Origin of the sequence: Alteribacter natronophilus (genome assembly GCF_006007885.1) — a bacterium.
GTDB classification, from domain to species: Bacteria; Bacillota; Bacilli; order Bacillales; family Salisediminibacteriaceae; genus Alteribacter; species Alteribacter natronophilus.
On the sequence record NZ_VCRO01000003.1, the window covers coordinates 343,533 to 574,218 of the forward strand.

Consider the following 230,686-nt stretch of genomic DNA (forward strand, 5'->3'; position numbering starts at 1 on the left):
TCAGGGCCGGAACGTTCCGCCCCTTTGTCGGCAGTCGTCTATAAACTGCACAAAAAAAGCATGAGCGCATAATACGCCCACACTTCTGAAGTACATCGTTTGAATACGTCGAAACCTGTCAACTGCCCTAAAGCGTCAATCAGGTGAGAAGCGGGCGCTTCTGCTTGCTTTGTGTCCTTATTTTGTTCACTTAAAAAGAATAGCACATCTGTTTTGCGGATGTCAACTCAAGTTGCTTCAACTTGTGTTAAGCCGTTAATCATTGTAACTCAGGTTCTTCCGTAATGCAAGGGCCTGCTTGTTTGAGGGGTCCGCTGCAGGCGGACGCTTTCCGCGGGCAGCGCAGCCTCCACTGGAACTCCCAGCGGGTTCTTCTACTGAGCCGGACGGCTTAGAAACTTTTCAAACAGTACCGGAGTCAGCGGCTTACTGTAATAAAACCCCTGAAGATGGGGGCAGCCGATCCCTTTCAGGTAAAGGGAAACTTCTTTTGTTTCCACTCCTTCGGCAACCACATTCAGCCCGAGACTTTTTGCAAGCTGGATTGTGGCGGCTACAATTGCTTTATCTCCCTGATTGTCTGTCAGTTCCCTCGTGAACGACTGGTCGATTTTCAAAGTCTGGACTTCAAACTGTTTCAGGTAGCTCAGAGAGGAATAGCCTGTGCCGAAATCATCAATGGCGATGGCGATACCGTTACGTTTAAGCTCCGCCAGCGTCTCCAGCGTTTCCTTCGTATCCTCCATCAGGCCATTTTCAGTCATTTCAAGCTGAATCCGGTTAAACGCTACTCCCTCTTCTGTAAGTATGGAAATAACATCACCGACAAAAGAAGCATCCTGAAACTGCTCACTGGAAATGTTGATTGAAACTGTAACAGGCTCGATTCCGGCTGCATCCCACTGTTTAATCTGGGAACAAACTTCCCGGATGACCCATTCTCCAATCGGGATAATCAGACCGCTTTCTTCGGCAATTTTAATAAAGTCGCCGGGTGGTACCAGACCGATTTCAGGATGATTCCAGCGAATCAGGGCTTCACAGCCGATGATGCGTTCACCCTCGGCATCGATTACAGGCTGGTAGTAAAGAGTGAATTCCTTTCCACCATCTTTAATCGCCTGCCTGAGTCCATTTTCCAGCCTGACACTGTACAGAAATTCATCCTGCATTTTACCGGAGAAAAACGTGGCACGGTTACCACCGGCTTTTTTGGACTGATTAAGGGCCATATCGGCGTGTTTTAAGAGTTCTTCCGGCTCTGTTGAAGATGATATTCTGCTCGCTCCCATGCTTGCCCGCAGATGGAACTCTCCTTCACGGTAAAGAAAAGGCTCGTCAAAAAGAGCGTCAATGTAGTTGATCAGGGCGTCAAAAGTCCGCTGCTCATACCCTCCGGCAAGGATAACAAACTCATCTCCGCCCAGATGGTAGAGCTTAAGATGTTCGACAGTAACCAGACTTTCAAGTCTGGAGAGCCGCTCGGCTGTCATCATAATAAACCTGTCACCGGCCGTATGCCCGATCGAATCATTTATATTTTTAAAGTGGTCAATATCTATACTGATGAGGCCTGTCTCACTGGAAGCTTTGTGCATATTCCGTGCAAGCTCGGCGAGGTCCGCTGTCAGCATTCTCCGGTTCGGAAGACCGGTAAGGGGATCCTGATAGGCCATCGTCTCAACAGCATTTTCAGACTGTTTCAGGGAGGTAATATCCTGAACGGACACGATTGCCTCCCGCTGATCTTTCTCACCGGGAATGATCGTTACATAGGCTGCAAGGGTGTAGTTTTTAATTTTGAATGTAAATTCATTTCGTTCACCTGCAAAAGCCTGCTGATAGTACTCTGTGACTTTCTCTTTATCTTCGCAGGGGAGCAGATCAAATAACGGGATCCCTTTTCCTGAGACCCGGGACAGTCCTACTTTTCCGGCAAGCTTCCCTTCCAGGTAGGTGACCGTAAAGCCCTCTTTTGGATTCCCCGAGACTCTCATCACAAAAGTATGAAGGTTTTCGATCAGATCCTGCAGGCCGTTTCCTTCCTCATTACGAGGCATGACGGCTACCAGTACCTTGTCTTTTGAATCCAGCGGAAGCGCCGCCACATCCATTGTTACACTGTCGTCACTTTCTATAATGGGAAGTGACCACTCACTGTGTGTCACGGTGAGGATATCTCCGTCCGATTCTGTGACATCAGAAAGAAGCTTCGACCTCGAGGACAGGACTGCGTCCTGATCAAGAATGCCGAAAACATTATGGTAGCGGGTATTACTGTCGAGCACTGTTCCCTCACGGTCAATGACAGTAAGAAGAAGGGAAGCATCCTCTGTTTCGGGAACCTGCTCTACAGCCTTTTCCAGATCCAGGATATCGGCTTCCTCTTCTTTCATTACTGATGCCAGATTTTCAATGGTATCCGCTAAAATTCCCTCATGCGACATTCCGGTGTCCTCCTGCGTCAGTATTTCAAGAATTTTCTACATTGTACACCCGGGGGCATCTATGAACAATCGGCCTTTTCCCCTTGTTTTTTTCCTGCATTCGTGTAAAAAGGTGTCTATTTATGGGGGACTTTTTTCTATTCCTGTTTTAGGAACCCGGCAGTCTTAACGCTTTTCTGCTGCAGGCTCCTTCCGTGAATACGAAGGCACAGGACGCCGGTCCCCCGGATATACCGAAAGCCGGCCCCATTACTGGAGCCGGCTTAACTGTCTATTTACGTTCTTTAATATCAGCTTCAATTACTGAAACGAACTCGTCCAGACTGACGACTTCTGTGTCTTTTTCCCCATAACGGCGGACGTTAACACTTTCAGATTCGATCTCCTTGTCTCCCAGTACGAGAATGTACGGGATTTTCTGCATCTGGGCTTCGCGGATTTTGTATCCGAGTTTTTCGTTTCTTGCGTCCACGTGAACCCGTGCACCGGCCTGACGGAGACGATCTTCCACTTTGCCCACGTATTCGTCGTGAACGTCACTTACGCCGATCAGCTGTACCTGAACAGGTGAGAGCCATGTCGGAAGCGCACCTTTATATTCCTCAAGAAGGAAAGCGACAAAGCGTTCCATTGTGGAAACGACGCCGCGGTGGATAACGACCGGACGATGCTCGTTCCCGTCATCCCCCACGTATGTGAGATCAAAACGTTCAGGAAGGTGGAAATCAAGCTGGGCAGTGGAGAGCGTCTCGTCTTTTCCGAGAGCGGTTTTAACCTGAACATCGAGCTTCGGTCCGTAAAAGGCGGCTTCGCCTTCAGCTTCCACGTACTCGACACCCATATCGTCCATCGCCTCTTTCAGAAGTGCCTGGGCTTTGTTCCACATTTCATCGTTGTCCACATACTTTTCCTTGTCCTCCGGGTCTCTGTAGCTCAGACGGAAATAGTAATTGTCGATTCCGAAATCCTTATAGACGTTCTGAATCAGTTCCACAACGCGGATGAACTCGGATTTCATCTGATCCGGACGGCAGAAAATATGAGCGTCATTCAGGGTCATGGCACGGACGCGCTGAAGCCCTGCAAGCGCTCCGCTCATCTCATGACGGTGCATCATGCCGAGTTCGGCGATCCGAACGGGCAGGTTGCGGTAGCTGTATTTCTGATTTTTGTACACCATCATATGGTGAGGGCAGTTCATTGGACGAAGGACCAGTTCCTCGTTGTTATCCATTTTCATGGAAGGGAACATATCATCCTGGTAATGGTCCCAGTGCCCGGATGTCTTGTAAAGCTCAGAGCTTCCAAGAACCGGTGTATAAACGTGGCTGTAGCCGAGCCGCTCCTCAAGATCCACAATGTACCGCTCAACCGTGCGGCGGATTGTCGCTCCGTTTGGAAGCCAGATCGGGAGCCCCTGCCCCACTTTCTGATTAACGGTAAAAATACCCAGTTCACGTCCGAGCTTACGGTGGTCGCGCTCTTTTGCCTCTTCCAGCATTTTCAGATGTGCATCAAGCTGGCCCTGCTTTTCAAATGCAGTCCCGTAAATACGCTGGAGCATTTTATTCTTGCTGTCTCCGCGCCAGTATGCGCCGTTAATGTTCATAAGCTTGAACTTTTTAATTTTCCCTGTGGAAGGCAGGTGCACTCCGCGGCACAGGTCAAAAAATTCTCCCTGTTCGTAAATGCTGATTTTCTCGCCTTCCGGAATATCCTCAAGAAGCTCAAGCTTCAGTTCATCACCGATTTCCCGGTAGCGGCGGACGGCCTCTTCACGGGTTACTTCCTTACGCTCAATCGCAAGGTTCTCGTCAGCAATCCGCTTCATTTCCTTTTCGATTCTCGGAAGGTCTTCCGGTGTGAGGGTGTGCTCCATATCAATATCGTAATAGAAGCCCCCTTCAATAACAGGGCCGACGCCCAGCTTCACATCATCAAACAGGCGTTTTACCGCCTGTGCAAGAAGGTGGGCTGTGCTGTGCCGGAGAATTTCCAGTCCGTCATCGCTGTCCAGGGTCACGATTTCAATTTTACCCGAAGACGGCAGCGGCTCCCTGAGGTCTACAGGTTCACCATCAAGTTTCCCCGCGACCGCTTTCTTCTTCAGCCCCGGGCTGATGGATCCGGCTACCTCTTCCGTTGTCGTACCCGCATCAAATTCTCTTTCATTACCGTCCGGAAACGTCAGTCTGATTTTATCTTTCACTTCTGCCATCGGTAGTCAACTCCTTTTAATTTCACTGCTTGGTAACCCGTACTGCTGAATCACATAAAACGCGGCTATTAATCAGCGCCTGCTGCGGCAGGAATTTTTAAGCATATAAAAAACACTCCTCCCGTAAAAGGGACGAGTGCTGTCATTTTAAGTAGCCCGTGGTTCCACCCTGATTCCCGGATGCACCCCTGACAGGGGACAGCCGGCTTCATTGCACCTGTAACGGGGCGTTCCGTCAGCAGTTATTAGGCCGGTAAAGGCGGTTCCCTGCTGAAGTTCAGAGGCGGTAACCGTGTTTTCCATCGCCCGGGAGGCTTTCAGCCGGTGACCCCCCTCTCTGATGAGCTGTAAAAACAGATCATGTCCTCATCAATACATCATGAGTTTTCTTTTATAGTTCGTATTATAATAAGACGAAACAGTAAAAGCAAGACCGGAGTCCTGCTTTTTGTGTAAGACTGACAGGATTCGGCTTATCACCATCCTGTCCTCCCTGCTGTTTTTTTATTCACTGCTGCTGCCTGTACGGATCACTGTAGAAAGTAACCCGCTCCTCAAAAATGGCCATAAGCGTCCGGATTACATAGCCTTCATCTTCTTTTCCGCTGCAGTATAGATTCACCTGGCCCGGTGCCATACTCACAAGCGGACTGATGATCCGCTCCGAAACCGGAAGTGAACCGTCAAACGTCACTTCATCATCAAGAAGACCGAGAATCTTTGACTGTGAAAACTGCGAACCTTCCTCATCGAAAAACGAAACCGGTTCATCATCCAGATTCACGTGGACAGAATCAAACATTGGCGGGTTATCCCTCAGATACTCCCTGCATGCTTCCACCATTGTCTGATATTCCTGTTCCATTTTATATTCATCGATGGCCCATTCCACGCACTCTGTGAGATCGTTTTTCATTTCCCTTAAACGGAACAGGATAAATGAAGCATAGGAAAAGCGGTCTGCTTCATTAAGAACCGTGTAGAAATGGGAATAAAGTGTCCGCTGAAGTGCAGGCAGGCTGTTTTCAAGGGAGATTTCCCGATGTTCACCGGCCAGAAGCTCCCCTGCCAGTTCAATAATGGCTTCCGCTTCACCGGCCTCCTCGTAAAAGAAACGGCCCCTTACAACCTCTTCAAGCCAGACAGGCAAATACCTTTTAAGCGTAAAGTTCGACATCACTGCAGCCAGGATGGAAATTGTGTTCATCCGTTTCTCCCGTGAATTCCGTGAAAATACAATATGAATGTTCGTGTTGTTTTCACTGAGCGTAAGAAGAACCTCTTTTTTCAACTCAGCAAAGGTTTCGAGTGACGTTTTCAACTGCGAGAAACAGTTCCTGCACTGTTTCTCAGTTTCAAATTCAATCGTTACCAACGGCAGCCCCTCCCAAACGTGCAATTGAGTTGAGGGTCATGGCGTGTACCGTCTCTGTTCATCAACTCTTTGCATACATCTAGTACATGTATATGGGGCTGTCCGTGTTTTATGTTCAGAAGAAAAACGTTTTTTGCTCATGGGGAGAACGATCGAATAAGAACAGCACTGAACCTTTATTTACAGGGATTTGTCATCCACATTATTCAGCCATTCCTCGATATCTCCAATCACGGCATCCACACAACCTTTTTCAAACGGGGAATCAAGGCCGGCAAGCTCCGTAAGCCCGGTAAAGGAACGGCTTCCTCCTGCCTTGCAGAGATTCAGATAACTGTTCCACGCTGCTTCCCGGTCCTCGTTCATCTTTTTCCAGTACTGGAACGCACAGATCTGTGCGAGTGTGTAGTCGATGTAGTAGAACGGCACCTGAAAGATGTGTCCCTGTCGCTGCCAGAATCCGCCTCCTTCAAGGTAGCTGTTCGATTCGTAATTCCGGTGCGGGAGATACTTCTGCTCAATTTCCCGCCACTTCGCCTTCCGCTCCTCCGGTGTCGCTTCAGGTGTATCATAGACGTAATGCTGGAACTCATCCACCGCTGCACCGTAAGGAATAAACAGAATCCCCGAGGCAAGATGGCTGAACTTGTACTTCTCCACGTCTTCTTTAAAGAAAAGTTCCATCCACGGCCAGGTGAAAAACTCCATGCTCATGGAATGAATTTCGGCTGCCTCCATTGTCGGGAAGGCATACTCGGGCACTTCAAATTTCCGGCTCTCGTAGCCCTGGAAGGCGTGTCCGGCTTCGTGGGTCAGAACATCAATATCGTCGGACGTCCCGTTAAAGTTGGCAAAAATAAACGGGGCCTTATAATCGCTCAGACCGGCACAGTACCCTCCGCTCTGTTTTCCTTTCCGGCTCAGAAGATCCATCAGGTTGTAATCTTTCATAAACTGAAAGAACTCGTCTGTTTCCGGTGACAGTTCACGGTACATTTGCTCACCGTTTTCTATGATCCAGTCAGGATCTCCTTTAGGAGCCGGGTTTCCTGTCGGGAATGAGAACGGCTCGTCATAATAATTGAGCTGTTCCACGCCAATCCGCTCCTTCTGTCTCTGACGGAGACGCGTTGCCACAGGAACGATGGACTCCACCACCTGATTACGGAAACGTGCAACTTCCCCGGCCCCGTAATCTGTTCTGCTCATCCGCGCGTACGCAAGCTCGGTGAATGAATCATAACCAAGCTTTTTTGCCATGGTCGTACGGACCTGAACAAGGTCGTCATAGATCCGGTCAAAGTCCGCTTCGTGGCCGCTGAGGAAACCGAACTTTGCCTCCGCAGCAGCTCTTCTGACAGTACGGTCCGGTTTCATTTCATACGGTGTAAGCTCGGATAGCGTGAGCTCTTCACCCTGAAATTCGATCTTTGCAGACGCAATAAGCTGATTGTATTCCGTCGTTAGTCTGTTTTCCTTCTGAAGATCTTCGATAATTACCGGGTCAAATGTTTTCAGTGCCACATCTGCAAGGCGGAACAAATGGGCTCCCCACTTTTCCTCCAGATCGCTGCGGAAGGTTGCCTGCACAAGTTCCCGGTACAATTCCGTATCAAGCCCCTGGATTTCAGGCATGATCTCATCGATATAATCCTGTTCCTTCTTATAGAATTCATCGTTTGTATCAATCGAATGGCGGATATGTACAAGGCTGCACTGGGTATCAACCCGGCTGCGGAGCTTATTGATTGCCGCAAGCGCCCCATCCTGTTCCTCAAAGCTTCCTGCAGAAGTAAACTCCTTCAGCAGTCCGTTAAATTCGTTTTTCACCTGTTCAAGATCGGGTCTTTCATAAGGCATATCCTGAAATTTCATCATTCAGATCAATTCCTCTCCTGTTAAAAGTCCGTTTTACTTTTTCGATAGAAACCGGTGGAATTCCTTCTATTATTTCCGAAAAAGGTCTGTCCGCAGGTGAGTGGGACAGAGAGGGGCGCTTGATTTTTCCAGTTCAGGTTTAAAACCTGAACCTGCTGCCTCTCTTTGCCTCACACAAAAAAAAACCGGGACCAGCTTGGCCCCGGAATCTCTTTAAAATCAGTTCTGCATAATAAAATCTTTTTCTGCCTGGGTATCGCCTTCAAAAACACGAAGGGTATTGTACTTCGTGTCACGCTGGGCAGGCGTTTTACCGGCCTCGCGGATGAGACGGAGAATAAGGTTCGTATCCACTTTGTGCGTTGCGCCTGCTGCGGAAACAACGTTCTCCTCAATCATCGTACTTCCGAAATCGTTACAGCCATACTCAAGGGATTTCTTCCCGATTTCCGGCCCCATTGTAACCCATGAGCTCTGGAAATTCGGTACATTATCCAGGAAGATCCGGGAGATTGCGAGATTTTTCAGGTACTCATCCGGTGTTACTTTTTCCGCCTTCATGTTCGTGTTATCCGGCTGGAAAGTCCACGGTATAAACGCGAGGAAGCAGTTGGTTTCGTCCTGGGCATCACGTACACGCTTCAGGTGAAGGGCACGCTCTTCGTACTTTTCGCCAAATCCGATTACCATCGTCGCTGTGCCGTGCATGCCGACTTTTTTAGCTGTCTTCATACACTCGATCCATTCTTCCCATGTACCTTTAAGGCGGCTGATCCGCTTACGGGTACGGTTGTCGAGGATTTCGGCACCGCCGCCCGGCAGGGAATCAAGGCCCGCTTCGTGAAGCTCACGCAGAACTTCCTCAAGGGACAGTCCCGACACTTCAACCATCTTCCAGATTTCAGCAGGAGAGAAAGAGTGCATCGTAATATCAAAGCGTTTCTTAATTTCTTTCAGAAGGTCTGTATAGTAACTGAACGGAAGATCCGGATTCGTTCCGCCCTGCATAAGTATTTCCGTTCCATCCACATCGATGGTCTCCTGGATTTTTTGGAAAATCACTTCATTGTCCAGTACGTAGCCATCTTCGTGTCCCGGAGGACGGTAAAAAGCACAGAATCTGCAGTAAGTATCACAGAAGTTTGTATAGTTGACGTTTCGTCCGATAACAAAAGTAGTCACAGGGTCCGGATGCCACTTTTTCATAATCTCGTTGGCAACGGCTCCGATTTTTTCCGTCTCATTGCTTTCATACAGCGCCACTGCGTCTTCAACTGATATCCGTTCGCCGGCCCGCGCACGCTCTAAGATGTGATCAACGCTCATAGTTTTGTCCCCCATCCTGAAATGCTATCAATCATTGTTACTATCGTAACATACAATTCATTCAAAAAAACAGGAAAAGAGAGTCGGGGACAGAAGTGTGTTTACAGACAGTAATCCGAACAATCAATAAGCGGTGCAGGTATATCGCTCCTGATATATTCGCCGCTTTCCGCGGGAAGCGGCTGAGCCTCCGCGTGCTTCGCTGCTCAAGGGGTCTCACCTGCGATTTTCCTCCCGCAGGAGTCGGCGAATATTTCATCCGCTTATCAGCTTTTTGTTCCGATTCTCATCCTGAACACTTTCCTTATGTCCCAGCCTCGTCCGCTTCTTCTCATCCGTGTTTCCATTTCAGGCTGCTTTTCCCGGTTGAATTTCACGCAGCCCCCATTAAAATCTGCGCTTGTTCTCGCCCTTCATCACGATCTGTTCGTTGAGGTGGCGGATCCTTTCCATGATCCGCTTCGCTTTCAGTTCCTCGACGTTCTCCACTCCGCCCCGGTTTGTATAGGCGAGGTGACCTTCCAGTTCATCCATTTCATAATTGGAGGTAAACACCGTCGGAAGCTTTTCCATCATCCGGTACTGGAGAAGTGCCCCGAGAATATCGTCACGGACCCAGGCACTCATCGTTTCAGCTCCAATGTCATCAAGAATCAGCACCGGGGCACGTTTTACCATATCGAGTTTATCCTGATACGTTCCGTCGTTGATTCCCTGCTTGAGCTCACGGAAAAAGTCCGGTGTATAGATAATCATCGATTCGATTTCCCGCTCGGCGAGGGCATTGCTGACAGCTCCCATAAGATAGGTTTTCCCGACGCCGAATGAGCCGGTAATGTAGAGACCCCGCCCCGTTTCACCTGGGACTGTTTCATAGGCAAACTGCATCGCCCTGGCAATGGCCTCCACACGTGTTTCGTTGTCTTGGTCGATGTCGTCAAACGTGACAGCCACGATTTCCTTGGGAACGTATAGACTTTTAATAAATGACGCCTGTCTTTTCCGCTCATCCGCCCTGCGCTTCAGCGGACACGGATGATAGCTGATCTGGATATCCTCTCTGTAGATGGAGAGGGACGGCTGATATCCTTTCATGAGATTCGGGCACTGTTCCAGCCCGGGACAGTGATCACAGTTTGTCCACTCTTTTTTATACTGAAAGAGGTCATTCAGATGACGTTCCACCTGATCCCGTGTGACTTCTTTATTTTCGTTTAGGAATTCCTTGATCCGTCTGTCTTTCAGGACGTCCTGGAAAAGCGCCTCAAAGCGCTTTTCAAAGTCGCCTCCCGACAGTTTACGGATTGATTTTCCGATCGGGTCCATCTGACTGCCCCCTTACTTCTTTTTATATTTTTCCTTAAGCTTTGCAAGCTCTTCCCGCTTCTGCTCCAGGCCTGCGTCCGGCTTATCCGCTGCCGGCTCCGGTGCTTTCTGTTCAGCTGTTTCTTCACGGCTCTTCTGCTCTTCCAGCCACTTCGGCAGTCTTTCCCGTCTGACCGGCTTTTTCCGGCCGCCGCTCTGTCTGGTCCGGCCGTCTTTTTTCGCTTCGGCAAACTGTTTTCGGTTTTTGTACTCCTGTTTCGCAATTTCCATCGCCTGTTTGACGGTGGAGATATTTTTCCTTGACCACTGTCCGGCAATTTTATCTGCAAACCCTTTAGTGAGTTTCATTTCATTAATCATGAGAATGTAATCGATCAGAACGTTTACCACACCTGGTGTGAGGCGGTAATCAAGCATCAGGTGCTCGACAATTTCCATATCACCCGGTGGAACTTTTGCACCGTCACTTACGTTCTGAAGCATTTCCATCGGTGAAGTTGTTTCATAATACAGGATCATTTTTTCAGCTTCCGTTTCCGGTTCCTTCTGCTGTGTAACCAGATGAACGGGCTGACGCCGAAGGGCAAGACTCGGCGGGTTATGACTGTATTGCATTCTGTACCGGCGCTGCACCTGGGCTCGGAGTGCCTTCATATCCAGTTCATCATCGTGGAGCATTGTATCCTGGACAAACTTGCTCATTTCAAGAGGCTCAACCTTATATACGAAAGCCAGCTGTGAAACAGCCCTTTTCACCTTTTCCCTGCCAAGTGCCTCCTTATTTACAAACGGAGGCAGGTCTGCCAGCATCAGATCGTAATCAAAATCCTTCCCCGAAAACGCGTATCCCTCTTTGCTCTTCTGACCGCGGAGGTTTTTTTCACCGGACTGCAGGTCTTCATCGTAGGAAACCATTTCGGACTGGTGGAGACTCTTGAAAACCTCATCAAATGAACGGGTCACTTCTTCTGCGTTTTCAAGGCTCTTCCGTTCAACCGTAAACCGGTCCCTGATCCTGCGGAACTGTTCCTTCCCAAGCCGGTTATAAAGAAACACGCTCAGATCGTCCTGAAAAAAGGCAGCCGGACTGAGCGGCTTACGGAGTTCGTAAATATACAGTACTTCGTCATCTGATTTTTCCCGGTAGGCCGCAAGAAGACCGATCGCCTCAAGCTTTTTCCGTTCCTGAAATATTTCATCCAGGGGCCTGCCCGTTAAAACCATCAGGGTCTGATGCTTTCTTTCCCGGCTCTCGACGGTACTGCCCTCAGCTTCCGCCCACAGTGTCAAATAAAGACTGTAGGCGAGAGAGCCGATCAGCGGCTGGTAGAGAAGCGTCAGCACATCACGGTCTGTTTCGTGAATCCGGTCTTTCATCTGGACTATATACCGGTCAATCGGCAGCAGCTCTTTCCAGTGCATAAGGTCATCCATCCTGTTCAGAATTTGTCTGTACTCATTGTACCAGAGAGTGCAGCATGTCTCTAACCCCAAATAATAGACATGAAGAAAGAGCCTTCCCTGTCGGTAAGGCTCTGTACAGTCATGGATTTATTTCCGGTCCGCCCGCTTAAGCAGGTCCTTCAGTTCATCGACGAATACGTTAATATCCTTAAACTGGCGGTAAACTGAAGCAAAACGGACATAGGCCACATCGTCAATGAGAGCCAGCCGCTCCATTACCTGTTCGCCGATCTCATGGCTGTCCACTTCCGCTCCCCCGCGGTTTCTCAGCTCACGTTCCACTTCATCAGTTACAGCTTCAAGTTTTTCCAGTGGAACCGGCCGTTTTTCACAGGCACGGATGAGACCTCTCAGCATTTTTTCCCTGCTGAATTCCTCACGATTGCCGTCTTTTTTCACCACAATGAGAGGCGTCTTCTCTACACGTTCAAATGTGGTAAAACGGTAGCCGCAGCCATCACATTCCCTGCGCCTCCGGATTGAACGCCCTTCATCACTGGGGCGTGAGTCCAGGACCCGTGTTCCGTTATTTTGACAGCTTGGACATTTCATCGAATCCTCTCCGTTTCTGCCGGAAGTTTAGAGCCCTTTCGTCAAATCTTCACCGAGTCCGGTACCGACGAAGGTCAGGCGGCTGTTTACATTCTTATAAAGCTCATAGACAAGCTTACGGCTGTAGCCGAAATCAGTCGGCATCACAGTCTCTGTAGTAACGGAAAAATCAAGGGCTGTACGGTAAGGCCGCACCATGATCACCGTAGCCACTATGAACACACTTTTGCCGGCATCAGAACGGATAATCATTTCCCCCCGTTCAGGAGATACAGACTGGACGCTCAGTCCCTGGCGCTGGCCGATCATCGCTTCAACTTCTTTAAGGACCTTATCTTTTGACGATTTATAATAATGTGTCCGGAGATTTTCGTCCGGATGATCTTCCCGGGTTTCTGTGCTGCTGCTTATGTATTTTCTTACAGTATCTTTAAATCCCATTATTCATCCCACCTTAGCACCTTTAAGAATAGCAGGAAATAACAGACGATTCAATCTCCCGGTGCGAAAACAGCAGAAATACGGGGAATCAGCGCGAAAATGATCCGGTATATTTCCCGGGACGTGTCCTATATTTTAGGAATCCCTCCTTGAAAAGGACTGATCGTAATGGAACTGCTTCAATTTGTCGTCGATGACGCTCTTATACTCATCCCCGTTCTCATGATCTTTGGTAAACTGCTGAAACAGACCCCCTGGCTCAGTGACTGGGTGATTCCCTATATCCTTTTAGCAGCAGGTATCATCCTTACTGGTATGCTGCTCGGGTTCTCCTTTTCCTCTTTTATTCAGGGCGTACTTGTGACCGGTGCCGCTGTTTTTGGCCACCAGCTGATCCGCCAGACACAGAAGGGAAAAAAAGCAGGTTTCCATGTCCGGCAGAAAAGAAACTGAGGATGAGAGTTTACAAGACCAAAAACAGCTCTGCATGCCAATATTCGGCTTCAGAGCTGTTTGCCTTGAATCAAAACTGCTGCTTTTTTAACGGACTTCGTTTTCCTCCTCTTTCTCCCTTGAAACAAGGGCTTCAATTCTGCTTACAGCATCCCCTGGGTGAAGCCACAAATCAGGTTCCAGGCCGATTCCTTCCTGAGCCAGGTTCTCGGGATGATAGTTAAAAGCGGAAGGAACACTCATCACAAGATTGGTGTTCGGCAGCTCCCAGAGTAACGCACCGCCGCTGTTTAAAGCCCCAGCTGTACTCGTCCCGATAATGATTGTATTGTCCACATGTTTCATCACCTGGGTCATAAATTCGGCTGCCGATGCCGTATACTCATCCGTAATCACAAAGATGACTGAGTCCTCGTTTTCCGCTCTCCGGTAGGCGGAATACATCCTTGTCCACCGCGGTTCCTCAAGCGGCATAATGAAGCCCCGGTACCCGCCGATCTGACTCCAGAAAGGATCTTCCACGACACCGCGGGAACGATAGTACTCCTCTGTTTCTTCATAGACTGCATAGCCTGTATTTGAGTAAAGATAAAGCATGTAATCTCCAAACCCCGGGCTAATGCCAAAGTGCTGACGATGCCAGTCAATGGCAAACTCCGGATAGCCGCCGGGATTACTCGTCAGATCCAGTATCCAGTACGGCTCGTCCTCAAACATCTCCGCCTCTTTCATGAGTCCTTCGGCCGTAACATCGCTGTCTTCGTAAAAAAAGAAGTCCTTCAGCGCAAATACCGGAATTTCCCCGCTCGTATCAACTCCCGATTCCCCGGTCGTGTAGGAAGCCGAAGTCCAGGAAAGCCCAACTTCCTTTACGGTTTCATCCATGGTTATTTCAAGGTCCTTTTCCGGCTCCTGATCACTGAAATGGCCAGGTATGTATACAAACTCCCCATCTTCACTGAGGGAGGGAAGCAGATAATCCTCCACTGACCTGTCCCCGTTTATATGTTTCAGCGTCTCCCCTGTCCCGGTATGGATATAACGGCCTTCCTCCGTTTTGTAAAACAGGATATCCCCGTTCATATAAAGACGGTGATCTTTCGGGGTAACAAGGCTCCCGTTTACAGTGAAGTGGGTATCACGGATAAATGAGTAGTGCTCCCGAATCGTTTCCTCCATTATACTTGGACTGATCGTTTCCCCGGGTGCGTACTTTTTCTCAATCTCCTCAATTGCTTGATCCCGAGCCTGTTCGAATGCTTCGTCGCCACCGTTGGCCCCGTAAAGGGCGTACTGATATTTGAGTACGCTGTGAAAGTAATGTAAATCCTCAATAAACTGGTCAGGCTCAGCCGACATTGGCGCATCACCCGATAGCCTGATGTTCTCCAGCTCCTCTTTGGAGAGTTCTTCATCCTCTGCTTCCGAATAGTCGTACAGGTAATCATCCACATTGAAATCATCTGCCGGATCCCCTGCCCGGTTTTCACCGGCAAGAGACAATATACGGCCGATACCCGTTTCATAATGGTGTTCGTCTTCCGGTTCCATGTCCGTTATTTCCTCTGCCGCCTCTTCGTCCAAAGCGGTGCAGGCAGTGAGCGTAAGCAGAACCGCTGCCCCTGTTACCCGTTTAAACATCTCAGTTCCCCCTCTTTGAAAAAGTTACGGATGAGCGCCCGGCAGGTTTCATTGAGCAGGAGGGAAACTCATCCAATAAAAAAACGCAGCCCCGGAACCGGAAGCTGCGTTTCTTTTAATGATTTATTTTCAAGTACTGAGTACCGGGGCCTTCTTTGTTCCGGGAACACTGACAGGTCCCATCCCCCTTGGTACTTCTACTGTTTCCGATGTGCCTGCGTCAAGACTCTTTGCGATATAGTCAGATGCCACGTTCGGGTCAATTCTGTCCCCGCACGTGTAAACGTCAATGCTTGCATAGCCGTGCTCGGGAAAGCTGTGGATAGTCAGGTGTGATTCACTTATGATCACAACTCCGCTGACTCCGTGCGGCGCAAACTTATGAAACGCCACTTCCCGGATTTCTGCACCTGCTTCAAGTGCCGCATTTACAAATGTTCTTTCGATAAAGTCCATGTCATTGAGCTTGTCGACGCTGCAGTTCCAAAGCTCGGCAATGACGTGCCGTCCCATGGTTTCCATACCGAATCCCCCTCTAACGTAGTTTCATGCCTTCATTAAGCATGGAGGATCCCGACTGCTGCGGGGGAAAGTTAGTCCAGAGAGGTCCTAACCCTTAAGGGGCTGTTCAACTGCCAGTTGAAACGGCCACTTGCAGCGGTCGATCCTTCTTTTGCTTTTATGCGAAGATCACGAAAAATAGTATACTTTGAAAGGAATTCTAATGCAATCTTTTTTTCCGGGACGGACTACGCCGTTACCTCAGTCTCTTTTTTTAACTGGCCCGCAACCAGCTCCATAAGATCCACGACTCTGCAGGAATAACCCCATTCATTGTCATACCATGCGAGCACTTTTACCTGGCGGTCATTCATCACCATTGTGGAAAGCCCGTCGATGATAGAGGAATTCTCGTTACCGTTAAAGTCGATGCTTACAAGCGGATCGTCTGTGTAGCCGAGAATACCATTGAGGTCCTCTTTTGCAGCACGGCGAAGCACATCATTGACCTGTTCCACCGTCACGTCGGAGTAAAGATCCACAACGAGATCGACGAGAGAAACGTTTGGTGTCGGTACACGCAGTGCCATTCCGTTCAGTTTCCCTTCCAGCTCAGGCAATACTTTTGAGATGGCCTTTGCTGCCCCTGTTGTGGTCGGAATAATGGACTGACCGCATGCCCGGGCACGGCGGAGATCCTTGTGGGGATTATCGATGTTTTTCTGATCGTTTGTATAGGAGTGAACGGTTGTCATCATACCGGACTCGATACCGAATGCATCGTTAAGTACTTTTGCCACAGGAGCAAGACAGTTTGTCGTGCAGGAGGCATTGGAGATAATATGGTGGGAGGATGGATCGTAATCCCCGTCATTCACACCCATAACGATGGTAATGTCTTCATCTTTTCCAGGGGCCGTAATAATGACTTTTTTTGCACCGGCCTGAAGGTGATAGGAAGCTGTTTCCTTTGTTTTAAATTTACCCGTCGCTTCGACAACGATATCCACACCCATGTCATCCCACGGGAGAGTCAGCGGGTCACGGCTGTTAAGCAGCAAAACCTTGGAACCGTTTACAATTAAATGGTCATCGTGCGCTTCCACATCTCCGAGGAATGGCCCGTGAATGGTGTCGTACTTGATCAGGTGAGCGAGAGTTTCAGCAGGATAGGAAGCATTAATAGCCACAACCTCAAGCTTCGTGTCCAGCACTGCTTTTCTGAAAACCATGCGGCCGATGCGGCCAAATCCGTTAATGGCGACTGTCGTCATATGAAAGACCCCTTCCTTATATATGCCATACTAATAAGTGTATTTGCATTTTTAGTATAACATATTCTATGCTTCGCGGATGGAATTTTCGAATGTTTTTTTTAGAATGTGCAGTTGTACCGGGTCCCCTTGGCGGTTATTTTCCCGCAGGATTTACCCTGCTGCAGAGTGATCGTTCATTCGGGCGGGAAATCCGCTCATAATGCAGGAGGTTCCGCCCGTAAATTCCAGGTTTCCACTCATAACACCAGGGTTTCCGCCCGTAAATCCGTTGTTCCCCCTCCTCCCCCGGATGAACGACGGTGCCCCGTCTCTTCGTCCTGTAAAACAGCATAAAAACAGCGCAGCCTGATCCCGGCTGCGCGCTAACCTATTTCTTTATTACGCCCCACTTTGCCAGGACGTTTTTCACCTGTTCCTCAGTTTCAGCGACAGTCCCTGTATTGTCCACGGTTTCATTCACACGAGCCCGCTTATCCCCCAGGGGCATCTGGGAACGGATCCGGCTTCTGGCATCAGCTTCGCCAGCCTGGTCACGTTCCATCAGACGGGTAAGCTGGGTCTGTTCGTCTACATAAACGAGCAGACTTTTGTCCACCAGATAATCCAGTTCACTTTCGATCAGCAGGGGAATATCCAGCACAACGTGAGCGTACCCTCTATGAAGCCAGTCGTCACGCTGGCGCTTCATTTCCTCCCGGACTGCCGGGTGGACAATGCTGTTCAGCGTGTTCCGTTTTTCTTCATCGTTAAAAATAATACTCCCGAGCGCTTTCCGGTTGAGTGTGCCATCCTCAAACAGCACCTCTTCTCCGAAGGCCCGGACAATTTTCCCGTAAGCCGGCTGGCCGGGCTCCACAACGTCCCGGGCAATCCGGTCAGCGTCAACAACGGGAATGTCCCATTTCCCAAACATGGAGGAAACCGTACTTTTCCCGCTTGCAATACCGCCTGTCAAACCAATGATCATAACGTAGTCACCTGCTTCCGGTACCGTCATCCTGACCGTCTGCCAGTGGCACCTGCTACAGCTTCCAGATACCGATAAGAATAAGGACTGCACCGGGGATAAAGGAGAAACGTTTCATCCACTTCGTGTCAGCAAAGAGGTGTCCGCTTTTCATCCCAAGTGTGAGACAGAGAGCACACATAACAGCTACACTGGTGGCAAGGATTACCGGTGAAAACCCGATCAGAGCAGCCCCGAGACCTGCACCAAATGCATCAAGGGACAGGGCAAGACCAAGCAGAAATGCTTCTCTGCCTGTAATCGTCCCTGAGTTATCAAGGTCGGCCACCATCGGTTTTCGCAGTACAGTGATGACGATTCCAAGTTTCTTAATTTCGAAGTTGAAAATAAATTCCTTTTCCTCTTTCGTTTTCCGGTCTTTTTTCGCCGGGCTGTAAATCTGGTACAGCGCCCACGCTCCGATCATGACGAGAATCAGCCCGCCGATGGATTCGGCAGCCGAAGGGGTCAGCACATTTGCGATGGCTGATCCGATTGTCATGGCGACGAGGATTGAGGTCGCTGAACAGACGGCAATAAAACCAAGGGATTTCAGGGGCAGTTTCATCTTTCTCAACCCGTATGTGAGACCGACACCGAAGCTGTCAAGGCTTACAGCGAAGGCGAGAAGCAGCAGAGATAGTAATTCAACCATGAAGCAGTGCTCCTTTCCTCAACTATCAATTACGATAGTATATGGCAGGAGCCCATCCAAAGTACGGAGGAATTTTGGGCTGCTTTTCCGATCCCGGCAATACGTTGTACCACAGCTCCGCTTCACAACTTCTGCCCGCTTCTCCCCACGGTGCTTTCAGCTGAAAAAGAGAATCTCTTCCTGAGGAAAGCATGCACCTGCAGCAAAATTCATACCTTTACCCGAATCTCAGCCGGCCTACCTGCTTCCCTGACAGGCTGGACACGTATGCGTCCCGCGGCCGCCGACAACGGTTTTTTCTACGGGTTGCCCGCACTGTTTGCACGGTTCTCCCGTTCTTCCGTAAACGAACAGCTTCTGCTGGAACATGCCCATTTCCCCCTGGCCGTTTACATACGACTTAATGGAAGAGCCGCCCTGTTCAACCGCATCCTTCAGGGTTTTTACGATGCTCGAATGAAGCCTGACTGCCTCCTCCTCCGTAATCGTATTCCCCGGGCGCTCCGGATGAATCCCGGAGAGAAACAGTGCCTCATCCACGTAAATGTTTCCAAGACCTGCAAGAACCGTCTGGTCAAGGAGTGCGGATTTCACATGCCGGGTTGTTTTCAGAAGCTTTTCCCGCAAATGGACCGGAGTGAAAGCATCGGTAAAAGGTTCCACCCCGAGATGGGAAAGAGGAAGATGGTGCATCTCCTCTCCTCTTTCAAACAGATGCATCGTGCCGAATTTCCGGACGTCCCTGTATCGGAGTTCCTCCCCGTCTTTCAGTACGAATCGGACATGCGTATGTTTATCGGGCTCTTCTTCAGCCCGGTAAACGCCGTAACGCCCTTCCATGCGGAGGTGGGAAACGAGGGTCCACGTATCAAGATAAAACAGAAGGAATTTGCCCCGGCGGCCGATCCGCTGAATCGTTTCGCCCTTCAGCATATCTTTAAAGGCTTTGACGTCATCGGGACGCTTAATCATCCGGGGCCAGCCCACCACCACATCTTCAATTGTCTTTCCGACAGCAAGCTGTTCGAGCGTTCTTTTTACCGTCTCAACTTCCGGCAGTTCCGGCATCTTCAGTCACTCCTTTAACCCTTACTTTGCGTCGTACCACGTATCCCCATAGGACACATCCACCTTAAGAGGCACGTCGAGCTTAATCGCCCCTTCCATAACTTCGGGTACGAGCTGTTTCATCGTATCAATTTCATCTTCCGGCACTTCAAAAATCAGTTCATCGTGTACAGATAGAAGAAGGCTGGACCTGAGCTGTTTTTCTTCCATTTTCTCTGCGATATCCACCATCGCTTTTTTGATAATGTCAGCTGCTGTTCCCTGAATCGGTGTATTCATTGCAGTACGCTCCGCAAAGCTCCGCTGGTTGAAATTGCGGCTCGTAATTTCAGGGAGGTAGCGGCGGCGGTTGAGCATGGTCGTTACGTAGCCAGTGTCACGGGCTTTTTCCACGATATCGTCCATGTATTCTTTAACACCCGGGAAGCTTTCAAAATAGCGCTCAATAAAGCTTTTCGCTTCCTTACGGGTAATGCCGAGACTTTGTGAAAGCCCGTAATCACTGATTCCGTACACAATTCCGAAGTTAACCGCCTTTGCGGTCCGGCGCATGTTCGCTGTCACTTCATCCCGGTCCACGTGAAACACATCCATCGCGGTTTTCGTGTGGATATCCAGATCTTCCCGGAACGCATGAAGCAGACTGTCATCCTGGCAGATGTGGGCGAGAACGCGCAGCTCGATCTGGGAATAGTCCGCTGCAAAAATAACAGCATTGTCCTGCTCCGGCACAAAGGCGTGACGGATTTTCCTGCCTTCCTCAAGCCGTACGGGGATGTTCTGCAGATTCGGCTCAGTTGAGCTGAGACGCCCCGTCTGCGTAAGGGACTGGTTAAAAATCGTGTGAATCTTCCCGGTCTTTTTATGGATGACTTTCAGCAGCCCTTCAATGTAGGTGCTTTTCAGTTTGCCCAGCTGGCGGTAATGAAGAATCTGCTCCACAATTTCATGCTTGTCCTGCAGCTTCTCAAGAACATCGGCAGAAGTGGAGTAACCGGTTTTTGTTTTCTTTACTACCGGCAGTTCAAGCTTCTCGAACAGAATTTCCCCGAGCTGTTTCGGCGAATTGATGTTAAATTCCGTGCCTGCCATGCTGTGAATATCAGCTTCGATTTTTCCAAGCTTCTCCTCAAGCGCTTCGCCCATATTCTCGAGTTCACTCCGGTCGACGGCTACCCCGTGCTTTTCCATGCGTCCGAGAATGACACTGAGCGGCATTTCAAGCTCATAAAAGAGCTCTTTCTGTTCGTTCTCGGCAAGTTCTTCATCCAGGTCATCCCTCAGGGCAAAAACAGCTGCCGCTTTTCTTCCGAGATGCTGGACAAGGGCCTCTCCTTCCGCTGCTTTCCGCTTTTTCCCCTTTCCGTAAACATCGTCGTCATGCTGAACCCGGACACTTTTCTTACGTACCGAAATGTCCGCCAGATCGTGTGCCCCGGAAGCAGGATCGATCAGATAGGAAGCGATCTGAACGTCGAACACCACACCTTCGAGGACGATATCCTGCCAGCCGAGCGCCACGACGGAACGTTTGGCATCAAACATGTATTTTTCCTTTGATTTATCCTGAGCCCAGTCTGTAAACCGCTCACTGTTAAGTGCAGTCTCAACCGGGATAAAATAAACGCCGTTTTCATTTGCAAGTGAAAATCCGACAATTTCAGCCTGGTGGTAGTTGTCATCCAGGGACTCGACCACGAGCGCTGCAGGTGAAGCAAGAACCTCGTCTGTTAATTCCTCCACCTCAGTGACCTCCAAGGCTTCCATACTCGCGTCCTCAGTCGCTTCTCTGTCGCCGTCAAACTTATTGAGCAGCGAGTTAAACTCCAGCTCTTTTAAAAGTGCAACCAGTTTTTCCTGGTCCGGCTCTTTCCGGCCGGCATCCCCGGGCTTCACTTCGATCGGGGCTTCGCACATAATCGTGGCCAGCTCCTTGCTCATAAACGCCTGTTCCTTGTTGGACTCAAGCTTCTCCTTCAGCTTCTTTCCCGAAACTTCATCAAGGGATTCGTAGACTCCCTCGACGGTACCGTGGGCTTTAAGCAGTTTCAGGGCTGTTTTCTCACCCACCCCCGGCACACCAGGGATGTTGTCGGAGCTGTCTCCCATCAGACCTTTCATGTCAATAATCTGCTCCGGTCTGATGCCGTACTTTTCCCCGATCATCGCTTCATCATATGTATCCATGTTCGTTATGCCTTTTTTCATCATGGCAACTGAAATGCGGTCATCCACAAGCTGCAGAAGATCCTTGTCTCCTGTATAGACCTTCACATCCCATCCATCAGCTGCGGCGTTTCTGCTCAGGGTACCGATAATGTCATCAGCTTCGTAGTTTTCAAGCTCATAGTGTTTAATGTTAAATGCATCCAGAAGCTCCCGCATGTAAGGAAGCTGCTCGGACAGTTCCGCCGGTGTCTTTTCCCGCTTTCCTTTGTATTCCTGGTATGTTTTATGGCGGAACGTTGTTTTACCGGCATCGAACGCCACCAGCATATGGCTAGGATCCTCTTCCTCAAGCACTTTCAGGATCATCGTCGTAAATCCGTAAATCGCATTCGTGTAAATACCTTTTTCAGTGTTCAGAAGCGGCAGGGCAAAAAAAGCCCGGTACGCTACACTGTTTCCGTCCACAAGCACAAGTTTATTGGTCAAAATTACACACCCCAGTCAGTGAATGTCGCACACATTCGTATGCGCATGGTTAGCCTTATTTTATCACGCCTGAAGCAGGATACAAACTGAGTACTGCTTCCTGCGGGAGGGCCGGGAAAATACCGGTAATTGGGATGAAGGGGGAGTTACTGATTTCACGATAAAAAAAGTCAGTAAAATAAAGATGGCCGGAAGCTCAGGGGAGGGCTTCCGGCCAAAACAAGGGGATGTTTAACAAATGCAACCATGAAGATCGCATTCATATGAAACAGTACATGTACAGCATAAAGGATAGACGTAAAGCGGAAATGTCGAAAATGTAAACTTTCTGTAAATGTTTACTCTTTCTTTTTATCTTCCTGTCTCCTTTTAAAGAACGCCAACTTAAACTTTGTCCCCTTGTTTACTTCGCTTGTCACGTCCAGCTTCGCTCTGTGTGCTTCGGCCAGATGCTTGACGATGGCAAGGCCGAGACCGGTTCCCCCTGAGTTTCTCGATCTTGCGGGGTCAACCCGGTAAAAGCGTTCGAACAGACGGGGCAGCTCTTTTCTGCTAATGCCGATCCCCGTATCCTCCACTTCCAGAAGAACCGTTTCCACCTGTTCTTTTATACGGATGGTCACTGCCCCTTCTTCCGGTGTATAGGAAATAGCGTTGTTAACAAGATTGATGATAATCTGCTTGATCCGGTGCGGATCTCCATCAATTTCCGGGTTACCGGAAACCTTTGTTTCAAGAGTGATCTTCTTTTTATCGGCTTTGTCCTGAAGCATCAGTTTCACTTCATCTGCCAGCGTGTGCAGGTTGAGCTGCTGCCAGTCGAGCTGGAAGTGACTCCCTTCAATTTTGGAAAGCTCCAGAAGGTCGGAAATCAGACTTTCGAGCCGGTCGGATTCCTTTGCGATAATGGTGAGAAACTTTTCCCGGTATTCAGGAGACTCCATCGCCCCTGCAAGGAGCGTTTCCGTGAAGCCTTTTAATGATGTGACAGGTGTTTTGAGCTCATGGGAAACGTTTGCCACAAAGTCCTTCCTCGCCTGCTCCAGCTTTTTAAGATCTGTGATGTCGTGAAACACGAGGACGATACCTCTCAGCTTGTCATTTGAGCCGATAATCGGTGCTGCATACACGTCAAAGTGTCGCATCTCAATCCCGATCGGAAGCTCCAGATGCCGCTTTCTGCCTTTTTCAGTAAGAAAGATTTCCTGGACGAGCTTGATGATTTTCCTGTGTTTTATAGCCCTGTAGTACAGCTTGTGAAGCCACTCGTCAGTATCTTCCTGAAAGATCTCCTTGCACGAGCGGTTTACAAGGGTAATGTCCCCCTTCGAGTTGATGAGAAGAAGGCCGCTCCCCATATTTTCAATGAGGGTTTCCAGGTGCTCCTGCTGCATCTGGTACGTTCTTGTCACCTGACTCAGATTCTGGGCCAGTACATTCAGGGACCGGTTCAGGTTTCCGGTTTCGTTCTCTTCCCCTTCGTAGGTACGGGCCTTAAAGTTCCCCTGTGCCAGCTGTTTTGCCACTCTTGTTGCTTCCTCAATCGGGGCAATCATCTGATTGGTAAGCTTCGTTGTAAGGAAAAAGATAATAAGAAAAGCAAGGGAGAAACTGACAAACATGATAATCCAGATGCTTCTGTAAACGCGGTTAAGCTCCCCCAGCTCCAGCCCAAGCCTCAGGTAGCCGATGGTCTGTCCCTCCGCTTCCAGAACAGTAACATAATAAAGGAGTTCCTCATTTAAGGTCCTGCTCATCCGGATTTCCTTGCCTTCCCCTTCCTGAACAGCCTGCTGAATTTCCGGGCGCCCGCTGTAATCAAGGTCCTGCCCTTCTTCATCCACACTTTCGGCAACGACCTGCTGATCTGCAGAAAGAAGCGTGACCCTCAAATCAAGTTCCTCTGCCATTGTTTCAATGAGAGTCTGAAGCTCCTGCTCGTCTTCAAACCCGGTCTGTTCCACATTGTAGGCGACAATCCCGGCTTCCTTTTCGATCCGGTCCCCCATCCGCTCGAAATAAAACTCTTTGAAAAGAGGTCCGAGAAGAGCCCCCAGACTGGCCAGGACGACAAATACAATCACAGCCAGGGGGAAGATAAACCTGGAGCGGTAGCTAGTCATTCAGAACAGGCTCCTCCATTTTATAACCGAGACCTCGAATCGTTTTTATATAAACCGGCTTTTTCGTATTAGGCTCTATTTTCTCCCGCAGGTGGCTGATATGTACGTCCACAATCCGTGTATCACCCACAAACTCATAATTCCAGACAGCGTTCAGGAGCTGGTCCCTTGTCAGTACACGTCCCTTATGATTAACGAGGTATAAAAGCAGTTCAAATTCCTTCGGTGTCAGCTCCAGTACTTTGTTTCTGATAAACACTTCATAGTTATCCGGGTAAATATCCACTTCACCGATGGTTATTTTTTTCTCTTCTTTTACTTTTTCTTTTTCCGGCATCCCTGTCCGTGTGCGCCTCAGAATGGCTCTGATCCGTGCTACTACTTCACGGGGGCTGAACGGTTTCGTAAGATAATCGTCGGCACCGAGTTCGAGTCCCAGTACTTTATCAAACTCGTCATCTTTTGCTGTCAGCATCAGGATTGGCGTCATGACTTTTCTCTGCCTGAGCTGTTTGCAGACTTCCAGACCGTCCATTTCCGGCAGCATGAGATCGAGAACGATGAGATCAAAATGCTGTTCAGCTGCTTCTTCAAGAGCAGCTCTGCCGTTCGTCGCTGTTGTCACGTCGAAACCGGCCTGCTCCAGGTTAAATTCCAGAAGCGTAATAATGGATTCTTCATCGTCAACAACAAGTATTTTCTGAGACATGGCTCATTCCTCCTGTACCTGCTTGCCCCCTTAGCCTAAGCAGAATAAATAGATGATATGTACTGTCTTTCATCCCCGTTGTTTCTATCACCTTTATACTACTATATTTTCCGAAAAAAAACAGCCGGCTCTCCGAAGAGGCGGCTGGTGCTGATTAGAAGTTTTCAAAGGTGCCTGCATCCTGGGTAACAGGCTTCCATGGATATGGCGGACATACAGTAAGTTCTCCCCGGATAACGCAGTCTCCCTCGCTGTCGTTGCCTGAAACTTTGATGAGAACGGAGTGTTTCTTTTCATCAACCTCTGTAACTTCCAGCGAGAGGTGAAGGGTGCCGTAGTGATAAAGTGGTTTCGGATACTCCAGAGTCTGTGAGATGATACTGCTGCCCGGTCCCGGGAGATGGGTGGATACCGTAGCATTTACAAACCCGTTAATCATCAGCTGGGGCACTATAGGCTTTTTAAATGGTGTACGGGCTGCGTAATCGTGCTGAATGTAGATCGGGTTCGCATCGTCTGAGAGCCCAAGGTAAAGGAGAATATCCTTGTCTTCCACTTTTTTTGTTACTTCAGCTTTTTCCCCTGCTTTAATCGAGGAAATAACGCTTCCCAGCTTGCGTTTCTTTGTAAACATGTTCATTCCTCCAGTTCTGAGTTGTCTCAATAACCCTGCGGTAAACGCTTACATTATTAACTTGAAAAAGCTGTTTTCGGGAAGATTGTTGTTTTATTCCACTGCAGGCGGGCGCTTTCACCACAGGCACAAGTGCGACATCCGTTCATGCTTCACGGTGTCTTCTATGCCGCGGGCATCGCTTCAGCCTCCTCGGGAAAAACGCCCTGCGGGGTCTTCACCTGATGCTATTCCCGCCGGAGTCGCCGCCTTTCGCTTCATAATTAATTTGGTCAATATCAACAATCTATACGAACACAGCCATTTGAAAAAGCTGCTTTCGGGAAGATTGCTGTTTTATTCCGCTGCAGGCGGGCGGTGCACAGTGAGGCTTCTTATACTCACCTGTTAAAAAGAAAGCAATGGTCATGCAGGCATTACGGCGCCTGCACGCACATTGCTGTTAAGAATCATTATTTTACAAGAGAAAGAACTTTATTAACAGAATCGGCGGATTTTTTCAGCTCAGCCTTCTCGTCATCAGTCAGATCGAGCTCAAGTACTTTCTCGAGTCCGCCTCCGCCGATAACAGTTGGAACACCAAGGTACATATCCTCGTAGCCGTATTCGCCTTCAAGGTAGGCAATGGCCGGAAGAATACGTTTCTTGTCCTTCAGTACGGCTTCAACCATCTGGACAATGGAAGCCGCCGGCGCGTAATAGGCACTTCCGTTTCCAAGAAGGTTTACAATTTCCCCGCCGCCTTTACGTGTCCGCTCCACAATGGCGTCAAGACGGTCTTTTGAGATGAGTTTTTCCAGCGGAATTCCGCCTGCATAGGAATAGCGGAGCATCGGTACCATATCATCGCCGTGGCCTCCGAGAACGAATCCGGAAACATCTTCCACGCTTACGTTCAGTTCCTGAGCAACAAAGGTACGGAAACGTGCCGTATCCAGGACCCCTGACTGGCCGAATACACGGTTTTTCGGGAATCCGGATTCTTTGTATACCGTATAAGTCATCGTGTCCACAGGGTTGGTAAGAACGATAATATAGCAGTCGGGAGAGTGTTTGACGATTTCCTTCGTTACGCTCTTCATGATATCAGCGTTGGTACTGATCAGATCATCACGGCTCATCCCCGGCTTACGGGGAATTCCGGCAGTAATGACAACAACATCGGAGTTCGCCGTGTCCTTGTAATCGGACGTTCCGACAATGTTGGAGTCAAACCCCTGAACAGGGGAAGCTTCGAGCATGTCGAGTGCTTTACCTTTAGTCGGATCCTCATTGTTTGGGATATCCACGAGTACTACGTCCCCGAGTTCCTTCTGGGCAGCCATAAGTGCAGTTGTGGTACCGGTAAATCCTCCGCCAACTACGGTGATCTTTCTGCGTTTAATGGTCATTTGACATTCCCCTCTCATTTCGTTTTCCAGTAAACCCTCTGCGTGTAACGGAGGAGCCGGCACAAGACCGGCTCCTTCCAGCAGCTTCATTCAATTTAGAGGTTTTTAATAAGTTCGTCAGCGAACTCGGAGCATTTCACTTCGGAAGCTCCATCCATCAGTCGGGCAAAGTCATACGTTACAACCTTGCTTGCAATCGTTTTGTCCATGGATGCTTCGATCATGTCTGCTGCTTCGTTCCAGTTCAGGTGGCGAAGCATGAGCACACCGGAAAGCAGCACGGATGACGGGTTCACTTTATCAAGGCCGGCATATTTTGGAGCTGTACCGTGAGTCGCTTCAAAGATTGCGTGGCCGCTATCATAGTTAATATTTGCACCAGGTGCAATTCCAATTCCGCCCACCTGTGCAGCAAGCGCATCTGATACATAGTCACCGTTCAGGTTCATGGTTGCTACCACATCAAATTCTTTCGGACGGGTAAGAATCTGCTGAAGGAAGATATCCGCAATGGAATCTTTTACGATCAGCTTGCCTGCAGCTTCTGCTTCGGACTGTGCTTTGTCAGCAGCTTCACGGCCCTGATCTTCAACAATTTTGTCATACTCGGCCCATGTGAAGACTTTATCGCCGAATTCCTTTTCAGCAAGCTCGTAGCCCCACTTTTTAAAGCCGCCTTCAGTAAATTTCATAATGTTTCCTTTATGGACAAGCGTTACGCTCTTACGTCCTTCGTCAAGGGCGTACTGAATAGCAGAACGTACAAGACGATGCGTTCCTTCTTCGGATACAGGCTTGATTCCGATTCCGGAAGTTTCAGGGAAACGGATTTTGTTTGCGCCAAGCTCATCGCGGAGGAAGCTGATCAGCTTTTTAGCTTCGTCAGACCCCTGCTCATATTCGATACCGGCATAAATGTCCTCGGAGTTTTCACGGAAGATTACCATGTCCGTGTCTTCCGGGCGCTTAACAGGAGATGGTACCCCTTCAAACCAGCGGACCGGACGTACACATGCGAAAAGGTCCAGCTCCTGGCGAAGTGCCACGTTCAGAGAGCGGATTCCGCCACCAATCGGAGTAGTAAGAGGCCCTTTAATTGCGATGAAGTACTCACGGATTGTTTCAAGAGTTTCGTCCGGGAGCCATTCGCCTGAATTGTCATAGGCTTTCTGACCTGCAAGAACTTCTTTCCACTCGATCTTCTTTTCACCGTTGTATGCTTTCTCGACTGAAGCTTCTATGACGCGGGAAGCAGCTGCCCAGATATCAGGACCGGTTCCGTCACCTTCGATGTATGGAATCACCGGATTGTTCGGTACGTTTAACACACCATTGTTTACTGTAATTTTTTCTGCCATTGTAAAAAACCTCCTAAATATCGTTCAGTTTTATGTAGGAAAGAGAAACGGGCACACCTTAATCACATTCGCTGCGCGCCGCTTTTCTCCTTCCTCTATCTTCGCTGAAATTCCGTAAAAATTGCAACAGATTCGGGTTTATTTTCTTTCTTCAAGCGGTACCCAGCTCTGTTTGTCAGGACCCACATACTCCGCGCGCGGACGGATCAGACGGTTGTTCTCGTACTGCTCGAGAATGTGTGCCAGCCATCCGGAAACCCGGCTTACAGCAAAGATCGGCGTGAACAGGTCATGCTCAATGCCAAGGCTGTGGTACACGGATGCAGAGTAGAAGTCCACGTTTGGAAGGAGACCTTTTTCGTTAGTAACAATATCATCGATCCGTACACTCATGTCATACCATTTGGACTCGCCGGTTACTTTTGTAAGCTGACGGCTCATCTCTTTCAGGTGTTTTGCGCGTGGATCCCCATTTTTGTATACCCGGTGGCCGAAGCCCATAATCTTTTCTTTATTTTCCAGTGCTTTATGGATATAATCATCTACCTGCTTCTCGTCACCGATTTCATTCAGCATTGCCATTACACGCTCATTGGCACCGCCGTGAAGTGGTCCTTTCAGTGCGCCGATGGCAGCCGTCACTCCTGAATAAACATCAGACAGTGTTGCCACACAGACACGGGCAGTAAAGGTGGATGCATTCAGCTCGTGGTCGGCATGAAGAACAAGAGCTTTGTTAAACGCTTCAATCGATGTTTCGTCCGGCTCCTCCCCGTTCAGCATATACAGGAAGTTTGCTGCGTAGCTGAGTTCAGGTTTTGGTGCAACCGGGTCTTTTCCTTCACGGATACGGGCAAAAGCCGTTACAATTGTCGGCATCTGTGCCTGAAGCTTCATGGCCTTCAGACGGTTCGCATCTTCAGACATTTCATCAGCCTGCTCGTCAAACAGACCAAGATTGGAGACTGCTGTTCTGAGTGCCGCCATCGGATGGACCTCATTGATTGGATACGTTTTCAATTGTTCAATTACAGCGTCCGGGACAGCCGAGTATCCGTTCAGTTCTTTTGTAAAGGACTCAAGTTCCTCTTTGTTAGGAAGCTTATGATTCCAGAGCAGGTAAACAACTTCTTCAAAGCTTGCGTAGTCGGCAAGATCGTCAATGTTGTATCCGTTATAGGTTAAAACTCCATCAATAATTGAACTTACGCTGGATGTTGTTGCGACAACACCTTCCAAACCTTTTGTCGTACTCATTCCAACCTCTCCTTTAAAAATAATTTTGTGAGGGAATCAGGTATTCTATTCCCACTGTGTTTCTCCGATAACCTTTCCTGTTTATGATCTTCACTTTCGCGAGCGGATCAAAGCACCGTCAGCCACCGTCAAAAATCGACCGGTTATTTGTTATACCAATATAACAACTTCATGTGAAACTTCCGGGTTCGTAACCTCCCGGTGCGAGCGGGGCCGACCGTAAGCGTTTTCGTAAAAGGTTTCGGAGGCTGTATGTATGAACAGCCACGCTTTTCTGATTCGAGTCAACTTATATTATAACGACTTTTAACAACTTTGTGAACTTAAAAATATCAAATGCAACTAATATTTCAATTTATACTATTATTTTAATTTGTTTGAAACTTCACGTATTAAGCCCCGTTTATCCGCCGAATGACGAAAAATACGACACTATTCTCATGGCCATATAGGCGATTCCCGCCCCAATAAGCGGACCTACAGCCACACCGTTAAACAGGGCAACTGCAAGAATCGTTCCAAACACAAGTGCCGTAGTGATGTGAGGGTCATTCTGAAGCAGCTCAACGCCGCTCGCTGCAATAACTGCTACAAAAATACCTGCGCCGAGAGCCACCCACGCATAGGAGGATTTCGTGGCTTCTATAAGCTGTTTGAACCCGATTTCCCCTGTAACGATGGGAACAAGGACCGCAATTGTAATGATTGTCACGCCGATATGGATGCCTTTCTGCTGGAGCAGGGGGAACGCTCTGTCTCCAAGGCCGGTCCATTTTAAAATAAGCAGGAAAGCAACCGCTATAATAAGCGACTGATTTCTTGCAATCAGGCCGATTGCAAGAAGGATCAGCATAAAGGCTGTTGCAGATGTAATCATGTTCTCCCTCCTTCTTTGTACAGGCCGCATGTATCCTGGTCTTCTCTCATAGATTGAAATGAGAGAGGAGGACTGCCGGTGGATACAAAACAGGCTGTTGATATATTTGTCCGTGCTGCGCTCGTACTCGTTACTGCACTGGCTGCTGCCGGTGTGATCTATTTTCTGTTTCGTTTTTTATCCCCGTTTTTAATCGGGCTTATTATTGCTCTCACTCTGCTGCCGGCTGTAAACCTCCTTGAAAATTGGCTCCGGTGGCCCAGATCACTATGTGTTCTGACAGCTATGTTTTTTCTGTTCCTTATCCTTCTTCTCTTTATTACGTTCGCTGCCGTGGAAATTGCAGCCGGACTTCTGTACTTATCCTCTGTTCTTCCCGTTTTCATAAAGGATCTCGTCCGCATTGCCGATTCATGGGTCAGCAGCACCCTTATGCCCCTGTACGACCGTATGACCGGACTATTCGATGCACTCGAAGGACGGCAGCAGAAAACCGTTGCCGATTCCATTCAGTCCCTGACAGCCGAGGCAGCACAGAAAGCCGGAGAATTTGTCCAGGTTCTGCTGAACAGTTTTGCTGACGTGTTATTAGGCTTGCCGAATACGATCACGGTCATGATTTTTTCTCTGTTAAGTGCCTTTTTTATTGCAAAGGACTGGCCCCTGATTGTTGGCGGATACCGGAAAATTGTGCCCGGATTTCTGAAAGGTTTTCTTAATTCCCTCAGAAAGGAATGGAAGCGGTCGGTGCTTGGTTTCTTTGCTGCGCAGTGTGTGCTTGTAGCCATGTCCGGTGTCATCATTCTCATTGGTTTTCTGGTGATGGGTATTGAACATGCTTTCACAGCAGCCCTGCTGCTTGCACTGATAGATTTCCTTCCCTATCTCGGAACCGGGCTCGTTTTTATTCCGTGGATTCTGTACTCCTTTTTAACCGGAGACTGGTTTCTGTCCATAGGTCTGAGCATCCTCTACGGGATCGTCATCATCCAGCGCCAGGTTGCAGAGCCGCGTGTGCTATCACGTCATCTCGGGGTGCATCCTATCCCTCTGCTGATCACACTGTTCTTAAGCTACCAGTGGCTTGGGTTTGCCGGGCTTCTTCTCGGGCCTGCAATTCTGATCATGATTCAGTCCTTCATGAAGGCAGGGATTGTAAAGGGTGTCTGGGAGTTTATCGTTTCCGGTGGACGAAAGGAAGTATAACAAGTACTCGGCTGAAGGTCACACAGTGCTGATTCACAAAGATCCTTTGTAACAGAACAAAAGCGCTGACGCGCCTTAAATTAAGAAGCTTCACTTCACATCGTCCGGTCGCTTTCCGCGGGCATCGCTTCAGCACAGGAAGAATTCCTGCTTCTTCCTCTGCCAGTTATGCTCTGAAGTCTACTACTGCGTCGAAGCAACTCGATGTTTAATTACGGAGTAAACTCTCGTCGCTGGAGCCGTCGCCTTTCGCTGCATAATTAACTTGGTCAGTAACAACAATCTATAAAAATACAGCCATAGAAAAAACAAGTTTTACAGTTAACAAAGAAAAAGACCGGCATAAACTGCCGGCCGTGACTTCGTGAGTATTTAAAATTTCCTTCCTCTGTATAACACAACATTACCCGAGCGGACGGCCCGTTCAAAAATGCGCTGCAGAAGCGCCTTGAAGGTCGCTCTTGTCTGGGGAATAAGCAGGAAAAAACCGAATGCATCGGTTATGAAACCAGGTGTCAGCAGGACGACACCACCGATGAGAATACAGATTCCGTCCAGAAGGATTCCACTTGGCACCTGGCCCTGGGACGTCTGCATCTGGGCGGTGCGGATGGCGTTTAGTCCCTCTCGTTTTGCAAGGGCTGCTCCGAGAATCCCGGTCGCGATGATAAGCAGGATCGTAGGAATAACGCCGATTATATTTCCTGACAGCACCAGCACACCAATTTCAAGTGCCGGCACAATAATTAACAGCAGTAGTATGATTTTACCCATAATATCTTCTCCTTTAAGGTCACAGCCTTAAAATAACATAAAAAAGGACCCGGCACCAGTCCGGGCAGCGGTGCCTGGAAGTGCCGGGTTTTACCTCTCAGTATTAAAGGACGCTTGCAACACCTTTGTAGATATTGCCGTGGCTTCCGTCAACCGTAATTTCGTCACCGTCCTCGAACAGGGCAGTGGCGTTTTCAACACCTACGATAACCGGGATTCCAAGGTTGAGACCAACAACAGCTGCGTGTGAAGTGAGGCCACCCTGCTCAGTTACAACGGCAGCGGCTTTTTCGAACGCATTCATCATATCGCGGTCTGTGCTTGGCGTTACAAGAATGGCATCCTGTTCCATTTTGGAAAGAGCTTCTTTTCCGTCGTTTGCTACAACGACTTTTCCGGAACGGGTTTTCCGGCCGATTCCCTGTCCTTTTGCAGCTACTTCACCGACCACGTGTACTTTCATAATGTTCGTTGTACCTCTTTCTCCTACCGGTACACCGGCGGAAATAATAACGAGGTCACCGTGGTTTACAAGTCCGCTTGTAAGAGACTCTTCCACTGCAGTGGAGAACATTTCGTCGGTTGTAGTCGCTTTTTTACCAAGCTGCGGATAAACACCCCATACAAGGCACAGGGAGCGGCATACACGTTCGCTGTGTGTAATGGCGACAATCGGGCTCTTCGGACGGTATTTGGATACCATGCGGGCAGTGTGGCCGCTTTCCGTTGCAGTAAGAATGGCAGAAGAGTTCAGGTTCATCGCTGTATGGGCAACGCTCTGGCTGATGGAGTCCGTAATCGTCTGCTCGCTCTCACGGCTTCGTTTGCGGAGGATATCCTCAAACTTCAGCGCTGTTTCCGCTTTCCGGGCGATGTTGTTCATAGTCTGTACAGACTCCACAGGGTACGTTCCTGCAGCCGTTTCGCCTGAAAGCATGATTGCGTCAGTGCCGTCAAAGATGGCATTGGCCACGTCACTCGCTTCCGCACGGGTCGGACGCGGGTTGCGCTGCATCGAGTCAAGCATCTGTGTAGCCGTAATAACAGGCTTGCCGTGGGTGTTGCATTTTTTAATAAGTTCTTTCTGTACAAGTGGAACATCCTCTGCAGGGATCTCTACACCAAGGTCTCCACGTGCAACCATCAGACCATCGGATACTTCAAGAATTTCGTCGATGTTGTCGACACCCTCCTGGTTCTCAATCTTTGGAATGATCTGGATGTGCTCCGCATTGTGCTTTTCAAGAAGTTCACGGATCTCAAGAACATCCGAGGCACGGCGTACGAAAGACGCAGCGATAAAGTCCACATCCTGCTCGATTCCAAAAACGATGTCGTTGGCGTCTTTTTCGGTGATACCAGGAAGATTCACACTGACACCGGGTACGTTAACACCTTTCTTATTCTTAAGCGTTCCGCTGTTCACGACTTCTGTAACGAGCTCGTTGTCACGGATCGCTTTTACGCGAAGTTCAATCAGACCATCATCAAGAAGAAGAATGGAGCCTTCATGCACGTCATCAATAAGTCCCGGATAAGTGACGGAAATTTTACCGGAATTTCCGGTTACTTCCGTCATGGAAACGATCACTTCGCTGCCCTGAACGAGTTCCGCCTCGCCGCCTTCAAGAGTCTGCGTGCGGATTTCCGGCCCTTTTGTGTCAAGAAGAATAGCCACTTTTTCACCTGTTTTTTCAGATGCTTCACGAATGCTCTGGATGCGGGCACCGTGTTCTTCAAAATCACCGTGGGAAAAGTTAAGGCGGGCCACGTTCATACCGGCCTCAATCAGCTTCGTCAGTTTTTCCGGTGATTCACTGGCAGGACCAATCGTACATACGATTTTTGTTTTTCTCATTTGTTTTATTCCTCCTCGGGTTGATTCCTTACTGATAATTATTACTTTAACCGACCCGAATGCCAGGGCATTTGCCCCGGCACCCAACTGTCAGTCGACTCGTTTCATTTAGATGGAAAGTTCCTGGGAAAGCCTGTACATTTCCTCGTCGATGGAGTGACCGCGGGACAGTGCGTCGGAAATATCGTGGGAAACAAGAGCATTCTTTTCAATTCCCACCATTTTTCCTTCCTCACCGCTCAGAAGAAGCTCTACCGCCTTAGCTCCAAGCCGGCTTGCAAGTACCCGGTCCGAGGCTGTAGGGGAACCGCCGCGCTGAATGTGACCAAGAACGGTAACACGTGTTTCGAAGCTGGTTTTCTCCTCAATGTCACGTCCGATGTCCACGCCGGAGCCCACACCTTCAGCAACGATGATAATACTGTGTTTTTTGCCGCGTTCAGCCCCGCGCTTCAGGCGGTTGACAACGTCTTCCATATTATAGTCCACTTCCGGGACCAGGATCGTTTCTGCTCCGTCAGCAAGTCCTGACCAGAGAGCAAGATCACCAGCGTCCCGCCCCATGACCTCGACCACGTATGTACGCTCGTGAGAGGTTGCTGTATCACGGATCTTATCTATTGCGTTAATAACAGTGTTAAGGGCTGTGTCAAACCCGATTGTGTAGTCGGTTCCGGAAATGTCATTATCAATTGTTCCCGGCACACCGATTGTCGGGAACCCGTGTTCTGTCAGTTTCTGTGCTCCCATAAATGATCCGTCTCCGCCGATTACTACCAGACCCTCGATACCGAACTTGTTCAGTTGTTCAATACCCTTTTTCTGGCCTTCCAATGTCTTAAATTCCTCACAGCGGGCGGATTGCAGCATTGTACCTCCACGGTGAATAATATCGCCTACCGAACCAAGCTCCAGCTTTTCAATGTGTCCGCTGATCAGCCCCTGGTATCCCTGGTAGATTCCATATACTTCAATATCATGATAAATGGCTTTACGGACAACTGCACGGATCGCAGCGTTCATTCCCGGTGCGTCTCCTCCGCTCGTCAAAACTCCAATGCGCTTCATGTGATCCATTCACCTCATCTGAAATTCTTAAAAATATATATGACGAAGAAAAACTCTTTCGTTCCCCAGACCTGTTGACCAGTCCGAAACTGAATGCAGCTTTTCTTATCCTATCCCTGAATCTCTTTTATACTCAGCAGTAATAAAAATAACACTGTCAAAATCGTATTGCAACAAGGATTCACGGCAAACAAAACAGCCGTCCTCCGGGGAGGATGGCTGTTTTGTTCAGTTACCGGCATTGGTACCGTTTACATAGTCGTATGGTCCGATGCGATTAAATTTTTCAAAGCGTTTTTCAACGATGGTGTCACGGCTGATTTCGGATAGCTCGTCGAGTGCCTGACTGAGCGCTTCGTCAATGGCCTTTGCCTGCTGTTCCACATCTCTGTGTGCACCGCCTCTGACTTCAGGAATAATACCGTCAATCAGCTCAAGCTCCTTAAGATCAGGTGCTGTAATTTTCATCGTTTCAGCTGCTCTTTTTGCCTGGCCTGCATCTTTCCAGAGAAGAGCCGCTGCTCCTTCAGGTGAGATAACCGAGTAGGTGGAGTTTTCAAGCATCAGGATCTTATCGCCTACACCTAATGCAAGGGCGCCGCCGCTCCCTCCTTCCCCGATCACGATACAGACAACCGGTACCGTCAGGCCGGCCATTTCAATCAGGTTACGGGCAATGGCTTCACTCTGTCCGCGCTCTTCTGCAGAGATGCCGGGATAGGCCCCTTTTGTATCAATAAAATTAATGATCGGGCGGTTAAACTTCTCTGCCTGCTTCATCAGCCTGAGAGCCTTCCGATAACCTTCCGGGTGGGGCATGCCGAAGTTCCGGCGGAGGTTCTCCTTCGTTCCTTTTCCACGCTGATGACCGATCACGGTAACAGGGCGGTCCTTATACTTCGCAATTCCCCCAACGATCGCTTCATCGTCACCGTAAAGACGGTCTCCGTGAAGTTCCAGAAAGTCCGTAAAAAGACGTTCAATGTAATCAAGGGTTGTCGGACGGCTGTTATGCCGTGCAATCTGCACTCTGTCCCACGGACCCATGTTTCCGTATATATCCTCTTCCAGCTGTTCAAGCCTGGACTCAAGCTTCTCAATTTCACCGGAGAGGTCAATCTCCTTTTCAGCTGTGAACGCTTTGAGTTCTGCTATTTTCGTTCTCAGCTCTGTAATGGGTTTTTCAAACGGCAAATCTTCGGCCATAATTACTGCACCTCCTGTTCTTCCGTTTCCCTAACGGCGTTCTTCTCTTTTTCCTGCTGCTGCTCTTCCTGCTCCTGTTCATCACTCTTCCGGTCGGAAACAGGGGCGTGGATACTCAGGATTGTTTTCAGTGTACTTCTGAGATTCTTTCTTTCCACTACCCGGTCAAGCTGACCGTGTTTGAGCAGAAATTCCGCAGTCTGGAAGTCTTCCGGCAGTTCCTGACGGATTGTCTGTTCGATGATCCGGCGTCCGGCAAATCCGATCAGCGCTTTCGGTTCAGCAAGGTTAATATCCCCGAGAGAAGCAAAGCTTGCCGACACTCCTCCTGTTGTCGGATGGGTCATAACAGATATAAACAGACCTCCCCGGTCACGGAGTTTATGAAGTGCCGTACTTGTTTTGGCCATCTGCATCAGACTGAATACGCCTTCCTGCATTCTTGCTCCTCCTGAAGCAGCAAAAAGAATAAAAGGCAAGTCCTCATCAATTGCACGCTCAATGGCCCGGGCGATCTTTTCCCCTACAACAGAGCCCATACTTCCCATACGGAAACGGGCATCCATTACACCGGCCACAGCCGGATAACCATCGATTTCACCTTTACCCGTCACGATCGCTTCGTTAAGACCGGTTTTTTCACGGTCCTTCTCGGATTTTTCCTTGTAGGAAGGAAATTCAAGAGGGTCCGTTGCAATGATGTTCTGATCAAATTCTGTGAAAGTCCCGGAGTCAAAAAGAGTCTCCATCCGGTCGTGTGCCGTCAGACGGTGGTGAAAACCGCAGGAATCACAGACACTCAGATTCTTTTTCAGTTCTTTTGTATACATAATACTTTTACATTCAGGACATTTTGTCATTAACCCTTCCGGAACTTCCTGCTTGGCTTCTTCGGAAGGAATCGTGGCGTACTTCTTTTTCTTTGAAAAAAGATCCCGTAACACATTCTCACCTCATTTATCTTGGTGGTCTTTACAGCTCCGCAAACCGCCGCCCCGTGAAAAGCGCTTAACCAAAGTACAAACCACGGAAATAATGTATAAATAAAATAAATAATATCGGAAATCTGTGATTTGCGTAAATTTTTTCCATCATAACACTGTTAAACAGGCGAATTCAAGGTGGTTTGCGCGCCGATTGCCGACCTGATTCTGCTAGAAGCGACTGTTTTCGAGATGCTTCTTCAGCATCTTTACCGCATGTTCCTCATCTTTCTTCCGGATGGCCTCCAGAATTCCGGCATGTTCGTCGATGGAATTCTCAGTTCTGCCCGTTCTGGCCAGTGATTCCCTGAGCGCAACTTTGCTGTACTCCACAAGTGGGCGCCAGATATTGAGCATAAGCCGGTTGTGACATGATTCTACAAGGGTTTTATGAAAAAGGTAATCCTGTTCCACCGGGAGGTTTCCTCCGTACCAGGTTTCCCGGGATTCCCTGATTATTTCTCCGAGCTTTTCAAGCTGATCATCCGTGATCCTTTGACAAGCCAGCCGTACAGCTTCTATTTCGATAATTGCTCTCGTTTCTGTCACATCTCTCTGGGCCCGTGTGTCTCTCAGAAAGAAACTTGCCAGAATTTCTGCAAGACGATGGCCCCCCGCACGCTGAATAAACGTTCCTTCTCCTTTACGGGTTTCAATCAGATCCAGCAGCTCCAGTGCCCGGAGTGCTTCTCTCACCGAGGATCGGCCGGCCTGAAGCCGTTCTGCAAGTTCCCGCTCGGAAGGGAGCTTATCACCCGGCATCAGGTTGTCTGCATAAATGATCTGGTCCAGCTCTTTCAGTATGTTCAGGTACACTTTGCCTGCCGGTGCGGTCATGGCATACACCTGCCTTCCTCATAAGTACAAAGGAAGAGGGAGTCCTGCAATAGCCGGACTCCTTCCCACTTACTCGCTGTCGTCAATTAAGGTCAGCTGCTCTGTCTTTTTCTCCACTGCTTCAGGTTCCACCTGGCGTCTGGCAACGCCCGTCTCCATCGCTGCCACAGCAACATTTCTCGCAACGGCCGGCGCGACACGTGAATCAAACGGAGCCGGGATTACGTAATCTGCATTCAGTTCCTCGGAAGAAACGAGATCTGCAATCGCCTTTACTGCAGCCACTTTCATCTCTTCGTTGATGTGTGTGGCGTATACATCAAGGGCGCCTCTGAAGATACCGGGGAAAGCAAGAACGTTGTTAACCTGGTTGGGAAAATCGGACCTTCCTGTACCGATTACACTTGCTCCGGCTTCTTTCGCCTCGTCCGGCATAATTTCCGGATCAGGATTGGCCATGGCAAAAATAATCGGATCCTGGTTCATGCTCTCCACCATTTCCTTCGTGAGGGCACCTTTTACAGACACACCGATAAAGACATCAGATCCGGAGATCACATCCCCCAGACTGCCTTCAAGCCTGTCCTTGTTTGTAACCTGTGCCATTTCATGCTTAAGATCGTTCATCCCCTGAGGGCGGCCTTCATAGATGGCTCCCTTTGAGTCGCATAGGATGATATCCTTACATCCCATGCTGAGAAGAAGCTTAATAATGGCAATTCCGGCCGCTCCCGCTCCGTTAACCACAACCTTAATTTCTGCCATGGATTTACCTGTGATCTTCAGGGCATTGCGGAGGCCTGCTGCAGTAACAATCGCAGTTCCATGCTGATCATCGTGGAAAACCGGAATGTTCATTTCCTTTTTCAGCCGCTCCTCGATTTCAAAGCAGCGCGGTGCTGCAATATCCTCAAGGTTAACTCCACCGAAAGTCGGTTCCATCAGTTTGACTGTCTTAACGATCTCATCCACGTTTGTTGTATTCAGACAGACCGGAAAAGCATCAACCCCTGCAAAGGATTTAAACAGTACTGCTTTTCCTTCCATTACAGGAAGTGAAGCTTCGGGACCAATGTTACCGAGCCCCAGCACTGCCGTACCATCTGATACGACTGCCACCATATTACCTTTCATTGTGTATTCATAAACCGACTGCGGATCCTCAAAGATCGCTTTGCACGGTTCCGCAACACCCGGTGAATAAGCAAGCGACAAATCCTGAGCGTTTTTCACTGCTACTTTTGAGACTGTTTCAAGTTTCCCTTTATGCACCCGGTGCATATGTAAGGCTTCTTCTCGCAGCGTCGCCATTCTCCCACTCCTTTACGTCCAATTCAGTTATGAGCAAAAGTGGTCAGACCACTTCCAAGCAACTTTCATTATAACAAATCACTGTGTGATATACACCTATTGTTGTTTAAGAACTACATTTTTATCACCAAGAAGTACGCCAAGGCGGCGTAAAAGCCCTTCATCACCGGATACGTGCCACTGGTCATCAAGCTGATAGGCTTTCTTTTTTGTCTCATCATAAACTACCACCGGCACTGCTCCGGGGTCGTCCTTCAGGAGATGTGTCAGTTTCTTACGGTAGCCGGGATCCTGGTGGGCAGCGTCAAGCTTAAGGTAGAGAATTTCCACCGGTTTGGAGTCTTTTTCCGTGAGTGAATCCAGTGGTGCAGCTTTATCCCCGTTTACCTTCGTCTGACCTTTATGAAAGCTCGTTTTCCCCTGTACAAACAGGAGGGAGCCCTGTTCAAGGTGCGGGCGGACCTGTGCATACTGTTCCGGAAAAAACGTGACTTCCATTTCACCTGTCTCGTCGGAAAGAACGGCAAACGCCATCTGCTGGCCTCTCCGCGTTTTAATGACCTTTACACTTTCCACAAGCCCCGCTATCCGGATCGAGTGAGACTGCTCTCCCATTCCGGGCACGTCCTTAAGAAAAGTGCGGCTGTACTGTTCAAGAATTTCTGCGAATGGGGTAACCGGGTGGTTTGTTGCGTAAAAACCGAGAACTTCCTTTTCAAACCGCAGCATTTCCTGATCACCGAACGGAGGCACATCGAAGTATTCCGGCTTTTCCACTTCGTCTTTAAAGAGGGCCGGTTCCACGGATTCCCGGAAAGACTCCCCGTATTCCATCGCCTGATCGAGATTTGCAAGGAGACCTGCCCGGTGCATACCAAATTCATCGCAGGCACCGGATACGATCAGAGCCTCCAGCGCTCTTTTCGGCAGAAGACGGGCCGGAATTCTGGCACATAAATCAAAGAGATCCTCAAACGGGCCGAGCCGCCGCTCTTCAAGGATGGCACCAATCGCCTGTACGCCCACACTTTTAATTGCCTTCAGGCCAATGACGATGGCCTCCCCTTCGGACTTGAAACGGGCATCACTCCGATTCACTGACGGACCTGCCACCATGATCCCTTTCTTCTTCGCTTCGGAAATATACTCAGCCATTTTTTCCTGATGGTGAAGAACACCTGAAAGGAGTGCCGTCAGAAAGCTTGCCGGATAGTTTGCTTTCAGGTAGGCAAGCTGGTAGGCGATGACACTGTACGCAACTGCGTGGCTCCTCGGAAAGCCGTACTCGGCAAACCTGACAATCAGGTCATATACGAGATCCGCTTCCTGCCGGCTGTACCCTTTGGAAACCGCCCCGTTTACAAAGGCCGTCCGCCCTTCCTCAAGAGCCTCCCGGTTCTTCTTGGATACCGCTCTTCTCAGAATATCCGCTTCCCCGAGGGAATAACCGGCCATTATGGAAGCAATCTGCATAATCTGCTCCTGGTAAATCACGACGCCGTATGTCTTTTCAAGGACAGGCTTCAGATCACGGTGGGGATAGCCGATTTTTTCCTCTCCGTTTTTTCTCCTGATAAAAAGAGGAATGTTATCCATCGGTCCCGGCCGGTACAGGGCGTTCACCGAAACAATGTCCTCAAAGTCAGTCGGCTTCAGCCGCTTGAGGACGCTTTTCATCCCGGACGATTCCAGCTGGAATACCCCGCTGGTGTCCCCTTCACCGAGGAGACGAAAGGTACCGCTGTCATCAAAAGGAATCGTTTTTATATCTACTTCCTCGCCGTGGTCCTCTTTTACGAGCCTGACAATGTCCTTGATAAAACTGAGGTTGCGAAGTCCCAGAAAGTCCATTTTCAGCAGTCCGAGTTCTTCAAGTATGCCCATCGGATACTGGGTAAGCCGGATTTCCCCATTCCCTGTCTGGACCGGTATGACATCTGTTAGAGGAGCTTCACTGATGACTACACCTGCGGCATGAACGGACGTATGGCGCGGAAGCCCTTCGATCCGGACTGCAGTCCGGTAAAGTTCCCCGAGAGTCTCTTCCTCCTCTGTGAGACGCCTGAACTCATCCGATTCGGCAAGAGCATCCTTCAATGTCACGTTCGGGCGTGAAGGAATCAGTTTTGCCAGCCTGTCCACGAGCCGCTGATCGGTGCCCATTACCCTTCCTGTATCCCTGATTGCCGCTTTGGCAGCCAGGGTTCCGTAAGTAATGATCTGGGCAACGTGGTCATGACCGTATTTTTCCGCCACATACCGGATGACCCGGTCCCGCTCGTCATCAGGAAAATCAATATCGATATCCGGCATGGAAACCCGTTCGGGATTCAGGAAACGCTCGAACAGAAGATCATAGGCAATCGGATCCACGTCGGTGATTCTCAGAACGTAAGCTACAATCGAACCGGCAGCGGAGCCCCGTCCCGGACCTGTCAGAATTCCGTTTTTATGCGCATACGCCATAAAGTCCCACACAATCAGAAAGTAATCCTCGTACTTCATGTCCGTAATCACTTTCAGTTCATACTCAAGCCGTTTGCGTACTTCAGGTGCAGGATCTTCGCCGTACCGGCTGATCAGCCCCTCTTCACACTGTTTTCGGAGGTAACCGTCTGCTGTTTCGCCCTCCGGTACAGGGAACTTCGGAAAATACGATTCTCCAAACTGTATTTCCGACTCGCACATCTCCGCAATCTCCACCGTCCGGCTGCACGCCTCCGGCCAGGAGGAGAAAAGACCGTTCATCTCCTCCTGTGTTTTTAAATAATATTCCTCCGATGAACAGCTGTCCGGAAGCTCCTCAAGGGTTTCCCCCCTGCCGATTGCCTGGACAGCACGATGGGCCAGATCGTCCCCGGGTAAAGCAAACTGGACATGATTTGAGGCCACAAACGGCAGTTCCCGTCCAGTACTTTTATTCCATTCGTTAAGCTTCAGAAGCCGCTCTTTCTCATGAGCCCGTCCGTGCTGCTGAAGTTCTATGTATGTATTTCTGCTTCCAAAGGCTTTCTGCAGTTTATCAAGCATCATCTCTGCACCGTTTCGGTCACCCTGCTCGATCTGTTTCTGGACAGGTCCTCCCTCAAACGGAGAGATGGCAACCAGTGAATCGGGGCGGATACGGTTGAGCTGTTTCACATGGGCCATCGGCTGGCCTTTTACCATCGTATCGTAGGCGGAAGCCGTCAGCTTCATGAGTGTTCTGAGCCCTTCATTGTTCCGGGCAATCATTACGAGAGGAAACTGTTCATCCCCGTCGGTAAACACCAGTTCCGTTCCGAGAAGAGGTTTAATCCCTTCTTTTATGCAGGCCTTATAAAAAGGAACAACACCGTACATGCCGTGAAGATCGGTAATGGCAAGTGCGGACATTCCCGACTCTTTTGCACGTTTAACAAGAGCCTCAATTTTCCCTGCTCCGTAAAGAAAACTGTATTCACTGTGGACGTGCAGATGTACAAAACTCATCCTTCCTCCTCCTCTCTTCATTCTTTTTTAAGATGGCTGTTTTCGGAAAGATTGTTGTTTTTCTACGCTGCAGACCGACGCTTTCCGCGGGCAACACCTCAGCCTCCTCGGGAAAATCGCCCTGCGGGGTCTTCGGCTGTTGCTTTTCCCGCTGGAGTCGCGGCCTTTCGCTCCAAAAAAATAATACCAATAGCAACAACCTTTACGAAAAGAGCTTTTAAGGTACACGCAATCATCCTTGTCTTTGTATTCCCATTGTAACGCAAACGCATGTTTGCGCACAGAAATAAAACACATAACTTCCTGTCCAGTCCATACATATGTAATATAAACGGGCAGACAGGCTTATGAACTCCTGGAGGTCGGCTTAAGGACACAAGGTCCGGAGGGATAAACATTGGATAAGGATTTTCTTGCTACGCTCATTATTGATTTTTTCGTTGCGTTCGGGGTGATTATCGGCGGCACGATTCTCGGCGGGATAGGAGCCTATCTGATCGGGAAGCCTCCCCTTTCCATCATGCACGACCTCGCCTCAAGTCTGAAAATCTGGGCTCTGGTCGCTGCCATTGGAGGTACGTTCGACGCCATTTCCAGTCTGGAGCGGGGGATCTTCGAAGGAACACACGCTGACATTATTAATACCGGCCTGATGATTTTTGCCGCACTGTGCGGTGCCCACAGCGGTACGGTACTGATACAGTGGCTTACACAGGAGGGGATGAAATGAGAATCCCTCCTCTTTATCGTGATAAGAGCTGGCAGCGCTTTACTGCCGGGGTCATCCTTGGCATGCTTATTGGATGGCTCTTTTTTTTATATAACTTCGGCTATGTGTACGATAAAATGATCATCGAAATCGGTAAACAGCGGACGACAATCGAAAATCTCGAAAATACCGTGGAGATTCTCCAGAAAGATCAGGACGAGATGAACCGGGAGAACCAGGAGAAACTCACAGTACAGGAAATCAGGGTGAACTTTATTAACGAACGGGAGGTAAATCTCAGTGAGCTGACCATTTTTGAGCTGAGAAGCGCGGTGGAGAGTGAGCTTGAACTGATTAAGAACAAAGGAATCGAGTCGGTTTTTTCCTCGAGGGAACTGCTGAAAAAAGCAGTGGAGAACAAAACCTTCAGAATCAATAATGATAAAAAATATCAGCTTAAAATCGAGCATTTCATGATTTATACGACGACTGAAGTGGATATCAGCATACACGCAGCTGACTGATATCCAATTTAGTGTTTACGCCTTCCTGATTGCGGGTAAAGAACCGGGGCTCACGGTGATTCCATTATGGCGTTTGTATGAACAATCCCGGGAGCCATTCGCACTCTGATCCAAATTGTGTATACTTATAGTAAGAGCAGCTGATCATGCACCGGACATCCTTGTATTGCATATACCATTTACAGTAGAAGAAGGAGGTTCAGCGTTATGAAAGTTATGAGTCGCAGCAAACTTGCACAGGAAAAGATTAAAAATATTGAAGCTGGTTTTTCCGCATTTGCAGAAACAGAAGAAGTGAGCAGTCTTATTCGTAAGGAACTTGCCAGAATGAACCTCGTGGTAATTGAAGAGGAGACCGAACTGGGCTCCTGGTTCATCCCTGAAAAAAGAGCGTGACGCGCCCTGAAAGCCGCGTCCGCTCTTTTTTTGTTCCCATAGTGTCAGTTTGTTTCCTGAAAGAATTCCGCTCCAGGCGGCACCGCCTGAGAGAGCGGATGTTTTAATTACATATAGCAGACAGTCTCACATGGTTATTCTTTTTCAGGGTAATTCCTGCAGAGTGCATCCAGTTCACGGAGAAGCTCTTCCGTCTCCTCCCAGGAATAACAGGTCGCACCGGAAGCCATCGGGTGTCCCCCTCCGTTATAACGGGCTGCAAGGTCGTTTACTGCCGGTCCCTTGGAACGGAGACGGACACGGACCTCGTCCTCCTCCTCCACGAAAAACACCCACGCCTTGACTCCCTTGATAGAGGAAAACGCGTTTACAAAGCCCGCAGTCATAGAAGCCGTCACGGCAAATTCCTCGAGCTTTTTCTTAGGCAGTCTGATATAAGCTGTCCCGGAGGGCAGCATTTCAGCATTAGAAAGGACAAATCCCTCCATGCGGATCAGCTCCAGTGATTTTTCATACATGGCATCGTAAAGATCGGGGCGGGAAAAATTGAACTCAATCAGCTTTCCTGCTGCGGCAAATGTCCTGTCTGTTGTGTTCGGGTGCCTGAAGCGTCCCGTATCCCCCACAATTCCGGCATAGAGAAGTCTGGCACCTTCGTCGGTCAGCGCGGCGCCTTCCTTCGCCCATGTTTCATACAGTTCAAATATCATTTCACTTGTGGAACTGGCTTCCGTATCCACCCATGAAACGTCACCGTACTGATCCACTTCAGGGTGATGGTCAATCTTCACCAGTGTCCTGCCAAGCCCGTACCGATCGTCATCAATTCTCGGCTGGTTAGCCGTATCGCACACGATGACAAGAGCATCCCTGAAATCTTCGTCACTCACCTGATCCATCGGAGTCAGATAATCAAATTCACTGTCCTCAACTCCAGTAACGAGGACCCGCTTTTCCGGGCAGGTGGCTTTTATGATCTCACGGAGTCCTCCCTGGGATCCGATCGCATCCGGATCAGGACGGACGTGCCGGTGAATAATGATCGTCTCGTGCTTATGTATCAGTTCAATTATTTCCTTTTTCATATGTATGACTCCTATCCGGTCAAATTTAAACTCCAGGGAAAAACCAATTCTGTTCCGCTGAAGTTCTGTCTTTTTTAAGATTATCCCAAAACATGCTATGTTACAATGGCTCGTATTCACTTGATTCCCAAAGCCTCTATGTGCTATTTTTAACAGTAGAATACCGGTTTTCTGCCGGTGCTATTCTGACGTGTCACTGAACAATCAGCCGGTTCCTGTGCGGAGCCTCTGCAATAAAGGAGACGTTTTTATGTTTTTAGCAATTATGATTGTCGTTTCTTTCGTTCTGTTCGTATACTTTAAAGTCCAGCAGACGAGATCCCGCGGCGTTATGGAAGGAAACTGGTATGCTTCCAAGGCAAGTATTGCAGTCGGTATTGCCATCGGCTCATTCGGCCTGAATGCCATGATTCTTTACGGAACGTCGATTTCAACAGCCGTAGGGGTTATTTTTATGATTTACGGCGGGATTAATGTCTTTTTCGGTATCCGTAACTACCGCGCGTTTCTCCCGGCAGCCCAGAAGGAAGCCGAAGCCATCCGGCAGCACGAGGAACAGCAGCAGCCAGCTAAATAAACACAAACATCCCGGCGCAGGTTTGTCCCTGCAGCCGGGATGTTTTTTTACAGGTGAAACGCGTTTGAGAGCTGATTCCGGCATTATTAAATCGGCTTTAGAGTCGTCAGTCGAATTGGCGTCGCTCATCCATTACCTCTCAAAATGCAGGCAGGATTCACCTACCGGTCAATCAGCTGGGCCATGAGCATTGCTTTTCCGACAATCTGGTTTTCGTGGTAGAGCTCCACATCCACTTTCCCCGATTTACGCCCCGCTTCAAGAACCTTCGGGTAAACCCGGATTTCACTGTCAATCTGAACGGGTTTAATAAAGAAAACGGTCATATTTTCGACGACGAGATCACCTTTTTTGTATTTTCGAAGGATCCGGCTCGCTGCCTCGGTTACGACTGTCGTGACAACCCCGTAAGAGACGGTTCCGAGATGATTCGTCATCTGCGGCGTAACATCCAGGCGGTAGACATACTCCTGAGAGGTGGAGATATCTTCAAAATGGCGGGTTACGAGATCCTCGATCGTTTCTCCCACCTGCGGCTGACGCTGAATCATCTGAAGGGCCTTCAGGACATCCTGGCGGCTGATGACACCCTGCAGCTTACGGTTGGCATCCGTTACAGGCAGGAGTTCAATGCCCTCCCACACCATCCGGTGGGCAGCTGAGGCAACGGAAGTCTGGGTTGTTACAGCGATCGGCTGCCGGGTCATCACTTTTTCAATTTCAATGAACTGACCTACGCCCATGACGTCTTTGGCCGTTACCATCCCCAGAAGTTTTCTGTCCTCTTCCTGGATGACAGGGTAGCGGCTGTGGCCTGTCCGTTTATTCAGTTCGTGCCATTTTTCAACCGTGTGGGCATCGGTCATCATGTACGTCTGGTCAAACGGTATGAGAATATCCTCAACCAGCAGAATTTCCTTTTTAATCAGCTGGTCGTAAATAGCCCTGTTGATCATCGCCGCCACGGTAAATGTATCGTAACTGGTGGACATGATGGGAAGTTCAAGTTCATCGGCCAGCGCCTTCACTTCGTCGTTCGTTTCAAATCCCCCGGTAATCAGAACTGCGGCACCTGATTCCAGGGCCATCCGGTGCACCTGCTCCCGGTTCCCTACTATGAGGAGGTTTTCCGGTTCCACGTAGCGCATCATCGCTTCAGCCTTCATGGCGCCGATGACAAACTTGCTGAGTGTCTTATACAGTCCGTTTCGGCCGCCGAGAACCTGCCCGTCCACGATGTTGATCACTTCTGCAAATGTCAGCTTTTCAATATTTTCCTTCTGTTTCTTTTCAATCCGGATCGTCCCTACCCGCTCAATAGTACTTACAATTCCCTGGTTTTCTGCATCCTTAATTGCCCGGTATGCCGTTCCCTCACTAACCTGGAGTGATTTGGCAATCTGACGGACCGAAATCTTGCTCCCTACGTCCAAAGAGAGTATATGCTGTAGAATCTGTTCATGTTTGGTCATCCCTTTTCCCACCTCAAAAGAGCTGTTCCACTCTTTTATTTAAACTGTACTAATACAAGTATACGTGGATAGGAAAAGGGTTTCAAGCTGATCAGTAGGTTTCCCGCACTTTTTTTCCTGCCCTGTTTCTCTTCCCTGTGTCTTCTATGTCCCCGTTTCCTTCGGTTCTGTTTTCCTTTTCCCGCTCAACAAGCCAGCCGTAGACGTTGCCCCCCAGTGCAAGCAGGGCAAAAGCAATCCAGCCGTATGCAAACCACGGACCAAGCCCTCCATCCGCCGTAAAAGGAAGACGGGGAAGCGCAAGGTAAATTAAAAGAAACACAAGGAGAATACACAAAAACAGTCGTGAGCTTTTCATTTTAGACCACCTCACTTGTAATGTATGACTTGTCCCCGTGTAAGAGAACTGCATGTTTTCCTTCCTGCCGGAGAGGAGTAAAAATGATCTCATCCACAGAAAGAAGCTGTTTTCGGAAAGATTGTTGTTTTATTCCGCTGCAGGCGGACGCTTTCACCACAGGCACAAGTACGACATCCGTTCATGCTTCACGGTGTCTTCTATGCCGCGGGCATCGCTTCAGCCTCCTGGGGAGTGCTTCTGCTTCTTCCTCTGCAAGGTAAGCTTCGAAGCTGTATGCGTCGAAGCAGCTCGAAGCAAACTCACGATGTAAACGCTCGTCCCTGCGGGGTCTTCTCCTGATGCTATTCCCGCCGGAGTCGCCGCCTTTCGCTGCATAATTAATTTGGTCAATAACAACAATCTACATGAACACAGCACAGAAAAAAGAACCCCCTGAAAGGAGGTTCTAACAGAAATTCTGCCTATGCCTATTTACAGTTCAATTTCATCGCCCGGCTTCATGACGACGCCCGATCCGCCTGAGAGCGATTCGGCAAATGAATCCGGATTCTGTTCAATAACCGGGAAAGTGTTGTAATGAACCGGAATAACCTTTTCTGCGCCGATCCACTTGGCAGCAACGGCAGCATCCTCAGGACCCATCGTGAAATTATCACCGATCGGAAGAAATGCTGCATCGATATTGTACATCTCACCGAGCAGTTTCATGTCGGAAAACAGTCCGGTGTCCCCTGCATGATATACTGTTTTTCCTTCTGCAAAAAACAGGATTCCCGCAGGCATGCCTGTATAAACGATCCGCTGACTTTCCTCTTCTGTATAAGCCGAACCGTGGAAAGCCTGGGTCAGCTTTACTTTGCCGAAATCAAATTCGTGTGCGCCTCCGATATGCATCGGATGGGTGTTTACTCCCTGCCACCCGAGATAGGTGGCAAGTTCAAACGGAGCGACGACCAGAGCATCGTTTCGCTTGGCGATTTCAACGGTGTCCCCGACATGATCATTATGGCCGTGTGTGAGAAGAATAACATCCGCTTTTACTGAATCAGCATCCAGATCCGTCGTTTCATTGCCATTAATAAATGGATCGATAAGAATCGTTTTGCCGCCTGTCTCAATCTTTACAATGGAATGTCCGTGGTATGACAGTTTCAAATCTCTCACTCCCTGACTTAGATTTTCAGACATCTACTTTAATACCCTGCCTGTCCGGCAATCATGCATCAGTTTTATGATAGAATGGATTCGGTGATAAGACAAGAATGTACAGGAGGGATTCACTTGTTGAGTAAACGACACGAAAAGATCAGAAAATGGATGGACGAAAATCAGGCGGATGTACTGTTTCTTCAGACACGGGCAAACGTCTTCTACACAACCGGGTTCGATACAGATCCTCACGAAAGGCTCGTGGGATCCTGCCTGTTCCGTGACGGTGACCCCCTTGTTATCTGTCCGGGAATGGAAGTAAACCAGGTAACAGATATCCTGAAAAACGGGGATACCGCAGGTTACAGTGATACAGACAACCCCTGGGAGCTGCTGAAAACAGAATGGACATCGCGCCAGGAGGACATTTCCGTCATTGCCGTTGAGAGAGGCATTTCATGGGAGCGGCTAAAGGAGCTGCAGCAGGTATTCCCTGAAGCTTCATTTATTGAAGCAGATCCTGTCATGGAACAGGCAAGGCTTCTGAAAAGTGAAGACGAAGTGGAACTGCTGAAAGAAGCTGCTGCCCTCGCCGATTTTGGAGTTGAAACAGGTGTCGCCAGCCTGAGGGAAGGCATTACGGAAATGGAAGTGCTTGCAGCTATTGAATACGAGCTCAAGAAAAAAGGCGTAAGGGAAATGGCATTTTCCACGATGGTTCTTTTCGGTGAAAAAGCCGGAGATCCTCACGGTAATCCGGGAACACGTAAACTTAAGAAAGGCGATGCTGTTCTGTTTGACCTCGGGGTCATCTGGAAAGGATACGCCTCTGATATTACCCGGACCGTCTTTTTCGACCATGTCAGTGACGATGACCGCGAGATTTACGAAACGGTTCTGCGGGCCCAGAAAGAAGCCCTCAGCCTCTGCCGTCCCGGCACTCCGATCGGGAAACTGGACAGGACCGCACGTGGGCTGATCAGTGACAAAGGGTTTGGTGATTATTTCCCTCACCGTCTTGGTCACGGGCTGGGGATTGAAGTACATGAATTCCCATCCATGCATGCCAAAAACGACGCACCTCTCCAGGAGGGTATGGCATTTACGATCGAACCGGGCATTTATATTCCCAACCAGGCCGGGGTTCGAATAGAAGACGACGTTTATATTACAAAAGACGGTTATGAAACTTTTACGACCTTTCCGAAAGAACTGCAGATTGTTTAATATGAGATAAAAAACTGAGGCTGGTTCCATCAGGGATGCAATTGTCCCCCGGAACCAGCCTCATTTCCTGTTTAAAAAGCTTTTATGAATCTTCGTTACGCCACCCCCACGTAAACAGGCAGCGGTCCCGGTCCAGCGCTTTTACGGTAAGTGAAGAGAGGTCACTCAAACCTGCCGACTTCACAACCTGCGCCAGAGACTCGGCTGAAGGATTTTCGGAAAGGGCCATTGCGGATACGAGCTGTGTAATTTCCTTTTCCGCCTCGGATCCTTTTATAATGGCTTCTCCTCTCTCAACTTCAAAGCGGTCGGGATTTATGTACTCCCATTCATACTCCACACCGTCTGAAACAGCAGTAATGGTGATCTCGCTGTACTGGAGCAGCTCATCCCCACCGGCAAAAACCGAAGGAGTCCAGCAGATGGATACAAGTAAAGCAGCAATCGTGATCAGCATTTTCATCTTATTCACCTCATTTGTCATTTTGAGGTGAAACGACTATTCTTATTCATCGGGCTTTCTATGTTTATGCAGAACGTCGATACCGCCTGTGACTTCAATGACGGTACCGGTAATCATGTCACTGTGATCGTCTGCCAGAAAAAGAACAGTCCGCGCAATGTCCTCACCTGTACCTGACCTGCCTACAGGCGTTCGCGGGTCGGGGTGTTTCCGTGATTCTTCTATCGATGCTTCTTTCATTGCACCCGTAATTTCCCCGGGGCAGACCATATTTGCGGTAATCCCGTATTCCGCCTCCTCGATAGAGAGCGTTTTAGTAAGTGAAACGAGCCCGGTCTTTGCAGCGGCGAAAGCTGACCGGTAAAGCCAGCCCGGTGCATGCTCCGAGCCCTGAAAACCATATGTAATAATTCTGCCGAAGCGCTGTTCGCGCATGTGCGGCACAATATCCTTGAGAAGATAAAAAGCGGACGTCAGATTCCCGCCAATCATAGCGTGCCATTCGTCCTCTGTATAGTCGATCAGTTTTTTCCGTTCGAAAATATAAGGGCCGGCATTGAGTACCAGTATGTCGACTTTTCCCCACCGTTCAAGTGTCTGAAGGGTCATTCTGTTCAGATCGTCTTTGGAAAGCAGGTCCCCCTGTACGAAATCAAAACGGCCTTCATAGTCGGAAAGATCGCGCTCAAGCTCAACAGCGGCTCCCTGGTCACTCCGGTAGTGGATTGTCACAGTGCAGCCTGCTCCGAGAAGCTTTTCTGTTACTTTTCTGCCAAGTCCCTTTGTTCCTGCTGTAACAAGTGCATGGCGCATGGATCCACTTTCCTTTCACAATTGGTACATCATATTATACTAAAGATTGAAGCAGAGTACACAGAGTAAGCCTGCTCCCACTTCCCGGCACAGAAAAAGCGCCACGGGAGAACACGTCCCGCCATGACGCCCTGTTCTTTTCAAAAATACTCTTGCCTGCTATTTGTTCCGCTTCTTCTTTTTCTTTTTCGTGGTTTTGCCTTCTTCCTGAACAAGCTCTTCCGCCACTTCCTCATTGAAGGTTTCATGGTCACGGGAGTGCTGATAATACGAGTCCAGTATCTGGTTATGAGTCGCCGCTTCTCCCTCGTTGTCATACAGTCCCGCAGACATCTTTGTTTTCTTTGGCATCTTTGCCACCTCCTTTTCCTCGTTTTAGTATCTGACACAAAATAGCCTTTTATGAGACAGCCTCAGGCGTTTTACACGGCAGATGCGGTGGAAAAAGAGTGGTATACTACCCTTTAAAGGAGGCGGTACCTGTGAGAGGCAGATACGAAAATATTCTGGTGGCTGTAGACGGATCGGATGAGGCAAAGCGCGCTATGAGGAAAGCAGCTGACATGGCTGCGGAGAATGGAAGCACCCTGTACATTGCCCATATTATCGATACGAGGACATTTGCTTCTGTGGAACATTATGACCGCACCATTGTCAAAGAAGCTGAGGACTACGCAAACGCCATGCTCAGGGAGTATCAGGAGAACGCCCTGGAAGCAGGTGTGGAAAACGTGAAGCTGCTCACCGATTACGGGTCGCCCAAGGTAAAAATCGCCAAAGATATAGCGTCAGACAACAGTATCGACCTGATTGTCACAGGCGCAACAGGGCTTAACGCGGTAGAGCGTTTTCTGATCGGGAGTGTCTCCGAATATATTACCCGGCACGCTTCGTGTGACGTTCTGATTGTCAGAAACGAACCGTCTGCACGGTAAACCGAGGTGCGAAGTATGAAAAACACTTTTAAATACGATTCAAGGCTTGGCATTCCCCTGCCTGTTCTGACTGAAAGCTGGGAAAACCTTGAGCCCGGGGAACAGGAGAGGATTCTCGGGGAATGGGAAACAATTCGTGGAAAAATCCCTTCAAGAGTGAAGGAAATTGAAATACAGATTGAAAAAAAACAGCAGTCTCTGGACGAAGAAGAAAATTTCGTGCAGAGCTGCCGCCTGAACAGTGAGATTGCAGATCTCGCTTCAATTATTAATGATCTTTGGATATGGTACCGCGAATCGAACGGACTTTCTGTACATTCACGTCTCCATGCGTAGTTTTTCGGTAAGGTGCCGCTTCTGGTAAAACTGATGAGCTGCTTCTGCAGTCTGTTTCGTGAACTGATAGTTGAATGCGGCACCTGCAAATATGCTGAAGAGGGGAACCCCCTGAACGATTTTTTTGCGGAGCACAGTGAGAACAAACAGCTTGGAAGCGTGCTGAAGCGGACGCTGCATCCAGGCGTCCGTTACAACGCTGTCCTCTCCGTCATAAAAGATCCAATCCTCGTCTGCACTGTCTGCTTCTGATTCAAGTTCGCTCCATGCTTCATACTGCAGATGTCTCGGCAGGGTAACAACGTGAAATACCTTCAGGACAAACATCATTTCATACGGTTTACGCATATCGTATCCGTACGTCATGGCAATCCGCTGAATCGTTCTCAGGTTTATGGCCAGAAGGAGGGGAAGATCGCTGAGGGTAAACAATGGCCCCCCCACTCCTGTCAGGCCCCCCTGGGCAAGGGAAACGAGCCGCTGTTTGGCAAGCTGCTTTCTCGCCATAAAACGAAGCTGATCAATTGAAAGCTTTTTCAGATCCCCTATGCCATTTATGTCGGAACGGAATACTCTCGCCTCTGTCAGAAGATGCTCCACTGTCTGTTTTTCGTAGCGCGTCTGCTGAAGGGCAGACTGCACATGAAAAAGAACATCATCCACAGCCTTCAGGACTTTTCCTTTCCATTTCCCTTCCATGGAACCATACACCTGATTCATCCACTTATGATATGTAAGCGTCAGGTCAGTTCCTGTTTCTTCAAAATAAGAATCTTCCCATGAGCGGATTTCGTCAAGAACCTGTTCTTCTCTCGTATTTCCCATTGTAGATCCCCCCATAGATTCACTCGGTTGTTTTCATTTTCCGTTTAAACATCGGATGATATTCCCATCCGCTTTCCGTTTCCCCATTAATCATCTGAATGGCATTGAGCCTGGCATCCAGTTCTTCGATGGAGCTGAAAAATACAGCTTCGGGAATCTTTCCTGAAATCGCACTTCCGAGGCCTTTGTCCGTATCGCCGTACTGGCTGAGAATACAGTGCTTTAGAGCAGTCAATTCTTCGTCCTGCAGGGAAATACCTGCTTCAAGCGCTGCTTCATTTATCATTTCCACGCTCATAACCAGGTGACCGACCAGTTCGCCTTCCTCCGTGTATTCGGGCGTAATCGGATCATTGATGGACCTTATTTTGCCAATGTCATGGAGGAGGCAGGTTGTAAGCAGCAGATCCTTATTCAGATGCGGGTATACAGCAAGAAGCTGTAACGTCGCGTGACAGAGCGACACAATATGTTCCAGTAAACCGGCATAGTAGGCGTGATGCATCACTTTTGAGGCCGGTATGGTCGTAAGCCGGTCCCTGACATCCTTGTTGCCAAAAAGCTTTCTGATTATGGAACCATAGGTGTCGTTTTGGACATCATCAATAATCATACGCAGGTCCTGCCACAGTTCTTCCCTTGGTGTGGAGGATTTCCGCACCAGGCTCTGAAGTTCGATGTTGTCTTCATCCGTGGCTATTCGCACACGATTGATCTGAAGCTGCTTTTTTCCCCTGAACAGCCGGACCTGTCCGTCAATCTTGAGGATTGTTTTCACGTGGACCGCCGATTTCTGCTGCTCGGTAATATCCCAGATTTTTGAAGGGATCGTGCCCGTGGCGTCTCCGAGAAGGAGATCCATGTATTCGTCACCGTTAACAGCCACGCGTACTTCCCTTTCTTTTACAAGGAAAAAGCCGACAAGTCGTTCCCCTTCCTTTACATTTGCGATCGTTTTCATTTATTGTCCCTCCCGGGGTTCGCACTCTCTGCCTTTTATTATACTATTTCACGGTAATTTAAAAAGTATTTACCATCATACTTAATGGGTGCTTCATCTTTCCCAATGAGGAGGATTCCTGATTCCGGACCGTAACCAGCAGCCCTATTTATTTTGGCTTACCTCTATACTGGATAAGAATTGAAAAGAGGCTACGCTTCACGCCTTACGCTCCCTTTCCGCGGCGGTGGCGCCGAGCCTCCTCGGCTTTGCCTGCGGGGTCTCTGCCGGCCCCCTCTGCCGCTGGAGTCCCGCTGCAGGCATCCAATCATGAAAAAAGAGTGCAAAAAAGACCGGAATGAGCTGCTCATTCCGGTCTTTTGCATCGTTATTTGGAGAGACGCATGGTGTCTCTTGCAATCATCACTTCTTCGTCTGTAGGGATTACGAGAACTTTTACAGGGGAGTGAGGGTAGTTGATGAACGCTTCCTCACCGCGGACTTTGTTCAGGGATGGATCCCAGTAGATCCCCATGAACTCGAGTCCTTCAAGAACAGCTGCGCGAATTGTATCACTGTTTTCCCCGATTCCGGCTGTGAAGATAACTGCATCAAGACCGTGCATACGTGCAGCGTAGGAGCCGATATATTTGTGAATACGGGATGTAAACACGTTCATGGCAAGCTCGGCACGATCGTTTCCTCCATTGGCGTTTTCCTCAATGTCACGAAGATCGCTCGAGAAACCGGATAGAGCGAGCATACCACTCTTCTTGTTAAGCACCTGAATGACTTCTTCGGCATCCATGCCTGTCTTATCCATGATATACGGAATAAGGGCCGGGTCAATGTTTCCTGAGCGTGTTCCCATCGTCACACCTGCAAGTGGTGTAAAGCCCATGGACGTATCAATGGACTTGCCGCCATCAATCGCAGCGATACTGGCTCCGTTTCCAAGGTGGCAGGAAATAAGGCGCAGCTGATCCAGCGGGCGTCCGAGAATTTCTGCTGCACGTTCAGATACGTACTTGTGGCTTGTACCATGGAAACCGTACTTACGAATGCCGTACTGTTCGTAGTACTCATATGGAAGACTGTACAAATAGGACTGTTTCGGCATTGTCTGGTGGAAAGCCGTATCGAATACAGCAACCGCCGGAACATTCGGAAGTACCTCACGGAACGCACGGATTCCCACAAGGTTTGCCGGATTGTGCAGGGGTGCAAGTTCGGAAACTTCCTCAATTCCCTTAATTACGTCTTCTGTAATCAGAACGGAATCGTTAAACTTTTCCCCTCCGTGTACCACGCGGTGGCCAATCCCTTCAATCTCATCAAGAGACTCGATAATGCCGAAGGATGTCAGCTTATCAAGAAGTATTTTTACAGCCTTTGCGTGATCTTCGATATCGAGGATATCTTTTTTCTTCTCTCCATTCACTTCAATAGTGAAAATCGATTCGTTCAGGCCAATCCGCTCGACGACCCCTTTAGTCATCACTGTTTCATCTGGCATTTCGAGAAGCTGAAATTTCAGAGATGAGCTTCCCGCATTTATCGCAATAATTTTGGACATGTTCAATCCGCTCCTTCAAGAGTTTACCTTCGTTCTGCTTACAGAAGGGAAGAGCTTCCCCTTAATCTGTATCTGTCTAAAAATGCCGTTGTACTAATAATAACAACACATATTAAACCACTTCAAATCAGATAATGCAATACCTGTTACATATCTTTCACACTCACGACTATAACACAGAATATTAATTTTGAAGCAGTTTCGCACACCTTTACTGTTTCCAACCGCATACATTAATATGAAGGCTTACTCTTTTGCCACTATTCCTGGCTCAGGTGGGATTCAAACCAGTCGTCGATTCGTTTCACCATATCCGCCAGAGCCTGTTTATTCGTAAATGAAGGAAGCTCTGCGAGAAGTGCCTGGCGGGGTGCTTCGATCCCCTCTCCTTTTCTGCGGACGACAAAAATACTTTTTGCCTGCTGCTGGTGTTTGAACATGGACTTCGGGAGCTGAAGAAGGGAGTAAATGACCGCTTCCTTCTTCAGATACTCATGAAGGGCACCGGCTTCGTCGCTTTCAAACAGGAAGTTCGGCACCAGGAAGATCATAAAGCCGCCCGGCTTCACGTGTTTCAGGCTCTGTTCAATAAGCAGGTGATGAACGTAGGAATGACCCTCACTGCTTTTCAGTTCAAACTCCCCTGCAGTCCGGTCGTCAGGGTAGTATCCTACAGGGAGGTCGGAGACAACGAGATCTACGTTGCTGACGTAAGGTGCAGCGACGCTGTCCTGGTGAAACAGATCCACGTTGTGTTTCTGCAGATTCGCATTAACATAGGCAAGCTTGATGAGTGTTTCATCTGCATCACCACCAACCGCATGGAACTCCCTGCGGGCCTGGTTCATCACGGCTGTAAGAAGATTTGCCGATCCAACAGCCGGATCAAGTATTACCTGCGTTTTCTTTTCATTGCGAAGGACAAGCTCGGCGAGATGGCCGGCAAACAGGGAAACAGCGTCCGGGGTCATGGCGTGGTTCGGCTGTGTTGCTTCCTTCATTCCCTTTAATACCGCCAGCTGAAAAGCTTTACGGATTTCTTCTGCCTTCAGGTTTTCAAGGTCCGGTACAGACTGAATGAGGGCTTCGAACTCCTCCTGGGCTTTTCCCTCCAGTTTCAGGGTGCTTTCCCCCTGAAGAATCGATTCCCCACTCTCGGCGAGGGCATCAAGATAAAGAAGATCGGTGTTTTTCTGTATTTTCTCAGCTGCCAGATCCAGCGCTGTATAAAGTTTCTCTGTATTTGTTTCAGTGTTCATCACGATTCACTCCTATCCAATTTACATCTTTGCCATCTAATCAGTTTACCAGACCACCGGAATGGTGCAAATGATCTTAATTCTGCAGGGAAAGCTGATTAGATACGCTCTTTTCGTAAAGATTGCTGTTCTTACCAGGAAATTATGTGAAGCGAAATGCGGCGACTCCGGCGGGAAGAGCAGGAGCAGAAGACCCCGCAGGGACGAGCGTTTACATCGTGAGTTCGCTTCGAGTTGCTTCGACGCAGACGCTTCAGAGCGATTCGGGCAGAGGAAGAAGCATGATTACTACTCTGGAGGCTGAAGCCCTGCCCGCGGCATAGAAGACACCGTGAAGCAGGAACGGATGTCGCACTTGTGCCTGTGGTGAAAGCGTCCGCCTGCAGCGGAATAAAACAACAATCTTTCCGAAAACATCTTTCCAAAAAAATCGTAAAAAAAAGACAGCTGATTCAGCTGCCTTTTTCATGAGAAGTTGTACGGCCTGGTTTACTGTGCATTCCTTGCTGCTTCGAGAGCCGCCTCGTAATCAACATGGTTCGTTACTTCGGAGACATACTCCACATACGTAACCTTGTCATTGCTGTCCACTACAAAAATCGCCCGTGAGAGCAGACGCAGTTCTTCGATGACAAGACCGAATTTTTTACCAAAATCCAGATCGCGATGATCGGAAAGCACCTGAATATTCTCGATTCCTTCTGCAGCACACCAGCGGCGCTGTGCAAACGGCAGGTCTGCACTGATCGTAAGAATTTCAACATTGTCGAGCTTGGCTGCTTCTTCGTTGAAACGACGGGTCTGCTGTTCACAGACGCCTGTATCGATGGAAGGAACGACACTGATGAGGCGAACCTTGCCATTACTGTCCGAGAGCTTCACTTCTGAAAGATCATTGGCAAGTACAGTAAAGTCAGGAGCCTGATCACCTTCCCCGAGCTGATTTCCCGCGAGTGTCACCGGCTTTTCCTTAAATGTTACATTTGCCATAACTGAACTCCTCCTCTTTTATCCCTTAATGTTGTTCCATCTTTAAAATAACACACCTGCCATGCTGATAAACAGTAAGAAGCCCCTGTCAGGAAGACAGGAGCTCCTAAGTGTTCTAGAAATCCAGGGAGTCACCGCTCTGATTGAATTTCTGCTGTGGCGTCTGCTGCTGTGAAGCAGACTTTTGATTTTTCTGATTCTGCTGAAGCATCTGCTGAATTTTATCAACGACCTGCGGAGCAAATTCAAGCATTTTTTCATAAAGATGTGTGCTCTGATCCAGGTGAACCATCTTCACACCCTGATGATTAACAACAAGGAATGCGATCGGTGTAATGGAAACTCCACCCCCGCTACCACCGCCAAAAGGATGTTTTTCCTCATGTTCGCCATGGGCGCCTCGTGTTTCAACAATAAACTCACTTCCTCCGGCTGCAAAACCAAAGCCCACTTTACTTACGGGCATAATGACGCCACCGTCGGGCGTCTCAACCGGATCACCGACAATCGTGTTCACATCCACCATTTCTTTCAGGTTTTCCATGGCTGTTTTCATCAGCCCCTGAATTGGATGATCAGACATTCAAATCCCTCCTCTGATCTTTAGACTGCTTTGGAAAATAGGGTTTCCCCTTACGCCAGTGCCTAATGACTTTAATGGCCGCGAGCATAGCATGTCCGATTCTGAAGGAAATAATGCATAGAAAATCCGTTCTCGAAACTGCCATATTATACACAGGCTGCACCTGCAGGTCCGGCAGGCATTTAATCCTCATATAATTACCGATCAGCCCCGTCACCTGCCCCTTCACTGTCCAGACAATTCCGCTTAAACTTCCCGAAAGAGCCGCGTCCGAAGTTCCCACAACCGACTTCCATACAAGCTTTTTCACCTGCACTCTCGAGAAAAAATGCCTGACGATCGTATGGAAACCAAAGACGTGTTTGAGAAACCTCCTCAACTGCCTGATGTCAAAAATGACATCATGAAGGGAGATCTTTTCCTTTATTTCCTTCTCTGTTCCGGAGGCAGTGGAGCTTTTCTTTTCCTCCACTGCAATTGTTGGTGTTTCTTCATCAATCTCAATGACCGGAATCCGGTATGTATATCGCAGGATGCCCCAGAGCACCCCTTTAACTTTCAGCTCGTCATTATCGCCGTCGTGAAAGTAGGCAATGTGAACGGTTATCCTGGAAATCATAAGTATGAAAATAAACACTGCAAGAAAAATAAGTATCCCCGCTACCCAGATCAAAAGGCACACCTCCTCATCTGTCAGTATTGTCCCAGCTCAAAAAAATAAACCTGCCCGGTATGGGCAGGCTTATTTTTTTTATTTTTTCAGTGAACGTTTTTTTCTCGGTTCCAGCACAACAGCGGTATCTGCAAATTTATCGTGAATTCCCTGCTTGCGCGAGTCGAAGGCCACGACAAGGTAAAGAGCATTCGTAATGATCAGGGACTGATGGATAGAGCGGCCGAACACTTCCCGGATTATAACGTCTCCCCAGGTAAGAGTTTCCCTCTTCACACTGACAACCCGCATACCCAGAATCATCTTTCCGAGGGTCTGCCTGTAAAACTTCGTCATCAGAACGAAGTACACGAAGCCGGTCAGTGCACCGAGGAATCCTGCGAGACTGTAAATGCCAAGGGTGGCGTTCTGAATCCCCGCGAGACGGAGGAGACTTCCTGCAATCACTCCGCTCAGGCTCGATACAAGAATGACGTCGATTGTATATGCCCAAAAGCGCATCCAGAACCCGCCAAGGACGTATTCTTCACTGCGAGTGTCTTCAGAAGTCCGGGCCACCGCTGCTTCATGATCGTAATCATCACTGATTTTCTGTTCGTCAATTTCCTCATGATTTTCATATGAACTCATCTGCGCCACCTCACTCCGAGTACAGATACATCAGCCGCGGAGCGTGGGACTGATGAATCATTTCCTTCATTGTGTATAGTGAAAGAGGGTCTCCTGCAAAGTGATTCGCCGTTGCGCCCATAAACGAGCCAAACCCGAAAGGCTGACGATATTCTACAACGTCGATGTTCCCTTTTCCGATATCCTCTCTGAAATCGTCAATCACGTCACTCAGATCGCCGAGACCATCGACCAGGCCGGCTTCATAAGCCTGATTTCCTGTATAGATTCTTCCATCGGCCAGTTCCAGCACGTCATCACGATTCATATCACGGCCTTCAACGATAATATCAACAAAACGCTCATACGATTCATCGATCATGGACTGAAGTATCTCTCTCTCATCTTCAGTCATATCCCTTGTAACGGACATAATGTCCTTGTAAGGGCCACTTTTGATCACTTCCTGACTGATCCCGAGATCCTCGGCCAGCTCCGCTACGTTCAGTGACTGCATGATGACACCGATTGAACCTGTAATTGTCTGCGGGTGAGCGTACACCTGCGCAGCCGGAGCTGCTATGTAGTATCCACCGGAAGCAGCCATGCTCGCCATGCTGATGTAAACAGGTTTACCCGACTCTTCCTGAATTTCGATAATCTTGTCGTGAATCTGATCACTTTCCATCACGCCGCCGCCCGGAGTATTCACACTGATAATGATGCCGTCAACAGAATTATCATCTGCCGCAGCGTCAAGCTGCTTTAGGAAACGTCTATGGTTATAGGCTCCGGATTCAAACAGGGACGGTGTGTCATAGCTGCTCTGAATAACACCGTTCAGATGAATGACAACAATTTTACCGCGGCCGTTTCCGTCTTCAAGCACGTGTTCATCCACGACCTGCTCATCGGCTTCGAAGAAATCATCCAGATCAAATGTGATCGCATTCACCGCCAGGCTGAATAAACTTGCCACTGTGAATAAAGCTGCAGCCAGGCCGACTGCAAGCCACCGTTTTCCATTCATAATAGCTCGACCTCCATAAAAATATGTATTTTTTTGTCCCATTACTGCGACTTTCATCGCTTAACGGGCAGGATTAAAGATACTGATCACGAATTATGATAATGACAGGGCTGTAATTTAAAACTCTGCAAATACTGACTTAGAGTACACAATGAAAGGAAGAGCAGACATGACAGACAGAAAAAACGTATACCTTCATTATGTTGAACCGCAAGCTGATCCGGAAAAAGTGGATCAGCTGCTGGCACTCGGAAAACAATACGGCTTCAATCTCGTCGAACGGGTCGAGGATGCAAACATCATCGCCAGTATCGGAGGGGATGGAAGTTTCCTTCAGTCTCTTCGCCGAACCGATTTTCAGGAGGACTGCCTGTACCTCTCAATCAATGACGGCCACCTCGGTTTTTATGCGGACTTCGATCTCGAGGAACTGGACCGCGTCGAGGAAGCCATGAAAACCGACATGATTGAGGTACTCAAGTACCCGGTTCTCGAGGTATCAGCGGACGGGCAGAAGCCTTTCTACTGCCTGAACGAATGTTCAATCCGCTCCAATGTAATTAAAACGTTTGTTGTTGACGTCTATATAGATGATCTTCACTTTGAAACGTTCCGGGGGGACGGACTGGTCATTTCCACCCCAACAGGAAGTACAGCCTACAACCGCTCCCTGAAAGGTGCAGTAGTCGATCCGCGCCTTCCTGCCATGCAGCTGACCGAAATTGCCTCTCTTAACAATAACGCCTACCGTACACTCGGATCGCCTCTTCTTCTCAGCGGGGACCGGGAACTCGTCCTTAAAGTCGTACAGGACGGGAACGACTACCCGATCATGGGAGCGGACAATGAGGCACTGAGCATCCGTCACAGTAAGGAAATCCGGATCAAAGTAGCCGATCGTCACGTTAAGATGCTCAAGCTGAAAGATAATACGTTCCTCCATAAAGTAAAGCGGAGTTTTCTTTAAGTAACGGCACGGGAGCATAGGCTTCCGTGCTTTATTTCTGTCTGCTCCTGTTTGCGCCGGATAAAAGCTGCGCTCCATACCTTACGCTCACTTTCTGCAATAATGCCAGTGGCCTTAACTTCTTTTGTCGTACATAATTGACTCGTCAACAACCGTCATCGTAACTTTGCAGTCGAGCCATTCGTCAGGTTCAAGTTCGAAAAGATCACGGTCGAAAACAGTAAAGTCCGCCGTATACCCTTCTTTAATAAGGCCCCGTTCCTGTTCCTTGACGATGGCTGATGCACTGCCCGTAGTAAACAGGCGCAGCGCCTCAAAGAGCGTCAGTTTCTCATCCGGCAGATATCCGCTGTGAGATTCACCGGGCTTTCTCCTCGTTACTGCCGCATGAATACCGAGCAGGGGATCCGGCGGTTCAATCGGAGCATCCGATCCCCCCGCACAGGCTATCCCCATATTCATATAGGTTTTCCACGCAAAGGAATGAGAAAGCCGGTCTTTTCCAAGCCGCTGTTCCACCCACGGAAAATCCGATGCAACAAAGCGGGGCTGAATATCCAGTACAACAGGAAGCTTCTGCAGCCGGTCCAGCAGATCCGGTGCCGTCACCTGAAGATGAATAAGCCTGTCCCTCATTCCTTCAGGAGGCGGGTGGGCCTCAAGTGCATCCACAGCATACTCGAGTGCAAGGTCGCCAATCGTGTGAATAGCCACAGGCATGACCAGTTCCCGTGCTGTGGCAACGATTTTAATAAGATCCTCCCGCTGATGAATGGACACTCCGTTAGTGGAAGGATCATCAGAATAGGGGTCTCTGAGAAGTGCAGTTCTTCCTCCCAGTGCTCCGTCACCAAATATTTTCACCGCGCCAAGTTCCAGTGTCCGGTTCAGCTGACCTGTCTGGTAGCCTGCCTCACGGAGAGGACGGGCCACTTCATGGTGAACAAGAAGATTTGCCCGGAATTTTCTTTTCTCACCGTCAATCACATTCTCAAATACTTTCAGCGTCAGAATGTGATCCCCATAATAGTTCAGGTCTTCGGTGTGGGCTCCGGTAAACCCTTTCTCCCACAGGTCTTCAAGGGATGTAAGAAGTGCTTTCTCAAGATACTCACCGTCAATTGAAGGCATAACATGACGAATATAGTCCTGCGCCTGATCATGCAGATAACCGGTTGGAACACCGTTATTATCTTTTTCTATTTTGCCTCCAGGAGGATCCGGTACAGCTGCATCAATCCCGCCAAGTTCCAGCGCGTATGTATTTACGAGCATGGCATGCCGGCACACCCTGGAAACCACCACCGGGTGTTCGGAAGTCACTCTGTCCAGTTCCCTTCTGTGCGGTACGGCAGCGGGTGTAAACAGGTTTTCATTGAATCCATCCGCTATCAGCCATTTACCGTCAGGAAGCCGGGAGGCGCTTTCCTTTAAAAGCGACATCATTTTATCCACACTGGTCACTTCCGATAAATCCAGGCGCTGAATTTTTTCACCGTGGCCGATCATATGAAGGTGACTGTCTGTAAAGCCCGGGTACATAGTTCCCCCGTACAGGTTTTCTTCCCGGGTAATCCTGTTTCTATATTCATCACGAAGAGCTTCCTCGCTGCCCGTGGCGACGATTTTTCCTTTCTCTGTAAACACAGCATTAAAGGAGGCCTCTTCTGTATCAAGCGGCCTTACCGTGCCGCCAAACCAAAGTGTTCCCATAAGGACCCTCTCTCCTCTTTTATCAAAATTCAGGTAATACCACCGGCTTTTAATACCGGTGAAATTCCAGTGTCTGCCTGTTCATTTTACTCCTCATACCCGTGAAAATCAAAATCCTGCAGTCTGAAAAACCCAAAAACTTCTACCAGCCCTGCAATCTTTACAAAAACAGCCAATAAGAAAAAGGAGCGCCCGTATCAGGACGCTCCTCTAAGCCATATTATTCATTATTGACGGCCACCAAGTTGTTGTTCAGCTTGCTGAACAAGACGCTTAGTGATCTCTCCACCAACGGAACCGTTAGCGCGAGAAGTTGAATCCGGGCCAAGTTCTACACCGAATTCCTGAGCGATTTCATACTTCATTTGATCAAGAGCCTGCTGGACACCAGGAACTACTAGTTGATTAGAGCTTCTGTTGTTTGCCATGTTTTTCACCTCCCTTGTACCAACTAGGATGCTTCAGGAGGGAAAATCACATTCAGATTATTTACTGGATTTACATCCAATTAATGGAACACTCTAAAACAGGTCCTCAAACTCCTTATCCAGTTCCTCACTGGATGACAATTGATGCACTTCAGTCCGTTCAACAGCATCGTCGACAATTGCATCAATCTCAAGCGGAGCTTCAAACCGTGCAGCTTTTTCCCGGTTTGGTTTCGTTTTTGTCTGTGGCGGGAGGAAAATGGTGCAGCAGTCTTCATATGGAAGAATGGAAAGCTCGTAAGTGTCGATTTTTTCCGCAATCTCCACGACTTCCTGTTTATCCATTGCCACAAGCGGCCGCAGAATCGGAATATTCGTCACTTCATTGATCGTATTCATGCTGTCCAGTGTCTGACTGGCCACCTGACCGAGGCTTTCACCGTTAACGAGAGCCAGGGCCTTACGTCTGTATGCCACTTTTTCAGCAATCCGGAGCATAACCCTTCTCATAATCGTCATTTCGTACTCACCAGGTACAGCTTCATGAATTTTCTTCTGCGCTTCAGTGAATGGGACAACATGAAGTTTGATTTCTGCGCCGGCATGGCGGGAAAGTACTTTTGTAAGGTCTTTTACTTTCTGGAGGGCCCGCTCATTTGTAAAGGGTGGACTGTGAAAATGGACAGCTTCCATTTCCACACCTCTTTTAAACATCTGAAATCCGGCTACGGGGCTGTCGATCCCGCCGGAAAGCATAAGCATCACTTTGCCTCCCGTGCCGGTAGGAAGACCGCCCGGCCCGTATTCCGTTCTGCAGGTAAGGTAAGTTGCATCCTGCCTTACCTCCACCCGAAGCTCCACATCAGGCTTATGAACGTCCACTGTAATTTCATCCGTATTCGTCAGAATATAGGACCCCAGCTCATAGTTCAGCTGCTGGGATTTCACGGAAAAAGTCTTATCGATCCGTTTTGCCGATACCTTAAAAGTCCCCTGTTCATTTGGCATGGCATCCTTCATGGCGTAGAGGCCCGCCTTTTTTATCTGTTCCAGATCGTTACCGGTTTTGAGTGCGGGACTGAAAGAATGAATCCCGAATACTCCCCGGAGAACATCGGAGACACCCTGTTCATCATGTCCGTTCAGCCTGATAAACATACGGCCGAAAGAACGTTTAACCTGCACGTCAGGGAAAGAATCCTTCAGTGCCGTCCTTACGTTATGCTGAAGCCTTTTTTCAAACTGACTGCGGTTCTTCCCCTTCAGGGATAGTTCCGCATAGCGGACCAGAATATGATCGTAATTGATTTCTGTCATTTTGCAGCCACCTCCAGCAGAGAAGGAACAATTTCCTTCGTATAATTTAAAAATGTATGAATGTCTTCTTCAGTATTGTCATAGCTCAGGGACACCCTGATTCCGCTCGCAGCCACTTCACGGGAAAAACCGCACGCGCTCAGAACCCGGCTCGGTTCCGGTTCCCTGGATGAGCATGCGCTTTTCGTGGAGACATAGATCCCTTTTTCACCGTATGCCTGAACGAGCACTTCCGGTTTCAGTCCCGGCACTGAAAAATTAACAATGTGCGGGGCTCTTGCCTCCGGAGTATTGACCACAATGCCTCTGATGTCATTTAAAGAAGCGATTAACCCGCCGGTAATAAGATTCAATTTCTCATTTCCCGAAACGGATTTTTCAAGGTGAATCCGGAGAGCTTTCACCATGGCCGCAGCACCTGCAGGATTTTCTGTACCTGCACGCATCTGCCACTCCTGACTTCCGCCTGAAAAAAGCGGGGAAAGAACCGTTCCTTCCCGTGCAAAAAGAAGGCCTGTTCCCTTTACACCGTGGAACTTATGACCGGAGATTGTACAGAAGTCAATACCCGCATCGGTCAGGCGAAGAGGTACTTTACCGATTCCCTGGACATGGTCCACATGAAAGCGGATTTTCGGATACTTCTTTAAATACTCCCCCGCTTCCACTACCGGGTTTACAGAACCGAGTTCATTGTTCACGTGTATAAGGGAAACCAGGATCGTGTCGTCTCTGAGAGCGGCTTTCAGATCCTCTATTTTTATGGTGCCGGTTTCATCTGCAGGCAGCCACGTCACTTCAAATCCTTCACGCTCGAGCTCCTGAAATGTTTCGAAACTGGAGGGATGCTCTGCTTCTGTTGTAATCAGGTGCTTCCCCCTGTTTTTATGCCGACGGGCTGTTCCCTTTATGGCAAGATTGTTCCCTTCGGTTCCGCCTGATGTAAAGAGAATTTCTGCAGGCTTTACGTTCAGAAGTCTCGCGGCCATTTCCCTGGTCTGTTTAAGGAGCCGCTCTGCCTGTTTTCCGGCTGGGTGAAGAGAAGAAGGGTTTCCGAAAAAATCCCTTGAAACTTTTATATATGCATCCAGTACGTCACTATATGGTTTTGTTGTTGCACTGTTATCGAGATAAATCATAATAAAACCCCTTTAGTGCTTAAATCCCCGCACTTTGTCTATACTACCCAACAGCTGATTGTATCACAAATGAGCAGCTTTTTTTAAAATTCGGGGAAGTTTTTCATCATTTAGTGAACCAGCATGGCCTGTTTACCTTTCACCCGGAAAAAAGTCATGCAATTTATACTGTTTACAACATTTAAAGATATGGTAAAATAACTTTTGGTTTTAATGCTTTAACGTTTTTATGCATTTGATTGTGATTAACATACAGTTAACCGGAGGTTTGGTCAAATGAACGAGAAAGCGCTTACAACAAAAGGAATTATTACGATTGGATTTATGATGTTTGCTCTGTTTCTTGGCGCAGGCAACCTGATTTTTCCGCCTGCACTCGGACAGGAAGCCGGTACAAGTATCTGGACAGCCGTTCTGGGATTTCTTGTAACCGGTGTTGGTCTGCCGGTCCTCGCTATTGTTGCGGTGGCAAAGTCGGGCGGGGATCTTCAGCACGTTTCGGAACGTGCCGGACGGATCTTCGGCTTATTCTTTCCACTTGCTGTTTATTTAGCCATCGGCCCTCTGTTCGGCATTCCTCGCACAGGGAGCGTCGCTTTTGAAATCGGTGCGATGCCGTACCTGGAATCAGAAAATGGTTATTCCCTGATTATGTTTTTGTTTACAGCTGTTTTCTTCGGGATCAGCTACTGGCTCGCTCTGAATCCTTCAAAACTTGTTTCCAGAGTCGGGAAGCTCCTTACACCTGTTTTGGTCACTCTCCTTGCTGTTCTCGCTTTTAATGTATTTCTCAGACCCCCGGGGGCAATTCAGCCGCCTGCAGAAAACTATTCGGATCAGCCGTTTTTCACCGGTTTTCTTGAAGGGTATCTCACCATGGATGCCATTGCAGCTCTCGTATTTGGGATCATAGTCGTTTCCCGCATTAAGGAACACGGCATTACAGACAGACGCACCCTTACTGCCAGGGCTGTTCAGGTCGGACTTATAGCCGGGGGAGGACTCGCCCTTGTTTACTTCTCACTCGCCTACCTTGGAGCTGTCAGTGTAGCAGAACTTGGCTACCAGGAAAATGGAGGACTGATTCTTACTTCCGTTTCCCAGATGCTTCTCGGAAGCACCGGACTGTTTATGCTGTCACTGGTGATTACTATCGCATGTCTTACAACAGCCACCGGACTTATCTCCGCTTTTGGAGAGTATCTGAAAAAACTGCTGCCGAAGGTGCCTTACCCGGTTACCACGGGGGTCATTGCCCTGTTCAGTCTTACGATGGCCAATATGGGACTAACGCAGCTGATTCAGTTTTCTCTCCCAATGCTGATCATGATCTATCCTGTAGCGATCATACTCATCGTTCTTGTACTTGCCGACCGGGTCTTTGGCGGAAGAAAAGCTGTCTACAAAGGAGCGGTGATCGGCGCAGCAGTTGTCAGTATTCCAGAGGGACTGATTACCGCAGATCTGTTTACCGAAGTTTTAACTGCCACGGTTGGGAGACTGCCGCTGTTTGATCTCGGAGTAGGATGGCTCATCCCCGCTCTTGCCGGCGGCATCATCGGATGGATCGTTTCCGGCACCGGCCGGAGGCCTGATGAAAAAGCATAGCCTGAAGAGGCCGGGACAAAACCCGTCTAAATAGAAAGGCCCTCACCGTCGGTGAGGGCCTTTTGCTGTACGAAGTATTTTAACGGTTGATTGTTCAAAAATATACTCGCTTTCCCCGGACATCGCTTCAGCCTCCCCGCCCCCCCTAAGGGAGTCGCCCCCCTCTCGCTCCATAATTAACTTGGTCAATAGCTGCAGCCTTTCCGGAAGAGCAAAAACAGCCGATAGTTTATACCATCGGCTGCAGCGTTTTTTCATTTTCGTTCTGCACTTTTTCAAGTGCTTTAGGGTCGACCGGATGTAATGCCTCCACACTCATTTCAAGGGCATCTTCATATTGATAATTGCGAAACGCATCTTCGGCCTGAAGAAGCTGAAGGTTGAGCGTATCACTCTGTCTGCGGTAGCGGTTTCCGTACTGAATCATCTTTTCCGCAAGGGTGGCCGTTTCAATAACATGATCGATCGTACCGGTTACGTTCATGACATGTTCGTGTGCCCGGTCAACCTGAGCTGTGATGTCGTCAACGGAAAGCGGGACTTCGTCAAGTTTACCGGCAGCCTGCACAAATGCTTCCTCTGCTTTATCCATCTCATTCAGGACCTGCCGCGGCAGACCCGGAATATTACTGCGCTTCAGTTTTTTCTGCGTGTTAATGAGCTGCTGTTTCAGCTCACCCAGTGTTTCTTCGGCCTTCCTCTCATCTGAGCGCATATCCTCAAGCACTTCTTTAGCCTGCTTCATTTCAGCCTCGCCTTTTTCAAGCTTTGCAAAGTACTCTCTAATCATCTCCCGGAGTGCTGTGAACGTCTGCTTCTGGTTCTCATAGTAATCTTCAATAATAAGAAACTGCTGTGTCAGGTCGCGGACCGTTTTTTCAAGCTGGTACTGCTGCTTATAATCCTGTTCAGTAAGTTTATAGGTGCTTTTCACGTCTTCAGTCTCTTCAATCAGCTGACGGTAAAGATCGGGCATTATATCCACCCGTGCACGGATTTCATGGATCTGCTGGGTAACAACCTGTTTGGAAAGTGCTTCGTACTCCAGTTTTTCATAGATATCCTCAAGCTCCATCTCAAGCTCCGAAACAGGCTCTTTCACTTTTTCAAGTTCCACCCGATCAATGGCTTCAGCAAGTTCGGTGAGTGTAACTTTCATTTCGGTGATTTTGCTGTAAAAGGAGAAATGCTCCAGAGGATACCCCTTCTCAGCCATCTCCTTCAGGCCCTGCTCGAGCTCTGCAATCTGCTTCGGAAATCCTTTATCGATCAGCACCAGATATTTCGGAACTTCTTCCACGAGAATGTTGATTTCCTGAAGGGCAATCTTCAGCTGCTCGAGTGTCTGTCTGGCCTGCAGGTAATTCCCTTCCAGAGTCTGTTCCTCAAACTGATCAAAGGAATCGTGAACATCTCTTATCATCTGATCCAGCTTTACACCGGCCTGGCCGAGGGCACTGCGCTTCATCCATAACTTCTTTTTAGTCTCATCGTAGTAATTCTGAACTTCGGCAATTTCCTCGCGGTTGTGCTCCTCGCTTTCAACCAGCTCATTAATTTCCGTGACCATATTTTTCATGTGCTCTTCCACGGCCCTGAGAGTCACTTCAACTTCGGAAATCAGTTTCCGTGCTTTTTTAAAGCGGTAGCGGTTGGCTGCCTCTTCAATATCAAAAAGCCTTTCCTCCGCATCCGGAAGCTGTTTTGTCAGAATGTGATCCCATTCCGAACGCCAGTTTTCAAACCGCTGCTCTGTTTCACCTGACATGGTGAGACCTTTAATCTTAGCGATTTCATCCGTAACAGGCTCATTCATAATCTCCATCTTCCACTGCTCCAGCCTGTCAACTTCTTTATAGAATCGTTTTCTCATTACAGCACCTGTAACGATGACAATTACAATCAGCGCTGCCAGACTGTATAATATTACATCCATGGGAAGCCTCCTCTGTCACTCGGGTATGTATGTATTGGGAAAGTATGATTTTTGTCAAATCACTCTTATTTCTGTCGAATGCACCGGTGGCAAAAGGCCTATTGTGCGTTTTACAGGCAATTTAATTCACATCTGTGGACGAATCCTATTTGATCATAGGTATTGTCTACCTTATAATATCATGGAAAAATATATATTTGAGCGGTTTTACTGGATTTTTTTCGCACTTTCTCCTTTTTTTCTGAATTACGACAAAATACTATCATTTTCCCGGGAGGTCTCGACTATGTATGACGGGCATGTCCACACACCCTATTGTCCCCACGGCTCAAATCACCCGCTCCGCGCCTATGTGGAACAGGCACTGAAACTGGGCTATAAAGGATTAACTTTTGCCGAACACGCCCCTCTGCCGGAGGGCTTCAATGATCCCGTGCCCGCAAAGGACAGTGCGATGGAACAAGGTAAGCTGAGCGCCTACCTGGACGAATTGCGGACACTGAAAAAAGAATACAAAAAAGACATACCCATCAGAATTGGCCTCGAAGTGGATTTCATTGAGGGTTTTGAGGAGGAAACCCACAGATTCCTTAATGAAACCGGTCCATACCTTGATGACAGTATCCTGAGCGTTCATTTTCTGAAAGCCGGAGGAAAGTACACCTGTCTGGACTATTCCCCTGAATCTTTCGGAGAACTCGTAACGGAACTTGGTTCCCTCGAAGCTGTATACGATCAGTATTTTAAAACGCTCACAGACTCGGTGAAAGCTTCATTGGGCACGTACAAGCCGAGGCGTATTGGACATCCGAGCCTCGTGAGGAAGTTTCACAGGCGTTTCCCTGTCTCTTTTCCCGTGCTCCCGAAAATCACGGCACTTTATAAAGAAATAAAAGCACATAATCTGGCTATCGACGTCAATGGGGCGGGACTGATTAAACCTCTCTGCGGGGAGACCTACCCGTATCCGGAAGCACTCGACGCGGCAGAAAAGCTTGGCATCCCCCTTGTCTATGGTTCAGATGCCCACGCTCCCTCGCAGCTCGGAACGGGCGCTGTTTTTCTTCACGGCCGGGTTTCACCCGTCGTTCCTGACTGACCTGCTGATAGATTACCGACAGCCTGCTGTCTTCACTGCGGCAATCCCGGGCTGAATTTCTAATGCCGCAGGAGACCTTTCGGAATTTCCCCTTTGTAAAGCTGGGAAAGCCAGCCTGTGAGTTCCTCGTAATATTTTGTGAGGAAATGGTTTTCGTGCGGCATCAGATGGTAAACTTCCCGGATGTACTGTGGGTGAAGAAATGGAAGTATCAGCATACCTCTTAGCTGGAGGATCCAGTAATCATTAGGTGGGTGCCGGAACTCGCCTTTCTCAAATCCGGCACGGACAATCCTCTTATACAGTGACTTTTCCTTTGTGAGATAAGTCGTCATAAGCTCTCTAACAAGCGTTGTATCCAGCGTGATTTCACGGTGCGCAAATCTGGCCAGATGATGGCGCCGCTGCTGATACGCAAGCACATCCCAGATTGCTCCCAGAAGCGCTGCACCTGCTCCTGTCTCCTCGAGCTCGTTTGTATGGCGCTCGATGGCTCCAACGTAGCCTTCGAGAAAATCGGTCATTAAATGTTCGAGCAGCCCCTGTTTGCTTCCGTAGTAATAGGAAATCAGCGCTACATTTGCATCCGCCTTTGCAGCAATATCCCTGACCGAAGTGCCTGAGTAGCCCTGTACATTAAATAAATCAATGGCAGCCTTCATTACCTTTTCCTTGGAGGCTTTTCTTGATCGCATGTCAATCCTTCCTCTCCCCGTAAAAAACGGCTTGTCCTCTTTCCCGGTGCTCAACTTCATGATTCGTTCGTCCTGTTTTGTCTCACTATCTCATTTATAACGTAATTCGAACATTAAAGACAAAATTCCTGCATTTTCCGTAAGCCGATCTTTTACTGCCTATTATTTTTTTATGGTATAATTTACAGAATTTCAACGGATGGAGGGCTCTGCATTGTTTCAATCAACTGCATATCAAGGAACATTATCCAAACAATACGATACACTTCTCACCCAGCTTAAGGGGCTTCTTTACGAGGAAGACGATCTCGTTGCCAATCTCAGCAACGCTTCAGCACTTTTAAATCAGTTTTTAACGGAAGTAAACTGGGTCGGTTTTTATCTATGGAAAGACGAAGAGCTCGTGCTCGGTCCTTTTCAGGGACTTCCCGCGTGTGTGCGGATCAAAAAAGGACGCGGCGTGTGCGGGACGTCGGCTGAAAATCAGGAAGTCATCCGCGTCGATGACGTTCACGCATTTCCCGGTCACATCGCCTGTGATGCTGCCTCACAATCCGAGATCGTTCTGCCTCTGGTTAAAGACGGTGAACTGCTCGGCCTGCTCGATATCGACAGCCCTGTAAAAAGCCGTTTTTCCGAAGAAGATGAAAAACAGTTAAGAAGATTTGTGGATACACTGGTTGAAAATCTCTGAGTATAACAGGAAGGCTGCTCCTAATTCCGGGGCAGCTTTTTCCATTCCGCCGAACTGCCCGCATATTTGTCCTGAAAAAAGCCCTGTTTCTGTAAGTAGAGCGAAAACCCCTGTTGTGAACGCCGGAAGCAGAAATCGAAACGAAAACTTGACTTTTCCACTCCCCCATTATACACTGTTCTTTGTGCAATAAAGACAGCCAACGGTAAACGTTATACAGCTTCATTTTATTCCCGTACTACGAGGTGCATCGCGTAACCTCCAGCTGTCGAGGCGATGGTGCATGAAAATAAAATGACTGTGTCCCGGGATTACCACTTACTGTTCTTTTTCACAAATCTTTTGATTTACGAAGGAGGAGCTATCAATGGCTCGATATACTGGACCATCCTGGAAGCTTTCCCGTCGTCTTGGAATTTCTCTGAGCGGCACTGGAAAAGAGCTTCAAAAGCGCCCTTACGGACCTGGTGAACACGGTCCCAACCAGCGCAAGAAAATGAGTGAATACGGACTTCAGCTTCAGGAGAAGCAGAAACTTCGTCACCTTTACGGCATGAACGAGCGTCAATTCCGCCGCATGTTCGACGAAGCAGGAAACATGAAAGGGATCCACGGTGAGAACTTCATGATCCTTCTTGAGTCCCGTCTTGACAACATTGTGTACCGCGCAGGTCTTGCTCGCACGCGCCGTCAGGCCCGTCAGCTTGTAAACCACGGTCACATCACTGTAGACGGCGGCCGCGTGGACATCCCGTCCTACCGCGTGAAGCCTGGTCAGACAATCAGTGTTCGCGAAAAGTCCCGCAACCTTACAGTTGTTAAGGAAGCACTTGACGTAAACGACTTCGTACCGGCTTTCGTCGACGCTAACACAGACAACCTTGAAGCAACGTACACTCGTCTTCCAGAGCGTTCCGAGCTTCCGGCAGAAATTAACGAACAGCTTATCGTTGAGTTCTACTCCCGTTAATAAGCTTTCGGAAAGAACAGATCCTGTTTTTTGCAGGGTCTGTTTTTTTATTTCGCCTGCCTGAACGGAATGTAAGCATATGTATTTACTCCGGTATTCCGGAAAATCATACAGAAGCCGGCCCGCACAGCTGCGGACCGGCTTTCTTTTATCCCTATCCTTCGTAACGGACGAGGAAGTTTTTCTTTTTACCGCGGCGGATGATGGTAAACTGGCCGTCGATTTTATCGTCTGCGCCCATTGTCTTATCCATCTCCCGGCACCGTTCACCGTTAATGTACACTGCCCCGTTTTTAATATCCTCCCGGGCCTGACGTTTTGAAGGTGACACGCCCCCCTCAACAAGAACATCAATCAGACCTTTCCCTTCTTCAATGGAGAACGAAGGTACGTCTTTAAAGCCCTGCTTAATTTCCGTGGCCGTGAGCGCCTTAAGGTCTCCCCCGCCAAATAAAGCAGCCGAAATGTTCTGCGCCTGGCGAACAGCCTCTTCGTCATGGACAAAAGCTGTCAGCTCTTCTGCAAGGCGTTTCTGTGCGGCACGCTCATGAGGGCGTTCAGCCACTTCCTTCTCCAGCTCAGCAATTTCGTCCTGCGATAAAAAGGTGAAGTACTTCAGAAACTTAATTACATCACTGTCGTCAGTATTTAACAGAAACTGATAAAACTCGTAAGGGGAGGTTTTTTCCGGATCAAGCCAGATCGCTCCGCCCTCGGTTTTACCGAACTTTGAGCCGTCCGCTTTCGTAACAAGAGGGATGGTAAAACCGAACGCTTTTGCTTTTTCGTCTTCTTCCTGGCCGTACATTTTACGGATAAACTCGAGTCCGGCCGTGATGTTCCCCCACTGGTCACTCCCGCCGATCTGCAGCTTGCAGTTTTCTTCCTTGTAAAGATGGTAGAAATCGTAGGATTGCAGAATCATGTAGCTGAACTCCGTAAAGGAAATACCGGACTGGATCCTGGATTCAACAGAGTCTTTTGCCAGCATATAGTTTAGACCGAAGTTTTTCCCAACGTCTCTCAGGAAATCGATTACAGTCATTCCGCTGATCCAGTCGTAGTTGTTTTGCAGTTTCGCTCCGTTTTCCCCATCAAAATCAAGGAAACGCTGGAGCTGGCTTTTAATTTTTTCACTGAAGCCTTCCACAACACTCTGCTCGTTAAGGGAACGTTCTGCATTCTTTCCACTCGGATCGCCGATTAGTCCTGTAGCTCCTCCTACAAGGGGCAGGGGACGGTGGCCGGCAAGCTGAAACCGCCGAAGCGTGATCACTGTAATCAGGTGGCCGATATGCAGACTGTCTCCCGTCGGGTCGAACCCGCAGTAAAGAGAAATTCTTTCATTTTCAAGAAGCTCGGTGAGCCCGGGTTCATCAGTTGCCTGATTCAAAAGGCCTCTGAATTTAAGATCATTAATTAATGTCATACCATACACCTCTTTATTTGAATTTGTAAAATAAATGGGATTAACGATGGATACGAGGGGGTATAGTCACAAAGGTGCAGTGGCCCGTACTTACATACATAATGCCTCCTGAGCGCACACAAAAAAGACTCCTCCCTCATAAGGGACGAGTTTACTCGCGGTACCACCCTCGTTGAAAATGACCATTCATTTTCCACTCACGGATAACGGTCCGTTCTCCGCCGGAATAACCGGCAGCTCGGGGATGTAATTCGCTCGATAACTTTGTTCCGGTTTTCACCAGCCACCGGCTCTCTGAAATACAGGGAGTTATCTGCTACTGCTTTCCCGTCAGCGCTTCATTAGTTATAAGGAATAATCACTTTTTACCACAATATGCCCGACACTGTCAAATGGCAGTTACGGCACGTTCCGGCTTTCTATCAAAAAAAGGGCGGAATATGCTATAATGTGGAGGATATAATAGGGGGTTTGTCTAATGTCAGATCATAAATTTTCATTCCGGGACCTTTTCCGGCGCAGGGAAACCCAATCGGTTTTCAAAGGCTTCCGGATTACATCCCAGGTTGTCTGGAATTTATTTTTAATTTTTGCCGTACTCGGGCTGATGGGTGTCGCATTTGCAGGTGCAGCCGGTGCCGGGTATTTCGCCTCTCTTGTTAAGGACGAGCCGGTGAGGTCCTACGATGAGATGAGGGAAGACGTATATGATTACGAGCAGACATCGACGATCTATTTTGCCGATGGCGTGGAGCTCGGGGAGGTCCGTGCCGACCTCGAACGTCATCCGGTTGAACTTGAGGATATCTCACAGAACCTCATAGACGCGGTAATTGCTACAGAAGATGAGTATTTCTATGAGCACGATGGAATCGTGCCTAAGGCTCTCCTGCGTGCTACATACCAGGAATTCGCAAATTCCAATGTTCAGACGGGAGGAAGTACACTCACTCAGCAGCTCATCAAAAACCAGATTCTCTCAAGCGAAGTCTCTTTTGACCGCAAGGCAACGGAGATCCTTCTTGCCATGAGACTGGAACAGTTTCTTGAAAAAGATGAAATTCTTGAAGCTTACCTGAATGTTGTTACATTCGGCCGTAACACAAACGGCCGCGGCATTGCAGGTGCCCAGGCAGCCGCCCAGGGAATCTTCGGTGTTGAAGCAGATGAACTGAATGTACCTCAGTCCGCCTTCATTGCCGGGCTTCCGCAGAGTCCTTATGGTTACACCCCATTCCTCGGAAGTGGGGAAATGAAGGAAAATTTTGACGAGGATCATCCGGGCATGAGACGGATGCGTACAGTGCTTGAGCGGATGGAACGCCACGGCTACATTACAGCCGAAGAACACCAGGAGGCTCTGGCATTTGACCTGATTGGCAGTTTTGCTGAAACGCAGCCTGACAGTTATATGGAGTATCCTCACGTAAGTGATGATGTGCAACGCAGAGTCGTCAGCATTTTGTATAACCAGATGCTTGAAGAAGATGACGTAGTTATCTCTGATATTGTGGATCCCGAAGAACGTGAAGCCACCCATATTGAATACCGTGAGCGTGCGGAACGAAAGTTCAGGAACGGTGGACTTGAAATTCATACAACGCTTCATAAAGAGATTTATGATGCGCACCAGGACATTGTAGAAGAATTTGAGTATTTTTACGGTGATCAGGAAATCGATGTGGAGGACGGCGAAAACTATATGTCCATGCAGGAAACCGGTGCCACCCTCATCGATAACGAAACAGGAAGAATTATCAGTTATGTGGGCGGACGTGATCCGGAGCAGAACTATAACCTTTCTTCTCAGGGAACCGCCCGGGTAGGTTCAACAATGAAATCCTTTACCTACGGTGCACTTATGGAGGAAGGCTACCTGCAGCCTGGATATTTATCCCTTGATGCACCATATGTAATACGGGTAGGTAACCAGGATCCCCACCCTATTACGAACTTCAATCCGGACAATCCCTACAGAGGACTTCTTACAGTCAGGGAGGCTCTTCAGCGGTCTCTGAACGTCCCTGCCGTCCGGGAGTTTCACAATGTAGATTATAATGAAGTGGTAAAACCGTATATTGTGGAAAATAATCTGATCAGTGAAGATACAACGCTTCACTCAACATTCCCACTCGGGTATCAGAACATCTCAGTGGAAAATACCACGAACGCCTATGCTACGTTTGCAAGAAAGGGTAAATATACAGACGCATATCTCATTGATCGGATTGAAACGACTGATGGGGATACAATATATGAGCATGAACCTGAGGAAAGAGACGTCTACACCGAGCAGACTTCCTATCTTGTGCTCGACATGCTGAGAGACGTCATGGTCTCCGGTGGTACAGCATCGCGCCTTCCGGACATGCTGGACTTCTCTACTGATCTGGCAGGTAAAACAGGTACATCGGATGAATATCATGATGCCTGGTACGTCGGTTCAAACCCTTCCTTCTCAATGGGAGTCTGGTTCGGTTATCGGGAGTTTGTCGGATTTCCGGAAGACGAACTTGAATCCGGCCCGGGATATTCACAGCGGGTACAGACGCTTTGGGCACGCCTAATGAACGCTGTCTATGAAATTGAACCTGAGATCGTGGACGAGTCCGCTTCCTTTGATCAGCCAAGCGGGATTGTCCGTCAGGAAATCTGCGGTATTTCAGGTCTCCTTCCGACGGATCTGTGCAGAGACGCCGGACTTGTAACAAATGATCTCCTGAATACGGAGATGGTTCCGAGCGATCGTGATGAAAGCCTGGGCAGAACCGCCTATGTTACTATCAGCGGCCGCAATTACAAAGCACTTGATTCAACACCATCCGAGTTTACACGTCATGGTGTCTCTGTCAGAGAAGATTACTTTGACTTTGAAGGATACGAAGATGATGACGAGGATGAGATCGACATCACGGATTACCTTCCGGACGAATGGGATGAAATTGTCCCTGATCGCGAAGCACCGGACAACGGACGCACTCCTGGCACAATGACGGGTGTTTCCACATCCGGGAACAGTGTAACGTGGAGTGATCACTCTGATGATGACATCGTAGGTTACAGAATTTACCGCTCCTCTTCTGAAGACGGAAGCTACAGCCATGTGGAGAGCATCCGTTCCGATGAAGACTTCTCCTACTCCGGTGCATCCGGATATTACAGAGTCTCTGCAGTTGATTCCGCAGGCCGGGAATCCGATCAGAGCAGTCCTGTAAGAGCCGGAAGCGGAGGCTCCTCTGAAGACGATGACGACTCCGATGATGGAGACGACAGCGGTTCAGGCGGAAGTGACGATGGAAGCAGTGACGACGAGGACAACGGTAATGGCAATGACAACGATAACGGCAATGGTAACGATAACGGCAATGGCAACGGTAACGGTAACGGCAATGGTAACGATAACGGCAATGGCAATGGCAACGGTAACGGCAACGGTAACGGTAATGGTAACGGTAACGGCAATGGTAACGGTAACGGCAACGGGGACGGTAACCGGGACGATGATGAAGAGGATGAGGAGGAGGAAGAACCTGACGAGGAGGAGGATGAAGACGAGTCCGATGGTGATTCAGATGAGGACAATGATGATGATAATGACAGCGAAGAAGATGAGGACTGATCCTCCAGCCTCCTCCGCCTGTTAAATTCCAATTCCACCAACAGCCGGTGCCCGGAAGACTGCATGAAACAGTGCAGATCTTCCGGGCTTTTTTTCAATGCATGAAGTCATTACAATAATGTGAATTTTCCGTCAATCGGGCCAGGTTTTTCCCTTCTGTGATATAGTGAGAGTGCTGCAGTTTTTTACAAACACGGTTAGTTCGCCGTATTTTGTGGAAAAAACAGAGTACAGATCATATGACGAGCACTGTCAGGAACTGATTTTTTAGTGGAGGGCGGGAGATCGTGAAGCATAAAAAAACGTATCACTCACTTGAGGTCAACAGGGGCAGTAAGAGCATCCTTGTAGAAGGCCCCATAAAAAAAGAAGCACTGGAAAGTTTCAGAATGGACGAAGGTCTTGTCGCTTTCCGGCCGCCGGAAAAACAGAAAGAAGCATTAATGAAAGTAATAGAGTTTCCTGAAAGCCGGATTATTGTTGCACGGGATGGAGATAAAATTGTGGGGTATGCTACATTCCTTTATCCGGATCCTATGGAACGCTGGTCTGAAGCAGAACTGGATAATCTTCTTGAGCTTGGTGCTATAGAGATTTCCTCAGAGTACCGAGGATTCAGCCTTGGAAAAAACATTCTGAAAGTTTCGATGATGGATGATGCCATGGAAGACTACATTATTCTTACAACAGAGTATTACTGGCACTGGGATCTTCGCGGAACCGGCCTGTCTATCTGGCAGTACCGGGATGTAATGGAGAAAGTGATGAGTGCCGGGGGGCTCGAACCCTATGCAACGGATGATCCTGAAATCTGCTCCCATCCTGCAAACACACTGATGGCCAGAATTGGAAGCCGTGCAGGCCATGATTCGGTCCTTGAATTCAACCGGGTGCGATTTAAACATAAGTACATGCTTTAACTGAGGGACAGGAATATGCCTGAAATGGAGGAATTCACAATGATGCTTGAAGATATCATGAAAACCGATGTCGTTTCCGTCAAGCCCGCCGACAGGCTTGACCGGGCTTTTAAACTAATGGAAGACCATAAAATCCGCCATCTCCCTGTAACAGACGAGGAGATGACAATAATCGGCATCGTCTCCGACCGTGATTTGCGTGATGCCAGCCCTTCCGTATTTAACCCCAGCGAATCTTCGTTCGCCGAAAAGGAAGTATCCTCAATAATGAAGCGCGATGTCATTACCGCACTTCCAACCGATTTTGTTGAGGATGCCGCAACAGTAATGGTGGAAAACCAGTTCAGCTGCCTGCCTATAGAAAGAGAAGATCGGCTGGTCGGGATCATTACCGATTCAGACCTCCTCAAAACACTTGTCCGCCTGACCGGAGCAGATCTCCCCACTTCCCGGCTTGAAGTTCAGGTGCCTAATATATCGGGGATGCTGACAAGAGCTGCCAGTCTAATCAGTGAGCAGGGCGTTAACATTCAGAGTGTCCTTGTTTACCCCGCAAAAAATCCAGAGAAGAAGACTCTCGTATTCAGAGTAGAAACGATGGACACCAGAAAGCTTGTTGAAAGAATGGAAGCTCATGAATTTACTGTTCTCTGGCCGGAGCAGACACCGGGGATGTCCATATGAAAAGGGATGCAGCCTTTATATATTCTCCCGAACAGCTGAATTACCGTTTTAACGAGCACCACCCTTTTAATCAGGAACGTCTTAAAGTCACAAATGACCTTCTTATTCGTCTCGGCGCTCTCTCTGAAGAGGAAATGACTGCACCAAGAATGGCAACAGATGAAGAACTGCTTTATATACACACCAAAGATTATGTAGAAGCTGTAAAAGAAGCGAGTCAGGGGAGGAACAGAGCTTCCTACGCTGCTACATATGGAATTGGAACCGAGGATACGCCTGTTTTCCCTCAGATGCATGAAGCGGCCGCCTGGCTGACCGGGGGGACGCTTACTGCCGTAGAGGCAATCTTTGAAAAAGGATACAGCCATGCCCTGAATCTTGGAGGCGGCCTCCACCATGGATTCAGAGGTAAAGCCTCGGGCTTCTGTATTTATAATGACAGTTCCATCGCCATTGAGTACATGCGGAAAAAATACGGTGCACGCGTTCTCTACATCGATACGGACGCTCATCATGGTGACGGCGTTCAGTGGGCCTTTTATGATGATCCCGACGTCTGCACGCTTTCTCTTCACGAAACCGGGCGCTATCTGTTTCCCGGCACCGGTAACGTAAACGAAAGAGGCCACGGCGAAGGCTACGGCTTTTCATTTAACGTTCCCCTTGAAGCTTTTACAGAGGATGAATCCTGGATAAAGGCCTATGAAAAAACAGCAGAGGAAGTGGCCGCCTACTTCAAGCCGGACGTCATTATCACGCAGAACGGGGCAGACTCCCACTATTACGACCCTCTTACCCACCTGTGTTCAACGATGAGAATCTATCACGAGATCCCGAGAATTGCACATAGGATCGCTCACCAGTACTGTGGGGGAAAATGGCTCGCTGTCGGCGGGGGCGGGTATGACATATGGCGGGTTGTCCCAAGAGCCTGGGCCCTGATCTGGCTGGAAATGACAGGGCAGACAGAGCTTGCAGGTGACAACCTGATCCCCTCTTCCTGGCTGAAAGAGTGGTCTCCACTCACGGACCATAACCTGCCGAAAAGATGGGTTGATGATCCGGATATTTACCCTGCAATACCACGCAAACCGGAGATTGAAAAGAAGAACGAACGGACAGTCCAGAAATGTCTCGAGCCGATTTACCGTCAGCACAAAAATGTTCATATCTGAAAAAGGGGCTGGGACAGAAGTATTTTTACAGACGAAAATCCGAACAGCCAATATGCGGTGCAGGTAAATCGCTCCTGAAATATTCGCCGCATATCAGCTTTTTGTTCGGATTCTAATCTAAACACTTTCCTTATGTCCCAGCCTCTTCGTATTTATGAAAGTCTGTTCAGCATGTGCTCCACAATCTGTGCAGAACGTGCAGCTGTTTTTTCAACAAAGCCATTAAAGTTTTCCGGTGCCTGTCCATTGGCTTTATCGGAAATGGATCTCAGAATTACAAATGGCACTTTATTTACCATCGCTGCGTGAGCCACAGCAGCTCCCTCCATTTCCACACAAACCCCATCAAATTCACTGCGGAGCTCAGCTACTCTGTCACGGTCTGCAACAAACTGATCCCCACTCAGGATGATTCCGCGCATAACCTGCACACCACTTACCTGTTCTGCTGTTTCAGCTGCGATGCGAACAAGATTCTCATCGGCCCGGAACAAAGAAGGCCCATCAAACATCGGAACCTCTCCTTTTGCAAATCCGAGAGGGCTTGCATCCAGATCATGCTGACGGCAGGCCTCTGACACAACCAAATCCCCGATTTCCAATGACGGTTCAAGAGCACCGGCCACTCCGGTAAAAATAATTCTTTCAGCATTGAAAACGTCAATCAGAATTTGCGTTGTTACAGCTGCGTTCACTTTGCCCACGCCACACCTTGTAATAACCACATCGGTTCCGTGCAGCGTTCCTGTATATAACGTAAGATGTGCTTTCTGATGTTCCTCAAACGATTCTCCAAGCGAAAGGAAATGGCGAATTTCCTCTTCCATTGCACCTATAATAGCTGTTCTCATTTTCCTCACCTCAACTGTTGTTTCTGCATATGTTTTATCCTGTGTAAGGGGGGGGACACAAATCCGCTTAGCGCCTCCCGCCCACTTCCCCAGCGCGACTCCTCTTTCGAGTCTGCTGACCTTCACTTATTGTAGCTCTGGTGAAAGAAAGTGTCGAGAAAAAAAGAAACCGGGGATGGAATTTCCCCGGAAATAATCGATTCCTGCAGCAGTTACTCATCGTATTCAGGATCTGAAATCACAATGACCACTCTTCTGTTCTGCCTCAGGTTTTCTTCTGTTGTATTTGGTGCAACAGGCTGTGTGTCTCCATGCCCTACTGCAATAAATCTTTCGGGAGTCAGCCCACTTTCGTCTATAAGAAACCGGATTACGCTGGATGCTCTGGCACCTGAAAGCTCCCAGTTGGACGGGAAACGGTCTGTACGGATCGGTCTGCTGTCTGTATGTCCTTCCACCTTCACTATGTTAGGAATATCCTCAAGCATCATTCCCACTTTCTGCAGAAAAGGCTCCCCTGCAGAAAGGATTTCCGCTTCAGCTGAATCGAAAAGCATCTGTTCCTGAAGAACCAGGACGACGCCACTTTCGTCCCGCGTTGCTGATATGTATTCTGTAAGATTATTCTCCTCCAGATATTCACGAACTTCAATTAGAAGCTGGTCAAGTTCCTCAATATCCTCTTCTTCCTCTGTATCAGGAGCCGCAAAAACGTCTTCAAGGGGATTGCGTTCAATCTCACGAAAATCCGTATTCACTTCCCTGTCTTCAGCGGGATGTTCAAGTGGAATCAGTGAAGGAAAGCCATCAAACATCGACCGCTCCTGAAAAGATTCGGCAAGCGCCTGGAATTTCTGAGTATCCACAATACTCATGGAGAAAAGGAGAATAAAAAAGACGAGAATCAGCGTCATCAGATCGGAGAAAGTCACCATCCATTTTGGTGCCCCTTTATCATTCCCCTGTTTTCTACGCCTGATCATAGACGGCTTCCCTTTCCTCTACAGCCTCTTCGGTTTCTTTTTTCCTCCCGGCAGGCACGAAGGCACCGAGTTTTTCTTCAATAATTTTCGGGTTCTGACCGGACTGGACACCGATTACTCCCTCGATTATGATCTGTTTTACAAATACTTCTTCTTCCGTATTTCCCGCAAGTTTATTTGCCATCGGGATAAACACGAGGTTTGCCAGGAGCGTACCATACAAAGTTGTCAGCAGTGCTATGGCCATATTCGGACCGAGAGTGGCCGGGTCATTAAGGCTCTGCAGCATGAGAACAAGTCCTACAAGCGTCCCGATCATCCCCCATGCGGGGGCGTATTCCCCGGCTTTTTCAATAATGGACCGGCTTTTCTGATGTCGGTCTTCCATAGCCACAACCTCTGCCATCATGATTTCCTTGATTGTCTTTTCTTCGTGACCATCTATTGCAAGCAGAATTCCCTTTTCAATAAAAGGGTCGCCTGTTTCCTCCACATCTTTTTCAAGGGAAAGCAGCCCTTCCCTCCGTGCTTTCTGGGATAGATCCTTGAATATCTCCACAAGTTCACGCAGGTCATAATGCCGTGAATGGAAAGCTTCCTTCAGAACAGCGGGCAAAAGCTTAAGGTCTCTGGATGTAAAATTGATGAAGATCGCAGCAGAAAGACCGCCAAGGACGATCACAATTGATGTCCACTGCACAAAAAAATGAAAGTTGCCGGCACCTGCATTGGCAAATACAGCGAGAAAAATCATCGTCATCCCGACAAATATGCCGATCGGTGTCAGCAGGTCAAGCTTCTTCATCCTGATTTCTCCTTCCGCCTCTGAAGCTGTTTACAATAGTGAACGAACCGGCCGTAAATCACCAGGAAAACAGCCCCCTGTTTCCTGGTGGTTACGACGGTTGATTTACTCCGAGGCTTTTGTTGATTGACGGTATTCGATCCGGTGTGGAAGAAGCACAACGTCATCCGTTACTTCTTCTTTATTCATATACTTTGTAAGCAGGCGCATGGAAACCGCGCCGATATCGTACATCGGCTGTACGACAGAAGTGAGTGTTGGCCGCACCATTGATGCAAGACGGGTATTGTCAAAACCGATTACTTCAAAATCATCCGGTACAGTAAATCCTTTGTCCTGGGCGCCGTGAATGACACCAAGCGCCATTTCATCTGTAGCTGCGAAAACAGCAGTTGGCTTGTCCTTCAATGAAGTCAGCGTATCCATGGCTTCCAGCCCGGAGTCGTAGGTGTAGTCACCAATAACCACATAGTCTTCGTTTACTCTCATCCCCGCATCTTCAAGGGCTTTTTTATAACCGGCATATTTCTGGTAGCCGTTAATCGGATCCTCAAGTGTACCGGAAAGCATGGCAATCTTCGTGTGGCCTTCATCAATAAAAGCTTTAACAGCATCATACGAGGCTGTTTCATAGTCAATGTTCACGCTTGGCAGAGCTTTATCTTCATCGATGGTAGCCGAAAGCACAACAGGAACCGGTGACTGTTTAAACTGCTGAACGTGATCCTCTGTAATTTCCCCACCCATGAAAATCAGTCCGTCGACCTGCTTTTCAAGAAGAGTGTTGATCAGATGTATTTCCTTTTCCTTGTTCTGGTCTGAGTTACAGAGAATGATGTTGTATTTGTACATTGTGGCAATGTCTTCAATACCCCGGGCAAGTTCGGCAAAGAAGATGCTGGAGATATCCGGAATGATGACCCCCACTGTTGTTGTCTTCTTGCTTGCAAGCCCCCTTGCCACCGCATTTGGGCGATATCCAAGACGTTCGATTGCCTCGAGAACGCGCTTTCTTGTTGTGGGCTTAACATTCGGATTTCCGTTGACCACCCGTGAAACGGTGGCCATGGAAACACCGGCTTCTCTTGCCACATCGTAGATTGTAATATTCATTTATAGTCCTCCTTACATCATTTACCAAATTATGGCTTTCATGTTTTCATAACGTATTGTTATGATACGACACTTTAAGGAGGGGCGCAAACTCTTTATTTATATCGGTTTCACGCCCCGGAAACTTTAGGGTAATATTCATTTTTCCTAAGAATTCAGCATAATTCCGCCGGGTTCATTTCCGTTTTATTCCTGATTGTACTCCAGTTTCTTCCCTGCTATTTTCACATCGCCATTACGATCAGGATGGGATAGGGCATAGGTCATTTTACCGGCCCGGCCTTCGTACTGATAATCCATCTGAAGAATCGTTTCTTTTTCTGTTCTGGATACGGCTTTTATACTCATTGGATCAGCGTGGAGAATATTGGGTCCTCCATATCCCGGCCTTGCTGCAAGACAATTTCCTCTCCGGCTTTTTTCCTCGTCAATCATTTCCGATGCCGCCGCATCTGCCGTTTCATCTGTCATAAACCTTGTAAGGTAGGAAACAAGCTCCTCGCGAGTTGAAAAGTCTCTAAACACGGTATACCCTTCTTCATTCCTCTTTAACGCTTTCAGAGGTTTTTCAATTGCAGCCTCCGCCTCTGCTACGATTGTGGGAAGCCGGTCCGTTCCATCCTGGGGAATTGTCTGGTCTGCATAGATCGGATAGTTACCTGCTCCTTCAAAGTCACCGCCCTCTCCAGGGGACCCGCATCCCTGGGTCAGCAGTAAAGTGATCGATATCACCAATAATGCTGTTATGTTTCGACTCATATCCTCACACCCTGCGTTGTTTTCCTTAGGTTGGCACTTTTGAGGGTTCAATATACAAAAGCTATGTATAAGGGGCGCATCGCCGGGGTGCGGAAATAAGAGCAATTTAAAAACTGCACCGGGGTCATTTGACCGGTGCAGTTCTTTGTTTACCCTTCAACAGCTGATTTCTCCTCCAGCTGCGGTTTGTAGAGACCCGACTCCTTCAGTTTGCTGATGAATTCCTCGAACTGGCCGATATCCATCTGCTGGGCGGAATCTGACAGCGCTACGGCCGGGTCAGGGTGAACTTCCGCCATGACTCCGTCAGCTCCAATTGCCAGCGCCGCTTTCGCTGTAGGAAGAAGCAGATCCCTGCGCCCTGTAGAGTGGGTTACATCAACAAATACAGGCAGGTGCGTTTCCTGCTTCAGGATCGGCACAGCTGAAATATCAAGTGTGTTTCGTGTCGCTTTTTCATACGTGCGAATGCCCCGTTCACAGAGCATGACGTTTCTGTTTCCTTTTGAAAGAATGTACTCGGCAGCATTCATGAATTCCTCAATCGTGGCACTGAGCCCACGCTTCAGAAGTACTGGTGTATCGACCGAACCTGCAGCTTTCAGGAGTTCAAAGTTCTGCATGTTCCGTGCGCCAATCTGAATAACATCGACGTACTTAACGGCCATTGGAATATCACCGGGATTAACGATTTCACTGATGACGGCAAGACCGTGCTTGTCTGCTGCTTTGCGGAGAATCTTCAGCCCTTCTTCTCCAAGACCCTGGAAATCATAAGGGGATGTGCGCGGTTTAAATGCACCGCCCCGCAGAAATTTCACACCCTGCTTCTTCAGTGCGGCGGCTACAGTCTCAACCTGCTCGTAGCTTTCAACGGAGCATGGACCTGCAATCAGGCGCTGCTGTCCATCCCCGACACGTTCACCATTGATTTCCACAACCGTGTCGTCGGCCTGGCGTTTACGGGAGACAAGAAGTGCTTTTCTATGATCGTCTTCCTGAAGTTCAAGACTGGCCTTAAAAACCTGTTTAAAAATATGCTGTAGGGTGGATGTTTCAAAGGGCCCTTTATTTACTTCCGTAATCATATCGAGCATTTTACGTTCCCGAACAGGATCAAAACGATTAAGGCCCTGGGCTTTTTTGACCTGCCCGATTTCCTTGGCGAGTCTCGCTCTCTCATTCAGCAGCTCCACCAGCTGCAGATTTACCTCATCTAACTCTTTTCTCAACTCTTCTAGCTGTTCGTTACCCATAGGTGATAACTCCTCTCCATTAATCATGTTGATCTTATTCCTGACGATTAGGGACTATTATAAACGATCCCGTCCTTCATGTCACCCATTTTATCTTTAAAACTTAGACGCTTTTAAGCGTTAAAGTTTTCACGGCGGACATTTCCGATTATTTCGTATTAAATCAGTGTATGCACGTCTTTAAAACAAGTTCCTGTAACTCTGACAGCGTACCCGGCATAAGGGCGGCCTTTCATAACTGTTAAAACATTTTCAGCCAGTAGCCGAAGTCCAGCAGAAAACAAAAGTGCTGACGGGCTCTTATTATGCTCCGCTCCACACCGTACGTTCGCTTTCCGCGGCGGTCCGGGAAGCCTCCCCGGGCTACCGCCCTGCGGGGTCTCTCCCTGGCCCCGTCTGCCCCAGGAGTCTCACTGCCGGAGTGAAACTCCGCATGAGAAAAAATGTTTTTGAATAAAACTGCAGAAAGCTTCACCTCGTTTAACACATCACATCCATCCCCAGGATCCGTTTTTTTTTAACAGCAAAAAACCCGCCTCATTAAAGAGGCGGGTTCATCCTGTCTGCACCGTCTGCTAATTTTTGTTCCAAACTGCAGCAAGGTTATCTTTGGTAATATTCCAGTGGGAATCGTGCCATTTAACTTCACCGTTCTCGATGAGAAATGCCTGGGGAGATTCATGTTTGACCTCATATCGCTCGGCGATTTCCCCTGAAAGAGAGCGGGATTCCTGTACGTTCAGGTAATACACAGGCACGTCCGGATGTTCCCCTGCAAACGCTTCTGTATCATTGAAAGCCTGGGTGCTGATCGGACAGGTGGTGCTGTTTTTTAAAAACACGAAACGGGATTCCGACTTGGACAGGTCATCCCACTGTGTGACTGTTTCAATCTTTGTAAGACTCATTCGGGCCGCTCCTTTTTCAGTCGTCTTCTTCACGTTTTGCACGTTCTTTTTCTTCTACTTCCTTAACCAGCTGCTCAACGGAGCGCTGCAGTTCTTCCACTTCTTTTTTTACGCTTTCGGCAATTTCCTCTCCGGCACTCTGAAGATCACCACTCAGGTTTTCAGCCGAACCGGTCAGTTCATCTACATCGTTTCTGACAGAACGGGAAAGTTCCTTTACCCGTTCAACCAGAGAATTGGACTGATCGGAAACACTCTGCGCAAAGTTAGAGGTACTTTCCTTTGCAGTACTTGCAAATTCAGTTGTTTTTTCACGGGCCATTTTGGCACCTTCATTGAGATCCTCCCGGAGTTCACGGCCGGATTTAGGTGCGAGCAAAAGTGCCGTGGAAGCTCCAACAATACCTCCGAGAAGTGTACCAATAAGAAAATCTTTTGCATTGATGTTGTTCTGTTCATTTTGTTCGCTCATTTGTTTTCCCTCTCCTCTTTATTTGGTCTGCTGTTCAGCCTGTGCCTGGGCACGGGCTTCTTTTTCACGCTTAACTTTCCACTTTTCCCAGACTCCCATAGCCACATTAGCCCATTTTACCGTCTGGGCAACCTGCTCGGAATTCTCACCTGCCTTCTGATTAATCGCATCTGACATTCTTTTCACAGATGTATTGACTGATTTCAGAGAATCGCCAAGCTCCCTGGCGGAATCAAACACACCATTCAAAGAGTCCGACTTCCTCTGAATATCATCTGCAAGCAGGTTCGTCTTATGTAATAACACGGTGGACTCTTTGGAAATACCATCAACCTGCTTCTCCATTCCTTCGACTGTCGTGGATACGCGATCCAGAGTCTTACTGACAGCTTTCAGCGTGCCGATCACATAAATGACCAGGACGGCAAAAGCAATCGCAGCGATCGCTGCACTGACGTATAATAACCACTCCATTTAATAAAGCACCTCCTGCATTGCCTGAACCGGCTCTGTAAACATTATTCTACATTTTCCTGCGGATTTCCTCCACTAAAATGAACATCGTAATTGGACGTTCTCCTGTCTGACGGGTAAAATAAATGCTGTAACCTGCATAATCACAGCTGAAAACTATAAGGAGGAAATGTACATGAGAGATCCCCGTATTCAAACATTAGCCAAAAACCTGATTAATTACTCCGTTAACCTGCAAAAAGGTGAAAATATTCTGATCGAAAATTTCGGTATTCAGAAAGAACTTGTAAAAGCCCTTGTGGAGGAAGCCTATGCTGCAGGCGGTAACCCCCAGGTGCTGTTAAAGGATCATGAGATAAACCGTACCCTTTTAAACGGCGCTTCAAACGACCAGCAGAACATGACTGCAGACATCGAAGCCTATCAAATGGAAAAGATGGACGCCTACATAGGTCTCCGGGCAGGAGACAACATTAATGAGCTGGCGGACGTACCTGCCGAAAAAATGAGCCTCCATTCCAAAACCGTCGGTACAAAGGTCCACCGTCATATCCGGGTTCCGAAAACAAAATGGGTAGTGCTGCGTTATCCAAGTGCTTCAATGGCCCAGCTGGCCAAAATGAGTACCGAAGCGTTTGAAAACTTCTATTTTGACGTATGTAACCTCGATTACAGTAAAATGAGCGAGGCCATGGATGCCCTGGTGGAACGTATGAACAGCACTGACCAGGTCCGGATCACCGGTGAAGGAACCGACCTTACATTTTCCATTAAGGACATTCCGGCTGTCAAATGTGCCGGTAAACTTAATATTCCTGACGGCGAAGTGTATGCTGCACCAGTCCGCGATTCAGTTAACGGAACGATTCGCTACAACACGGCTTCCCCCTATCAGGGATTCACGTTCGAAAATATTGAACTCACGTTTAAAGATGGCAAGGTTGTAAAAGCAGAAGCCAACGACACGGAGAAAATCAATGAAATCTTCGATACTGACGAAGGTGCCCGCTATATCGGAGAGTTTGCCATCGGCGTAAACCCATTCATCAAGCATCCGATGCAGGACATTCTCTTCGACGAAAAAATAGACGGCAGCTTCCACTTCACTCCCGGGCAGGCATATGAGGATGCCTACAACGGCAATGATTCCGCTATCCACTGGGATATTGTATGCATTCAGCGTCCGGAATATGGCGGGGGAAACATCTACTTCGACGGTGAGCTTATTCGTGAAAACGGCCGTTTCGTAACAGAGGACCTGAAACCTCTTAACCCGGAAAATCTTAAATAAGCCTCACGTCGATGTATTGACCCGCTGATTATCGCAGCTCGAGGAATTGCGAAACCTGAGCAGCGCCTGCTGCGAAATCAACCAACAATCTTTCCGAAAACAGCTTAATTTTTATCCGCAGTATCCAAATAATACAACTCACCATACTACTAAAAAAGGCTGGAGTGCCTTAGCTGCTCCAGCCTTTTTTTTTATTATTTATGAAATCTGCTTTTTAATTGGCTGCAGTTTTTTCATAGGCATTCTGGAATTTCTGAACATCTCCGGCTCCCATGAAAAGAAGGACGCCTTTTTCGTGACGGTGAAGCTGGCTAACTGAATCTTCGTCCACCACGACTGCACCGGGAATCCGCTCCTGAAGATCCTGAATAGTAAGGCTCTGTTCCTTTTCCCGGGCAGACCCGAAAATGTCACAGAGATACACCTGATCTGCTTCTTTCAGACTCTCTGCAAAGTCATCAAGGAAGGTTTTTGTTCGTGTGAACGTGTGGGGCTGAAATATGGCCACCACTTCATGGTCGGGATATTTCTGTCTGGCGGAGTCGATGGTAACCGCAATTTCAGTAGGGTGATGGGCGTAATCATCAATGAGCACCTGATCACCAAACGTTTTTTCACTGAAACGCCTTTTCACACCGCCGAACGTTTTCAGCTGTTCCCTTACGAGAGTCATATCGACATTTTCGTAATCACAGAGAGCAATCACACTGAGTGCATTCAGTACGTGATGATTGCCGTATCCCGGAATTGTAAAGGTTCCATATGCATTACCGCGTACAAACACATCAAAATGTGTTCCTTCTGCATCCGTTCTGACGTTTTTAGCCTGAAAATCGTTGTCTTCGCCAAACCCGTAATAAACAACCGGTACCGGGGCTCCGATCTGCTGAAGGTACTCGTCATCTCCACAGGCAATAATCCCTTTTTTCACCTGTTTCGCCATGTCCTGAAATGCAGAAAAAACATCCTCCGCATTTTTAAAATAATCCGGGTGATCGAAGTCCACATTCGTCATGACAGCATAGTCCGGGTGATAATGAAGGAAGTGTCTGCGGTACTCGCATGCTTCAAACACAAAGTACTCACTGTTTTCCTCCCCTTTCCCTGTACCGTCACCGATTAAAAAGGATGTCGGCTTAGCCCGCTGAAGAACGTGGGACATCAGGCCGGTTGTGGACGTTTTCCCATGGGAACCGGTTATGGCAATACTCGTAAACTGCTGAATGAATTCTCCGAGAAACGTAGGGTAGGGCTTGACTTCCAGACCCTTCCCGGAGGCAGCCTGCACTTCCGTGTGGTCTTCACCATAGGCAGCCGAAGCGATAATCGTCTGGCCTTCCCGAATGTTGCTCTTGTCAAATGGAAGAAGGGGAATTCCCTTTTTCTCCAGAGGCTTCTGCGTAAAGAACACTTTCTCCACGTCAGACCCCTGCACGTCATATTTCATATCACTGAGAATCTGTGCCAGCGCACTCATCCCGGAGCCTTTTATTCCGATAAAATGAAACATAGTCATAGCTGGACCTCCAAAATTGAGTAATCACTTCAATGGCGCCCGAATTTTCACGAATAAATCGTTACATTATATGCCTGTCGGCTTGTCTCGGGAATCGCCTCAAAACATACCTGTACATTATAGCAAAAAGAGGCTACTTCAACCATCGCACTATTTTCATGCCGCAAACCGCTCATTGTACTAATATTTCTCTTTCCAGTTTCCACCTGTATGAAACTTTTATTTGCAATGTTTTTTACTGTGTGCGTACAGCATAGCGGAGATAATCAATTCCATATTCCTTCATGTACCTTGTTACACCGGGAGAATGCCCTTTCTCCCCGGTATTACTGACTGCCTCAAGCTGCGTCATAATCCGGTCCCTGTCTTCCCTGGAGACAGTGAAAAATGGCCCTGCCGCAAATTCCTGAAAACCTGCAGGAAGAATCCGCATAAATACAAGATCGCCCTCCTCAGCAGGAAAGGGTGATAAAAAAGGATGTACGACTGTCCTCCGCCCCGTGGCAAGACGCTTCACCGTAATTCCGTCCTCAGCTTCCCATTTCTCTATCAACACAGGTTCGAGGGACATGAGCATCAGGTGACCGCATAATTCAAGCATCGGTATACTGAGTTTTTCTTTATACTCCCGGACAAACAGGTCAAACATCCGTGATCCGATTACCGTTACATAATCAAAAGCAAACCAGTGTTCAAAATGGAGCTGAACCCAGCTGTCAAACTCCTGGTCTGCCGGCCAGTTCACCTTGTGGGCAAACAGCTTTTTTGCCCTCACCTTTTCACGGAGATTGGCCTTCCTGTCAATGAAGGAGAAAAAAAGACTGTACACTTCGTTAAGTGCTTCCTCCGTTTTCACCTGCTTCTTTTTTTTCATCTCATTAAAATCAACTACAAAGGAGGTTTTCTTTTTTGCCATGACAACCTTCCTTTCCGAAACTAACAGGAAAGGGCTGCACATTCCTGCAGCCCTCCGGTTTCCTGTTTAAATCAATCTTCAATACTATTTTCGTTCAGATATATACGTTCCATGCGGGCATTTGGCCGGTATTTGCGGCCGAGCTTGGCCTCGTGTTCACCGTTCAGGAGTACATTATCTCCTGTAAATGGCACGTTCAGCTTCAGCAGGCTGCTCCCGACACCGTAAATATCAACCGGTGCATTCATTTCCTCGTACCGGGCAATCCGGTCGGCATCGAACCCGCCGGAGGCTACAATTTTTACGTGCTGATATCCCTCTCTGTCAAGGGCCTCCCTGAGTCCGAACAACAGCTTCGGATTAACCCCACGCGGGTCAAAAGTACCCAGCAGGTCCGGATTTCTTGTGAAATACTTGTCCACAAGTGTATTGGATGTATCCACCCGGACACCTTTAAGGGTGTCACCGAATTCCCTCGCCACTCTTAGTGAATCGGTAATCACATCGTTATTGTAATCCACAAGTGCCATCAGATCGTCTTCAGGGTAGGTTTCCTGATACGCACGGCACGCTTCCACAATGTCGCCTTTAAAAAGCTGAATGAGAGCGTGCGGCATTGTCCCCATTCCCTTTTTTCCCCACCATTCGTTCATGGCATGTGTCGCCTGTGCCTTAGAACCGCCTATGTATGCTGAATAGCCGTCACCTGACTGCTGCGTGTAATGATCGTCTCGGTCCCCCATGAAGATGACCGGCTTGTCCGTTCCGCCGGATTTGGCAGCTGTCACAACCTCGTAAACATTGGTTGCCACAGAAGTTCTTCGGGCAAGTATTCCGTCAATAACACCTTCAAGGTAACCGAAATTCTGATACGGCCCCTTAATGGTCATGACCGTTTCAAACGGTTCAATACGATCGCCATCTTCCAGGGAATGAACTTCAAGTTCTTCCGGATTCTTTGCAAAAGTCTTCAGAAGGGCAAGCACTTCATCCGTTCCGCAGAGAACAGCATGTTTCTTCTGAAAAAACTGCATGAGAATTTCGTTATCCGGTTTGTGTTTCTCCGCAATCTCGCGTGTTTTCAGGAAATAAACGGCAGAGAACCATCCGTCTCCAATCCGCTCGTCAAATTTAAATGTTTTGTTGGTAAGCCTTTTTATCCGGCCCTGAAGCTTCTGGTAAATTTCCTTTTCACTCATATAACGGCTCCTCTTTCTGAAAAAAAGAGAGTGCCCGCACCGGCCGTCCTCCGGCGAACCGGTGCAGTAGCAGTCTCCTAGTGATATATTGCATGCTGACGCTTTTCTTTAATGACAGCTTCGACAATCTCAATCAGATCCTCTTCGCTTACTCGCCTGATGCCGTCACGGACGACAATCAGCTGGGATTGCTCTTCTTCCTTTAACATTCGAAGCCAGTCCGGTGAAACAAATTGTACTAGACTTACTAATGGAAGGTGCTCCATGTGAATCCCTCCTCAGACTAGTTATTTTGTTACCTTTCTTCGTTCATCATGTTACGGAACGTGCAATATTAATTGGAAGCTCAGAGGAAAAAGAAAACGGGAATGAATCCCGTTTACACCATATTGTATAAAAATTTATATGATGTGTGTAGTCTTATCTTACCCTTTTTCAGCAAAACTTTCTTCCAATTCGTCTTTTGTCAGATAAACATCCCGGGGTTTGCTTCCTTTAGCAGGCGAAATGATCCCTCTATCCTCAAGCAGATCAATCATCCGGGCTGCCCGGTTGAAGCCCATCCGGAATCGTCTCTGGATGAGCGAGGTTGATGCTGCCTCCTGTTCAACGATAAAGCGGCAGACTTCCTCAAACAGGGGATCGTCGGCTTCTTCTGTTTCCCTGGCGGAAAGTTCTTCCTTCTCAAACAGAAATCTCGGCGGGCCGCTCTTTTTCACGTGCTCAGTTACCCGCTCGATTTCATCGTCGGAAACAAAGGCTCCCTGAAGTCGCACTGCTTTTGATTCCCCGTTACCAAGAAAGAGCATATCGCCCCGTCCAAGCAGACGCTCGGCTCCGGAAGTGTCAAGAATGGTTCTGGAATCGGTCTGGGCGGATACGGAAAAAGCGATCCGGGTTGGAATGTTTGCCTTAATCAGACCTGTAATGACATCCACGGACGGACGCTGCGTAGCAACAAGAAGGTGGATCCCGCATGCTCTTGCTTTCTGGGCTATCCGGCAGATCGCATCCTCAACTTCCTGTGGAGATACCATCATCAGATCTGCCAGTTCATCCACAACGACAACAAGGTATGGAAAAACCTGATCTTCTTTCCCCTGTTCCCTCATTTTCTTATTATAACGCGTTAAATCTCTCGCCCCGGTTTCGGCAAAGCGTTCGTATCGGCGGTCCATTTCTTCCACGGCCCATTTGAGGGCAAGGGTTGCTTCTTTTGCATCGGTAATTACCGGTGCTGCAAGATGGGGCAGGCCGTTGTACGGCGCCAGTTCCACCATCTTTGGGTCAATAAGGAGCATGCGCACGTCCTCAGGAGAAGCTTTGTACAACAGACTGAGGAGAATGGCATTGACGCACACACTTTTACCGGAACCTGTCGCACCTGCAATGAGCCCGTGAGGCATTTTCTGCAGATCAGTGACAACCGGCTGGCCTGAAATATCAACGCCAAGTCCCGCAGTTAATGGTGATTCACTCTTGAGGTAGGCGGGACTTTTCAGGATTTCACGGAGAAAGACAGGATCAGCTTTCTGGTTCGGCACCTCAATTCCGATTGTGTTTTTACCGGGAATCGGTGCTTCCATCCGTATATCCCTCGCTGCAAGACTGAGCTTGATGTCATCCTGAAGGTTGGTAATCTTACTTACTTTCACTCCAGGTTCAGGCTGAATTTCAAACCTCGTAACAGATGGGCCCCGGGTTACGTTCACTACTTTCGCCTTCACGCTGAAATACGAGAGCGTCTGATCGAGCAGGGCGGACTGTGCCGAAAGGGCTTCATCATCTTCCTGTGTCCTGCCCGGCGGCACTTCAAGGAGGTGCAGCTCCGGCAGGGCTCCCTTTCCTCTGTTCTGCTTTTCCCGTCGCTCCTGTTTTACACGGTCACGCTGGAACATGAGAACGTTATACGGCAGGGCTGACGGTTTGCCTGCATCTGATTTCCGCCCGCTCTTTTCCACCGGCTTGCGTGGTGCCGTTTTTTCTTCCTTCATGCCGGCAGGTGCTTCACGGCGAACTGCCTCCCGCGCCTCCGCTTCTTTTTCGTGAGTCGCCGCTGTGTCATTAGTATATGAAAGCTCCCTGCTTTCATTAACATTTGCACCGGAATCGTCCCCGGCACTGTCACCTGAAGCGAGAACAGCAGTGGACTCACGACTGGTTCTGTTCAGTTTTTCTTCAATGGAGGTGTATTCCTGATCCTCTTCCTCCTGATCGACGATTTCCTCCGTCAGGTTCTTTTCAGCAGCCGGTTCCTCTGTTTCACCGGAGTCAGCAGGCGTAACGCTTTCCGGGCTTTCAACCTGTTCCTCTGTCTGTTCCTCTGCCTCTTCTTCCGCCGTTACTTCAAAACTGATCGGGTTGTCATTTTCCTGTTCGTGAAAGTCGCCTGGTTCTTCTTCCCGAACCGAAGGAACAATTGCAGGACTCTCCGTCTCTGCTGCCGCTGCGCTTTCTTCGGCGAAATCGGGTTGTTCCACGTCATGCTCTTCATCTGCAATAACGCGATATTCATCCTCTGAAGGAGTACTTCTCTCCGGTTCCTGATTTTCCTCCCCGCTGATCCCGTCATCCGAATCACCCGGCGTAACCAGACCTTCAAGCTCCAGAAATTCATTGAGTACGTCTTCCCTGTATTTCTGAAGTGTATCTTCATCCCGTTTTCCAAAACCGAAGATCGGTGAGGGAATCTGGCGCACTGAGAAATTCTGGCCCGCAAACTTCTGCTTTTCTATGTAGCCGGAATGGGCTTCCTGCTGCGGCTGTGAGTATGCCCAGGCCTTATTAACTTCACTGTTGCCGGTCCCGCTGCTCTGATCAAACTGAAGTTGGGTGCGCTGTTCAGAGTGGGATTCCGATTCCCTGTTTTCGTTTACCGGCTCCTGACGGGGCTGACGACTCTTTTGTTCAGGCTGCTTTTCAGGCTCACTGCGTTCCTCTGCATTTTTTCCAATCGGCTCGTGATCTTTCACGACCGGAAAGCGGAAAGCCCCTGTCCTGGGATACTGGTGAAGAACTTTCGGTTCCTCTCCTTTATCAAAGTGAATACTCGTCCCCTGTCTGTAGTCGGACTTTTTCTTCGCTGAAGGCTTTTTCTGCTGTTTGCCAGCCGCCTGACTTTCTTCCTCTTCGGTACTGAACAGGTTTTTTACCTGGTTCATCATTTTCTGAAAATCAAATCCCATTTCATCACAACCTTTTTTCTCGCTGTCTCACTATATTCGTTGACTGATGGTTCTTTTCTGAGGTATTCCTATTTTAACAGAAAAGACATGGTGCCGGAGGCCCAATCGCCGTAATACAGCTGTAATCGCTCGACGTGAAACCGCCTTGTCCCCATTTGTTCCCGGCCTGATTTCGGCTTCCTTATCCTAATTTGAAATACCCTGTCCTGATTTGTCTTCGGGCTGCCGGATCTCCGGTTCCGGGCCATGCGTCCGGCAGCAGCGTAATTTCACTGTTACTGATGGACAACAGAAAAGACCGGAAAGGCGCAGTTCCACCTTTCCGGCCGTGATAATGCTTCATAGCGTTACTTGTCTTTCGGTTTTCGCTGGGCAAGGATAAATACAGGCTCCAGTTCGCCGTCCTCGTACATAAAGGACAGAGCTGTGATCGGTGAAGTGCCCTTGGCATAAAACGAGAAAGCCATCTGGGCGAGAACGTCATAACCACGCTCATTCTTCATGTCTCCAAAAATGAGAACGTCCTGATGAGGAATCGAGACAGTGAGCTGGCCCTCTGTCTTTTCATCCATTTCCTTCAGCAGGTTTTCATTTAGAATTCGGCTCGCATCGTACCCGTCGTTTGTGTTGATAAAATAGAAGGTATTCCCTGCTACTGTATCGGTTTTCATTGTGTGGCTCAGGGATCTCAGATTAAAAAGCGCTGCTTCTTCCACCTGCTTTTCCGTCGTCCCTTCTTCCGAAAGATGGGCTTCACTCAGGAGTACATACGTTTTCCCGAGATCGAGCGCATAATAGATACGAGATTCCGCCGTATGCTCCTTTGTGAGGAGCCTGTCTCCCTCAGCTGTTTCCTCTGCAAACGAGGTCGGTCTTATAACCGGGAAAATCCGGTTCTCATTGCCCCTTAGCTGTACTTTTGCCGTCAGGGCCGCAATGCCTTCCCGGATATAATGAAGAACTTCCTCAAGTGCTTTATCTTCATCTTTCTTAAACTTATCACTTAATGGACCCAGAGAAACGTTGATGCCTTTCTTCGTCTCGCTGTCCATGATTCTATAGATTTCCTTTTCCCTGTCAAAAGACGTAATAAAGGGATCACTGCTCAGATGTTCATCCAGTAACCGCTTGATCGCTAAAGGTTTCATAAATTTCCGTTCCTCCTGACTTCACTCACTTTCAAAAACAAGTTTAACACGGGCAGGGTCTGATACAAAGAAAAGGGACTGAAGCCGGAGTCCTCAACCCTTCCCCTGCCTCAGTCCACGATAATTTCCCGGCGGCTGTTCCCTTTTCCCATGCCTTTTTTTCAGGCTTTTACCTGGCTGCCGCCTCTGTAAGAAACTGATCGATCTCCTCTTTCGTTTTACGATCCTTACTTACAAACCGGTGTACTTCTTTCCCGTTTTTAAAAACAAGAAAGCTCGGTATACCGAAAATGTCGTTTTCCTGACACTCTTCAATAAAAGAATCCCGATCCACTTTGTAAAAGCTGAGATCCCCGTGCTTGTCTTCAAGTTCCGGCAAAACAGGTTCAATGACGACACAGTCCGGGCACCATCCTGCTGTAAAATACAGAACGGCTCCGTCTTCCTGCTTCACTTCATTCAGCTGTTCCTTTGTCTGAACGGCTTTCATTTTACATACCCCCTAGGACTGGTTAATTTTCATATCTCCAAAAGCAATCTTTCCCTGTTTCCGCAGCCACTCTGATAATAAAAGACTGAGTACGGCCGGTCCAATAAAATGCATAAACAGGACAATGAGCAGAACGTTCATTGTAAAGCCCATCGCTTCAAAAGCCATAATCTGCCCCACAAACCCGCTCGTTCCCATCCCGGCACCGGCAGGGAGGTTTTCCATCCTGAACACAACCGTGGAAACAGGACCAAGAATGGCAGCTGCAGCAGTCGGCGGAAGAAGAATCCATGGGTTTTTGACCACGTTACCAATCTGCAGCATCGATGTGCCGATACCGAGTGCCACAAGGCCCGACCATCGGTTTTCCCGGTAGCTGCTCACTGCAAAACCGATCATCTGGGCCGCACACCCCACAGCAGCAGCTCCGGCTGCCACACCGGAAAGCCCGAGCATAATGGCAATGGCTGCACTGGATATCGGGGCTGTAAGTGCCAGTCCCATCATAACCGCAACAAGAATGCCCATGATAAATGGCTGCTGATCCGTCGCCCACATAATCATGGCACCGAACTGTTCCAGGGCAGTCTGAATGCCGGGTCCAATAAATGCTGCTGCTGCCACTCCCGTTACGATGGTGACTAATGGCGTAACTATAATATCAATCTTTGTCTCCTGGGAAATGAGCTTCCCGGCTTCCACACTGAGCAGTGCTGCCACGAATGCTCCTGCAGGCCCACCAAGATCTGCTCCAGCGGCTCCGGTAATGACAGCCGAAAAAATAACGAGTCTCGGGGCTTTAAGCCCATATGCAACAGCCACTCCGATCGCCGGCCCCATAAGGCTCATAGCCAGTTCCCCCGTGCCTGCAAGCCATCCTGCAAAACGGTCAATCACGCCCCCGGCCCCGGCTGCAAGCAGCTGATTTCCGGCAGTCTGGAGAATGAGGCCGATAATCAGCGAGGAAAACAGACCGAGAGCCATGAAACTCAGGGCGTCAATTACATAGGTCTTAAAAGAGGGCTGAACCCCCTTTTTCCTGAAAAACGAAGTCATTGTTATGTACAGTCTCCTCTGTCATTAATGGTATCAGGCGAACGCTTTTACAACCCCTCTAACCAGGAAAACAACGGAATCAATTTTAAAAAAAGGCTGTGTTCGTATAGATTGTTGTTATTGACCAGATTAAATGCAGCGGAAGGCGGCGACTCCAGCGACGAGCGTTTACTCCGTGACTAATCTTCGAGTTGCTTCGACGGAGCCGGCTCCGGAGCTTAACTGGGAGAGGAAGAAGCAGGAATTTGCCTGGCCGAAGCGATGTCCGCGGCATAGAAGACACCGTGAAGCATGATCGGATGTCGCACTTGTGCCTGTGGTGAAAGCATCCGCCTGCAGCGGAATAAAACAACAATCTTTCCGAAAACAGCTTAAAAAAAAGAATAAGAGTCTCCCCTTATTCTATCGGAGTTTTATTTAGTTTGTACAGAGTTTACCATTTCAAACAGAAGCTCTGCCTCGGCACCGGTTCTGTCCTTCGATGTAATGACCGTTCCTTTTACACCGTTGATCCCTGTAATTACTTTCACCGTATCCTCGTCCAGTTCATCGAACACAACATAACCGCTGTCCTCGTCCCCTGTACGAATCTCAGCCAGTTCAGGTGTGCCTTCAATTCCGTTGGCTTCCATCATCTCTCCCTTATTTTCGTAGCCTGCCTGATCACCCAGAAAAACGAGGTATGTCCGGTCTTCCCCTTCAAGCTCAAGGTTATAGGAATCTTCATACTCCACGTTTAAGGAGTCAGGTTTATAAATGGAAAAATAATCATTACTGTAATTTATATCTGCCGGAGCGGCCGAAAGATTTTCCACAAGCGCACGTTCAGCCCGTTCTTCCCCGGTTAACTCCATAAATGAACAGCCTGCAGCTGTCGTCACCATAACCGCCAGCAAAACTGCCACTGCCTTGTATTTCAGCATCACAATTCCAGCTCCCTTCAGTCGTTCCCAGTAAATATCGTATACCTGATCAGTTTGGAATGGCAACCTTTTTTCAGGAGGTAAGGTTTTCCGGGCCTATCTTTTGGAAAAAAACTGCGGGAAAGGTAAAATAGCAGGAGAACAAATCATGTTTTTTAGGAGTGAGCCAAATGGAATTAACTGTATACCTTGCAGGACAGATCCACGACGACTGGCGCGACGAAGTTAAAACAAAAGCTTCAGAAAAGAACCTTCCACTGAATTTTACAGGCCCGATGGAAAACCACGACCGCTCCGATGATATTGGAGAGGAAATTCTCGGGGAACAGCCCGATTCCATCGCGAAAGACGATGCCGCCTCTGATTTTAACAACCTCCGCACGCAGGTACTTCTCGGAAAATCAGATCTCGTCATTGCCCTCTTTGGTGAAAAATACAAGCAGTGGAACAGTGCCATGGATGCCTCAGCCGCCCTGGCCATGAACAAGCCGCTTATTATTGTAAGACCGAAAGATCTCCACCATCCCCTTAAAGAGCTGTCCAACAAAGCCAACGTGACGGTGGAAAATGTCGATCAGGCCCTTCAGGCAATCAGCTATATCTTTGAAGAGAAGTAAACACCAATCTTAATAGCCCCTCCAGCTGCATGGAGGGGCTTTTTGATCTGATTTTTTTAGAAGAGCAGGTTGGTTATTCTTCAGTGCTGCGCTGCCACTGCCCATAAAGGAGCCGGACGATGTGGGCAAACATTTCGTCCCGGGCTACAGCCCCGGCTGTTAAAATTCCTATCGTCCCCTCTTTGTAGCGTACACCTGTCTTCTCTGCGTACGTGTCAATAACATCCCCGAGCTCTTTACCCGCTCTGAGACCTGATGCAACCTCCTCAGGAAGCGGAACTCTTGCTCCGGCTGCGATGAAGAGATCACCTTCGGCAGTGGCAAGCGCACCCCAGTTGCAGAGGTACAGCTCCTGCCCGATTTCCGTCACCCCGCCCTCAAGACCAATTGCCACAGGCGCACGAAAATCCCGAACGAGTGCTTTTGCCCGGTTTACTGCCCCTGTCCGTGTCTCCACATCGGAAAAAGGCTGATCACCTACCCCTGACGGGACAGACTGGGGAATAATATTGTACAGGTCTTCCCGGTTAAAGACCCGGCGTACTGACGCGATTTTTGCGGGGTTTCGGGATGCCACGAACAAGTCCATTCTAATCACTTCCCTCTCTAATTAAGGCTATGTTCGTATAGATTGTTGCTATTGATCAAATTAACTATAGAGCGAAAGGCGGCGACTCCGGCGGGAAGACCAGGAGCAGAAGACCCCGCAGGGACGAGTGTTTACATCGTGAGTTCGCTTCGAGCTGCTTCGACGCAGACGCGTCAGAGCGTTTCGGGCAGAGGAAGAAGCATGATAACTACTCTGCCGGCTGAGGCCCTGCCCGCGGAAAGCGTCCGCCTGCAGCGGAATAAAACAACAATCTTTCCGAAGACAGCTCTAATTAAAGAAACTGCCCGGAATCGCATCCCGGACAGCCTCGATGTTATACGTTTGAGCGGATCGCCTCCACCGTTGCACGGTCTGTTTTCCGGGCAAGGGTGGTGATCAGTTCCTTCGCAGCTTCGTAATCATCCACATGGATAATGGATGCAGAAGTATGGATATAGCGTGAGCAGATCCCCACAACAGCTGACGGTACGCCGTTATTGGAGATGTGGACGCGGCCGGCATCAGTTCCACCCTGGGAAATAAAGAACTGGTACGGGATGCTGTTGGATTCTGCAGTATCGAGAATAAACTCACGCATACCGCGGTGGGTCACCATAGTCCGGTCGAAAATCCGGAGAAGGGCTCCTTTACCGAGCTTGCCGAACGGATCTTTTTCACCGGATGCGTCGTTGGCAGGACTTGCATCCATGGCATAGAAAATATCAGGCTTGATCATGTTCGCAGCAACCTGGGCACCGCGAAGACCAACCTCCTCCTGCACCGTGGCACCGGAGTAGAGCATGTTCGGTGTTGACTCGTCTTTAAGTTCCTTTAAAAGTTCAATGGCAAGCCCGCAGCCGTAGCGGTTATCCCACGCTTTGGAAAGTACCTTTTTCTCGTTTGCCATGCGTTCCATCGGACATACCGGCACGATCTGCTGACCGGGTCTGATACCAATCCGCTCTGCATCTGCTTTGTCATCGGCACCAATATCAATGTACATATTTTTAATGTCCATTGGCTTTTTGCGCTTGGCTTCATCAAGAAGGTGTGGAGGAATGGATCCCACCACTCCTGTCACCGGCCCGTCTTCCGTAATAATGTGAAGACGCTGGGCAAGAAGCACCTGGCTCCACCATCCGCCGAGAGTCTGAAAGCGGATCAGGCCTTTATCCGTAATCTGGGTAACCATAAAACCGACTTCGTCCATATGTCCGGCAACCATAACTTTCGGACCGTTCGTGTCACCCTTTTTCACACCGAACACACCGCCGAGACCGTCCTGGATTACTTCGTCACTGTACTTTTCAAGCTCGCTTTTCATAAACTTGCGCACCTGATGCTCATTTCCCGGTGCTCCCGGAAGCTGCGTGAGCGTTTCAAACATCTGATATGTTTCCTGATTCATCTTAAAATCTCCCTTCATGACCATTCGATTATGTATCGCTCCTTCTATCTTAACGAAATGTTAAGAAGACTTCCACTTTTTCCGGCGCCCGAAATAAATATTTTGATTTGCCCCCGTTTTCTCCCTTACGGAAAAAAACAGCCACAGAATTTGGCATTTATTTCTTCATTCGCTATACTAGGAGCAGAAACTTCAGATGATAATTGAACAGGATGGTGAATCTTATGAGTTGGAAACGTTTTATCACTGGTGTGGCAGTCGGTGCCGCTGCTGCCTGGCTCGTAAAAGAACAGTGTGATCAGAGCGACTGCAGCCTTTCCCCTGAACGTGCGTTAAAACTTGTTAAACGGAGAATGAGGGACTTCGGCTCCATCGACGGCTCCTGGATCCACATGATGGCCGAAGAGTTCCATAACGATAACCTGACTTACTCCGTCTACCGGGGCGGTGTTTCATGCACCATCGACGGCCAGCTCCACGCCTTTGAATTTCTAGTCGACGCCACTACAGGAACGATTTTAAAACTTAAAAAGCAGGATGATTAAGTCGAAAGCTCTCCTTTAAGGAGGGCTTTTTTTATGCTCCGTTTCCCAAAGAGCGATATAATGCGCTAAATAATTTTATAATATTCACAATTTTAGTACTATTTTCCCAAGGAACTTTTACTTTTAAGGTCAAATTTTATAAGTGTTCGAAATAACGAAGAAAGGAGATTGATTTGGGGACAGGTTTCATCAAAACAAACAATTTGGGGGAATGGATAGTGAAACAGGTTATGTCACGCATGACGCTGTCTGTACTGGCGGTACTTCTTGTTATGTCCACCTTTGTACCTGCAGCCTCATCAAACAGCGAACGGGAGCTGGAGCTCGCCGAACTGTTCGGAAGCTATGAGCTGTCGTCTGATGAAGAAGTAACTGTTATTGTGGAAATGGACGAACCATCACTCGTAGAGGCGAAGCAGACAGGCAAATCACAGACAAGAGGAAACCTTGAGCGGGTACGTAACAACGTAAAAGCAGACGTACATAACGCTGCTCCAGACAGTGAGGTTAATCGTGAGTACGATTACGTCTTCTCCGGCTTTTCTCTTACTCTTCCACAGAACAAAATCGCAGCTCTTTTAAACGTTGATGGGGTTAAAGCTGTGTATCCGGATGTGGAATATCAGGTTGATGCAATGAATTTTGAGGAAATTGATTCGGAATCCTTCTCTCCTGCCATGATGGATAGTGCTCCATTCATTGGTTCAAATGATGCATGGGAAGAAGGTTTTACTGGTGAAGGGGTTACTGTTGCCATTATCGACACTGGTACGGACTATACTCACCCTGACCTTGCTCATGCTTTCGATGATTACAAAGGTTGGGACTTCGTAGACAACAATGACGATCCACAGGAAACACCTCCTGGTGACCCTCGTGGCGGTTCAACCAACCACGGAACGCACGTAGCTGGTACAGTTGCAGCTAATGGGCAGATTAAAGGTGTTGCACCTGATGCCACTCTTCTTGCATACCGTGTTCTCGGTCCCGGCGGTTCCGGCTCAACTGAAAATGTTGTTGCAGGAATTGAGCGTGCAGTTCAGGATGGTGCGGATGTAATGAACCTTTCACTTGGTAACACACTGAACAACCCTGACTGGGCAACATCCATTGCACTGGATTGGGCCATGGCTGAAGGCGTTGTCGCGGTAACTTCAAACGGCAACAGTGGACCTAACAAATGGACAGTCGGTTCCCCCGGTACTTCCCGTGAAGCGATTTCTGTAGGGGCTACTCAACTTCCTTATAATGTGTTCAACTCTAAGATCTCCACGTCTGAGGGAGTTGAGTATCCAAGCGCTAAGGTTATGGGCTTCCCTAATGAGGATGAACTTCTTGCTTTGAATGAAGGGGAGTATGAGTTTGTGTATGTTGGTCTTGGATATCCTGCCGATTTTGAAGAAAAAGATCTTGAGGGTAAAATCGCTCTCATTAGTCGCGGTGATTTCGCCTTTGTAGATAAAGCAGCGAATGCCAAGAATGCAGGAGCTGTTGGTGCTATAATCTATAATAACGTTGCAGGCGAACACGCTGATGTTCCGGGAATGGCAGTACCCACAATAAAAACAACTCTTGCAGACGGCCAAAAGCTTCTTGCCGAACTTGAAGCCGGTAACAACACTGTGTCCTTTGACATCGAATTCGATAAAGAGGTGGGAGAAACTGTTGCAGACTTCTCGTCCCGCGGTCCAGTAACATTAACCTGGATGATTAAACCTGATGTTTCAGCGCCGGGAGTGAATATTACAAGTACTATTCCAACCCATAATTCTGACAATCCACACGGCTACGGAGCATTTCAGGGAACAAGCATGGCAGCACCTCACGTTGCCGGTGCTGCAGCGCTTCTTCTCGAGAAGAATCCTGACTGGAGTGTAGATAACGTAAAGGCAGCACTAATGAATACAGCGGAAGACCTGATTGATCCCACAACCGGAAAAAGTTATCCTCACAACACCCAGGGCGCCGGAAGTATCCGAGTTGTTGCTGCGCTGACAACTGAAACACTTGTCACTCCGGGATCTCACTCTTTCGGTAAGTTCGTTAAAGAAGAAGGCCGTCAGGTTGAAAAACAGAAATTTGAGATTACAAATCTTACAAACGAGCGTAAGCGTTACAGCATTGATGTGGAATTCCACGATCCTGAGGCAGCAGATGGAATCAAAGTTAACACAAGCAATAACCTGCAGGTTCAGCCTGGTAAAACCCAGAACGTAAACATGAACGTTCAGGTTGATACGAGTAATCTTGAGCCGGGTTATTATGAAGCGACAATTACCCTTACTCACGGCGAAGAAGAGGTGATTGAAGTTCCGGCAATCCTTTTTGTTGGAGAGCCTGATTACCCGCGCGTAACAGGAGCGTTTATGGGTAAGGAAGCTGACAGCTCCTACTATGTCGGTTCCTATCTGCCGGGGGGAGCAGAGGTTATTGAGTATGATATCTACGTGTTCAATCCTGACGGGACGATTGGTGGCTTTGTAGATACCATCGGTTCCTTTGAAAACGTTCAGGCACCGATCCACGAATTCAACTGGGATGGTACCGTTCAGAACGGCATAAATCTCCCTAATGGACAGTGGGTACTGGGTGTTTACGTTGAAAAAGCCGGCGTCACAGAGTACAGAGCTTATCTTGTCACAAAGAACTAATGCAGTTTAAGAGACCGCCAAAAGGCGGTCTCTTTTTTCATAGTACAAAATACTAACTCCATAAAATGGTTAAGTACTTTTACCTACGAATAATTTGTCGTTTTCTGTCGTTTTTATAAGTTCATTTTACTATTACTCTTTCACACCAGCATCCGACACTACCCGCGTATTATTCTGACTTTTCACAAACTTATTACTTTAGTAGGACGATTTTTGTCGACTAATTGATTAAACTTTTAGATGCACGAAATTTTATGTGCAAGGTTTACAGAAGGTGAAACATTTTCCTTTTGTATAACCAACTTTACATCTTGGAATAGGGGGAATTTATTTTGAAATCAAAATTTAAGCAATTGAGTGCTTCTGCACTGGCTGCTTTGCTTGTGGTGCCTGCTTTTGCATCTCAGGGTTCGGCAAACAGCCATGTTGTGGAAGACAGCGAGGCACAACTTTTTGGAGAGTATAACCTGAACTCTTCCGAAAGCATAACAGTTATGGTGGAGCTGGACGAGCCTTCGCTTCTTCAGGCAAAACACACAGGCCGCAGCCAGTCCGAAACAAATCTTGAACAGGCACGTGAAGCTGTTAAAAACGCTCTCGCTGAAGTATCACCGAGCAGTGAAGTAAACCGTGAGTATGATACAGTCTTCTCCGGTTTTTCCGTTGAAGTGCCGCAGAATGAACTGAGTGACGTACTTGAACTTGACGGTGTACAGTCCGTTTATCCGGATGTTCATTACGATGCAAGTGAATTTGAACCTGAACTGATCGATGAGGAATCATTCTCACCGGCCATGATGGACAGTGCTCCATTTATCGGTGCACCTGAAGTGTGGGAAGACCTTGGTGTAACCGGTGAAGGCATCACTGTTGCGATCATTGATACAGGGGTTGACTACACGCACCCTGACCTCGAAAGCTCTTTCGGAGAATATCTCGGATATGACTTTGTTGATAACAATGACGATCCAAACGAAGGAGAAGGCCAGTACCACGGTACGCATGTAGCCGGAACGGTTGCGGCAGATGGGCTGATCCAGGGTGTTGCTCCTGACGCGACACTTGTCAGCTACCGTGTCCTTGGGCCAAACGGTGGAACAACGCAAGACGTTGTAGCATCCATTGAACTAGCCGTACAGGACGGCGTGGATGTGATGAACCTTTCCCTTGGTAACTCACTGAACGATGCTGACTTCGCCACTTCCATTGCACTTGACTGGGCAATGTCAGAAGGTGTTGTAGCAGTAGTCGCAAACGGAAACAGCGGTCCAAACAACTGGACGGTCGGTTCTCCGGGCACATCCCGCGATGCCATTTCCGTTGGTGCAACGCAGCTTCCGTATGATGCCTACAATGCAGGAATCTCTACCGAGGGCGATGTAAGCTATCCTTCTGCAGAAGTAATGGGTTACCCATCTGTGGATGAACTGATGGCACTTAATGGTGAAGAGCTTGAATTTGTTGACGTCGGTCTTGCAGGTCCTGGAGATTTTGAGGACGTAGACGTTGACGGTAAAATTGCACTGATTGAGCGCGGTGAGTATGCGTTTGTGGACAAAGCTGAAAATGCTAAAGACAACGGAGCTGTCGGTGCGATCATCTACAACAACGCGGCTGGTTCACAGCCGGAAGTACCGGGTCTTGCTGTTCCAACAATTATGACAACTCAGGAAGACGGTCAGACGCTTCTTGCCGAGCTTGAAGCAGGAAACAATACCGTTACCTTCGATATTGCTTTTGACCAGGTTGTACCTGAGTCCATGGCTGACTTCTCCTCCCGCGGACCGGCTGCACCTACTTTCGGCATAAAGCCTGACGTATCTGCACCTGGTGTCGCGATTGTCAGCACAATGCCGGAAGCATTCGGCTACTATGCTTCCCTTCAGGGCACAAGCATGGCTGCCCCGCACGTAGCAGGTGTGGCAGCGCTGATTCTTGAAGCTAACCCTGACAGAACACCTGGACAGGTGAAATCGGCGATCATGAACACAGCTGAACCGGTTCTTGACCGTGACGGCAACCCGTATCCATTTAACACCCAGGGTGCCGGAAGTGTTCGTCCTTATGACGCGATTACTGCTGAAACACTTGTAACACCCGGTTCTCACACATTCGGCGTATTTGACAAAGATCGCGGCCGTCAGGTTGAGCGCCAGCACTTCGAGGTACAAAACCTTTCGGATGAGCGCAAGCAATATGAAATCGATGTTGCTTTCAACGATGGCGAAGAGCACATCAGTGTAAATACAAGCAGTAACCTGAGCGTCCAAGCCGGGAGCTCACAGAAAGTGAACACAGTTGTACAGCTAAATGCTTCTGAGCTTGACGCAGGGTATTATGAAGCAACAATCACCCTAACTAACGGTGATGAAGTCATTGAAGTACCGAGTATTGCATTCGTTATGGAACCGGATTATCCTCGGGTAACTCACCTGTTCCTGGGTAGTAATTCAGACGGAACAATCGCCGGTGAAGCTTATCTTCCAGGTGGTGCGGAAACTTTTGCCCTTCAGGTTTATAAAGAAGGTACAACCACCCTCGTAGACGTACCATATACTAACGAAGATGTAAGCTCCGGTTATCATCAATTCACTTGGGACGGACTGACTTCCGCTGGAGAGCAGCTCGCACCAGGAGCATATGACCTTTATGCTTTCGCTCTTAAAGCCGGCAAGGGTGACCACGCATACGGCGGTACTCTGACAGTCGACGAAAATGGTGAAACTAATCTGGATCTCGAATAATCAATATAAAAAAAGGTGAGTCCCGGCCGGGGCTCACCTTTTTTCGTTGCCGGGGCTTTACCTGTACATATTTTTATTTACCTGTACTTATTTCATTTTACTTGTACTTAGCTGCTTTAACCGCTCGCACCGTTCTCCGGCCCCTCCTCCCCCTAAAAGTCAACATCCCCTTTCCTTCTACCAAACAAAAAAAAGAAGCCCTCCTCAGGACTCCTCTCTCCATAAACAGCCTCTATTCATTTTCCCCGTTCCGAAGCACTTCCTCAACAACTTCATTGTCCTCGTTCCACTTAAGGGCGCGGTACTTATAGTCGTGGTAAAACAGGAACCAGGCTCCGTCCCTGATTGCCGGGGCGATATACTTCTGCTTGGCGTCGATGGAATCCATCGGATAGTCATCGTAGGCAAGCACCCAGAGGGGATTGCGGTGGGCGTGGGTCGGCATGATGTCAGCCATGTGGATTGCTTTTTCCCCGCCGCGGTCGATCATCAGGATGCTGTGGCCGTCGCTGTGACCACCTGTATGTACAAGCCGAATGCCCTCCACTGGTTCAACTGCTTCCGAATATGTCCGAACCTGCGACACGACCGGCTTCCAGTTCTCCTCATAGTAAGTGGCTTTAGAGCGGATATTCGGGTTTTTAAGCTCCTCCCATTCCGTTTCATTCACGTAAATTTCCGCGTTCCGGAACACAGAGGCAAGCTCCTCCCCCTGATACTCAGATAGGCCCGAAGCATGGTCGAAGTGCATATGTGTCATCAGAACGGTATCGATGTCATCCACGGTGAGTCCCAGCTCGCCCAGATTTTCTTTCAGTGCAGACTCGTGTTCGATTCCGAAATTGCGCTTCTGTTTATCGTTAAATTTACCCGTACCGATTCCCGCCTCAACCAGAATGTTTTTTCCGTCAGCCTGAAGGAGCATCGGATCGGTGCGAAGTTCGATCTGGTTCCGCTCATTAACCGGGTATTTTTTCTCCCATAACGGTTTCGGCACAACACCGAACATGGCGCCTCCGTCCATGTGGGTCACCCCGCCGTTGAGCCACGTAATTGTCACATCTCCCACTTTCAGTTGTTCCAGTGCCATTCAGCTCATCCCCTGACTGTGAAGTTTGTATGGTCTTACGGCTCCGGAATTCGTATCATCGGCCGGAACGGTCGTTCCAGACTGCTTCGAGCCTGTAGATGGGCTGGCCATTACGTGAGAACTTTTCTTCATATTCAGTCATAACGTTTCCTTCCAATCCATCCTCATGAAGATCCAGGCTGATGTTCTGAAGCGTGAAGCCGAATTCCGAAAAGCTTTGCAGTGAATACTCGAACAGAGGCCGGTTATCCGTCTTCATGTGGATTTCGCCTCCGTCCTTCAGTAATTCTACATATTTCTGCAGAAATCCTTCATGGGTGAGGCGCCTTTTTGCGTGCCGATTCTTCGGCCACGGATCGGTAAAGTTGATATAAAACCGATCGACTTCATTTTCGGTAAATATATCATTAATATCGTTAACATCTTCCTTGAGCATGACTACATTCGGAAGATCAAGTTCTTTCATACGCTCAAGCCCAGTTAGGATAATGGAATCAAATTTCTCAATCCCGATCATGTTCACATCAGGGTTCTGTTCAGCCATCCCTGTCACAAAACGCCCTTTTCCGCTGCCAACCTCCACGTAAAGGGGCTTCTCATTACCAAAGTATTCTACCCAGAGACCTCTATGAGCTGAAGGCTCAGGGACTATGTACTGGGGGTGAGCAGCAATCTCTTCAGGCGCCCACGGTTTATTTCGCTGTCGCATATTTGTCACTCCGTTTCAACTGTCATTCAATACATAAGGATACCACAACTCCCTCAGCTGCTCATCAATGCTCCCGCTTATTTTTCCGTGCAGCGGGTATAAAGGGAATATGCATGCAGAAGGGGTGAATGAACGGTGAGAAACGAGACACCAGTTACACAGGCGAAAACGATACTCGAGAAAATGAAGGATGCCGAAGGTGCAGGTGAGGGTACATTTCTTGAGCTCCAATCCTGCATGAAGATGCTTAAACGGGAGCAGGTAAACGATAACTTCGAGGGAACAATCAAAGAAATCGACGCTTTCGTGGACGAACGTAAAAACAGTGCGTCAAATGAAGAACATATTCATTTTCACCGCCAGAACATCTCCCGCTGGATCGAGGAGCTGACGATGCTAAATGATGAAAAAAGCGGAGTTACAATCGACTACAGCCAGCGCGGCGGCAGGGAAATTTAGCTCTGTATAGTTTCACCGGTTCCACACATCCTAATCGGTAGTAAACACGATAAAGGATGTGCACACCATGCCAATGACTTATCATCATCAGCTCCAGCTTTTAGTGGATATCCTGAAAAATCAGGATACCGAACATTTCGGCTCCAGGGATGAGTATGCGCAGGTAGAACGGCTTGCCGCTTCTCTTCTTAATAACTACGAAGTTCAGGAGGATCTGAGGGAACTGCTCACAGCCATCCAGCATTACAGTCATCAGCATCAGGCTGATGGAATAATGGAAGTGCTGGAAAACGAAGACCTTCAGCAGTGGGTACAGGGCATTGAAAGATCAGAGCATAACTTCCTTTACCCGAACCGGCTGATGTAAGAATCATTATAAAAAAAGAACCTTGTCGTCCTGAGTCAATTCAGGAGACAAGGTTCTCTCAGTTCATGCCTACATTTACTTTATGAAGAACTTCCTTAAGCAGCGTACGCCACTTCGTATATTCAGTTGTCTGACCTTTACCTCCGTGCCAGACAACACTTTCAATGCTTTGTGCCAGCATGTACCAGCTCATCCGCTTAACAAGATCCGGTGTAAGGGTTACACCGTAGGAGTCCAGCCAGCTTTTCCAGTCCTCCTCAGGAACATAAAGGTAAAGGAGTGCTGACAGGTCCAGAGCCGGATCCGCAACATTCGCCCCATCCCAGTCGATAAGATAAAGGGCATCCTCCTCACTGATGATCCAGTTATTATGATTCACATCAGAGTGACAGACTACATAATGGTCGGTCTGGACCTCCCCGATATGCTCTTCCAGCCAGACCATCGCTTCAGTAACAGCATGGTCACTTTTCAGCGCAGGTCCCGCCTGCTCCTTCAGTCCATAAAGTAACCGTTCAGGAGTAAGAGGAGTGTTTCCGAGACGGCGGAACATTTCCAGCAGTTCTTTTGAGCGGTGAATTTTACCAAGCAGCCTGGCAATGCGTGCATCGTTCATATCAAAAGACTTGAGTTCCCGGCCGTTTACCCAGCGCTGGGCAGTAATCACATCACCGCTTTCCAGTCGCTTCGTCCACAGCAGCTTGGGAACGATCCCTTCTGCTGAAAGAACAGCCAGAAATGGTGAAGAATTACGCTTTATGAATATTTTCTGTTCGCCCTGCTCAGCTACGTAAGCTTCCCCGGTGGCTCCACCGGCAGGACGCAAATGCCATCCTTCACCTATCAAGTGTTTCAATCGTTTCACCCTCAATTTCCTCGTGTCCGGTTCAGAGAAGTTTAATCATACCACGAATCATTATATATAAGAAGACACAAAAAGTCTTATATCATTGTAAATAAAGTTTGGCTTTTGTTCAAGAGTCTGTTGCAAAAGTCCGTAAAGAGATGAATATGTCCTAAGTCTTTCCCGGTTTCATTTCTTTTACTGGATTCTTTCCTTTTTATATACGGTGAATTCATAGGGTTCTGTTTCCCCCTGGTCACCGATGATAAAGGCTGTGGATGGTGCAGTCTGCAGGCGGTTGCTCACAAGGCGGTCCCACTTCCCCGGCGAAGGAAGGTAAAGCGGAAACCGTTTTTTCGTGGGATTCACAAAAACAGCAATTTCCTCCGCATCCCCCAGAAGAAGCCACCCGAAGACCGGAGCCGGGCTCTGGAGAATATGCAGCCGGCGTTTAATCTCCTCCTGCCGGGACATTCTGAACACCGGATACTTTTTCCGGATCGCAATCAGGGATTTTATAAAGCGGATATTGTCTTTCTCCGCTGCCCGTCTCCCCCAGTCCAGTTTATTTATGTCATCACCTGAGATATAGCTGTTCTCATCACCGTACTTGGTACGAAACCACTCCTGTCCGGCGTGAATGAAAGGAATTCCCTGACTCAGAATGGTCAGCCCGGAAGCAAGCTGGTGGATCTTCCTTTTTTCATCCTCGGTTTCCGATTCATTGGTCAGAGCAAGCCGGTCCCAGAGAGTATGGTTATCGTGGCACTCCGTATAATTCACTGATTGGCACGCTGCGATCACTTTTCTCTCCCCCATGTCATCACGGCATGAGCCGGAAACAAGCTGGGGAAGGCGTTCAATCAGATGACCGAGACCATTTACAAACCCCGCATCATGTTTAAAGAACAGATTTCCCTTCATTGTGTCCCTGAAGAAATCATTGAAAAATGCAATACCGGGCAAGTCACCGGCGTGATCCATCGTTGCCTTTCGTTCCGGCTCCAGCGGCGTATCCAGATGCCAGCCTTCACCAAGGAGGATAACAGTTCTGTCCTCCCGGTCGCAAAGGGCTCTGATCTCCTGCATCGTTTCCTTATCCATCGCGCCCATAAGATCAAACCGGAAACCATCGACCTTGTATTCCCTGAGCCACCACTGGACGGTATCAAGAATCAGCCTGCGCACCATCACTCGCTCTGTGGCCAGGTCGTTCCCCACTCCTGTGCCGTTACCCGGCGTCCCATCGCCATGATAGCGGAAGTAATAGCCTGGCACAAGCTGATGAAACGGAGACTCCTCCTTCACAAATACATGATTATAAACCACATCAAGAATCACGTTAAGATCATGCTCATGAAGTGCCTGAATCATCTGCCGGCATTCTGCAATCCTGCATGAGGGGTCTTCCGGGTCTGTGGCGTAGCTTCCTTCAGGCACCTGAAAGAAAAGAGGGTCGTACCCCCAGTTGTACTGTTCCTCCGGGCGAAAGTCATCAACACGGCCAAAGTCGTTTACCGGCAGGAGCTGGATATGTGTAACACCCAGCTCCTTAAAATACGACAGCCCTGTCAGGTCATTCTGTGCGGTGACTGTTCCGGACTCTGTCAGGCCTTTATATTTTCCTCTGTGTGTGACACCGCTCTTCTCATCAATCGTTGCATCCCTGACGTGCAGCTCATAAATGACTGCGTCTTCCGGTTTCCGGGTTTTGGGATGTGAATGATCGGAAAACCCCTCGGGTTCCACCCTGGTCATATCCACTACGACACTTTTCTTGCTGTTTGCCGTTACACTCTTTGCATAGGGATCGTTAACTTTAAGCAGTTTTCCATTAATGGATACTTCGTACTGATAGGAGGAAAGGTGCTGGTCCCCTTTCACAGAAGTCACCCAGACTCCTTTTTTATTTTTTTTCATATCGTAATATTTATTATTCAAATATAACTTTATCCTGGAAGCGGTAGGAGCCCAGACTTTAAAAGTGGTTTCCTCCTGTCCCCAGGTTGCCCCCAGCTTTTCTTTGATATCTGTAAAATGCTTTTCAAACCAGGGCGTACGCACCACCGAACCGGCATATACCGGACACTCCAGATCCCCCCACTTCAGGGCAGCCTCCTCCCCTACAGGAAGAGGACTGCTGAAGAGGATGGAGGCAGTATGATCAAGATGGGTTTTATCAACCCACCCTTCAAGTTTTTCGCCACCCCAAATTACAATTGGGGTTTCGTCCGTAAGTTCGTGTATTTGATCGGCATTCACTGTAAGCCGTTTAACATCATCAATCCATGCTACAGACTTTTCCAATTCAATTCCTCTTTTCAGCGTGGTTTGGTTAATTATATGCGCAAAAATGACAAATCCATTACAGGAATGAACGACTCTTATTCTTACTTCCATGACCCGTAATCAGACTACTCTGATAATAACATAGCCCTAACCCGCCCTCTTCAAACCATTGGAAGCGTTTACAAATGTAAATGCATATATAATCAATGCTATGGAGTGATAATGAATTCGACATCTTTCCCCCAAAACACCCAAATTCCTCACTGAATTTTCAAAAAAATGCTGTTCATTTTATGCTCAAACTCTGTTAAATTAGGATAATAGAACAGTATCCGGCCCTCATTCCCCGGTACTGACACAATGTGTTCTTATCATATCCACTGAACACTCACTCCACTAATGAATGAATGATTATTCATAAATAGGTATATTTAAGGAAGGGGATTGTCATGGCATATCACATCTCAGAGGAAGACATCTACCTTTTTCACCAGGGGACGCATTACCGGAGCTATCAGTTTATGGGGTGCCACGAAGTGACCTTTGAAAATCAGACCGGCTTCCGGTTCACTGTCTGGGCCCCCCATGCCCGTGAAGTTGGGGTAGCAGGGGACTTTAATCACTGGGAAAGCAACGGCCACAAGCTCACCCGCCTTACAGATCAGGGTTTATGGTCAGGCTTTTTTACGGATGTACAGCCGGATACGGCATATAAGTATGAAATCACGACAGCACAGGGAGACCGGATCCTGAAGAGCGATCCGTACGCCTATTATTCGGAAGTGAGACCTGCTACGGCATCGGTGGCCCATCGCCACAACACCTACGAGTGGCAGGACAGTAACTGGCAGGAAATGAACAGAGCGCGAAACCCCCACGAGTCACCACTCAATGTGTATGAGGTGCACGCAGGTTCATGGAAAACACATCAGGATGGTTCACTTTACACATATCGGGAACTGGCTGACGAACTTATTCCCTATGTTAAATCACTCGGATTTACCCACATTGAACTGCTCCCACTGGCTGAGCACCCGCTCGACCTGTCATGGGGGTATCAGATTACAGGCTATTACTCAGTCACAAGCCGGTACGGAACACCGGATGATTTCAAGTATTTTGTAGATCAGTGCCACCATCATAGTCTTGGCGTCATAATGGACTGGGTTCCAGGCCATTTCTGCAGAGATGATCATGGCCTGAGGCAGTTCGACGGCGAGCCCCTGTTTGAGTACAGTGATCCGAAAAAAGCGGACAAAACAACATGGGGAACGCTTACTTTTGATTTCGGACGTCCCGAAGTCCAGAGCTTTTTAATTTCAAATGCCATGTTCTGGCTCGATGAGTATCACATTGATGGTATTCGTGCAGACGCAGTCGCCAGCATGCTTTACCTGAACTTCGACCGTCCCGACGGTGAGGAAAAAATCCATAACACATACGGCGGTGAGGATAACCTGGAAGCCGTCGCTTTTATAAAAAAGCTTAACGAAATCGTTTTCAAACACTATCCTCAGACTCTTATGATGGCAGAGGACAGTTCGGACCTCCCTCTGGTTACCGCCCCCACATACCAGGGCGGACTCGGGTTTAATTTTAAATGGAATATGGGGTGGATGAACGACACGCTTGATTACATGGAGCACGATCCGGTTTACCGGAAGTGGCATCATAATCTCCTGACATTTTCATTTATGTACACGCACACAGAGAATTTCGTCCTTCCTTTATCCCACGATGAAGTCGTACACGGGAAAAAGAGCCTGCTGGACAAAATGCCGGGAGATCAGTGGCAGCAGTTTGCAGGTCTGCGCCTCCTTTATGGATACATGATGGCTCATCCCGGTAAGAAGCTGCTTTTCATGGGCGGTGAATTCGGACAGTACGCAGAATGGAAGGACCAGGAACAGCTTGACTGGCATTTATTCGACTACCCGCTTCACCGGTCTATGCACACGTACCTGTCCAAACTGAATTATTTCTATCTCGAAAATCCGGCTCTGTTTGAACAGGATCATCACCCTTCCGGATTCGAATGGATCGACCCGCACAATATTGATCAAAGCGTTCTGGCTTTTATGAGGAGATCCAAAACACCCGGTGACGAGCTGATTATTGTGTGTAATTTCACACCTGAAGTGTCATACAACTACAAAGTCGGCGTTCCCCGTCCAGGGAAATACGTGGAGGTATTCAACTCCGATGACAGTCTGTTCAGCGGATCCGGACAGCTGAATACGGAAGAGCATTTTACAATCCCGGAAAAATGGCACGGCCATGAGCAGCATATCCGCTTAAAAGTTCCACCGCTGGCTCTCACATTTTTTAAAAGAATAGATGAAAACCCAAATGAGGAGGAATTGTAATGAACAGCAAAAAAGAAACGGTAGGCATGTTACTTGCAGGCGGTGAAGGAAAAAGGCTCGGGCTTTTGACCAAGGATCTGGCTAAACCTGCTGTCCCGTTTGGCGGCAAGTACCGCATCATTGATTTTACACTCAGCAACTGTGCCAACTCCGGCATTCATACAGTTGGTGTGATGACACAGTATTCTCCTCTTCTTCTGAACAAGCATATCGGCATCGGAAAACCGTGGGATATGGACCGTCAGCATGACGGTGTATCCGTCCTTTCACCGTACACTCAGAAAGAAGGCGGAAGCTGGTACTCGGGCACAGCGGATGCCATTTATCAGAACATTCATTTTATCGACCGTTACGATCCCGAGTACGTGCTCGTGATTTCCGGTGATCACATTTATCAGATGAATTACAGGAAACTTCTGAAACATCATAAAGAACAGAATGCCGATGCAACGATCAGCGTTATTGAAGTTCCATGGGACGAAGCTTCCCGTTTCGGTATTCTGAATACAACGGACGACCTCAGAATCTATGAGTTTGACGAAAAACCTGCCGAGCCAAAGAACAATCTGGCATCCATGGGAATTTACATTTTCAACTGGAAAGTACTGCGGAATTATCTCCTTGAAGATGCCAGGGACGTGAAATCCAGCCACGACTTCGGAAAAGACATCATTCCTGCCATGGTCTCAGACGACCGCCGTCTGTTCGCCTACCGCTTCGAAGGTTACTGGAAGGATGTAGGAACGGTCCGCAGCTACTGGGAGGCGAACATGGATCTCCTTGACATGGAGGGGATGGTATCCCTCAACAACAAAGAGTGGCGCACCTATTCCCATGATTCAAATTATCCGCCGCAGTATATTAACGGCAACACAAATATAACCAACTCCTTTATCAACTCCGGATGCTGGATCCGCGGAACGGTAGACCGGTCGATTCTCTTTGAAAACGTGGAAGTTGACAGCAAGTGCACGGTCCGGGAATCGATTCTGCATCCTCGGGTCAAAGTAGGAGAAAACTCCGTTATTGAGCGTGCCATCATTAAGGAAGATACCGTCATTCCTCCAGGCTCCTACATTTCCACCCCTGAAGGAGAAGAACCATTCGTCATTGACAGCGAAAATGTTGAGCTTGCGGTAATGAAGTAATAATACCTCTGAAAAAAACGAGCCTCCACCTCTACCGCCGCGGAAAGCGAACGGACGGCGCGCAGCGGAGCTTCTTACAAGACACCTTCAAAAACAACCGCCAAACTAAAGGAGGAAAATATCCATGGAAACAATGATGGGACTCATTAACCTGGAACACGAACACGACTATCTCAGCGAACTGACATACTTCCGGTGCGGAGCTGCAGTTCCTTTTGCCGGCCGTTACCGCATGATCGACTTTACACTCTCCAACATGGTCCGTTCAAACGTGCAGGACATTGCCATTTTTACACGAAACAAATACCGTTCACTTATGGACCACCTTGGCACAGGGGCTGACTGGGAGCTGGACCGCAGAAACGGTGGCCTGTTCATTCTTCCGCCGGACTGGAACGATCCCACTGATATTTCCCGCGGCGATTTAAGCCATTTTCATAACAACAGAGACTACTTCAACCGCGGCCGCTCAAACTACGTCATCATAAGCGGAAGCCAGTTCCTTTCAAACGCAGACTACCAGGAAGCCTTTGAGTACCACCTTGAACGAAAAGCAGATGTAACTTTAATTACAACCCGGGTTCAAAACTTCGAAAAAGAACACGAAGCGAGCCTCCGCATTGAGCAGGATGACCGGGGATGGGTTCACAACCTTACGAACGAGCACAGCAACCCGCACCTGTTTACCGGCGTGTACATTATCAGCAAGGAACTCCTTATGAAACTTGTGGATGAGTGCATCGCCCATCATAAAGGCCATTTCTTCCTTGACGGCATCAAAGCCAACCTTGGGGATCTGAATGTCCAGACGTACGAGCATGTAGGCTATACTGCTTTCATCAATTCCGTGGAAAGCTTTTTCAGAAACAATATGAATCTGCTTAACCCGGACAACTACAAAGAACTGTTCTATAAAAACGCATTTATCAAAACAAAAATCAGCAATGAGCCGCCGACAAAATACCTGGACCTCTCGGAAGTGAAAGATTCTCTTCTGGCAAACGGATGTGAAATTAACGGTGAAGTGGAAAACAGCATTCTTTTCAGGGGGGTAAAAGTGAAGCCCGGAGCAAAAGTCATTAACTCCGTAATTATGCAGCGGTGCACGATCGAGGAAGGCGTTCACCTTGAAAATGTCATTCTCGACAAGGATGTGACTGTGAGACAGGATCAGACATTTATCGGGTCTCCGGCAAAACCTTACGTTGTGGCCAAGCGGAAGGTAATGTAACGGCAAGGCCCCCTTTCTCCAAAGGCTGAAGCGATGCCCGCGGAAAGCGTCCGCCTGCAGCGTAATAAAACAACATACCTTTATGAAACGAGTCTAAGAAAAAAACCATCCCGGAAGCCTTACCTGCTTCCGGGTGACATGAAAAAGGAGACTGGTGATGAAAAACGTACTTTTTGCTGCATCCGAATGCACCCCATTCATCAAAACCGGAGGACTGGCCGATGTCATCGGCTCCCTCCCCCAGGAACTGAACAAATCAAGAAAAGCACACGTGAAAGTAATTCTTCCATTTTACGATGAAATGCCGTCCCACTGGCAGGCACAGATGGAGCTTGTCGCCACCATTAATGTACCTGTAGGCTGGCGAAACCAGGAGGCCTCCCTGTACAGCCTCGAACATAACAATGTCGAGTATTTTTTCGTAGCCAATGACTATTATTTCACCCGCAAAGGGGTATACGGATACTATGACGACGGGGAGCGGTTTGTCTTTTTCAGCCGTGCGGTCATTGAAGCACTGCCTTACATCGGTTTTACACCTGATGTCATCCATGCTCATGACTGGCAGACGGGACTGGTTCCGGCTTTTGCCAAAATTCTGCAACCTCTCGAGGATCTGCACACGGTGTTCACCATTCATAACATCCGGTACCAGGGTATGATGCCCCATCAGATGTTTGATGAGCTGTTTAACCTTTCCATTGAACATTTCGGTGGACTGGAATGGAACGGCATGCTCAACTGCATGAAAAGCGGGATCTTCCATGCTGATAAAATCACGACCGTAAGCCCGAGTTATGCAGAGGAGATTAAAGACCCCTACTACGGCGAAGGACTTCATCAACTGCTTAACGAGAGAGCAGAGGACCTGTCCGGCATCATCAACGGAATCGACACAAACGACTATCATCCTATGAAAGATCCGTATATCTTCTCAAATTACCGCCATTCACGGGGCAAAAAGAAAGAAAACAAAGAATATCTCCAGGAGCAGCTGCATCTTCCAGTAGATGGTGAAAAGCCCCTTTATATCATCGTTTCACGTCTCGTGGAACAGAAAGGCTTCCACCTTGTTCAGCGGATCCTCGATGAGTTTCTTGAAGAAGATGTGCAGGTTGCCGTACTCGGCACCGGTGAGGGTGAGTTTGAAGGCTTCTTTTACCATGCACAGGAGCGTCATCCTGACAGGTTCTCTGTAAAACTGATGTTTGATGAAAAGCTGGCCCGGCAAATGTATGCAGCAGCCGATTTCTTTATTATGCCGTCTCAGTTTGAACCATGCGGTCTCACCCAGCTGATTGCCCTTCAGTACAAAGCTGTGCCAATTGTACGGGAAACAGGTGGTCTTCGTGATACGGTGACGCCATTTAACGAAATCACAGGAGAAGGAAACGGCTTTCGTTTTGAGAACTATAATGCCCATGAACTTCTTGATGCGCTGCGGTATTCACTTTCGGTTTACCGTAATCCGATTCAGTGGATCCAGCTTCTGAAAAACGTCAATAAAAGCCAGTACAGCTGGAAAGACTCCGCTGCATCCTATGCAGACCTGTATGAGTCATTCACACATGCCAGTATCTATTCCTAGGGAGTGAACCATTTTGGCCCAGTTAACTACAGAAAGCTGGATTGACAGTATCAGACAAAAAACTGAAAAAGTCGGAGGGATCTCGCTTGAAGATGCCTCCGAGAAAGACCTGTTTTACGCGATTTGCGGCATTGTAAGTGAAGAAATGAACAAAAACTGGATCGAAACACAGGAACGATGCAGAAAAACCGAAAACAAGCAGGTTTACTACCTTTCTATGGAATTCCTGATCGGGCGCCTCCTTGAAAGCAATCTTCTCAATACAGGCATGCTGGATTCCTGCAATGAGGCACTGAGAAAAATGGGGTACGACCCTGAAAAAGTCTATGCAACGGAGCATGATGCCGGGCTGGGGAACGGCGGTCTTGGAAGGCTCGCGGCCTGTTTCCTTGAATCAATCGCGTCATTGAATTATGCCGGTCACGGCTGCGGCATCCGGTACCGGTACGGGCTTTTTGAACAGAGGATTATTCATGGCCACCAGGTGGAGCTGCCGGACTACTGGCTGAAGGAAGAATATCCCTGGGAAACACGTAAAGCCGATGAGGCGGTGGATATTCACTTTGGCGGGGACATCCATATGCTGAAGAAAAATGACGGCAGCCTGGAATTTAAATACGAAAATACTGATAAAGTGACGGCTGTCCCCTATGACGTTCCCATTGCCGGTTACCAGAACGGTGTTGTAAACACTCTGCGCCTCTGGAGTGCAGAATCAAATTCAGGGACTACCGATATGATGACGAGCCAGAGCTCACAGTACTACCATCATCTCGATCATAAACATTCCATTGAACAGATCTCCGGCTTTCTTTATCCGGATGATTCCGGTTACGAAGGAAAGCTGCTGCGCTTAAAACAGCAGTATTTCCTCGTATCATCCAGTCTGAAAAGTATCATCAGGCAGTATAAAAAGAATGTGAGGCGCTCCCTCATTCATATGCCTGAAAAAATTGTCATCCAGATTAACGATACTCACCCGAGTCTCACCGTACCGGAACTGATGAGAATTCTTATGGATGAGGAACGGTTTGGCTGGGACGATGCATGGGACATTACAACCCGTGTAGTTGCCTATACGAATCACACCACACTCAGTGAGGCTCTGGAAAAATGGCCGCAGGATATGGTTAAAACCCTCCTGCCCCGTCTGCATATGATCATTCACGAGATCAACGAGCGATTCTGCCGTGATGTATGGGAGAACCACCCTGAGCTGCAGAGTAAGGTCCATGAACTGGCTATCATTGCCGACGATCAGATCCATATGGCGCGGCTTGCCATTGTCGGGAGCTTCAGTGTTAACGGTGTAGCCCGCCTCCATACTGAGATCCTGAAGAAAAAAGAAATGAAAAACTTCTACACGCTGTTTCCGGACCGCTTCAACAACAAAACAAATGGCATTACCCACAGACGCTGGCTCCTTCAGGTGAACCCGGAGCTGTCATCTCTGATTACGGATGTCATCGGCCCCCAGTGGATCAGCCGGCCAAACCAGCTGATCAGTCTGCTGCGCTACTCCCGGGATGAGCCGTTCCTTGACAGGGTGTCGGATGTGAAGCTCAGGAATAAAGAAAAGATGGCAAACTTCATTCACGATAAAACAGGAATAACGGTGAGTGAACACTCCATTTTTGATGTGCAGATCAAGCGGCTCCATGAATACAAACGACAGCTGTTAAACATCTTTCATATTATCCACCTCTATAACGAGCTGAAGGACAATCCGAACCTGGACATCACGCCGAGAACGTTCATTTTCGGCGCCAAGGCGGCACCGAGTTATTACTTTGCAAAGGAAGTCATTAAACTGATCGTGCGGATGGCATCGATTATAAACAACGATGCTTCCATCAACGATAAGCTCAAGGTGATCTTCCTGGAGAACTATAATGTGAGCCTGGCCGAACGGATTATTCCCGCTGCGGATATCAGTGAGCAGATCTCCACTGCCAGTAAGGAGGCTTCCGGCACGGGGAACATGAAGATGATGATGAACGGGGCACTCACTCTCGGTACCCTGGACGGAGCCAACATTGAAATCCGTGATCTCGTAGGAGACCCGAACATCTTTATTTTCGGCCTTACTGCCGACGAGGTGCTGGATTACTACCATCACGGCGGCTACGTTGCCAGGGATATCTATAACAATGATGAGCGCGTCCGGCGGATTCTGGACCAGCTGAACGAAGGGGCATTCGGCTCCCAGGAGATCGAATTCAAGGATATCTATTACCACATCCTTTATCACAACGATCCGTATTTCGTTCTCAAAGACTTTGATGCCTATATTGAAACCCACGAACTTGTAGAGCAGGCCTATCGTGACAAGCCGGCCTGGATGAATATGAGCGTAACCAATATCGCCTACTCCGGGAAATTCTCGAGCGACCGTACCATCCAGGAATATGCCTCGGAAATATGGAAGCTGAAACGAATGACATAACTCTGCAGTAAAAAATCAGGCCGCTCCACATCTGTGGGAGCGGCCTGATTTATACACATTCCGGGTTATATGATTTACGCGGCTTCATGGCGAACTCACAAATTTTCCTCAAAACAGGCTCTGCCCGTTCAGATGCCGCCTCCCCGCTCCTCATTTACTGCACTTTCGCCGCTCAAACCCGACCTTTCGGCAGCGTAAGTCACGCAGTAATCCAGCAGCGTATTTGTCACTTTAAGCTGATCGGACTTAATCGGTGAATGATTTTTCCTCATCTGTTCAAACCAGCCGGGAAAGCTGCGTTTATCGATGATCCTGTAGATCCGGTTATTATCAGGTATATCGATAAAGCTGTTTTTCGCTACAAGAGCCGGTTTCAGTTTTGCCGGATGCCCCTGTTCCTGGAGAATTTCCTTTACAACTGAAGCCATCCGTTTTAAAGCCGTTCCGGGATGGATGATCTTTTCTGTTCCACTCCGGCTCTGTCTGTTCCAGAATCGCTCATTGAGGGGGGAATAAATCGTATGCTCGTCCCCGTCCAGAGGCTGTAGCAGCCAGATCTCCACAGGAGTGATTATAATAACTCCAAGCTCCACTTCCGCCTGCCGAACCCGGAATACAGGGGAATAAAGAATAAAGTATGTATCAGGCAGGTCCTTTACCATCCTGGCAAGGAGCGTATCCTGTTCAAACCGGCTGCTGATGGCGGACGTTTCCGAAATAGTCGAAGAAGCCCAGCTCAGCTGAAACTGATACAGTTCCTCCCTGAACGACCTTGCAAGGCTGTCCAGTGAAGAAACGGGACGGTTAAATGAAACATCTCTGCCCCCGTCAGTTTCCTCCTTCGTTACATTTTTTCGTCGCAGGAACGGAACCTGCTTTACCATCCGCTTCCACACCGAACCTGCCTCCATACCCCAGCTGGAAGTAACAATCTCTTCGTAATCCCTTATGAGAGGCTTTTTCCGCTCTGTTTCCCAATTATGCTTCAGCCGTTCCCACCGCTCTGTTTTCAGGCGGGGGTAGCGGCTTGAATAGCGGTGAAGATCTGTTTCGTACCTGGATATGTAATCTGCCAGTTTCACCAGCTGTGCCATCTGCCATTCCCCCCTGCATAGTTAACTGTTTTTATTTTAGCACAGCCTCCGCACCGCTCTCATGGTAGAAATCCATCTGATTTTTTACGAGTGAAGGGTAATTGTATCTATTTTTTCGTATTTGGGAAACTTTCCCGGGTGGATTTTAAACAGTATTACCTCTCCCGCCTGCCACTCAACCGGAGGGAGTTCCGATGGCAGGTTGTGCAGTTTCAGCGGCCTGTCCCCCCTGTACCCTTTCGCCACAGTTATGTGCGGCGTGAACGGTCGGGATTCTGTTGGAAATCCGTGTTTTTCAGCGAGCTTCTTCACCTTGATCTGCAGCTCCATCAGCGCCTTGCTGTACGTCATCCCGCCGAAGAGTACACGAGGTTCAGCCGGGCGGCCAAAGAACCCGACTTCCCGCAATTTAAGCCGGAAAACAGCCTCTTCGTGCAGACGGGACTTCATCTCCTCCCAGAGAGCCGCCCGTTTTTCATCATCCCAGCCCCCGAGAAATAGTAATGTAATATGAAAATCCTCAGGATGAACTTCTGTTTTAAACCTTTCATCTGTTTCATAGTCCTCCTGAATTTTTATCAGGGGAGCTGCCGCCTCCTCCGGTACTGGCAGTGCAATGAAATAATGATCTCCGCTCACAGGTACCCCTCCTTTTATGATTAAACGCGGTTGTGATAAAATATCAGTGACTAATCCCGACAACCACGATCAGGAAAAATGGAAATATCGCTCTCTTTTAGTGTAACAATATAGATCAATGATCATGCAGGATCATGCCCCTGCTCCAGGGGGCTTAAAAAAGCCACCTCTAACTTTTTGCAGACTGAATAACTTTGAGAAGCCCGAAAGGATGATTGTCATGCGCGTAGTTGATAATATGGCAGAACTGATTGGCGATACCCCGCTGGTCAAACTGCAGAAGCTGGCCCCGGAAAACGGCGCCGATGTTTATTTAAAACTGGAATTCATGAACCCCAGCGGCAGTGTAAAAGACAGAGCCGCCTACAACATGCTCGTACAGGCGGAGAAAGACGGCCTGATTAACAGTGATTCCGTCATTATTGAACCGACTTCGGGAAATACAGGTATCGGGATTGCTATGAATACGGCAGCCCGCGGTTACCGTACAATTCTCACAATGCCGGACACAATGAGCCAGGAGCGGATCAACCTCCTGAAAGCGTATGGTGCCGAGGTCGTTCTCACACCAGGTGATAAAAAAATGCCGGGTGCCATCGAAAAAGCCCACGAGCTTGTAAAGGAAGTACCGAACAGCTTCATGCCGATGCAATTTGAAAACGAAGCAAACCCCGATGCCCACCGTAAGACAACGGCCCTTGAAATCCGGGAAGCTATGGAGCAGATCGGTAAACCGCTAAGTGCTTTTGTGGCAGCCAGCGGCACCGGCGGGACGATTACCGGTACAGGTGAAGAACTTCAGAAATTCTACCCGGACGCAAGCATTCACGTTGTGGAACCAAAAGGCTCTCCCGTTCTTTCCGGCGGGAAACCCGGTCCGCATAAGCTTGTAGGAACGAGCCCCGGCTTCGTTCCCCCGATTCTGAACGAGAAAGTATACGGGGAAATCTTCACCATTACGGACGAAGATGCCTATGACATAACCCGAAGACTTTCAAGAGAAGAGGGGATCCTTGTGGGACCATCCTCTGGAGCAGCCTGCTATGCGGCCCTCCAGGTGGCAAAACGACTCGGACCCGATGATGTTGTCGTTGCCATTGCCTGTGATACCGGGGAACGTTACCTCTCCACTGACCTGTTCCTCTTTGACGAGGAGTAAACAGGCAGCACCATTATTTACAGGAAAAATACAGTGAAAACGGGCACCCGCCATTCGGATGCCCGTTTTTTATCGAGGCTGGAACAGAAATGTTTTTACGGACAAAAATCCGGACAATCAATATGCAATGCAGTAAATCGCTCCTGAAATATTCACCGCTTTCTTCGGGAAGCGGCTGAGCCTCCGCGTGCTTCGCTACTTAAGGGGTCTCAACTGCGCTTTTCCTCCCGCAGGAGTCGGCAAATATTTCATCCGCTTATCAGCTTTTTGTTCGGATTCGAATCTAAACACTTTCCTTATGTCCAAGCTTTTTTTATCAGGCGTCCACAGGGGCGCCTTCTTTCTTTTCAAGATTCATAATAACAATGAGAACAGCTGCCCCGCATAATGTCAGGACCCCGTAAAACAGGTAAACATAAAGTATGTTCTGCCAGTCCATAATGATCCCGGCAAAAAATGTAAAGAACCATGCACCAAGGCCATTCCCAACAGCTGCATACAGGCTCACAGCTGTTGCTTTTACCTCTTCAGGAGCCAGGCTCCGTACATACTGCAGTGCTGCAGGTATAAACAGTCCGATCGAGAGCCCCTGAATGACGGTGGTAACATAGATCAGTTCCGGAGACGGCCCGAGAAAATAAAACAGCCAGCGGAATCCGGAAACAAGCGCGGCAAGAAAGAGGATGACCGTAACACCCTGTTTCGAAATCAGACTGCCGGCCCATCTCATAAACGGAATCTCACTTCCCGCTGCAAGAAGAAATGCCAGACCGACACCGGCAAGAGAACCTCCGGCAAACTGAATCAGCAGACCGAAATAAAAATTATTGGCCATAATCGGTCCGAACACAAGAAACGTAGCGATTAAAAACAGAACAAACTTTGGAACGACAATCAGCCTCCGGAGCCCTTTCTTAAGGTCCACCCTGACAACCTGCGATTCTCTTGGCATTTTCAGAGCAAACCAGGCACTGATCCAGAGAACGACTGCAAAGGCGTAGAAAATAATGGACTGTCCGAACCAGTCGGACAGATTCCCCATCACCCAGACGGCCAGGGCAAAACCTGCTGCGCCCCACAGGCGGATTCGTCCGTAATCGCCGCCTTTTTTATGAACATAATTCATGACCATGCTGTCAGAAAGCGGGATCATGGCTGCCTGAAAAAGAGCGAGAAAAGCAGCAATAAAAATCAGTACCGGATACACCTCCGCAGTCACATACATAAGTCCGATCGCACCGGTACCGGTAACAGAAATCGCCAGCAGAATCCGCGGGCTTCTCGTATAATCACTGATAAGCCCCCAGATCGGCTGGGCAATGAGCATCATCACCGGACCTATGGACATGATTACCCCGATCTGGGATCCCCTCAGCCCCACTTCATTCTGCAGATACACACTTAACAGAGGGAAGAGACCCCCTATGGCAAAGAAGGAAAGGAAATAAAAAATACGCATATCCGTCAGCTGACGCCGGTGATTATGTAATTCGTGATGTTGGGATTGAGAAGCCAAAGTTAACAGCACCTTTTTTCGTTATTTTGCGAGTTCATAGATGGCATCGGCGTAGATAGCCGTTGCTTTTAACAGATCTTCTGTATGAATTGCCTCATCCGGCTGGTGGGCAAGATCCGCTCTTCCGGGAAAAAGAGGTCCGAACGCAACCCCTTCGTTAAGCGATCTGGCGTAGGTCCCGCCACCGATAGCGATCAGTTCAGCTTTTTCCCCGGTATGCCGTTCATAGACGTCCTTAAGGACCGACACAAGCCGGCTGGTTTCCGCCACTTTGTGCGGCTTTTCGTGGGTGATAATCGTGCCCGTGTAGCTCCCTTTACTGAAAGTATGGTCCAGCCCCTCCTTAGCCTGATCAAAATCAGCCGTTTCAGGATAACGGAGGTTGACTCCAATCCGGCTCATTTCACCTTTTATAAACTCAAGTATCCCAAGGTTCACAGTCAGATCACCGAGCTCCTCATTGTGGTGGGCAATACCTGCAGTTTTACCTCTTGAATCCCTTGCGAAAGTACCGCCGAGCGTCCTCACAAAAGCACTGCTTTCACTGTCCCACCCACTGAACCGGCTGAGAAAAGACGCCAGTTCAAGGCCGGCGTTAATGCCTTTATCAGGCTCCATCCCGTGAACGGATTTTCCGTTCAGGATGAGGTGCACCTGCCCACTGTCGTTTGTTTTCACATCACCTGTAAAGTTCTCCGATTCAAGAAATGACCTGAAAGCTCCGGTTACGGCCTCCTGCTCCTGTCCGGAAAGGACAGCCTGTGCCTGGTCGGGAACCATATTCAGGCGCTGCCCTGACCTGAAATCTTCAAGAGCAAGCTGATCGTTTTCACTTTTGCCTTCAAGTTTTCTGCTGTATTCAAGATCGCAGATTCCCTTTTCGGAATAGATAATCGGAAAATCCGCATCAGGTGCAAATCCCATTACCGGCATCTCCGCATTCCTGAAATAGTGCTCTACACAGCGCCACTGGCTTTCTTCATCCGTACCGATAATGAGCCTCACCCGCTTCCCCAGTGAAACACCTGATTCCTTCACTGTTTTAAGCGCATGGTAGGCGGCCATTGTCGGCCCTTTATCATCGATTGCTCCCCGGGCAATAATCCTGCCATCCTTCAGCTCTGCCTCAAAAGGAGGCGATGTCCAGCCGTCACCCTCGGGTACAACATCAAGGTGACACAAAATCCCGATTATATCCTCACCGGTACCGTATTCGATGTGGCCTGCATACCCGTCAAAGTCTTTAACTTTAAATCCTTCATTTTCAGCCTTCTGAAGAAGCCAATTGTACGTACGGGCAATATCTTCGCCAAATGGCTTCCCCGGTGAGGCAGTGGATTCGTCCAGTACACTTTTATGACGGAGAAAGGCTCTCGTATCTTCAATAACCGTTTCTTTTACCTCATCGATTCGCTCTTTCCAGTTCATCATCACAGCATCCCTCCAGAGTGGTATTTTTTCCTTGAAATTCCCGGTAATCCATAAAACACACTAATTAACAGAATATTCATGGGACTTTTACATAACATTAACGGTAAAGCGCTTTCCTTCTCTTTACCTTTGGTACTTCCTCAGCTAAAATATAGGACAAAGGAGCGATGGAATACGTGCTCCTGTATGGTAATGCAAGCCTGAAGATGATTCTGTCCCTTCCAGCTCTGCATGCTCTACATAAACCATTACAACAGAGAAGGCAGGGAACAAGAAAAAAGGAGTGGTTTTTTGAAAGCTTCGACTGACCGCATGCTGACCCGGATTAAATCTATGTACCTTTACATTAAGCGAAAGGGGCAGGTCACCACACTGGAATTAGTTGAAGAGTTCGGAACGACCTCACGTACAGTGCAGCGGGATCTTAATATCCTGGAACACAACAACCTCGTTACCAGCCCTGAGCGGGGAACGTGGGAAACCACCCGGAGAAAAGTCAAAGCTTCCTGAACCATAAAACTTAAATCAGATATCCTTTATCCTCCTGCCTGTGCAGGAGGATTTCTTTGTGTTGAATGCTGCGCCTAAAGTCTATTCCCGACTCACTTCTTTCCGTTACCTTCGGCGTTGTCGTTCAAAAGCATGCCCAGTTCCTCTTCAGTAAGTTCCCTGTACGTACCAGGTTCCAGTTCTTCATCGAGTCTAAGCGGCCCGATAGTTTCACGCTTAAGGAATACAACCCGGTGGCCAACGGCCTCAAACATCCGCTTTACCTGATGGAACTTGCCTTCTGTAATACCAATCTGTACTTTACAGCCGTCCCCTTCTTCCTGGATCTCAATTAATGCCGGTTTCGTCTCATATCCATCATCCAGTGTGACCCCGGCTTCGAGCTGTGATATTTCTTTTTCTCCAAGAGGACTGTCGATTGTGGCGGTATAAAGTTTCTGCACCTTTTTCTTCGGGCTTGTGAGCTGATGGGCAAGTTTCCCATCGTTTGTCAGAAGCATCAGCCCGACGGTGTCCTTATCCAGACGACCGACGGGAAAAGGCTCAAACAGGGCATCCTCCGGCTCAAGAAGGGAGACCACTGTTTCCTCGGATACATCCTCTGTCGCTGAAATTACGCCCTGTGGTTTATTCATCATAATATAAATAAACTCTCTGTATTCAAGGATTTCACCGAATACAGCTACCTCGTCCTCTTCAGGGTCCACATGAGCTTTCCCGTCTTTAACTGTATCACCATTTACCGTAACGCCGCCTTTTTTCAGCATCTTCTTTACGTCTTTACGGGATCCGAACCCCGTGTTGGCGAGCATTTTATCAAGTCTCATCGTTTTCCAGCTCCTTTGCAGCCTGTTTGCCGAATCCGCCGAGTTTTCCATCCAGATATGCATCAATGACACCCGGAAGGATCTGAGAAGCGGCCTGGTCTATGAGGTCATCCTGGATTCCTTTTGAACGGAGGTCTTTTTTCAGCTGCACTACTGCTCTGATTGCAGCCCAGGTCGCTTCTTTATTTACTGTCAGTACATCCTCTTCTTTTCCCGGAAGCGTCCGAATCAGATCGCCGAACAGACTCCCGAGGCGTTCAGCTTCTTCTTCCGATTCGGTAACCGCCAGCCCGTTTCCCTGTGCAGCCAGGGCGTCGGCCTGGGTAACCCATTTCCACGGTACTGCTTTTGTTCCCCGTGGGAGATAAGGTTCAACATCCTCTTTCAAAAGAGCAGTAGCGGTATAATAGAAGGTTGTCCCTTCTTTAAACCTGTCATAATACCGGTTGAAAAAAGAACCGATCTCGTTTCCGGGCAGAAACAGAATAAACGTATCTTCATGATTAAATGTCTGCGGGTCACGCCAGTAGAGCCCAGGGAAAGCCTCTATTGTTTTTTTTGTGCGCGTATACCCATGAAAGGTCCGGTCTTTCGGCAGCAGTTTGTACACCGCCCTGGCAAGTGAACCCAGTCCAATCAAAGTCGTCACGAAGTATTCCCTCCTGTCTTTTTTGCCGAAAAAAGAGAGCTGTGCTGGACAACTCTCCCTTTTCCTATTCAGGCTAATAATCTTCTCCGAACATGTAATGACGGGTACGAAGATTGACATTGAGAACAATCCCCACCGCAATCATGTTTGTGAGTAGGGCACTTCCCCCGTAGCTGATAAACGGCAGTGCGAGGCCGGTAATCGGCATGACACCAATGGTCATCCCAATGTTCTGGAAGATCTGGAAAACGAGAAGACCGACCACCCCTGCAACGAGATACGTACCGTAGCTGTTGTTACAGTTAAACGCGATCATTACCATCCGGTACAGGAGAAGAAAATAGACAATAATCAGGACTGTAGCCCCTACAAACCCGAACTCTTCCCCAATTACCGTAAACACAAAGTCTGTGTGAAGTTCGGGGATGTCACCACCCTGTGTTTTGGCTCCCTGGGTAAAACCCATTCCATACAGCTGGCCTGCTCCAATTCCCTGCAGGGCATGAAACAGCTGATAACCAAGGCCCGACGTATCCCCTGCCGGATCGAGCCAGCCGTAAATCCGGTTCATCTGGTGCGTTTTAATAATCTGAGTAAAGATGCCGTAAAAATAATTGTGCAGTATCACAAGAAACCCGATCGCCGCCACGACCAGGCTCGTCAAAAGCCCGATCATGCGCCATGTGACACCGCTCATAAGAATCATCGTCATCATAACAGCCCCGATAACGAGCGCTGTTCCCAGGTCCGGCTGGATGAGAATGAGGAAAAACGGCGGTCCACCGACAGCCAGAATTTTTCCGATTACTTTAGCATCCTCAGTAAAGGATTTCGCCCGCGGAGTCTGTGTAATGCGGTAAAGCAGGTGTGCCAGGGCAAGAATAACAAAAATCTTTACAAACTCCGACGGCTGGAACATGATACCTGCCACAGAGATCCAGCGCTGAGCACCATTTATATCCTCTCCAAAAAAATGAACGAGTAAAAGAAGAACCATCCCAATAGCATAGAGTGGTATGGAAAAGTTCTTAAACATTTCATAATCAATACTCATGGCTCCCAGCATGAGAATAACCCCTATGGCAAACCAGACGACCTGTCTGCGGACGAAATACGTATCGTCCAGAAGGACATACTGCTCAGTCGTTCCGCTGTAAATGGCCATAAGACTGATACACATCAGAACAAAAAGAAGAAAAAGTAAAGTAAAATCAAGCTGCTGTAACGAAGACTTCCGTTCTTCCATCTATTATCCACCTTCATTTTTATCTCGTAAACTGACGGACAGGACGAAGCCGGGATGCACCGGGATGCGTTTCGGCCTCCTCCTCAGTGTCCTGATTCCGTTCCATCCGCTCCACGCGGTCCCTCTCCGTCTTCCGCGCTATGTTTGCTAATATACCGATTGACAGAAGGGTGACCATAAGGGATGACCCTCCGTAACTGACTAAAGGAAAAGGAATCCCTGTAATCGGAAGTACCCCGGTTACAGCTCCTGTATTGAAGACCACCTGAATGGCAAGCTGAAACACGATTCCGAATGCCAGCAGGCTGCCAAACGCGTCCCTGCACCGTGAACCGATAATAATTCCCCGGACAATAATGATGGTGATCAGTCCGAGAACAAACAGAATGCCAAGTACGCCAAGTTCTTCACTGACGACTGCCAAAATAAAGTCCGTATGTGCCTCAGGAAGGTAAAACAGTTTCTGGACGCTCTGTCCAAACCCCGCCCCAGTGAGGCCTCCATGGGCAATGGCAATATAAGACTGGACGAGCTGATACCCTTCTCCGTAGGCGTCCTCAAACGGCGCACGGTGGCCGATCAGACGGTTAAGCCGGTAAACCTCGGAGTTGGCATAATACCAGATCGCAACACCGCCGAGCCCGCCAATCCAGAATAAATGACGGAACCGGGCTCCGGAGCAGTAGACAATGAACCCTGCTACGACGACGATTGAAGTAGCGGTTCCAAGGTCCGGCTGCAGCATAATCAGTCCGAACAGGAGTCCTACGATAACAAGGGGCGGGAGTACGCCTCGTGTAAAGTTATCTATGTAACCCTGTTTCTTTGAATAAATGTACGCCAGATAAATAATAATCCCAAGCTTAACAAACTCAGAAGGCTGAATTCTGAGCGGTCCAAAGTTCACCCAGCGTGTTGCCCCGTTAACCGTATGCCCGAGAGGAGTAAATACAACAAGGGCAAGCAAGATAAAGGATCCAAAAATAATAAAAGGCGTCAGCTTTCTGAAGTGACGGTACGGAAAGAACATGAGCCAGGCAAATAAAACTCCTGATAATCCGAGCCACATTAACTGCCGCTGAAAAAAGTGTGTAAAATTGCCGAATTCCTGATACCCGATGACATAACTGGCACTGTAAACCATCAGAAGACCGAACAGGGAAAGCAAAATAACCGAGATCACAAGAATCCAGTCAATATACAGACGTTTTTTCGGTGTTTCTAGTTCCACACTTCTCCCCCCTGTCTCTTTTGTACTCTCTCTTTTGTACTCTCTATTATTCACTGCCGTACAGATGCATCCCGATGCGGTCGGGAAGACTCTTAACCTACGCAGTGGGAAATCAGGTTCGTATAATATATTTATACTCCGGACCCAGAGGCCGGCGGACTGATCTATATTCATGTGATGGATGTTTCATAAGACAAGCATTCTTAATTCCTCAATTATAGCAGAGTCCTTCAGTCTGAGGAAGGGACCTCACGCCTGTTAAGGTGTGAAAAAAAGGAAAAATCCTGCGGAGTCGTACCCCTCTTTTCCACCTGATGTGACAAGGTTTAACGGAATTCGATTTACCATTGTTTCATTGCAGGAACAGCTGAAACTATCAGGGACCCGGGGGAAAACCACTATCAGGGCCAATATGATTCAAACATGCAAAAAACCGGGGGAGCCAGGCTCCTCCGGTCTGTTTATTCAGAATAAAATTCAATTTAGCCGTGCAGTGATTTGGCTACGCTCGCAACACGTTTACCGAGACGCTTAGCCATTGTGAGGTCTCTCTCGTCCGGCTGGCTGCTTCCATCCGGCGCAGCAACAGTTGAAGCAGCATATGGAGAACCGCCGATAGCATCTGTAGTCAGCTGTTCAGGGTTTTCCCCGTACGGCAGACCAACGTAGATCAGACCGAAATGGAGAAGGGGCACGATTGTCGTAATCGCAGTTGTTTCCTGCCCACCGTGAATGGATCCGCTGCTGATGAATGTGGACGTTACTTTTCCTTCAAGATCCCCGTTCATCCAGAGACCGCCCGCAGAATCAATGTACTGTTTCATCTGTGCAGGCATTGACCCGTAACGTGTTGGAATTCCCCAGATTATGCCATCCGCCCATTTGAGGTCATCGTGTGTGGCGACAGGAATGTCCTCCTGTGCATCCTGAGCCTGAACATAGGCATCCTGACCGGACATGGCTTTCTGAACTTCATCAAACTCAGCCACCCGGACAATCTTCACTTCGGCACCTTCCACTTCCTGGGCACCTTCAGCAACTGCCTTGGCCATTGTATGAATGTGTCCGTAAGCGCTGTAATACGGAATTAAAATCTTCGTCAATCCGATCCACTCCTTTAAATGTTAAGTACAGGGTTTCCTCTGCTCCTGAGTGCATCAGAAGAGCAGTCTTTACTCCTCATTCCACCCACTGACAGAAGATAAACCTCTTTTGAATTAACAGCAAGTGTATTTTTGTTATTCACTTACTATTAGTAAGTATATTAAAGCACACCATCCCAAATGTCAACTGAAATATGTTATACTTCTTTTACTAAGCAGTCTCCGCAGCATAATTTACTGATAATGCCGGGCTGCTTAAAGGAGCTGAACGTATGGAACAAAACGAGCTGTGCCCCAAATTTGAATCCGCCTTTCAATTACTCGGAAAACGCTGGAACGGTCTCATCATCCGTGTTCTGATGACAGGCCCCCGACGTTTCAGGGAAATATCGGCTGTGATCCCGAATATGAGCGATAAAATGCTTGTGGAACGGTTGAAGCAGCTCGAGTGCGAAGGCATTGTGAAACGAAACGTCTACCCGGAAACCCCGGTCAGAATCGAATACATGCTTACAGAAAAAGGCCAGGCCCTGGAACCGGCGATGGATGCTTTCCAGTCCTGGGCCGAAAACTGGGTTGATTAAACAAAAAAGCTTTTCCCGAATGGACGGGAAAAGCTTTTTTCTGTATTTTTTACACGCGTCAGGCCTCTTCGGCAGCCCGCTTCTTCTTCTTAAGAAAACGGAAACGGTGTCCGAGAATCTGTCCTGCAAGACCCGAACGGATGCCGAGAAAGCCGAAGACGGCAATACCTGCTGTTATGGCGACAGGCAGAATAATAAAGGCTGCTCCCTGGGTTTCAAGCGGAATAAAGATCTGCATCGTCCGGTTCACTGCAAAAACAACCAGTCCCATTACAGTGGCAAATGCTCCAATCAGCAGAACACGTTTCAGCAGGTACGAATAATTGTACTCCGCAAACCGCCCGATGGCCCACACATTGACAGTCACGGCTGCAAGGTAGCCGAGTCCGGTCGCATACACGGCACCGGCGGCTTCGAACCAGCCTATAAACAGGGTGTTCACTGCAAGCTTGATTACCAGTCCCGAAAATAATGCTATAACTGCAAACTTCTGTTTATTGATGCCCTGCAGTAGTGATGATGTAACGGCAAAGACCGAGAACAGCACCGCTACCGGGGCATAGTGACGAAGAATCTCGCCCCCGATTGCCAGGTCACCAAGGCCGAAAAGAGCACCGTAGGCAGGATAAGCAAGGACACTAAGTCCAACAGCTGCCGGTACACTGAGAAACAGAATAATCTGGTACGTCTGGGTAATCTGACGCTGGAGCCTGTCTTTTTCATCGTTAACAAAAGCACTCGTCACGGTAGGCAGAATAGCCAGTGACATAGCTGTTGCTACAGAAACCGGAATGAGAATGAGCTTGTGTGCCGCCTGGGCGAAAGCACCGAAATAACGGTCAACTACATCTGCATCGTACATGGCACTCAGAGCTGTGTTGAACGTAAACAGATCCACCATCTGGTAGAGAGGGATGGAAAGTCCCACGAGTGAAATCGGAATCGAATACCGGAGAAGCTCCTTATACATGCTTGAGAGGGGAATCTGGTGATCGGTGGTACTCTCTTCAATCTGGGTCTGGAAATTGTCCCGGCGTTTCATAAAGTACACACCGAGAACTGCAAGTCCCCCGAGAGCTCCCACAAAGGCTCCGAACGTGGCAAAACCGATCGCTGTTCCAAGCTCCCCGTTCCACACGTTGATAATCAGGTACGTAAGAAGCAGGATAAAGATGATACGGACTATCTGCTCAATCACCTGTGAAACCGCCGTCGGTCCCATGGACTGGTGGCCCTGAAAGTACCCCCGGATAATGGACATGACCGGTACAACAAGGAGGGCCACACTGACCATTCTGATCGTAAACACTGCATCCTCCACACTGTTACCCTGCAGGTCACCGGTATCAAGTATCGAAGCAGCAATAAACGGGGCAAGGAGAAATAAACCGAGAAAAGCGACAAACCCCGTCGCCCCCATAACCACGAGGCCGGACTGAAAAAGACGCTGACCTGTCCGGTAATCACCAAGAGCATTGTATTTGGCAACGAATTTTGAAACAGCAAGAGGAATCCCGATCGTTGCCAGGCTGAGGAGCACCGTATACGGTACATACCCGTATGTATAAAGAGCCAGACCCTCAAGACCCACAATTGCCTGGAACGGGAAAATATATATAAGACCGAGCATTTTGGAAATAAAAATCGAGGCCGTTAAAATCATCGTACCCCTGACCAGCTGACGTTCTGACATTGGACCTTCCCTGCCTCAATTAACAGATTTTAAACACTGAGAGCATTTTATCACAATTCGCCTCAACTCGACAGGCTGGAAGGAAGCCAGAGCAGCAGATGCAATAAAAGCAGCGAGAGAACAATCGCCTTCTTTCAATAAGCAGATTACCGTAAATTCAGCTCCCACCCGAAGAAACGCATAGAAAGCCCCGGCATCTTCCGAGACACCGGGGACCTCTGCCATCCAGACTTATCCTTCCATCACCTTCAGCACACACTTTCTGCTCCTAGGTCCGTCAAACTCGCAGAAATAAATCCCCTGCCAGGTCCCGAGAATCAGTTCTCCATCTTCAATCAGCACCGGCTGGCTCGTTCCCACCGTACTTGCCTTTAAATGGGAAGCGGAATTTCCTTCTGCGTGGCGGTACTTGTCGTGTGTCCATGGGTACACTTCGTCCAGCCGCATGAGCATATCGTGCTTTACGTCCGGATCGGCATTTTCATTAATTGTAATACCTGCTGTTGTGTGGGGACAGTAGACGTACACCACACCGTTCTGCACACCTGTCTCACGGACATAAGAAGAAACTTCCTGTGTAATATCGATCATTTCGTCCCGGCGATTTGTACTGATTGTGAACTTTTTCAGCATCAGTTAAAACCTCCATTCCTGTATTCATCATCCCTGACTTCTTGCGTGGGCATTCGTCGCTTTTACAGCTGCTTTAATGGTTTCATGGTAGTTCCTCTCTTTTAACACTTCCAGGCCTGCAGCCGTTGATCCTCCCGGCGAGGCAACCTGTTTTCTCAGGTCATCAGGGGCATAGCCGGCCTCAAGCATGGCAGCGGATCCGCTGAGCATTTTCACGACCAGCTCTCTCGCCTGCTCGGGCGTCACACCATTTTCAACAGCCGCCTCCTCCATTGCTTCCACAAATGCGTAAACGAATGCAGGCGCACTCCCGGTTACGGCAGTGAGGTCGTGGACCTGCTGCTCTGTAAGTTCCTCAGAAGCTCCGATGGCTTCCAGAATAAGGTTTATAACTTCCCTGTTCTCTTCGGTTACATACCTGCCGCACGTGTATGTAGAGATGGATTTTCCAATCTGCGCCGCTGTGTTGGGCATAATCCAGCAGACAGGTGTGCCTTCCGGGAGTCTTTCTTCCATATATGCTGCATCGATTCCAGCAGCAACAGTAATCACAAGCTGCCGGTCCACTTTTTCAGCAAGTTCACGCAGTAAACTGCCGTGCACTCCCGGTGGGGCAGCAAGGAAGATCACATCATGCCCGGACACCTCGGCAGTCCAGTCATCCGAAACAGCTGTCCCGTACTTTTTTTCCAGTTCATGGAGCCGTTCTCTGTCACTCCGGTTTGTCATTGTGATCTTTTTCAGGGACGGATGCCGGTCCTTGACCAGACCTGACAGAACGGCTTCTGCCATTCTCCCCGCACCGACCATCAGAATTGACGTTTCTCTCATGCGCTCTCCACTCCTTTACTTCCTTTTAAATTATCATGAGTTTATGTTGAAGGAAAGTATGCTAGACTATGTGATGACACGAATGAACGAAGGAAGATGGTGACCTGCAATGGAACGGCAGTATGATGTGATCGTAATCGGAGGCGGTCCCTCAGGACTCATGGCAAGCGTTTCCGCTGCCCAGCACGGGGCCCGCGTTCTGCTTCTTGACAAAGGCTCAAAGCTCGGACGGAAGCTGGCTATCTCAGGAGGCGGCAGATGTAATGTCACGAACCGGGCGGACCCGGAGGAAATTATCCGGCACATTCCCGGGAACGGACGCTTCATGTACAGCCCGTTTTCGGTTTTTAATAACGAAGACATAATCGATTTTTTCGAAAACCTCGGCATCAGACTAAAAGAAGAAGACCGTGGCCGTATGTTTCCGGTGAACGACAAGGCCATTACGGTTGTCCGCACACTCCTCGATCAGATCCGGACCCTGAATGTGGAAATCCGGACCGAAACGGGCGTGGCCGATGTTCTCTATGATCAAAGTGAGAACAAAGTGAGCGGAGTGCAGCTTACCTCCGGGGAGGAAATCGGTGCCCCGAACGTGATCGTGGCAGTGGGAGGAAAATCCGTCCCTCACACCGGGAGTACCGGCGACGGCTACCCGTGGGCGAAAAAAGCCGGTCATACCGTGACAGAGCTCTACCCTACTGAAGTTCCGATCACCTGCTCGGACAGCCTGATTCAGGATAAAACACTTCAGGGACTCTCGCTAAGGGATATCGAACTGTCCGTAATCGACCCGAAAAAGAAAAAAGTGATCAAAACCCACGAAGGAGATATGATTTTTACCCACTTTGGTATTTCAGGACCGGCGGCTCTCAGATGCAGCCAGTACGTTGTTAAAGCCCTGAAAAAACACAGGACGCCCGAGATTCCCATGACCGTGAACCTTTTCCCGGGTCAGCGTGAGGATGAAGTGGTGAGCGACATTACTTCCCTCGTTGAAGCCGAACCGAAAAAAGCGGTTAAAAACTCCCTGTCCGGGTGGGTGCCCGAGCGGATGCTCAATGCACTGTTTCTCATAACAGAAACAGATCCACTCACAACAGAAGCGAATCTCTCAAAGGAAGCTGTCCGCAGCCTCGCCCGCTTTGCACTCGCATTTCCTCTCCATGCAGACGGCACTCTTTCGATTGAAAAAGCTTTTGTAACCGGAGGCGGCGTCAGTGTGAAAGAAATCCAGCCCAAAAGGATGGAGTCCAAGCTGATGAAGGGGCTGTTCTTCTGCGGTGAAGTGCTGGATCTGCACGGATATACCGGCGGGTACAACATTACAGTAGCTTTTTCGACAGGTTATACAGCCGGAAAAGCAGCAGCGGAAAATCTCTGGTATGAATAAGGAACAAAAGTGCTGACTGGCTCTTTAAAATAATGCTCCGTTCCACACCGTCCGTTTGCTTTCCGCGGCGGTCCGGGAAGCCTCCTCGGGCTATCGTCCTGCGGGGTCTTCCCCTGGCCCCATCTGCCGCAGGAGTCTCACTGCCGGTGTGAAACTCCGCTCGAGACAAAATGTTTTTGATGAGAACTGCAGAAGTAGTCAGTCTGCACCTCGTTTAACTCATCACCATTCATCAACACAAGTCGAATTTAACAATAACCTAAACAGGAACAAAAGCCCTGAACTGCATCCAAGCAGAGCAGGGCTTTTTCATCGTTTATTTACGTAATGTTTTCCTCTGCTGCGCCCCGAGGGCAAGCACTTTCTCTAGTCATCAGACGATGCCTTTTTCTTATCAGCCGGTTCTTCGTGCCAAAGCCGGACTTCTGGTTCGCCGCCTTTCCCTTTAATAATCCTCTCGACGTAATCATCCGTGACTGCTTTAATCTCCTTGTGAAGGAAGAGTACCGGGATAATGTTAAAAATTACAACAAAGAAGAGAATCAGATCGAGGAAGCGCCAGACAAACTGCAGACCGCCAATCGCACCGACAAAGATGGCCCCGATATAGACAAACCGCATCACTTTCGCAAATCCGAGTCCGAACAGATATTCCGCCTGCTTTTCCCCGTAAAAAACGAGTATACCGATTGTGGTAACAACAAAGAACATAAGAAACACGGCAATAAAGGCACCACCGAACGTACTTCCGAATACCGTTCCGAAAGCCACATCAATCATACTGGACGCATTATCCGGCCCCACTTCAAGCCACGCGCCTGTCACAAGGACGGCGAGACCTGACAGTGTACAGAGAATAATGGTATCCACAAAAACACTGAAAATACCCCACAGTGACTGTCGTGAAGGGTGATCCGTCATAGCAGCAGAATGGGCAATCGGCGCCGTACCCAGACCGGCTTCATTGGAGTACAGCCCCCTTGCCAGTCCCCAGCGGAGTGCCTGGGCGAAGGCCGCTCCCGCAAAGCCTCCTGCAGCAGATACCGGGGTAAAAGCGTGCACGAAAATCAGCTCAAATACACCCGGAAGCGCCTGAACGTTAGCCAGAATGACGATGGAACAGATGGCTACATAAGTGAGAACCATGAAGGGAATAAGCTTGTCTGTTACCTTTCCGATTCGTTTGATTCCGCCGAACACGATGGCAGCTACAACGACCATTACTCCGATTCCAACAAAGGCCGCATTCCACCCGAATGCCCCCTCCACCTGGGTGGATATCGAGTTGGACTGCACCATTGTACTTGGAATGATTACGAGCATCAGGGAAAAAGCAAAACCGGCGGATACGCCCTTCCAGCCAAGAGCTTTTCTTATGTAATATTGAGGGCCGCCAACCCATTCCCCTTTTTTGTTTTCCTCGCGGTACTTAAGGCCGAGCATGATTTCGGAGTATTTCGTTCCCATTCCGATCAGGGCTACAACCCACATCCAGAAAAGCGCACCGGGACCACCCAGTGCAATTGCCACTGGTACACCAACGATATTGGTTGCTCCTGCTGTCGAGGCAAGCGCCGACGTAAATGCCTGAAATGGTGTAATCGTACCCTTCTGCTCCTCTTTCTTAAATATTTTTCCGACTGTCTCTTTCAATACATGTCCAAAAAAACGGAACTGAAAGAATCTGAGCCGGATCGTCAGAAAGATCCCTCCGCCGAGAAGTACAACAGCCAGAATGTAAGTCCAGAGAAAATCGCCGACTGCTTCAATCATGTCTCCAATTGCACCAATATCCACCCGCTTCACCCTCAATCAGTATAGTTTTACAGCCATCAGGGATCTCATTGCTTCTTTTATACCCCGTCACCAGCCGTCAAACCCTGTAATTGAGAGGAACAGCAAAACAGGCATAAAAGGCTGGTACCTTTTATGCCTGAACCAATATAAGTTAATTCATGTTTTGAGCGGGGCCGAAAAACTCGTAATGCTTCCGCTCCTCCGGTATACCCCTGTTTTTCAGGATGCGGCTCACGGCTCCCATAAACGGAACCGGTCCGCAGAAATAATACTCCGCTTCCTCTCCACCCGGCAAATCAGACAGGCACTCCTCATCAATGAGCCCTGTTTTGGCAAGATTAGGGTGTTTCCGGTCCTCTTCGGAAGGATTTTCATAACAGACAGCGTACTTGACGAATTCACAATTCTGCTCCGTAGAGCGCAGATGCTCATCCATCGCGTGAACATCGCCGGATTTTGCAGCTGTTATAAAGGTCACCGGCCGTCCGGGAGCAGCTGCAACAGAATGGTTAAGCATACTGACCAGGGGCGTTAACCCAACACCACCGGCAATAAGGACGAGAGGTCTTTCGCTGTCCTGCGTGATTGTGAAATCACCCGCCGGCGCAGTAAGGTTTAAAGTATCTCCCTCACTGATATTCTCGTGAAGATAATTGGACACTACTCCCCCGTCATGTCCCGAATGAGCTTCCTCCCTCTTTACGCTGATCCGGTACCACGGTTTCTCAGGGGAATCCGAAAGACTGTACTGTCTCATGTGTGCAGGGGACTCCGGATCAGGAATGACCTGAACGGAAATGTACTGACCGGGTTCAAAGGGCGGAAGTGCTCCCCCATCGGATGGCTTCAGGTAAAAGGATGTGATGACGCTGCTTTCCTGTACTTTTTTTACGACAGTAAACTCACGGAACCCGCGCCATCCGCCCGGTTTTTCCTCAGCTTCCTCGTACATCCGCTCCTCTGTCTCGATAAACACATCTGCAATGACCCCGTATGCCTCACCCCACGCCTCTATAATCGTATCGGTATCCGGATGGTCCCCCAGTACCTCTTTTAAAGCAGCGAGTAAATACTCTCCCACAATCGGGTAATGCTCCGGCTTTACATTCAGGCTCCGGTGTTTGTGTGCAATCTGTCTGATCGCAGGTAAAAGATTTTCAAGGTTATCGATGTTTACCGCTGCCGCATAAAGTGTTCCTGCAAGCGCCTTTGGCTGCATTCCTTTCTTCTGGTTTGTCTGGTTGAAGATATTAAGCAGCTCCGGGTGATCCTGGAACATTCTCTGATAAAAGAGTGTGGTAATCCGCTCCCCTTCCTGCTCAAGAAAAGGTGCCGTACTTCTGATTACATCTCTGGTACTTTCGGTTAAAACCGCCATCTTCATTCCCCTTTCAAATCCCATTGTTTTAATATGCATTTATAATACCTATTTAAAGTTAACCACATTTAATATGCATTTTGAATACTTATTTTCAATCGTTTCTTTTTTTGTCACATTTGTCTTCCTCTGAAGTTGAGGAAGGTTTATGGTATGCTTTAGAAAATAACGAGAGAGCTCTCAGTGGAGGAATGAATATGCAGCTGACATCGTATACAGACTATGCGCTCAGACTCCTTCTCTATGCTGCTGTTCAGCCCGGACAAAAACTGAGCAGTGTAAAGGAAGTTTCACAGGCCTACAATATTTCGTACAATCATCTGACGAAAGTCACTCAGGAACTCGGACGCCACGGTTTACTGGAAACAGTCAAAGGACGGGGAGGCGGGTTCAGACTTGCAGTCAGCCCCGAGCAGGTGACAGTCGGGGAAGTTGTGCGGCTGACAGAGGACAACAGTCAGTATGTGGAATGTTTTGATGATGAAAATAACGCCTGTATTTTAAGCCCGTCATGCCGGCTTAAAGGGGTGCTCAACGAGGCACTGCAGGCGTATCTGGCAGTTCTCGACCGCTACACACTGGCGGATATTACCGTAAATGGAAACATTCTCAGGGAGCTGCTTGGCATGAAAGAGGGACAAAAGCGCTGAGGCGCTTCGTGTTACAGAAACCTGCGTTTACCTTTTATCCAAACATTCAATAGACAGTAAAAAAAGGTTTTCACAGCGTAAACTGTGAAAACCTTTTTTTGATTTAAAAGTAATTCAGTTTGCCACGATATTGACAAGTTTGCCGGGAACGGCAATCACTTTACGAATCGTCTTCCCTTCGGTATCTTCCTTGATTTTATCGAGATCAAGAGCGGCTTTTTCCATATCCTCACGGCTGGCATCCTTGGCGATGACGAGCTTTGTGCGGACTTTGCCGTTGATCTGAACGACGATTTCCACTTCGTTTTCCACGAGCCTGCTCTCATCAAATGCCGGCCATGCTTCGTACGTGACGGTGCCTTCGTGTCCAAGGACAGCCCATAGCTCTTCAGCGATGTGCGGCGCGATTGGGGAAAGCATCTTCACGAACCCTTCCACGTAAGTCTTTGGAATGGTCTCCTGTTTGTAGGCATCATTTACGAACACCATCATCTGCGAAATCGCAGTGTTAAAACGCAGCCCCTCACAGTCTTCGGTCACTTTCTTCACCGTCTGGTGATAGGTCCGGGTCAGACTGCCCTCTTCAGGTACGTCCTGAATTGCATCAGAAAGTGTTCCGTCATCTTTGACGATCAGACGCCACACCCGGTCCAGGAAGCGGCGGGCACCATCGAGTCCGTTTTCGCTCCAGGCAACGGAAGCATCGAGAGGCCCCATAAACATTTCATAAAGACGAAGTGTATCGGCACCGTGGGAATCGATGATGTCATCCGGATTTACCACGTTTCCTTTTGATTTACTCATCTTCTCGTTATTCTCCCCGAGAATCATTCCCTGGTTGTACAGTTTCTGGAACGGCTCTTTCGTCGGCACCACATCGATATCGTAGAGGAACTTGTGCCAGAAACGGGCATAGAGAAGGTGAAGAACCGCGTGCTCTGCCCCGCCGATATAAATATCAACCGGCAGCCAGTGCTTCAGCTTTTCCGGATCCGCAAGCTGTTCGCTGTTTTCGGGGTCGATATAGCGCAGGTAATACCAGCAGCTTCCTGCCCACTGCGGCATCGTATTCGTTTCCCGGCGGCCTTTGCGACCGGTTTCCGGATCCTCCACGACCAGCCAGTCCTCTGCGTTGGCCAACGGTGATTCGCCGGTACCGGACGGTTTAAACTCGTTCATTTCAGGAAGCGTAAGCGGAAGCTCGGATTCCGGAACAGCTTCCATCGTGCCGTCCTCCCAGTGAATGATTGGGATCGGTTCACCCCAATAGCGCTGGCGGCTGAACAGCCAGTCACGGAGACGGTAGGTCACTTTCTTCGCACCTTTGTTGTTCTCCTCAAGCCAGCTGATCATCTTTGTGATTGCTTCTTCATTGTGGAGGCCATCAAGGAAATCGGAATTCACATGCTGGCCGTCTTCAGCGTATGCTTCTTTGTCCACGTCACCGCCGGAGACCACTTCAACGATCGGAAGGTCAAACGTACGGGCAAACTCGTGGTCACGCTCATCGTGACCCGGTACAGCCATTACTGCACCGGTTCCATAGCTTGCAAGCACGTAGTCGGCGATCCATACAGGGAGCTTATCACCCGTGACCGGATGAAGGGCGTATGCACCTGTAAATACCCCGGTTTTCTCCTTGGCAAGCTCGGTACGCTCAAGATCACTCTTTGTCGCAACGTCTTTCTGATAGCCGGTAACCGCTTCTTTCTGCTCAGCGGTTGTAATCTTTTCAACGAGGCTGTGCTCAGGGGCGAGCACCATGTAGGTTGCCCCGTACAGAGTATCCGGGCGGGTCGTAAAGACCGTTACGTCCTCTTCGTGGCCGTCAAGGGCAAACGTCACGTCCGCTCCTTCTGAGCGGCCGATCCAGTTACGCTGCATATCTTTAAGACTCTCAGGCCAGTCAAGCTCATCAAGGTCTTCAAGCAGACGATCGGCATAAGCCGTGATTTTCAGCATCCACTGTTTCATCGGACGGCGCTCCACCGGGTGGCCTCCGCGCTCACTCACCCCGTCGATGACTTCTTCGTTTGCGAGAACCGTCCCAAGTGCCGGGCACCAGTTCACAGCCACTTCGTCAATATAGGCGAGGCCTTTTTCATACAGCTTCGTGAAAATCCACTGCGTCCATTTATAGTAATCTTCGTCAACCGTGCTCACTTCCCGGTCCCAGTCGTAGGAAAAACCGAGAGCCTTGATCTGGCGGCGGAAAGTGTTAATATTGTCCACCGTAAACTCACGCGGGTGATTGCCTGTATCCATGGCATACTGCTCCGCCGGGAGCCCGAATGCATCCCATCCCATCGGGTGAAGGACGTTATACCCCTGCATCCGCTTCATACGGGAAAGGATGTCTGTTGCCGTGTAGCCTTCCGGGTGTCCGACGTGCAGCCCCGCACCTGAAGGATACGGGAACATATCCAGGGCGTAGAATTTTTTCCTGTCATACTCTTCATCTGTTTTAAACGTTTTGTTTGTTTCCCAGTACTGCTGCCATTTCTGTTCAACCTGTTTGTGGTTGTAAGCCATTGTCCTGGCCTCCTCTTTTATCGGTAGTGATCCCTGTTTCCATACAGTCTGTAACACTTTGGTGCCGAAGGAATCCAAAGGGACCTTTTATGTACATAAAAAGCCTCCCGCCCCCGGCAATTCTCTGCCAGGGACGAGAGGCTGTCTGTTATCATAACAAATAGCTTCCCGCGGTACCACCCTTGTTTAGTACGTGTGTACTCACTTCGTTCAGACCGGTAACGGCGGCGGACCGTCCAGTGCTTACGCTGATGGCGCTCACAAAGGATCCTCGGAGGTGAGTTCGTAACGGACATGGCTGGCTTTCAGCGGCCGCCAGCTCTCTGGAACATGCCGGATGTTACTACTGATCCTCTTCGTCGGGTTTTCGTATCTAAGGCTATTCTATGAAGCCGATCATAAAGTGTCAAGCTATTATCTTAAGCTTACACGATTATCCTGCAGTTTAAACCTCATTTTTCCATCCTGATATGCAAAAGGCTGTGTTCGTGTAGATTGTTGCTATTGATCAAATTAACTATAGAGCGAAAGGCGGCGACTCCGGCGGGAATAGCATCAGGTGCGAGCGTTTACAGCCTGTGATTGCTTCGAGCTGCTTCGACGCATACAGCTTCGAAGCTTACCTTGCAGAGGAAGAAGCAGAAGCACTCCCCAGGAGGCTGAAGCGATGCCCGCGGCATAGAAGACACCGTGAAGCATGAACGGATGTCGCACTTGTGCCTGTGGTGAAAGCGTCCGCCTGCAGCGGAATAAAACAACAATCTTTCCGAAAACAGCTATGCAAAAAGGACAGTGAAGAAATTCGCGTCGTACCCTTATAGCGCGTTTTATTTCCGCCACAGAGTAGTATAGTCTGCCTTATCCTCAATATTAAACCTGATCATTTTTTCAAGTAACGAAAAATCGACCGGACGATCCCATGGAATACGGATAATCTCCTTCGTGTAATCATAGCCTGCCTTTTCAATATCACCGGCAAATCGTTCAATTCCGGCTCTTTCCGGTGCAGCAGCCAAATGACGTTTGGCTGTGCTGAAACCGATAATAAAGGTTCCGTGGTCCGTAAACATGGGCTGGTTCCACTTGATTTCAGGAACTAACCCGGGAAAAGTTCCTCTTACCCATGCGAGTACTTCCTCCACCCGCTCCCGGTGTTCCTCGTTATCAATTTTCCCTAAGTACTCAGCAAACTCTTTCACGCCGTCTCCTCCAATTCCTTTAAACCCATGTTCTCATACAGGAACAGCACTTTCAATATTTTACCTTCACTTAAAGTCACGCCGTTTCCATGTCCCGTCTGCCAATACGTTCATCCGTCAGTGCCCGGTCATATAAGGAGGTCGTCACAAATCCAACAAGGAAAAGAACGACAAGGACGTAAAACAGTGCCGTCATTCCGAAAAGGTCAGCCATAACACCGCCGAAGAATGGCCCGATCATCCGGCCCCCCGTTCCGATACTGTTTACGATCCCCTGATAAAATCCGGCCTTTCCTTCCGGTGCCAGCTGGTGGGCAATGGTCGGAACTGCAGGCCAGACAAACATTTCGCCGAATGTAAGAATAACCATGGCCACCACAAAGGCTGCATAGACCTCAGCCTGCGAGAGTACGAGATAGGCACACATGAATATTACGAGGCCCACATAAATCTGCGCTTTAAGTGAATGAACCCAGCGCCCGATCAGGAGCTTGATGATCGGCTGACAGAAAACAATCATGGCCCCGTTAATCGTCCAGAGGATACTGTAATAGGTTAACGGGATTCCGAGCGTCTGAGTATGGGCGCTGATCGTCGTCTGCCACTGAACGTAGGCGATCCAGCAGATGAGAAACCCCCCGCATAGAATGAGAAGAGCCTTAAAACGCTTCCGGTTCTCCACTTCCTGACTCTGTTCGAACACGTTCGTCGCTGCTGCTGAGGCACTGTCTGCCTGCAGATGCCTGAAAAAAAGCAGGGCAAGAATGAAGAAACTGAGGTACATCAGACCGTTTCCGAGGAAAACGAGGTCAAAACGGTAGCTTGCCAGCAGACCGCCCGAAGCTGCCCCCACCGAAACCCCGATATTCTGCGCCACATACATGGCGTTAAACGGGCGCCTGCCCCCTTCCGGCCAGACCGCCCCTGCCATGGCATACATGGCAGGAATAATGATTCCTGCACCGAATCCGAGACCGAGCATGAGAATGACATACTGGTAGAAGTCATTAAATACTGCGAGGATAAACGCACTGGCCATCGTAATGACAACCCCGAGAATGATCGTCCGGTACCCGCCAATGCGGTCAAACAGCTTCCCGCCGATCAGGTTGCCGATAATTCCCATGACAGCATTCCCCATAATAACAATTCCCGCAACTGTCAGTGACATACCCAGTTCCACATGGATATAGATCGTGTTTAAAGGCCATAAAAAAGACGCCCCAGTCACGTTAATCGCCATCCCGATGACGAGAAGCCAGACCGCTTTAGGCATACGTATCCCCCCCAATATTTCGTCTATCTAACGAAATTTTAGATGACCTTTACGGATAAAGCAATGCCCTTTTTTCCTATTCCTGAAAATGGACCCTCACACCCGTTATGTTCACTCTCTGTTCTGTGGTAGGATGAGTACTAGAAATAATGCATACAGGAGGATTTCTCATGATTGATTTACGGAGCGATACCGTAACACGCCCGACTGCAGAAATGCGTGAGGCCATGGCAAACGCTGAGGTGGGTGACGATGTTTACGGTGAAGATCCATCCGTCATTGAGCTGGAAGAACATGCAGCACAGCTTGCCGGAAAGGAAGCTGCCCTTTTTGTAACGAGCGGTACCCAGGGGAACCAGGCTGCCGTACTCACTCACATGCGTCAGGGTGAGGAACTGATTATGGATGACAGGGCTCACCTCTTTCTTTACGAAGGAGGCGCCACCGCCGCATTTGCAGGCGTTCAGTCCCGGACCCTTTCCAGTGAAAAAGGCCAGATTCTTCCTGCCGACATTGCAGGGGCGATCCGTCCAAATGACGTTCATTTTCCCGATACCGGGCTGATCTGGCTTGAAAACACTCACAACAAAAGCGGCGGCTCCGTGCTGTCAGCTGATTATTTAAAAGAAGTAAAAGCACTGGCTGACAGATACGGTATTCCGGTGCATATAGATGGCGCCAGAATTTTCAACGCCTCGATCGCTGCAGGAGTTCCTGTAGAAGAGTTTGCCCGCCATGCCACAACCATTCAGTTCTGCCTGTCCAAAGGCCTTGGAGCTCCAGTCGGTTCCATTCTGGCCGGAGACCGGGCGTTTATTGAACGAGCCCGTAAATGGCGCAAGCGCCTCGGCGGAGGGCTCCGTCAGGCCGGTGTAATCGCGGCACCTGCACTTCTGGCATTGAAAAACGGCTTTGACTTCATCAGTCAGGACCACGAACATGCTTCCATTCTCGCTGAAGCGATCTCCAATATGGAGGGCCTCACGGTGATGAACGAAGTTGAAACGAACATGATTATGATGGATACGTTTGAAACGGGTCTTTCAAGTGAAGACTGGGTCTCGGAACTGAAGAAACAGAACATTCTCGCCGTTTCTTTCGGCCCCTTCACCGTCCGTCTGACAACACATCGTGACATTTCCCGCACCGATATATCCCGTGCGACCGACGGCATTATGAAAGCACTGCATCAGCTGAAAGGATGAACACCATTGACACAACAGGTACCTCCCGAGTTTGGAGAAAAAAGATACCGGACGTGGAACAGCCACCTGAAGAAGGAGTTCGGTGAAAAGATCTTTAAGGTCCCCCTCGATGCCGGCTTTGACTGTCCGAATCGGGATGGGAAAGTAGCCAGCGGCGGCTGCACGTTCTGCAGTGAGCGGGGATCCGGCGACTTTGCAGGAGACCGGAAAGACGATCTCGTCACCCAGTTCAGGACCATCCGTGACCGTATGCACCGAAAATGGAAAACAGCGAAATACATCGGCTATTTTCAGGCCTATACAAATACGTATGCTCCTGTCGAGGAGCTCCGTGAGATGTACGAAGTGATCCTCAACCAGGACGGTGTCGTCGGTCTATCCATCGCCACCCGTCCTGACTGTCTCCCTGATGACGTGGTCGATTACCTGGCCGAGCTGAACGAGCGCACCTATCTGTGGGTCGAGCTCGGGCTTCAGACAGCACACGACCGGACGGGTGACCTGATCAACCGTGCCCATGACTTTGCCTGCTACGTTGAAGGTGTGAACAAACTCCGTGCCCGTGGGATCAGGGTCTGTTCCCATATCATCAATGGTCTTCCTCTGGAAAACCACGAAATGATGCTTCAGACCGCACGTGAAGTGGCGAAGCTCGACGTGCAGGGAATCAAAATACATCTGCTCCACCTTCTGAAAAAGACACCGATGGTCAAACAGTATGAAAAAGGTCTTGTGGAGTTTCTCAGTCTCGAAGAATATGTCAATCTTGTCTGTGACCAGCTTGAAGTGCTCCCGCCTGACATGATGATTCACCGACTGACCGGTGACGGACCCGCGGATCTTATGATCGGTCCCATGTGGAGTATGAACAAGTGGGATGCGCTGAACGGGATCGATACGGAGCTGAAGCGCCGCAACAGCTGGCAGGGAAAGTATTATGAGGAGGCGATGGTCCAATGATGACAATGGACGGCATCCTTCCCTTTGCCCGCTTTCTGCTTGAGCGCTGCGTCCCTGAAGGCGGCCTTGCGGTTGATGCCACTGCCGGTAACGGGCACGACACTGTATTCCTGGCAAAATGCGTAGGAGAAGACGGCTGTGTGATCAGTTTTGATGTGCAGGAGCAGGCCATCGCCTCTACCCGTGAGCGACTGGAAGCAGCAACGAAGCTCAAGCTTTCAGACAGGGTCAGACTCGTTCATGACGGGCATGAAAACGTCAGGCAGCATCTCCCTGAAAACGCAGCTGTTGACGGCGCCGTCTTTAATCTCGGCTACCTGCCGGGCAGCGACAAGACAGTGACAACGGCACCTGACTCGACCATCCGTGCGGTAGAGGAACTGTTTCAAGTTATGAAACCAGGCGGAATCATCGTTCTGGTAGTCTATCACGGCCACGACGAGGGTAAAGTGGAACGGGATGCCCTTCAGTCATTTGTACGGGATCTCCCCCAGGAGAAGGCCCACGTACTTGAATACCGGTTTACCAACCAGCGTAACAGCCCGCCGTTTATTGTGGCGGTGGAAAAACGATAGAAACAGCCAAGAGGCTGGGACAGAAGAGGTTTAGATGAGAATCCAAAGCGCTTACAAGCGGATGGAAAATATTCGCCGACTCCTGCGGGAGGAAAAGCGCAGGTGAGACCCCGCAGGGCGAAGCACGCGGAGGCTCAGCCGCTTCCCGCGGAAAGTGGCGAATATTTCAGGAGCGATTTACCTGCACCGCATATTGATTGTTCGGATTTTCGTCTGTAAAAAGAAAGGGTGCTGCCATGAACGGCAGCACCCTTTCTGTGTGGCTGGGACAGAAGTAAAGTGTTTTGACGAGAATCCGAACAAAAAGGGCTGACAAGTGGATGAAATATTCGCCGACTCCTGCGGGAGGAAAAGCGCAGGTGAGACCCCGCAGTGCGGAGCACGCGGAGGCTCAGCCGCTTCCTGCGGAAAGCGGCGAATATTTCAGGAGCGATTTACCTGCGACGCGAATTGATTGTTTGGATTTTCATCTATTAAAACACTTCTGTTCCAGCCTCCTTCCCCTGAAAATAAAAGACTATCAGTCTACGGCCGTGGAGCGTCACAAAGCACCTTTAACCGAGAATAATCAGCAGGACTGTCAGTGTAAATACGCTTACGATGGTCGAGATAAAGGTAATACTCGACACGAGTTTCGGTTTCGTATCAAACTGAACCGAATAGATGACCATCATCGCAGCGGAGGGCATTGCCGCAAGCACAATAAGTGTGTCTGCCAGAACCTCGTTCACCGGCAGCACGAGAGTGATTAGCCAGGCAATAACAGGTGAAATAATCAGTCTCAGAATCGTGGCGTAGCTGATTTTCCCCCACTCAAAGCTGGAACGTTCAATTCTCGCAAGCTGCATTCCAAGAATAATCATGACTGTCGGAATCGTTGCATCCGCAATGATATCCACTGTGCGGAACATGTTCCCCGGCATCGCCAGATCCGCAGATTTCATGACAAGCGCCACAATAAAAGCATAAGTGGCAGGCATCGTGAGCACCGCCTTAACAGCAACCTTGATCCCGGTTCCTCCCCTGGCTGCGTAGTACACACCGAAAAAGTTCATAATGATGGACTGAAACACGAGGAACGAAACAGCATAGGCAAAAGCCATTTCCCCGTAGGCAAACAGGATAATCGGCGCCCCGTAATTTCCTGCGTTCATAAACGCTGTGGAAAGGATCAGGCCGCTCTCAAGCGATGAGGAATACCCCATCAGACGGGCATAAATTTTATTAATAATAATAAGTGCAAACAGAAGTATGATACAGAAAATAACCATGTACACGTACTGCATATCCATTTCCGATTCGTAAAATGTCCGGAACACCAGAGCAGGTGTCATGACATAGACAGCCACTGCGGACAGGGGCTTGAGATCAAGCTTCTGCCACTTCTGAACCGCAAATCCGATGGCAAATACACAGATTACCGGCAAAACAACAGACAAAAAGATTTCCAAACCTGTTCCTCCTCCCTGAAAAAAAGAACCAGGCAGCCATGAATACACGGGCCTGGCAGACACTATTTAACAGATAGATTTACTTTACCATGTGCAGACGTGCCGTCACAAACGCGAGCATCTGCAGGAGTACTTCTTCTTTACCCGGGTCATTCAGGACTTCGTGGAAGTAACCGGGCCACTCGCGGTAGGCCTTGTCTGTAATATCCAGGGCGTTAAACCAACGCTTCACTTCTTCCTTATCAACAATCCGGTCGTCGCCCCCCTGCATAACAAACAAAGGCAGATCCGGAAAAAGCGAGGCCTCTTCGTGGGCCCGCCGGATCGACGCTGTCAGTTCCCTGTAGTATCGGACACTCACTTTTTTTACAAGGGATGCATCTGCCCTGTCCCTCGCACGCATCTTCTCATCTCTTGTGCCGGAACCCGGCTCAAGTCCTGAAGGCAGTGAAAGGGTCGGCCACACCTGATTCAGGACCCTGGAGATTGCTCTCTTATAAATCGGAGGTGTATTGGCCAGCCCGAGACACGGTGAAGAAAGAACGAGAATATCAGGCCTCAGGGACGGTTTAATTTCATTTTGAACGAGCAGGGAAATCAGTCCTCCCATACTGTGTCCGAGCTGAATGACAGGCAGGCCGTACCCACGTGCTTCCCTCAGCCATGGCCTGACCTGACGGAAGTATTCCGGGAACTCCGAGACGTGTCCCCTTCTCCCGGTGGTCGTTCCCTGACCCGGTAAATCCCCGATTATCACATGGTAGCCGGATCTGTTGAGCTGCTGTACGACCCATTCGTAGCGTACATGGTATTCCCCTGCACCGTGGACAATTACGAATACCCCTTTGGGCTCTTTTTCAGAAGTTTCCCTAATCCACATCAGAAAGCCCTCCTTTTTTTCATTATGAAAGCCGGCACTTTGTTACAGCGGGCAAATCGGCAGATATTCTGATAAACTTTATATAAAGCCTTTACATAGAGAGGAGCTTTTCCCGTGAAATTATATCCTTACAAAGAGTATACACCACAGGTCCACCAGGATGCTTTCCTGGCAGATGGAGTTGTCATTACCGGTGACGTCCACGTAAAAAAAGATGCGAGCATCTGGTTTAACACCGTTATCCGCGGCGATGTGGCCCCTACTTATATCGGTGAGGGAGTCAACATCCAGGACAACAGTACGCTGCATCAAAGTCCGGAAAATCCGCTTATTCTTGAAGACGGCGTTACAGTGGGGCACCAGTGCATTCTCCACAGCTGTGTGGTCAAAAAAGACGCCCTGATCGGCATGGGGGCAACCATCCTTGACCGGGCTGAGATTGGTGAAGGAGCTTTCGTCGGTGCAGGCAGCCTCGTACCACCGGGAAAAACCATTCCGCCGGGCACACTGGCACTCGGGCGTCCTGCAAAAGTCGTACGGGAACTAAACGAGGAGGACAAAAAGGACATGGCCCGCATCCGGAGGGAGTATGTTGAGAAAGGCCAGTACTATAAGGAAGTTATCCGAAAAGGAAGTCTATAGCACGAAGATCAGACGCAGTCCTCACACAGGGGTGCGTTTTTTTACTGTAATCACTCCCGGTCACACTGTTAAGTTACTCCCTCTTCAATTTTATGAAACCTTCACACTTCCCTAACTCTAACTTAACGTTCCCCTAATATCCTGTTAGTAGGAACAATGAACGAAAAAGGAGGAACCAGTACGTGAAATCTTTTGATTGGATGAACGCTCAGAACCGAAATGTATTCAGAGCCATCAACGGGTGCAGGCAGGCGACAGTCTATCACACCGTTATGGGGATGCTCACCCACCTCGGAGGAGCACCGGCGACCATTTCAATAACACTCGTACTCCTTGCGGCAGCACCTCCGGAATGGCGGATCATCGTACTCCACTCAGCAACAGCACTCCTACTCAGTCACGTGTTCGTCACCGCGCTTAAGCGCAGTTTCAGGCGCCATCGTCCCTACGTCGTTATCGGAGAATCCTATGTCACAGGAAACCCTCTTCAGGACAGCTCATTTCCATCAGGTCATACAACCGCCGTCTTTTCCATGCTTGTCCCATACATGACTGCATCCTCCTTACTAATCCCGGTCCTTCTGCCGGTGGCAGTCCTCGTAGCCATATCACGAATTACAATCGGCCTTCACTTCCCTTCGGACGTGATTGCCGGAGCCATGCTCGGTACCACTGCAGCGTTTTTGCTTGGACCGTTTTTCTGACCGGGAAATGGTCCGGGCTGCAGGTTGAATAACAGTAAATCACAGGGAGGGTGAATGGATGAGGATCGCTTTGTTTACAGATACGTTTACCCCACAGGTAAACGGCGTCGCCAAAACACTCCAGCGTCTTGTTACGTACATGGAAAACCAAAGCATTGAACATGAAGTTTTTGTACCTGATACCGTACATGAGGAACCGCTGTTCAAGACCAACGTGCACCGTTTTGCAAGCCTTCCTTTTTTCCTTTATCCGGAGTGCCGACTGGCATTCCCGAATCTGCTTACAGTCCGCCAGCAGCTTCATAAATTCAGACCGACACTGCTTCACGTCGCCACTCCGTTCAATATGGGACTGTGCGGGCTCCGTTATGCACGTAAATACAACGTACCGTTTGTCGCTTCCTACCATACCCATTTTGACTCGTACCTCAAGTACTATAATCTCGGATTTGCGATGCCGTGGATCTGGAAGTACCAGCGATGGTTTCACGAAGGAGCGGAGAAAATCTTTGTCCCGTCCCTTGAAACGAGAAAGCATCTTCTGCACAGAGGATTCAAGCATCTCGAACTCTGGCCCCGCGGGGTGGACTGTGACCACTTTTCACCGGCCCGTAACGATGGAACGTTCCGGCAGAAATACGCGATTGGAAAAAAACATATCCTCCTCTATGCAGGGCGTGTGGCTCCCGAAAAAGACATCTCTGTCCTGTCCAAGGTCATTGAAACGATGAACCCCTTCCTGAAACAGAATACGCAGTGGGTGATTACAGGGGATGGCCCTGTACTCCAGGATATGAAAGACAGACACGGGGACAGCGTTCTTTTTACAGGGTACCTCGATGGTACGGATCTCGCACAAGCCTACGCCGCTGCCGACCTTTTCGTTTTTCCGTCTTCCACGGAAACGTTCGGCAATGTCGTTCTTGAAGCGCTCGCATCCGGTACGCCCGCTGTTGTCGCCCGCTCCGGAGGGGTTCAGGAAATCGTCACTGACGGTGTAACAGGAAAAATGTGCGAACCCGCGTCAGCAGAAAGTTTCGGCACCGCTGTGGAAACGCTTCTTTCATCAGCACCGACACGGCGGTTAATGGGCGCCAGAGCCAGAAGCTATGCCAGGACCCAGTCATGGAGTAAAATTTTCTCCGATCTGATTGCCGGTTATGAAGAAGCTCACAGAAGCAGACAGCATGAACAGAGCCCTGCCTGATCCGGGGGGGGGAATCTTCCAGGATAAGAGGAGAATTCAAAGAAACAGCCCTCGGAAAAGTTCCGGGGCTGTTTTTTCACACTGTTATTTCCCTGCTTTTTTGTTCGCCTGCTGTTTTAACAGGTCTGCTTTGTCTGTACGTTCCCACGGAAGATCCACATCCGTGCGGCCAAAGTGACCGTATGCCGCTGTCTGTTTATAAATCGGGCGGCGGAGATCGAGCATTTTAATGATGCCTGCCGGACGAAGGTCGAAGTTTTCGCGGATCACATCCACCATCACGTCTTCGCTTACATTTCCGGTTCCAAACGTATCGATGGCAATGGAGACAGGCTGTGCAACGCCAATCGCGTACGCAAGCTGTACTTCACAGCGGTCTGCAAGACCCGCTGCCACAAGGTTTTTCGCCACGTAACGGGCTGCATACGCTGCAGAGCGGTCCACTTTCGTCGCGTCTTTCCCGGAGAAAGCTCCGCCGCCGTGACGGGCGTAACCGCCATACGTGTCCACGATGATTTTACGGCCTGTAAGACCTGCGTCGCCCTGTGGTCCGCCGATGACAAAACGCCCTGTCGGGTTGATGAAGTACTTTGTTTTCTCATCGATCAGGTTTTCCGGCACAACCGGCCCGATTACATGCTTTTTAAGATCAGCCTGAATTGTTTCCAGGGTTACTTCCGGATGGTGCTGGGTGGAAATGACGATCGTATCGATGTGAGAAGGCTGACCATTCTCATCGTACTCCACTGTAACCTGTGTTTTCCCGTCCGGGCGCAGGTAGGAAAGAGTTCCATCCTTGCGCACCTCGCTGAGGCGGCGGGAAAGCTTATGGGAAAGAGAGATTGGAAGCGGCATAAGCTCAGGTGTCTGATTGTCCGCATAACCGAACATCAGACCCTGGTCTCCGGCACCGATGGCTTCAATTTCCTCATCGGACATCTGCCCTTCACGTGCCTCAAGGGCCTTGTCCACACCCTGGGCAATATCGGCACTCTGCTCATCGATTGACGTGAGCACGGCACACGTTTCGTAGTCGAAGCCGTACTTCGCCCGCGTGTAGCCGATTTCCTTCACTGTCTCCCGGACCACTTTCGGTATATCCACGTAGGTTGAAGTGGAAATCTCTCCTGCAACGAGCACAAGCCCTGTATTTACTGAAGTTTCACAGGCAACCCGGGCATTCGGGTCATTTTTCATAATTTCATCTAGTATTGCATCGGAAATCTGGTCACAGATCTTATCCGGGTGACCTTCCGTTACTGATTCTGATGTAAATAATCTTCTTCTTTTTTCTGCCACAACATGTACCTCCTTGATCCTCTTCTATGAATAGGATTTGTGTATTGTAGTGACGGTACTCATTCTCCCGGCAGAAAACTCAGAACCTCTCTCTGAGCTGACTTCTGTCTCAATTAAGTCACAAAAAAACCTTTTCCCGGTCGAGGAAAAGGTTTGATCCGTCCGCCTTTAACCTCTTATCTTCAAGACAGATTGTCTTGCAGGTTAGCACCGTTCACCGGATATGTAAAAGAGGTGATGGTTGCTGGGCTTCGTCGGGCCTGTCCCTCCGCCAACTCGGGATAAGAGTATCCGTTCGTCTGTCATAATAACGGACTTTCCCTGTCCTGTCAACAATTTGAGATGACAGTCAACTGAGGAAATGACTTCCTCCTCCCGTCTGTCACCATTCGCCCTTCTTTCATTATTATAATAAAACCACTTAAAAAAACGGCACAATTTCCGTCCATATAGTATAGACTAATACAATTAATGTGTTATACTAATTACAGCGACCAAGTCATTCATTTATCCACTTTATATATTTAAACGAAAGGGTTTGATGTGAAGATGAGTACCCTCCATTTTGAAACCGAATTGGACCGTATGGTAAAAAACAGTACGGTGCACAGTAACCTGCCAGCAGCACGATTGATTGAAAAAGCACTTGACCGGAACGAGGGACTCATCACCTCCACTGGCGCTTTCCGGGCCACAACAGGTGCCTATACCGGACGCTCGCCTAAAGATAAATTTATTGTGGATGAGCGCTCTGTACACGATAAAATCGACTGGGGAAGCGTCAACCAGCCTATTTCTTCCGACGTTTTTGAAAGCCTTTACGTAAAAGTGCTCGACTACTTAGGACAAAAAGAAGAAATCTTTGTACGAGACGCCATAGCTGGGGCAGACAGACAGCATCAGCTTCCAATCCGTGTGGTCAATGAATTCGCCTGGCACAACCTGTTTGCAAGCCAGCTCTTCATCCGCCCGGACGAAGAGGAAATCAAAAATACCGTACCTGAGTTTACGATCGTCAGTGCCCCGGGCTTCAAGGCAGATCCTGAAGTGGACGGTACAAATTCAGAAACGTTCATCATCGTCTCATTCGAAAAGCGCACAGTCCTGATCGGCGGGACCGAGTATGCAGGTGAAATGAAAAAGTCCATTTTCTCTGTCATGAACTACCTCCTTCCCGAAAAGGATATATTCCCGATGCACTGTTCTGCCAACGTTGGCCGGGAAGGCGATGTGGCCCTGTTTTTCGGGCTTTCCGGCACTGGAAAAACAACGCTCTCTGCCGATACAAACCGGAACCTGATCGGGGACGATGAGCACGGCTGGTCCCATAACGGTGTGTTTAACATCGAAGGCGGCTGCTATGCAAAATGTGTGAATCTGAGTGCGGAAAAAGAGCCGCAGATTTATAATGCGATCCGTTTCGGTTCCGTGCTGGAAAATGTCGTAGTGGACGATGAGACACGGGAACCGGACTACGATAATACTTTCTTTACCGAAAATACACGGGCTGCCTATCCGCTTGAAGCGATCCCGAACGCGATGACACCGAGTGTGGCGGGTCACCCTAACACAATTATCTTCCTGACAGCTGATGCCTTTGGCGTGCTGCCTCCGATCAGCCGTCTTACAAAAGAACAGGCGATGTATCACTTCCTGAGCGGTTATACGAGCAAACTGGCAGGTACAGAGCGCGGGATTACAGAACCGACAGCCACATTCTCCACCTGCTTCGGTGCTCCGTTCCTGCCGCTTCCGGCCTACCGTTATGCGGAAATGCTCGGTGAGCGCATTAACCAGCACGATGTGGAAGTTTATCTTGTCAACACAGGCTGGTCAGGAGGACCGTACGGTGTCGGCAAGCGGATGAACCTCGGTTATACACGGGCCATGGTCCAGGCTGCCCTTCAGGGGGAACTGTCTGCAGCTGAAACAGAGACGGACCGTTTCTTCGGTCTCCAGGTCCCTGTTCACTGCCCCGGTGTTCCTGACGATGTTCTTCTTCCACGTCAGACGTGGAACGACAAAGAGGCTTACGATGCAAAGGCAATGGAACTTGCCAGCAAGTTTGAGGAGAACTTCCGGAAATTCCGTGACATTTCGGACGACATCCGGGATGCCGGACCGAAAACAACATAATAACGATCCGAACCTTCCTGCCTCGTGCAGGAAGGTTTTTTCATGCTCTCCCTCTCCCCCTCGTTATATTCAGGTAAACCTGTCCATACTATGAACTAACCCACCTGAAAAGGAGACTCGCTTATGAAGACGGACAAAGAACAGAAGTTCGACGACGGAATCGGTGAAGCCTTCCGGGGCCTCATCATGGGGCTTGTCCTGATGCTTGTTGTATTTCTTGTTATCCACTTCGGATTCGGCTATAAAGCGTTCCAGTAAGACCGGTCTCCCGGTCTTTTTTCATTTGCTGAACATCCTCTCACACCCTCCCATCCTCACACATACACTATTCCATCAGCGAATACCCAAATGTGTGATACGGGAGGAAATCAGATGAACACATTGAAACGATACAGCATTCTTGCCGTGGCATTTCTGCTTACATTTTCCATTACAGCCTGCTCCTGGGGCGGGTCGGAGAAAGTACGTGTGGCAGAAGTGACGCGGTCCATCTTCTACGCTCCGCAGTACGTTGCAATTTCAGAAGGATTCTTTGAGGACGAGGGACTCGATGTGGAGCTTACCACCACCTGGGGCGGTGACCAGACGATGACCGCGCTGCTTTCCGGTGGAGCTGATATCGCGCTCGTTGGAGCCGAGACGTCCATATATGTTTATGCCCAGGGAGCCAATGATCCGGCAATCAGCTTTGCACAGCTTACCCGTACAGACGGTACGTTCCTTGTTTCACGTGAAAAAACGGAGGATTTCGAGTGGGAGGATATGAAAGGCTCTACTTTCCTGGGGCAGCGCCGGGGCGGAATGCCGCAGATGGTTGGAGAATATGTGCTCAAGCAGCACGATATCGACCCGCGCCGGGATCTGAATCTGATTCAGAACATCGATTTCGGTAACATTGCCTCCGCCTTCGCAAGCGGAACCGGTGACTATGTCCAGCTTTTTGAGCCGCAGGCCACCCTGTTTGAACAGGAAGGCATCGGCCATATCATTGATTCATTTGGAACCGAGTCCGGTGAGGTGCCTTATACCGTTTTCATGGCAAAAGAAAGCTATCTGGATAACAACGATGAGACTGTTGAAGCGTTCACGCGTGCTCTTGCACGTGCCCAGGCCTGGGTCCATGAACAGCCCGCCGCTGTGGTAGCCGAATCGATCGCCGATTTCTTTGAAGATACCCCACTGGACGTTATTGAGAGTGTCGTGGAGCGTTACCGCAGTCAGGGATCGTATGCACCAGCACCAAAGCTGAACGAAGAGGCGTGGGAGCGGCTTCAGGATATTATGGATGAAGCCGGTGAACTGCCGCGCCGCATTGATTATGACACTCTTGTGAATACAGACTTTGCCGATCGGGTGGAATAAGGGATGGGGTGCTTTTATTGACCGCTTTACTTGAATTTCGGGACGTTGAAAAAACGTACTTTACGAAAACCTCCATGACCGAAGCGATCAGCGGACTCAACTTCACCGTCAGCAGAGGAGAGTTTGTCTCCCTGATCGGTCCGAGCGGGTGCGGAAAAACGACCCTTCTATCGATGGTTTCGGGACTCCTCAGACCAACAGCAGGAAAAGTGCTTCTGGACGGCAGTCTTGTGGAGCGGCCAACACCTGCCACCGGCTATATGCTGCAGCAGGATTATCTTTTCCCCTGGCTGACGATCAGGAAAAACATTCTGATTGGTCTGCACACAACCGGAGCCTACACGAGGGAAAAAGAGCAGCACGCCCTTAACCTGTTAAAGGAAATCGGTATTGGGGATCACATCGATGAGTACCCCTCCCAGCTTTCAGGAGGCATGCGCCAGCGGGCTGCTCTTGTAAGAATGCTTGCAACCGAACCGAAGCTCCTTCTGCTTGATGAACCATTTTCGGCACTTGATTATCAGACGAAACTGAAGCTGGAGGATCTCGTTTCCAAAACGATCCGGATGCACCGGAAGACAGCCGTTCTTGTAACCCACGATATCGGTGAGGCGATTGCCATGAGTGACCGCATTGTCATGCTCTCACCACGTCCGGCATCCGTACACCGGATTTTCAGGGTACCTGATGAACTGAAAGGACTTCTGCCATTCGAGGCAAGAAATCACCCCGCCTTTTCCGGTCTGTTTCAGGAAATCTGGAAGGAGCTGGAGTCCTTTGGCACCTCAAACGAAGCAGCTTCACAGTGAATACGTCCGGGGACTGAAGCGTGAAAAAAGGCTGGTCCGTTTAACCCAGCTTGCCATTCTCATTCTTTTTTTTGCAGCCTGGGAATATCTTGCCGCCCAGCGGATTCTCGACCCGCTCCTTTTCAGCTCTCCAACGCGCGTCTGGAATCTGCTCATGCTGAGGGTTTCAGACGGTTCGATATTTGTTCATTCGTCTGTTACCCTGTTTGAAACCATTCTGGGTTTTATACTGGGAACAGTGGCAGGCACGGGGATGGCAGCCATGCTCTGGTGGTCCCGCTTTCTTTCCAGAGTAATGGATCCTTATCTTGTGGTATTGAATTCCATGCCTAAAGTAGCGCTTGGTCCGATCCTGATTGTGGGACTCGGCCCAGGTTTCACCTCGATTATCGCGATGGGGGCACTGATCTCGGTCATCATCACGACAATCGTAGTGTACAATGCCTTCCGTGAAGTGGATGAGAATTACGTTAAGGTGATCCGCTCATTCGGAGCTTCCAAGCAGAGGTCATTTTTCTCTGTTGTTCTTCCCGCCTCGTTCCCAACGATCATTTCCACGCTGAAAGTTAATGTTGGTCTTGCGTGGGTGGGAGTCATTGTAGGAGAGTTCCTCGTTTCCAAACAGGGACTCGGATACCTCATTATTTACGGGTTCCAGGTGTTCAATTTCACACTCGTTATGATGAGTCTCCTTGTAATCGCTGTACTTGCCACTCTTATGTACCAGCTGGTGGAACTTCTTGAACGGAAGCTTATGAAACACCGGGCATAACCCCTTAGCATAAAAAAACGCCGAAGTGCTCAGCCCTGAAAACAAATGAGGCTCCGATTATCCTCTTCTGATAATTGGAGCCTCATTAACTTATTGGCTCTGTTAAAGTTCGTTGTTGATTTTCGCTCACTGCGCTCCCTTTCCGCGGGCACCACTGCAGCCTCCTCGGGAAAACCGCCCTGCGGGGTCTTCCGTTGGTGCTTCTTCCTCTGCAGGAAAAGCTCCGAAGCAGCCTGCGTCGAAGCAGATCACAGCATACTCATGAAGCAGATGTTCTTTGCTGTTCCCGCAGGAGTGTCGCGCTTTCGCTCCAATCAACTTTTTTAAAATCAACATTAAGATTTAACAGAGCCAACTTATTAAAGACAGTCTTATTCCAGCTTTTTTATGTACAGCGCCATTATGCTGTTACGAACCTTTTTCTTACCTGTTCCAGACTCAGGGGAAGCACATCGTCTTTCATAATAAAACTGTACCTTCTGCTCGTACGCACGTTGTCAGGAAGCGTTTTTAACAGCCTGGGCCCTTTGGTTTCGTGATAGTTGCTCCGTGTGATGAGATTATCCACTTCAGCAAAATAGACATTTTTAATCACTGTTTCCTGTTTTCCTTTTACACGGTACTGACCTACATAGTGAAGTTCCCTTACAACACCGCCGGTTTCCTCAAATACTTCACGCCTGGCTGCCTCAGCCGGATCCTCCCCCTGTTCAACTTTCCCTCCCGGAAATTCAAGACCCCTTGACGGGTGCAGGGTGAGAAGCCAGCTGCCGCGGTACCGGCAGACAACCCAGACATTTTTCGGGCTTGATGAGAACGGATGGTCCTCCGTGGAATAATCCACCTGATTATTATAGTAGTCCCTGAATGTTTGCATCTTGCCCACTTTCATCACTCCCCGGTTGTCCGCCGGCACAGTCTGATCGATTCCGCTAATTCCCGACGCTTATCGATATTGTATGAAACCTGACAGGAACTGTCCATTATTCCGCATAGTTTTTTTCATGGGGACGGATAAAAAGAACCGTCAGAACAGCAGCCACTAACGAAACCCCTGCGAGTACAGCAAAAAGAAGAGGGTGGGACGCTTTCATAAGAAGTGCAATGACCGGAGGTGCCAGGGCAATACCGACAAAGCGCATACTCGAATAGATGGAGGTGACGGTCCCCCTCTGTTCTTTAGCAATTCCTTCGGTCACGAGTGCATCCATACACGGCAGCGCCACACCGATGCCAATCCCGCTCGCAAACATGGCACTTAAAAGGACATAAATATCCTTACTGAAAGCTACACAGATATTACACACCATCAGCAGCAGGAGACCAGTAAGTGTGGCCCATTTCATCAGGTTTTTATCTTTACCAATCAGTTTCCCTGTTACGTACGAAGACAAACAGAGTGCAGCCAGCGGAATCGCCAGAATGACACCTTTTTTGATGTCCTTAATGCCGTGTTCCTCCTCAAGCAGGGTGGACAGGTAAAACAGAATACCGAAAATGACGAACATACAGATACAGCCGACCCCGAAAATGGCATACAGCCAGCGCCCTTCCTGATGAAACACTTTTTTTATGGACTTGAGGAATTCTTTGAATTTCGGAGGTTTGTCCGATTTTTTCGGCGTATGAACGAGTAAAACCATCAGTAAAACGGAAATGAGACAGAATACCGGAAAGGCGAAAAACGGCAGATACCAGACAACAGCCGCCAGTGCAGCCCCGAGAATCGGGCTGAGCACCTTTCCGAATGTATTGGACGTTTCCACGATCCCGAGTCCGTTGCTCACATCCTGTTCGTTTTTGAACATGTCTCCTACCAGCGGCATAACAATGGGGGCTGCCCCTGCTGCCCCCACCCCCTGAAGGAATCGTCCCGCAATAATCAGCGCATATGGGTTGGGAAGCTGCCATGCTGCCCAGCCGGAAATAGCCCCTCCAACAGCCGCTATGAGCAGACTCGGAATTATGACCTTTTTCCGCCCGTACTGATCGGACAGAAAACCGGCTATGGGAATAAGAATGATGGCCACAACGGAATAAACCGTAATGACCATACTTACCTGAAGGGCTGACACCCCCATCTCTTTTTCCATTGTCGGCAGTACCGGAATCAGCATACTGTTTCCGAGTGTCATGACTAATGGAATAGAGGCAACGGATATTAAAGCCCACGTCTGTTTGTCTTCTGCCACGGCTCGCGCCCTCCCGCTCTTCTGCATCTCCTGATAGTATGCAGAAACAGCGAGGCGTTTTATTCAGTCACGGCTTCTTTTCTGAAGATAAGCGTACAGCTCCTTCATACTCCTGCGGACGGTTCATATTATAAAAATTCTGTTCCCACACTTCCCTGCTGATCCCCCGCCGGTCCGCCGCTTTCTCTCCTGGTGACAAAACCTGGAGTTCACCGAGGGCGTCCATAAGTTTCAGGCGCTCTTCCTTCAGTGCGCGTTCAATGGCGGGAAAGGCAGATGAGCGGTAAACAGCACACAATGGATGAAGCCTCCCCCCGGATGAAGGGATGATCGCATCTGCATCCGGATGGGCCACTGCCTCCTGAACGAGCATTTCCACCACTTCACGGGAAAGGAAGGGGACATCACATGCAGAGACGACATAAAGGCTGCTCTGCTGCCGGGAGAGCCCGGCATGAATTCCTGCAAGTGGACCTAGTCCTTCAAACCTGTCTCGAATGATTGTATTTCCAAGGAAAAGATAGGGATCCGGGTCATTACTAACGACTAAAACGGTACTGCAGCACTGTTCCAGCACATTCCGGATCCGTTCAATAACGGGTTTTCCGCCGATTGCCATCAGCGCCTTGTTTTGACCCATTCTTCTCGATTGGCCGCCTGCCACAATAATTCCCGAAACGCGCATACAAACCTCTCCTTCAGCAATGATCAGTCCGTTTCACCGGTCTCGTACCCCTCTTCCCTGGCGATATAGTCCAGGTGGATGGTCATGAGATCCAGGATGGCCGCCCGGTCCTCTCCACTCTGCTCTTTTATCACTTTGACGAATTGACGGCACCGTTCACACACTTCCAGTTCGCTTCCCGGTTCTTCTTTAACCGTAAGCCGGATAACAGCCCCTTCTTCTTTTTCACCGCAGTGGGCGCACCCTGAAGCAGAACGGTGCCAGGCCGTTTCACATCTTGGACACAGGAAGCGTTCCTTATTATGGGCCGCTTCCACCTTCAGGCGCACAGGTTCTCCACAGCACGGACATACTCCGCCTGTATTCATATTTCCAAGGAGTGGAGCTGCCTTTTCACTCAGTACCTGTAGAAACGGCCGCAGTGCCTGTTCTGCAAGAAAGTGCGGAAGCCATGGGGCAATACCATTTTGGTCGGACACATCCTGAAAATAGGCAGGATTATATCGTAGGGCTTCCTTCATCCACTGATAGCTGCTTGTGCCGTCATGAATCAGACTTATACAGCGTCCGAAATCTTCGGCCAGCTCCGTCATCCCTTCTTTCATTTCTGCTGCAATCAGCTCCAGTGCTTCTGCGAACGCTCCTGCTGTTACTGGGGGACTTTCAAGCTGGCCGATCACAGGAAATTCAGGGTCAATCAGGTCTTCATCCGGAAGGTCTGATTCCTGCCAGATCCCTTCAGCCCTTCCTCTCACCTTAATCTGCACATCAGCTATGCTTCTGTACAGCTGAACATATTCATCTGAAATCATTGAGCTGTTCATATTTCCGATCACCTCTTTAGATTGATTTCAAAGCGGTGACTGACTCCGGGTACATTTCTCCCTTTATTATATCTATACCTGTTCAAACGTGTAAAACCGGGGCACTTTTAAGGGCAGCGAGGATCTGATAAACTGGACAGAGTGAATTTGACGGGGGGGAAATCAGGTGAAAAGCGTACATAAATGGCTGCTTCTTCTGGCCACCGCTGTGATTATTACAGCTGCATCTTTCGTAATCATTTTCCTGCCTCCTGATGAGGACGTGCCGTTCAGAGAGGCTTCTCTCAGGGAATACAGTGCTACCCTGCCGGATTTCAGCGGCAGTCGTGGAGAGGAAGCGGATATACCTGATCGCAGCGCCATTCTGAACAGCCTTTCAGATCAGCACACGAGTGCCTCCGAATGGGGAGAGCGGGTATCAGGTGTAAAAAACCGTCACGATACAGAGGAAAAAGTGATTGCACTTACATTTGATGCCTGCGGGGGACCCACAGGAAACGGGGTCGACGAAGAACTGCTGTCATTTTTAACAGACTATGGTATTCCGGCCACCCTGTTTATGAATTACCGGTGGATCGAAGACCATGAAGACCGTTTTCTGGAGCTTGCAGACAATCCCCTTTTTACGATCGAAAACCACGGTACCGCGCATCTCCCCCTGTCTGTGGAAGGGAGAACCGCCTGGGGAATAGAAGGAACGGCTTCACCTGAGGAAGTAGTGGATGAGGTACTCATCAATCAGGAGCATATCGCCTCGCTTACGGGAAAAGCACCATCCCACTTCCGCTCCGGAACCGCGTACTACGATGAACAGGCAGTGAAAATTGTGGAAATGGCCGGCCTGACCGCAGTAAACTATGATGTTCTCGGTGACGCCGGTGCCACCTACAGTGCTGCCCAGGTTGAATCAGCACTGCTTGAGAGTCGTCCCGGCTCCATCGTTCTTCTTCACATGAACCAGCCTTCATCAGGCACAGCTGAAGGTGTTAAACAGGCTGTACCACAGCTGCTGGACGCGGGATACACCTTTGTCCACCTCGGTGATTATCCTCTCACTGAATAGGCTGACGCTGTAAACATACAAAGGAGCTTTTCTGCTATGAATAAAAGATATGGACTGATTTTTTACAGTACCGTTGCAATATTCAGTACTGTTTTTCTGATTGCATCCACTGCTGTCAACCGGAATACATATGCCGGGACAGTAAATGAACCGATTATCTGGACCATTGGCGCGTGTATCCTTGGTCTTGCAGGTTATGAACTGTACAAGCGTACGTTTGAAAAACGCCATGCTGTCTCAACGGCAGTTCTGTGTGTAGTCTCTATTATTTTTCTTTATATTGTTTTTCCTTCCAATTCATACAGTGACGGAGCGGAACGGGTCCTCGATCATACAGGGAACGGCGAACTGATACCACTGGATATGGAATCATTCAGGGCAAATGAACAGCCCTCCATGTTTGTGACCCGTTACTATATTTACGGGATAGACACCGGGGAGGGCGAGGAGTTTTATCTCGTTGACCCGACTGACGGTGATGCCATTCTTCTTGAAACAGAGTAAACCGAAGCTTCGGTCCAGCTGGATCAAAAAGAGACAGGGACAAAACAGTCTCGAAATAAGTAAAAAACGGTGCCAATTATCGCTTCCAGATAGTTGGCACCGTTTTGTTGATTTAAAATAGGTTGATGAGCCTGTCAGGCGTGATATTTATTCAGAAGGTATCCATTTTGTGTACATATACGTTGATTTTTCAAAAATCACGAGACGCCTGCGGGAGGAAAAGCGCAGGTGAGACCCCTTAAGTAGCGAAGCACGCGGAGGCTCAGCCGCTTCCCGCGGAAAGCGGCGAATATTTCAGGAGCGATTACCTGCACCGCATATTGGTTGTTCGGATTTTCTTCTGTAAAAATACTTCTGTCTCAGCCGCCTCTTTCCGTGCTATTCCGACCTCATTTTCCGCCGGGAAACCCGGACAACGTGCGCAGCCGTGCTTACGGCCGCTCCAAGCAGGAATGCCTGAATAAATGCCGCAAAATACCGAGCGGGATCAGAAGATGGCAGGACAATGAAAAGCAGGCAGAAAATAAACGGTCCTCCAAACCAGTATGACCCCAGAATCTGACGCCATAATGGAGCATCATCTCCCGGACCCGCATTTTTCGAAAGCAGGACAGGCAGAAAAATAAACACAATCACCAGTAAGGACATGAGGGCATCAATAAAAGAAATAACTGCCACAACCCCTTCACTCAGTTTCCAAAAGGATCTTTAACTGTCGATCCTTTTGCCAGCGTCCTTATTTTACCATAATTATCCGATAAGCAGCATCCAGAGGTAAAGACCGGTCAAAGTGATGAACAGTGTCGGCACTGTAAGGATAATCCCCACTTTAAAGTAATAGCCCCAGGATATCTTTACGCCTTTCATGGCAAGGACGTGGAGCCACAGCAGGGTTGCCAGAGAACCGATTGGCGTTATCTTAGGTCCCAGATCGGAACCGATGACGTTCGCATAAATCAGTGCATCACGCATCGTCCCCGTCACACTCGCGTCCTGTATGGCGAGTGCATTAATCATCACTGTCGGCATGTTGTTCATAACCGAAGACAGGATGGCCGCAATGAAGCCCATTGAAATCGTGGCTGCAAACATCCCCTGGTCAGCACTTCCCTCAAGCACAGCAGCGAGCACATCAGTAAGACCGGCATTGCGAAGGCCGTATACGACTACATACATTCCAATTGAGAAGACAACGATCGCCCATGGTGCACCTTTCATGACCGTTCCAGTGTTGACAGCAGGGCTTTTACGGGCCATAACCAGGAAAAACAGTGCAATCGTACCGGCTACAAATGATACGGGGAACGTCATCTCTTCACCTGAAAAAGGCCCGGTAATGGTAATAAACTCACTAATAAAATAACCTGCAAGGAGCAGCCCGAGCACATACCACGACATACGAAACATTTTTGGATCCCGTATCGCTTCCTCCGGCCGCCTGAGCATGCTCATATCATATGTTTTAGGAATGTTTTTCCGGAAATAAAGGTACAGAACAAGGATGCTGGCACCGAGTGCAAAGAAGTTTGGTACGATCATATAAAATGCATACTCAAGAAATCCGATACCGAAAAAATCAGCAGATACAATGTTTACAAGGTTACTTACGATCAGCGGCAGAGACGTCGTATCGGCAATAAACCCGCTTGCCATGATAAACGGCAGGATCATCGATTCCCTGAAATTCAGCGCACGCACCATGGCGAGCACGATCGGTGTCAGAATGAGGGCAGCGCCGTCGTTGGCAAAAAAGGCCGCTACCACAGCACCAAGAAGTGACACATAAACAAACATTCTCACTCCATTCCCGTCAGCAATACGGGCCATATGAAGAGCCGACCATTCAAAGAAGCCGATCTCATCGAGAATTAAGGAAATGATAATAATAGCGATAAACGTAAGCGTGGCGTTCCAGACGATTCCTGTTACTTCAATGACGTCGGAAAAGCTCACAACTCCCACCGCAAGAGCGATAAGAGCTCCCGCTGCAGCCGGCCATCCGATGGATAATCCTTTCGGCTGCCAGATCACGAAGGTAAGGGTGAGGACAAAAATCAGACTTGCCAGTACAACCTCTGTCATAATAATCCACCTGCTTCATTTATTATATAAGCATTTGACTATATAAAAACATAACAATATATCCCCCGTCTTCGCAACCTTTTTTTCCGTAAGCCTGTCCCTTTCTGTTCCATAAACAGCCACCCTTCTCCTGTGAGAAGGCTGGCTGTTTATGATTAAGCGTTTTGTACAAGAATCCAGACAATTTCCTGAATCCGGATAAAAAATGTTCCGCCTTCCTGTTCCACAACAATATGATCCGGCTTTACGTCGATCAGTTTCCCCCGTACACTTCCGCGCTTCGTCTGGAAAACAAGCCTGCTCCCCGTAACCGACTCAAGCGTCTCCACTACAAAAGGATCATAATTAACAACGTACTCAACTTCTCCTTCTTCCTGCCTTACATCATCTGATTCTGCAGCATCGTGATAAAACTGCTCCTCATGATCGTACATCGGCTCATCCTCCTTCTTCTTTCGCCACTGACAGTTTATGCTTAAAGGAGGGATAAGTGCCTGTGCCTGCTTTCTTTTGTATTTCCTTTATACATTACTTCCATCCCGTTGGGCCACTCGACCCGGTCTGACCTGAAACGATAAATTCAGTCAATACCCCTATTTAATTCATCACCTAAATAAATTATAATAAGTATTACTTGCATCTTTTGTAATTTTTTCATTACATAGCGATCCATCTGAGGTGAAATGATGTCGACAAGGAAAAAAATCTATTTTCTGGTTGGGGCAGTCCTTCTTCTTGCTCTAACCATTCTTTTATCCTATTTTTACAGTGAAGATGAGTTTAATCAGCCGGTTCCTGCAGACCTGATGGATCCTGACAACGGCCAGGAAGAAGATAACCAGACCGATGGTGAGGATACTGACGGTAACATGAACGTGACAGAAGACGACGGGGAAAGCGATACGCCTATGGACAGCGGCGAGCTGACCGCGGATGACAGTGAGCTTGAATCTGCATTTGAGGAAGCTTCGTCTGCAACTGATCTTCTGAACAGCGGCGGAGGCTCTCCGGGAGAGCAGACCTATTATGTTCATTTCCGGTTTGCCAATGAATACATGCATAACCTGGACACTTCCAGGATGGATGAAGAGGAACGGCGAGAAGATGCACAGTTTAAGGCACAGGAGCTCGTACTCTGGACCGAGCTTGCCGAAGAGAACTACGATTGGACATACTCTGAAGAAGCGTTTGAAAGATTCATCGAGCAGGAGAACGTGTGGGATGAAGAATCACGCCCCCATCGTTATGCGGCCTTCATGCTGGATCATGAGGAGGGGGACCATGCTCTCCGTTACAGTGAGACTCGTTTTTTACAGCGGTTTATCCTGAATGAACTTCGCCCTGAACTTGAAAGGGAAATCCCCCGTAACGAAGACGAGGACGATGAAGACTACGAATACCGTCTCTATCGTTCCTTTATTCAGGAAGTAATGGAGGAGCTTGACTGAGGCAGCAGCCATATAGCCGAACATTTTTCCAGACATAGCGCAAAAAGCGGCTGGGACAGAAGTAAAGTGTTTTGATGACAATCCAAACAAAAAGCTGTCAAGCGGATGAAATATTCGCCGACTCCTGCGGGAGGAAAAGCGCAGGTGAGACCCCGCAGTGCGAAGCACGCGGAGGCTCAGCCGCTTCCCGCGGAAAGCGGCGTATATTTCAGGAGCGACTTACCAGCGACACTTATTGATTGTTCGGATTTTTATCTATTAAAACACTTCTGTCCCATCCTCATTTTTTCAGACACAGCTCAAAAAGGTGTCCTTCCATTTCGGAAGGACACCTTTTCCTATCACCTTTTATGAGCCACCTCAGAACGAGGCAGCCCTTGTCTGTTTGCGCTGCTCAAAATAATGAAGGACTTGCTTCCCGTCTGCCAGCACAGGATAAATGCCAATGGCTTCTCTGTACTGTTTTTTAAATCCCGTAATGTCAGCAGGTTTCGCTTTTACGACTACTCCTTCCCGGTTCCAGCCAGGTTCATGCAGTTTTCCCGTAACGGAAAAACCGTTAACCGAAAGGTGCCTGGAAAGCCCCTCACTTCCGGTGAGGAGGATAAACTGCTCTTCATCAGCCCCTCCTCCTTCGTCCTTTTCCCGGTTCACAAGACGGTTCTGCACAAGCTTCTCGTGCCGGCCGTTCAGTACGTTTACCACGTCTTCCACAACTGCGCTGGCAGTGGGATATTTGCCCGCTCCAGGCCCCTGAAGCAGCACATCACCGGCAAGACTCCCTTCAATATGCACACCATTATTCACGTCCTCCACCGCATAAAGTGGATGATCGCCGAATACAAAGCATGGACGGACCGCTGCAGTGATCCGGTTTTGTTCATTTTTCAGGGAGGCGACATGCTTCACCCTTCCACCAGCGTGCTCCGCCAGGGAAAGATCCTCTGCTGTTACGGTCCTAATCCCTTCCGGTTCTGCTGATTCCCACTCAGGCTCCTGACCAAAAATCCAGCGGCTCAGAATCGTGGATTTATAGGAGGCGTCCCATCCGTCCACATCTTTATCAGGAACCGCCTCGGCATATCCCTTTTCCTGGGCCTCCTCCAGCGCTTTCCCGAAAGTTGTGCCTTCGGTGCGCATCCTGGTGAGCACGTAATTGGATGTTCCGTTCAGGATTCCGTTCACCTGTAGAATCTCGTTCGTTTTTAACGTATGACGAAGTGTATTTAGAAGGGGAATTCCTCCTGCCACCGCAGCCTCACATAGAAGTTCTGCCTGATGTTCCCCGGCAATCTCTTCGAGCTCCTCCCCTTTTTTTGCAAGGAGCTCCTTATTGGCTGTGACTACGGTTATCCCCATTTTAAGAAGTTCACGGACATAGGGGTAGCCCGTCTCGGCATCGGGGGTAGCTTCAACTACCGCATCAGGTTTTTCTGCGAGAAGATCCTTAAGCAGAGTAACAACCTTCGTTTCCGGCCCGGTACTGCGGCTCTTTTCACCGTCCTTCACAAGCACGGCCGGCACTGTCAGCCTTTTTCCCAGAAGTTCCTCAAGCCTCTCGGCACGTTCCTGTACAGAGTGGTAAACGCCCTCCCCTACTGTTCCGAAACCGATAATTCCCAGCTTATATTCTGTTCTGCTCATACCTGTGAAGCCTCCTTGTATTTACTCAGTTCTCCTGCTTTTAAAACACGCCTGAGAATTTTCCCGCTGATTTTTGTTTTCGGCAGTTCTTCAACGACCTCGATTTCCCTCGGGGCAGCATGTGCTGACAGGCCTTCCCGGACAAAAAAACGTACGCTCTCCCTCAGATTGCTGCTGTCGGTAAAACCCTCCCTGAGGGTGATGAACGCTTTAATAATTTCCCCGCGAACAGGGTCCGGTTTGCCGATTACACCTGCTTCCGCCACAGCCGGATGCTCAATGAGCCGGCTTTCCACCTCAAATGGGCCGACACGTTCTCCTGCCGTGTTGATCAGATCGTCATTTCTGCCGGAGAAAAAGATATAACCGTCTTCATCCCGGTAAGCCGTATCCCCGGAGAGGTACCAGCTGTCTTCAGTAAAATAGGAGCGGAACTTCTGCTCGTTCTTCCAAATCGTTTTCATCAGCCCCGGCCACGGGGCTTTCACAGCGAGCTCACCTGTTTCGCCAGCAGGAAGCGGTTCCCCTGTTTCATCAAGGATGGCAACTTCAATTCCCGGAAGCGGACGTCCCATGGAGCCCGGCTTAACTGCTTCAGATGGCAAATTGACGATCAGGTGGGCCCCGGTTTCGGTCATCCACCATGTGTCATGGATTCTTACGCCGAAATTCTGCCCGGCCCAGTGAATGACTTCCGGATTCAGCGGTTCACCTACGCTGAGGATGTGACGAAGACTTGAGAGGTTGTAATTCTCAAAGAGGTTCCCTTTACTCATCAGCATCCTGAATGCCGTAGGTGCACTGTACCAGATTGTGACTTTAAAACGTTCGATCAGACTGTACCACTCGTCTGCATCGAATCTCCCACCGTGAATGACGACGGTTGCCCGGTTCAGCCAGGGAGCAAAAACGCCGTACACGCTGCCCGTAACCCAGCCGGGATGGGAGGTGCACCAGTAAACATCATCTTCGTGTACGTCGAGAACCCACTTACCGCTGATATACTGATGAGAGATGGCCCTCTGGACGTGGAGAACGCCTTTTGGCTTTCCGGTTGAACCGGACGTATAATGAATCAGCATCCCGTCCTCTTCCCCAAGCCATACAGTCGGATCCTCTTCATCAGCGAACCCGCAGGCCTCTTCGCGGAGACTTGTAATCTCCCAGGTTTTCCTGAGTGAAGGGATGTCTTTTTCAGGAACTCTTTTACCGAGTTCACTGTCGGTAATGAGGAATTCAGCTTCGCAGTCTTCCATCCGTTCCCTGACAGCGTCTTCCTTGAATGCTTCAAACAGCGGACCCGCAATGGCACCGGCTTTGATCGCTGCAAGAATGGTAAAATAGCAGTCAGGTGATTTCGGCAGGAAAATAAATACACGGCTTCCCTTTGCCACACCCCCGCTTTTAAGTACACGGGCGTAGCTGTCGGTTATCGTTTTCACTTCTCCGAACGTATACGATTCTTCCTTTTCACCGTCTGTAAAAAGAAGGGCTGTTTTTTCGGCGAATCCCTCCTCCACATGCCGGTCGATACACTCGTATGCTGCATTCCACTTTCCTGAAGAGGCTGCTCCGAGGCCTTTTACCGCTTCGTCCCAGGAAAATGTCTGTCTTTTTTTTTCATAGGATGTGAGGTTATATGTCCTCGACGGGTCCGGCTGAATGACCTCCTCTGTCTGCGCTGTCACGCTGTTCGTGCTCATATCTGTCAGGCTCCTTTCTCATCGCCGCTGTGAGTCGTATTAAGTGATCGGAGTATATCCTCCTTCAGTTTCGCAAGTTCCGGGTCTCCTTTTCTTCTCGGCTTCGTTTTTGTCAGTTTGATATTTTTATCAACTACACCAGGCTGTCCTTTCAGAATAATGATCCGGTCACACAGACTGAGCGCCTCGTCGATGTCATGGGTGACGATAATCATTGTCGGATGATCTGTTTCCCAGATCTGTAAAAGCAGATCCTGAAGCTGCAGTTTAGTAAACGCATCCAGGGCGCTGAAAGGTTCATCAAGGAGAAGGGTATCAGGGCCGGTCACCAGGGCTCTGGCGATTGCCGTGCGCTGGGCCATACCTCCTGAAAGCTGTTTGGGATAATAAGATTCAAACCCGCCAAGTCCTACTTTTTCCAGAAGCGCTTTTGCTTTTTCCCGCTTCTCTTTTTTATCCCCCGAAAGCCCGAAACAGACGTTATCGAGTACTGTCAGCCAGGGCATAAGTCTGGGTTCCTGAAAAATGATTCCCAGATCCTCACTTACCCCCCGGCTCGTTTTTCCGTTGACGTTCACCTTGCCGTCATAACCTTCGTCAAGCCCTGAAATGGCCCGGAGGATCGTACTCTTGCCGCAGCCGCTCGTACCGAGAAGACCAACAATTTCACCGTCTTCTGCTTCAAACGAAACGTTACGGACGGCTGTCTGGTTTCCGAATGTCCTGCTGACCTGTTCAATTATCACACTCATGTTTTAACCTCCTCCAGACTCATTATTTCTGCTGTGCACTGTCCTGCCAGTGAAGGGCCCGCTGCTGCAGTTTCTTCAGAAAGGCATCCGTTACTTTTCCTAGAACGGCAAACAGCAGAATACTTGCAAGAATGGTATCCGGCCGCAGAGTATTCTGCCCCAGTACAAGCAGATACCCAAGCCCCTGGCTTGCCCCCATCAGTTCAGCTGCCACGACAAACATCCAGCCGAGTCCGAGGCCGCTTCGAATTCCCACAAGAAAAGACGGGAGTGAGGCAGGCAGGATAATTCTTCGGATCAGGGTGATAGTATTCATACCGTAGGCTCTTCCTACCTCAATGAGCTTCCGGTCAACGGACTGAATCCCGCCGATAACATTTAAGTAAACAGGGAAGAATACCCCGACTGCAATGAGCGTAACTTTCGATCCTTCCCCGATTCCGAGCCACAGGATAAATAGCGGCACCCACGCAAGGGACGGAATTGCTCTTATGGCCTGGATGGACGGATCAAATACAGCTTCCGCATACCGGGACATGCCCACCAGGGACCCGAGTACCAGGGCCGCTCCTGTTCCCCAGACAAAACCCCAGAAAATCCGGTACAGGGTGATGCCCACATGCTGCCAGAGACTTCCGTCTGCAGCCATAGCGAAAATGGTCTGCAGAATGACGGTCGGAGCCGGGAGGAGATGGGAATCCACCCATTCAAACCTGGCACTCAACTCCCACCCGCCGAGAAGAATGACAGGAAGAAGAAGGGAAAGTCCCATGCTGCCCCACGGAATCCCCGGTAACCGCTGCCTCCGCTCTGTTTTCTGTTTTTCGTGCGCCGGCATCACACCAGCCTGTGCTTCATGTCCCTGGGATAAAGCCATGGGTTAAACCTCCTTATTATTCGTCCGTATCGATAACGTTTTCCGCATAGGAAGGATCGATCAGATCAGAAACAAGCTGTTCGATATCGAGCTCCTCCTCCATCACTCCTGCATCCTGAAGTACGAGTCCTGCTTCGGTAAGACTGTCAATGTGCTCATCACCGGGTAGTGAGTTGCTGAAGTCGTTCCGTTCCAGCTGAAGAGCTGCCACACTGTCATCCATCTGGGCTTCCCTGGCCATGATTTCCGCTGTTTCCTCAGGATTCTCAATCACCCACTTACGGGCTTTCTCGTAAACTTCAATTACTTTTTCCACCGCTTCCGGATACTCATCTGCAAAGGCTTCCCTCACATTCAGAAAACCGTAGGTGTTGAAGGATGTGTTTCTGTAAAACAGCTCAGCTTCGGTCTCCAGCTCCTGTCGTGCCATATGGGGATCAAGTCCGGCCCACGCGTCAACCTGGCCGGTACCGAGCGCGTTTGCCCCGTCACTGTGCTGAAGGTTGACAATTTCCAGGTCATTGGCTGACAGGCCGTGCTCCTGAAGGGCTCTTATAAGGAAAATGTATGGATCGGTCCCAAGTGTCGCAGCAACCTGTTTTCCTTTAAGGTCTGTGACTTCGTTAATGCCTGAACTTTCATTGGCAGCAAGAGCCGTCCATTCAGGCTGGGAGTAAATGTACACATTTTTAATCGGTGCATTGTTTCCTTTTGCCATCAGAGCGGCCGCCCCTGCTGTAGAACCAAAATCCACGCTTCCTCCCGACAGAAACTCAAGGGCACGGTTACTGCCCTGGCTCAGAACAAACTCAATATCGGTTCCCTCTTCCTCAAATGCTTCCTCCAGCCAGCCGAACTCTTTTAAAACGAGACTGGTTGGGGAGTAATAGGCATAGTCGAGGGTAATTTCATCTGGATAAGGGCTGTCTTCCCCGCCTTCTGCTCCTGAACCTGCCGCACAGGCTGTAATGAGGGAGAGACCAAGAACGAGGGAGGTGGATTTTATAATATCTGCTGGTTTAATCATGGACGTTCGCTCCTTTACTTCACTGATTGAATGGGGAACCGGGGACAACTTGCCCCCGGGATTTAACGGGTCAGTCTACAGTTCACAGGCGAAAGTGGAAATGGTGCCACGCAGGCGCTGGGCTTCTTTGTATGTGCAGCGGTTATGCACTACATCAATTCCGGCCTCTCTGGCAATTGACACGGCTTTTTCCGAGACGACACCTTCCTGAAGCCAGAATACTTTCGGCTGGGTAACGGCTGCTTCCTTCGCCAGTTCCACTGCCGCTTCCGGGCTTCTGAACACCTGGACGATATCCACTGGACCTTCAATACTCTTCAGGTCAGGGTAGGCTGTTTCACCGAGAATTTCCGTTTCCCTCGGGTTTACCGGGATAATTTTGTAGCCGAGACGCTGCATTTTCCTTGCCAGTCTGTGGCTCGGACGGGATGTTTTCCCGCTCAGTCCGACGATGGCCAGCGTTTTCTGACGGCTGCCGTTCTCATCGGCTGTTTCCGCACTGGCCAGTGACCACTTGATTACACCTTCATCGTTAACGACCCGGTTATTCGGCTTCTCAGCTTTTCCTGTCGCTTTTTCCAGCGCCTGGTCGAGATCTTTCAGAAGATCTTCCACATTTTCAATGCCTGCCGACAGCCGGACGAGGTCCGGTGTGACGCCTGTGGAGGCGAGTTCCTCATCCTTCAGCTGCTGGTGGGTGGTGCTTGCAGGGTGAATGATGAGGCTCTTTGCATCTCCCACGTTGGCTAGGTGCGACCAGAGTGCCACACTGTCAATGAGCTTACGTCCTGCGTCCCGTCCTCCTTTAATACCGAAATTCAGAACTGCCCCGTAGCCGCCTTTTAACAGTTCCGAGGCGTGTTCATGAGAGGGATGCTCTTCAAGACCAGGATAGGCTACCCAGTCAACGGCAGGGTGCTCTTTGAGCCGTCTGGCCAGTTCCAGGGCGTTTTCGTTATGCCGTTCGATCCGAAGGTGCAGCGTCTCAAGTCCCTGAAGAAGGAGAAAGGCATTAAACGGGCTCAGGGCAGGTCCGAAGTCGCGCAGGAGCTGCACGCGCAGTTTCGTGATATAGGCAAGGGTTCCAAAATCCTTTGCATACGTAATTCCGTTATAGCTTGGATCCGGTTCGTTAAAAGCCGGGTACTTTTCGCTCTGCCAGTTGAACCGGCCGCTGTCGATAACGACACCGCCAATGGACGTGCCGTGTCCACCGATCCATTTCGTGGCTGAGTGGACTACTATATCTGCACCGTAATCAATCGGTCTGCACACATACGGCGTAGCAAAAGTGTTGTCAATAATCAGCGGTACCCCGGATTCGTGTGCCACCTCTGCGACGCCTTCAATGTCCAGGACATGCAGGCTCGGGTTTCCGATTGTTTCGGCGAAGACAGCTTTCGTTTTATCCGTAATGGCGTCTCTGAAGTTTTCCGGCTCGGAGGCATCCACGAACTTCACATTGATGCCGTATCGGGGAAGGGTTGTTGAAAACAGGTTATAAGTCCCTCCGTAAAGATTTGTCGCAGCTACTATCTCGTCGCCTGCTCCTGCGATGTTGAGAATGGACAGAGTAATCGCAGACATTCCTGAAGCCGTGGCTACGGCTGCAACACCGTCCTCCAGAAGAGCAAGACGTTTTTCAAGTACATCTACCGTCGGGTTTCCGATTCGGCTGTAAATGTTTCCCGGCTCATCGAGAGCAAAAAGCTGCTCGGCATGTTCGCTGTCATGAAATACATAGGATGTCGTCTGATAAATTGGGACCGCTCTGGCTCCAGTGGTCGGATCAGGTGACTGTCCTCCATGCAATACGACTGTTTCCTGGTTGTACGTGTTTTGTTCGCTCATTGTAATTCCTCCCGAATAATAATTATTTAGTGGCCTCCACTGCTTTGTTTTCCGCAGGCGAGGAGTGGTTTGATATAAAAAACACCTTTCTCACTGAGAGAAAGGTGCGTGCTGAAACTGCCTTTCTCTCATCTTTACAGAGCGTAAAGCTCTGCAGGAATTGGCACCTTGCAGCATGGCTGCCGGTTGCCGGGCTTCATCGGGCCTTTCCCTCCGCCACTCTTGATAAGAGTTTTATTCTGCTTTTTCTTCTTCCGTCTTCCTTAATGCTTCCTTCACAACATTTCCCCACCGGCTGTACTCCGTAAGGAAACCGTCATGACCAAATACCGTATCCACTTCGTGAAAAACTGCCCTGCCGCCAGCCTCGTTCCAGAGGGAGGCAAAACGCGCCATTTCCTCCGCCGGATAAAGCAGGTCTTTCTTAAAACCGATCAGCGTGGCCGGCACCTTTGCCCCGGCGAGCAATTGCCTGAGGGGCTTCTCCCTTCCACGTTCCAGATCATGACCATCCATCGCCTTAAGCAGGTACAGATAGCTGTTGGCATCAAAGCGGCGGGTGAATTTATCTCCCTGGTAAAGAAGGTACGATTCCACCTGATAGGCGACCTCCTCGTGTGAACGGCCCGGTCCGTCTTTTGTGTCCCGGTGAAAACGCTGGTTAAAGAGGCTGTCGGACCTGTAGGTAATCATGCCGGTCATTCTCGCCAGTGCCAGCCCGTCTGCCGGAGGGTCTTCAGCAGAATAGGCGCCTCCTTTCCACTTTGGATCATTTGTTATCGCCTTTCTTGCAATTGCGTTGTACGCCATACCGTAATCGCTGAGGGACGGGGTGGCGGCCATAACAACAGCGCGATCCACCTTTTCCGGATATTCGATTACCCACTCGAGGACCTGCATGCCTCCAAGGGAGCCTCCTATAACTGCATGGAGGTGGGTAATACCCAGCTTTTCGAGTGCTGCTTTTTGAATTCTCACCATATCCCTCACTGAAATAAAAGGAAATGTGCTTTTGTAGGGCTTTCCTGTTGCCGGGTTTGTCGTGAGGGGGCCGGCAGAACCGCTGCAGCCTCCGGTAACGTTAAAGGTGACGACCTCATATTCGTTCAGGTCCACATAACCATTTTCCGAAATCAGCCCCCGCCACCATCCCGGTTGCCGCCGGCTGCCTACAGTATACTGATTTCCGGTTAAGGCATGACAGACAAGCACTGTCTTTCCACTGCGGCTGCCGGCCCGTTCAAAAGCAGCCTCTGCATTTCTGATTACATCGCCGGACTCGAGCCTGATTTCATCAAGGATGACTGTTCCTGTCACGGCTTCAATTTTTCTGTCCTGTCTTACCGTCATGCTCCACCTCCTGCCAAAATAAAAATCTCCCTGCCTGAAAGACAGAGAGACTTATATATACGTGTCCCCCTCATCTTTCAAGGCTTTCACCTTGTTGGAATTGGCACCTTGCAGTGGAATATACTGCTGGTTGCCGGGCTTCATCGGGCCAGTCCCTCCGCCTCTCTTGATAAGAGTGTTTATTAAATTTGCCGGTTCATTTACTCCGCTGACGCGTTAATACTTTGACTATTTCGAATAGTAACACTTTACTGCAACTCGGTCAACCAGAAACTTTAAATTTATTTTTTTCGTTCATCGGAATATAAAAACTCCCCGGATGCTCTTTGGCTTCCGGGGAGAAAAAATCAGAGTGTTGTACTCGGATCTTTCATCTCCCAAAGCCGTTACGCTTTGAAGGAATTAGCACCTTGCAGTTCACAACTGCCGGTTGCCGGGCTTCATAGGGCCTTTCCCTCCGCCACTCTTGATAAAAGAATTGTTATTATTTTAATTCAGCTTATGCGATTGTGGAAAATTGTAGCACCCATTTTTGTATCTGTCAAAACATTTTATCTTTTGGGTCAAAAAAGAATTCTTCTTCGGAACTGCAGAGGCTTCGCTCCATGCCGTCCGCTCGCTTTCCGCGGCGATGGCGGTGAGCTTCCCCGGGCTTTCGCCCTGCGGGATCTCACCTGGCCCTCCATTGCCGCAGGAGTCTCACTGCCGGCATTCCGCTTCGATTGTAACCTAAAAGAATATGATCTTTCATAGGGTTAAACCCGTTTCATTCTTGTCTAACTCGAAGATACGCAGGATAGAGGCTCCGCTCCATGCTGTCCGTTCGCTTTCCGCGGCGATGGCGGTGAGCTTCCTCGGGCTTTCGCCCTGCGGGATCTCACCTGGCCCTCCATTGCCGCAGGAGTCTCTCTGCCGGCATTCCGCTTTGCACTTAACCATAAGTCAGAATGGAGCGGAAGGCGGTGACTCCTGCGGGAAAAGCAAGAGTCGAAGACCCCGCAGGGACGAGCGTTTACATCGTGAGTTCGCTTCGAGCTGCTTCGACGCAGACGCTTCGGAGCGATTCGGGCAGAGGAAGAAGCACGGTAACTACTCTGCCGGCTGAGGCCTGCCCGCGGAAAGCGTCCGCCTGCAGCGGAATTCACTTACCCCATCATCATGGGAAATTCATTACTGTGGTGTCTCTGCCTGACTTACCGGCTTCTTCCAAAATCCGAGCATGACAGCCGTCACTGCTGCCCCTGCGAGGATTGCAAGCAGATACAGCATCCAGTTTTCCACGAGCAGAAGGACAAAGATTCCACCATGCGGCGCCTGCGTGGCAGCACCAAACAGCATGGCCAGTCCCCCTGCAACAGCTGACCCCGTAATTATTGACGGGATTACACGGCCAGGATCCGCGGCGGCGAACGGGATCGCCCCTTCGGTTATAAACGAGGCCCCCAGCACGTAGTTGGACTTCCCGGCATCCTGTTCCTGCTTTGTAAACTTGGATTTGAAGAACGTCGTTGCAATCGCGATCCCAAGCGGCGGCACCATTCCGGCAGCCATAATAGCCGCGTGGGGAGCGTAGTTTCCTGCTTCAATCATGGCAATTCCAAAAGTGAAGGCAGCTTTATTTATCGGACCGCCCATATCAACTGCCATCATTGCTCCGAGCAGAATACCCATGAGCACGATATTCCCCGTACCCAGGCCTCCAAGCCACCCTTCGATCCCTCTTGAAAATGCGTTAAGCGGCGTTACAAGGTAGTACATGATAAAGGCTGTTGTAAATACGCCGAACAGCGGCAGAATGAGAATCGTGCGGATCCCGTCAAGAGACTGAGGGATGAAAGCAAAAAGCCGTCTGAACATGAGAACCAGGTAACCGGCAAGAAAACCGGCGATAATTCCGCCGAGGAAACCGGCTTCAAAGTTGACTGCCATCAGACCGCCAATCATACCTGCTGCAAAACCGGGACGGTCAGCAATACTTCTTGCAATGAAGGCTGAAAGAACAGGAATCATGAGATAGAAACCGTACTCCCCGCCGATCATGCTGAGGAGATCTCCAAACCAGTGCGTCTCGGCTGCACCCGGCTCGTTAAATACAAAGCTCAGTGCAATGAGGATTCCCCCTGCCACCACGAACGGCAGCATGTTGGATACCCCGTTCATCAGATGCCGGTAAAAGCCGGGCCGTCTGTCGACCTCACCGCCGGATTCGGATGCTGATGAGCCTCCCTCACCTTTAAAAACAGGCGCACTGCCGTCTGTTGCCTTTTCCAGAAGCTCCCCGGGTTTGCGAATCCCGTCTTTAACAGGAGCATCGACCAGCCGTTTTCCGGCAAAACGCTCTTTTTCTATTTTCGTATCCGCTGCGATGATAACGGCTTCGGCACGGTCAATTTCCTGTTCCGTCAGCCGGTTTCTGACACCGTCGGATCCATTCGTTTCAACTTTTATGTCGATATTCATTTCCTTCGCTTTATCCTTCAGTCCGTCCGCAGCCATATACGTGTGGGCAATTCCTGTAGGACACCCGGTAACGGCCACTACGAACGGTTTGCCTTCGGAATTATCTCTCTCTGTCTGGGCGGCCTGTTCTTTTTCCTCGGCTCCAAGTTTTTCGGTTTCCTTGTCGTCAACGGCACGGAGAATTTCCTCAGGTGAGGACGCTTCCATTAACGTGCTGCGGAAGCTTTCGTCCATGAGAAGGGTCGACAGTCTGGAGAGGGTCTGGAGATGTTCATTGTTTGCCCCTTCCGAAGCCGCAATCATAAAGAAGAGGTGGCTGTTCTGACCGTCGAGAGCGTCATAGTCCACTCCTTCAGATGAACGGGCAAAAGCAATGGCCGGTTCTCCCACAGCCTTCGTTTTTGCATGGGGAATTGCCACTCCTTCTCCAATACCTGTGGAACTCTGACTTTCTCTTTCTCTGATCGCCTCTTTGAAAAGGTTCAGATCGGTCAGTTTACCCGCCTGGTCCAATTTTTCCGCCATCTCATCTATGACCGCTTCTTTTGTATCGGCCCTAAGATCCATAAGCACTGTTTCCTGTGTGAGCAGTTCGGTGATTCTCATTTATTTCTCCTCCTCTTCCATTTGTCTGATATCGACTGAGTTTACCAGCCTTTCAATCTGTTCTTTCGTACAGAATCCCTCTGAAAACGCCGTTGCACTCCCTGAAGCGACAGCGAAAGGTAAACATTCTTCAGGGGACAGTCCCTGTTCGAGTCCGTAGAGAAATCCTGCCACCATGGAATCGCCTGCCCCCACTGAGTTAACCAGTGATCCTTCCGGGGGACGCGCTGACAGCACGCCGTTTTCAGTTACAAGGAGTGCTCCTTCCCCTCCGAGTGATACAAGGACGTGCCGTGCTCCGGCATGGACTGCACCCATTGCTGCTTCCAGAATGTCCTTAAACTCAGACAGTTTTTTCCCTGCCAGTTCCTCCAGCTCAGAAGCATTGGGCTTAATGAGATAAGGTTCTGCTGCGATCGCTTCCTTGAGCGGCAGACCGCTTGTATCCAGAACCGCACGTGCACCACGCCGGTTCACAGTCTCAACTGCCTTTTTGTAGATATCCGCTCCGGCCCCGGCCGGAATACTGCCTGCAAGGACAACCGTGTCGCCTTCCTGAATTGTTTCAAGCCGCTTCAGGAGGGCCCGTTCATCGGCTAGCGAGATCCGGCACCCTGTGCCGTTAATTTCAGTTTCTTCCGTCGTTTCCAGCTTGACGTTAATCCGGGTCATACCTTCTGTGTGATAAAAATCAGTATTCAGTTTTTCCTTCTTGAGGGCACTCTCGATAAACTGTCCCGTAAATCCCGCCAGAAATCCAAGGGCCTGATTTTCGATTCCCAGGTTTGTCAGTACTCTTGAAACGTTTATTCCTTTTCCGCCCGGCACAATGCGGGTTGCTTCGGCCCGGTTCGTTACCCCGGTTTCAAATGCCGGGACACTCATGAAGTAATCTGCAGACGGATTCATCGTTACTGTGTAAATCATGCTGTCACCACCTCCACCCGGGTCTCCCGGCTGATTTCATCAACCAGCTCCCGGTCTGCTTTGTCCGTTGTAATAAGCGTCGCTTCATCAAGGGAAGCCACTTTTGAAAAAGAAGTCTCCCCAAGCTTCGTGTGATCGGCCAGAACATAAGATTCTGCTGCTCTGTCCAGTGCCTGCTTTTTTATAAGCGCCTCTTCCGGATCCGGTGTCGAATAACCGAATTCCGCATCCACACTGTTCATGCCGAGAAATGCCTTGTCAAACTGATAAGCCTGGATGGATGCAATCGCTCCTGCCCCGACAAAAGCGTGAGTCCCGCTTTTCACGTGGCCGCCCAGTACATACGTTTTAATTCCCGTGCCTGCCAGAGCCGTAATAATATTGAGTCCATTTGTCACAACCGTAATATTCCGGTCTGTTATATAGGGGATTATCGCCGCAGTCGTTGACCCGGCATCAAGAAACACAGTGTCGTGGTCACTGATGAGATCTGCCGCAGCTTTTCCGAGCACAATCTTTTCACCCTGATCCCTGAGCGTTCTTTCCTGCAGTGGTGCTTCTTCCGTTTTTCCGGTAATAACTGATGCTCCCCCGTGAATCCGTTTCAGTTTTTTCTGTTTTTCCAGGTCAGTTAAATCCCGCCGGATGGTGGATTCAGAAGCCCCGGTGGCTTCAGTGAGATCTGCCAGCCTGACTGTTTTTGACTGATTAAGTAAGGCAAGTATCGTCTCGTGCCGCTGATCTGTAAGCATACTGTCACGTCCTTCTTATTCGTTACGTTCATTGTAAACGCTGCCTTTCAATAAATCAATCACTTTCATTCAATAAATTTCAAAAATGATCAAAAACGATCATAATCGATAAAAGAACCAGAAAGAAAACGGTTACTGTTTTTCGAAAATAAACACTTCAAAAAACCGCCATGGCGGGTGTTGGGTTGCTTATACCCCTGTGTTATACTTCAAAAAGTCTTAAATCAGAGCGTATTACAGGCTCAGCATACATTTAAAGGAGGTATTCTCTCTATGACTCGTTTTTTTGATGTTTTCGAAGGAATTCGGCTGAAAGGCATTCTGATTATCCTGTTCGGTACCCTGTTGTTCGGTTTTGGAATTATTCATTTTAATATGCAGAATGGCCTTGCTCATGGAGGGTTTACCGGCCTCACACTTCTCTTTTACTATTTGTTTGCCATTGAGCCTTCCCTGACGAACCTGCTGCTGAATATCCCGCTCTTTGTAATCGGCTATAAACTGCTTGGCCGGGTGATGCTCATCTACAGCATTATCGGAACGATTGCTCTTTCTGCTTCGCTCCGTCTCTTTGAGCTCTATCCTGTTACGCATCTGCCTCTACAGGATGACCTGATTCTCGTCTCCATCTTTGCGGGTGTGTTTACGGGGGCCGGTCTCGGGCTGATCTTCCGGGCCGGGGGAACGACAGGCGGTGCCGATATTCTTGCACGTCTTGCAAACAAGTACACTGGGATGAGTCTCGGCCGGTTTATGTTTACATTTGATGCAGCCGTCATTTCCCTTTCCCTGATCCACCTGAACACGACAATGGCGATGTACACGCTCCTGACAGTGTTTGTCACAAGCCGTGTGATTGACTTTATTATTGAAGGTGCCAGCGCTGCCAAATCAACGATGATTATTTCAACGAAAACGGAAGAGATTTCGGATGAAGTGATCAAGCGTATGTCCCGCGGTTCAACCGTACTGACAGGCCGGGGGAGCTTTACACGGGATAACCGTGACATTATGTACTGCGTAGTAAACCGGAACGAGCTTGTTCAGCTGAAATCCATTATCGATGAAATAGATCCGTACGCCTTTGTTTCCATTAACGACGTGAAAGAGGTTTCCGGCGAAGGGTTCACATTCGATCAGAGCCAGCGCCGTCCATCACCGGCTCCTGAGACGTCCCCGGAGCCGCAGGCACAGTAAAATAAAGTTCACACTTAAAAAGCTGACGAACCGGCATTCGGTCGTCAGCTTTTTCTTTACGCGGCGCATGTCGAAAAATATAATCCTTTCCTCCCGGGAGTCTGTGTACTGACCTGGAAGCGTATCCTGTATTATTAAAATAAGACTGAGGGTCATATTGCAGGGCACGTTACCGGCGATGATCTTCCGCCTTATTTTAAAACAGCATACTGGAGAGGGGCGTTCCAAGATGGTGCGCAATATTTATCTTTACGCGGTAATGCTTGTCACCCTGGTTATGATGATCGGAGGCAGCGTGGCAGTAATCATGAATGCCAGTGATTATTTTGTACCGGGTCCGTACTACGAGACACTGGAAAGCTTTGTTCAAAATCATTCATACAGCGTAAAGGAAGGATTTGCTGAAGAAGCTTCCGAAGAGGAACTCCGGAACCGATTCGAAGCGGAACGGGCGTCGTACCTGGATAACCAGCGCGCCTATGCAGCGAACGGCATGATAAAAAGTTTTGCCTGGGTACTTATTCCCCTCCCGGTTTTTCTCATTGCAGCCCGCCGTCTGCGAAAAGAAGGCCAAAACAGCTAGCAGCTTCCGGTAAAATCCACCCGGCCTTCACTGTCAGGATGCACCAAATAAAAAAGGGATGCCTTAGGCCAAAGCGCCTGGGCATCCCTTTTCATAACAGTGATAAAAATTAACGGCTCTTAACAAGCATTTTGATCGCTTCCTCAATCATCTGCTCACGCTCATCTTCGGAATCTGTATTTTCCCGCAGGCACGTTTCAAGATTTTTGGCAACGACATACGCTGTAGCCCGATCCACAGCTGTTCTTACTGCCGACATCTGGGTGATCACATCCCGGCAGTCTTTTTCCTCCTCCATCATCCGAAGTACACCCCGGACCTGGCCTTCCACCCGCTTCAACCGGTTTTTCATATCATCTGAATACTGCATCGTCTTCCCACCTTCATTTCGTCAGCTCCGATTTAATCTAATAGTATAATGATTTCCCTGCCGTGGCAACTTCACACACTGCTGCCGGTATTCAGCCGTCATGACCATTACATTGTGTAAAAAACGGAGGCAAATCTCAAAGAACGCCTGATCTGTGTGTGAAAAAGTAAAAAATACCAAATCTCTATTGTACAGCCGCTCTCCCCGTTGTAAGATTCTGTTTGTAACACATACTACATTGATTTTAGGGGGTAACACAAATGAAAAAGTACATGAAACTTACACTTGCAAGTGTTCTTGCTCTTAGCGTACTCGCAGCATGCGGAGACGAGGAAACTGACAACGAGACTGAACTTGAGCCTGATACAGAAGAAACTGACGTAGAAGATGACGCTGAAGGCGACGATGCTGATCTCGATACAGAAGACGACCTCGAAGATGACGAAGAAGACCTTGACGCTGAAGAGGACGAAGAAGGCGACGAGTAACATTCTGCATTCATACAGTGGTTTCCCGCCCGGGAAGCCACTTTTTTATATTGTTTTCAGTGTACATGAACGGATCAAAAGCTGATGAGTCTCCCTTACTCTTATGGCTGCGCTGAACGCCATTCCGCTCGCTTTCCAAGACAAGTGCCGCATGAGTCCCGCTTCCGGTGAACCACAAAACCTGTCTGCGGTTCATCCTTCATGCATAATTGTCCTGGCGGAAAATCTAGTCTCCCGTCTTCTCCTGGGTTTTATTCCTGAAGTAATCCCGTTCAAGTTTGTACAGCTGTCTTCTTACGGCATTCCAGTCCTCATTCGCAAGAGGTTTTGTCCTCAATGAATCAGTCAGCTCTGTAATCTCCCCGTGAGTGATGTCCTCACCGGCAGCAAGCCTCTCCTTAAGAGTGCAGATCCTGTCTTCCACCTCCTGAACCGACTCATCCCAGGCGAAATACAAATTTTCCGGCTCAAGCTCTTCGGAAAGAAGGTGCTTGAGATAGAATACCTGCCGTTTCGGACCAATCATGGAGAGGTCTGTAGCGTGAAGAGTAATCTCTACTTTTTCCCCTTCCACTTCTACTGTCATGTATTTCATACGTTTGGATATTTTCCGGTTGTAGATACTTTCAAGTACACGGGAAAGTGTAATAAAGCATGTCCATATAAACCGGTTCGGAGAATGTAACTCCACACTCATACCGTCCCTGTTCAGGATTTCCTCCAGTTCTTCCAGCACATCGTCATATTTTCCTTTCCTGATCATGATGGCAAACTGAGTCTGCTCGTGCATCTTCATGATCTTCGGCAGCTTCATAATCGGAATAATAACGATGAGCAGCGTGGAAAGAATTCCAAGAGTCAGTGCGTATGGATATCCCATGAGTGTCTGCCTGACTGCCGAACTGTTTTCACTGCGGTTCTCCATCCTTGTGGATATGTAGCCGACCACAAGGGGGAGCAGAATGAAGATCGCAATGGATGTAATCCGGATTATCGTTTCATCATCAGGTATAAAAGGGATAAACAGTTCCGCGATGTCAGGGAAAAGAATGGAGATAAATACATACAGCCAGTAAAGCGATAACAGCCCCATCAGGCTGACTTTCGAGTTATCCCTTGAAGGAATCCGCCCGAAAAACGTCAGCGTAGCCATACTGAATACTTTACTGAGCAGTTTGGCTATCCCCGTAAGTATAACTCTGAAATACGGCATCGTTTACTCCCCCTTACTGGTCTCCTGTCTGTCTCTGCCTTGCTTTATCCTTCTTCGTTCGAATCAGTCCCTTTTTCAGCAGCACCCGGTAACCGATCCAGACCGTGACAGCAACAGCAATCATGGTGAAGATAAGCCACTGTGTATTCTGAAAGGCTTCTGCCATGAAATCCAGATTTCCAAGCGTTCCGAGATAAAACATCAGCAGGGATAAAGGAAAAAAACCTGCAAATGTATACGCGCCGAAAGCGAGAGGCCGAATATTACTGAACCCGGCAATGTATGCAATGTACCCCATTCCGAGAACGCGTCCTGCTGCAATCATCCACTCTCCGTATTTCCGGATCCACCCTCCAGCAGCCTTTATTTTTTCACGGGAAACGCTTTTTCTGATTGCAGGTTCGAACTTAATGCTTAAATAATATGGAACGTAGCTGAATGCTGTATAAACTGCCGCACTGCCTGCCGAAAGCAGGATGATTTCCCCTGGTGAGGGGTCAAGTATGTAACCGTAAACAAGTACAAAAAGAGCTGCCGGAAAAGGTATGGAAAGGGCTTCCACTACAATTCCAATAAACAGCCCGGCAAAACCAAGTTCTCTTAGAAATTCAAGTATGATCTCCACCATTTAACTTCCACCGCCTGCCTGCTGCCCTCAAGTTCCCTTTGCTTTTAAGTTACCCTGTTTCTTTTACTTGAAACAGCCATGTGACAGAAGCAGAGTATATGTCATATTAATGGAATAGAGATGCCCGGAGAGGAGTTTGTCTATGACGAACCTGACAGAAACCGCTGTTTTTTCACTCGGCGTTTTTTTATCAAATTCCCACAAAAATGTTCTGAAGCGAAAAGCTGTCAACCATAAACGATACGGCTTTCTTGCACTTCTGGCAGAGGAAGCTGCAAAAGCAGGAGACACACTGTTTTTCTTTTGTCCCGAGGACGTCCGGAAAAAAGAAAACCTGATAACCGAAGGACTGTACTATGACCTGAAAACAGGTGACTGGCTTACTGCGGAATTTCCGGTGCCTGCTGTTATTTATGAAAGAATTTATCTGAAAACCGATGAAGTCGAACAGATCAGGCGATACTTCAGGAAAAAACAGGTGAAATCCATCAATAGTCAGATCAGCTTTGACAAATGTGATACCCACAGAAAACTGTCCCGTTGCAAATCAGCGGCAGGTTATCTTCCTCCTGCAATAGATGTTAATAATTTTAATGATGTGAGAAGGTTCCTTCTCAGATATAACACCGTGTACCTGAAAAAAGGCATGAGCAGCCTTGGTAAAGGAGTGCTCAAAGTTGCAAGGGTCAGCCCGAACCGGTACGAATACAGCCATTTCCGGAGCAGACTTCGAACAAGGGCTGTAGCAGATATTGAAAAACTGAGAACGCCGATCCATAACTTTTTCAAAAACAATAAGTATATTGCCCAGAAGGGAATTGATCTGCTGACCCTTGATGAAAGCAGCATCGACTTTCGGGCTGAAGTACAGCGGAGCGGGCCAGACATTACCATACCGGCAGTGTCTGCAAGAGTGGGAATTAAACGTTCGCCCATCACCGTTCATTCCGTTGCCATGCCTGCAGAGGAGTTCTTCAGAACCGAACTTGACTATTCAGAAGAGCAGATCCAGGAAAAGATGAAGGAAATCCATGTGTTTCTTCACACCATTTACATGGCACTCGAGAAAAGCTACGGCGCTTTGGGTGAGATTGGTATCGATTTTGGAATTGACCGGGACGGAGAGCTTTGGTTTATTGAGGCAAACTCCAAAAGCGCAAAAGTTTCTCTAGAAAAGTCATACGGTATAGCCGGCCTTAGAAAAAATGCAGAAAACATTCTTTCCTATGCAAGGTATCTGACGGGAATTCAGAAAAAGGATGCAGACCTGCCCCCATCCGATGCGGAGCAGCAGGCACCGCCTTTATAAAATATGTTTTCCTTCATCGCAAAAGGGTATCGTTCTACAGGGGCAGATTGAGAACAGGCTATGCATAAATTCACAATAGGCTGTCTATAAATGGAATAAAACGGACACTGGAGGACGGCTGTGATGAAACTAAAGAATAGAAGTGCTGTGTCCTATCTGAGAAGAGAGACAGTTTTTCTTGAGGAGCTTTTTGACGAAGCATTTATGAGGAGGTATACCGATTTCAGGAATTTTGACGAGATGGTGGAAGCAAGCGGAATCTGCCTTGTGACCGCGAAAGCACAGAAAGAAATCGAAAGCTGCCCCTTATGGTCACGGTTTGTTGCAGCTCACACAGCTTTTTCCGGATGGGCGGAAATGAAGCTGTCCGCTATTAAGAAAAACATCGTTTAACTGAAGAACACAATCAGGCAGAGACTCACTGGAGCCTCTGCTTTTTCTGCTTTCTGTAAAACGGAGAAAAGTACCCTGACCGCGGAAAGCGTCCGCCTGCAGAATCGTAGAACAGCAATCTTTCCAAAACCAGCTTTACTCTAATTTCCGGACAGCCTGATCAGCCGGTCATCATCCTCACCGGGATCACCCCTGCCGTCTGTATTACTCGTGATCACATACAGGAACTCCCCGTCACTCCAGACGTCCCGGATTCTCCCTGCACCTTCATAGATCACTGACATTTCCCCTCCTTCAGGATCGAGTTCATACAGCGCCTCTCCCCTTAGTCCTGCAGTAAAAATCCTGTTTTCAAAAACTGTCATTCCCGACGGGGCCCATGTATCCTCCCCCGAATGAATGAGAGGGGTTTCCATGCCTTCTTCCGTTTCGTCTCCGGTGATAACCGGCCATCCATAATTCCGCCCCGCCTCAATCACGTTTATCTCGTCGCGGGCTACAGGTCCATGCTCGGAACTGTACATTACGTCGTCAAGCCAGGCCATTCCCTGCGGATTACGGTGTCCATAGGAATATACAAAGGAATCGGGAAAAGGATTATCTTCCGGAATTTCCCCATCCATCGTCATACGGAGAATTGTGCCTGCAGGGTTACCCCGATCCTGGCTCAGGTCCGGCTCGTCCGCATCTCCTGCAGTTGCATACAGATAACCGTCAGGACCGACATCCAGTCTGCCACCGTTATGAATAGGAGCTCCCGGAATACCCTCAAAAAGGACGCCCGTTTCCATCCATCCATCTTCTTCTCTCCGTACCGAAACAATCCGGTTCAATATTCCTCCCTCGTCTGATTCATACGTATGATAGATGATCGCTTCGCCCTCTTCTGAAAAATTCTCTTTCAGTACCATACCGAGAAGTCCCCCTTCTCCCCTTGAGAGAACCGCTTCCTCGGTTCTGACAGGCAGCCTCTGCACCTCTCCTGCAGAATCGATTTCTGCGATCGTCCCATCCCTTTCCGTAATGAAAAATACCTCATCCGAAAAAGTGATATTCCAGGGCACATCGAGATTTACCGCGATTGTTTCCCCGGTTAAACGTTCATCTGCTTCTTCCACTGGATCCCTGTCTCCTGCTTCTTCCGAGCCGCAGGCCGTAAGAAGCAGGACGGATGCGAGGAATATTGTTTTTCCTGACAAGTTGTTCGACCTCCTTTTTTTCAGTATTCCTTTTCCCGTTTTTCCAAAACCGTTCAGGCAGATCATTCGCATACAGCGTGCCTGTTTTTTATAATGACAGCATAATGAGAAACAGGAAAGGGAGGTTTTTTCATGGACAAACAAAAGCGTATTCTGCTTTCCAAACGCCCCGAGGGGATGCCTGAGCGCAACCACTTCAGAATCGAGGAGGGTCCTGTCCCATCACTTGGGGAGAACCAGGTTCTCGTTCAGACGGTTTACGTTTCGGTCGACCCTTACATGAGAGGAAGAATGGAAGACACGAAATCCTACGTCCCCCCTTTTAAGCTTGGTGAAGTGATTAACGGGGGCATCGTCGGAAAAGTTGTCTCTTCCCGGAGTACCCATTTTTCCGCAGGTGACTACGTCACAGGCCATCTTGGGTGGCAGGAATACAACGCAGCTGATGAAAACAATCTCCGGAAAATAGACCCTGAATCAGCTCCACTTACGGCCTATCTCGGAGCTCTCGGAATGCCGGGACTAACTGCTTATTTCGGTATGACCAGGATCGGCTCCCCACAGGAAGGTGAAACAGTCGTGGTCTCCGGTGCGGCAGGAGCTGTCGGAATGATTGCCGGTCAGATCGCAAAGATCAGAGGTGCTGAAGTAATCGGCATAGCCGGCACCGAAGAAAAGACACGTTACCTTACAGACACTGCCGGATTTGATAAAGCACTCAATTATAAAACAGAGGAAAACCTCCATGAAGCTCTGAAAGATGCCTGCCCCGACGGCGTTGACGTTTACTTCGATAATACAGGCGGGCCAGTATCCGAAGCCGTCTATCCGCTTATGAATGATTTCGGAAGGATCCCCCAGTGCGGAGCTATATCGTCCTACAACAAATCCGGAGATGATTACGGCCCGAGGATTCATCCGTATATTGTGAAGTCCCGGCTCCGGCTTCAGGGTTTTATCGTTTCCGATTATGCCCGGGAGTTTGAGTCCGGTGCCCGCCAGCTTGGATCCTGGCTGCAGGAGGGAAAACTCGTATACGAGGAAACGGTAAATGAAGGGTTTGACTCGATACCAGATGCATTTCTCGGCCTCTTTGAAGGAAAAAACCTCGGTAAACAGCTGATCAAAGTCTCCGAGGAATAGATAAACGGTCAGTACGGTAAACAGCCTTGCAATAAAAAGTCACGGATCCTCACACAGGAAGATCCGTGACTTTTTCCGGCTTTATGCGCCGGCTCAGTGGGCTGAGAGTTGCAATCCCCCAATCCCCCCCGTAGAATGAGAGCAACAAAAACTGTTGGAAAGCGGGTGTATCCATGACAGACCCCGTCACTCAGAAATATTATAAAGTCCATAAAGTCACAAACAGTATCGAACAGAAAACTGTTGAATATGAACGTACACTGAAAATGGACCGTGAGAAAATTACCACCGCTCACAGAACCTTTGCGTTTAAAGATGTGTTTGACGTGTCCCACCGTCCGCTTCAGGGGGAGAAAGGCCTTTTATACCTTCATACAAGTAAAGGTGTGTATTCGTACATGGTTAAAGAAGACCCCTCCCCTTTTATTGACGCATTCAAAGAGCTGGACCGTCAGGAATCCGACTTGTAACAGGGGGCCCTGACAGTGGGATCTCAAGCTGAATGGCTGTCCCCTCTCCTTCACTGCTTTCACAGAGCAGTCTCCCTCCGTGAAGGTAAACTGCTCTCACTGCAATGGCCAGACCAAGACCGGTGCCATAGCCCCGGGAAGAAAATACAAGCTTGCCCAGACGGTTAATCTGATCCCTACTCATACCGCTTCCCTGATCGGTAATATGAATGATAAGACTTCCATCTTCGACCCTCAGTGAAACACTCACATCCTCCCCTTCTGGAGAAGCCTGCACCGCATTTTTCAAAAGCTCGGTCAAAGCAGCAGAAAGCTGTTCACTGACAATAGGAATCTCCTGTTCATTCTCCGGAAACTCCGTGGCAATCCTGATATTTTTCCTGTCTCCCTCTTGGTAAAAAAGACTATTATTTTGACATACACATCCAGCCGCTAAGGGATCAGAACGGTATAATCACAGGGGCAGCCACCATGGCAACCGATATTACCCCCTATTACGGAAAAGAGACAAAGACGCAGAAAAAGGAAACAGCTGCGGATTAAAATAGTGAAGGAAACAGTGAAAGCTGATTCACCGAGGAGGATACTCCACCGTGAATCAGCTTTTTTATATGGTTCAAAAATTTTTCGGCAGCCGATGAAATACCGCCCAGCCCATTAAAAGAGTAACCTGACACCGAAACCTTTTTCCTTTTCAACCGTAAATGAATCTGACTATTCTGATACATAACTGTTACGATAAAAAAAGCAGATTAAAGGAGTGGAACCTATGAACATTGAACAGATACTTAAAACAGTCCAGCAGGAAGTCGGAAAAGTGCTCACGGGGAAAGACAGACTCACGGAAATGGTCATGATCAGTCTGATCAGCGGAGGTCACATCCTTCTTGAAGATGTGCCCGGGACTGGGAAAACCGTAATGGCAAAAACCATTGCCCGTTTGACGGACGGCACGTTTAAACGTCTTCAGTTTACACCCGACGTTCTTCCCGGCGACGTGACTGGTGTCCAGTTCTTCAATCCGAAAACCCGTGAATTTGAAATGCGGCCGGGACCTGTAATGACAAACATTCTTCTTGCAGATGAAATAAACCGGGCAACTCCCAGGACCCAGTCCAGCCTTCTGGAGGTAATGGAAGAAAGCCAGGTCACGATTGATGGCACAACCCTGCCTCTCCCCCAGCCATTTATCGTTATTGCGACGCAGAACCCGGTCGAATCACAGCAGGGTACTTTCTCCCTTCCTGAAGCCCAGATGGATCGCTTCCTTATGCAGATTAAAGCGGGATATCCCACACCGGAGGAAGAGAAAGCAATGATTCGCCTGCATAAAGGGAGGCAGCCTTTTGAAGATCTGAAGCCGGTTATCAAAACCCGGGATCTTCTTGACATGAAAAAGCAGGCAGGCGCCATCGACATTCATGAGCCTGTTGAAAACTATCTTCTGAACATCATTCAGGGGACAAGACAGTCAGAGGATACTGAAATCGGTGTAAGCCCGAGGGGAACACTGGTCTTCATACGGGCGGTTCAGGCAAAAGCCCTGCTCGCAGGCCGCACCTATGCCACACCCGACGATGTGAAGACACTGGCACCTGCCGTCCTCGGCCACAGACTCGTCCTCACGCTCGAGAGCTCGATGACAAAAACGAAAGAAGAAGTGCTGGCAAAAGTGCTGAAAGATACCCCTGCACCGGTTGAAGAAGGGTATGTAAGGAAATGACCGCGGAGTGGCAGATTGAGCCAAGACACGCGAAGATCTACACTGTTCTTCTTTCCATCGTTCCCTTCCTTCTGGTTACCGCACTCATAATCAGTGATCTGCTTCTTGCCAGTCTGGGAGTTTTTATTATCCTTTTTATTCTCATCAACCGGCTGTACCTGAGATACCTTTCTGCAAACCTCACTGTTCCCTATGAACATCAGGTGATCCGGCTCTTCCCCGGTGAGGATGGCTTCTTAAGCATTCCTTTCACCAACAAGTCACGGCTTCCTCTTGTAAACGGGACGTGGGGATGTCACCTTTACGATCACGAAGAGGCCCTTGGAAAAAGTAAGGATGATGGTCATATACCGGCAGATCCTTCTTCATATAAACTGAACCTGAGTATTCCCGCCCGAACGGCCCGGAGGTTCAATGTACCTGTTACTGCCGTAAAACGCGGAGCCGTTCAGGTCCGTTCCATCGAGGCCGTCATTTATGATCCGTTCAGGCTGAGCTTTGTCCGTATGAGGTACCAGGGGCCGTTCCATGCAGATGCCGTTGTATACCCCGAGCCCTCTTCGGTACCATCCCTGCGGACTTTTCACCTCCAGGAAAAAGGGCATCATTCACGACCCTATTCTCTTTACGAGGATACAACGATGCCAAGGGGTACAAGGCCATACGGGAGCACTGATCCGTTTAACCGGCTGAACTGGAAGGCTACAGCCCGGACAGGCGAGATTCAGACAAAAGTATATGAGCAGGTCACACTCTCAAAATGGACGCTTGTCCTGAATATCCGAGACGATGCCGCAACTTCCCGCACACTGGCGGATCTTGAAAGTGTCCTCAGTCAGGCGGCCTTTGCTATCCGTTTTGCCCTTAAACACGGCATCCGCTTTGACCTCTTTATAAACGTACGGCTGCCGGGGGCCGGGATGGGTTTGTCTCTTCAGGCAGATGAGGGCAGAAAACATGCTATGAGAGCGCTTGAAATACTTGCCCGCCTTCGGCACGGGCAGATCACGATTGATGACAACCGGTTCATGCAGCGGGTCGTTCGGTCAGGTACGGGGGCACCCACCACATTTATTCATTTTGGCACGTACGGGTACAGCGGGCGTTTCTATTATGAAAGAGCAGAGAGAGCCGGTCATCAGACGATCATTGTTCCACTGAAAGGAGGAAGGCCGGATGAGGCGATGGCAACATAATTTCCCTGCAGCCGTGAAAACGGGTCTGGAGATGATGTTTCTGTACCTTCTTCTTTTTCCAGTGTATATGGACGCCGGGGGATACCCTCCGCCGCTTCTGTATGCAGCCGTTACCCTAATCGGGGGAGGGGTTTTCCTTGTCCTTCTCCAAAACCCGGAAAAAGTGTGGAAATCGGCCGCCTTTATTCCTCTGTTTATTGCCGGTTCCTGGCTTGCAGGATTTCATATCGCCACTGCTGCAGTAATTATCCCCGTCCTATACTGGCGGACCGCTGCCCATATGCGAAATCCTGGCGGCACAAGTGAAATGCCGGTTCTGATTATGGCGCTTATCACAGGATTACTATACTACCTCCTGTTTGCACATGCTCCCTACCACACTCTGCTTCTGTATTTAATGACCGCTCAGTTTTTTGCAACAGCCGTGGTACTGGCGCTGAACGGGATGTTCCGTTCCGGACTGAGCCGGGATGATAGAATGAATCACCTGCGCTGGACGGCACTTGTATTCGCCGCAGTAACAGTTCTGGGACTCGCAGCAGGCCTGTTTACGCCGGTTCTTTCTGCCGTCTTTTTTGCAGTTATCCGCTTCGTCCTGATTGCTGGCGGCTATCTGCTGAGCCCGGTTCTGTTCTTTTTATCCGCAGTCCTTCCCGATCACGAAGAGGAGCCGGTGGAGGAAGAACCGGAGATGGCAGCCGGTGAGGGAGAAACATTTCCCACAGGCTTCGGGGAAGTGGATGTGGATGAAACCTTTATCGGCTCGATGGCCTTTTACTGGATGGTGGGAGGACTGCTCCTTGCAGGAGGGTTTCTGTATGCCATATACAAACTTCGTCAGGGAAAAGAGAACCTCTCAGGTGAAGTGGCTGCTGAGGATACCGGAACCTTTGAAAAAGCAGAGGGTGCCTTTTCACCCCTGCGGAAGCTGACAAGCCGTTTCAAGCCTGATCATGACGTCCGCCGCACGGTACTGAAGCTGGAAACCACACTCGCCCGCTCCGGCTACGGCCGTCTGGATTACAGGACGGCCGGAGAGTGGCTCTCCTCTGTTCCCGCATCCGAGGAAGAAAAGCAGACGATCATTGAAACCTATGAAAAAGTCCGTTATGGAAAAAAGAAAATCCCCAGGGAGGAAAAAGAACGGTTTTATAAGGCCGTCCGGTCCGTGCTCAATACGGCCGGAAATTAAAAAAACTGGACGAAAAGGCTGTGTTCATAGATTGTTGCTATTGATCAAATTAACTGTAGAGCGAAAGGCGGCGACTCCGGCGGGAAGAGCAGGAGCAGAAGACCCCGCAGGGTGATTTTCCCGAGGAGGCTGAGGCCCTGCCCGCGGAAAGCGTCCGCCTGCAGCGGAATAAAACAACATTCTTCCCGAAAACAGCTAACGAAAAAAAGAAGGTGCCCCGCGGGAAAACTCTCGGGACACCTTTTTCATCTTAAGTTGTAAACTGTTCTTCCTCTGTTGACCCTTTAAGGGCAGTGGTAGACGATGTACCGCCCGAAATGACCGTCGCCACTTCGTCAAAGTAGCCGGTACCCACTTCCCGCTGGTGTTTCGTTGCCGTGTAACCGTCCTTTTCACTGGCAAACTCAGCCTGCTGGAGAGCCGAGTAAGCGGCCATCCCCCGTTCACTGTAGTCCCGTGCCAGTTCAAACATACTGTGGTTAAGTGCATGGAAGCCGGCAAGGGTAACGAACTGGAACTTATATCCCATGCGTCCAAGCTCCTCCTGAAACTGTGCAATCGTAACGTCGTCAAGCTTCTTCTTCCAGTTGAATGAAGGAGAACAGTTGTAAGCAAGCAGTTTTCCCGGGTACTTTTCGTGAATGGCATCTGCAAACTTCTGCGCTTCCTCCAGATTCGGCTCCGACGTTTCACACCAGATCAGATCTGCATAAGGGGCGTAGCTCAGGCCTCGGGCGATCGCCTGGTCAATGCCGGCAGTAGTCCTGTAAAACCCTTCTGCCGTCCGTTCCCCCGTAATAAAACGGTGATCTTCAGGGTCAACGTCACTCGTAATCAGGTTCGCGGCGTTGGCGTCAGTCCGTGCAATAATGACTGTCGGTACGTCCATTACATCTGCAGCAAGACGGGCAGAAATGAGATTGCGTACCGCCTGCTGTGTCGGCAGAAGTACTTTCCCGCCCAGATGACCGCATTTCTTCTCGGAGGAAAGCTGATCCTCGAAGTGGACTGCTGCTGCCCCGGCCTCGATCATCCCTTTCATCAGTTCAAAAACGTTCAGCTGTCCGCCAAATCCTGCTTCGGCGTCTGCAACAATCGGGACAAACCAGTCAGTTCCACTTTTTCCTTCACTTTGATCAATCTGGTCTGCCCTTTGAAGTGCCTGATTGATTCGCTTCACAACGCTCGGCACACTGTTGGCCGGGTAGAGACTCTGATCCGGATACATCTGACCTGACAGGTTCGCGTCAGCTGCTACCTGCCATCCGCTCAGGTAGATTGCTTTCAGGCCGGCTTTTACCTGCTGCACAGCCTGATTACCTGTAAGCGCTCCAAGCGCCCGTATAAAATCTTCCCTGTGAAGTCCCTCCCACAGCTTCTCAGCTCCGTGACGTGCCAGAGTATGCTCGATTGTAAGGGATCCTTTCAGCCGGTCCACGTCCTCCGGTGTATACGGTCGTTCCACGCCCATCCATCTTGAGTTTGTATCCCAGTCCTTTTTTACCTGCTCCACTGATTTTTTCATTTTACTGCCTCCCCGGATTGATTTAAGTATGGATATGCCTTCAAAGTCAGAAATTCGGTGAACTGCTCTTCTGTTACCAGATCAAAAAAGATCTTTTCGGCTGCAGTCAGCGTGTCCTCTGAAAGATTACCTTTTCTATCGCTTCTGATTTTTTCCATCTCTTCGTCTGCAAGTTCCCTGATCAGACCCGCCGTTACTTTTCTGCCATCGTTCAGTATTCCTTTTGGATGGTGAATCCACTGCCATACCTGTGCTCTCGAAATTTCCGCAGTTGCAACGTCCTCCATCAGATTGTTGATCGGCACAGCTCCCTGCCCGCGAAGCCAGGCTTCAATGTACTGAATACCTACGGATATGTTGGAACGGAGCCCCTCCTCGGTAACAGGCCCCTCAGGAACAGCAAGCAGATCATCTGCTCCCAGACGGACGTCATCGCGCTGTTTGGACAGCTGATTCGACTCGGACATGTGACTGTCGAATACCTCCATTGCAACAGGAACAAGCGCAGGGTGGGCGACCCAGGTTCCATCATGGCCGTCAAGCACCTCCCGTTCTTTATCTGCACGGACTTTTTCAAGTGCTTTTTCATTCGCTTCAGGATCTCCTTTAACCGGGATCTGGGCTGCCATACCACCGATGGCATGTGCACGCCGTTTATGACAGGTTTTCACCACATACAGCGTGTAGGCCCGCATAAAATTAACGGTCATGGTCACAAGGGACCGGTCCGGAAGGATAAAGCGGTCGTGATTTCTAAGTTTCTTGATATAGCTGAAAATGTAATCCCACCGTCCGCAGTTGAGTCCTGCGCTGTGATCTTTAAGTTCATACAGAATCTCATCAGCTTCAAATGCTCCGTTAATGGTCTCAATCAGCACAGTCGCCTTTACTGTGCCGTTTGGGATCCCCAGCTGCTTCTGTGCAAACTCAAAGATCCGGTTCCAGAGCCGGGCTTCGAGATGTGATTCCAGCTTAGGGAGATAAAAGTAGGGACCAAGTCCACGGTTCAGAAGCTCTTTCGCGTTATGGAAAAAATAAAGGCCAAAATCAAACAGGGCACCGCTTACAGGTTTTCCGCCTGCTTCATAAGAGGTTTCCTCCAGATGCCATCCCCTGGGACGGACAATAAGAACAGCAGGATCCTTCGAAAGTTTATACTCTTTTCCATTTTCAGCTGCGAAATCAATCTGATTGCGAATGGCCAGATACAGGTTGAGCTGGCCTTCAAGCTGGTTGTGCCAGGTCGGTGAGTTGGCGTCCTCAAGGTCGGCCATAAACACTTTTGCACCGGAGTTAAGTGCGTTAATAACCATTTTTCTGTTTCCGGCAGGTCCTGTAATCTCCACTCTTCTGTCCTGGAGAGGTTCCGGAACTTCAGCAACCGTCCAGCTGTCCTCCCGAATTGAAGCCGTTTCTTTTCGGAAAGAAGGGAGAGTTCCCTGATCAATCTCTTTCTGCTGCTCTTCTCTCTGTTTTAATACAGATTGCCTGTCAGCTTCGAATGTCTGATGCAGAAGGGCGACAAATTCGCACGCCTCCGGGGTCAGAATCGTCTGATACTTGTTTTGAAGGTCTTCTTTTAATGTAAAATCCAAAATCGCTTCCTCCTCTATTCAATATTGCCGTTTCCCAGGCAGAAGTTGCAGACAACAGCTCCTGTACCACAACAGTCCTGGCAAACGTGTGCTGTTTCATTTCCTTTCAGGTGCTTCACTTCACCGCACGCTTTGCACGTAACATCCCCATGACCATTACACTTATGACAATTCATACTCTAAACACCCTTCCCTTTACTGTTATAATACAGTTTACTTTACGATATGTATTGTATAACAGAAGGTGCGCAGTCTGCAACCCATTTTTAATAATTTTCTGATAATAAGGCGGAAGACCTCGTTTTATATCCTTTTTAATCACTGCTCGTGATCTTTTCCTCCCTCTGTGCCCTACCTGCCTCAAAGGATTTACCGCTGCAGGCTTCCAGCCAGTTTACTTTTTCCTTTGTACGGTAATACGCCTGGTATAAGATTCCCTTCATGAAAGGAGTGATGTTGAGGATGTCTCCTGAAGTTGTCGGATTCAGTTTTATCATTCTCGGTGTGCTCCTGATCATTTCAAAATGGATCAGGGTAACCGTACCGTTTCTGCAGAGTTTTTTTATTCCAAGTTCAATTATTGCCGGTATTATCGGGTTACTGCTGGGGCCTGAGGTACTTGGTCTTCTTGGCGTGGAACTTTTTGACGGAGGAGGTTTGTTTCCCGAGGCTATGATTGCAGTCTGGGAAACTCTCCCGGAGCTGCTGATCAGCGTTATTTTTGCTTCACTTTTCATAGGCAAAACGATCCCTAACATAAAAAAAATATGGGAGGTTTCAGGCCCCCAGATTACGTTTGCCCATTTTCTCTCATGGGGACAGTATGTGGTAGGAATCGGGCTGGCACTGGTTATCCTTGTTCCCGTATTTAATATGAACCCGGCTGTAGGTGCCCTTCTTGAAATCAGTTTTGTCGGTGGTCACGGTACAGCTGCAGGACTTTCCGGCACATTCGAAAGTGTTGGTTTTGAGGAAGGACGGGATCTTGCCGTGGGCCTTGCTACAGTAGGCGTGCTTACGGGAGTTTTTCTGGGCATGATCCTGATTAACTGGGGAGCAAGAAAAGGAAAAACGGAAATTCTGAAAGACCCGGACGATGTCTCCGATGAACAGAAAAGAGGTCTTATCAAAAAAGAAGACCAGCAGGAAGAGCCGGCCGGTCAGCAGACAACCAGAACTGAAGTGATTGAAACGCTGACTGTGCATTTTGCCTACATAGGGATTGCGATTGCCCTTGGGTATGTACTGCTCGAAGGACTGATTCTTTTAGAGGAAGCCTTCTGGGGTGAGGCGATAGAGCTGTTCATCCACCTTCCGCTGTTTCCACTTGCCATGGTGGGAGCCGTAATCGTACAGCTGCTGCTGAGCAAAGCTGTGAAACCAGCTGTGATTGACCGGGGAATGATTAACAGAATCCAGGGTTTCGCCCTTGATCTCCTGATTGTATCCGCCATAGCTACACTCTCTCTTACTGTACTTGGCGAATATCTGATTCCTTTCCTGCTTCTCTCTGCAGCAGCAATCACCTGGAACATTCTTGCGTTTATCTTTATTGCACCGCGAATCATGCCTGATTACTGGTTTGAGAGAGCCATAGGGGATTACGGTCAGGCAATGGGTATGAGTGCAGCAGGACTTCTGCTGATTAAACTTGCAGATCCTGAAGGCAAAAGCCCGGCCAAAGAAGGTTTCAGTTATAAACAGCTGATGCTCGACCTGATTGTCGGCGGCGGAATCGTGACAGCTGCTTCTGTACCTCTCATCGCAGCTTTCGGACCGGTTATTACGCTGATAACAGCTGCCGTTGTCACTGCAGGCTGGCTGCTTCTTGGGCTTCTTTATTTCAGAAAGAAGAAATAACAGAGGGGAAACAGCTGCCTGTTTAAGGCTGACGAGCGATGCTGGAGATAGAAATACTGTATACGAAAAAAGAGACTGGGATACAACAATTTGTTCCCAGTCTCTTCTGTATGTTTTACGACCAGCCTTCAACAGTACGGCCCCGTCTTCCCTTTGTCGTTTCGGCTTTAATCAGTGAACGGACTATGGCTTCCTCCACAGCTTCCGCAGCAGCTGTGAACAGACTGTTCATAACCGGGTGGTCATCGCGCAGGAAGCTTTCCTGTTCGTTCAGCCTGTCTGAATGGTGTGGATAACGGCCTGCTGTGGAAAAAGCAATGACGATGTCACCGCTTCCGTGACTCATATGACTGCCTGTCCGCCCGAGGCCGATTGCACACCGCTTCGCGACTCTTGTCAGCCTTCTGTGCTCAAGTGGTGCATCTGTTGCCAGCACGATCATAATTGATCCGTCCGTCTTTGGGTCAGTTCCGCCGGATTGATTTGGTTCTCCCTCTTTGCGGTACCTCTTTTCGTTAAACTCACTTCTTTTACCGAAATTGCTCAGTACCAGCGCACCGACTGTGAATCCATCCACAGAACGTGAAGCTGTCCCGATACCGCCTTTCATTCCAAAGCAGACCATCCCTTTTCCTGCCCCGACCGCCCCTTCCGCTGAAGGCTGTGGACCCGCTGTTTCAATTGCTTCGACAGCATGCTCCGGCTTTACGGAAAAATGGCGGATCGAGTTCAGATAGCCGTCGTTGCACTCACCTGTAACTGTATTAACGGTTCCTGTTGTGTCCCCGATTTCCGGTGACTGCCTAAGCAGATAGCCGAGGGTTCCCTCTGTTACGGCCGGCACAGCAAACGTATTTGTGAGCATAACCGGAGACTCAAGCAGTCCCAGTTCATTGAGCTGAATCAGTCCGGAGGTTTTCCCGAAACCGTTCAGGACGACTCCGGCTCCGTGGACCTTCTCCCGAAACAGGTTTTCTGAGTGGGGAAGTACCGCTGTAACGCCTGTACAGACACATTCACCATCGGGAAGCGCCTCATCAAGCGTTACATGGCCGACCTTCACGCCGCCGACATCGGTTATACAGTTTTTTTCTCCCTTGGGCAGCTGCCAGATGGACTCATCCAGTTTCATGACTCCGCCGTCCTGGCACAGAACAGTTCACGGATCAGCTTTGTCAGATTCCCCGGGCTGCCCCCCTTAACCGGCTTTTCATCTATTTTTGTCACTGGAAGCACTTCGGAAGTTGTGCTGGTTACGAAAACTTCATCCGCCTGCTTCAGCTCATCCACTGTGAAATGCCTCTCCTCCAGCCTGATGGCTCCAATATCACAGACATCCTTCACAGCCATTCTTGTAATTCCCGGAAGAATTTCACGGCTTAGAGGAGTCGTAATGACGGTATCTCCCTTTACAATAAAAATATTGGAACTTGATGCTTCCGTCACTCTGCCGTCTTTATGAAGGACAGCTTCGTAACAGCCCTGCTCGTAAGCCGTCTGTTTTGCGAGTATGTTGGGAAGAAGATTAAGAGATTTGATATAGCAGTTTGCCCAGCGCTCGTCAGGATGGGTGATGACAGATACACCCTCGTTAACCTTTTCCTGCGGCAATGGTACTGCCGGTTTCACGGTCATGGCAATGGATGGTTCGGTATCCAGTGGAAAAAGATGATTGCGCGGCGCAGCTCCCCTTGTAACCTGAAGGTAGACATAACAGTCTTTCATCCCGGACCGCTCCACACCTTCTTCGATAATCTTCTGGATCGCCCCGATTCCGTCCTTTAATTGAATTTTAATTTCCTCTGCACTTCTTTCAAGACGATCCAGGTGCTCTTTCAGCATAAAACCTGTCCCGCCGTAGAACCTGATCACTTCATAGACCCCGTCTCCGAACTGATGGCCCCGTTCCTCCACGGGTACCGCCGCTTCCCCCGGAGTTAAAAATTTCCCATTGATGTATTCAATCGTCATGTGACCGCCTCCTGTTCTTTGATTCTCATTTTACATGGATTCGCAATTCCGACAAACCATTTTCACTTTGTTTTATTAAAAAGCTGTTTTCGGAAAAATTGTTGCTTTACGTAAAATTAATCATGGAGCGGAAGGTGGCGACTCCTGCGGAAATAGCATCAGGTGCGAGCGTTACATCCTGTTATCGCTTCGAGCTGCTTCGACGCATACAGCTTCGATGATTACCTTGCAGAGGAAGAAGCAGAAGTACTCCCCGAGGAGGCTGAAGCGATGCCCGCGGAAAGCGTCCGCCTGCAGCGTAAAAAAAAACAACAATCTTTACGAAAAAGAGCCTATTAAAAAGGAAGAGGCACCCGGGCTGTAACATTCCCTGATTCGCGCCGGTTTCATATAGATATAGAAACCTATGCTGCCTCTGGAGGAAATGATTATGAAGATCCTTGTCACAGGATGCGCCGGCTTTATCGGTGCCCATATCGTAAAACGTCTTACCGCTGACGGTCACTCTGTTACCGGTATAGACAACCTGAACAGCTACTATGATCCGGACCTTAAAAAGGCGAGGCTGGACTGGATCAGGCACCCTGATTTTCATTTTACCGAAATGAACCTTGAGGACAAAAAAGCCCTCCCCCGCTTATTTGACCGGCTTAAACCTCAGGTTGTTATTAACATGGCTGCACAGGCAGGTGTCCGTTACAGCCTGGAAGCACCTCATGCCTATATCAGGTCCAATGTAGACGGCTTTACCAACCTTCTGGAGTGCTGCCGGATGCAAAAGCCCGAACACCTGATTTATGCCTCCACAAGCTCTGTTTACGGGGCAAATAAACAGATTCCTTTTTCCACAGATGATCGTACCGACCACCCGATCAGTCTGTATGCAGCGACGAAAAAGGCAAACGAACTTCTCGCCTGGACATACAGCCACCTTTATGACATTCCGGCTTCCGGACTCCGGTTTTTCACGGTCTACGGCCCGTGGGGACGGCCGGATATGGCCCTGTTTACTTTTACAAAACGCATTCTGGAAGGAAAACCGATCGATGTGTATAACTACGGAAATATGAAGCGCGACTTTACGTATGTGGATGATATTGTGGAAAGTATTGTCCGCCTGATCCCCGAAGCTCCGGAAAGAAATGATAAAACCGGTGAACCTCCTTACGCCCTTTACAATATCGGCAGTCACAGCCCGGTAAATCTTCTGGATATGATCAGTCTACTTGAGGAAAAACTCGGTGAGAAAGCCATTAAACGCTCCCTCCCCCTGCAGCCCGGTGATATGGTGGAAACATACGCAGATGTAACGCCTCTTATGAAAAAAACAGGATTTAAACCTTCCGTTCCTCTTAAGGAAGGCATCAGCCGTTTTGTGGACTGGTACCGGGACTTTTACAGCGTATAAGGAAACCGGCACAGCGGGTAACCGCCATGCCGGCTTTTTTTGTTACATCATGACATCCTTTTCGATCTTCTTCATCCGGTAAAAATAGCCCTTCCGCTCCATCAGTTCCTCATAAGTTCCTGCTTCGACAGCAGTACCGGCATCCATGACGATGATCTGGTCCATTTTCTCCAGCCCTTTGAGCCTGTGACTGATCAGGATCAGAGTATCCCCATCAGCCCTTTCGGCCAGTGCTTCAAAAACTTCAGCTTCCGTTACCGCATCCAGAGAAGAGGAAGGTTCATCCAGCACCCAGACAGGTGCGTCTTTCAGCATAGCTCTTGCAATGGCAAGGCGCTGTTTTTCTCCCCCGCTCAGGTTTGCTCCTTTTTCGATAATCCTGTCCGTCAGGTTGAGACTCTCAAGGCCTGCATCTATGAGCACCGTTTTAAGATCCTTTTCCGAAGCATTTTCACCTGCGATTCGAAGATTTTCTTCTACGGTTCCGTAAAAGAAATGGTTTTCCTGAAGGACAGTGTTCGTCTTTTCCCAGATCTCCTCCTGGGTGAGGCTCGTTACAGGTGCTCCACCCAGTCGGATCTCTCCGGCCTCAGGGAGATGGGATTTCAGCAGAAGCTGCATCACGGTTGATTTTCCCGAACCGCTTGGCCCGACAATGGCCGTTTTCGTGCCTTCTGGAATCGTCAGACTCACATTTTTAAGAGCCGGCCGCGTTTCCCCTGGATAAGTGTAGGAGACAGAAGCAAACCGGACGGAAAATGGGCCCTCCTTCAGCGCTGATCCTTTTTCAGGGTCAGGGACTTTTTCCGTGTCATCCAGGACTTCCTCCAGTCTTCCTGCGGCCACCCGGCTTCCTTCATAATGTGAAGGAAACGAAGCCATCGGAGCTGAATTTTCAAAAACGGTGAGGGAAATCATGACGAGCATGGCAAGAAACAGCCCGTTAAAATCCCCAATTGATGCAAAATAGGCACCGGCTGCCAGTACCGACCACGTAAACCAGAGCCCCGCCGCCGTATTAACAGCCTCACTGAACTGCCGCTGTCCGGTTTCTTTTTCCTGCTCACCGATATACTGCTCCGACTGTGCCGTAAGCTGTTTCTTCTGATCTTCCAGTTTCCGGTTCATCTTCAGGTCACGGAAGCCGAAAAGCAGTTCAGCCGTTTCCGTCGCCAGCCTCCCCCTCTTTTCACGGACTCCGCGTTTTAACCTGCGTTCTCTCCAGGCAAAAAAGGCCGGAATTACAAAGCCCGTAACAATAAGTCCGGCCAGAAGGAGGAGCGCGATGTAAAACGAGAAAAACAGGGTGAAAAAAATGGTACTGAAAAATACGAGAAGCATGACAAGTGGGGGATAAAAGACCCGCAGGAAGAAGAACTGCAGATGCTCCACATCCCCGACAATCCGGGATAAAAGATCGCCTGAACGGTGACGCTGAAAAATCCCCGGGGCCAGCGGCTCCAGTTTTCTGAAAAAGTAAACCCTCATGCCGCTCAGCATGTTAAACGTGGCAAGGTGGGAATAGTACCGCTCCGCGTACCTGCTTCCGGCACGGGCGATCGAAATAAACTTCAGAAAGGCAATCGTAAATGTCAGTGTGTAAAGAGGCGGGACAAGAGCCGCTTTTGAAACGAGATAACCGCTGGCTGCAAAGAGCGCAACCGCCGCAGCCGCTGCTGTAAAACCAAACAGAAGCGACAGCAGAATTCCTTTCCGCTCCGCAGCAGTAAGCCTGATTACCGTTGCCAGCTCCTTCATTCGTTTTCACCTCCGTGATGGGCGTGTACCATTCTCCTGTAGTCGGCTGAAGTTTCAAGCAGTTCACGGTGACTGCCGCCTGCAGCAATCCTTCCGTCCTTCATCAATAAAATCGTATCTGCCTCCTGAATAGTGTGGAGGCGGTGCGCAACCGTAATCACCGTTGATTCTTTTTCCAGTTCCTTGAGAGAAGCCTGAAGAATCTGTTCTGTCTCAAGATCGAGCCCTACTGTCGGCTCATCAAACAGAAGAACCGATGGACGCTGGAGGAAAATCCGAGCAAGTGCAACCCGCTGCTTTTCCCCGCCGGACAGACCCCGTCCGCCTTCTCCTACTTGTGTGTCATACCCGTTTTCAAGAGAAGCAGCTACCGGACCGAGGCCGGCTTTTTCCGCTGCTGCTCTGATTTGCCCGCGATTCACATTGTTATCGCAGCCGAGAGCTATATTTTCTGCCACTGTCCCGGAAAAAAGATACGGATGCTGGGAAAGGTACCCTGTGTGGCGGAACCAGGAGTCCTCTGTCATTTCCCTGCGGTCTCTCCCGTTTACAGAGACTGTTCCCCCGTCAGGGGCCAGAAGACCGGCAGCGATGTGAAGGAGCGTTGTTTTCCCGGAGCCGCTCGGTCCTGCAATAGCCACATTCGCTCCGGAAGGTATATGAATGCTTACATCCTCCAGTGCAAACCGGTCACCGCCATAGGAAAAAGAAACGTTCTTAAGAGCGATTTCAGGTGATTTCCCGCCAGTTGTCATTTCCGCCTGGCCCCAGCTCACTTCCTTTGTTTCCCGGTTCAGTTCTTCCTCGATCCGTTTGGCTGCAGCCGCACTTCCCCGACCGGAATGAAAGGCGGTACCGAGGTTTTTCAGAAGGTTAAAGAATTCAGGTGCAAGAATCAGCACCATAAAAGCAGTAAAAAAGGAGATGCTCTGATAAATGACAAGCCTCAGTCCCACTTCAACAGCAATGAGAGCAACACTGAGCATGGAGATAAACTCAAGCATCAGAGCAGACAGGAAGGCCACTTTCAGTACATTCATCGTGGCATCCCTGAAATTAAGACTGGCGTCCTCGATGACCTGCTCCTGTTTTTCAGCCTGACCAAACAGCTTCAGGGTGGCAAGTCCCTGCAGGCTGTCAAGAAAACGCCCGGAAAACGCAGTAAGCTTTTCGACCTGCTCGTCCTGCTTTTTCTGAGTCATTTTCCCGATCAGAATCATGCAGAACGGGATAAATGGAGCCGTAACAAGCAGAATCAGACCGGAATAGGGATTAATGATAAAAATGGCTGCAAGGATCATCAGCGGGACAACATACGTAATCGCCAGCTGGGGGATGTAGTGACTGTAAAAGGCGTCAATCTCATCCACCCCATCCATGAGTACACTCACTTTTTCCCCGGACTGTCCCTGGGATGCTGCCTGCATGGAGTTACCGGTAAATCTATTGACCAGCTTTTCCCGGAACTGCTGTTTTACTGAAGATGCCATCTTCAGGCCGGTCCGGTTCGTCAGGTGGAAAACTGCTGTTCTCAGTGTAAAAACCACAAGAAGCCCGGCGAGCATAGGAACCGCCCACTGAAATGTGCGGTCCTGCAGGAACACGCCGTCCACAATCGTTACGATCAGCCACGCCTGGCCAATAATTAAACCTCCGTAAAGAAAAGCCAGCATGTATAAGAGGCGCATGTCCCGTTTCCGGGTAAATGCGAGCCGTTTAAGTTCTTTCATCATATCGTTTCCACTCCTAAAAGGATGGTTGTTCCTGGAAATTCAGAGTATCAGAAGTTTGAATGTGAAAAAATTCACATACATAGCGGTTAATATGCTGTCTATTGGTATTATAAACGATTTGATGTGTTTTTTCATGTGTTGTGCACAGCGGTTATGCAGGGTGTGGGAGGAGTGCAGTTTCGGAGCCGATCAATAGTGGGGTGTTGAAGAAAGGGATGTGACTGGGGTGTGACTGGGGTGTGACTGGGTTTGATTGAGCTCGGCTGCAGGCGGACGCTTTCCGCGGGCATTGCTTCACCCTTCCCTGGAGGATCGCCTGCGCGGGGGTCTTCAGTCGATGCTGTTACAGCTGGAGCCGCCGCCTTTCACTTCATTTTTCAGGGTTATGATATGCCTTCAGCCGAGCCGTATCATTTCTCCTCTTTTCATCTGCGTTTTAATACGATTTCACCCGAGTCGTATCACTTCGCCCCTTTTCATCTGCGTTTTAATACGATTTCACCCATGTCGTATCACTTCGCCTCTTTTCATCTGCGTTTTAATACGATTTCACCCATGTCGTATCACTTCTCATCCTGCCGTCTGCTTTTTAATACGACTCACTCGCTGCGCACCATTCCTTTATTTTTATTTAACCCGCAGAACAACGTGAAAAACCGGCCCTCATCAGGACCGGTTCTTCATCTGTAATACCCTAACTCTTCATTTTAGGATCCAGTGCGTCACGCAGACCGTCACCGATCATGTTAAAGCCTAAAACAACCAGCATGATTGACAGTCCGGGAAACAGTACCGTCCAGGGAGCACTCTGGATGTACTGTCTTGAGTCAGACAGCATCCGGCCCCACTCCGGTGTTGGTGCCTGGGCCCCAAGCCCGAGGAATCCGAGGGCTGCTGCTTCAAGGATTGCAACACCAAAACCAAGTGTTGCCTGAACAATAATCGGTGCCGTACTGTTTGGCAGAACATGATGAATAAGGATGCGGCTGCTTTTCATCCCCTGTGCTTTCGCAGCAAGAATATACTCCTCCTGCCGGATTGAAATTACCTTCGATCGAACCAGTCGTCCAAAAATAGGTATATTAATGATGGCAATGGCGATCAGGGCGTTCTGCAGTGAAGGGCCAAGCATGGCCACGATGGCGATGGCAAGAAGGATACTCGGAAACGCCAGCATGATATCAAAAACCCGGGAAATAAGCATATCCACCCATCGTCCATAATAACCTGCCACAATTCCTAGAAGAGAGCCGAAAAACATTGCTCCAGTTACGGCAAAGAATCCAACAATCAGGGAAATCTGTGCGCCGTATACAATGCGCGTGAAAATATCACGGCCCGAATAATCTGTGCCGAACCAGTAATCCGATGATGGCCCTGTCAGCCGGTCAGCTGCATTCATGCCGCTAACAGTGTGCGTGGTAATAAACGGAGCCAGAGCAGCTATCAGGATGAAAAAGAGAACAATGCAGAGCCCGACAATAGCCAGCTTATTTTTGCGGAGCTGCCAGTAGGCTTCTTTCCAGGGTGAAATGGATTCCACCTTTTTTTGAGGCTTCTCAGGCCCCTGCATCGGCTGTTTCGTTTCCTGTTTTTTTACGGTTTCCATGACGATTTCCTCCCCTCAATTCCTGTGTCTAGTATTTGATCCGCGGATCAATGTAGCTGTAGAGGAGATCGACAACCAGATTGATCAGAACGAACATTGTTGCAATCACAAGGATTCCGGACTGGATAACCGGGTAGTCACGGTTGCCGATGGCTTCATAAACATATCGTCCAATCCCCGGCCAGCTGAAAATTGTTTCCGTCAGAAGTGCACCTCCGAGAAGGGTTCCTGTCTGAAGGCCAACAACCGTCAGTACCGGAATGACCGCATTTTTAAATCCGTGACGGTAAATAACCGTAAACGTTTTTGAACCTTTTGCTTCCACTGTGCGCATATAGTCCTGTCTTAAAACTTCAAGCATGCTCGAGCGGGTCATCCGGGCGATAATCGCCATCGGAATCGTTCCAAGGGCAATCCCCGGAAGGATAAGGTGTTTGAAACTGGTCCACCACTGGTCAAACCTGCCGTTTATAATGGTGTCAATTAGATAGAAGTAGGTGGTCGTTTCGACGGGATCCCGCGGATTGGCACGTCCGAAAGCCGGAAGCCAGCCGAGCTCCTGGGCAAACACCCACTGCTGCATCAGACCGAGCCAGAAAATAGGCATCGACACCCCCACAAGGGCAATGATCATAGCAGTATAGTCAAACATGGAATTCTGTCTCCATGCGCTGATAATCCCTGCGTTTACTCCGACAATAACAGCGAAGATGAGTGCAAAAATAGTCAGTTCTATTGTTGCGGCAAGATACGGCAGAATTTCCGTGGAAATTTCCCCTCTTGTACGAAGAGAGGTCCCCAGGTCTCCCTGCAGAATACCTGCAACATAGTTTCCATACTGAACAAAGTAAGGTTCGTTAAGACCAAGCTGCTCTTCCAGGCTTGCTATTGCCTGAGGGCTTGCCTGTTCCCCAAGAATAACCTGAGCCGGATTTCCTGGAATAAGATGGATAATGGAAAAGGTAATCAAGGACATCCCGATCAGGACGGGGATGAGCATAAGCAGTCTACGTATTGTATAAGCAAGCATTGCGTTCACCTCAGGTTTCCATTCAGCGTATGTACAACCGGTTAAAAGAGCAGTGAAGCGGCTCCATCCAGGGAGCCGCCCCCTGTCTCATTTAATTCATTCTGCTTATTCTGTAAGTTCCACCTCATGGAGGGACTCACTTGTGGATGGATGCGGCACATAGTTCTGAACACGCTCGTTTCCGGCAAGTACAGGGATTGAGTGTACAAGCGGAATCATCGGAGCATCTTCGTGCACAACCTGCGCTGCTTCCTTGTAAATCTCATCGCGCTCATCTTCATCAACGCTCACTTTACCACGGTTAAACAGCTCATCTGCTTCCTCACTGCGGTAGAACGTACGGTTACCGCCAGGGATAGCATCACCATGAAGAAGGTTGCCGTAGAAGTAGTCAGGGTCACCATTCGTACCGGACCAGCCAAGCATGAATACATCCTGCTCCCCCTGCTCGGTACGCTCGAGGTACGTTGCCCACTCTTCTGTATGAATGTTCGCAGTTACTCCAATGGCATTAAAGTTTTCCTGAAGCACTTCCGCTGCACGCTGCGGATCCGGCATGTAAGGACGGGCTACAGGCATCGTCCAAAGATCGAACTCGAGACCGTCTGCGTAACCTGCTTCCTCAAGAAGCTCCATTGCACGATCCGGATCGTATGCGTACTCTTCCACGTTGTCGTTATACCCGAGATAGTCCGGCGGAATGATGTTCTTAGCCGGCTCTGCAAGTCCTGCAAACAGAGTCATAATCAGTGTTTCTTTATCAACTGCGTGATTCAGAGCCTGACGGACAAGCACATCATCAAACGGCTCTTTGTCCATATTGAATCCGAGGTACCCGATATTATTTGTCGCACGTTCGAAAACAGTCAGGCCGTCTTCTCCTTCAATGGCATCCACATCATCCGGGTTCAGTCCGTCCATGATGTCAATTTCCCCTGAACGGAGAGCAGTAAGACGGGCAGAGTTATCCGGGATCACCTGGAAGATAACAGAGTCCAGCTTCGGATAGCCTTCCTGCCAGTAGTCTTCATTCTTCTCAAGAACGATCTGATCGTCACGGGACCAGCTTACAAATTTAAATGGTCCTGTACCTACAGGGTTTTCGTTAATCGCACTGCCGTGCTCTTCAAATGCTGCAGGAGACGTAATGGCGAAGTAGCTCATCCCCATGTTCTGGATAAAGGAACCAAGCTGCTCGTTGAGTACAAACTCAACTTCATAGTCATCAATCACGTTAATTTCGTCGATGACGTGACCATCATCCCCCTGGAAACCACCGAACTGTGTACCGTATACACTGTATGTGTAACCGTCATCGATAAACGCATACTCGTGATCCGGATCTGCCCAGCGTTCGAAGTTCAGTTTTACGGCATCGGCGTTAAAATCCGTACCGTCATGGAACGTTACACCTTCTTCCAGGTAGAACGTATACGTGAGACCGTCATCAGATACGTCCCAGTCATGGGCAAGCCCAGGTCCGATTTCAAAGGAATCGGCATCAAACTCGAGAAGAGACTCGTAAATCTGTTTCGTTACACGGGAAGACTCCCCGTCTGTAACACTCGCATAGTCGAGACTGACAGAGTCACCACCACGGGCAAAAATCAGAGTCTGATCCTCAGCCAGGTCCCCGTTGGCGTCATCACCGCCGTTTTCTTCTGTGTCTTCCCCATTTTCTCCTGTGTCCTCATCGCCTGCAGTTTCATCATCCCCGCCGCAAGCAGCAAGAGACGCCACCATGGCTACAGAAAGAGGCCACATCCAAAGACTCTTCTTGCGCATCTTGTTTCCCCCTTAAATTAATAGTGTAAAAGCTTATTTAATCTGTGACCGGTCCTTCACGTCATCGTCGTAAAGATGACAGGCCACAAAATGGTTAACTGATTTTTCGGTAAATTCAGGCCGGACCTGTTTACAGATATCCATTGCTTCAGGACATCTCGTATGAAAAGCACATCCTGACGGCGGATTCGACGGACTCGGTACGTCCCCTTCCAGAATCACCCGTTCTGTAATCTTGTCCGGATCAGGATCCGGTACAGCAGAAAGGAGCGATCTCGTGTACGGATGCATTGGATTTTCATATAACTCTTCGTTATCGGCCAGTTCCACCATTCTTCCAAGGTACATGACCCCGACCCTGTCGCTTATATGGCGCACGACACTTAAGTCGTGGGCAATAAACACATAAGTAAGGCCGAACTCTTCCTGAAGATCCTCCATCAGATTAAGAATCTGCGACTGAATCGATACATCCAGTGCCGAAACCGGCTCGTCACATACAATGAGCTTCGGATTTACGATCAATGCCCGGGCTATGCCGATCCGCTGCCGCTGTCCCCCGCTGAACTGGTGCGGATAACGCTGGGCAGCCTCACCTGGAAGGCCCACGATTTCGAGAATACGCTCCACCTTTTCACGTCTTTCCTTTTTGGAGCCAATGCCATGAACAAGAAGTGGTTCCCCGAGAATCTTCTCAATTTTATGACGGGGATTGAGAGAGGCATAGGGATCCTGGAAAATGATCTGCATATCCCTTCTCATCTTCCGCATTTCCTCGTCACTAAGGCTGATAATATCCTTCCCGGCAAACTTCACTTCACCTTCTGTAGGCTCTGTGAGTCTGAGAAGTGCTTTTCCGGTGGTGGATTTACCGCAGCCGGACTCTCCGACTATACCAAGTACCTCTTTCTCGTAAACAGTAAATGACACATCATCAACGGCTTTCACTTCCCCGACTTTCTTTGAAAAGACACCGCCTGTAACGTCGAAATATTTTTTCAGTCCTTTTACTTCGAGTAACGGTTTAGACATGGGATACCTCCGCTTCTTTGCTGTCATAGAGGAAGCAGCGGCACGCATGGCCTTCCTTCATCTCAATCAGCTCCGGATTTTCCTGGTAACACCGGTCAAAAACTGCCGGGCACCTGGCAGCGAACCGGCAGCCGTTTTTTATGGAGCCCGGCTTGGGCACATTTCCCGGTATGGAATAGAGACGGGATTCCCGTTTCCCCATTTTCGGAAGAGAGCGGATCAGCCCCTGTGTATAAGGGTGCTTAGGGGATTTAAGTATCGTTCTGACATCACCCTGTTCCACCACTTTTCCCGCATACATGACGACGACACGGTCGCACATCTCAGCGACGACACCAAGGTCGTGCGTAATCATCATAATGGCGGTTCCTTTTTCCCGGTTCAGCTTTTTCATCAGTTCGAGGATCTGGGCCTGAATGGTAACATCAAGCGCTGTTGTCGGCTCGTCCGCAATCAGAACCTCCGGGTCGCAGGCCATGGCAATGGCGATCATCACCCTCTGACGCATTCCTCCCGAGAGCTGATGGGGGTATTCATCCACAATTTCCTCTGCCCGGGGAATTCCCACCAGTTTCAGCATATCAATGGCAATCTGGCGGCCTTCTTTCTTTGAAACAGCCCGGTGATTCCTGACACCCTCGATAATCTGATAACCAATCTTATAGAGCGGGTCCAGGGAGGTCATCGGTTCCTGGAAGATCATCGCAATCTGATTGCCGCGTATCTGCCGCATCCGTTTTTTACTTACTTTAACGAGGTTTTCTTCTTTCTCCCCTTCATCCTGCTGGGGCCTGAACAGAATTTCCCCGCCAACAATTTTTCCGGGCGGTTTTGGAATAAGTCCCATCACCGACAGTGAGGTAACACTTTTTCCGCATCCCGATTCGCCCACTACCCCCAGGACTTCTCCGCTGTGAATTTCAAAACTGACGTTATCTACAGCCGGAACTTCCCCGCGGTCTGTAAAGAAATGTGTCTGCAGCTGGTTGACTTCAAGAACTGGCTTTTTCATCTGACTCCTCCATTGTCTCTGTATGAGGGAACAAGGTGCCTGTCGCACCATTCAGTAACTATGTAAGTAGGAAATACAGACTCTTTTATTTATGGTTAATGGAAGAATACTATATTTAAAAAAATAAATCAACGGAATTATAGTAATTTTGCTACAATTCAGTAATTACAAAGTACCAGATCACCTGCGTTAATCCCGGTACTTTTATTGGTATTTATTCTCAGATAATTGCCGGCAATACAAAATAAGGCCTTTAGTCCCGATACGTACCGGCCTGTAATTGAAGGAGTCCGGAGGTCATTTGACTTATTTCTTAAAAAAGAATATTTGAATAGTAATCTCATACCAGACCTCACGTCCGGGTCCAAATTATTCCATTAAATGTTTAACTGAGGCAGCCGCCTTTTACAAAAAAATTAACCCGGCCGCACCGGCCGGGTATCCACTATTATTCGTTATCATCGGGATCTTCTTCTTTTCCCCTTTTATTCTGCGTTGTCTCACGCTGAGGTTCGAGATCCTGATCTTTGCTTTTTTCCTTTTTTCTTTGTTCGGGGGAGTCTTCCGTATCTTTAGTGTATTTCGCCATACTCTCCACCTCTTTCAGAGACAGGTAATATTAATTTCTGCTGTTTGTATACTGGTTGCCTGAGTTTTTTCCGCCTTTTTGGCCGATTTCCTGATAAAACTCTTTATCTTTGTTTCTGCTCGTCTGTTCGCCGCCTTTTCGACCGGCTTCTTCACGGCTCATTGTTCCATTTGAGCTGCTGTTCTGGCTGCTTGTACTGTTACTGCTGGAGTTACTGCTGTTTGAGCTGGAACTGTTAGTATATTGATTTCCTGAAGAGTTTCTTCCGCCTTTTTTGCCAATCTCTGCAAAGTGTTCACTATCATGCTGTCTGGCGTTTTCTTCGCCGCCTTTTTTTGCAGCTTCCTCACGACTCATTTTTTCGTTTGAGTTGTTTTGGCTGGATTGGTTTTGTGCCATCTGAAATCTCCTCCTTGAAATTAATATTTAAGAAAATCACCTTAGCTTTTTAAGGCTTATGGTAATCTCTTTTGCCAGGACGGCCCCCTGATTAAACCTTTCTTTTACTTATATTTCATTTCAGGCATTGCTGCCTACTACGTTCTCAGTATCATAGAAAAATCACGGCCGGATTCGGGCAAAAAAAAGACGCAGCTTCCGTCTGGAATCGGAAACTGCGTCGATAATACCTGCTTTAGAGCGTTATCCGTATTTTTTCTCAAGGATATTTTGGGCTTTCTCTCTTAAAAATTCATCGAATTCCTCAGGGTCGTCTACTTTTTGAGCAAGGAGTGTTCTGGCAGTGTTAATATAATTGTCTCCTCTTCGTTCAATAGTTACAGCAAAAGAGGTGGCTTTGCTGCCGGAGCACTCAAATACCACTGTCCCTTTCTCGGGAGAAATCATATTACTTGAGGTTTCTTCGACCTTCATGTCCCCATAATGATACAGCACATTATACCCTCCTTTGAAAGTTAATGATTACCTTTACCATTGCAGGCCTCTGTATTTGTGCACCCTGCAGTGATAAAGCATCTATTACTCCATTATCCTTTTTAAATAAAATAAATCATGCTTTCTATAGTACCTTCTTCCTTTCTGATCCGGAGGCAGTAAAAAAACAATAGTGGCTGTGGGGCACCGGCAAGCGTAAACACCTGTTCTTTTGTTGCCATTTAAGAAAAAAGAAGAAGAAACAGGGTTGTAAAGGAGCTGATCCCCCTCTATAATGACCTCTATACAAAGACAATTGTACTCTCAAAACGGACACAACAGTCATTGGAAGCGTAAAGATCATGAAGCATGTACTGCTGAAGAATTTCAATTGTACGCAGTTTACAGACGTACCCGGCATCCGATAATATCACAAAAAATGATGGTCATTCTTAACCGGACAACAAACTATATTTTAACGAAGATGACGAAAGAAGGAAGAGACTACTATGCAGTCCTGAAAGAGTCTTTGGATCCAGGCTATGACGAACAGCGATCCGCCAGCACACCGAGTATCCGGGCAAAACTTTGATGCTGTATTAAAATCGTTGGCTGAATATGATGGAGTCGATCACGTGAATAGCAGCTTACAGGGTTGAAGGAGGACAATAACATGTACTGGAAAGGACTGCTTCACCATTATCGAGATTTACTGCCTATTAATGAAAACACACCATCGTTATCTTTAAATGAGGGGAACACTCCCCTGGTTCCACTAACCAATCTGTCTAAGCAGTGGGGAGTGGAACTTTATGCCAAGTGCGAAGGCGCTAATCCAACAGGGTCATTTAAAGACCGGGGGATGGTCATGGCAGTGGCTAAAGCAAAGGAAGAAGGCTATGAAGCTGTTATCTGTGCTTCCACCGGTAATACTTCCGCTGCAGCTGCAGCATATGCTGCCCGTGCGAAAATGCGGTGTATTATTCTGATCCCCGACGGAAAAGTAGCTATGGGAAAACTCGCTCAGGCTGTCATGTACGGGGCTGAAATTTTTACGATAGAAGGAAACTTCGATGAAGCCCTTAAGATGGTTCAGAGCATAAGCAGAAAAGCTCCGATATCTCTCGTTAACTCTGTAAACCCTCACCGCATTGAGGGCCAGAAGACAGCTGCTTTTGAAGTGTGCGAACAGCTTGGTTCAGCACCCGGTGTTCTGGCAATTCCTGTCGGCAATGCCGGGAATATTACAGCCTACTGGAAAGGGTTTAAAGAGTATCACCAGACTCACCGGTCAGGACTCCCCCGTATGCACGGCTTCGAAGCGGAAGGCGCTGCCGCCATTGTAAGGGGCCGGGCCATCGAAAATCCGGAAACGATCGCGACAGCCATCCGCATCGGAAACCCGGCAAGCTGGGAACATGCAGTAAATGCCGCTCAGGAATCAGGAGGGGCAATCGACGAGGTAACAGATCGTGACATTCTGTCAGCATATAAGCAACTTGCAAGGGAAGAGGGCGTCTTTTGCGAACCTGCATCTGCAGCATCCCTTGCAGGAGTAAGAAAGCAGGTTGAATCAGGAAAGATTGAAAAAGGAACCAGGGTTGTTGCCGTGCTTACGGGCAACGGCTTAAAAGACCCGAATTGTGCCATCGAAAGCTCATTATTTAAAGCAGACGTCCTCCCGAATAATGAAGAAGCCATCTTTGATCTGATCAAGGAGCGTGTCAAACAATGAGCCGGGACGAGATGATCACGATCACCGTTCCCGGCAGTACAGCCAACCTCGGTCCCGGCTTCGACAGCGTAGGGATGGCTGTGAATCGTTATCTCACCCTCACGGCTTCCTCTGGTGAACAGTGGTCCTTTCAATCCAGTTCACCCTGCCTGTCGGACCTGCCCGAAGGAGAGGATAATCTTATCTGCAAAGTGGCTTCACAGGTAGCAGAAGGTGCAGATCGCAAACTCCCCCCATGCCGGGTTGAGCTTGCAAGTGATATTCCCATGGCCCGGGGACTTGGGAGCAGCGCTGCGGCCATTGTCGCAGGAATTGAACTTGCAGATGAACTCCTTGCTCTGAACCTGCCCGCCAAGGAAAAAGTAAGGATCGCAAGCTGTTACGAGGGACACCCGGATAATGTGGCGGCTTCTGTTTACGGAGGGCTTGTAATAGGAACTCACAGTGACAAACAGACGGATGTGCTGTCCGGTATATATCCCGAAGTTGAGATCGTTGCTGTTGTACCAGATTATGAGCTCAAGACCTCTTCTTCAAGAAGCCTGCTCCCGGAGAACCTTCCCTTTGGGGAGGCGGTGAAAGCGAGCAGTGTCGGTAACGTACTTGTGGCTGCTCTTATGCAGAACCGCTGGGATGTTGCCGGTAAAATGATGCAGCAGGACCTGTTCCATCAGCCATATCGTTCTGCCCTCGTTCCGGAGCTGGAGAAAGTTATCACACTCACGGCTTCAATGAACGTATACGGAGTGGCCTTGAGCGGAGCCGGACCGATTGTGATGGTATATGTACCTAAGGGCTCTGGAAGCTTTGTAAGGAGAAAGCTGGCATCTTCATTCAGGAATTGTGACGTCCAGCATCTTAAGCCGGACCGGAAAGGATCACAGGTAAAAAAGAGTTCCATTAAAGCAATTATGTAAGAACAAAAGCGCTGATGCGCTCCTATAAAACAGCTTCGCTGGAGTCGCTGCCTAGAGAACTGTGCATCTTTGACTCCAGTTAATTTCCTATATGCAGTATAAAGCTGCCCAAAAGTTATTTTTGGGCAGCTTTTTTTGATCTCTTTTTGTATGCAGCAGGGCAGGAGGATATTTTCCGTGTTGTGTATTGTAAGCCGGGGATTTTTAAATAAAGCGGGTATAACACCTCAGCTGCAGCAGGAGCATCAGCCGGAACACCAGCGATATAAGTGGCCGCAACAATCCTTATGAATTAAAAAACGACGCAATTCCTGGTTAAAACCAGAAACTGCGTCGTTAATCACATATGTATGGTGGAGCATAGCGGGCTCGAACCGCTGACCTCTTCGCTGCCAGCGAAGCGCTCTCCCAGCTGAGCTAATGCCCCATTTCCTTTCGACATAATGAATTATATCCGATTGGCGACCCTGAATCAAGCACTTTTTAATAGTCGGACAATTCTGTCTCCCGGAGCCTCTTCAAATCTAAAAGATAACAAACAGGATATACCATACAACTCCTGCAATAATGCCGGCTATTGCTCCGGCGAGTATGTTTTCCTTTATAAACTTTTTATGTTTAATCGCGTCAAAAATCACCCACCCGATAAACATCGTGATTGCAAATATAACCGCCTGCGCCATCTCATTCCCCCCTCGAAACCTTATAATAACAAAATCATGAATGATTCGCACTTGATTTCGTCAATAATGGAGAGAGCATATTCCCGGGGGGTGAAGATTTGTTCAGGCTTTCAGTATTGACTCGTACAGCATCAAGCCACCTCAGCACGCTTGTTAAGCTGCTGACACTTTTATTTGCCATTGTCCTGTTGTTCGGGACGATCATCCATTTTCTCGAACCCGCTGTGTTTCCGGATTTATTCGACGGAGTCTGGTGGGCGATTGTGACTGTCTCCACTGTTGGTTACGGTGACTATGTCCCTGAATCGCTCATCGGCAGAATTATCGGGGTCGGTCTGATATTGACAGGGGTAGGTACGTTTTCTTTTTACCTTGGCAACGTCGCCTCCTCTGCAGTGAGCACGAGAGATGATATTGAAACTGGTAAATGGTCCTTCCGGCAGTCCGGCCACATCCTTGTCGTGGGATGGAACGAACGGTCACGTCTTCTTCTGGATATGATTCACAGACATAATGCAGACCAGCATGTAGTCCTGATCGACGATTCCCTTGAAAGGAAACCGCAGTCCATGAACTGGCTCCATTTCGTCAGAGGATCCGCAAGTCATGACCAGATCCTTCAGAAGGCCAACGTTTCCAAAGCCCATACAGCGATCATAACGGCAGATTCCCACGTGGATGAAAGCACAGCGGACATTAAAACAGTGCTCTCCATCCTTGCCATTAAATCAGTCAATCCCGATATATACACAATCGCCGAAATAGTAACCGAGGCACAGGTGAAAAATGCGAGACGGGCCGGTGCTGATGAACTTGTCCAAAGTTCCCTTATGCTCAGCTCTCTTATGAATAATGGACCCGAATCACACGGAGTGAGCCGCCTCATGCTCACACTGCTGAAAAAAGACACAAAAAATATCATGCAGATGAAAGCGCTGCCGGAGGAGTGCATCGGTCTCACCTACGGACAGCTGATCGAAGACTGGAGATTCGACGGTGAACACCTTCTCGGCATATGGAGAGATGACACTGCTGAACTCCTTCCGCCTGATGATTATAAACTTCAGGAAGAGGACCATCTCGTCGTTCTGTTAAAAAAAAGCGGATCCGGTTAACTACCGGTCCCGCTTATACACATGAGCATCGTGCAGAATGACCTGCTCAAGTTCCTTTACGTATTCTTTTCCTGTCCGGATCCACTCTTCCGGAAAATGCGCGTCCTTATCCACCGGTTCGGAAAACTGGTTTGTAAGCGGGTTCGGATCCTGCACCCCGTCATCCAGGCCCCGCTGATACTTATGTGATAAAAGGAAGGGCCTTCCAAGCTGTACTTCTGCATCCTTTCTGTCCAATTCCCCGTCATATGCGGTAAAAGGCAGCCTCAGACAAAGGTAGCTCTCCTTATCGTCCATCATATAATCAAAGTAGCCGTGATCATACTCCCACCCGCCACCTACCACGTAACCGAGAGGTTTTATTTTATCTTCAAGATCATCCATGGCAATTTTATGGCCCTCAAGTGGTGATTCAATGTCAATCATGTCCTGCACCTCCACAGTGTTCCTTGCCTATAGCATGCCCGAACCGGTTTGACGCATACAAAAAGCCTGACTGAATAAGGCATCCATTCAGTCAGGCTTAAATTATTCGGCTTAAATTATTCGCTATTTCCCGGGAAAAGGACGGCATTCGACAGCCGATTCGGTTACAGACGCTTTTCCAGTTCCTCTTTTTCTTTTTCAAAGCCGGGTTTGCCGAGAAGAGCAAACATATTCTTTTTGTACGCTTCCACACCCGGCTGGTCAAACGGATTCACACCGAGGATGTATCCGCTGATGGCACAGGCCTTTTCAAAGAAATAAACAAGATAGCCGAAATGGTATTCGTTAAGCTCCGGCACATTAATAATAAGGTTCGGTACATTCCCGTCCGTATGGGCAAGAAGCGTTCCCTGGAATGCTTTTTTGTTTACAAAGTCCATTGTCTCACCGGCAAGGTAGTTCAGGTTATCGAGATCTGATTCAGCTTCTTCGATTTTAACTTCCTCGCGCACGCTTTCCACGTTCAGTACTGTCTCGAACAGGTCACGACGGCCATCCTGTACATACTGGCCCAGTGAGTGAAGGTCAGTCGAGAAATCAGCTGCTGCCGGGAAAATCCCCTTGCCGTCTTTTCCTTCACTTTCTCCGTACAGCTGCTTCCACCATTCACTTACAAAGTGAAGCGCGGGCTCATAGTTAACCATGAGTTCAATGGTTTTCCCCTTATTATAGAGAGCATTTCTAACCGCCGCATACTGATAGGCTTCATTCTCTGCAAGATCGTCACTGCTGTATGCTTCTCGGGCATCAGCAGCTCCCTGCATCATAGCATCAATATCAAGTCCACTGGCGGCAATCGGCAGAAGGCCAACGGCTGTGAGAACGGAGAAACGCCCGCCGACATCATCCGGAATGACAAAGGATTCGTATCCTTCTTCATTTGCAAGCTCTTTCAGGGCCCCTTTATCTTTATCCGTTGTAGCGTAGATTCGCTTCCGTGCTTCCTCTACTCCGTATTTTTTCTCAATGTAATCGCGAAGGATCCGGAAGGCAATCGCCGGCTCGGTTGTTGTTCCTGACTTTGAAATAACGTTAATGGAAATATCTTTTCCTTCAAGCAGGTCGATCAGGTCACGCAGGTAGGTGGAACTGATGTTGTTTCCTACAAACAGCACCTGGGGGGTGCTGCGCTGTTCCTGATTCAGAACATTGTAGAAGGAATGATTGAGCGCTTCGATTGCTGCCCGGGCGCCAAGGTAGGAGCCGCCGATCCCGACAACGAGAAGAACGTCCGTATCACTTTTAATCTTTTCGGCGCTTTCCTTAATACGGCGAAATTCCTCCTGATCGTAGTTTACCGGGAGATCGAGCCAGCCAAGAAAGTCGCTGCCTGCTCCTGTGCCGTTATGTAGTGCGTCGTGTGCAGCTTTCACTGCTCCGGTCATATTTTCTACTTCATGAGCGGCCACAAACTGATCCGCTTTTTTGTAATCGAATGAGATCACATTTGACATTTTTTCTACCTCCAGTATTGAGTGTAAATTGCTATTTACTACTCTTCCACGTTTCACTTTATAAAAACCACCTCAAATAATCAAGGGAACAGGCAATTGTAAGCGCATCCAGTTTTCGACGGTCTTTTTAGTCAGCTGTTTTCGGAAAAATTGTTCCTTTACGTAAAATTAATCATGGAGCGAAAGGGGGCAACTCCTGCGGGAATAGCATCAGGTGAAGACCGCGCATGGCGTTTTTCCCGAGGAGGCTGAAGCGATGCCCGTCGAAAGCGTCCACCTGCAGCGTAATAACACAGCAACCTTTACAAAAATAGCCTTTTAGTTTCATCCATTATTGGCGCAGTGGGGAATGACGGCTGTCTGAAACCCGGATAGAAAAAGCACCCGAATCCGGGTGCTCTATAGTTATATTCAGTTACAAAGAGGCTTTGAGGATCATTTCGACGTCATCTTTCTCAAGGGCATTGAAATTGCCAAAAGATCCGTTTGCCATGGCTTTATCAGCCATTTCGTCAATACGGCTGTCATCGATGTCATAGTCCGCAAGGCGGTTCGGCGCACCAAGGCTCGTCCAGAATTGTTCCAGACGCTGGATGCCTTCTTCAGCAACCTGGCTCCGGGACTTCCCTTCAGGATCTATTCCCCAGACATTTACTGCAAGATTTACCAGCTTGTCCTCGCCTTTCCCAAGATGGTGTCTCATCCACTGAGGAAACAGGATGGCCAGTCCGCCTGCGTGAGGAATATCGTAAACGGCGGAAACGGCATGTTCAATATTATGTGAGGCCCAGTCGCCGCGCACCCCCATCTGGAGCATGCCGTTCAGGGCAATGGTTCCCGAATAAAGGATTGTTTCACGAAGCTTAACGTCATCGGGATTTTTCACCAGTTCAGGCCCTGCTTCAATCACTGTTTTCAGCACCGCTTCACACATGTTTTCCTGAAGTGGTGTATTTGTCTGAGGATGGAAATACTGTTCAAACACGTGACTCATCATATCCACAATTCCGTAAACCGTATGGTCCTTTGGAACACTCAGAGTGTTCGCGGGATCAAGAATTGAAAATTTCGGGAAAACGTGAGGGCTTCCCCATCCGTATTTCTCATGGGTTTCCCAGTTGGTAATAACGGATCCGGCATTCATTTCGGAACCGGTGGCTGCAAGGGTAAGTATTGTTCCAAAAGGGAGAGCAGCATCGGGAACTGCTTTTTTCGTAACGAGATCCCATGCATCTCCGTCGTATTTGGCACCCGCTGCGACAGCCTTTGTGCAGTCGATGACGCTTCCGCCGCCAACAGCAAGAATGACGTCAATATCCTCAGTCCTGCAGATGTCCACTCCTTTATGTACTGTGGAGAGACGTGGATTCGGTTCAACGCCCGCAAGTTCATGTATTATAAAACCGCCATCCTTAAGAAGTGCAGTTACTTCATCATAAAGACCATTACGTTTGATGCTGCCCCCTCCATAAACAAGCAGAACTTTCTTTCCATATGGTTTCAGCTGATCTGTCAGCTGTTCTTTCACCTGTCCCTGACCGAAGATCAGTCTTACAGGATTCTGGTAAATAAAGTTATCCATTTACGCTTCACTCCTTCATTAAACTAAACTTTCCCTTCTGTTTCCTTATTATTTACCACTGTCTGCATACCTGTAAAGGAATGTGCCGGCAGGAAGACACAACTGTTGTGAATAAAAGCGGCCCAGTTTATTCATTATAAGAAAAGGAGCAGACACGCTTCTTTATTTTGGAGTTAAACAAGGAGGTGAGGAACGAATGAGCGGTATTCAACGCACAGCGCTCGTGCTGGCTATTATCGGAGCAGTGAACTGGGGACTGATCGGTTTTTTCCGGTTTGACCTTGTAGCAGCAATCTTCGGTGGACAGGCAGCTGGGTTTTCCCGGTTTATTTACGCGCTTGTCGGACTGGCCGGCCTGTATTGTATTTCCATCCTGTTTAAGCCGGACGAAGAAATGGAACGCAGCCCGGAACCTCAGCGTTAATCACCTTCACCCATTCGTTCCAGATCACCTGGGAGTTCACTCTTTTCTGGAAGCGGGTTGCAAGGTGAGAGTATGAAAAAGCTTTCCGCAGATTTATCTTGCGGAAAGCTTTTTCGTGCCCGGCTGTTTTGTGGGAGGCAGGATAAAAAAAAGAGACCCTCACGGATGAGTGTCTCTTTCTCGTTTCGGAAAAGCAGGATTCTGGGAAATCCTTATTTTTTCGCGCGTTTGTTAAGGTCAGCCTGAATTTCGTTAGACTGTTTAAGCCAGCCTTTAAGCTTTTCTTCAAGAGTGTTAAAGCCCTGAGGCTTTTCGTTTGTGTGACGCTTGCCGCCACCGCCGCCGCCCTGGCGGTTTGGACGATCCTGACGTGCTGGACGCTCAGGCTTTGGCTGCGTTTCACGGATGGAAAGAGAAATTTTGCCTGATTCTTCGTCAACGCTGAGAATTTTTACTTTCACTTCGTCACCAACGGAAAGGTGCTCGTTGATGTCTTTTACGAAACCGTGTGCAATATGGGAAATGTGTACAAGACCCTGTTTCTTTTCGTCTAGAGCGACGAACGCACCAAATGGCTTAATCCCAGTTACTTTTCCTTCAACGATGCTTCCTACTTCATAGTTACCTGACATGAGAACAACTCCTATAGCTATTTATTAACTGGTTAATTATATCACAGCTTTCCCCCCGTGACAAAAAGGGATATTTTCCATTTTCAAACGCGGAAGCACCAAAATAAATCGAATAGTTTCGACAAATTTCACACATAGCATTGACAGCCGTTACCGTAACACTTTATAGTGTAAAAATGTTGCAGAGCGAAAGTGATGTTTTCTGAACATTTAAGAAAGTGAAAATGAAAGAACGGAGGTAATCTACGATGGCAAATAAGGACCAGTGGACGTCCAAGCTCGGCTTTATTCTTGCTGCAGCCGGTTCGGCGATCGGACTCGGTGCAATATGGAAGCTGCCGTATGTAGCTGGGACAAGCGGAGGCGGTGCATTTTTCCTTATATTTCTTATATTTACGATCTTTCTCGGCCTGCCGCTCCTGCTCACAGAGTTTACAATCGGACGTAGAACACAGCATGAGGCCATTACCGCATACAGAATGCTGGCCCCGGGTACACCGTGGTACTGGATCGGACGTCTCGGAGTTGCGGCTTCTTTCCTTCTTCTATCCTTTTACAGTGTAGTTGGCGGATGGATTGTCATTTATCTTTACCGATCATTAACAGAAGGACTGGCAGGTCGCGGTGCTCCTGAGTTTGAAGCCCTTTTCGGGCAGACAATCAGTAATCCCGCCCTTGCTCTCGGTGCCCATCTTATTTTTATGATAATGACGATCCTTGTCGTACAGGGTGGCGTTCAGAAAGGAATTGAACGTTTCAGTAAGATCATGATGCCGGCCCTGTTTGTACTGTTTATCATCATTGTCATTCGTTCCCTGACACTGCCAGGTGCTATGGAGGGCGTTTCCTTCTTCCTTATGCCTGACTTTTCATCCGTTACGGGAGAAGTTATTTTATATGCACTTGGACAGGCCTTTTTCAGTCTGAGTCTCGGGGTTTCCATTATGGTTACCTACAGCTCCTACCTGAAATCAACGGAAAGTCTTCCGAAATCGGCTGTATCCATTACGGGCCTGACCATTTTTATTTCCATTCTCGCAGGACTGGCCATTTTCCCGGCAGTCTTCTCATTCGGTCTTGAACCGGCAGAAGGCCCGCCGCTGCTCTTTATTGTCCTGCCGACTGTATTCAGTGAACTTCCTTTTGGGGGACTGTTTTTCATCGCGTTTATGGCACTGCTGCTTTTCGCAACGCTCACTTCAGCATTTTCGCTTCTTGAGATGGTGGTGGCGTCTGTCACGAAAAATGATCCCGCAAAACGTAAGAAAGCAGCTTGGCTCTGCGGGCTCCTTATTTTTGTGATGGGGATTCCATCTGCACTTTCCTATGGGGTGCTCGCTGATGTCATGTTTTTCGGTAACACCTTTTTTGATCTGATGGACTTTATCGTAAGTAACATTATGCTGCCGCTCGGTGCTTTGCTGATCGCCATCTTTGCTCCGCTGAAAATTAAAAAAGATGCGCTTTACGAAGAGATGCAGAAAGGATCGGCAATGAAGCGGACGGTGTTTAACGTCTGGTTTGTGCTTGTGAAATACGTGACACCGATTGCTATTGTGCTTGCATTCATCAATCTTTTCATTTCCGACGTATAAAAATTGACCGAACGGATATGATAGGTACTGTATACAATCTTGTATTCCCCCTTTAAGGCCGGCCCGCCATGACGCGGACCGGCTTTTTTTCTGCATTGCTGCAGGCATGGGACGTTCTGTTTCAGTAATTAAGTGTTTTTAATTCATGGTACTTTCGGCAGAAAAAGGACACAAAATGCCCCCTGACCATACCGTGATCAGGGGGTTCTGTTACAGACTTTTAATGAAACGACCGATCCGTTCGACTGCTTCTTCAAGCTGTTCAAGTGAAGCGGCATAGGAGCAGCGGATGTGGCCCTCCCCGCCTTCACCAAAGACATTACCGGGAACAACTGCTACGCGCTCGGCAAAC

The 230,686-nt window shown here is 48.9% G+C and carries 206 protein-coding genes, 1 tRNA gene, 4 riboswitches and 3 other annotated features (1 of these 214 running past the window's edge); of the genes, 67 read left to right on the forward strand and 140 right to left on the reverse strand.

Translation table 11 applies throughout. The features are described from left to right. Nucleotides 1–46: 46 nt before the first annotated feature. Nucleotides 47–172, reverse strand: a sequence feature (ribosomal protein L20 leader region). A 202-nt stretch (nt 173–374) separates the two neighbouring features. The 9 genes from FGB90_RS11665 to FGB90_RS11705 all read right to left on the reverse strand — a co-directional run bounded on the left by FGB90_RS11665 (nt 375) and on the right by FGB90_RS11705 (nt 13,027). Then, on the reverse strand, nt 375–2,447 hold the full coding sequence (locus FGB90_RS11665; RefSeq protein ID WP_138811013.1) for a sensor domain-containing protein: 2,073 nt from the start codon (nt 2,445–2,447) through the stop codon (nt 375–377). A 271-nt stretch (nt 2,448–2,718) separates the two neighbouring features. After that, on the reverse strand, nt 2,719–4,665 hold the full coding sequence (gene thrS, locus FGB90_RS11670) for a threonine--tRNA ligase (protein ID WP_138811014.1): 1,947 nt from the start codon (nt 4,663–4,665) through the stop codon (nt 2,719–2,721). A gap of 508 nt (nt 4,666–5,173) precedes the next feature. Further along, nucleotides 5,174–6,040 carry a putative sporulation protein YtxC gene (locus FGB90_RS11675; protein WP_138811015.1) on the reverse strand — a complete coding sequence of 289 codons (867 nt, stop codon included), beginning with the start codon at nt 6,038–6,040 and terminating at the stop codon, nt 5,174–5,176. Nucleotides 6,041–6,220: 180 nt separating this feature from the next. After that, nucleotides 6,221–7,918: a M3 family oligoendopeptidase gene (locus FGB90_RS11680; protein WP_171051798.1), complete on the reverse strand. Its 1,698-nt coding sequence runs from the start codon at nt 7,916–7,918 to the stop codon at nt 6,221–6,223. Between the two features lie 219 nt (nt 7,919–8,137). Then, nucleotides 8,138–9,244, reverse strand: a complete 1,107-nt coding sequence (gene mqnC, locus FGB90_RS11685) for a cyclic dehypoxanthinyl futalosine synthase (RefSeq protein ID WP_138811016.1) — start codon at nt 9,242–9,244, stop codon at nt 8,138–8,140. Between the two features lie 387 nt (nt 9,245–9,631). After that, nucleotides 9,632–10,570, reverse strand: coding sequence for a primosomal protein DnaI (gene dnaI / locus FGB90_RS11690; protein ID WP_138811017.1), 939 nt, complete (start codon nt 10,568–10,570; stop codon nt 9,632–9,634). Nucleotides 10,571–10,582: 12 nt separating this feature from the next. After that, nucleotides 10,583–11,992, reverse strand: coding sequence for a replication initiation and membrane attachment family protein (locus tag FGB90_RS11695; RefSeq protein WP_171051799.1), 1,410 nt, complete (start codon nt 11,990–11,992; stop codon nt 10,583–10,585). A 129-nt stretch (nt 11,993–12,121) separates the two neighbouring features. Then, nucleotides 12,122–12,586 carry a transcriptional regulator NrdR gene (nrdR, locus tag FGB90_RS11700; RefSeq protein WP_138811019.1) on the reverse strand — a complete coding sequence of 155 codons (465 nt, stop codon included), beginning with the start codon at nt 12,584–12,586 and terminating at the stop codon, nt 12,122–12,124. Between the two features lie 27 nt (nt 12,587–12,613). Next, on the reverse strand, nt 12,614–13,027 hold the full coding sequence (locus tag FGB90_RS11705; RefSeq protein ID WP_138811020.1) for a DUF1499 domain-containing protein: 414 nt from the start codon (nt 13,025–13,027) through the stop codon (nt 12,614–12,616). Nucleotides 13,028–13,195: 168 nt separating this feature from the next. Between FGB90_RS11705 and FGB90_RS11710 the strand changes: the two genes are divergently transcribed. Further along, nucleotides 13,196–13,480 carry a phage holin family protein gene (locus FGB90_RS11710; protein WP_138811021.1) on the forward strand — a complete coding sequence of 95 codons (285 nt, stop codon included), beginning with the start codon at nt 13,196–13,198 and terminating at the stop codon, nt 13,478–13,480. Nucleotides 13,481–13,567: 87 nt separating this feature from the next. On the opposite strand, the gene FGB90_RS11715 is transcribed toward FGB90_RS11710, so the two are convergent. From FGB90_RS11715 to FGB90_RS11780, 14 genes are all read right to left on the reverse strand, one after another. Next, the gene (locus tag FGB90_RS11715) at nt 13,568–15,121 is read right to left on the reverse strand and encodes a S41 family peptidase (protein WP_138811022.1); all 1,554 of its coding nucleotides are present in this window, start codon (nt 15,119–15,121) and stop codon (nt 13,568–13,570) included. Nucleotides 15,122–15,250: 129 nt separating this feature from the next. Further along, entirely contained in the window at nt 15,251–15,643 is a 393-nt protein-coding gene (gene speD, locus FGB90_RS11720; protein ID WP_138811023.1) for an adenosylmethionine decarboxylase, read from the reverse strand. Between the two features lie 227 nt (nt 15,644–15,870). Next, nucleotides 15,871–16,896, reverse strand: a complete 1,026-nt coding sequence (locus FGB90_RS11725) for a glyceraldehyde-3-phosphate dehydrogenase (protein WP_138811024.1) — start codon at nt 16,894–16,896, stop codon at nt 15,871–15,873. A 370-nt stretch (nt 16,897–17,266) separates the two neighbouring features. Continuing rightward, nucleotides 17,267–17,896 (reverse strand): dephospho-CoA kinase, encoded by a 630-nt coding sequence (gene coaE / locus FGB90_RS11730; protein WP_281280046.1) that lies wholly within the window; start codon nt 17,894–17,896, stop codon nt 17,267–17,269. 25 nt (nt 17,897–17,921) lie between these two features. Further along, a complete protein-coding gene (ytaF, locus tag FGB90_RS11735; RefSeq protein WP_138811025.1) occupies nt 17,922–18,560 on the reverse strand; it encodes a sporulation membrane protein YtaF in 639 nt (212 codons plus the stop codon). Nucleotides 18,561–18,797: 237 nt separating this feature from the next. After that, a complete protein-coding gene (gene mutM, locus FGB90_RS11740; RefSeq protein WP_138811026.1) occupies nt 18,798–19,628 on the reverse strand; it encodes a DNA-formamidopyrimidine glycosylase in 831 nt (276 codons plus the stop codon). Nucleotides 19,629–19,649: 21 nt separating this feature from the next. After that, on the reverse strand, nt 19,650–22,283 hold the full coding sequence (gene polA, locus FGB90_RS11745; protein ID WP_438502693.1) for a DNA polymerase I: 2,634 nt from the start codon (nt 22,281–22,283) through the stop codon (nt 19,650–19,652). 338 nt (nt 22,284–22,621) lie between these two features. Then, nucleotides 22,622–24,406: a two-component system histidine kinase PnpS gene (gene pnpS / locus FGB90_RS11750; protein ID WP_138811028.1), complete on the reverse strand. Its 1,785-nt coding sequence runs from the start codon at nt 24,404–24,406 to the stop codon at nt 22,622–22,624. Continuing rightward, on the reverse strand, nt 24,399–25,115 hold the full coding sequence (locus FGB90_RS11755) for a response regulator transcription factor (protein WP_138811029.1): 717 nt from the start codon (nt 25,113–25,115) through the stop codon (nt 24,399–24,401). The genes pnpS and FGB90_RS11755 overlap by 8 nt, the downstream gene beginning before the upstream one ends. Before the next feature lie 154 nt (nt 25,116–25,269). Next, nucleotides 25,270–25,749, reverse strand: a complete 480-nt coding sequence (locus FGB90_RS11760; protein WP_138811030.1) for a MaoC/PaaZ C-terminal domain-containing protein — start codon at nt 25,747–25,749, stop codon at nt 25,270–25,272. Nucleotides 25,750–26,201: 452 nt separating this feature from the next. Beyond that, on the reverse strand, nt 26,202–27,140 hold the full coding sequence (gene mdh / locus FGB90_RS11765; RefSeq protein ID WP_138811031.1) for a malate dehydrogenase: 939 nt from the start codon (nt 27,138–27,140) through the stop codon (nt 26,202–26,204). Between the two features lie 95 nt (nt 27,141–27,235). Beyond that, nucleotides 27,236–28,498: an NADP-dependent isocitrate dehydrogenase gene (gene icd / locus FGB90_RS11770; RefSeq protein WP_138811032.1), complete on the reverse strand. Its 1,263-nt coding sequence runs from the start codon at nt 28,496–28,498 to the stop codon at nt 27,236–27,238. Nucleotides 28,499–28,636: 138 nt separating this feature from the next. After that, complete coding sequence (gene citZ, locus FGB90_RS11775) at nt 28,637–29,755, reverse strand: citrate synthase (RefSeq protein WP_138811033.1); 1,119 nt, start codon at nt 29,753–29,755, stop codon at nt 28,637–28,639. Between the two features lie 403 nt (nt 29,756–30,158). Then, a complete protein-coding gene (locus tag FGB90_RS11780; protein WP_138811034.1) occupies nt 30,159–30,632 on the reverse strand; it encodes a DUF441 domain-containing protein in 474 nt (157 codons plus the stop codon). 78 nt (nt 30,633–30,710) lie between these two features. Here FGB90_RS11780 and ytvI point away from each other — a divergent pair, with 78 nt between their 5' ends. Beyond that, nucleotides 30,711–31,838 carry a sporulation integral membrane protein YtvI gene (ytvI, locus tag FGB90_RS11785; RefSeq protein WP_171051800.1) on the forward strand — a complete coding sequence of 376 codons (1,128 nt, stop codon included), beginning with the start codon at nt 30,711–30,713 and terminating at the stop codon, nt 31,836–31,838. A gap of 372 nt (nt 31,839–32,210) precedes the next feature. Here the strand turns inward: ytvI and FGB90_RS11790 are convergent, their stop codons facing one another. From FGB90_RS11790 to dnaE, 8 genes are all read right to left on the reverse strand, one after another. Beyond that, nucleotides 32,211–32,612 (reverse strand): FxsA family protein, encoded by a 402-nt coding sequence (locus FGB90_RS11790; RefSeq protein ID WP_138811036.1) that lies wholly within the window; start codon nt 32,610–32,612, stop codon nt 32,211–32,213. A 103-nt stretch (nt 32,613–32,715) separates the two neighbouring features. Further along, nucleotides 32,716–34,470, reverse strand: coding sequence for a pyruvate kinase (gene pyk, locus FGB90_RS11795; RefSeq protein WP_138811037.1), 1,755 nt, complete (start codon nt 34,468–34,470; stop codon nt 32,716–32,718). 108 nt (nt 34,471–34,578) lie between these two features. After that, complete coding sequence (gene pfkA / locus FGB90_RS11800; protein ID WP_138811038.1) at nt 34,579–35,538, reverse strand: 6-phosphofructokinase; 960 nt, start codon at nt 35,536–35,538, stop codon at nt 34,579–34,581. Nucleotides 35,539–35,766: 228 nt separating this feature from the next. Then, nucleotides 35,767–36,744 carry an acetyl-CoA carboxylase carboxyl transferase subunit alpha gene (accA, locus tag FGB90_RS11805; protein WP_138811039.1) on the reverse strand — a complete coding sequence of 326 codons (978 nt, stop codon included), beginning with the start codon at nt 36,742–36,744 and terminating at the stop codon, nt 35,767–35,769. 2 nt (nt 36,745–36,746) lie between these two features. Next, a complete protein-coding gene (gene accD, locus FGB90_RS11810; protein ID WP_138811040.1) occupies nt 36,747–37,688 on the reverse strand; it encodes an acetyl-CoA carboxylase, carboxyltransferase subunit beta in 942 nt (313 codons plus the stop codon). Between the two features lie 210 nt (nt 37,689–37,898). After that, on the reverse strand, nt 37,899–38,564 hold the full coding sequence (locus tag FGB90_RS11815; RefSeq protein WP_138811041.1) for a FadR/GntR family transcriptional regulator: 666 nt from the start codon (nt 38,562–38,564) through the stop codon (nt 37,899–37,901). A 69-nt stretch (nt 38,565–38,633) separates the two neighbouring features. After that, on the reverse strand, nt 38,634–39,875 hold the full coding sequence (ystJ, locus tag FGB90_RS11820) for an NADP-dependent malic enzyme (protein ID WP_138811042.1): 1,242 nt from the start codon (nt 39,873–39,875) through the stop codon (nt 38,634–38,636). A 96-nt stretch (nt 39,876–39,971) separates the two neighbouring features. Next, a complete protein-coding gene (dnaE, locus tag FGB90_RS11825) occupies nt 39,972–43,346 on the reverse strand; it encodes a DNA polymerase III subunit alpha (protein ID WP_138811043.1) in 3,375 nt (1,124 codons plus the stop codon). A gap of 397 nt (nt 43,347–43,743) precedes the next feature. Between dnaE and ytrH the strand changes: the two genes are divergently transcribed. From ytrH to FGB90_RS11840, 3 genes are all read left to right on the forward strand, one after another. Continuing rightward, complete coding sequence (gene ytrH / locus FGB90_RS11830; protein WP_138811044.1) at nt 43,744–44,076, forward strand: sporulation membrane protein YtrH; 333 nt, start codon at nt 43,744–43,746, stop codon at nt 44,074–44,076. Beyond that, nucleotides 44,073–44,579 (forward strand): sporulation membrane protein YtrI, encoded by a 507-nt coding sequence (ytrI, locus tag FGB90_RS11835; protein ID WP_138811045.1) that lies wholly within the window; start codon nt 44,073–44,075, stop codon nt 44,577–44,579. Before ytrH ends, ytrI begins: the two co-directional genes overlap by 4 nt. A gap of 207 nt (nt 44,580–44,786) precedes the next feature. After that, complete coding sequence (locus FGB90_RS11840; RefSeq protein WP_138811046.1) at nt 44,787–44,975, forward strand: YtzJ family protein; 189 nt, start codon at nt 44,787–44,789, stop codon at nt 44,973–44,975. Nucleotides 44,976–45,109: 134 nt separating this feature from the next. Here FGB90_RS11840 and FGB90_RS11845 read toward each other — a convergent pair whose 3' ends face one another. Continuing rightward, nucleotides 45,110–46,060 carry a DHH family phosphoesterase gene (locus tag FGB90_RS11845; RefSeq protein WP_138811047.1) on the reverse strand — a complete coding sequence of 317 codons (951 nt, stop codon included), beginning with the start codon at nt 46,058–46,060 and terminating at the stop codon, nt 45,110–45,112. A 250-nt stretch (nt 46,061–46,310) separates the two neighbouring features. Here FGB90_RS11845 and FGB90_RS11850 point away from each other — a divergent pair, with 250 nt between their 5' ends. Beyond that, nucleotides 46,311–46,637, forward strand: coding sequence for a YtpI family protein (locus tag FGB90_RS11850; RefSeq protein ID WP_138811048.1), 327 nt, complete (start codon nt 46,311–46,313; stop codon nt 46,635–46,637). A gap of 161 nt (nt 46,638–46,798) precedes the next feature. On the opposite strand, the gene FGB90_RS11855 is transcribed toward FGB90_RS11850, so the two are convergent. The 3 genes from FGB90_RS11855 to FGB90_RS11865 all read right to left on the reverse strand — a co-directional run bounded on the left by FGB90_RS11855 (nt 46,799) and on the right by FGB90_RS11865 (nt 49,625). Beyond that, complete coding sequence (locus tag FGB90_RS11855; protein ID WP_138811049.1) at nt 46,799–48,109, reverse strand: DRTGG domain-containing protein; 1,311 nt, start codon at nt 48,107–48,109, stop codon at nt 46,799–46,801. A gap of 91 nt (nt 48,110–48,200) precedes the next feature. Then, nucleotides 48,201–48,467 (reverse strand): hypothetical protein, encoded by a 267-nt coding sequence (locus FGB90_RS11860; protein WP_138811050.1) that lies wholly within the window; start codon nt 48,465–48,467, stop codon nt 48,201–48,203. A gap of 474 nt (nt 48,468–48,941) precedes the next feature. After that, nucleotides 48,942–49,625, reverse strand: a complete 684-nt coding sequence (locus tag FGB90_RS11865) for a metal-dependent hydrolase (RefSeq protein WP_138811051.1) — start codon at nt 49,623–49,625, stop codon at nt 48,942–48,944. A 129-nt stretch (nt 49,626–49,754) separates the two neighbouring features. Between FGB90_RS11865 and FGB90_RS11870 the strand changes: the two genes are divergently transcribed. Beyond that, entirely contained in the window at nt 49,755–50,846 is a 1,092-nt protein-coding gene (locus FGB90_RS11870) for a M24 family metallopeptidase (protein ID WP_281280048.1), read from the forward strand. Nucleotides 50,847–50,928: 82 nt separating this feature from the next. Here FGB90_RS11870 and FGB90_RS11875 read toward each other — a convergent pair whose 3' ends face one another. From FGB90_RS11875 to FGB90_RS11885, 3 genes are all read right to left on the reverse strand, one after another. Next, the gene (locus FGB90_RS11875) at nt 50,929–51,309 is read right to left on the reverse strand and encodes a hypothetical protein (RefSeq protein WP_138811053.1); all 381 of its coding nucleotides are present in this window, start codon (nt 51,307–51,309) and stop codon (nt 50,929–50,931) included. Nucleotides 51,310–51,351: 42 nt separating this feature from the next. Further along, nucleotides 51,352–52,122, reverse strand: a complete 771-nt coding sequence (locus FGB90_RS11880) for an SDR family oxidoreductase (protein ID WP_138811054.1) — start codon at nt 52,120–52,122, stop codon at nt 51,352–51,354. A gap of 159 nt (nt 52,123–52,281) precedes the next feature. Next, nucleotides 52,282–52,473 carry a hypothetical protein gene (locus FGB90_RS11885; protein WP_138811055.1) on the reverse strand — a complete coding sequence of 64 codons (192 nt, stop codon included), beginning with the start codon at nt 52,471–52,473 and terminating at the stop codon, nt 52,282–52,284. 131 nt (nt 52,474–52,604) lie between these two features. On the opposite strand from FGB90_RS11885, the gene FGB90_RS11890 reads away from it, so the two are divergent. Together FGB90_RS11890 and FGB90_RS11895 are read left to right on the forward strand one after the other, a co-directional pair. Further along, a complete protein-coding gene (locus FGB90_RS11890) occupies nt 52,605–53,057 on the forward strand; it encodes a universal stress protein (protein WP_138811056.1) in 453 nt (150 codons plus the stop codon). Nucleotides 53,058–53,072: 15 nt separating this feature from the next. Next, on the forward strand, nt 53,073–53,393 hold the full coding sequence (locus FGB90_RS11895) for a hypothetical protein (RefSeq protein ID WP_138811057.1): 321 nt from the start codon (nt 53,073–53,075) through the stop codon (nt 53,391–53,393). Here FGB90_RS11895 and FGB90_RS11900 read toward each other — a convergent pair. From FGB90_RS11900 to sppA, 9 genes are all read right to left on the reverse strand, one after another. After that, the gene (locus tag FGB90_RS11900) at nt 53,376–54,218 is read right to left on the reverse strand and encodes an EcsC family protein (protein WP_171051801.1); all 843 of its coding nucleotides are present in this window, start codon (nt 54,216–54,218) and stop codon (nt 53,376–53,378) included. The genes FGB90_RS11895 and FGB90_RS11900 overlap by 18 nt on opposite strands. 19 nt (nt 54,219–54,237) lie before the next feature. Continuing rightward, the gene (locus FGB90_RS11905) at nt 54,238–55,179 is read right to left on the reverse strand and encodes a 3'-5' exoribonuclease YhaM family protein (protein ID WP_138811059.1); all 942 of its coding nucleotides are present in this window, start codon (nt 55,177–55,179) and stop codon (nt 54,238–54,240) included. 367 nt (nt 55,180–55,546) lie between these two features. Then, nucleotides 55,547–56,734 carry an acetate kinase gene (locus FGB90_RS11910; protein WP_138811060.1) on the reverse strand — a complete coding sequence of 396 codons (1,188 nt, stop codon included), beginning with the start codon at nt 56,732–56,734 and terminating at the stop codon, nt 55,547–55,549. Between the two features lie 260 nt (nt 56,735–56,994). After that, nucleotides 56,995–57,993, reverse strand: a complete 999-nt coding sequence (locus FGB90_RS11915; RefSeq protein ID WP_138811061.1) for a class I SAM-dependent methyltransferase — start codon at nt 57,991–57,993, stop codon at nt 56,995–56,997. A gap of 489 nt (nt 57,994–58,482) precedes the next feature. Then, nucleotides 58,483–58,983, reverse strand: coding sequence for a thiol peroxidase (gene tpx / locus FGB90_RS11920; protein ID WP_138811062.1), 501 nt, complete (start codon nt 58,981–58,983; stop codon nt 58,483–58,485). Between the two features lie 115 nt (nt 58,984–59,098). Beyond that, complete coding sequence (gene ytfJ / locus FGB90_RS11925; protein ID WP_138811063.1) at nt 59,099–59,566, reverse strand: GerW family sporulation protein; 468 nt, start codon at nt 59,564–59,566, stop codon at nt 59,099–59,101. Continuing rightward, on the reverse strand, nt 59,559–60,239 hold the full coding sequence (locus tag FGB90_RS11930) for a DUF2953 domain-containing protein (protein ID WP_138811064.1): 681 nt from the start codon (nt 60,237–60,239) through the stop codon (nt 59,559–59,561). The genes ytfJ and FGB90_RS11930 overlap by 8 nt, the downstream gene beginning before the upstream one ends. 78 nt (nt 60,240–60,317) lie before the next feature. Further along, entirely contained in the window at nt 60,318–60,869 is a 552-nt protein-coding gene (locus tag FGB90_RS11935; RefSeq protein WP_138811065.1) for an RDD family protein, read from the reverse strand. Between the two features lie 10 nt (nt 60,870–60,879). After that, a complete protein-coding gene (sppA, locus tag FGB90_RS11940) occupies nt 60,880–61,878 on the reverse strand; it encodes a signal peptide peptidase SppA (protein WP_138811066.1) in 999 nt (332 codons plus the stop codon). Between the two features lie 169 nt (nt 61,879–62,047). On the opposite strand from sppA, the gene FGB90_RS11945 reads away from it, so the two are divergent. Next, entirely contained in the window at nt 62,048–62,845 is a 798-nt protein-coding gene (locus tag FGB90_RS11945; protein ID WP_138811067.1) for an NAD kinase, read from the forward strand. Nucleotides 62,846–62,959: 114 nt separating this feature from the next. Here the strand turns inward: FGB90_RS11945 and FGB90_RS11950 are convergent, their stop codons facing one another. From FGB90_RS11950 to FGB90_RS11965, 4 genes are all read right to left on the reverse strand, one after another. Then, complete coding sequence (locus FGB90_RS11950; protein WP_138811068.1) at nt 62,960–64,558, reverse strand: amidohydrolase; 1,599 nt, start codon at nt 64,556–64,558, stop codon at nt 62,960–62,962. Between the two features lie 227 nt (nt 64,559–64,785). Then, complete coding sequence (locus FGB90_RS11955) at nt 64,786–64,986, reverse strand: alpha/beta-type small acid-soluble spore protein (protein WP_138811069.1); 201 nt, start codon at nt 64,984–64,986, stop codon at nt 64,786–64,788. A 93-nt stretch (nt 64,987–65,079) separates the two neighbouring features. After that, nucleotides 65,080–66,294: a tRNA uracil 4-sulfurtransferase ThiI gene (gene thiI, locus FGB90_RS11960; RefSeq protein WP_138811232.1), complete on the reverse strand. Its 1,215-nt coding sequence runs from the start codon at nt 66,292–66,294 to the stop codon at nt 65,080–65,082. Between the two features lie 5 nt (nt 66,295–66,299). Further along, complete coding sequence (locus FGB90_RS11965) at nt 66,300–67,442, reverse strand: cysteine desulfurase family protein (protein ID WP_138811070.1); 1,143 nt, start codon at nt 67,440–67,442, stop codon at nt 66,300–66,302. Between the two features lie 276 nt (nt 67,443–67,718). Between FGB90_RS11965 and brnQ the strand changes: the two genes are divergently transcribed. Then, entirely contained in the window at nt 67,719–69,050 is a 1,332-nt protein-coding gene (gene brnQ, locus FGB90_RS11970; protein ID WP_138811071.1) for a branched-chain amino acid transport system II carrier protein, read from the forward strand. Nucleotides 69,051–69,279: 229 nt separating this feature from the next. Here brnQ and ezrA read toward each other — a convergent pair whose 3' ends face one another. Continuing rightward, the gene (gene ezrA, locus FGB90_RS11975; RefSeq protein WP_138811072.1) at nt 69,280–70,986 is read right to left on the reverse strand and encodes a septation ring formation regulator EzrA; all 1,707 of its coding nucleotides are present in this window, start codon (nt 70,984–70,986) and stop codon (nt 69,280–69,282) included. A 286-nt stretch (nt 70,987–71,272) separates the two neighbouring features. Between ezrA and hisJ the strand changes: the two genes are divergently transcribed. Continuing rightward, a complete protein-coding gene (hisJ, locus tag FGB90_RS11980; protein ID WP_138811073.1) occupies nt 71,273–72,085 on the forward strand; it encodes a histidinol-phosphatase HisJ in 813 nt (270 codons plus the stop codon). A 59-nt stretch (nt 72,086–72,144) separates the two neighbouring features. On the opposite strand, the gene refZ is transcribed toward hisJ, so the two are convergent. Beyond that, on the reverse strand, nt 72,145–72,840 hold the full coding sequence (refZ, locus tag FGB90_RS11985) for a forespore capture DNA-binding protein RefZ (RefSeq protein ID WP_246056159.1): 696 nt from the start codon (nt 72,838–72,840) through the stop codon (nt 72,145–72,147). Between the two features lie 154 nt (nt 72,841–72,994). Between refZ and FGB90_RS11990 the strand changes: the two genes are divergently transcribed. Together FGB90_RS11990 and rpsD are read left to right on the forward strand one after the other, a co-directional pair. Beyond that, nucleotides 72,995–73,474 carry a GAF domain-containing protein gene (locus tag FGB90_RS11990; RefSeq protein WP_246056160.1) on the forward strand — a complete coding sequence of 160 codons (480 nt, stop codon included), beginning with the start codon at nt 72,995–72,997 and terminating at the stop codon, nt 73,472–73,474. A 367-nt stretch (nt 73,475–73,841) separates the two neighbouring features. Beyond that, on the forward strand, nt 73,842–74,444 hold the full coding sequence (gene rpsD, locus FGB90_RS11995) for a 30S ribosomal protein S4 (RefSeq protein WP_138811075.1): 603 nt from the start codon (nt 73,842–73,844) through the stop codon (nt 74,442–74,444). Nucleotides 74,445–74,598: 154 nt separating this feature from the next. Here rpsD and tyrS read toward each other — a convergent pair whose 3' ends face one another. Continuing rightward, on the reverse strand, nt 74,599–75,873 hold the full coding sequence (tyrS, locus tag FGB90_RS12000; RefSeq protein ID WP_138811076.1) for a tyrosine--tRNA ligase: 1,275 nt from the start codon (nt 75,871–75,873) through the stop codon (nt 74,599–74,601). Between the two features lie 138 nt (nt 75,874–76,011). Then, nucleotides 76,012–76,216 (reverse strand) — a binding site (T-box leader). 135 nt (nt 76,217–76,351) lie between these two features. Between tyrS and FGB90_RS12005 the strand changes: the two genes are divergently transcribed. The 4 genes from FGB90_RS12005 (at nt 76,352) to FGB90_RS12020 (ending at nt 82,271) form a co-directional block, all read left to right on the forward strand. Next, the gene (locus FGB90_RS12005) at nt 76,352–79,492 is read left to right on the forward strand and encodes a transglycosylase domain-containing protein (protein ID WP_138811077.1); all 3,141 of its coding nucleotides are present in this window, start codon (nt 76,352–76,354) and stop codon (nt 79,490–79,492) included. 287 nt (nt 79,493–79,779) lie between these two features. After that, nucleotides 79,780–80,412: a GNAT family N-acetyltransferase gene (locus FGB90_RS12010; RefSeq protein WP_138811078.1), complete on the forward strand. Its 633-nt coding sequence runs from the start codon at nt 79,780–79,782 to the stop codon at nt 80,410–80,412. A 39-nt stretch (nt 80,413–80,451) separates the two neighbouring features. Beyond that, nucleotides 80,452–81,096, forward strand: a complete 645-nt coding sequence (locus FGB90_RS12015; RefSeq protein WP_138811079.1) for an acetoin utilization AcuB family protein — start codon at nt 80,452–80,454, stop codon at nt 81,094–81,096. Continuing rightward, nucleotides 81,093–82,271: an acetoin utilization protein AcuC gene (locus FGB90_RS12020; RefSeq protein WP_138811080.1), complete on the forward strand. Its 1,179-nt coding sequence runs from the start codon at nt 81,093–81,095 to the stop codon at nt 82,269–82,271. Before FGB90_RS12015 ends, FGB90_RS12020 begins: the two co-directional genes overlap by 4 nt. Nucleotides 82,272–82,423: 152 nt before the next feature. Here the strand turns inward: FGB90_RS12020 and FGB90_RS12025 are convergent, their stop codons facing one another. From FGB90_RS12025 to FGB90_RS12065, 9 genes are all read right to left on the reverse strand, one after another. Then, entirely contained in the window at nt 82,424–83,122 is a 699-nt protein-coding gene (locus FGB90_RS12025) for a 5'-methylthioadenosine/adenosylhomocysteine nucleosidase (RefSeq protein ID WP_138811081.1), read from the reverse strand. Between the two features lie 212 nt (nt 83,123–83,334). Beyond that, nucleotides 83,335–84,105: a flagellar motor protein MotS gene (motS, locus tag FGB90_RS12030; protein WP_138811082.1), complete on the reverse strand. Its 771-nt coding sequence runs from the start codon at nt 84,103–84,105 to the stop codon at nt 83,335–83,337. Beyond that, nucleotides 84,092–84,910 (reverse strand): flagellar motor protein MotP, encoded by an 819-nt coding sequence (gene motP / locus FGB90_RS12035; protein ID WP_138811083.1) that lies wholly within the window; start codon nt 84,908–84,910, stop codon nt 84,092–84,094. The genes motS and motP overlap by 14 nt, the downstream gene beginning before the upstream one ends. 105 nt (nt 84,911–85,015) lie before the next feature. Continuing rightward, nucleotides 85,016–86,023 (reverse strand): catabolite control protein A, encoded by a 1,008-nt coding sequence (ccpA, locus tag FGB90_RS12040; protein ID WP_138811084.1) that lies wholly within the window; start codon nt 86,021–86,023, stop codon nt 85,016–85,018. A gap of 186 nt (nt 86,024–86,209) precedes the next feature. Then, nucleotides 86,210–86,782, reverse strand: coding sequence for a hypothetical protein (locus FGB90_RS12045; protein ID WP_138811085.1), 573 nt, complete (start codon nt 86,780–86,782; stop codon nt 86,210–86,212). A 149-nt stretch (nt 86,783–86,931) separates the two neighbouring features. Then, nucleotides 86,932–88,038, reverse strand: a complete 1,107-nt coding sequence (locus FGB90_RS12050; RefSeq protein ID WP_138811086.1) for a bifunctional 3-deoxy-7-phosphoheptulonate synthase/chorismate mutase — start codon at nt 88,036–88,038, stop codon at nt 86,932–86,934. Nucleotides 88,039–88,613: 575 nt separating this feature from the next. Then, nucleotides 88,614–88,946, reverse strand: coding sequence for a bacillithiol system redox-active protein YtxJ (gene ytxJ, locus FGB90_RS12055; RefSeq protein WP_138811087.1), 333 nt, complete (start codon nt 88,944–88,946; stop codon nt 88,614–88,616). A gap of 16 nt (nt 88,947–88,962) precedes the next feature. After that, a complete protein-coding gene (locus FGB90_RS12060; protein ID WP_138811088.1) occupies nt 88,963–89,418 on the reverse strand; it encodes a YtxH domain-containing protein in 456 nt (151 codons plus the stop codon). An 18-nt stretch (nt 89,419–89,436) separates the two neighbouring features. Further along, nucleotides 89,437–89,892 carry a DUF948 domain-containing protein gene (locus tag FGB90_RS12065; protein ID WP_138811089.1) on the reverse strand — a complete coding sequence of 152 codons (456 nt, stop codon included), beginning with the start codon at nt 89,890–89,892 and terminating at the stop codon, nt 89,437–89,439. 175 nt (nt 89,893–90,067) lie between these two features. Between FGB90_RS12065 and FGB90_RS12070 the strand changes: the two genes are divergently transcribed. Further along, nucleotides 90,068–91,183 carry an aminopeptidase gene (locus tag FGB90_RS12070; RefSeq protein WP_138811090.1) on the forward strand — a complete coding sequence of 372 codons (1,116 nt, stop codon included), beginning with the start codon at nt 90,068–90,070 and terminating at the stop codon, nt 91,181–91,183. A 214-nt stretch (nt 91,184–91,397) separates the two neighbouring features. On the opposite strand, the gene murC is transcribed toward FGB90_RS12070, so the two are convergent. From murC to FGB90_RS12115, 9 genes are all read right to left on the reverse strand, one after another. Continuing rightward, entirely contained in the window at nt 91,398–92,699 is a 1,302-nt protein-coding gene (gene murC, locus FGB90_RS12075; protein ID WP_138811091.1) for a UDP-N-acetylmuramate--L-alanine ligase, read from the reverse strand. Nucleotides 92,700–92,934: 235 nt separating this feature from the next. Further along, nucleotides 92,935–93,615: a hypothetical protein gene (locus tag FGB90_RS12080; protein ID WP_138811092.1), complete on the reverse strand. Its 681-nt coding sequence runs from the start codon at nt 93,613–93,615 to the stop codon at nt 92,935–92,937. 71 nt (nt 93,616–93,686) lie between these two features. Next, on the reverse strand, nt 93,687–94,814 hold the full coding sequence (locus FGB90_RS12085) for a nicotinate phosphoribosyltransferase (protein WP_138811093.1): 1,128 nt from the start codon (nt 94,812–94,814) through the stop codon (nt 93,687–93,689). Between the two features lie 77 nt (nt 94,815–94,891). After that, nucleotides 94,892–95,080: a hypothetical protein gene (locus tag FGB90_RS12090; RefSeq protein WP_138811094.1), complete on the reverse strand. Its 189-nt coding sequence runs from the start codon at nt 95,078–95,080 to the stop codon at nt 94,892–94,894. Between the two features lie 159 nt (nt 95,081–95,239). Further along, a complete protein-coding gene (locus FGB90_RS12095; RefSeq protein ID WP_246056161.1) occupies nt 95,240–97,999 on the reverse strand; it encodes a DNA translocase FtsK in 2,760 nt (919 codons plus the stop codon). A gap of 347 nt (nt 98,000–98,346) precedes the next feature. Next, on the reverse strand, nt 98,347–99,147 hold the full coding sequence (locus tag FGB90_RS12100) for a DUF1444 family protein (protein ID WP_138811095.1): 801 nt from the start codon (nt 99,145–99,147) through the stop codon (nt 98,347–98,349). 169 nt (nt 99,148–99,316) lie between these two features. Next, nucleotides 99,317–99,637: a thioredoxin family protein gene (locus FGB90_RS12105; protein ID WP_138811096.1), complete on the reverse strand. Its 321-nt coding sequence runs from the start codon at nt 99,635–99,637 to the stop codon at nt 99,317–99,319. A gap of 12 nt (nt 99,638–99,649) precedes the next feature. Beyond that, the gene (locus FGB90_RS12110) at nt 99,650–100,693 is read right to left on the reverse strand and encodes a PTS sugar transporter subunit IIC (RefSeq protein WP_138811097.1); all 1,044 of its coding nucleotides are present in this window, start codon (nt 100,691–100,693) and stop codon (nt 99,650–99,652) included. A gap of 413 nt (nt 100,694–101,106) precedes the next feature. Continuing rightward, nucleotides 101,107–101,616 (reverse strand): hypothetical protein, encoded by a 510-nt coding sequence (locus FGB90_RS12115; protein ID WP_138811098.1) that lies wholly within the window; start codon nt 101,614–101,616, stop codon nt 101,107–101,109. A gap of 170 nt (nt 101,617–101,786) precedes the next feature. On the opposite strand from FGB90_RS12115, the gene FGB90_RS12120 reads away from it, so the two are divergent. Further along, nucleotides 101,787–102,233, forward strand: a complete 447-nt coding sequence (locus tag FGB90_RS12120) for a YtoQ family protein (RefSeq protein ID WP_138811099.1) — start codon at nt 101,787–101,789, stop codon at nt 102,231–102,233. A 73-nt stretch (nt 102,234–102,306) separates the two neighbouring features. Here the strand turns inward: FGB90_RS12120 and FGB90_RS12125 are convergent, their stop codons facing one another. Both FGB90_RS12125 and FGB90_RS12130 read right to left on the reverse strand, forming a co-directional pair. After that, nucleotides 102,307–102,822, reverse strand: a complete 516-nt coding sequence (locus FGB90_RS12125) for a DUF84 family protein (protein WP_138811100.1) — start codon at nt 102,820–102,822, stop codon at nt 102,307–102,309. 334 nt (nt 102,823–103,156) lie between these two features. Then, nucleotides 103,157–104,230 (reverse strand): M42 family metallopeptidase, encoded by a 1,074-nt coding sequence (locus tag FGB90_RS12130; RefSeq protein ID WP_138811101.1) that lies wholly within the window; start codon nt 104,228–104,230, stop codon nt 103,157–103,159. 224 nt (nt 104,231–104,454) lie between these two features. On the opposite strand from FGB90_RS12130, the gene FGB90_RS12135 reads away from it, so the two are divergent. The 3 genes from FGB90_RS12135 (at nt 104,455) to FGB90_RS12145 (ending at nt 110,170) form a co-directional block, all read left to right on the forward strand. Next, on the forward strand, nt 104,455–104,775 hold the full coding sequence (locus tag FGB90_RS12135; protein WP_138811102.1) for a PepSY domain-containing protein: 321 nt from the start codon (nt 104,455–104,457) through the stop codon (nt 104,773–104,775). Between the two features lie 218 nt (nt 104,776–104,993). Continuing rightward, a complete protein-coding gene (locus FGB90_RS12140; protein WP_306419235.1) occupies nt 104,994–107,426 on the forward strand; it encodes a S8 family serine peptidase in 2,433 nt (810 codons plus the stop codon). A gap of 332 nt (nt 107,427–107,758) precedes the next feature. Then, nucleotides 107,759–110,170 (forward strand): S8 family serine peptidase, encoded by a 2,412-nt coding sequence (locus tag FGB90_RS12145; RefSeq protein WP_138811103.1) that lies wholly within the window; start codon nt 107,759–107,761, stop codon nt 110,168–110,170. A gap of 232 nt (nt 110,171–110,402) precedes the next feature. Here FGB90_RS12145 and FGB90_RS12150 read toward each other — a convergent pair whose 3' ends face one another. After that, nucleotides 110,403–111,254 carry a YtnP family quorum-quenching lactonase gene (locus FGB90_RS12150; RefSeq protein WP_138811236.1) on the reverse strand — a complete coding sequence of 284 codons (852 nt, stop codon included), beginning with the start codon at nt 111,252–111,254 and terminating at the stop codon, nt 110,403–110,405. A gap of 61 nt (nt 111,255–111,315) precedes the next feature. Beyond that, entirely contained in the window at nt 111,316–111,969 is a 654-nt protein-coding gene (trmB, locus tag FGB90_RS12155) for a tRNA (guanosine(46)-N7)-methyltransferase TrmB (protein WP_138811104.1), read from the reverse strand. A gap of 135 nt (nt 111,970–112,104) precedes the next feature. On the opposite strand from trmB, the gene FGB90_RS12160 reads away from it, so the two are divergent. Both FGB90_RS12160 and FGB90_RS12165 read left to right on the forward strand, forming a co-directional pair. Then, nucleotides 112,105–112,428 (forward strand): YtzH-like family protein, encoded by a 324-nt coding sequence (locus FGB90_RS12160; RefSeq protein WP_138811105.1) that lies wholly within the window; start codon nt 112,105–112,107, stop codon nt 112,426–112,428. Nucleotides 112,429–112,495: 67 nt separating this feature from the next. Then, nucleotides 112,496–112,795 (forward strand): YtzH-like family protein, encoded by a 300-nt coding sequence (locus FGB90_RS12165; RefSeq protein WP_138811106.1) that lies wholly within the window; start codon nt 112,496–112,498, stop codon nt 112,793–112,795. 58 nt (nt 112,796–112,853) lie between these two features. Here FGB90_RS12165 and FGB90_RS12170 read toward each other — a convergent pair whose 3' ends face one another. Both FGB90_RS12170 and pulA read right to left on the reverse strand, forming a co-directional pair. After that, nucleotides 112,854–113,651 carry a phosphotransferase family protein gene (locus FGB90_RS12170; protein WP_138811237.1) on the reverse strand — a complete coding sequence of 266 codons (798 nt, stop codon included), beginning with the start codon at nt 113,649–113,651 and terminating at the stop codon, nt 112,854–112,856. 186 nt (nt 113,652–113,837) lie between these two features. Beyond that, nucleotides 113,838–115,946 carry a type I pullulanase gene (gene pulA / locus FGB90_RS12175; RefSeq protein WP_171051802.1) on the reverse strand — a complete coding sequence of 703 codons (2,109 nt, stop codon included), beginning with the start codon at nt 115,944–115,946 and terminating at the stop codon, nt 113,838–113,840. 431 nt (nt 115,947–116,377) lie between these two features. Between pulA and glgB the strand changes: the two genes are divergently transcribed. From glgB to FGB90_RS12200, 5 genes are all read left to right on the forward strand, one after another. Then, nucleotides 116,378–118,294, forward strand: a complete 1,917-nt coding sequence (glgB, locus tag FGB90_RS12180) for a 1,4-alpha-glucan branching protein GlgB (protein WP_138811108.1) — start codon at nt 116,378–116,380, stop codon at nt 118,292–118,294. Continuing rightward, on the forward strand, nt 118,294–119,442 hold the full coding sequence (locus tag FGB90_RS12185) for a glucose-1-phosphate adenylyltransferase (protein WP_138811109.1): 1,149 nt from the start codon (nt 118,294–118,296) through the stop codon (nt 119,440–119,442). Before glgB ends, FGB90_RS12185 begins: the two co-directional genes overlap by 1 nt. Before the next feature lie 124 nt (nt 119,443–119,566). Beyond that, nucleotides 119,567–120,673 (forward strand): glucose-1-phosphate adenylyltransferase subunit GlgD, encoded by a 1,107-nt coding sequence (gene glgD / locus FGB90_RS12190; RefSeq protein WP_138811110.1) that lies wholly within the window; start codon nt 119,567–119,569, stop codon nt 120,671–120,673. Nucleotides 120,674–120,830: 157 nt separating this feature from the next. Continuing rightward, a complete protein-coding gene (glgA, locus tag FGB90_RS12195; RefSeq protein WP_138811111.1) occupies nt 120,831–122,261 on the forward strand; it encodes a glycogen synthase GlgA in 1,431 nt (476 codons plus the stop codon). A gap of 13 nt (nt 122,262–122,274) precedes the next feature. Continuing rightward, nucleotides 122,275–124,707: a glycogen/starch/alpha-glucan phosphorylase gene (locus FGB90_RS12200; protein ID WP_138811112.1), complete on the forward strand. Its 2,433-nt coding sequence runs from the start codon at nt 122,275–122,277 to the stop codon at nt 124,705–124,707. Between the two features lie 128 nt (nt 124,708–124,835). Here FGB90_RS12200 and FGB90_RS12205 read toward each other — a convergent pair whose 3' ends face one another. Together FGB90_RS12205 and thpR are read right to left on the reverse strand one after the other, a co-directional pair. Further along, the gene (locus FGB90_RS12205; RefSeq protein WP_138811113.1) at nt 124,836–125,801 is read right to left on the reverse strand and encodes a hypothetical protein; all 966 of its coding nucleotides are present in this window, start codon (nt 125,799–125,801) and stop codon (nt 124,836–124,838) included. Between the two features lie 84 nt (nt 125,802–125,885). Beyond that, a complete protein-coding gene (gene thpR / locus FGB90_RS12210; RefSeq protein WP_171051803.1) occupies nt 125,886–126,440 on the reverse strand; it encodes an RNA 2',3'-cyclic phosphodiesterase in 555 nt (184 codons plus the stop codon). A gap of 220 nt (nt 126,441–126,660) precedes the next feature. Between thpR and cysK the strand changes: the two genes are divergently transcribed. Then, nucleotides 126,661–127,599 carry a cysteine synthase A gene (gene cysK / locus FGB90_RS12215; RefSeq protein ID WP_138811115.1) on the forward strand — a complete coding sequence of 313 codons (939 nt, stop codon included), beginning with the start codon at nt 126,661–126,663 and terminating at the stop codon, nt 127,597–127,599. 316 nt (nt 127,600–127,915) lie between these two features. Here the strand turns inward: cysK and FGB90_RS12220 are convergent, their stop codons facing one another. Both FGB90_RS12220 and pepV read right to left on the reverse strand, forming a co-directional pair. Then, nucleotides 127,916–129,115, reverse strand: coding sequence for an MFS transporter (locus FGB90_RS12220; protein ID WP_246056162.1), 1,200 nt, complete (start codon nt 129,113–129,115; stop codon nt 127,916–127,918). 21 nt (nt 129,116–129,136) lie between these two features. Next, on the reverse strand, nt 129,137–130,543 hold the full coding sequence (gene pepV, locus FGB90_RS12225) for a dipeptidase PepV (protein ID WP_138811239.1): 1,407 nt from the start codon (nt 130,541–130,543) through the stop codon (nt 129,137–129,139). Nucleotides 130,544–130,837: 294 nt separating this feature from the next. Between pepV and FGB90_RS12230 the strand changes: the two genes are divergently transcribed. After that, nucleotides 130,838–131,056 carry a DeoR family transcriptional regulator gene (locus FGB90_RS12230; RefSeq protein ID WP_171051804.1) on the forward strand — a complete coding sequence of 73 codons (219 nt, stop codon included), beginning with the start codon at nt 130,838–130,840 and terminating at the stop codon, nt 131,054–131,056. Between the two features lie 92 nt (nt 131,057–131,148). Here FGB90_RS12230 and FGB90_RS12235 read toward each other — a convergent pair whose 3' ends face one another. The 5 genes from FGB90_RS12235 to wrbA form a co-directional block, all read right to left on the reverse strand. After that, nucleotides 131,149–131,883, reverse strand: a complete 735-nt coding sequence (locus tag FGB90_RS12235) for a pseudouridine synthase (RefSeq protein ID WP_138811117.1) — start codon at nt 131,881–131,883, stop codon at nt 131,149–131,151. Beyond that, the gene (locus FGB90_RS12240) at nt 131,873–132,532 is read right to left on the reverse strand and encodes a hypothetical protein (RefSeq protein ID WP_138811118.1); all 660 of its coding nucleotides are present in this window, start codon (nt 132,530–132,532) and stop codon (nt 131,873–131,875) included. Before FGB90_RS12240 ends, FGB90_RS12235 begins: the two co-directional genes overlap by 11 nt. A gap of 73 nt (nt 132,533–132,605) precedes the next feature. Next, on the reverse strand, nt 132,606–133,778 hold the full coding sequence (gene rodA / locus FGB90_RS12245) for a rod shape-determining protein RodA (RefSeq protein ID WP_138811119.1): 1,173 nt from the start codon (nt 133,776–133,778) through the stop codon (nt 132,606–132,608). Between the two features lie 19 nt (nt 133,779–133,797). Further along, nucleotides 133,798–135,009 carry a putative lipid II flippase FtsW gene (gene ftsW, locus FGB90_RS12250; protein ID WP_246056163.1) on the reverse strand — a complete coding sequence of 404 codons (1,212 nt, stop codon included), beginning with the start codon at nt 135,007–135,009 and terminating at the stop codon, nt 133,798–133,800. A 482-nt stretch (nt 135,010–135,491) separates the two neighbouring features. Continuing rightward, a complete protein-coding gene (gene wrbA, locus FGB90_RS12255) occupies nt 135,492–136,112 on the reverse strand; it encodes an NAD(P)H:quinone oxidoreductase (RefSeq protein WP_138811121.1) in 621 nt (206 codons plus the stop codon). A 272-nt stretch (nt 136,113–136,384) separates the two neighbouring features. On the opposite strand from wrbA, the gene FGB90_RS12260 reads away from it, so the two are divergent. Then, nucleotides 136,385–136,696 carry a winged helix-turn-helix transcriptional regulator gene (locus tag FGB90_RS12260; protein WP_138811122.1) on the forward strand — a complete coding sequence of 104 codons (312 nt, stop codon included), beginning with the start codon at nt 136,385–136,387 and terminating at the stop codon, nt 136,694–136,696. 58 nt (nt 136,697–136,754) lie between these two features. Here FGB90_RS12260 and FGB90_RS12265 read toward each other — a convergent pair whose 3' ends face one another. The 3 genes from FGB90_RS12265 to proC form a co-directional block, all read right to left on the reverse strand. Then, nucleotides 136,755–138,389: a putative polysaccharide biosynthesis protein gene (locus tag FGB90_RS12265; RefSeq protein ID WP_138811123.1), complete on the reverse strand. Its 1,635-nt coding sequence runs from the start codon at nt 138,387–138,389 to the stop codon at nt 136,755–136,757. A gap of 231 nt (nt 138,390–138,620) precedes the next feature. Further along, nucleotides 138,621–139,022 carry a secondary thiamine-phosphate synthase enzyme YjbQ gene (locus FGB90_RS12270; protein WP_138811124.1) on the reverse strand — a complete coding sequence of 134 codons (402 nt, stop codon included), beginning with the start codon at nt 139,020–139,022 and terminating at the stop codon, nt 138,621–138,623. 27 nt (nt 139,023–139,049) lie between these two features. Continuing rightward, entirely contained in the window at nt 139,050–139,853 is an 804-nt protein-coding gene (gene proC / locus FGB90_RS12275; RefSeq protein WP_138811125.1) for a pyrroline-5-carboxylate reductase, read from the reverse strand. A gap of 109 nt (nt 139,854–139,962) precedes the next feature. Here proC and FGB90_RS12280 point away from each other — a divergent pair, with 109 nt between their 5' ends. After that, nucleotides 139,963–141,246, forward strand: coding sequence for a BaiN/RdsA family NAD(P)/FAD-dependent oxidoreductase (locus tag FGB90_RS12280; protein WP_138811126.1), 1,284 nt, complete (start codon nt 139,963–139,965; stop codon nt 141,244–141,246). A gap of 366 nt (nt 141,247–141,612) precedes the next feature. Here FGB90_RS12280 and FGB90_RS12285 read toward each other — a convergent pair whose 3' ends face one another. Both FGB90_RS12285 and hmpA read right to left on the reverse strand, forming a co-directional pair. Further along, nucleotides 141,613–143,037: an alanine/glycine:cation symporter family protein gene (locus tag FGB90_RS12285; protein ID WP_438502698.1), complete on the reverse strand. Its 1,425-nt coding sequence runs from the start codon at nt 143,035–143,037 to the stop codon at nt 141,613–141,615. A gap of 157 nt (nt 143,038–143,194) precedes the next feature. Then, nucleotides 143,195–144,427 carry an NO-inducible flavohemoprotein gene (gene hmpA / locus FGB90_RS12290; RefSeq protein WP_138811241.1) on the reverse strand — a complete coding sequence of 411 codons (1,233 nt, stop codon included), beginning with the start codon at nt 144,425–144,427 and terminating at the stop codon, nt 143,195–143,197. A 191-nt stretch (nt 144,428–144,618) separates the two neighbouring features. Between hmpA and FGB90_RS12295 the strand changes: the two genes are divergently transcribed. Further along, nucleotides 144,619–145,071, forward strand: a complete 453-nt coding sequence (locus FGB90_RS12295; RefSeq protein WP_138811127.1) for an RrF2 family transcriptional regulator — start codon at nt 144,619–144,621, stop codon at nt 145,069–145,071. A 114-nt stretch (nt 145,072–145,185) separates the two neighbouring features. Here the strand turns inward: FGB90_RS12295 and leuS are convergent, their stop codons facing one another. The 3 genes from leuS to FGB90_RS12310 all read right to left on the reverse strand — a co-directional run bounded on the left by leuS (nt 145,186) and on the right by FGB90_RS12310 (nt 150,078). Continuing rightward, nucleotides 145,186–147,603, reverse strand: a complete 2,418-nt coding sequence (leuS, locus tag FGB90_RS12300) for a leucine--tRNA ligase (protein WP_138811128.1) — start codon at nt 147,601–147,603, stop codon at nt 145,186–145,188. A 126-nt stretch (nt 147,604–147,729) separates the two neighbouring features. Continuing rightward, nucleotides 147,730–147,972: a binding site (T-box leader), on the reverse strand. A gap of 458 nt (nt 147,973–148,430) precedes the next feature. Beyond that, nucleotides 148,431–148,802: an iron chaperone gene (locus tag FGB90_RS12305; protein WP_138811129.1), complete on the reverse strand. Its 372-nt coding sequence runs from the start codon at nt 148,800–148,802 to the stop codon at nt 148,431–148,433. Nucleotides 148,803–148,878: 76 nt separating this feature from the next. Continuing rightward, nucleotides 148,879–150,078, reverse strand: a complete 1,200-nt coding sequence (locus tag FGB90_RS12310) for an MDR family MFS transporter (protein ID WP_138811130.1) — start codon at nt 150,076–150,078, stop codon at nt 148,879–148,881. A 170-nt stretch (nt 150,079–150,248) separates the two neighbouring features. Here FGB90_RS12310 and ltaE point away from each other — a divergent pair, with 170 nt between their 5' ends. Genes ltaE through mnmM form a run of 3 tightly spaced genes read left to right on the forward strand, consistent with a single transcriptional unit; the run spans nt 150,249 to nt 152,818 of the window. Continuing rightward, nucleotides 150,249–151,283, forward strand: a complete 1,035-nt coding sequence (gene ltaE / locus FGB90_RS12315) for a low-specificity L-threonine aldolase (protein ID WP_138811131.1) — start codon at nt 150,249–150,251, stop codon at nt 151,281–151,283. Between the two features lie 6 nt (nt 151,284–151,289). After that, nucleotides 151,290–152,243, forward strand: coding sequence for a tRNA modification radical SAM protein MnmL/YtqA (gene mnmL / locus FGB90_RS12320; RefSeq protein WP_138811132.1), 954 nt, complete (start codon nt 151,290–151,292; stop codon nt 152,241–152,243). Then, nucleotides 152,240–152,818, forward strand: coding sequence for a tRNA 5-(aminomethyl)-2-thiouridylate-methyltransferase MnmM (mnmM, locus tag FGB90_RS12325; protein WP_306419237.1), 579 nt, complete (start codon nt 152,240–152,242; stop codon nt 152,816–152,818). The genes mnmL and mnmM overlap by 4 nt, the downstream gene beginning before the upstream one ends. Before the next feature lie 554 nt (nt 152,819–153,372). On the opposite strand, the gene FGB90_RS12330 is transcribed toward mnmM, so the two are convergent. Then, nucleotides 153,373–154,269: an AEC family transporter gene (locus FGB90_RS12330; RefSeq protein ID WP_138811133.1), complete on the reverse strand. Its 897-nt coding sequence runs from the start codon at nt 154,267–154,269 to the stop codon at nt 153,373–153,375. 79 nt (nt 154,270–154,348) lie between these two features. Next, nucleotides 154,349–155,149, reverse strand: a complete 801-nt coding sequence (locus tag FGB90_RS12335) for an alpha/beta fold hydrolase (RefSeq protein WP_138811134.1) — start codon at nt 155,147–155,149, stop codon at nt 154,349–154,351. Nucleotides 155,150–155,263: 114 nt separating this feature from the next. Between FGB90_RS12335 and FGB90_RS12340 the strand changes: the two genes are divergently transcribed. The 3 genes from FGB90_RS12340 to FGB90_RS12350 all read left to right on the forward strand — a co-directional run bounded on the left by FGB90_RS12340 (nt 155,264) and on the right by FGB90_RS12350 (nt 157,702). Continuing rightward, entirely contained in the window at nt 155,264–155,791 is a 528-nt protein-coding gene (locus tag FGB90_RS12340) for a gamma carbonic anhydrase (RefSeq protein ID WP_138811135.1), read from the forward strand. A gap of 182 nt (nt 155,792–155,973) precedes the next feature. Then, the gene (locus FGB90_RS12345) at nt 155,974–156,495 is read left to right on the forward strand and encodes a phosphatase PAP2 family protein (protein WP_138811136.1); all 522 of its coding nucleotides are present in this window, start codon (nt 155,974–155,976) and stop codon (nt 156,493–156,495) included. A gap of 58 nt (nt 156,496–156,553) precedes the next feature. Continuing rightward, nucleotides 156,554–157,702 (forward strand): glycosyltransferase family 4 protein, encoded by a 1,149-nt coding sequence (locus FGB90_RS12350; protein WP_138811137.1) that lies wholly within the window; start codon nt 156,554–156,556, stop codon nt 157,700–157,702. Nucleotides 157,703–157,786: 84 nt separating this feature from the next. On the opposite strand, the gene metK is transcribed toward FGB90_RS12350, so the two are convergent. Beyond that, on the reverse strand, nt 157,787–159,001 hold the full coding sequence (metK, locus tag FGB90_RS12355; RefSeq protein WP_138811138.1) for a methionine adenosyltransferase: 1,215 nt from the start codon (nt 158,999–159,001) through the stop codon (nt 157,787–157,789). 173 nt (nt 159,002–159,174) lie between these two features. Next, nucleotides 159,175–159,289: riboswitch (SAM riboswitch) on the reverse strand. 261 nt (nt 159,290–159,550) lie between these two features. Here metK and pckA point away from each other — a divergent pair. The 5 genes from pckA (at nt 159,551) to FGB90_RS12375 (ending at nt 164,080) form a co-directional block, all read left to right on the forward strand. Then, on the forward strand, nt 159,551–161,137 hold the full coding sequence (gene pckA / locus FGB90_RS12360; RefSeq protein WP_138811139.1) for a phosphoenolpyruvate carboxykinase (ATP): 1,587 nt from the start codon (nt 159,551–159,553) through the stop codon (nt 161,135–161,137). Between the two features lie 123 nt (nt 161,138–161,260). Further along, nucleotides 161,261–161,395, forward strand: coding sequence for a hypothetical protein (locus FGB90_RS20130; RefSeq protein WP_281280049.1), 135 nt, complete (start codon nt 161,261–161,263; stop codon nt 161,393–161,395). Nucleotides 161,396–161,518: 123 nt separating this feature from the next. Then, on the forward strand, nt 161,519–162,499 hold the full coding sequence (locus tag FGB90_RS12365; protein ID WP_438502699.1) for an ABC transporter substrate-binding protein: 981 nt from the start codon (nt 161,519–161,521) through the stop codon (nt 162,497–162,499). A 74-nt stretch (nt 162,500–162,573) separates the two neighbouring features. Continuing rightward, nucleotides 162,574–163,308: an ABC transporter ATP-binding protein gene (locus FGB90_RS12370; protein WP_138811243.1), complete on the forward strand. Its 735-nt coding sequence runs from the start codon at nt 162,574–162,576 to the stop codon at nt 163,306–163,308. After that, entirely contained in the window at nt 163,277–164,080 is an 804-nt protein-coding gene (locus FGB90_RS12375) for an ABC transporter permease (RefSeq protein ID WP_138811141.1), read from the forward strand. Before FGB90_RS12370 ends, FGB90_RS12375 begins: the two co-directional genes overlap by 32 nt. Before the next feature lie 400 nt (nt 164,081–164,480). Here the strand turns inward: FGB90_RS12375 and ytkD are convergent, their stop codons facing one another. The 4 genes from ytkD to FGB90_RS12395 form a co-directional block, all read right to left on the reverse strand. Continuing rightward, nucleotides 164,481–164,957, reverse strand: coding sequence for an RNA deprotection pyrophosphohydrolase (gene ytkD / locus FGB90_RS12380; RefSeq protein ID WP_138811244.1), 477 nt, complete (start codon nt 164,955–164,957; stop codon nt 164,481–164,483). Nucleotides 164,958–165,063: 106 nt separating this feature from the next. After that, complete coding sequence (bcbE, locus tag FGB90_RS12385) at nt 165,064–166,299, reverse strand: bacillibactin exporter BcbE (RefSeq protein ID WP_138811142.1); 1,236 nt, start codon at nt 166,297–166,299, stop codon at nt 165,064–165,066. 40 nt (nt 166,300–166,339) lie between these two features. Next, the gene (mobA, locus tag FGB90_RS12390; protein ID WP_138811143.1) at nt 166,340–166,957 is read right to left on the reverse strand and encodes a molybdenum cofactor guanylyltransferase; all 618 of its coding nucleotides are present in this window, start codon (nt 166,955–166,957) and stop codon (nt 166,340–166,342) included. A 23-nt stretch (nt 166,958–166,980) separates the two neighbouring features. Beyond that, nucleotides 166,981–167,781: a formate dehydrogenase accessory protein FdhE gene (locus FGB90_RS12395; RefSeq protein WP_138811144.1), complete on the reverse strand. Its 801-nt coding sequence runs from the start codon at nt 167,779–167,781 to the stop codon at nt 166,981–166,983. A gap of 166 nt (nt 167,782–167,947) precedes the next feature. On the opposite strand from FGB90_RS12395, the gene FGB90_RS12400 reads away from it, so the two are divergent. Next, a complete protein-coding gene (locus tag FGB90_RS12400) occupies nt 167,948–168,844 on the forward strand; it encodes a polysaccharide deacetylase family protein (RefSeq protein ID WP_246056164.1) in 897 nt (298 codons plus the stop codon). A gap of 36 nt (nt 168,845–168,880) precedes the next feature. Continuing rightward, entirely contained in the window at nt 168,881–169,348 is a 468-nt protein-coding gene (locus FGB90_RS12405) for a hypothetical protein (protein ID WP_138811145.1), read from the forward strand. 750 nt (nt 169,349–170,098) lie between these two features. Here the strand turns inward: FGB90_RS12405 and FGB90_RS12410 are convergent. Beyond that, nucleotides 170,099–171,430 carry an arsenic transporter gene (locus FGB90_RS12410; RefSeq protein ID WP_138811146.1) on the reverse strand — a complete coding sequence of 444 codons (1,332 nt, stop codon included), beginning with the start codon at nt 171,428–171,430 and terminating at the stop codon, nt 170,099–170,101. A gap of 155 nt (nt 171,431–171,585) precedes the next feature. Beyond that, on the reverse strand, nt 171,586–171,864 hold the full coding sequence (locus tag FGB90_RS12415) for a YuzF family protein (protein ID WP_138811147.1): 279 nt from the start codon (nt 171,862–171,864) through the stop codon (nt 171,586–171,588). Nucleotides 171,865–172,113: 249 nt separating this feature from the next. Between FGB90_RS12415 and FGB90_RS12420 the strand changes: the two genes are divergently transcribed. Beyond that, the gene (locus FGB90_RS12420) at nt 172,114–172,878 is read left to right on the forward strand and encodes a hypothetical protein (RefSeq protein WP_138811148.1); all 765 of its coding nucleotides are present in this window, start codon (nt 172,114–172,116) and stop codon (nt 172,876–172,878) included. 360 nt (nt 172,879–173,238) lie between these two features. Here FGB90_RS12420 and FGB90_RS12425 read toward each other — a convergent pair whose 3' ends face one another. The 10 genes from FGB90_RS12425 to FGB90_RS12475 all read right to left on the reverse strand — a co-directional run bounded on the left by FGB90_RS12425 (nt 173,239) and on the right by FGB90_RS12475 (nt 186,827). Continuing rightward, on the reverse strand, nt 173,239–174,522 hold the full coding sequence (locus FGB90_RS12425; protein ID WP_138811149.1) for a homoserine dehydrogenase: 1,284 nt from the start codon (nt 174,520–174,522) through the stop codon (nt 173,239–173,241). Next, entirely contained in the window at nt 174,519–176,225 is a 1,707-nt protein-coding gene (gene acsA / locus FGB90_RS12430) for an acetate--CoA ligase (RefSeq protein WP_138811150.1), read from the reverse strand. Before acsA ends, FGB90_RS12425 begins: the two co-directional genes overlap by 4 nt. A 5-nt stretch (nt 176,226–176,230) precedes the next feature. Next, nucleotides 176,231–176,977, reverse strand: a complete 747-nt coding sequence (locus FGB90_RS12435) for an ABC transporter ATP-binding protein (protein ID WP_138811151.1) — start codon at nt 176,975–176,977, stop codon at nt 176,231–176,233. 22 nt (nt 176,978–176,999) lie between these two features. Then, nucleotides 177,000–177,854 (reverse strand): ABC transporter permease, encoded by an 855-nt coding sequence (locus FGB90_RS12440; protein ID WP_438502694.1) that lies wholly within the window; start codon nt 177,852–177,854, stop codon nt 177,000–177,002. 16 nt (nt 177,855–177,870) lie between these two features. Next, the gene (locus FGB90_RS12445; RefSeq protein WP_138811152.1) at nt 177,871–178,881 is read right to left on the reverse strand and encodes an aliphatic sulfonate ABC transporter substrate-binding protein; all 1,011 of its coding nucleotides are present in this window, start codon (nt 178,879–178,881) and stop codon (nt 177,871–177,873) included. Between the two features lie 75 nt (nt 178,882–178,956). After that, nucleotides 178,957–180,732, reverse strand: coding sequence for a PLP-dependent aspartate aminotransferase family protein (locus tag FGB90_RS12450; RefSeq protein ID WP_138811153.1), 1,776 nt, complete (start codon nt 180,730–180,732; stop codon nt 178,957–178,959). A 125-nt stretch (nt 180,733–180,857) separates the two neighbouring features. Then, nucleotides 180,858–180,964: riboswitch (SAM riboswitch) on the reverse strand. A 2-nt stretch (nt 180,965–180,966) separates the two neighbouring features. Continuing rightward, nucleotides 180,967–182,082 (reverse strand): homoserine O-acetyltransferase MetX, encoded by a 1,116-nt coding sequence (gene metX / locus FGB90_RS12455; protein ID WP_138811154.1) that lies wholly within the window; start codon nt 182,080–182,082, stop codon nt 180,967–180,969. Nucleotides 182,083–182,149: 67 nt separating this feature from the next. Further along, nucleotides 182,150–182,258: riboswitch (SAM riboswitch) on the reverse strand. A 191-nt stretch (nt 182,259–182,449) separates the two neighbouring features. After that, nucleotides 182,450–182,558: riboswitch (SAM riboswitch) on the reverse strand. A 694-nt stretch (nt 182,559–183,252) separates the two neighbouring features. Further along, on the reverse strand, nt 183,253–185,148 hold the full coding sequence (locus FGB90_RS12465) for a PTS fructose transporter subunit IIABC (protein ID WP_138811156.1): 1,896 nt from the start codon (nt 185,146–185,148) through the stop codon (nt 183,253–183,255). Continuing rightward, a complete protein-coding gene (gene pfkB / locus FGB90_RS12470) occupies nt 185,149–186,075 on the reverse strand; it encodes a 1-phosphofructokinase (protein WP_138811157.1) in 927 nt (308 codons plus the stop codon). It lies immediately after the preceding gene. Beyond that, nucleotides 186,072–186,827: a DeoR/GlpR family DNA-binding transcription regulator gene (locus tag FGB90_RS12475; protein ID WP_138811158.1), complete on the reverse strand. Its 756-nt coding sequence runs from the start codon at nt 186,825–186,827 to the stop codon at nt 186,072–186,074. The genes pfkB and FGB90_RS12475 overlap by 4 nt, the downstream gene beginning before the upstream one ends. 273 nt (nt 186,828–187,100) lie before the next feature. On the opposite strand from FGB90_RS12475, the gene FGB90_RS12480 reads away from it, so the two are divergent. Continuing rightward, on the forward strand, nt 187,101–188,024 hold the full coding sequence (locus tag FGB90_RS12480) for a YitT family protein (RefSeq protein WP_138811159.1): 924 nt from the start codon (nt 187,101–187,103) through the stop codon (nt 188,022–188,024). Between the two features lie 229 nt (nt 188,025–188,253). After that, nucleotides 188,254–188,607: a hypothetical protein gene (locus FGB90_RS12485; protein WP_138811160.1), complete on the forward strand. Its 354-nt coding sequence runs from the start codon at nt 188,254–188,256 to the stop codon at nt 188,605–188,607. A 109-nt stretch (nt 188,608–188,716) separates the two neighbouring features. Here the strand turns inward: FGB90_RS12485 and FGB90_RS12490 are convergent, their stop codons facing one another. Next, the gene (locus tag FGB90_RS12490) at nt 188,717–188,977 is read right to left on the reverse strand and encodes a metal-sensitive transcriptional regulator (RefSeq protein ID WP_138811161.1); all 261 of its coding nucleotides are present in this window, start codon (nt 188,975–188,977) and stop codon (nt 188,717–188,719) included. 260 nt (nt 188,978–189,237) lie between these two features. Between FGB90_RS12490 and FGB90_RS12495 the strand changes: the two genes are divergently transcribed. After that, complete coding sequence (locus tag FGB90_RS12495) at nt 189,238–189,465, forward strand: DNA primase (protein ID WP_138811162.1); 228 nt, start codon at nt 189,238–189,240, stop codon at nt 189,463–189,465. Between the two features lie 226 nt (nt 189,466–189,691). On the opposite strand, the gene FGB90_RS12500 is transcribed toward FGB90_RS12495, so the two are convergent. Further along, the gene (locus FGB90_RS12500) at nt 189,692–190,678 is read right to left on the reverse strand and encodes a hypothetical protein (protein ID WP_138811163.1); all 987 of its coding nucleotides are present in this window, start codon (nt 190,676–190,678) and stop codon (nt 189,692–189,694) included. 13 nt (nt 190,679–190,691) lie between these two features. After that, nucleotides 190,692–191,306, reverse strand: coding sequence for a DedA family protein (locus FGB90_RS12505; RefSeq protein ID WP_138811164.1), 615 nt, complete (start codon nt 191,304–191,306; stop codon nt 190,692–190,694). 142 nt (nt 191,307–191,448) lie between these two features. Between FGB90_RS12505 and FGB90_RS12510 the strand changes: the two genes are divergently transcribed. Both FGB90_RS12510 and FGB90_RS12515 read left to right on the forward strand, forming a co-directional pair. After that, the gene (locus FGB90_RS12510) at nt 191,449–192,615 is read left to right on the forward strand and encodes a YheC/YheD family protein (protein WP_138811165.1); all 1,167 of its coding nucleotides are present in this window, start codon (nt 191,449–191,451) and stop codon (nt 192,613–192,615) included. Nucleotides 192,616–192,738: 123 nt separating this feature from the next. Beyond that, on the forward strand, nt 192,739–193,008 hold the full coding sequence (locus tag FGB90_RS12515; protein ID WP_138811166.1) for a hypothetical protein: 270 nt from the start codon (nt 192,739–192,741) through the stop codon (nt 193,006–193,008). A 140-nt stretch (nt 193,009–193,148) separates the two neighbouring features. On the opposite strand, the gene FGB90_RS12520 is transcribed toward FGB90_RS12515, so the two are convergent. Continuing rightward, nucleotides 193,149–194,207: a PQQ-dependent sugar dehydrogenase gene (locus tag FGB90_RS12520; RefSeq protein ID WP_246056165.1), complete on the reverse strand. Its 1,059-nt coding sequence runs from the start codon at nt 194,205–194,207 to the stop codon at nt 193,149–193,151. Nucleotides 194,208–194,339: 132 nt separating this feature from the next. Here FGB90_RS12520 and FGB90_RS12525 point away from each other — a divergent pair, with 132 nt between their 5' ends. Then, nucleotides 194,340–195,350 carry an NADP-dependent oxidoreductase gene (locus tag FGB90_RS12525; RefSeq protein ID WP_138811167.1) on the forward strand — a complete coding sequence of 337 codons (1,011 nt, stop codon included), beginning with the start codon at nt 194,340–194,342 and terminating at the stop codon, nt 195,348–195,350. 173 nt (nt 195,351–195,523) lie between these two features. Continuing rightward, nucleotides 195,524–195,820: a hypothetical protein gene (locus FGB90_RS12530; RefSeq protein ID WP_138811168.1), complete on the forward strand. Its 297-nt coding sequence runs from the start codon at nt 195,524–195,526 to the stop codon at nt 195,818–195,820. On the opposite strand, the gene FGB90_RS12535 is transcribed toward FGB90_RS12530, so the two are convergent. Next, nucleotides 195,786–196,193: an ATP-binding protein gene (locus tag FGB90_RS12535; RefSeq protein ID WP_138811169.1), complete on the reverse strand. Its 408-nt coding sequence runs from the start codon at nt 196,191–196,193 to the stop codon at nt 195,786–195,788. The two genes, FGB90_RS12530 and FGB90_RS12535, sit on opposite strands and share 35 nt — an antisense overlap. Nucleotides 196,194–196,589: 396 nt before the next feature. On the opposite strand from FGB90_RS12535, the gene FGB90_RS12540 reads away from it, so the two are divergent. Genes FGB90_RS12540 through FGB90_RS12550 form a run of 3 tightly spaced genes read left to right on the forward strand, consistent with a single transcriptional unit; the run spans nt 196,590 to nt 199,931 of the window. Next, the gene (locus tag FGB90_RS12540; RefSeq protein ID WP_171051806.1) at nt 196,590–197,543 is read left to right on the forward strand and encodes an AAA family ATPase; all 954 of its coding nucleotides are present in this window, start codon (nt 196,590–196,592) and stop codon (nt 197,541–197,543) included. Beyond that, a complete protein-coding gene (locus tag FGB90_RS12545; RefSeq protein WP_138811170.1) occupies nt 197,540–198,739 on the forward strand; it encodes a DUF58 domain-containing protein in 1,200 nt (399 codons plus the stop codon). The genes FGB90_RS12540 and FGB90_RS12545 overlap by 4 nt, the downstream gene beginning before the upstream one ends. Beyond that, nucleotides 198,720–199,931 (forward strand): DUF4129 domain-containing protein, encoded by a 1,212-nt coding sequence (locus FGB90_RS12550; protein ID WP_138811171.1) that lies wholly within the window; start codon nt 198,720–198,722, stop codon nt 199,929–199,931. Before FGB90_RS12545 ends, FGB90_RS12550 begins: the two co-directional genes overlap by 20 nt. A gap of 250 nt (nt 199,932–200,181) precedes the next feature. On the opposite strand, the gene aceA is transcribed toward FGB90_RS12550, so the two are convergent. Both aceA and aceB read right to left on the reverse strand, forming a co-directional pair. After that, a complete protein-coding gene (aceA, locus tag FGB90_RS12555) occupies nt 200,182–201,456 on the reverse strand; it encodes an isocitrate lyase (protein WP_138811172.1) in 1,275 nt (424 codons plus the stop codon). Next, nucleotides 201,453–203,051, reverse strand: a complete 1,599-nt coding sequence (gene aceB, locus FGB90_RS12560; RefSeq protein ID WP_246056166.1) for a malate synthase A — start codon at nt 203,049–203,051, stop codon at nt 201,453–201,455. The genes aceA and aceB overlap by 4 nt, the downstream gene beginning before the upstream one ends. A gap of 462 nt (nt 203,052–203,513) precedes the next feature. Here aceB and FGB90_RS12565 point away from each other — a divergent pair, with 462 nt between their 5' ends. Beyond that, complete coding sequence (locus FGB90_RS12565) at nt 203,514–204,911, forward strand: sodium/glutamate symporter (protein ID WP_138811174.1); 1,398 nt, start codon at nt 203,514–203,516, stop codon at nt 204,909–204,911. Nucleotides 204,912–205,026: 115 nt separating this feature from the next. On the opposite strand, the gene FGB90_RS12570 is transcribed toward FGB90_RS12565, so the two are convergent. Together FGB90_RS12570 and dat are read right to left on the reverse strand one after the other, a co-directional pair. After that, nucleotides 205,027–206,043 (reverse strand): P1 family peptidase, encoded by a 1,017-nt coding sequence (locus FGB90_RS12570; RefSeq protein WP_138811175.1) that lies wholly within the window; start codon nt 206,041–206,043, stop codon nt 205,027–205,029. Next, entirely contained in the window at nt 206,040–206,882 is an 843-nt protein-coding gene (gene dat, locus FGB90_RS12575; RefSeq protein ID WP_138811176.1) for a D-amino-acid transaminase, read from the reverse strand. Before dat ends, FGB90_RS12570 begins: the two co-directional genes overlap by 4 nt. 430 nt (nt 206,883–207,312) lie before the next feature. Between dat and FGB90_RS12580 the strand changes: the two genes are divergently transcribed. Further along, the gene (locus tag FGB90_RS12580; protein WP_138811177.1) at nt 207,313–208,290 is read left to right on the forward strand and encodes an NAD-dependent epimerase/dehydratase family protein; all 978 of its coding nucleotides are present in this window, start codon (nt 207,313–207,315) and stop codon (nt 208,288–208,290) included. 42 nt (nt 208,291–208,332) lie between these two features. Here the strand turns inward: FGB90_RS12580 and cydC are convergent, their stop codons facing one another. The 10 genes from cydC to FGB90_RS12625 all read right to left on the reverse strand — a co-directional run bounded on the left by cydC (nt 208,333) and on the right by FGB90_RS12625 (nt 219,732). Continuing rightward, complete coding sequence (gene cydC, locus FGB90_RS12585) at nt 208,333–210,048, reverse strand: thiol reductant ABC exporter subunit CydC (protein WP_138811178.1); 1,716 nt, start codon at nt 210,046–210,048, stop codon at nt 208,333–208,335. Continuing rightward, entirely contained in the window at nt 210,045–211,781 is a 1,737-nt protein-coding gene (cydD, locus tag FGB90_RS12590) for a thiol reductant ABC exporter subunit CydD (protein WP_306419238.1), read from the reverse strand. The genes cydC and cydD overlap by 4 nt, the downstream gene beginning before the upstream one ends. 694 nt (nt 211,782–212,475) lie before the next feature. Beyond that, nucleotides 212,476–213,390, reverse strand: a complete 915-nt coding sequence (locus FGB90_RS12595) for an ABC transporter permease (RefSeq protein ID WP_438502695.1) — start codon at nt 213,388–213,390, stop codon at nt 212,476–212,478. Between the two features lie 28 nt (nt 213,391–213,418). Next, nucleotides 213,419–214,420, reverse strand: a complete 1,002-nt coding sequence (locus FGB90_RS12600; protein ID WP_138811179.1) for an ABC transporter permease — start codon at nt 214,418–214,420, stop codon at nt 213,419–213,421. 105 nt (nt 214,421–214,525) lie between these two features. Beyond that, nucleotides 214,526–216,205, reverse strand: coding sequence for an ABC transporter substrate-binding protein (locus tag FGB90_RS12605; RefSeq protein WP_138811180.1), 1,680 nt, complete (start codon nt 216,203–216,205; stop codon nt 214,526–214,528). A gap of 33 nt (nt 216,206–216,238) precedes the next feature. Next, nucleotides 216,239–217,237, reverse strand: coding sequence for an ABC transporter ATP-binding protein (locus FGB90_RS12610; protein ID WP_138811181.1), 999 nt, complete (start codon nt 217,235–217,237; stop codon nt 216,239–216,241). Continuing rightward, nucleotides 217,230–218,249 carry an ABC transporter ATP-binding protein gene (locus FGB90_RS12615; protein WP_138811182.1) on the reverse strand — a complete coding sequence of 340 codons (1,020 nt, stop codon included), beginning with the start codon at nt 218,247–218,249 and terminating at the stop codon, nt 217,230–217,232. Before FGB90_RS12615 ends, FGB90_RS12610 begins: the two co-directional genes overlap by 8 nt. A 448-nt stretch (nt 218,250–218,697) precedes the next feature. Further along, entirely contained in the window at nt 218,698–218,838 is a 141-nt protein-coding gene (locus tag FGB90_RS19705) for a hypothetical protein (protein ID WP_171051807.1), read from the reverse strand. A 30-nt stretch (nt 218,839–218,868) separates the two neighbouring features. Beyond that, entirely contained in the window at nt 218,869–219,237 is a 369-nt protein-coding gene (locus FGB90_RS12620; RefSeq protein ID WP_138811183.1) for a KGG domain-containing protein, read from the reverse strand. 243 nt (nt 219,238–219,480) lie between these two features. Then, nucleotides 219,481–219,732 carry a hypothetical protein gene (locus FGB90_RS12625; protein WP_138811184.1) on the reverse strand — a complete coding sequence of 84 codons (252 nt, stop codon included), beginning with the start codon at nt 219,730–219,732 and terminating at the stop codon, nt 219,481–219,483. A 370-nt stretch (nt 219,733–220,102) separates the two neighbouring features. Here FGB90_RS12625 and FGB90_RS19970 point away from each other — a divergent pair, with 370 nt between their 5' ends. From FGB90_RS19970 to thrB, 3 genes are all read left to right on the forward strand, one after another. Beyond that, a complete protein-coding gene (locus FGB90_RS19970) occupies nt 220,103–220,303 on the forward strand; it encodes a hypothetical protein (protein ID WP_438502696.1) in 201 nt (66 codons plus the stop codon). An 81-nt stretch (nt 220,304–220,384) separates the two neighbouring features. After that, the gene (gene thrC / locus FGB90_RS12635; protein ID WP_138811185.1) at nt 220,385–221,446 is read left to right on the forward strand and encodes a threonine synthase; all 1,062 of its coding nucleotides are present in this window, start codon (nt 220,385–220,387) and stop codon (nt 221,444–221,446) included. Beyond that, entirely contained in the window at nt 221,443–222,363 is a 921-nt protein-coding gene (gene thrB / locus FGB90_RS12640) for a homoserine kinase (protein ID WP_138811186.1), read from the forward strand. Before thrC ends, thrB begins: the two co-directional genes overlap by 4 nt. A 351-nt stretch (nt 222,364–222,714) precedes the next feature. Here the strand turns inward: thrB and FGB90_RS12645 are convergent. Further along, a tRNA-Ala gene (locus FGB90_RS12645) sits at nt 222,715–222,790 on the reverse strand. A 97-nt stretch (nt 222,791–222,887) separates the two neighbouring features. Beyond that, the gene (locus tag FGB90_RS19710) at nt 222,888–223,046 is read right to left on the reverse strand and encodes a hypothetical protein (RefSeq protein WP_171051808.1); all 159 of its coding nucleotides are present in this window, start codon (nt 223,044–223,046) and stop codon (nt 222,888–222,890) included. 98 nt (nt 223,047–223,144) lie between these two features. Here FGB90_RS19710 and FGB90_RS12650 point away from each other — a divergent pair, with 98 nt between their 5' ends. After that, a complete protein-coding gene (locus FGB90_RS12650; RefSeq protein WP_138811187.1) occupies nt 223,145–224,161 on the forward strand; it encodes a potassium channel family protein in 1,017 nt (338 codons plus the stop codon). Here the strand turns inward: FGB90_RS12650 and FGB90_RS12655 are convergent, their stop codons facing one another. The 3 genes from FGB90_RS12655 to FGB90_RS12665 all read right to left on the reverse strand — a co-directional run bounded on the left by FGB90_RS12655 (nt 224,162) and on the right by FGB90_RS12665 (nt 227,683). Next, a complete protein-coding gene (locus FGB90_RS12655; RefSeq protein WP_138811188.1) occupies nt 224,162–224,587 on the reverse strand; it encodes a YugN-like family protein in 426 nt (141 codons plus the stop codon). It abuts the gene before it with no gap. A 164-nt stretch (nt 224,588–224,751) separates the two neighbouring features. Continuing rightward, nucleotides 224,752–226,101 carry a glucose-6-phosphate isomerase gene (locus FGB90_RS12660; protein WP_138811189.1) on the reverse strand — a complete coding sequence of 450 codons (1,350 nt, stop codon included), beginning with the start codon at nt 226,099–226,101 and terminating at the stop codon, nt 224,752–224,754. A gap of 415 nt (nt 226,102–226,516) precedes the next feature. Continuing rightward, nucleotides 226,517–227,683 carry an iron-containing alcohol dehydrogenase gene (locus FGB90_RS12665; RefSeq protein WP_138811190.1) on the reverse strand — a complete coding sequence of 389 codons (1,167 nt, stop codon included), beginning with the start codon at nt 227,681–227,683 and terminating at the stop codon, nt 226,517–226,519. Between the two features lie 196 nt (nt 227,684–227,879). Here FGB90_RS12665 and FGB90_RS12670 point away from each other — a divergent pair, with 196 nt between their 5' ends. Continuing rightward, nucleotides 227,880–228,107 carry a DUF378 domain-containing protein gene (locus tag FGB90_RS12670; protein WP_138811191.1) on the forward strand — a complete coding sequence of 76 codons (228 nt, stop codon included), beginning with the start codon at nt 227,880–227,882 and terminating at the stop codon, nt 228,105–228,107. Between the two features lie 212 nt (nt 228,108–228,319). Here the strand turns inward: FGB90_RS12670 and yugI are convergent, their stop codons facing one another. After that, nucleotides 228,320–228,739, reverse strand: a complete 420-nt coding sequence (yugI, locus tag FGB90_RS12675; protein WP_138811192.1) for a S1 domain-containing post-transcriptional regulator GSP13 — start codon at nt 228,737–228,739, stop codon at nt 228,320–228,322. 248 nt (nt 228,740–228,987) lie between these two features. On the opposite strand from yugI, the gene FGB90_RS12680 reads away from it, so the two are divergent. Next, on the forward strand, nt 228,988–230,334 hold the full coding sequence (locus FGB90_RS12680) for a sodium-dependent transporter (protein ID WP_138811193.1): 1,347 nt from the start codon (nt 228,988–228,990) through the stop codon (nt 230,332–230,334). Nucleotides 230,335–230,544: 210 nt separating this feature from the next. On the opposite strand, the gene FGB90_RS12685 is transcribed toward FGB90_RS12680, so the two are convergent. Beyond that, nucleotides 230,545–230,686: the 3' portion of an aminotransferase gene (locus FGB90_RS12685; protein WP_138811194.1), read on the reverse strand. 1,025 nt of this gene lie beyond the right edge of the window; only the last 142 of its 1,167 coding nucleotides appear in the window; its start codon lies off the right edge, out of view; it ends in the stop codon at nt 230,545–230,547.

What these genes read in the sequence shown, in the direction of transcription:
- FGB90_RS11790 (WP_138811036.1), bottom strand. Translation starts at nt 32,612, where the DNA reads ATGGGTAAAATCATACTACTGCTGTTAATTATTGTGCCGGCACTTGAA.
- FGB90_RS12260 (WP_138811122.1), top strand. Translation starts at nt 136,385, where the DNA reads ATGGAACAAAACGAGCTGTGCCCCAAATTTGAATCCGCCTTTCAATTA.
- FGB90_RS12115 (WP_138811098.1), bottom strand. Translation starts at nt 101,616, where the DNA reads ATGCTGAAATACAAGGCAGTGGCAGTTTTGCTGGCGGTTATGGTGACG.
- FGB90_RS11875 (WP_138811053.1), bottom strand. Translation starts at nt 51,309, where the DNA reads ATGAAAATGCTGATCACGATTGCTGCTTTACTTGTATCCATCTGCTGG.
- FGB90_RS20130 (WP_281280049.1), top strand. Translation starts at nt 161,261, where the DNA reads ATGAAGACGGACAAAGAACAGAAGTTCGACGACGGAATCGGTGAAGCC.
- mdh (WP_138811031.1), bottom strand. Translation starts at nt 27,140, where the DNA reads ATGACCATTAAACGCAGAAAGATCACCGTAGTTGGCGGAGGATTTACC.
- rodA (WP_138811119.1), bottom strand. Translation starts at nt 133,778, where the DNA reads ATGGAAGAACGGAAGTCTTCGTTACAGCAGCTTGATTTTACTTTACTT.
- trmB (WP_138811104.1), bottom strand. Translation starts at nt 111,969, where the DNA reads ATGCGACAGCGAAATAAACCGTGGGCGCCTGAAGAGATTGCTGCTCAC.
- FGB90_RS12130 (WP_138811101.1), bottom strand. Translation starts at nt 104,230, where the DNA reads ATGAATCAGGAAACATATCAGATGTTTGAAACGCTCACGCAGCTTCCG.
- FGB90_RS12370 (WP_138811243.1), top strand. Translation starts at nt 162,574, where the DNA reads ATGACCGAAGCGATCAGCGGACTCAACTTCACCGTCAGCAGAGGAGAG.
- FGB90_RS12395 (WP_138811144.1), bottom strand. Translation starts at nt 167,781, where the DNA reads ATGAACAGCTCAATGATTTCAGATGAATATGTTCAGCTGTACAGAAGC.
- FGB90_RS11695 (WP_171051799.1), bottom strand. Translation starts at nt 11,992, where the DNA reads ATGCACTGGAAAGAGCTGCTGCCGATTGACCGGTATATAGTCCAGATG.
- FGB90_RS11885 (WP_138811055.1), bottom strand. Translation starts at nt 52,473, where the DNA reads ATGCCAAAGAAAACAAAGATGTCTGCGGGACTGTATGACAACGAGGGA.
- ystJ (WP_138811042.1), bottom strand. Translation starts at nt 39,875, where the DNA reads ATGGCGACGCTGCGAGAAGAAGCCTTACATATGCACCGGGTGCATAAA.
- FGB90_RS12065 (WP_138811089.1), bottom strand. Translation starts at nt 89,892, where the DNA reads ATGGAGTGGTTATTATACGTCAGTGCAGCGATCGCTGCGATTGCTTTT.
- ytfJ (WP_138811063.1), bottom strand. Translation starts at nt 59,566, where the DNA reads ATGTCTGATCATCCAATTCAGGGGCTGATGAAAACAGCCATGGAAAAC.
- FGB90_RS12525 (WP_138811167.1), top strand. Translation starts at nt 194,340, where the DNA reads ATGGACAAACAAAAGCGTATTCTGCTTTCCAAACGCCCCGAGGGGATG.
- refZ (WP_246056159.1), bottom strand. Translation starts at nt 72,840, where the DNA reads ATGAAGTTGAGCACCGGGAAAGAGGACAAGCCGTTTTTTACGGGGAGA.
- thrS (WP_138811014.1), bottom strand. Translation starts at nt 4,665, where the DNA reads ATGGCAGAAGTGAAAGATAAAATCAGACTGACGTTTCCGGACGGTAAT.
- ltaE (WP_138811131.1), top strand. Translation starts at nt 150,249, where the DNA reads ATGATTGATTTACGGAGCGATACCGTAACACGCCCGACTGCAGAAATG.
- FGB90_RS12490 (WP_138811161.1), bottom strand. Translation starts at nt 188,977, where the DNA reads ATGCAGTATTCAGATGATATGAAAAACCGGTTGAAGCGGGTGGAAGGC.
- FGB90_RS12480 (WP_138811159.1), top strand. Translation starts at nt 187,101, where the DNA reads ATGACTCGTTTTTTTGATGTTTTCGAAGGAATTCGGCTGAAAGGCATT.
- FGB90_RS12280 (WP_138811126.1), top strand. Translation starts at nt 139,963, where the DNA reads ATGGAACGGCAGTATGATGTGATCGTAATCGGAGGCGGTCCCTCAGGA.
- FGB90_RS12350 (WP_138811137.1), top strand. Translation starts at nt 156,554, where the DNA reads ATGAGGATCGCTTTGTTTACAGATACGTTTACCCCACAGGTAAACGGC.
- FGB90_RS11880 (WP_138811054.1), bottom strand. Translation starts at nt 52,122, where the DNA reads ATGCGCCATGCACTTGTTACAGCAGGAACAAAGGGACTTGGCAGAAAA.
- FGB90_RS11705 (WP_138811020.1), bottom strand. Translation starts at nt 13,027, where the DNA reads ATGGGATTTAAAGATACTGTAAGAAAATACATAAGCAGCAGCACAGAA.
- FGB90_RS19705 (WP_171051807.1), bottom strand. Translation starts at nt 218,838, where the DNA reads ATGGCGAAATACACTAAAGATACGGAAGACTCCCCCGAACAAAGAAAA.
- pckA (WP_138811139.1), top strand. Translation starts at nt 159,551, where the DNA reads ATGAGTACCCTCCATTTTGAAACCGAATTGGACCGTATGGTAAAAAAC.
- FGB90_RS12310 (WP_138811130.1), bottom strand. Translation starts at nt 150,078, where the DNA reads ATGCCTAAAGCGGTCTGGCTTCTCGTCATCGGGATGGCGATTAACGTG.
- FGB90_RS12080 (WP_138811092.1), bottom strand. Translation starts at nt 93,615, where the DNA reads ATGGCAAAAAAGAAAACCTCCTTTGTAGTTGATTTTAATGAGATGAAA.
- FGB90_RS12565 (WP_138811174.1), top strand. Translation starts at nt 203,514, where the DNA reads ATGTCTCCTGAAGTTGTCGGATTCAGTTTTATCATTCTCGGTGTGCTC.
- FGB90_RS11815 (WP_138811041.1), bottom strand. Translation starts at nt 38,564, where the DNA reads ATGACCGCACCGGCAGGCAAAGTGTACCTGAACATACTGAAAGAGCTG.
- FGB90_RS12450 (WP_138811153.1), bottom strand. Translation starts at nt 180,732, where the DNA reads ATGAGCGAACAAAACACGTACAACCAGGAAACAGTCGTATTGCATGGA.
- tyrS (WP_138811076.1), bottom strand. Translation starts at nt 75,873, where the DNA reads ATGACATTAATTAATGATCTTAAATTCAGAGGCCTTTTGAATCAGGCA.
- FGB90_RS11950 (WP_138811068.1), bottom strand. Translation starts at nt 64,558, where the DNA reads ATGGGAACACTTTGGTTTGGCGGCACGGTAAGGCCGCTTGATACAGAA.
- FGB90_RS12410 (WP_138811146.1), bottom strand. Translation starts at nt 171,430, where the DNA reads ATGACAGAGGTTGTACTGGCAAGTCTGATTTTTGTCCTCACCCTTACC.
- FGB90_RS12530 (WP_138811168.1), top strand. Translation starts at nt 195,524, where the DNA reads ATGACAGACCCCGTCACTCAGAAATATTATAAAGTCCATAAAGTCACA.
- FGB90_RS11945 (WP_138811067.1), top strand. Translation starts at nt 62,048, where the DNA reads ATGACAGACAGAAAAAACGTATACCTTCATTATGTTGAACCGCAAGCT.
- cydC (WP_138811178.1), bottom strand. Translation starts at nt 210,048, where the DNA reads ATGAAGGAGCTGGCAACGGTAATCAGGCTTACTGCTGCGGAGCGGAAA.
- FGB90_RS12660 (WP_138811189.1), bottom strand. Translation starts at nt 226,101, where the DNA reads ATGTCAAATGTGATCTCATTCGATTACAAAAAAGCGGATCAGTTTGTG.
- FGB90_RS11895 (WP_138811057.1), top strand. Translation starts at nt 53,073, where the DNA reads ATGAAAAACACTTTTAAATACGATTCAAGGCTTGGCATTCCCCTGCCT.
- FGB90_RS12570 (WP_138811175.1), bottom strand. Translation starts at nt 206,043, where the DNA reads ATGAAACTGGATGAGTCCATCTGGCAGCTGCCCAAGGGAGAAAAAAAC.
- FGB90_RS12105 (WP_138811096.1), bottom strand. Translation starts at nt 99,637, where the DNA reads ATGAAAGCCGTTCAGACAAAGGAACAGCTGAATGAAGTGAAGCAGGAA.
- FGB90_RS12440 (WP_438502694.1), bottom strand. Translation starts at nt 177,854, where the DNA reads ATGGCTTTATCCCAGGGACATGAAGCACAGGCTGGTGTGATGCCGGCG.
- FGB90_RS12655 (WP_138811188.1), bottom strand. Translation starts at nt 224,587, where the DNA reads ATGATTGACATTGAATCACCACTTGAGGGCCATAAAATTGCCATGGAT.
- hmpA (WP_138811241.1), bottom strand. Translation starts at nt 144,427, where the DNA reads ATGAAGATGGCGGTTTTAACCGAAAGTACCAGAGATGTAATCAGAAGT.
- FGB90_RS11710 (WP_138811021.1), top strand. Translation starts at nt 13,196, where the DNA reads ATGGAACTGCTTCAATTTGTCGTCGATGACGCTCTTATACTCATCCCC.
- FGB90_RS12665 (WP_138811190.1), bottom strand. Translation starts at nt 227,683, where the DNA reads ATGGATAACTTTATTTACCAGAATCCTGTAAGACTGATCTTCGGTCAG.
- thrB (WP_138811186.1), top strand. Translation starts at nt 221,443, where the DNA reads ATGAGCCGGGACGAGATGATCACGATCACCGTTCCCGGCAGTACAGCC.
- FGB90_RS12235 (WP_138811117.1), bottom strand. Translation starts at nt 131,883, where the DNA reads ATGAGACTTGATAAAATGCTCGCCAACACGGGGTTCGGATCCCGTAAA.
- sppA (WP_138811066.1), bottom strand. Translation starts at nt 61,878, where the DNA reads ATGAATGGAAAACGGTGGCTTGCAGTCGGCCTGGCTGCAGCTTTATTC.
- FGB90_RS12465 (WP_138811156.1), bottom strand. Translation starts at nt 185,148, where the DNA reads ATGAGAATCACCGAACTGCTCACACAGGAAACAGTGCTTATGGATCTT.
- FGB90_RS12505 (WP_138811164.1), bottom strand. Translation starts at nt 191,306, where the DNA reads ATGGTGGAGATCATACTTGAATTTCTAAGAGAACTTGGTTTTGCCGGG.
- FGB90_RS12335 (WP_138811134.1), bottom strand. Translation starts at nt 155,149, where the DNA reads ATGTGGATTAGGGAAACTTCTGAAAAAGAGCCCAAAGGGGTATTCGTA.
- FGB90_RS12295 (WP_138811127.1), top strand. Translation starts at nt 144,619, where the DNA reads ATGCAGCTGACATCGTATACAGACTATGCGCTCAGACTCCTTCTCTAT.
- proC (WP_138811125.1), bottom strand. Translation starts at nt 139,853, where the DNA reads ATGAGAGAAACGTCAATTCTGATGGTCGGTGCGGGGAGAATGGCAGAA.
- dnaI (WP_138811017.1), bottom strand. Translation starts at nt 10,570, where the DNA reads ATGGACCCGATCGGAAAATCAATCCGTAAACTGTCGGGAGGCGACTTT.
- FGB90_RS11715 (WP_138811022.1), bottom strand. Translation starts at nt 15,121, where the DNA reads ATGTTTAAACGGGTAACAGGGGCAGCGGTTCTGCTTACGCTCACTGCC.
- FGB90_RS12610 (WP_138811181.1), bottom strand. Translation starts at nt 217,237, where the DNA reads ATGTCTAAACCGTTACTCGAAGTAAAAGGACTGAAAAAATATTTCGAC.
- citZ (WP_138811033.1), bottom strand. Translation starts at nt 29,755, where the DNA reads ATGAGTACGACAAAAGGTTTGGAAGGTGTTGTCGCAACAACATCCAGC.
- ytrI (WP_138811045.1), top strand. Translation starts at nt 44,073, where the DNA reads ATGAGAATCCCTCCTCTTTATCGTGATAAGAGCTGGCAGCGCTTTACT.
- FGB90_RS12085 (WP_138811093.1), bottom strand. Translation starts at nt 94,814, where the DNA reads ATGAGTGAAAAGGAAATTTACCAGAAGCTTCAGGGCCGGATAAAAAGG.
- FGB90_RS12580 (WP_138811177.1), top strand. Translation starts at nt 207,313, where the DNA reads ATGAAGATCCTTGTCACAGGATGCGCCGGCTTTATCGGTGCCCATATC.
- FGB90_RS12500 (WP_138811163.1), bottom strand. Translation starts at nt 190,678, where the DNA reads ATGCCGTATTTCAGAGTTATACTTACGGGGATAGCCAAACTGCTCAGT.
- motP (WP_138811083.1), bottom strand. Translation starts at nt 84,910, where the DNA reads ATGAAGAAGCTTGACCTGCTGACACCGATCGGCATATTTGTCGGGATG.
- FGB90_RS12005 (WP_138811077.1), top strand. Translation starts at nt 76,352, where the DNA reads ATGTCAGATCATAAATTTTCATTCCGGGACCTTTTCCGGCGCAGGGAA.
- brnQ (WP_138811071.1), top strand. Translation starts at nt 67,719, where the DNA reads ATGAACGAGAAAGCGCTTACAACAAAAGGAATTATTACGATTGGATTT.
- nrdR (WP_138811019.1), bottom strand. Translation starts at nt 12,586, where the DNA reads ATGAAATGTCCAAGCTGTCAAAATAACGGAACACGGGTCCTGGACTCA.
- FGB90_RS12110 (WP_138811097.1), bottom strand. Translation starts at nt 100,693, where the DNA reads ATGACTTCGTTTTTCAGGAAAAAGGGGGTTCAGCCCTCTTTTAAGACC.
- FGB90_RS12595 (WP_438502695.1), bottom strand. Translation starts at nt 213,390, where the DNA reads ATGGAAACCGTAAAAAAACAGGAAACGAAACAGCCGATGCAGGGGCCT.
- pyk (WP_138811037.1), bottom strand. Translation starts at nt 34,470, where the DNA reads ATGAGAAAAACAAAAATCGTATGTACGATTGGTCCTGCCAGTGAATCA.
- FGB90_RS11855 (WP_138811049.1), bottom strand. Translation starts at nt 48,109, where the DNA reads ATGACCAAACATGAACAGATTCTACAGCATATACTCTCTTTGGACGTA.
- mutM (WP_138811026.1), bottom strand. Translation starts at nt 19,628, where the DNA reads ATGCCGGAACTGCCGGAAGTTGAGACGGTAAAAAGAACGCTCGAACAG.
- mqnC (WP_138811016.1), bottom strand. Translation starts at nt 9,244, where the DNA reads ATGAGCGTTGATCACATCTTAGAGCGTGCGCGGGCCGGCGAACGGATA.
- FGB90_RS12670 (WP_138811191.1), top strand. Translation starts at nt 227,880, where the DNA reads ATGAGCGGTATTCAACGCACAGCGCTCGTGCTGGCTATTATCGGAGCA.
- FGB90_RS12545 (WP_138811170.1), top strand. Translation starts at nt 197,540, where the DNA reads ATGACCGCGGAGTGGCAGATTGAGCCAAGACACGCGAAGATCTACACT.
- FGB90_RS12485 (WP_138811160.1), top strand. Translation starts at nt 188,254, where the DNA reads ATGGTGCGCAATATTTATCTTTACGCGGTAATGCTTGTCACCCTGGTT.
- FGB90_RS12050 (WP_138811086.1), bottom strand. Translation starts at nt 88,038, where the DNA reads ATGGGTAACGAACAGCTAGAAGAGTTGAGAAAAGAGTTAGATGAGGTA.
- FGB90_RS12270 (WP_138811124.1), bottom strand. Translation starts at nt 139,022, where the DNA reads ATGCTGAAAAAGTTCACAATCAGTACAAATCGCCGGGACGAAATGATC.
- ytxJ (WP_138811087.1), bottom strand. Translation starts at nt 88,946, where the DNA reads ATGAGTCTTACAAAGATTGAAACAGTCACACAGTGGGATGACCTGTCC.
- FGB90_RS12120 (WP_138811099.1), top strand. Translation starts at nt 101,787, where the DNA reads ATGGAATTAACTGTATACCTTGCAGGACAGATCCACGACGACTGGCGC.
- FGB90_RS11915 (WP_138811061.1), bottom strand. Translation starts at nt 57,993, where the DNA reads ATGAACACTGAAACAAATACAGAGAAACTTTATACAGCGCTGGATCTG.
- FGB90_RS12445 (WP_138811152.1), bottom strand. Translation starts at nt 178,881, where the DNA reads ATGATTAAACCAGCAGATATTATAAAATCCACCTCCCTCGTTCTTGGT.
- FGB90_RS11905 (WP_138811059.1), bottom strand. Translation starts at nt 55,179, where the DNA reads ATGAAAACGATCGCAAATGTAAAGGAAGGGGAACGACTTGTCGGCTTT.
- murC (WP_138811091.1), bottom strand. Translation starts at nt 92,699, where the DNA reads ATGACTATGTTTCATTTTATCGGAATAAAAGGCTCCGGGATGAGTGCG.
- FGB90_RS11665 (WP_138811013.1), bottom strand. Translation starts at nt 2,447, where the DNA reads ATGTCGCATGAGGGAATTTTAGCGGATACCATTGAAAATCTGGCATCA.
- rpsD (WP_138811075.1), top strand. Translation starts at nt 73,842, where the DNA reads ATGGCTCGATATACTGGACCATCCTGGAAGCTTTCCCGTCGTCTTGGA.
- FGB90_RS12620 (WP_138811183.1), bottom strand. Translation starts at nt 219,237, where the DNA reads ATGGCACAAAACCAATCCAGCCAAAACAACTCAAACGAAAAAATGAGT.
- speD (WP_138811023.1), bottom strand. Translation starts at nt 15,643, where the DNA reads ATGGAAACCATGGGACGGCACGTCATTGCCGAGCTTTGGAACTGCAGC.
- FGB90_RS12405 (WP_138811145.1), top strand. Translation starts at nt 168,881, where the DNA reads ATGAATAAAAGATATGGACTGATTTTTTACAGTACCGTTGCAATATTC.
- accA (WP_138811039.1), bottom strand. Translation starts at nt 36,744, where the DNA reads ATGGCCGAAGATTTGCCGTTTGAAAAACCCATTACAGAGCTGAGAACG.
- cysK (WP_138811115.1), top strand. Translation starts at nt 126,661, where the DNA reads ATGCGCGTAGTTGATAATATGGCAGAACTGATTGGCGATACCCCGCTG.
- FGB90_RS12060 (WP_138811088.1), bottom strand. Translation starts at nt 89,418, where the DNA reads ATGAGCGAACAAAATGAACAGAACAACATCAATGCAAAAGATTTTCTT.
- cydD (WP_306419238.1), bottom strand. Translation starts at nt 211,781, where the DNA reads ATGATGAAAGAACTTAAACGGCTCGCATTTACCCGGAAACGGGACATG.
- ytaF (WP_138811025.1), bottom strand. Translation starts at nt 18,560, where the DNA reads ATGGTTGAATTACTATCTCTGCTGCTTCTCGCCTTCGCTGTAAGCCTT.
- icd (WP_138811032.1), bottom strand. Translation starts at nt 28,498, where the DNA reads ATGGCAGAAAAAATTACAGTAAACAATGGTGTGTTAAACGTACCGAAC.
- leuS (WP_138811128.1), bottom strand. Translation starts at nt 147,603, where the DNA reads ATGGCTTACAACCACAAACAGGTTGAACAGAAATGGCAGCAGTACTGG.
- coaE (WP_281280046.1), bottom strand. Translation starts at nt 17,896, where the DNA reads ATGACGGTACCGGAAGCAGGTGACTACGTTATGATCATTGGTTTGACA.
- FGB90_RS12020 (WP_138811080.1), top strand. Translation starts at nt 81,093, where the DNA reads ATGAAAAGGGATGCAGCCTTTATATATTCTCCCGAACAGCTGAATTAC.
- FGB90_RS12605 (WP_138811180.1), bottom strand. Translation starts at nt 216,205, where the DNA reads ATGCGCAAGAAGAGTCTTTGGATGTGGCCTCTTTCTGTAGCCATGGTG.
- aceA (WP_138811172.1), bottom strand. Translation starts at nt 201,456, where the DNA reads ATGAAAAAATCAGTGGAGCAGGTAAAAAAGGACTGGGATACAAACTCA.
- tpx (WP_138811062.1), bottom strand. Translation starts at nt 58,983, where the DNA reads ATGGCAAATGTAACATTTAAGGAAAAGCCGGTGACACTCGCGGGAAAT.
- thrC (WP_138811185.1), top strand. Translation starts at nt 220,385, where the DNA reads ATGTACTGGAAAGGACTGCTTCACCATTATCGAGATTTACTGCCTATT.
- FGB90_RS11845 (WP_138811047.1), bottom strand. Translation starts at nt 46,060, where the DNA reads ATGAAAAAGGAAATAATTGAACTGATACATAAGCACGAGACGATCATT.
- FGB90_RS12090 (WP_138811094.1), bottom strand. Translation starts at nt 95,080, where the DNA reads ATGGAGCACCTTCCATTAGTAAGTCTAGTACAATTTGTTTCACCGGAC.
- ccpA (WP_138811084.1), bottom strand. Translation starts at nt 86,023, where the DNA reads ATGAATATTACAATCTACGATGTGGCAAGAGAAGCCGGTGTTTCCATG.
- metX (WP_138811154.1), bottom strand. Translation starts at nt 182,082, where the DNA reads ATGACGGTAAGACAGGACAGAAAAATTGAAGCCGTGACAGGAACAGTC.
- FGB90_RS12495 (WP_138811162.1), top strand. Translation starts at nt 189,238, where the DNA reads ATGAAAAAGTACATGAAACTTACACTTGCAAGTGTTCTTGCTCTTAGC.
- FGB90_RS11900 (WP_171051801.1), bottom strand. Translation starts at nt 54,218, where the DNA reads ATGGGAAATACGAGAGAAGAACAGGTTCTTGACGAAATCCGCTCATGG.
- FGB90_RS12135 (WP_138811102.1), top strand. Translation starts at nt 104,455, where the DNA reads ATGAGTTGGAAACGTTTTATCACTGGTGTGGCAGTCGGTGCCGCTGCT.
- FGB90_RS12100 (WP_138811095.1), bottom strand. Translation starts at nt 99,147, where the DNA reads ATGAAACCTTTAGCGATCAAGCGGTTACTGGATGAACATCTGAGCAGT.
- ytkD (WP_138811244.1), bottom strand. Translation starts at nt 164,957, where the DNA reads ATGCAAACATTCAGGGACTACTATAATAATCAGGTGGATTATTCCACG.
- FGB90_RS12165 (WP_138811106.1), top strand. Translation starts at nt 112,496, where the DNA reads ATGCCAATGACTTATCATCATCAGCTCCAGCTTTTAGTGGATATCCTG.
- FGB90_RS12070 (WP_138811090.1), top strand. Translation starts at nt 90,068, where the DNA reads ATGAGAGATCCCCGTATTCAAACATTAGCCAAAAACCTGATTAATTAC.
- FGB90_RS12045 (WP_138811085.1), bottom strand. Translation starts at nt 86,782, where the DNA reads ATGAGTCGAAACATAACAGCATTATTGGTGATATCGATCACTTTACTG.
- glgD (WP_138811110.1), top strand. Translation starts at nt 119,567, where the DNA reads ATGGAAACAATGATGGGACTCATTAACCTGGAACACGAACACGACTAT.
- pfkA (WP_138811038.1), bottom strand. Translation starts at nt 35,538, where the DNA reads ATGAAGCGCATTGGAGTTTTGACGAGCGGAGGAGACGCACCGGGAATG.
- FGB90_RS12475 (WP_138811158.1), bottom strand. Translation starts at nt 186,827, where the DNA reads ATGCTTACAGATCAGCGGCACGAGACGATACTTGCCTTACTTAATCAG.
- mnmM (WP_306419237.1), top strand. Translation starts at nt 152,240, where the DNA reads ATGATGACAATGGACGGCATCCTTCCCTTTGCCCGCTTTCTGCTTGAG.
- FGB90_RS11955 (WP_138811069.1), bottom strand. Translation starts at nt 64,986, where the DNA reads ATGGCAAACAACAGAAGCTCTAATCAACTAGTAGTTCCTGGTGTCCAG.
- dat (WP_138811176.1), bottom strand. Translation starts at nt 206,882, where the DNA reads ATGACGATTGAATACATCAATGGGAAATTTTTAACTCCGGGGGAAGCG.
- FGB90_RS11860 (WP_138811050.1), bottom strand. Translation starts at nt 48,467, where the DNA reads ATGAAAAGCTCACGACTGTTTTTGTGTATTCTCCTTGTGTTTCTTTTA.
- glgB (WP_138811108.1), top strand. Translation starts at nt 116,378, where the DNA reads ATGGCATATCACATCTCAGAGGAAGACATCTACCTTTTTCACCAGGGG.
- glgA (WP_138811111.1), top strand. Translation starts at nt 120,831, where the DNA reads ATGAAAAACGTACTTTTTGCTGCATCCGAATGCACCCCATTCATCAAA.
- FGB90_RS12515 (WP_138811166.1), top strand. Translation starts at nt 192,739, where the DNA reads ATGAAACTAAAGAATAGAAGTGCTGTGTCCTATCTGAGAAGAGAGACA.
- FGB90_RS12540 (WP_171051806.1), top strand. Translation starts at nt 196,590, where the DNA reads ATGAACATTGAACAGATACTTAAAACAGTCCAGCAGGAAGTCGGAAAA.
- FGB90_RS12415 (WP_138811147.1), bottom strand. Translation starts at nt 171,864, where the DNA reads ATGTACGATCATGAGGAGCAGTTTTATCACGATGCTGCAGAATCAGAT.
- pfkB (WP_138811157.1), bottom strand. Translation starts at nt 186,075, where the DNA reads ATGATTTACACAGTAACGATGAATCCGTCTGCAGATTACTTCATGAGT.
- FGB90_RS11755 (WP_138811029.1), bottom strand. Translation starts at nt 25,115, where the DNA reads ATGTCTCAGAAAATACTTGTTGTTGACGATGAAGAATCCATTATTACG.
- yugI (WP_138811192.1), bottom strand. Translation starts at nt 228,739, where the DNA reads ATGTCAGGTAACTATGAAGTAGGAAGCATCGTTGAAGGAAAAGTAACT.
- FGB90_RS12435 (WP_138811151.1), bottom strand. Translation starts at nt 176,977, where the DNA reads ATGAGTGTGATAATTGAACAGGTCAGCAGGACATTCGGAAACCAGACA.
- FGB90_RS11725 (WP_138811024.1), bottom strand. Translation starts at nt 16,896, where the DNA reads ATGACGACAGTCGCCATTAACGGATTTGGCCGCATCGGCCGCATGGTT.
- FGB90_RS12015 (WP_138811079.1), top strand. Translation starts at nt 80,452, where the DNA reads ATGATGCTTGAAGATATCATGAAAACCGATGTCGTTTCCGTCAAGCCC.
- FGB90_RS12205 (WP_138811113.1), bottom strand. Translation starts at nt 125,801, where the DNA reads ATGGCACAGCTGGTGAAACTGGCAGATTACATATCCAGGTACGAAACA.
- pepV (WP_138811239.1), bottom strand. Translation starts at nt 130,543, where the DNA reads ATGAACTGGAAAGAGCGAATCGATGAGGTAAAAGAAACGGTTATTGAA.
- FGB90_RS11760 (WP_138811030.1), bottom strand. Translation starts at nt 25,749, where the DNA reads ATGTTTACAAAGAAACGCAAGCTGGGAAGCGTTATTTCCTCGATTAAA.
- FGB90_RS12615 (WP_138811182.1), bottom strand. Translation starts at nt 218,249, where the DNA reads ATGAAAAAGCCAGTTCTTGAAGTCAACCAGCTGCAGACACATTTCTTT.
- FGB90_RS12095 (WP_246056161.1), bottom strand. Translation starts at nt 97,999, where the DNA reads ATGGGATTTGATTTTCAGAAAATGATGAACCAGGTAAAAAACCTGTTC.
- FGB90_RS12600 (WP_138811179.1), bottom strand. Translation starts at nt 214,420, where the DNA reads ATGCTTGCTTATACAATACGTAGACTGCTTATGCTCATCCCCGTCCTG.
- mobA (WP_138811143.1), bottom strand. Translation starts at nt 166,957, where the DNA reads ATGCGCGTTTCGGGAATTATTGTGGCAGGCGGCCAATCGAGAAGAATG.
- FGB90_RS11780 (WP_138811034.1), bottom strand. Translation starts at nt 30,632, where the DNA reads ATGATTACATCTGCAACAGCCTTTATGCTGATCCTTCTTGCAATCGGC.
- FGB90_RS11965 (WP_138811070.1), bottom strand. Translation starts at nt 67,442, where the DNA reads ATGATTTATCTCGATAACAGTGCAACAACAAAACCATATAGTGACGTA.
- motS (WP_138811082.1), bottom strand. Translation starts at nt 84,105, where the DNA reads ATGATCAGGCGTAGAAAACAGGGGAATGATAAAGGGGCACCAAAATGG.
- FGB90_RS12510 (WP_138811165.1), top strand. Translation starts at nt 191,449, where the DNA reads ATGACGAACCTGACAGAAACCGCTGTTTTTTCACTCGGCGTTTTTTTA.
- FGB90_RS12265 (WP_138811123.1), bottom strand. Translation starts at nt 138,389, where the DNA reads ATGTCAGAACGTCAGCTGGTCAGGGGTACGATGATTTTAACGGCCTCG.
- FGB90_RS12185 (WP_138811109.1), top strand. Translation starts at nt 118,294, where the DNA reads ATGAACAGCAAAAAAGAAACGGTAGGCATGTTACTTGCAGGCGGTGAA.
- FGB90_RS12425 (WP_138811149.1), bottom strand. Translation starts at nt 174,522, where the DNA reads ATGAGCAGAACAGAATATAAGCTGGGAATTATCGGTTTCGGAACAGTA.
- FGB90_RS11935 (WP_138811065.1), bottom strand. Translation starts at nt 60,869, where the DNA reads ATGAGTTCATATGAAAATCATGAGGAAATTGACGAACAGAAAATCAGT.
- bcbE (WP_138811142.1), bottom strand. Translation starts at nt 166,299, where the DNA reads ATGCAGAAGAGCGGGAGGGCGCGAGCCGTGGCAGAAGACAAACAGACG.
- FGB90_RS19710 (WP_171051808.1), bottom strand. Translation starts at nt 223,046, where the DNA reads ATGGCGCAGGCGGTTATATTTGCAATCACGATGTTTATCGGGTGGGTG.
- FGB90_RS11840 (WP_138811046.1), top strand. Translation starts at nt 44,787, where the DNA reads ATGAAAGTTATGAGTCGCAGCAAACTTGCACAGGAAAAGATTAAAAAT.
- FGB90_RS12125 (WP_138811100.1), bottom strand. Translation starts at nt 102,822, where the DNA reads ATGGACTTGTTCGTGGCATCCCGAAACCCCGCAAAAATCGCGTCAGTA.
- FGB90_RS12420 (WP_138811148.1), top strand. Translation starts at nt 172,114, where the DNA reads ATGATGTCGACAAGGAAAAAAATCTATTTTCTGGTTGGGGCAGTCCTT.
- FGB90_RS11910 (WP_138811060.1), bottom strand. Translation starts at nt 56,734, where the DNA reads ATGTCCAAAATTATTGCGATAAATGCGGGAAGCTCATCTCTGAAATTT.
- ezrA (WP_138811072.1), bottom strand. Translation starts at nt 70,986, where the DNA reads ATGGATGTAATATTATACAGTCTGGCAGCGCTGATTGTAATTGTCATC.
- FGB90_RS11850 (WP_138811048.1), top strand. Translation starts at nt 46,311, where the DNA reads ATGTTTTTAGCAATTATGATTGTCGTTTCTTTCGTTCTGTTCGTATAC.
- FGB90_RS12550 (WP_138811171.1), top strand. Translation starts at nt 198,720, where the DNA reads ATGAGGCGATGGCAACATAATTTCCCTGCAGCCGTGAAAACGGGTCTG.
- FGB90_RS12680 (WP_138811193.1), top strand. Translation starts at nt 228,988, where the DNA reads ATGGCAAATAAGGACCAGTGGACGTCCAAGCTCGGCTTTATTCTTGCT.
- hisJ (WP_138811073.1), top strand. Translation starts at nt 71,273, where the DNA reads ATGTATGACGGGCATGTCCACACACCCTATTGTCCCCACGGCTCAAAT.
- pnpS (WP_138811028.1), bottom strand. Translation starts at nt 24,406, where the DNA reads ATGACTAGCTACCGCTCCAGGTTTATCTTCCCCCTGGCTGTGATTGTA.
- FGB90_RS11680 (WP_171051798.1), bottom strand. Translation starts at nt 7,918, where the DNA reads ATGATGAAATTTCAGGATATGCCTTATGAAAGACCCGATCTTGAACAG.
- dnaE (WP_138811043.1), bottom strand. Translation starts at nt 43,346, where the DNA reads ATGAGTTTTGTACATCTGCACGTCCACAGTGAATACAGTTTTCTTTAC.
- acsA (WP_138811150.1), bottom strand. Translation starts at nt 176,225, where the DNA reads ATGAGCACGAACAGCGTGACAGCGCAGACAGAGGAGGTCATTCAGCCG.
- FGB90_RS12025 (WP_138811081.1), bottom strand. Translation starts at nt 83,122, where the DNA reads ATGAGAACAGCTATTATAGGTGCAATGGAAGAGGAAATTCGCCATTTC.